Annotated in this window: 211 protein-coding genes, 3 tRNA genes, 5 pseudogenes and 1 CRISPR repeat array (1 of these 220 running past the window's edge); of the genes and pseudogenes, 125 read left to right on the forward strand and 94 right to left on the reverse strand. The window is 62.8% G+C overall.

What is annotated here, in order from left to right; all coding sequences use genetic code 11:
- A protein-coding gene (locus J2S71_RS07385; protein WP_307390324.1) for a PTS fructose transporter subunit IIABC crosses the window boundary here: on the reverse strand, nt 1-793 show its 5' end (the start). It extends 1,196 nt beyond the left edge of the window; the window shows 793 of its 1,989 coding nt (coding positions 1-793); it begins with the start codon at nt 791-793; its stop codon lies beyond the left edge, outside the window.
- Between the two features lie 273 nt (nt 794-1,066).
- Here J2S71_RS07385 and J2S71_RS07390 point away from each other — a divergent pair, with 273 nt between their 5' ends.
- Nucleotides 1,067-2,479 (forward strand): hypothetical protein, encoded by a 1,413-nt coding sequence (locus tag J2S71_RS07390; protein WP_307390327.1) that lies wholly within the window; start codon nt 1,067-1,069, stop codon nt 2,477-2,479.
- Here the strand turns inward: J2S71_RS07390 and J2S71_RS12315 are convergent.
- Nucleotides 2,427-2,987: a gamma-glutamyl-gamma-aminobutyrate hydrolase family protein gene (locus J2S71_RS12315; RefSeq protein ID WP_370873215.1), complete on the reverse strand. Its 561-nt coding sequence runs from the start codon at nt 2,985-2,987 to the stop codon at nt 2,427-2,429. The two genes, J2S71_RS07390 and J2S71_RS12315, sit on opposite strands and share 53 nt — an antisense overlap.
- Nucleotides 2,988-3,112: 125 nt before the next feature.
- Here J2S71_RS12315 and J2S71_RS07395 point away from each other — a divergent pair, with 125 nt between their 5' ends.
- The 3 genes from J2S71_RS07395 (at nt 3,113) to J2S71_RS07405 (ending at nt 6,639) form a co-directional block, all read left to right on the forward strand.
- Complete coding sequence (locus J2S71_RS07395) at nt 3,113-3,763, forward strand: class I SAM-dependent methyltransferase (RefSeq protein WP_021726427.1); 651 nt, start codon at nt 3,113-3,115, stop codon at nt 3,761-3,763.
- A 323-nt stretch (nt 3,764-4,086) separates the two neighbouring features.
- Nucleotides 4,087-6,057, forward strand: coding sequence for a molecular chaperone HtpG (gene htpG / locus J2S71_RS07400; protein WP_021726420.1), 1,971 nt, complete (start codon nt 4,087-4,089; stop codon nt 6,055-6,057).
- Between the two features lie 345 nt (nt 6,058-6,402).
- The gene (locus J2S71_RS07405; RefSeq protein ID WP_021726393.1) at nt 6,403-6,639 is read left to right on the forward strand and encodes a hypothetical protein; all 237 of its coding nucleotides are present in this window, start codon (nt 6,403-6,405) and stop codon (nt 6,637-6,639) included.
- A 73-nt stretch (nt 6,640-6,712) separates the two neighbouring features.
- Here the strand turns inward: J2S71_RS07405 and J2S71_RS07410 are convergent, their stop codons facing one another.
- Entirely contained in the window at nt 6,713-7,678 is a 966-nt protein-coding gene (locus tag J2S71_RS07410; protein WP_307390332.1) for a 3'-5' exonuclease family protein, read from the reverse strand.
- Nucleotides 7,679-7,762: 84 nt separating this feature from the next.
- Nucleotides 7,763-8,602: a class II glutamine amidotransferase gene (locus J2S71_RS07415; protein ID WP_021726406.1), complete on the reverse strand. Its 840-nt coding sequence runs from the start codon at nt 8,600-8,602 to the stop codon at nt 7,763-7,765.
- A 540-nt stretch (nt 8,603-9,142) separates the two neighbouring features.
- Here J2S71_RS07415 and cysK point away from each other — a divergent pair.
- The 4 genes from cysK to J2S71_RS07435 all read left to right on the forward strand — a co-directional run bounded on the left by cysK (nt 9,143) and on the right by J2S71_RS07435 (nt 13,649).
- Complete coding sequence (gene cysK / locus J2S71_RS07420) at nt 9,143-10,054, forward strand: cysteine synthase A (protein ID WP_307390336.1); 912 nt, start codon at nt 9,143-9,145, stop codon at nt 10,052-10,054.
- 471 nt (nt 10,055-10,525) lie between these two features.
- Nucleotides 10,526-11,563 (forward strand): CPBP family intramembrane glutamic endopeptidase, encoded by a 1,038-nt coding sequence (locus J2S71_RS07425; RefSeq protein ID WP_307390339.1) that lies wholly within the window; start codon nt 10,526-10,528, stop codon nt 11,561-11,563.
- A gap of 157 nt (nt 11,564-11,720) precedes the next feature.
- A complete protein-coding gene (locus tag J2S71_RS07430; protein ID WP_021726402.1) occupies nt 11,721-12,179 on the forward strand; it encodes a MarR family winged helix-turn-helix transcriptional regulator in 459 nt (152 codons plus the stop codon).
- Nucleotides 12,180-12,551: 372 nt separating this feature from the next.
- The gene (locus J2S71_RS07435; RefSeq protein WP_307390343.1) at nt 12,552-13,649 is read left to right on the forward strand and encodes a nucleoid-associated protein; all 1,098 of its coding nucleotides are present in this window, start codon (nt 12,552-12,554) and stop codon (nt 13,647-13,649) included.
- A gap of 7 nt (nt 13,650-13,656) precedes the next feature.
- Here the strand turns inward: J2S71_RS07435 and J2S71_RS07440 are convergent, their stop codons facing one another.
- From J2S71_RS07440 to J2S71_RS07465, 6 genes are all read right to left on the reverse strand, one after another.
- On the reverse strand, nt 13,657-14,436 hold the full coding sequence (locus J2S71_RS07440; RefSeq protein ID WP_307390346.1) for a YaaA family protein: 780 nt from the start codon (nt 14,434-14,436) through the stop codon (nt 13,657-13,659).
- 195 nt (nt 14,437-14,631) lie between these two features.
- A complete protein-coding gene (locus tag J2S71_RS07445) occupies nt 14,632-15,054 on the reverse strand; it encodes an RrF2 family transcriptional regulator (RefSeq protein WP_021726421.1) in 423 nt (140 codons plus the stop codon).
- Between the two features lie 2 nt (nt 15,055-15,056).
- Entirely contained in the window at nt 15,057-15,539 is a 483-nt protein-coding gene (sufU, locus tag J2S71_RS07450; protein ID WP_307390348.1) for a Fe-S cluster assembly sulfur transfer protein SufU, read from the reverse strand.
- Nucleotides 15,532-16,800 carry an aminotransferase class V-fold PLP-dependent enzyme gene (locus tag J2S71_RS07455; protein ID WP_370873217.1) on the reverse strand — a complete coding sequence of 423 codons (1,269 nt, stop codon included), beginning with the start codon at nt 16,798-16,800 and terminating at the stop codon, nt 15,532-15,534. The genes sufU and J2S71_RS07455 overlap by 8 nt, the downstream gene beginning before the upstream one ends.
- A gap of 218 nt (nt 16,801-17,018) precedes the next feature.
- Nucleotides 17,019-17,429 (reverse strand): hypothetical protein, encoded by a 411-nt coding sequence (locus J2S71_RS07460; protein WP_307390353.1) that lies wholly within the window; start codon nt 17,427-17,429, stop codon nt 17,019-17,021.
- 1,217 nt (nt 17,430-18,646) lie between these two features.
- Complete coding sequence (locus tag J2S71_RS07465) at nt 18,647-20,236, reverse strand: IS3 family transposase (protein WP_307387982.1); 1,590 nt, start codon at nt 20,234-20,236, stop codon at nt 18,647-18,649.
- Between the two features lie 195 nt (nt 20,237-20,431).
- Between J2S71_RS07465 and istA (J2S71_RS12320) the strand changes: the two are divergent.
- A pseudogene (gene istA, locus J2S71_RS12320) lies at nt 20,432-21,271 on the forward strand (IS21 family transposase); the annotation flags it as partial.
- A 155-nt stretch (nt 21,272-21,426) separates the two neighbouring features.
- Here the strand turns inward: istA (J2S71_RS12320) and J2S71_RS07480 are convergent.
- The gene (locus tag J2S71_RS07480; protein WP_307387988.1) at nt 21,427-21,741 is read right to left on the reverse strand and encodes a hypothetical protein; all 315 of its coding nucleotides are present in this window, start codon (nt 21,739-21,741) and stop codon (nt 21,427-21,429) included.
- Nucleotides 21,742-21,899: 158 nt separating this feature from the next.
- Here J2S71_RS07480 and J2S71_RS07485 point away from each other — a divergent pair, with 158 nt between their 5' ends.
- From J2S71_RS07485 to J2S71_RS07500, 4 genes are all read left to right on the forward strand, one after another.
- On the forward strand, nt 21,900-22,664 hold the full coding sequence (locus J2S71_RS07485; protein ID WP_307390356.1) for an ATP-binding protein: 765 nt from the start codon (nt 21,900-21,902) through the stop codon (nt 22,662-22,664).
- 129 nt (nt 22,665-22,793) lie between these two features.
- Nucleotides 22,794-23,513, forward strand: coding sequence for a hypothetical protein (locus J2S71_RS07490; protein ID WP_307390359.1), 720 nt, complete (start codon nt 22,794-22,796; stop codon nt 23,511-23,513).
- 24 nt (nt 23,514-23,537) lie between these two features.
- Complete coding sequence (locus J2S71_RS07495) at nt 23,538-23,717, forward strand: hypothetical protein (RefSeq protein WP_307390362.1); 180 nt, start codon at nt 23,538-23,540, stop codon at nt 23,715-23,717.
- A gap of 644 nt (nt 23,718-24,361) precedes the next feature.
- On the forward strand, nt 24,362-26,275 hold the full coding sequence (locus J2S71_RS07500; protein WP_307390364.1) for a heavy metal translocating P-type ATPase: 1,914 nt from the start codon (nt 24,362-24,364) through the stop codon (nt 26,273-26,275).
- An 83-nt stretch (nt 26,276-26,358) separates the two neighbouring features.
- On the opposite strand, the gene J2S71_RS07505 is transcribed toward J2S71_RS07500, so the two are convergent.
- The 4 genes from J2S71_RS07505 to J2S71_RS07520 all read right to left on the reverse strand — a co-directional run bounded on the left by J2S71_RS07505 (nt 26,359) and on the right by J2S71_RS07520 (nt 30,611).
- Complete coding sequence (locus J2S71_RS07505; RefSeq protein WP_307390366.1) at nt 26,359-27,435, reverse strand: SufB/SufD family protein; 1,077 nt, start codon at nt 27,433-27,435, stop codon at nt 26,359-26,361.
- The gene (sufB, locus tag J2S71_RS07510) at nt 27,435-28,880 is read right to left on the reverse strand and encodes a Fe-S cluster assembly protein SufB (protein WP_021726392.1); all 1,446 of its coding nucleotides are present in this window, start codon (nt 28,878-28,880) and stop codon (nt 27,435-27,437) included. The genes J2S71_RS07505 and sufB overlap by 1 nt, the downstream gene beginning before the upstream one ends.
- Before the next feature lie 2 nt (nt 28,881-28,882).
- Nucleotides 28,883-29,656 carry a Fe-S cluster assembly ATPase SufC gene (gene sufC, locus J2S71_RS07515; protein ID WP_307390371.1) on the reverse strand — a complete coding sequence of 258 codons (774 nt, stop codon included), beginning with the start codon at nt 29,654-29,656 and terminating at the stop codon, nt 28,883-28,885.
- Between the two features lie 130 nt (nt 29,657-29,786).
- Nucleotides 29,787-30,611 carry a Cof-type HAD-IIB family hydrolase gene (locus J2S71_RS07520; RefSeq protein ID WP_307390374.1) on the reverse strand — a complete coding sequence of 275 codons (825 nt, stop codon included), beginning with the start codon at nt 30,609-30,611 and terminating at the stop codon, nt 29,787-29,789.
- 100 nt (nt 30,612-30,711) lie between these two features.
- Here J2S71_RS07520 and J2S71_RS07525 point away from each other — a divergent pair, with 100 nt between their 5' ends.
- From J2S71_RS07525 to J2S71_RS07550, 6 genes are all read left to right on the forward strand, one after another.
- Nucleotides 30,712-31,710: a bile acid:sodium symporter family protein gene (locus J2S71_RS07525; RefSeq protein ID WP_051332964.1), complete on the forward strand. Its 999-nt coding sequence runs from the start codon at nt 30,712-30,714 to the stop codon at nt 31,708-31,710.
- Between the two features lie 138 nt (nt 31,711-31,848).
- Nucleotides 31,849-37,251: a DUF6531 domain-containing protein gene (locus J2S71_RS07530; RefSeq protein WP_307390377.1), complete on the forward strand. Its 5,403-nt coding sequence runs from the start codon at nt 31,849-31,851 to the stop codon at nt 37,249-37,251.
- Between the two features lie 4 nt (nt 37,252-37,255).
- Complete coding sequence (locus J2S71_RS07535) at nt 37,256-37,822, forward strand: hypothetical protein (protein ID WP_307390380.1); 567 nt, start codon at nt 37,256-37,258, stop codon at nt 37,820-37,822.
- An 8-nt stretch (nt 37,823-37,830) separates the two neighbouring features.
- Complete coding sequence (locus tag J2S71_RS07540) at nt 37,831-38,418, forward strand: DUF5104 domain-containing protein (RefSeq protein WP_307390382.1); 588 nt, start codon at nt 37,831-37,833, stop codon at nt 38,416-38,418.
- A 93-nt stretch (nt 38,419-38,511) separates the two neighbouring features.
- Nucleotides 38,512-38,796 (forward strand): hypothetical protein, encoded by a 285-nt coding sequence (locus J2S71_RS07545; protein ID WP_307390384.1) that lies wholly within the window; start codon nt 38,512-38,514, stop codon nt 38,794-38,796.
- Nucleotides 38,793-39,182 carry a hypothetical protein gene (locus J2S71_RS07550; RefSeq protein WP_307390387.1) on the forward strand — a complete coding sequence of 130 codons (390 nt, stop codon included), beginning with the start codon at nt 38,793-38,795 and terminating at the stop codon, nt 39,180-39,182. The genes J2S71_RS07545 and J2S71_RS07550 overlap by 4 nt, the downstream gene beginning before the upstream one ends.
- Before the next feature lie 20 nt (nt 39,183-39,202).
- Here J2S71_RS07550 and J2S71_RS07555 read toward each other — a convergent pair whose 3' ends face one another.
- The 5 genes from J2S71_RS07555 to J2S71_RS07575 form a co-directional block, all read right to left on the reverse strand.
- Nucleotides 39,203-40,036 (reverse strand): amino acid ABC transporter ATP-binding protein, encoded by an 834-nt coding sequence (locus tag J2S71_RS07555; RefSeq protein WP_307390390.1) that lies wholly within the window; start codon nt 40,034-40,036, stop codon nt 39,203-39,205.
- Entirely contained in the window at nt 40,029-40,682 is a 654-nt protein-coding gene (locus J2S71_RS07560) for an amino acid ABC transporter permease (protein ID WP_021726429.1), read from the reverse strand. Before J2S71_RS07560 ends, J2S71_RS07555 begins: the two co-directional genes overlap by 8 nt.
- A 47-nt stretch (nt 40,683-40,729) precedes the next feature.
- The gene (locus J2S71_RS07565) at nt 40,730-41,596 is read right to left on the reverse strand and encodes a transporter substrate-binding domain-containing protein (protein WP_307390393.1); all 867 of its coding nucleotides are present in this window, start codon (nt 41,594-41,596) and stop codon (nt 40,730-40,732) included.
- 121 nt (nt 41,597-41,717) lie between these two features.
- Nucleotides 41,718-42,410: a class B sortase gene (locus tag J2S71_RS07570; RefSeq protein WP_307390395.1), complete on the reverse strand. Its 693-nt coding sequence runs from the start codon at nt 42,408-42,410 to the stop codon at nt 41,718-41,720.
- 73 nt (nt 42,411-42,483) lie between these two features.
- Nucleotides 42,484-44,916: a VaFE repeat-containing surface-anchored protein gene (locus J2S71_RS07575; RefSeq protein ID WP_307390398.1), complete on the reverse strand. Its 2,433-nt coding sequence runs from the start codon at nt 44,914-44,916 to the stop codon at nt 42,484-42,486.
- A 346-nt stretch (nt 44,917-45,262) separates the two neighbouring features.
- Between J2S71_RS07575 and J2S71_RS07580 the strand changes: the two genes are divergently transcribed.
- From J2S71_RS07580 to J2S71_RS07610, 7 genes are all read left to right on the forward strand, one after another.
- Nucleotides 45,263-45,338, forward strand: a tRNA-His gene (locus J2S71_RS07580).
- Nucleotides 45,339-45,351: 13 nt separating this feature from the next.
- Nucleotides 45,352-45,427 (forward strand) — tRNA-Lys (locus tag J2S71_RS07585).
- 202 nt (nt 45,428-45,629) lie between these two features.
- Nucleotides 45,630-47,114: a carbon starvation CstA family protein gene (locus J2S71_RS07590; protein WP_040651874.1), complete on the forward strand. Its 1,485-nt coding sequence runs from the start codon at nt 45,630-45,632 to the stop codon at nt 47,112-47,114.
- Between the two features lie 150 nt (nt 47,115-47,264).
- Nucleotides 47,265-48,278: a hypothetical protein gene (locus J2S71_RS07595; protein ID WP_307390400.1), complete on the forward strand. Its 1,014-nt coding sequence runs from the start codon at nt 47,265-47,267 to the stop codon at nt 48,276-48,278.
- A 22-nt stretch (nt 48,279-48,300) separates the two neighbouring features.
- Entirely contained in the window at nt 48,301-49,221 is a 921-nt protein-coding gene (locus J2S71_RS07600) for an AAA family ATPase (protein ID WP_307390402.1), read from the forward strand.
- 69 nt (nt 49,222-49,290) lie between these two features.
- Nucleotides 49,291-51,096, forward strand: a complete 1,806-nt coding sequence (locus J2S71_RS07605; RefSeq protein WP_307390404.1) for a hypothetical protein — start codon at nt 49,291-49,293, stop codon at nt 51,094-51,096.
- Complete coding sequence (locus tag J2S71_RS07610) at nt 51,093-51,395, forward strand: hypothetical protein (protein ID WP_307390406.1); 303 nt, start codon at nt 51,093-51,095, stop codon at nt 51,393-51,395. The genes J2S71_RS07605 and J2S71_RS07610 overlap by 4 nt, the downstream gene beginning before the upstream one ends.
- Before the next feature lie 83 nt (nt 51,396-51,478).
- Here J2S71_RS07610 and J2S71_RS07615 read toward each other — a convergent pair whose 3' ends face one another.
- The 6 genes and pseudogenes from J2S71_RS07615 to J2S71_RS07640 all read right to left on the reverse strand — a co-directional run bounded on the left by J2S71_RS07615 (nt 51,479) and on the right by J2S71_RS07640 (nt 55,283).
- The gene (locus J2S71_RS07615; RefSeq protein WP_307390409.1) at nt 51,479-51,961 is read right to left on the reverse strand and encodes a hypothetical protein; all 483 of its coding nucleotides are present in this window, start codon (nt 51,959-51,961) and stop codon (nt 51,479-51,481) included.
- 63 nt (nt 51,962-52,024) lie between these two features.
- On the reverse strand, nt 52,025-52,318 hold the full coding sequence (locus J2S71_RS07620) for a hypothetical protein (RefSeq protein WP_307390412.1): 294 nt from the start codon (nt 52,316-52,318) through the stop codon (nt 52,025-52,027).
- Between the two features lie 44 nt (nt 52,319-52,362).
- Entirely contained in the window at nt 52,363-52,572 is a 210-nt protein-coding gene (locus tag J2S71_RS07625; protein ID WP_307392498.1) for a hypothetical protein, read from the reverse strand.
- 34 nt (nt 52,573-52,606) lie between these two features.
- Nucleotides 52,607-52,741, reverse strand: a pseudogene (locus J2S71_RS07630) (sigma factor-like helix-turn-helix DNA-binding protein); the annotation flags it as partial.
- A 76-nt stretch (nt 52,742-52,817) separates the two neighbouring features.
- Nucleotides 52,818-54,407 (reverse strand): IS3 family transposase, encoded by a 1,590-nt coding sequence (locus J2S71_RS07635; protein ID WP_307387982.1) that lies wholly within the window; start codon nt 54,405-54,407, stop codon nt 52,818-52,820.
- Nucleotides 54,408-54,515: 108 nt separating this feature from the next.
- Nucleotides 54,516-55,283, reverse strand: a complete 768-nt coding sequence (locus J2S71_RS07640) for an ATP-binding protein (protein ID WP_307390414.1) — start codon at nt 55,281-55,283, stop codon at nt 54,516-54,518.
- A 158-nt stretch (nt 55,284-55,441) separates the two neighbouring features.
- Between J2S71_RS07640 and J2S71_RS07645 the strand changes: the two genes are divergently transcribed.
- Nucleotides 55,442-55,672, forward strand: a complete 231-nt coding sequence (locus tag J2S71_RS07645; protein ID WP_307390416.1) for a hypothetical protein — start codon at nt 55,442-55,444, stop codon at nt 55,670-55,672.
- 463 nt (nt 55,673-56,135) lie between these two features.
- On the opposite strand, the gene J2S71_RS07650 is transcribed toward J2S71_RS07645, so the two are convergent.
- The 5 genes and pseudogenes from J2S71_RS07650 to istA (J2S71_RS12325) all read right to left on the reverse strand — a co-directional run.
- On the reverse strand, nt 56,136-56,753 hold the full coding sequence (locus tag J2S71_RS07650) for a hypothetical protein (protein ID WP_307390419.1): 618 nt from the start codon (nt 56,751-56,753) through the stop codon (nt 56,136-56,138).
- A 170-nt stretch (nt 56,754-56,923) separates the two neighbouring features.
- Nucleotides 56,924-58,513: an IS3 family transposase gene (locus tag J2S71_RS07655; protein WP_307387982.1), complete on the reverse strand. Its 1,590-nt coding sequence runs from the start codon at nt 58,511-58,513 to the stop codon at nt 56,924-56,926.
- A gap of 151 nt (nt 58,514-58,664) precedes the next feature.
- Nucleotides 58,665-58,859: a hypothetical protein gene (locus J2S71_RS07660; RefSeq protein WP_307389107.1), complete on the reverse strand. Its 195-nt coding sequence runs from the start codon at nt 58,857-58,859 to the stop codon at nt 58,665-58,667.
- A gap of 1 nt (nt 58,860) precedes the next feature.
- Complete coding sequence (locus tag J2S71_RS07665) at nt 58,861-59,625, reverse strand: ATP-binding protein (RefSeq protein ID WP_307389105.1); 765 nt, start codon at nt 59,623-59,625, stop codon at nt 58,861-58,863.
- A 379-nt stretch (nt 59,626-60,004) separates the two neighbouring features.
- Nucleotides 60,005-61,153: pseudogene (gene istA, locus J2S71_RS12325) on the reverse strand (IS21 family transposase); the annotation flags it as partial.
- Between the two features lie 86 nt (nt 61,154-61,239).
- On the opposite strand from istA (J2S71_RS12325), the gene J2S71_RS07675 reads away from it, so the two are divergent.
- Complete coding sequence (locus tag J2S71_RS07675; RefSeq protein ID WP_307390424.1) at nt 61,240-61,563, forward strand: ATP-binding protein; 324 nt, start codon at nt 61,240-61,242, stop codon at nt 61,561-61,563.
- A 71-nt stretch (nt 61,564-61,634) separates the two neighbouring features.
- On the opposite strand, the gene J2S71_RS07680 is transcribed toward J2S71_RS07675, so the two are convergent.
- Entirely contained in the window at nt 61,635-61,829 is a 195-nt protein-coding gene (locus tag J2S71_RS07680; protein ID WP_307390427.1) for a sigma factor, read from the reverse strand.
- A 600-nt stretch (nt 61,830-62,429) separates the two neighbouring features.
- Between J2S71_RS07680 and cas9 the strand changes: the two genes are divergently transcribed.
- The 4 genes from cas9 to csn2 are packed head-to-tail and all read left to right on the forward strand — an operon-like array spanning nt 62,430 to nt 68,494.
- Nucleotides 62,430-66,617 (forward strand): type II CRISPR RNA-guided endonuclease Cas9, encoded by a 4,188-nt coding sequence (gene cas9 / locus J2S71_RS07685; RefSeq protein ID WP_307390431.1) that lies wholly within the window; start codon nt 62,430-62,432, stop codon nt 66,615-66,617.
- Complete coding sequence (gene cas1 / locus J2S71_RS07690; protein WP_307390434.1) at nt 66,607-67,485, forward strand: type II CRISPR-associated endonuclease Cas1; 879 nt, start codon at nt 66,607-66,609, stop codon at nt 67,483-67,485. Before cas9 ends, cas1 begins: the two co-directional genes overlap by 11 nt.
- On the forward strand, nt 67,482-67,817 hold the full coding sequence (gene cas2 / locus J2S71_RS07695; protein ID WP_198009539.1) for a CRISPR-associated endonuclease Cas2: 336 nt from the start codon (nt 67,482-67,484) through the stop codon (nt 67,815-67,817). The genes cas1 and cas2 overlap by 4 nt, the downstream gene beginning before the upstream one ends.
- On the forward strand, nt 67,814-68,494 hold the full coding sequence (csn2, locus tag J2S71_RS07700; protein ID WP_040650778.1) for a type II-A CRISPR-associated protein Csn2: 681 nt from the start codon (nt 67,814-67,816) through the stop codon (nt 68,492-68,494). Before cas2 ends, csn2 begins: the two co-directional genes overlap by 4 nt.
- 55 nt (nt 68,495-68,549) lie before the next feature.
- A CRISPR array of direct repeats spans nt 68,550-71,542; the repeat unit is 36 nt; unit sequence GTTTTGGAGCGGTGTCGTTCTGACTGGTAATCAAAC.
- A 116-nt stretch (nt 71,543-71,658) separates the two neighbouring features.
- Here the strand turns inward: csn2 and J2S71_RS07705 are convergent.
- Both J2S71_RS07705 and J2S71_RS07710 read right to left on the reverse strand, forming a co-directional pair.
- Nucleotides 71,659-71,745, reverse strand: a tRNA-Leu gene (locus J2S71_RS07705).
- Between the two features lie 75 nt (nt 71,746-71,820).
- A complete protein-coding gene (locus J2S71_RS07710; protein ID WP_307390437.1) occupies nt 71,821-73,062 on the reverse strand; it encodes a minor capsid protein in 1,242 nt (413 codons plus the stop codon).
- A 134-nt stretch (nt 73,063-73,196) separates the two neighbouring features.
- On the opposite strand from J2S71_RS07710, the gene J2S71_RS07715 reads away from it, so the two are divergent.
- Nucleotides 73,197-74,024, forward strand: coding sequence for an SDR family NAD(P)-dependent oxidoreductase (locus J2S71_RS07715; protein ID WP_307390439.1), 828 nt, complete (start codon nt 73,197-73,199; stop codon nt 74,022-74,024).
- Nucleotides 74,025-74,718: 694 nt separating this feature from the next.
- On the opposite strand, the gene J2S71_RS07720 is transcribed toward J2S71_RS07715, so the two are convergent.
- Nucleotides 74,719-75,426, reverse strand: a complete 708-nt coding sequence (locus J2S71_RS07720; protein WP_040650801.1) for an SDR family NAD(P)-dependent oxidoreductase — start codon at nt 75,424-75,426, stop codon at nt 74,719-74,721.
- 39 nt (nt 75,427-75,465) lie between these two features.
- Complete coding sequence (locus tag J2S71_RS07725) at nt 75,466-76,248, reverse strand: VUT family protein (protein WP_021725102.1); 783 nt, start codon at nt 76,246-76,248, stop codon at nt 75,466-75,468.
- A gap of 245 nt (nt 76,249-76,493) precedes the next feature.
- Between J2S71_RS07725 and J2S71_RS07730 the strand changes: the two genes are divergently transcribed.
- From J2S71_RS07730 to J2S71_RS07765, 8 genes are all read left to right on the forward strand, one after another.
- Nucleotides 76,494-78,083, forward strand: a complete 1,590-nt coding sequence (locus J2S71_RS07730; protein ID WP_307390442.1) for a flotillin family protein — start codon at nt 76,494-76,496, stop codon at nt 78,081-78,083.
- A 385-nt stretch (nt 78,084-78,468) separates the two neighbouring features.
- A complete protein-coding gene (locus J2S71_RS07735) occupies nt 78,469-79,674 on the forward strand; it encodes an FprA family A-type flavoprotein (protein ID WP_040650776.1) in 1,206 nt (401 codons plus the stop codon).
- Nucleotides 79,675-79,695: 21 nt separating this feature from the next.
- Nucleotides 79,696-80,433, forward strand: a complete 738-nt coding sequence (locus J2S71_RS07740) for an HAD family hydrolase (protein WP_307390446.1) — start codon at nt 79,696-79,698, stop codon at nt 80,431-80,433.
- Between the two features lie 19 nt (nt 80,434-80,452).
- Nucleotides 80,453-80,965: a very short patch repair endonuclease gene (locus J2S71_RS07745; protein WP_307390449.1), complete on the forward strand. Its 513-nt coding sequence runs from the start codon at nt 80,453-80,455 to the stop codon at nt 80,963-80,965.
- A 131-nt stretch (nt 80,966-81,096) separates the two neighbouring features.
- Entirely contained in the window at nt 81,097-81,897 is an 801-nt protein-coding gene (locus tag J2S71_RS07750; protein ID WP_040650774.1) for a metallophosphoesterase family protein, read from the forward strand.
- 2 nt (nt 81,898-81,899) lie between these two features.
- Nucleotides 81,900-82,430, forward strand: coding sequence for a DNA-deoxyinosine glycosylase (locus tag J2S71_RS07755; protein WP_021725067.1), 531 nt, complete (start codon nt 81,900-81,902; stop codon nt 82,428-82,430).
- Nucleotides 82,427-84,334, forward strand: a complete 1,908-nt coding sequence (locus J2S71_RS07760; RefSeq protein WP_307390452.1) for a GNAT family N-acetyltransferase — start codon at nt 82,427-82,429, stop codon at nt 84,332-84,334. The genes J2S71_RS07755 and J2S71_RS07760 overlap by 4 nt, the downstream gene beginning before the upstream one ends.
- Before the next feature lie 216 nt (nt 84,335-84,550).
- On the forward strand, nt 84,551-85,792 hold the full coding sequence (locus J2S71_RS07765; protein WP_307390455.1) for a deoxyguanosinetriphosphate triphosphohydrolase family protein: 1,242 nt from the start codon (nt 84,551-84,553) through the stop codon (nt 85,790-85,792).
- Between the two features lie 10 nt (nt 85,793-85,802).
- Here J2S71_RS07765 and J2S71_RS07770 read toward each other — a convergent pair whose 3' ends face one another.
- Complete coding sequence (locus J2S71_RS07770; protein WP_307390458.1) at nt 85,803-86,246, reverse strand: prepilin peptidase; 444 nt, start codon at nt 86,244-86,246, stop codon at nt 85,803-85,805.
- Between the two features lie 223 nt (nt 86,247-86,469).
- Here J2S71_RS07770 and J2S71_RS07775 point away from each other — a divergent pair, with 223 nt between their 5' ends.
- Complete coding sequence (locus J2S71_RS07775; protein ID WP_307390461.1) at nt 86,470-87,663, forward strand: coiled-coil domain-containing protein; 1,194 nt, start codon at nt 86,470-86,472, stop codon at nt 87,661-87,663.
- 91 nt (nt 87,664-87,754) lie between these two features.
- Here J2S71_RS07775 and trhA read toward each other — a convergent pair whose 3' ends face one another.
- Together trhA and J2S71_RS07785 are read right to left on the reverse strand one after the other, a co-directional pair.
- Nucleotides 87,755-88,432, reverse strand: coding sequence for a PAQR family membrane homeostasis protein TrhA (gene trhA, locus J2S71_RS07780; RefSeq protein ID WP_021725064.1), 678 nt, complete (start codon nt 88,430-88,432; stop codon nt 87,755-87,757).
- A 23-nt stretch (nt 88,433-88,455) separates the two neighbouring features.
- A complete protein-coding gene (locus J2S71_RS07785; RefSeq protein WP_307390464.1) occupies nt 88,456-90,000 on the reverse strand; it encodes a C69 family dipeptidase in 1,545 nt (514 codons plus the stop codon).
- 240 nt (nt 90,001-90,240) lie between these two features.
- Here J2S71_RS07785 and J2S71_RS07790 point away from each other — a divergent pair, with 240 nt between their 5' ends.
- Both J2S71_RS07790 and J2S71_RS07795 read left to right on the forward strand, forming a co-directional pair.
- The gene (locus tag J2S71_RS07790) at nt 90,241-91,269 is read left to right on the forward strand and encodes a 3-deoxy-7-phosphoheptulonate synthase (protein WP_021725065.1); all 1,029 of its coding nucleotides are present in this window, start codon (nt 90,241-90,243) and stop codon (nt 91,267-91,269) included.
- 265 nt (nt 91,270-91,534) lie between these two features.
- Nucleotides 91,535-92,674: a CaiB/BaiF CoA transferase family protein gene (locus J2S71_RS07795; protein WP_307390468.1), complete on the forward strand. Its 1,140-nt coding sequence runs from the start codon at nt 91,535-91,537 to the stop codon at nt 92,672-92,674.
- A gap of 78 nt (nt 92,675-92,752) precedes the next feature.
- Here the strand turns inward: J2S71_RS07795 and J2S71_RS07800 are convergent, their stop codons facing one another.
- Nucleotides 92,753-94,750, reverse strand: coding sequence for an acyltransferase family protein (locus tag J2S71_RS07800; RefSeq protein WP_307390471.1), 1,998 nt, complete (start codon nt 94,748-94,750; stop codon nt 92,753-92,755).
- A 158-nt stretch (nt 94,751-94,908) separates the two neighbouring features.
- On the opposite strand from J2S71_RS07800, the gene J2S71_RS07805 reads away from it, so the two are divergent.
- The 6 genes from J2S71_RS07805 (at nt 94,909) to J2S71_RS07830 (ending at nt 102,407) form a co-directional block, all read left to right on the forward strand.
- Nucleotides 94,909-98,214, forward strand: coding sequence for an ABC transporter ATP-binding protein/permease (locus tag J2S71_RS07805; protein ID WP_307390474.1), 3,306 nt, complete (start codon nt 94,909-94,911; stop codon nt 98,212-98,214).
- Between the two features lie 64 nt (nt 98,215-98,278).
- A complete protein-coding gene (locus J2S71_RS07810) occupies nt 98,279-99,658 on the forward strand; it encodes an MATE family efflux transporter (RefSeq protein ID WP_307390478.1) in 1,380 nt (459 codons plus the stop codon).
- Nucleotides 99,659-99,699: 41 nt separating this feature from the next.
- Nucleotides 99,700-100,317 (forward strand): DJ-1 family glyoxalase III, encoded by a 618-nt coding sequence (locus J2S71_RS07815; protein WP_307390481.1) that lies wholly within the window; start codon nt 99,700-99,702, stop codon nt 100,315-100,317.
- A gap of 12 nt (nt 100,318-100,329) precedes the next feature.
- Entirely contained in the window at nt 100,330-101,688 is a 1,359-nt protein-coding gene (locus J2S71_RS07820) for a Y-family DNA polymerase (RefSeq protein WP_307390483.1), read from the forward strand.
- A 22-nt stretch (nt 101,689-101,710) separates the two neighbouring features.
- Nucleotides 101,711-102,040, forward strand: coding sequence for a hypothetical protein (locus tag J2S71_RS07825; RefSeq protein WP_307390485.1), 330 nt, complete (start codon nt 101,711-101,713; stop codon nt 102,038-102,040).
- Nucleotides 102,041-102,128: 88 nt separating this feature from the next.
- The gene (locus tag J2S71_RS07830) at nt 102,129-102,407 is read left to right on the forward strand and encodes a hypothetical protein (RefSeq protein ID WP_307390487.1); all 279 of its coding nucleotides are present in this window, start codon (nt 102,129-102,131) and stop codon (nt 102,405-102,407) included.
- Nucleotides 102,408-102,434: 27 nt separating this feature from the next.
- Here the strand turns inward: J2S71_RS07830 and J2S71_RS07835 are convergent, their stop codons facing one another.
- Nucleotides 102,435-103,226, reverse strand: coding sequence for a DUF1295 domain-containing protein (locus J2S71_RS07835; RefSeq protein WP_307390490.1), 792 nt, complete (start codon nt 103,224-103,226; stop codon nt 102,435-102,437).
- Nucleotides 103,227-103,334: 108 nt separating this feature from the next.
- Here J2S71_RS07835 and J2S71_RS07840 point away from each other — a divergent pair, with 108 nt between their 5' ends.
- Nucleotides 103,335-103,559, forward strand: coding sequence for a hypothetical protein (locus tag J2S71_RS07840; protein WP_307390493.1), 225 nt, complete (start codon nt 103,335-103,337; stop codon nt 103,557-103,559).
- Nucleotides 103,560-103,661: 102 nt separating this feature from the next.
- Here J2S71_RS07840 and J2S71_RS07845 read toward each other — a convergent pair whose 3' ends face one another.
- From J2S71_RS07845 to glgB, 3 genes are all read right to left on the reverse strand, one after another.
- Nucleotides 103,662-104,729, reverse strand: a complete 1,068-nt coding sequence (locus tag J2S71_RS07845; RefSeq protein WP_307390496.1) for an alpha/beta fold hydrolase — start codon at nt 104,727-104,729, stop codon at nt 103,662-103,664.
- 464 nt (nt 104,730-105,193) lie between these two features.
- Nucleotides 105,194-107,206, reverse strand: a complete 2,013-nt coding sequence (locus tag J2S71_RS07850) for a class I tRNA ligase family protein (protein ID WP_307390499.1) — start codon at nt 107,204-107,206, stop codon at nt 105,194-105,196.
- A 75-nt stretch (nt 107,207-107,281) separates the two neighbouring features.
- The gene (gene glgB, locus J2S71_RS07855) at nt 107,282-109,093 is read right to left on the reverse strand and encodes a 1,4-alpha-glucan branching protein GlgB (protein WP_307390501.1); all 1,812 of its coding nucleotides are present in this window, start codon (nt 109,091-109,093) and stop codon (nt 107,282-107,284) included.
- A 336-nt stretch (nt 109,094-109,429) separates the two neighbouring features.
- On the opposite strand from glgB, the gene J2S71_RS07860 reads away from it, so the two are divergent.
- From J2S71_RS07860 to J2S71_RS07935, 16 genes are all read left to right on the forward strand, one after another.
- Nucleotides 109,430-110,845 carry a replication-associated recombination protein A gene (locus J2S71_RS07860; protein ID WP_084620796.1) on the forward strand — a complete coding sequence of 472 codons (1,416 nt, stop codon included), beginning with the start codon at nt 109,430-109,432 and terminating at the stop codon, nt 110,843-110,845.
- Nucleotides 110,846-110,930: 85 nt separating this feature from the next.
- Nucleotides 110,931-111,533, forward strand: a complete 603-nt coding sequence (locus tag J2S71_RS07865) for a DUF948 domain-containing protein (RefSeq protein WP_021725100.1) — start codon at nt 110,931-110,933, stop codon at nt 111,531-111,533.
- Between the two features lie 12 nt (nt 111,534-111,545).
- Nucleotides 111,546-111,923, forward strand: a complete 378-nt coding sequence (locus J2S71_RS07870) for a hypothetical protein (RefSeq protein ID WP_021725093.1) — start codon at nt 111,546-111,548, stop codon at nt 111,921-111,923.
- Nucleotides 111,916-112,794, forward strand: coding sequence for a SigB/SigF/SigG family RNA polymerase sigma factor (locus tag J2S71_RS07875; RefSeq protein ID WP_084620790.1), 879 nt, complete (start codon nt 111,916-111,918; stop codon nt 112,792-112,794). Before J2S71_RS07870 ends, J2S71_RS07875 begins: the two co-directional genes overlap by 8 nt.
- Before the next feature lie 49 nt (nt 112,795-112,843).
- A complete protein-coding gene (locus J2S71_RS07880) occupies nt 112,844-114,226 on the forward strand; it encodes an AI-2E family transporter (RefSeq protein ID WP_307390507.1) in 1,383 nt (460 codons plus the stop codon).
- 70 nt (nt 114,227-114,296) lie between these two features.
- The gene (alaS, locus tag J2S71_RS07885; protein WP_307390511.1) at nt 114,297-116,951 is read left to right on the forward strand and encodes an alanine--tRNA ligase; all 2,655 of its coding nucleotides are present in this window, start codon (nt 114,297-114,299) and stop codon (nt 116,949-116,951) included.
- A 6-nt stretch (nt 116,952-116,957) separates the two neighbouring features.
- Nucleotides 116,958-117,383, forward strand: coding sequence for a Holliday junction resolvase RuvX (gene ruvX / locus J2S71_RS07890; protein ID WP_307390514.1), 426 nt, complete (start codon nt 116,958-116,960; stop codon nt 117,381-117,383).
- A gap of 79 nt (nt 117,384-117,462) precedes the next feature.
- Nucleotides 117,463-118,530: an endolytic transglycosylase MltG gene (gene mltG / locus J2S71_RS07895; RefSeq protein WP_307390519.1), complete on the forward strand. Its 1,068-nt coding sequence runs from the start codon at nt 117,463-117,465 to the stop codon at nt 118,528-118,530.
- A gap of 9 nt (nt 118,531-118,539) precedes the next feature.
- A complete protein-coding gene (locus J2S71_RS07900; protein WP_021725074.1) occupies nt 118,540-119,040 on the forward strand; it encodes a YqeG family HAD IIIA-type phosphatase in 501 nt (166 codons plus the stop codon).
- 252 nt (nt 119,041-119,292) lie between these two features.
- A complete protein-coding gene (locus J2S71_RS07905; protein ID WP_021725078.1) occupies nt 119,293-119,841 on the forward strand; it encodes a shikimate kinase in 549 nt (182 codons plus the stop codon).
- Nucleotides 119,838-120,998, forward strand: coding sequence for a dehydroquinate synthase/iron-containing alcohol dehydrogenase family protein (locus J2S71_RS07910; RefSeq protein WP_307390525.1), 1,161 nt, complete (start codon nt 119,838-119,840; stop codon nt 120,996-120,998). The genes J2S71_RS07905 and J2S71_RS07910 overlap by 4 nt, the downstream gene beginning before the upstream one ends.
- A 54-nt stretch (nt 120,999-121,052) precedes the next feature.
- Nucleotides 121,053-122,174, forward strand: coding sequence for a M24 family metallopeptidase (locus J2S71_RS07915; protein WP_307390528.1), 1,122 nt, complete (start codon nt 121,053-121,055; stop codon nt 122,172-122,174).
- Between the two features lie 205 nt (nt 122,175-122,379).
- Nucleotides 122,380-123,387 (forward strand): PTS sugar transporter subunit IIB, encoded by a 1,008-nt coding sequence (locus tag J2S71_RS07920; RefSeq protein WP_307390531.1) that lies wholly within the window; start codon nt 122,380-122,382, stop codon nt 123,385-123,387.
- 15 nt (nt 123,388-123,402) lie between these two features.
- Nucleotides 123,403-124,221, forward strand: coding sequence for a PTS mannose/fructose/sorbose transporter subunit IIC (locus J2S71_RS07925; RefSeq protein ID WP_307390534.1), 819 nt, complete (start codon nt 123,403-123,405; stop codon nt 124,219-124,221).
- A gap of 20 nt (nt 124,222-124,241) precedes the next feature.
- Nucleotides 124,242-125,156, forward strand: coding sequence for a PTS system mannose/fructose/sorbose family transporter subunit IID (locus J2S71_RS07930; protein ID WP_307390539.1), 915 nt, complete (start codon nt 124,242-124,244; stop codon nt 125,154-125,156).
- 110 nt (nt 125,157-125,266) lie between these two features.
- On the forward strand, nt 125,267-125,704 hold the full coding sequence (locus tag J2S71_RS07935; RefSeq protein WP_307390542.1) for a DUF956 family protein: 438 nt from the start codon (nt 125,267-125,269) through the stop codon (nt 125,702-125,704).
- Nucleotides 125,705-125,949: 245 nt separating this feature from the next.
- Here the strand turns inward: J2S71_RS07935 and J2S71_RS07940 are convergent, their stop codons facing one another.
- The 7 genes from J2S71_RS07940 to J2S71_RS07970 all read right to left on the reverse strand — a co-directional run bounded on the left by J2S71_RS07940 (nt 125,950) and on the right by J2S71_RS07970 (nt 132,236).
- The gene (locus J2S71_RS07940) at nt 125,950-126,702 is read right to left on the reverse strand and encodes a class I SAM-dependent methyltransferase (protein WP_307390546.1); all 753 of its coding nucleotides are present in this window, start codon (nt 126,700-126,702) and stop codon (nt 125,950-125,952) included.
- 277 nt (nt 126,703-126,979) lie between these two features.
- Nucleotides 126,980-127,741: a carboxymuconolactone decarboxylase family protein gene (locus J2S71_RS07945; RefSeq protein ID WP_307390549.1), complete on the reverse strand. Its 762-nt coding sequence runs from the start codon at nt 127,739-127,741 to the stop codon at nt 126,980-126,982.
- A 123-nt stretch (nt 127,742-127,864) separates the two neighbouring features.
- Nucleotides 127,865-129,124: an ATP-binding protein gene (locus tag J2S71_RS07950; protein WP_307390552.1), complete on the reverse strand. Its 1,260-nt coding sequence runs from the start codon at nt 129,122-129,124 to the stop codon at nt 127,865-127,867.
- A gap of 302 nt (nt 129,125-129,426) precedes the next feature.
- Entirely contained in the window at nt 129,427-130,434 is a 1,008-nt protein-coding gene (locus J2S71_RS07955) for an alpha/beta hydrolase (RefSeq protein WP_307390555.1), read from the reverse strand.
- Between the two features lie 92 nt (nt 130,435-130,526).
- Entirely contained in the window at nt 130,527-130,994 is a 468-nt protein-coding gene (locus J2S71_RS07960) for a cyclophilin-like fold protein (RefSeq protein ID WP_307390558.1), read from the reverse strand.
- Nucleotides 130,995-131,131: 137 nt separating this feature from the next.
- Nucleotides 131,132-131,449 carry a hypothetical protein gene (locus J2S71_RS07965; protein ID WP_307390561.1) on the reverse strand — a complete coding sequence of 106 codons (318 nt, stop codon included), beginning with the start codon at nt 131,447-131,449 and terminating at the stop codon, nt 131,132-131,134.
- A gap of 280 nt (nt 131,450-131,729) precedes the next feature.
- Nucleotides 131,730-132,236: a mycothiol transferase gene (locus tag J2S71_RS07970; protein ID WP_307390564.1), complete on the reverse strand. Its 507-nt coding sequence runs from the start codon at nt 132,234-132,236 to the stop codon at nt 131,730-131,732.
- A 366-nt stretch (nt 132,237-132,602) separates the two neighbouring features.
- Here J2S71_RS07970 and J2S71_RS07975 point away from each other — a divergent pair, with 366 nt between their 5' ends.
- The 4 genes from J2S71_RS07975 to J2S71_RS07990 all read left to right on the forward strand — a co-directional run bounded on the left by J2S71_RS07975 (nt 132,603) and on the right by J2S71_RS07990 (nt 135,070).
- The gene (locus J2S71_RS07975) at nt 132,603-134,102 is read left to right on the forward strand and encodes an ATP-binding cassette domain-containing protein (protein WP_307390567.1); all 1,500 of its coding nucleotides are present in this window, start codon (nt 132,603-132,605) and stop codon (nt 134,100-134,102) included.
- 130 nt (nt 134,103-134,232) lie between these two features.
- Nucleotides 134,233-134,379: a hypothetical protein gene (locus J2S71_RS07980; protein WP_021726453.1), complete on the forward strand. Its 147-nt coding sequence runs from the start codon at nt 134,233-134,235 to the stop codon at nt 134,377-134,379.
- 187 nt (nt 134,380-134,566) lie between these two features.
- Nucleotides 134,567-134,818: a hypothetical protein gene (locus J2S71_RS07985; protein WP_021726465.1), complete on the forward strand. Its 252-nt coding sequence runs from the start codon at nt 134,567-134,569 to the stop codon at nt 134,816-134,818.
- A gap of 39 nt (nt 134,819-134,857) precedes the next feature.
- Nucleotides 134,858-135,070: a GNAT family N-acetyltransferase gene (locus J2S71_RS07990; protein ID WP_269594501.1), complete on the forward strand. Its 213-nt coding sequence runs from the start codon at nt 134,858-134,860 to the stop codon at nt 135,068-135,070.
- A gap of 377 nt (nt 135,071-135,447) precedes the next feature.
- Here J2S71_RS07990 and J2S71_RS07995 read toward each other — a convergent pair whose 3' ends face one another.
- The 7 genes from J2S71_RS07995 to J2S71_RS08025 form a co-directional block, all read right to left on the reverse strand.
- A complete protein-coding gene (locus J2S71_RS07995) occupies nt 135,448-137,205 on the reverse strand; it encodes an ABC transporter ATP-binding protein (protein ID WP_307390572.1) in 1,758 nt (585 codons plus the stop codon).
- Nucleotides 137,202-138,926: an ABC transporter ATP-binding protein gene (locus J2S71_RS08000; protein ID WP_307390574.1), complete on the reverse strand. Its 1,725-nt coding sequence runs from the start codon at nt 138,924-138,926 to the stop codon at nt 137,202-137,204. The genes J2S71_RS07995 and J2S71_RS08000 overlap by 4 nt, the downstream gene beginning before the upstream one ends.
- Before the next feature lie 31 nt (nt 138,927-138,957).
- Nucleotides 138,958-140,451, reverse strand: a complete 1,494-nt coding sequence (locus J2S71_RS08005) for an ABC transporter ATP-binding protein (RefSeq protein ID WP_307390576.1) — start codon at nt 140,449-140,451, stop codon at nt 138,958-138,960.
- A gap of 14 nt (nt 140,452-140,465) precedes the next feature.
- Nucleotides 140,466-141,164, reverse strand: coding sequence for an energy-coupling factor transporter transmembrane component T (locus J2S71_RS08010; RefSeq protein WP_307390579.1), 699 nt, complete (start codon nt 141,162-141,164; stop codon nt 140,466-140,468).
- A 6-nt stretch (nt 141,165-141,170) separates the two neighbouring features.
- A complete protein-coding gene (locus J2S71_RS08015) occupies nt 141,171-141,767 on the reverse strand; it encodes an MptD family putative ECF transporter S component (RefSeq protein WP_307390582.1) in 597 nt (198 codons plus the stop codon).
- A gap of 206 nt (nt 141,768-141,973) precedes the next feature.
- Nucleotides 141,974-142,654, reverse strand: a complete 681-nt coding sequence (locus J2S71_RS08020) for a TetR/AcrR family transcriptional regulator (protein ID WP_307390584.1) — start codon at nt 142,652-142,654, stop codon at nt 141,974-141,976.
- A 572-nt stretch (nt 142,655-143,226) separates the two neighbouring features.
- Entirely contained in the window at nt 143,227-143,568 is a 342-nt protein-coding gene (locus J2S71_RS08025; protein ID WP_307390587.1) for a hypothetical protein, read from the reverse strand.
- A 244-nt stretch (nt 143,569-143,812) separates the two neighbouring features.
- Between J2S71_RS08025 and J2S71_RS08030 the strand changes: the two genes are divergently transcribed.
- Nucleotides 143,813-144,376: a GNAT family N-acetyltransferase gene (locus J2S71_RS08030; RefSeq protein ID WP_307390590.1), complete on the forward strand. Its 564-nt coding sequence runs from the start codon at nt 143,813-143,815 to the stop codon at nt 144,374-144,376.
- Nucleotides 144,377-144,473: 97 nt separating this feature from the next.
- On the opposite strand, the gene J2S71_RS08035 is transcribed toward J2S71_RS08030, so the two are convergent.
- From J2S71_RS08035 to J2S71_RS08050, 4 genes are read right to left on the reverse strand one after another with little or no spacing between them, the layout of a single operon-like run.
- On the reverse strand, nt 144,474-144,815 hold the full coding sequence (locus J2S71_RS08035) for a YxeA family protein (protein ID WP_021726463.1): 342 nt from the start codon (nt 144,813-144,815) through the stop codon (nt 144,474-144,476).
- Between the two features lie 51 nt (nt 144,816-144,866).
- Nucleotides 144,867-145,601, reverse strand: a complete 735-nt coding sequence (locus J2S71_RS08040) for an ABC transporter permease (protein WP_307390595.1) — start codon at nt 145,599-145,601, stop codon at nt 144,867-144,869.
- Nucleotide 145,602: 1 nt separating this feature from the next.
- The gene (locus J2S71_RS08045) at nt 145,603-146,349 is read right to left on the reverse strand and encodes an ABC transporter permease (RefSeq protein ID WP_307390598.1); all 747 of its coding nucleotides are present in this window, start codon (nt 146,347-146,349) and stop codon (nt 145,603-145,605) included.
- Complete coding sequence (locus tag J2S71_RS08050) at nt 146,349-147,248, reverse strand: ABC transporter ATP-binding protein (protein ID WP_307390600.1); 900 nt, start codon at nt 147,246-147,248, stop codon at nt 146,349-146,351. Before J2S71_RS08050 ends, J2S71_RS08045 begins: the two co-directional genes overlap by 1 nt.
- A gap of 176 nt (nt 147,249-147,424) precedes the next feature.
- Between J2S71_RS08050 and J2S71_RS08055 the strand changes: the two genes are divergently transcribed.
- The 4 genes from J2S71_RS08055 to J2S71_RS08070 all read left to right on the forward strand — a co-directional run bounded on the left by J2S71_RS08055 (nt 147,425) and on the right by J2S71_RS08070 (nt 152,273).
- On the forward strand, nt 147,425-148,132 hold the full coding sequence (locus J2S71_RS08055) for a response regulator transcription factor (RefSeq protein WP_307390603.1): 708 nt from the start codon (nt 147,425-147,427) through the stop codon (nt 148,130-148,132).
- Nucleotides 148,129-149,394, forward strand: coding sequence for a sensor histidine kinase (locus tag J2S71_RS08060; RefSeq protein WP_307390605.1), 1,266 nt, complete (start codon nt 148,129-148,131; stop codon nt 149,392-149,394). Before J2S71_RS08055 ends, J2S71_RS08060 begins: the two co-directional genes overlap by 4 nt.
- Nucleotides 149,395-149,595: 201 nt before the next feature.
- Complete coding sequence (locus J2S71_RS08065) at nt 149,596-150,852, forward strand: ATP-binding protein (RefSeq protein WP_307390608.1); 1,257 nt, start codon at nt 149,596-149,598, stop codon at nt 150,850-150,852.
- A gap of 479 nt (nt 150,853-151,331) precedes the next feature.
- Nucleotides 151,332-152,273 carry an aldo/keto reductase gene (locus J2S71_RS08070; RefSeq protein WP_307390611.1) on the forward strand — a complete coding sequence of 314 codons (942 nt, stop codon included), beginning with the start codon at nt 151,332-151,334 and terminating at the stop codon, nt 152,271-152,273.
- 101 nt (nt 152,274-152,374) lie between these two features.
- On the opposite strand, the gene J2S71_RS08075 is transcribed toward J2S71_RS08070, so the two are convergent.
- The 4 genes from J2S71_RS08075 to J2S71_RS08090 form a co-directional block, all read right to left on the reverse strand.
- The gene (locus J2S71_RS08075) at nt 152,375-152,929 is read right to left on the reverse strand and encodes an IS1634 family transposase (RefSeq protein ID WP_307390614.1); all 555 of its coding nucleotides are present in this window, start codon (nt 152,927-152,929) and stop codon (nt 152,375-152,377) included.
- 14 nt (nt 152,930-152,943) lie between these two features.
- Nucleotides 152,944-153,129 (reverse strand): hypothetical protein, encoded by a 186-nt coding sequence (locus tag J2S71_RS08080; protein WP_307390616.1) that lies wholly within the window; start codon nt 153,127-153,129, stop codon nt 152,944-152,946.
- A 35-nt stretch (nt 153,130-153,164) separates the two neighbouring features.
- On the reverse strand, nt 153,165-154,001 hold the full coding sequence (locus J2S71_RS08085) for a hypothetical protein (protein WP_307390619.1): 837 nt from the start codon (nt 153,999-154,001) through the stop codon (nt 153,165-153,167).
- A gap of 100 nt (nt 154,002-154,101) precedes the next feature.
- Nucleotides 154,102-154,641, reverse strand: coding sequence for a hypothetical protein (locus tag J2S71_RS08090; RefSeq protein WP_307390622.1), 540 nt, complete (start codon nt 154,639-154,641; stop codon nt 154,102-154,104).
- A 188-nt stretch (nt 154,642-154,829) separates the two neighbouring features.
- Here J2S71_RS08090 and J2S71_RS08095 point away from each other — a divergent pair, with 188 nt between their 5' ends.
- From J2S71_RS08095 to J2S71_RS08110, 4 genes are all read left to right on the forward strand, one after another.
- Nucleotides 154,830-155,879: a Fic family protein gene (locus J2S71_RS08095; protein ID WP_307390625.1), complete on the forward strand. Its 1,050-nt coding sequence runs from the start codon at nt 154,830-154,832 to the stop codon at nt 155,877-155,879.
- A 140-nt stretch (nt 155,880-156,019) separates the two neighbouring features.
- Nucleotides 156,020-156,976, forward strand: coding sequence for a Fic family protein (locus J2S71_RS08100; RefSeq protein WP_307390628.1), 957 nt, complete (start codon nt 156,020-156,022; stop codon nt 156,974-156,976).
- A gap of 187 nt (nt 156,977-157,163) precedes the next feature.
- Entirely contained in the window at nt 157,164-158,222 is a 1,059-nt protein-coding gene (locus J2S71_RS08105) for a hypothetical protein (RefSeq protein ID WP_307390631.1), read from the forward strand.
- A gap of 385 nt (nt 158,223-158,607) precedes the next feature.
- Nucleotides 158,608-159,642, forward strand: a complete 1,035-nt coding sequence (locus J2S71_RS08110) for a Gfo/Idh/MocA family oxidoreductase (protein WP_307390633.1) — start codon at nt 158,608-158,610, stop codon at nt 159,640-159,642.
- Nucleotides 159,643-159,721: 79 nt separating this feature from the next.
- Here the strand turns inward: J2S71_RS08110 and J2S71_RS08115 are convergent, their stop codons facing one another.
- Nucleotides 159,722-160,345, reverse strand: coding sequence for a class I SAM-dependent methyltransferase (locus tag J2S71_RS08115; RefSeq protein ID WP_307390636.1), 624 nt, complete (start codon nt 160,343-160,345; stop codon nt 159,722-159,724).
- Nucleotides 160,346-160,557: 212 nt separating this feature from the next.
- Here J2S71_RS08115 and J2S71_RS08120 point away from each other — a divergent pair, with 212 nt between their 5' ends.
- A complete protein-coding gene (locus tag J2S71_RS08120) occupies nt 160,558-161,355 on the forward strand; it encodes an alpha/beta fold hydrolase (protein ID WP_307390638.1) in 798 nt (265 codons plus the stop codon).
- Nucleotides 161,356-161,411: 56 nt separating this feature from the next.
- Here the strand turns inward: J2S71_RS08120 and J2S71_RS08125 are convergent, their stop codons facing one another.
- Both J2S71_RS08125 and J2S71_RS08130 read right to left on the reverse strand, forming a co-directional pair.
- Nucleotides 161,412-161,924, reverse strand: a complete 513-nt coding sequence (locus J2S71_RS08125) for a nitroreductase family protein (RefSeq protein ID WP_307390642.1) — start codon at nt 161,922-161,924, stop codon at nt 161,412-161,414.
- Nucleotides 161,925-161,951: 27 nt separating this feature from the next.
- Entirely contained in the window at nt 161,952-162,497 is a 546-nt protein-coding gene (locus tag J2S71_RS08130) for a flavin reductase family protein (RefSeq protein WP_021726460.1), read from the reverse strand.
- Nucleotides 162,498-163,015: 518 nt separating this feature from the next.
- On the opposite strand from J2S71_RS08130, the gene J2S71_RS08135 reads away from it, so the two are divergent.
- The 14 genes from J2S71_RS08135 to J2S71_RS08195 all read left to right on the forward strand — a co-directional run bounded on the left by J2S71_RS08135 (nt 163,016) and on the right by J2S71_RS08195 (nt 173,531).
- Complete coding sequence (locus J2S71_RS08135) at nt 163,016-163,201, forward strand: type II toxin-antitoxin system HicA family toxin (protein WP_307390646.1); 186 nt, start codon at nt 163,016-163,018, stop codon at nt 163,199-163,201.
- A 30-nt stretch (nt 163,202-163,231) separates the two neighbouring features.
- Nucleotides 163,232-163,684 (forward strand): type II toxin-antitoxin system HicB family antitoxin, encoded by a 453-nt coding sequence (locus J2S71_RS08140; RefSeq protein ID WP_307390652.1) that lies wholly within the window; start codon nt 163,232-163,234, stop codon nt 163,682-163,684.
- Nucleotides 163,685-163,780: 96 nt separating this feature from the next.
- Nucleotides 163,781-164,503: a PrsW family intramembrane metalloprotease gene (locus J2S71_RS08145; protein WP_307390655.1), complete on the forward strand. Its 723-nt coding sequence runs from the start codon at nt 163,781-163,783 to the stop codon at nt 164,501-164,503.
- Nucleotides 164,504-164,561: 58 nt separating this feature from the next.
- Nucleotides 164,562-165,047: a hypothetical protein gene (locus tag J2S71_RS08150; RefSeq protein ID WP_307390657.1), complete on the forward strand. Its 486-nt coding sequence runs from the start codon at nt 164,562-164,564 to the stop codon at nt 165,045-165,047.
- Between the two features lie 171 nt (nt 165,048-165,218).
- Nucleotides 165,219-166,475 (forward strand): ATP-binding protein, encoded by a 1,257-nt coding sequence (locus J2S71_RS08155; RefSeq protein WP_021725701.1) that lies wholly within the window; start codon nt 165,219-165,221, stop codon nt 166,473-166,475.
- Nucleotides 166,476-166,553: 78 nt separating this feature from the next.
- On the forward strand, nt 166,554-167,309 hold the full coding sequence (locus J2S71_RS08160) for an ABC transporter ATP-binding protein (protein WP_307390660.1): 756 nt from the start codon (nt 166,554-166,556) through the stop codon (nt 167,307-167,309).
- Nucleotides 167,302-167,826 (forward strand): hypothetical protein, encoded by a 525-nt coding sequence (locus tag J2S71_RS08165; RefSeq protein ID WP_307390663.1) that lies wholly within the window; start codon nt 167,302-167,304, stop codon nt 167,824-167,826. Before J2S71_RS08160 ends, J2S71_RS08165 begins: the two co-directional genes overlap by 8 nt.
- A 48-nt stretch (nt 167,827-167,874) precedes the next feature.
- Complete coding sequence (locus J2S71_RS08170) at nt 167,875-168,918, forward strand: hypothetical protein (protein ID WP_307390665.1); 1,044 nt, start codon at nt 167,875-167,877, stop codon at nt 168,916-168,918.
- 69 nt (nt 168,919-168,987) lie between these two features.
- A complete protein-coding gene (locus J2S71_RS08175) occupies nt 168,988-169,512 on the forward strand; it encodes a GntR family transcriptional regulator (RefSeq protein WP_307390668.1) in 525 nt (174 codons plus the stop codon).
- Nucleotides 169,509-170,639, forward strand: coding sequence for a DUF1648 domain-containing protein (locus J2S71_RS08180; protein ID WP_307390670.1), 1,131 nt, complete (start codon nt 169,509-169,511; stop codon nt 170,637-170,639). The genes J2S71_RS08175 and J2S71_RS08180 overlap by 4 nt, the downstream gene beginning before the upstream one ends.
- A gap of 30 nt (nt 170,640-170,669) precedes the next feature.
- Complete coding sequence (locus J2S71_RS08185) at nt 170,670-170,954, forward strand: DUF6652 family protein (RefSeq protein ID WP_503122925.1); 285 nt, start codon at nt 170,670-170,672, stop codon at nt 170,952-170,954.
- A 257-nt stretch (nt 170,955-171,211) separates the two neighbouring features.
- Nucleotides 171,212-172,072 (forward strand): ankyrin repeat domain-containing protein, encoded by an 861-nt coding sequence (locus tag J2S71_RS08190; protein ID WP_307390676.1) that lies wholly within the window; start codon nt 171,212-171,214, stop codon nt 172,070-172,072.
- A 296-nt stretch (nt 172,073-172,368) separates the two neighbouring features.
- Entirely contained in the window at nt 172,369-172,503 is a 135-nt protein-coding gene (locus J2S71_RS12330; RefSeq protein ID WP_370873237.1) for a MerR family transcriptional regulator, read from the forward strand.
- Nucleotides 172,491-173,531, forward strand: coding sequence for a hypothetical protein (locus tag J2S71_RS08195; protein ID WP_307390678.1), 1,041 nt, complete (start codon nt 172,491-172,493; stop codon nt 173,529-173,531). Before J2S71_RS12330 ends, J2S71_RS08195 begins: the two co-directional genes overlap by 13 nt.
- Nucleotides 173,532-173,918: 387 nt before the next feature.
- Here the strand turns inward: J2S71_RS08195 and J2S71_RS08200 are convergent, their stop codons facing one another.
- The gene (locus J2S71_RS08200) at nt 173,919-174,833 is read right to left on the reverse strand and encodes an alpha/beta fold hydrolase (protein ID WP_307390681.1); all 915 of its coding nucleotides are present in this window, start codon (nt 174,831-174,833) and stop codon (nt 173,919-173,921) included.
- Nucleotides 174,830-175,165 carry a TetR/AcrR family transcriptional regulator gene (locus tag J2S71_RS08205; protein WP_307390683.1) on the reverse strand — a complete coding sequence of 112 codons (336 nt, stop codon included), beginning with the start codon at nt 175,163-175,165 and terminating at the stop codon, nt 174,830-174,832. Before J2S71_RS08205 ends, J2S71_RS08200 begins: the two co-directional genes overlap by 4 nt.
- Before the next feature lie 193 nt (nt 175,166-175,358).
- Here J2S71_RS08205 and J2S71_RS08210 point away from each other — a divergent pair, with 193 nt between their 5' ends.
- The gene (locus tag J2S71_RS08210) at nt 175,359-176,720 is read left to right on the forward strand and encodes a GH32 C-terminal domain-containing protein (protein ID WP_307390685.1); all 1,362 of its coding nucleotides are present in this window, start codon (nt 175,359-175,361) and stop codon (nt 176,718-176,720) included.
- Nucleotides 176,721-176,982: 262 nt separating this feature from the next.
- Here J2S71_RS08210 and J2S71_RS08215 read toward each other — a convergent pair whose 3' ends face one another.
- From J2S71_RS08215 to J2S71_RS08245, 7 genes are all read right to left on the reverse strand, one after another.
- Nucleotides 176,983-178,506, reverse strand: coding sequence for an alpha-amylase (locus tag J2S71_RS08215; protein WP_307390688.1), 1,524 nt, complete (start codon nt 178,504-178,506; stop codon nt 176,983-176,985).
- A 58-nt stretch (nt 178,507-178,564) separates the two neighbouring features.
- Nucleotides 178,565-179,251: a nitroreductase family protein gene (locus J2S71_RS08220; protein WP_307390690.1), complete on the reverse strand. Its 687-nt coding sequence runs from the start codon at nt 179,249-179,251 to the stop codon at nt 178,565-178,567.
- Nucleotides 179,252-179,666: 415 nt separating this feature from the next.
- On the reverse strand, nt 179,667-180,326 hold the full coding sequence (locus J2S71_RS08225) for a TetR/AcrR family transcriptional regulator (protein ID WP_307390693.1): 660 nt from the start codon (nt 180,324-180,326) through the stop codon (nt 179,667-179,669).
- On the reverse strand, nt 180,304-181,854 hold the full coding sequence (locus J2S71_RS08230) for an MFS transporter (protein WP_307390697.1): 1,551 nt from the start codon (nt 181,852-181,854) through the stop codon (nt 180,304-180,306). Before J2S71_RS08230 ends, J2S71_RS08225 begins: the two co-directional genes overlap by 23 nt.
- A gap of 127 nt (nt 181,855-181,981) precedes the next feature.
- On the reverse strand, nt 181,982-183,637 hold the full coding sequence (locus J2S71_RS08235) for an NAD(P)H-dependent oxidoreductase (RefSeq protein WP_307390700.1): 1,656 nt from the start codon (nt 183,635-183,637) through the stop codon (nt 181,982-181,984).
- Nucleotides 183,637-184,200, reverse strand: a complete 564-nt coding sequence (locus tag J2S71_RS08240; protein ID WP_307390703.1) for a PadR family transcriptional regulator — start codon at nt 184,198-184,200, stop codon at nt 183,637-183,639. The genes J2S71_RS08235 and J2S71_RS08240 overlap by 1 nt, the downstream gene beginning before the upstream one ends.
- Before the next feature lie 201 nt (nt 184,201-184,401).
- Nucleotides 184,402-184,731, reverse strand: coding sequence for a hypothetical protein (locus J2S71_RS08245; RefSeq protein WP_307390705.1), 330 nt, complete (start codon nt 184,729-184,731; stop codon nt 184,402-184,404).
- A 261-nt stretch (nt 184,732-184,992) separates the two neighbouring features.
- Between J2S71_RS08245 and J2S71_RS08250 the strand changes: the two genes are divergently transcribed.
- The 4 genes from J2S71_RS08250 (at nt 184,993) to J2S71_RS08265 (ending at nt 187,744) form a co-directional block, all read left to right on the forward strand.
- Nucleotides 184,993-185,781 (forward strand): 2,3-bisphosphoglycerate-dependent phosphoglycerate mutase, encoded by a 789-nt coding sequence (locus J2S71_RS08250; protein WP_307390708.1) that lies wholly within the window; start codon nt 184,993-184,995, stop codon nt 185,779-185,781.
- A 73-nt stretch (nt 185,782-185,854) separates the two neighbouring features.
- Nucleotides 185,855-186,946 carry a KamA family radical SAM protein gene (locus tag J2S71_RS08255; RefSeq protein ID WP_307390711.1) on the forward strand — a complete coding sequence of 364 codons (1,092 nt, stop codon included), beginning with the start codon at nt 185,855-185,857 and terminating at the stop codon, nt 186,944-186,946.
- A gap of 268 nt (nt 186,947-187,214) precedes the next feature.
- Nucleotides 187,215-187,544: a hypothetical protein gene (locus J2S71_RS08260; RefSeq protein ID WP_307390714.1), complete on the forward strand. Its 330-nt coding sequence runs from the start codon at nt 187,215-187,217 to the stop codon at nt 187,542-187,544.
- Nucleotides 187,541-187,744 (forward strand): helix-turn-helix transcriptional regulator, encoded by a 204-nt coding sequence (locus J2S71_RS08265; protein WP_021725829.1) that lies wholly within the window; start codon nt 187,541-187,543, stop codon nt 187,742-187,744. The genes J2S71_RS08260 and J2S71_RS08265 overlap by 4 nt, the downstream gene beginning before the upstream one ends.
- Before the next feature lie 248 nt (nt 187,745-187,992).
- On the opposite strand, the pseudogene J2S71_RS08270 reads toward J2S71_RS08265, so the two are convergent.
- From J2S71_RS08270 to J2S71_RS08300, 7 genes and pseudogenes are all read right to left on the reverse strand, one after another.
- Nucleotides 187,993-188,397 (reverse strand): annotated as a pseudogene (locus tag J2S71_RS08270) (ATP-binding cassette domain-containing protein); the annotation flags it as partial.
- A 122-nt stretch (nt 188,398-188,519) separates the two neighbouring features.
- On the reverse strand, nt 188,520-188,714 hold the full coding sequence (locus J2S71_RS08275) for a hypothetical protein (RefSeq protein ID WP_307389107.1): 195 nt from the start codon (nt 188,712-188,714) through the stop codon (nt 188,520-188,522).
- A gap of 1 nt (nt 188,715) precedes the next feature.
- Nucleotides 188,716-189,480, reverse strand: a complete 765-nt coding sequence (locus tag J2S71_RS08280) for an ATP-binding protein (protein WP_307390719.1) — start codon at nt 189,478-189,480, stop codon at nt 188,716-188,718.
- Between the two features lie 379 nt (nt 189,481-189,859).
- A pseudogene (istA, locus tag J2S71_RS12335) lies at nt 189,860-191,008 on the reverse strand (IS21 family transposase); the annotation flags it as partial.
- A 212-nt stretch (nt 191,009-191,220) separates the two neighbouring features.
- A complete protein-coding gene (locus J2S71_RS08290) occupies nt 191,221-192,876 on the reverse strand; it encodes an ABC transporter ATP-binding protein (RefSeq protein ID WP_307390722.1) in 1,656 nt (551 codons plus the stop codon).
- Nucleotides 192,877-193,263: 387 nt separating this feature from the next.
- The gene (locus tag J2S71_RS08295) at nt 193,264-194,364 is read right to left on the reverse strand and encodes a helix-turn-helix transcriptional regulator (protein WP_307390725.1); all 1,101 of its coding nucleotides are present in this window, start codon (nt 194,362-194,364) and stop codon (nt 193,264-193,266) included.
- A 398-nt stretch (nt 194,365-194,762) separates the two neighbouring features.
- Nucleotides 194,763-195,413: a class I SAM-dependent methyltransferase gene (locus tag J2S71_RS08300; RefSeq protein WP_307390729.1), complete on the reverse strand. Its 651-nt coding sequence runs from the start codon at nt 195,411-195,413 to the stop codon at nt 194,763-194,765.
- Nucleotides 195,414-195,619: 206 nt separating this feature from the next.
- Here J2S71_RS08300 and J2S71_RS08305 point away from each other — a divergent pair, with 206 nt between their 5' ends.
- From J2S71_RS08305 to J2S71_RS08315, 3 genes are all read left to right on the forward strand, one after another.
- Complete coding sequence (locus tag J2S71_RS08305) at nt 195,620-195,733, forward strand: helix-turn-helix domain-containing protein (RefSeq protein ID WP_307390732.1); 114 nt, start codon at nt 195,620-195,622, stop codon at nt 195,731-195,733.
- A 9-nt stretch (nt 195,734-195,742) separates the two neighbouring features.
- Nucleotides 195,743-196,186, forward strand: a complete 444-nt coding sequence (locus J2S71_RS08310) for a hypothetical protein (protein WP_307390734.1) — start codon at nt 195,743-195,745, stop codon at nt 196,184-196,186.
- 400 nt (nt 196,187-196,586) lie between these two features.
- Nucleotides 196,587-197,873: an ATP-binding protein gene (locus tag J2S71_RS08315; protein WP_307390737.1), complete on the forward strand. Its 1,287-nt coding sequence runs from the start codon at nt 196,587-196,589 to the stop codon at nt 197,871-197,873.
- Between the two features lie 213 nt (nt 197,874-198,086).
- Here J2S71_RS08315 and J2S71_RS08320 read toward each other — a convergent pair whose 3' ends face one another.
- A complete protein-coding gene (locus tag J2S71_RS08320) occupies nt 198,087-198,398 on the reverse strand; it encodes a hypothetical protein (protein ID WP_307390740.1) in 312 nt (103 codons plus the stop codon).
- A gap of 173 nt (nt 198,399-198,571) precedes the next feature.
- Nucleotides 198,572-200,698 carry an anaerobic carbon-monoxide dehydrogenase catalytic subunit gene (locus J2S71_RS08325; RefSeq protein WP_307390743.1) on the reverse strand — a complete coding sequence of 709 codons (2,127 nt, stop codon included), beginning with the start codon at nt 200,696-200,698 and terminating at the stop codon, nt 198,572-198,574.
- Between the two features lie 369 nt (nt 200,699-201,067).
- Here J2S71_RS08325 and J2S71_RS08330 point away from each other — a divergent pair, with 369 nt between their 5' ends.
- Nucleotides 201,068-201,589: a helix-turn-helix transcriptional regulator gene (locus J2S71_RS08330; protein ID WP_307390746.1), complete on the forward strand. Its 522-nt coding sequence runs from the start codon at nt 201,068-201,070 to the stop codon at nt 201,587-201,589.
- A 54-nt stretch (nt 201,590-201,643) separates the two neighbouring features.
- Here the strand turns inward: J2S71_RS08330 and J2S71_RS08335 are convergent, their stop codons facing one another.
- The 7 genes from J2S71_RS08335 to J2S71_RS08365 form a co-directional block, all read right to left on the reverse strand.
- Nucleotides 201,644-202,423, reverse strand: a complete 780-nt coding sequence (locus J2S71_RS08335) for a MerR family transcriptional regulator (RefSeq protein ID WP_307390748.1) — start codon at nt 202,421-202,423, stop codon at nt 201,644-201,646.
- Between the two features lie 270 nt (nt 202,424-202,693).
- Complete coding sequence (locus tag J2S71_RS08340; protein WP_307390750.1) at nt 202,694-203,491, reverse strand: hypothetical protein; 798 nt, start codon at nt 203,489-203,491, stop codon at nt 202,694-202,696.
- A complete protein-coding gene (locus J2S71_RS08345; RefSeq protein WP_307390753.1) occupies nt 203,488-204,414 on the reverse strand; it encodes an ABC transporter ATP-binding protein in 927 nt (308 codons plus the stop codon). Before J2S71_RS08345 ends, J2S71_RS08340 begins: the two co-directional genes overlap by 4 nt.
- Nucleotides 204,411-205,103, reverse strand: coding sequence for a TetR/AcrR family transcriptional regulator (locus tag J2S71_RS08350; RefSeq protein ID WP_021725805.1), 693 nt, complete (start codon nt 205,101-205,103; stop codon nt 204,411-204,413). Before J2S71_RS08350 ends, J2S71_RS08345 begins: the two co-directional genes overlap by 4 nt.
- 491 nt (nt 205,104-205,594) lie before the next feature.
- Nucleotides 205,595-207,859 (reverse strand): formate C-acetyltransferase, encoded by a 2,265-nt coding sequence (pflB, locus tag J2S71_RS08355; protein WP_021725783.1) that lies wholly within the window; start codon nt 207,857-207,859, stop codon nt 205,595-205,597.
- A 24-nt stretch (nt 207,860-207,883) separates the two neighbouring features.
- On the reverse strand, nt 207,884-208,630 hold the full coding sequence (gene pflA, locus J2S71_RS08360; protein ID WP_021725907.1) for a pyruvate formate-lyase-activating protein: 747 nt from the start codon (nt 208,628-208,630) through the stop codon (nt 207,884-207,886).
- Between the two features lie 304 nt (nt 208,631-208,934).
- Nucleotides 208,935-209,621 (reverse strand): Crp/Fnr family transcriptional regulator, encoded by a 687-nt coding sequence (locus J2S71_RS08365; RefSeq protein WP_307390758.1) that lies wholly within the window; start codon nt 209,619-209,621, stop codon nt 208,935-208,937.
- A gap of 253 nt (nt 209,622-209,874) precedes the next feature.
- Here J2S71_RS08365 and efp point away from each other — a divergent pair, with 253 nt between their 5' ends.
- The 21 genes from efp to rsmH all read left to right on the forward strand — a co-directional run bounded on the left by efp (nt 209,875) and on the right by rsmH (nt 229,405).
- Nucleotides 209,875-210,438: an elongation factor P gene (efp, locus tag J2S71_RS08370; RefSeq protein WP_021725885.1), complete on the forward strand. Its 564-nt coding sequence runs from the start codon at nt 209,875-209,877 to the stop codon at nt 210,436-210,438.
- 135 nt (nt 210,439-210,573) lie between these two features.
- Nucleotides 210,574-210,936, forward strand: a complete 363-nt coding sequence (locus tag J2S71_RS08375) for an Asp23/Gls24 family envelope stress response protein (protein WP_040651515.1) — start codon at nt 210,574-210,576, stop codon at nt 210,934-210,936.
- A 2-nt stretch (nt 210,937-210,938) separates the two neighbouring features.
- The gene (gene nusB, locus J2S71_RS08380; protein ID WP_021725866.1) at nt 210,939-211,376 is read left to right on the forward strand and encodes a transcription antitermination factor NusB; all 438 of its coding nucleotides are present in this window, start codon (nt 210,939-210,941) and stop codon (nt 211,374-211,376) included.
- Between the two features lie 3 nt (nt 211,377-211,379).
- Nucleotides 211,380-211,670: an exodeoxyribonuclease VII small subunit gene (locus J2S71_RS08385; RefSeq protein ID WP_021725910.1), complete on the forward strand. Its 291-nt coding sequence runs from the start codon at nt 211,380-211,382 to the stop codon at nt 211,668-211,670.
- A complete protein-coding gene (locus J2S71_RS08390) occupies nt 211,657-212,472 on the forward strand; it encodes a TlyA family RNA methyltransferase (RefSeq protein WP_307390765.1) in 816 nt (271 codons plus the stop codon). Before J2S71_RS08385 ends, J2S71_RS08390 begins: the two co-directional genes overlap by 14 nt.
- A 238-nt stretch (nt 212,473-212,710) precedes the next feature.
- The gene (locus J2S71_RS08395) at nt 212,711-213,001 is read left to right on the forward strand and encodes a hypothetical protein (RefSeq protein WP_307390768.1); all 291 of its coding nucleotides are present in this window, start codon (nt 212,711-212,713) and stop codon (nt 212,999-213,001) included.
- A gap of 96 nt (nt 213,002-213,097) precedes the next feature.
- Nucleotides 213,098-214,567, forward strand: coding sequence for an LXG domain-containing protein (locus tag J2S71_RS08400; RefSeq protein ID WP_307390772.1), 1,470 nt, complete (start codon nt 213,098-213,100; stop codon nt 214,565-214,567).
- Nucleotides 214,568-214,618: 51 nt separating this feature from the next.
- Nucleotides 214,619-215,326: a hypothetical protein gene (locus tag J2S71_RS08405; protein ID WP_307390775.1), complete on the forward strand. Its 708-nt coding sequence runs from the start codon at nt 214,619-214,621 to the stop codon at nt 215,324-215,326.
- On the forward strand, nt 215,323-215,733 hold the full coding sequence (locus J2S71_RS08410; RefSeq protein ID WP_307390778.1) for a hypothetical protein: 411 nt from the start codon (nt 215,323-215,325) through the stop codon (nt 215,731-215,733). Before J2S71_RS08405 ends, J2S71_RS08410 begins: the two co-directional genes overlap by 4 nt.
- A gap of 73 nt (nt 215,734-215,806) precedes the next feature.
- Nucleotides 215,807-216,658, forward strand: coding sequence for an NAD(+)/NADH kinase (locus tag J2S71_RS08415; protein ID WP_307390781.1), 852 nt, complete (start codon nt 215,807-215,809; stop codon nt 216,656-216,658).
- The gene (gene recN, locus J2S71_RS08420; protein ID WP_307390783.1) at nt 216,655-218,280 is read left to right on the forward strand and encodes a DNA repair protein RecN; all 1,626 of its coding nucleotides are present in this window, start codon (nt 216,655-216,657) and stop codon (nt 218,278-218,280) included. Before J2S71_RS08415 ends, recN begins: the two co-directional genes overlap by 4 nt.
- 210 nt (nt 218,281-218,490) lie before the next feature.
- On the forward strand, nt 218,491-220,524 hold the full coding sequence (locus tag J2S71_RS08425) for a BglG family transcription antiterminator (protein WP_307390786.1): 2,034 nt from the start codon (nt 218,491-218,493) through the stop codon (nt 220,522-220,524).
- Nucleotides 220,525-220,529: 5 nt separating this feature from the next.
- On the forward strand, nt 220,530-220,919 hold the full coding sequence (locus J2S71_RS08430; protein WP_021725821.1) for a PTS lactose/cellobiose transporter subunit IIA: 390 nt from the start codon (nt 220,530-220,532) through the stop codon (nt 220,917-220,919).
- Nucleotides 220,920-220,946: 27 nt separating this feature from the next.
- On the forward strand, nt 220,947-221,243 hold the full coding sequence (locus tag J2S71_RS08435; protein ID WP_021725779.1) for a PTS sugar transporter subunit IIB: 297 nt from the start codon (nt 220,947-220,949) through the stop codon (nt 221,241-221,243).
- 36 nt (nt 221,244-221,279) lie between these two features.
- The gene (locus J2S71_RS08440; RefSeq protein ID WP_021725828.1) at nt 221,280-222,590 is read left to right on the forward strand and encodes a PTS sugar transporter subunit IIC; all 1,311 of its coding nucleotides are present in this window, start codon (nt 221,280-221,282) and stop codon (nt 222,588-222,590) included.
- 111 nt (nt 222,591-222,701) lie between these two features.
- Nucleotides 222,702-224,189 carry a family 1 glycosylhydrolase gene (locus J2S71_RS08445; RefSeq protein ID WP_307390790.1) on the forward strand — a complete coding sequence of 496 codons (1,488 nt, stop codon included), beginning with the start codon at nt 222,702-222,704 and terminating at the stop codon, nt 224,187-224,189.
- 95 nt (nt 224,190-224,284) lie between these two features.
- The gene (locus J2S71_RS08450) at nt 224,285-224,773 is read left to right on the forward strand and encodes a DUF3284 domain-containing protein (RefSeq protein WP_021725830.1); all 489 of its coding nucleotides are present in this window, start codon (nt 224,285-224,287) and stop codon (nt 224,771-224,773) included.
- Nucleotides 224,774-224,959: 186 nt separating this feature from the next.
- On the forward strand, nt 224,960-226,618 hold the full coding sequence (gene pyrG / locus J2S71_RS08455) for a CTP synthase (RefSeq protein WP_021725918.1): 1,659 nt from the start codon (nt 224,960-224,962) through the stop codon (nt 226,616-226,618).
- Between the two features lie 2 nt (nt 226,619-226,620).
- Nucleotides 226,621-227,577: a site-specific tyrosine recombinase gene (locus tag J2S71_RS08460; protein WP_307390794.1), complete on the forward strand. Its 957-nt coding sequence runs from the start codon at nt 226,621-226,623 to the stop codon at nt 227,575-227,577.
- A 418-nt stretch (nt 227,578-227,995) separates the two neighbouring features.
- Nucleotides 227,996-228,427 (forward strand): division/cell wall cluster transcriptional repressor MraZ, encoded by a 432-nt coding sequence (locus J2S71_RS08465; RefSeq protein ID WP_307390796.1) that lies wholly within the window; start codon nt 227,996-227,998, stop codon nt 228,425-228,427.
- A gap of 12 nt (nt 228,428-228,439) precedes the next feature.
- Entirely contained in the window at nt 228,440-229,405 is a 966-nt protein-coding gene (gene rsmH, locus J2S71_RS08470; RefSeq protein WP_307390799.1) for a 16S rRNA (cytosine(1402)-N(4))-methyltransferase RsmH, read from the forward strand.
- The last annotated feature ends 95 nt before the right edge of the window (nt 229,406-229,500 follow it).

Genomic DNA, 229,500 nt, shown 5'->3' on the forward strand with positions numbered 1-229,500 from the left:
GGAGCCTCTCGGGCTCCTGGATGCCGGCGGAGACGTTGGTGGAGTACACCCGCTTGCCGGCGAAGCGCGTGCGGTCGACGTTCTTGTCTGCGGCAATGATGATGCCCTTGGCGTGCGCGATCTCCTCGGACGTGAGGACGTTCTTGGCCCCCGCGGAGCCCTGGGTCTCCACCTTCACCTTGACGCCCAGCTCGGCACCCTTCTTCCCCAGGGCCTCGGCGGCCATGTAGGTGTGGGCGATGCCGGTGGGGCAGGCGGTGATGGCCAGGATCTCCGGCAGGTCGGACTCGCCTCTGGGGGCGGCGGCCTGGGTCCTTGCGGCATCCATCTCGTCGCGCTTGGCCTCCGCCGAGTCGATCGTGGCAAGGAGCTCCTGGGGGGTCTTGGCGGTGCGCAGGGCGTCGGCGAACTCGGGGTGCATGAGCAGCTGAGAGAGCTTTGCCAGAATCTGCAGGTGCGTGTTGGCCTCGCCCTCGGGTGCCGCGATCATGAACGCCAACGTTGCCGGCGCCCCGTCCGGGGCGTTCCAGTCCACGCCCTTGGGCATGGTTATGGCGGCAAGGCCGGGCTGCCTGACGGCTGCCGTCTTGGCATGCGGGATGGCAATGCCGTCCCCCACGGCCGTGGAGAACTCCTTCTCGCGTGCGAGGATGGCCTCCTTGTACGCGATCGTGTCGTTGATGTTGCCCGATGCATCCTGCAGGGCGATCAACTGGTCGATCGCGTCCATCTGGTCAGACGGTTCCACCCCAATCCTGATTCCCTCTGGTCTGAGTAGGTCGGTGATCTTCATGCGTATGCCTTCCCTCATTACCTGGCACGTGGCCAAAGGACAGAAGCGGTTGCCTGGATGCAGGAAACCGCTTCTAGTATGACGCTTTTGAGGAGAGGTGCGCATTCCATCTTGGCATAAGGTGACTCTATGGCGGTAATCGTGGTGTTCGAAGCCTGCATATCCGTTCATTTCGTGCATATTTTCTTTCAGGTTATCTTATAAAGTTGATTACGCATCAGCTACGCTAGAATGAGATGGCCAGTCCGTTCCTCATACAAGGAGATGTATGCCATGGCAGATCAGCCAAACCCCATGGGAGCGCCCGATGCGCCCCAGCAGCCACAGGATGCGCCCCAGCAGCCAGTGCCTCAGCCCGCCCAGCCACCGGCAGGGCAGCCTGGAGGGCAGCCCGCCACGCAGACGGATCAGTCCCAGGATGCGCCCCAGCAGCCCGCCCAGCCCCAAGAGGCGGCCCCTCAGGAAGCCATGGACGCCACGACGGTGCAACCCCAACCCACAGGGGTGCCCGGTGCTGCCCCGGCGGACGCTGCACCCGCACAGCCCCAGCCCACAGGGGTGCCCGGTGCTGCCCCCATGGATGCCACGCAGGTGGCGTCTGGTGTTGGTGCGCCCGCCCCAGGTGGTTCCGGTGCTCCCGCTGACGCACAAGCTGCTGCTCCCGGTGTTCCCAACGGTCCGGCCGTACCGGACGCATATGCTGCCCCCGGTGCTCCCGCACCCAAGAAGCCGATGAGCAAGGGGCTCCTCGCTGCCATCATTGCAGTGGTCGTGGTGCTCGTGGGCGGTGGCATCTTCCTGCTCGTGCGGAACAACGTCGCACAGCAGGCGGAGGCAAAGATCAAGGACACCGCCAGCTCCATCGTTGAGGCGGATGACAGCCTGCATGGCCTTGATGCCTACGCAAAGATTGACAGCGGCTTTGACACCGACCTTGACACCGATGGCGACCGCAACAAGGTCTCCGATGCCACCTCGGCTCTTGACACTGCCGAGGCAAGTCTGAACGAGGCCAAGCAGTCCGAGTGGGCGTTGAGCGACGCGGACAAGTCGACCATCACTGCGCTTGAGGCGGGCATCCAGTCTCGCAGGGACGCCACGGATACCGTTGGCAAACTCATGGATGCGACTGACCAGGCAAAGACCGTCTCTGATGACGCCAGCACCTTTTTGAATGATTTTGCTGCCGCATATGTTTACCTAGGCTTGGCCGATGACGCCCGTGGACAGGCCATATCCTCAGCAAACAATGGCGGCGGTATGGATACAAGCGCAATAAGCACCTACCTTGACAAGTGCTCAAGCGCGCTTGAGCAGGCAAAGAAGGATTTGGATGCGCTGGAGCAGGATGCGCCGGATGCGGATTTCTCAAGCTATGATGACGTGTGCGACGCTCTGAGCACAACTGTCGACGATCTCAGCGCGGCCATTGACAAGATGAACCAGGGGGATGTCGATGGGACCAATGCGGCCTTGGGTACCTATTATTCCCAGCGGGATGATCTGGTGAAAAAGGCGAAGGGCATGGAAGGCACCTCGGCCGTGCTCAAAAAGCTGGTCACCGATGGTGACAAGCAAAACGCAAAGAATCTCAAGTCTAACTTTAGCGACATCAAAGGCAACGTGAGTGATCTTATCGATGACGAGCTTGTGGGTGACACCATGGACACCTCGACGTTCGCGTAGACCAAGCTGCCCGAGCGCAACACACGTCAGACAGGGGGAGGCCGTCCACCAGCAGGTGGGCGGCCTCCTTTCCCATGTCCTGCAATCGCGGCGAGTCGCTCGCCGCATGCAGGCCCCCACGAACTGGCGCATGAGTGCGCGCTGCCTTCCGTTGGTTACCCACATGAAGCTCGGGGTGCCATTGCACGGCACAGAGGTAGCGCCTGTTGGGCATCTCGAGCACCAGGCACACGAGCGCGAGCTCGAAGTCGTCGAGGTTCCTGAAGACGGGGTGCGTCGCGGGAAGGCACCTCTCGCCATAGAGCGCAGGGTCGACGTCCGCGCCACCCGTGAGCAGTAACCTGTCTATACCCTTCAGCAGCTGGCCAAGGTCAGAGGGGCCATCGGTCATGGGGTGTATGACCGACAGCCCGCCCACATGTTGGAGCGCAGGAAAGTAGGCGGGACGAACGCCAATCGTTCCCTCGGTGCTCTCGTAGTGTGGCGTGACTCCTATCAGTGGCTTCATGGCATGTCCCGACTGCCCTTCACGGGGATCGCTCTATTCCACTGCGGCGGGCCGCCCCCGCATGTGCAGGCGGCGCCACTCGAGTAAAATCCCCCCTGGGACCATGATTCCATGGAGGTGGCGGCATGTCAGACCGACTGACGGAACGGCAGATAACCGACGCGGGCAATCCTGCCAAGCCTACGGGCGTCTACGGCGCACGAATGCTGCACCGCATGAACCGCAGCCATGCGGACGTCACCAACTGGGCGCTTGACTTCATCGACTTCTCGAATGTGGCCCATGCCCTCGATATCGGCTGCGGTGGGGGAGCCACCATGGCTCGCCTGCTTGCGCGCATGGGTGGACGGGATGGCACCGTGTGTGGCGTCGACCATTCCGAGATCTCGTGCGAGGAGTCGCGTGCCCTCAATGCCGAGGCGATTGCCGCTGGAAGGGCTGAGGTCCTGCAGGCGGACGTCGAGAGCCTCCCCTTTGCGGACGGGAGCTTTGACGTTGCCGTGACGGTGGAGAGCTTCTACTTCTGGCCTCGTCCCCAGGAGGACCTTGTCGAGGTCGCACGTGTGCTTGCGCCAGGAGCGCACTTCCTGTTGGTGGCAGACGTGTACCAGAAGGATGGTCTTCCCGCGGAGACGCTGGAGAACATTCGCAAGCGCAACCTGACGGTGCTCGCACCCGATGAGTACGAGGCGTCGCTGACTAGGGCGGGGCTCTCGAGTGTCACGGTGCACCTTAGGGACGGTACCACCTGGATTGCCGTCGAGGGCGTGCGCTGAGCGGGGACATCGGTCACCCTTTTGCGGCCCCATCCTCTGTATGGGATGAGAGTTCGCATCCTGACGTGTCCGAGAGCTGCAGGGGGCGCTACCGTGGGTGCCCTTGGGCGTTGACGCCGACGGGCGCCGCACTCGGGATACGAGATTCTATTCCAGACCTTGCTCCATCGGTGTCGTTTGACGACGGTCACGCCTGGGGCGTCCTAGACTTAAGTGTCATCGCATGAGGTTTTATGCCTCATACCGGTATATGGTGTGCACTTAGGGGTAGGAACACAGGGTGCCGTGTCATATCCACCTCGAGAGAAGGGATTTCGCCAACCGTGAAGCAGTTCAAGACAGAGAGCAAGAAGCTGCTCGACCTCATGATCAACTCGGTCTATACCAACAAGGAGATCTTCCTGCGCGAGTTGATCTCCAATGCGTCTGATGCGCTCGACAAGCTCGCCTTCGAGGCCATCAAGAACCCCGACTTGGGCATCGACCAGTCCGATCTGGCCATTCGCCTGTCGTTTGACAAGGATGCCCGCACCATCACCGTGAGTGACAACGGCGTCGGCATGGGCAAGGACGACCTGGACAAGAACCTGGGCACCATCGCGCACTCCGGCTCCAAGGCCTTCAAGGAGGAGAACGCCGAGCATCAGGGTGATGACATCGACATCATCGGCCAGTTTGGCGTGGGCTTCTACTCGAGCTTCATGGTTGCCGACAAGGTGCGCGTCGTGAGCCGTGCGCTGGGGGCGGATGCCGCCTATGCCTGGGAGTCCGATGGCATCAAGGGCTACACGCTTACCGAGGCCAAGCCCGACGAGCGTGGAGGGGCGAACGACCACGGCACCGACGTGACCCTCTGGCTGCGTGACTCCACCGAGGACGAGGACACGGATCGCTACCTCTCCGAGTGGGGCCTGCGTGACCTCGTGAAGCGCTACTCGAACTATGTGCGCCACCCGGTGCGGATGATGGTCACCAAGAGCCGCGAGAAGCCCAGGCCCGCCGACGCCGGGGACGACTACAAACCCGAGTACGAGAGCTACGAGGAGCTCGAGACCATCAACTCGATGACTCCCATTTGGAAGAAGCGTCAGAACGAGGTCAAGCAGGAGGACTACAACGAGTTCTATCAGTCTACCTTCCATGACTTCGCCGATCCCGCACGCACCATCAGCTTCCACGCCGAGGGTGCCCTCAGCTATGATGCGCTGCTGTTCATCCCCAGCCGGCAGCCCTTCGACCTCTACAGCAAGGACTACGAGAAGGGTCTGGCGCTCTACACTTCCAACGTGCTTATCCAGGAGAAGTGCGCCGACCTTCTGCCCGACTACTACAACTTCGTGCGCGGCGTGGTGGACAGCCCAGACGTCTCGCTCAACATCTCCCGTGAGACCCTGCAGCAGAACTCGCAACTGCGTGCCATCGCCCGCCGTGTGGAGAAGAAGATTCGCTCCGAGCTCGAGGACATGCGCGACAACGACCGCAAGGCCTACGAGAAGTTCTTCGAGAACTTTGGCCGTGGCCTCAAGTTTGGCATCTACAACAGCTATGGGTCGAAGGCGTCCGACCTTGCCGACCTGCTGCTCTTCTGGTCGGCCAAGGAGGGCGGGCAGGTGACCTTCGCCGAATACGCCGCCGCCATGCCCGAGGGGCAGAACAAGGTCTACTTTGCCTCCGGCGACTCCCGCGAGCGCCTGGAGCAGGTGCCCGCCGTGCGCTCTGCCCTCGACCATGGCTTTGACGTGCTGCTCTGTACGCAGGACGTGGACGAGTTCATGTTCCAGGTGATGCATGTCTATCACCAGGCCGCCGTTGCCGGTGACTCCGAGCACAAGGGCACCGACGAACGTGACCTCGAGCTTGCGAACGTCGCCAGCGCCGACCTCGACCTCGCGACCGAGGACGAGAAGAGGGAGGCCGAGAAGGCCACCGAGGACAACAGGGGCCTCTTTGATCAGCTTAAGGAGGACCTGGGCGACAAGGTGTCCGCCGTACGCGTGGCCGCGGGTCTAGGCGATGCTCCGGCAGCGATCGCCGCCGAGGGTCCCGTCTCCCTCGAGATGGAGCGCGTCATCAGTCAGGGGCCCGAGGCGCAGAGCGCTCCCAAGGCGCAGCGCGTGCTGCAGCTCAACGCGGCCCACCCCGTCTTCGGGAAGCTCAAGGCCGCCCAGGACGCCGGCGACAAGGACCGCCTCAAGCTGCTGGGTTCCATCCTCTACGATCAGGCGCTGCTTGTCGAGGGGCTGCCCATCGACGATCCGGTCGCATTTGCCCGCAACGTCACCGAGCTGATGTAAGCCATCGACATGTTCCACCGAGTCACATGGCCGCCCATCCCTGGATGGTCGGCCATGTTCGATCGTCTCCCGGGCCGTCACATGTGTGGATACCTTGCATGTCCCTGCCTGTATGGGGAGGCATGCGCGATGGGATGTCGAGAGAGGTGCGGTGACATCGGCGGGCTTTAGATATGCCGAGACACGTCATTCAATGTGGTTTCTTGCATTTGTGTTGCAAGGCAGCATTACCCGCGGAATCTGATACCATAGGAGAAAATAATCCTCTAGACGGTTTATTTTTCCGGCGAAGGCTTGTTTTGTCCGTAAGCGTGAGTGCAGTCAACTGAGGGATTGGAAGGTATCATGCGCAAGGTTAAGACGTTCCAGGGCAAGCGCCACACGTACGACACGGCCACCTCTACCGAGGTTGCCAGCCGCAGCTTTGGCGAGTTTGGCGATCCGGCAGGTTATGAGGAGACCCTCTACAAGACCAAGCAGGGCCTGTACTTCGTCGTTGGCGCCGGTGGCGCCGACTCTCCGTATCCCACGGAGGACGTCAAGCCTCTTGCCAAGAAGGAGGCCGAGGCCTTCGAGGCCTAGGCTACGCACATGCTCGTACGAGGGGGCGGACGGGGTGCTTTCCTTCCGCCCCCTCCGTGCCCTGCGACCAGCACTACGCAAACATGTTGCGTTCCATGAACTCTGCCTGTACCGTGCGGAACATGAGGTCGACGTCCTCGAGGCCCAGATGGGTCTCCTGCTGGTTGGCATCCAGGGTGCCGCGGCGGCGCGCCCAGCTCTCCAAGGCGGCAGGGCGCGAGTCGCGGGGGAGCATGCGGTACTCAGGGTCGATGCGCCGGCAGATGTCGCGTGTGTCTATGGGCACGATCTTGCCGGCCTTGCGTGCCTCGGCGTAGCCGTCGATGGTGAGTATGAACCATGAGTCCTCGAATGCGGCATTGTGTGCCATGAACGGATAGGTCTCAAGCGTGGTCAGGAGGGCCCGCTGCATCTTCCCATTGGAGCGCAGGGGCTTCTTGTTGGCAATGTCATCCCAGGTGATGTGGTGCACAAACGAGAGGGGGATGCCCGTCTTCCTGTACATCTCGGGAATGCCGCAGTAGGCGCTGAAGGGGTGCTCGGGCCTTGCCCGTGCCGAGAGCTCCATGAACTCCAGGCCGACATTGAGCACGTAGCCGCGGCCGGGGTCGCGCTCGGTCGTCTCGATGTCGATGCCGCACACCATGCCCGAAACGGGAGCCTCCACATAGGCGATGCCCAAGTCCACACAGTTGGGGCCTGCCGTCTTGGCCACCTCGTCCTCGCTGCGGTGCTGCATCCGTGCAACGGCACGAATGAGGTCCTCGTCCGAGAGGCGTTTGGAGAGCATGGCAGGGGAGACGTTGCGCAGGCGATCGATGCCGTAGCTGTCACAGGCGGTGCGGTTGCGATCGGCAAGGCCTCTCACGAGGTCATACGAGAAGGGCTCCTGTCCGAGTGGCGCTTCCCACCAGGCAGCCGAGAGAAGCTCCATGGCCTCCTCGTTGCGCTCGCGCTCGGCCGTGAGCGTGGCGTCATCCGCCACGAATCCTGGAAAGACGAAAGCGCTTGCATGCTCCAGTGCCTGACTCAGGTTCATATGCATCCCCCGTCGTTCGAAGACCCGCCAATCACATCAAGTGTAGCCTGTGCGACAGGGAAGCGCTTGGCAAGTGGACGCCCCTTAGGCACTCAGGGCTTGGGGGGCCTCCTGTGGGTTCCAGAGACTGCCCGTGAGCGCCTTCCGTGCCTCGAGGAGCGCCTCGCAGAACACGTTGCCATGCGGCACGCTTGCGCGCACGAGCCGACCGTTGCGATAGGCAAGGAGCCGGTAGCGCGGAACCGGCTTCCACAGGGCCTTCTCATCGTCGGTGCCCAGGGGTGTGGTGGCAAAGAGGAGCGTGTCATCCTTGGGCTGGAAGCAGTAGAGCGTCGTGCTCGATGTGTTGGTGTGCACGTAGGTATAGCTGCCATCGTCCAAGACGAGGTTAAGCTTGTTGAGGTTTCCCAGCTGTGTGATGGAGCCTGCCAAAGCCGAGAAGGTCTGGTCAAAGCCCAGGTTGCCACCTGCGCGCAGCACGGCCTCGTTGATGATGTCCATCAGGAACAACGACATGCGCTCGGAATCCGTCTGGCCGGCCGTGCGCTCCTCATATCCCCAGAGCATGCCCTCATTGAACAGGATGCCATTGTGGATGAGCGTCCAGTCGCGCCCCATGATGTCCGTCTGCAGGAAGGGGTGGCAGTTGGGCTCGGAAAGGGCTCCGCAGGTGGCATTGCGGATGTGCGCCTGCATATGGCGCGCCACGATGGGCTCTCTGAGCAGTGTGGGAAGCAGGGACGATGCGTATGCGGGAACGGGCTCGCGCCAGAGCCGCACGTTGTCCTGTGAGGCGGGGACGGCGTCGTCACGATAGGTGAGGCCCCATCCATGGGGATGCTGGCGGCTGTGGGTGTAGAACTCAGCGAGATAGGGGCTGGCGTTTATGGGTGAGGCCGCATTGACGGCAAACAGCTCGCACATGAGAGGAATCCTTCTTGGACGGTACGTACGGACGGTGGTGGATGGCTGACAGGCAACACGTGCAACAGATACGGCGGTGCATGCCCATGACCGTCTCCCCCCGTATGCATCCGGCGTTCCTGCTCAGTGTACCCCATGCGTCAGGATATGCCGTTACGTCTTTGTTGCGCCGCATCGACGTTTCCTATCACAGGCGTACGCATATGACTATACCCCTGCGACGAATAATTCCTACCATTTTGCTTGACATTGCAGGGGTCGGGTCATAGATTGTCTTCCAGGAGCATAGGACATCGATCGACAAGGGGAGAGGAGCATGCCCGTGCGTCAGTGCATCGCACCATGTTGTTGTACGCCCGCGCTCCCTTCGCCGTGTCGCACGGATGTTCGTAGCATACGCTAGCCTGCATCCGGTCGGGCGCCATGCCCCTCACTCAGACACAGGTTGAACGGGACGCCGTAGCGTCCCTTTTTTGTGGGCGTCCTGCTCGGCTGGTCATAGGTTCAAGTTGGGAACGCATGTCATTTGGAGGAAGCACCATGAAGTATGCAAGCAAGGTAGAGTCCGTCATTGGTTCCACGCCCCTCATCGATCTCTCGGTCCTCGCAGATGGCGCGGCCACCGTCCTGGGCAAGTACGAGGCAACGAACCCCGGTGGATCCGTGAAGGATCGTATCGCCAAGGCCATGGTCGACGCTGCCGAGGGGGACGGCAGCCTCAGGCCCGGCGGCACCATCATCGAGCCTACGAGCGGCAACACCGGTGTCGGGCTGGCGATGATCGCGGCCGAGCGCGGCTACAGGATGGTGCTCGTCATGCCCGAGACCATGTCCATCGAGCGGCGCAAGCTTGCTGCCAGCTACGGTGCGCAGATCGTGCTCACGCCGGGTCCCGAAGGCATGACCGGTGCCGTCAGGCGGGCCGACGAGCTCAAGGACGAGACCCTCGGCGCCATCGTCGCTGGCCAGTTTGTGAACCCCGCGAACCCCGAGGCCCACTACAAGACCACGGGCCCCGAGGTCTGGACCGACACCGATGGCACGGTCGATGCCTTCGTGGCCGGTGTCGGCACGGGCGGTACCGTGAGCGGTGCCGGTAGGTACCTCAAGGAACGGAGGTCCTCGGTGAGGGTCGTTGCCGTCGAGCCGGCGGAGAGCCAGGTGCTTGCCGGCAAGCCCTCTGGATCCCATCGCATCCAGGGAATCGGTGCCGGCTTCGTGCCCAAGACCTACGATGCGTCCGTGGTCGACGAGGTCGTCCCCATCTCCTCCGATGATGCGATTGACGTCAAGAAGCGCCTGGCGAGCGAAGTGGGGCTGCTGGTGGGCATCAGCTCCGGCGCTGCGGTGGCCGCAGCGGTGGTGCTGGCACGTCGTCCCGAGTGCGCGGGCAAGACCATCGTGGCCATCCTGCCCGATACGGGCGAGCGCTACCTGTCCATGGATCTGTAGGCGTGTCCGGCCGCGGACGGCGGTCGCATCACCGTGGGGCACGCCCGCTTCGCCCGCATTCGACTCGCGGGAAGGGACGCGGGCGTGCCCCATTCCATTTCGTTCGCTTTTCCTAGTCGACGGATTGGTCAACAACGGGTATCCTAGCCGCAGGTGAAAGGAGCATGTGTGGATACCCAGTCTCAACCTCAGCCACAGCCAGACGCACGACAGCCCGTTGGCATGGGCATGCAGCAAGGCGCGCCCGTCCTGCAGCAACCCCCACAGTGGTATGTCGGGCCTCAGGCTCAGCCCCCCCGGGAATGGCTCGCTGCACAGACGTGCCAGGTACAACCCCAACCCCAACCCCAACCCCAACCCCAACCGGGATGCCCATCTCAAGCCCAGCCACAGCCCGGCTGCCAGGCGCCCGTTTCTCCTCCGCAACAGCCTATGCCGCAGCAGACGATGGCGTATCGGGCACCCGTCCCGTTGCAGCAGAACCAACAGGTTCCCTGCCAACAGGCCTATTGGCAGCCACAGCAAGCGTACCAGCAGCCCGTTCCACAGGCCCAGTCCTGCCAGCAAGCCGCCTACCCGCAGCCCTACCAGCAGGCTCCTGGCCCCTACCAGGCGTATCAGCCGGTCTATCAGCAGCAGGTGCCCGTAGCCATTCCCATTGCACCACGCAAGCCAAGGTCAGGCTGGGGTAGGCTCATCGGCGGCCTGCTCCTGGGCTTTGTCGCCTATCTCGGCGGCGCTCTCGTCGGTCTCCTCATCTCGTGGGCGACAGGGGCCGACTACCTGCTTACGATCGAGGTGTCCTGTGCCGTCGTCGCCTCCCTCTGCTGTCTGATGCTTGGCGGCAGGCAGCTGCTCACGTGGGACAGGGCGACCTTCAGGGAGTGCTTCTCTAGGCTGTGGTGGATGTTCATCCCCATTCTGTTCTTCGTTCAGCTGATGCTTATTTCCTCTCTGGCAGAGGGCAGCACCCTTGATCCAAACTGGCCCCTCAATATTCTCTACCTGCTTGTCTTCACGACAGCCGTTGGACTCTTCGAGGAGGCGCTCTTCAGGGGACTCCTGCTCCATGGCCTTCTTGCGCGCATGGGCACCAACCAGCGAGGCGTCATCGGCGCCCTGGTCATCTCGTCGCTGCTCTTTGGCATGGCACACATCTCGCCGGGCAATGTCGACTTTGGCGATGGCCTGCAGGTTGCCCAGGCAATCCTCAAGATCTGTCAGGCCGGGTTGCTGGGCTTTGTGTTCGCTGCGTTTTCGGCCAGGCAGAACAGGATTTATGGCGTTGGCCTCATGCACGCGCTAACCGACTTCCTCATCATGTTTGTGCCTAATGCCCTCATGGGCCCCATGGTGGAGACCAGCTATGTGTCAGATGGCAGCGATGGTGGCGTCATCATCGTCATGTACCTTGTGTACATTGCCCTGTACCTGCCAGCCGCCATCATGGCCTGGCGTTCGCTCAAGGGATCCCCGCAACCGTTGAGGGGGGCATTCTATCATGCCTAGGGCCTGTACCTGCCAGACGCCTGGATTACGGGGGTCACCCCTAACGTGTAGGCTTTTTGGTAGGAGTACAGATTTCTAGCAATTATGCGGTGAAAGGGTAGTGGATTTGTGTATAGTTGAGATGTCAGTGTCAAAATAGGAGCGCGAGGAACATATTATGACCGACAAGTTCGAGAATTTCGTGGGCACCATTTCACGGGCCAGTAAGGCAATCAACCGCATCAAGGGTCAAGAGATGGGCCAGTTTGGTCTCAAGGGCACTGACTCCATGTGCCTGTACTATCTTGGCAAGAACAATGGGGGTGCCACATCCGCCGAGCTGTCCCGCCAGATCGGCGTTGATCGTGCGGCGGTCTCCCGTATGGTGACGCGCTTGGAGAACAGTGGGTTTGTGAAGACGGTGCTCAGCCCCCAGGGGAAGAACTACCGCAGCCCCATCGTGCTTACCAAGAAGGGGGAGGCGGCAACCGAGCGCATAAACAGCATCGTGCGCGTCGTGGTGGAGCGTGCGATCGACAACATTCCTGAGGACGAGCGCGCGGCCATGTACGCCTCCCTCAATGGCATCATTGCCAACTTGGAGAAGCTCGCGAACGAGTACAGGGCGAGGACATAGGTCCCGTGCATGCCGCACGGTGGCAGGTGAGCGAAAAGGCCCCAAGTGCGTGCCGATATCGAGGCGCAAGGCGGGTTCGTTGGGAAATCGGGAGTCATCTGACGCCTTCGCAAATCTCATTCCTGGGCTTTTCTTCGTCCATGGATGCCACTGGCGTGTCGTGCACACACAATCGAGCACGCACTTGGGGCCTTTTCGCTCCGCCAAGAATCATGCCCACCCGCATAGCGGGTGGCCTTGGGTATCGCGCAAAGAATGTACGGCACAGGGTTGAAGACTCTGTCGTTCATCGCCCCGCTTGTGCGTCGCGCCGTCTGCGGAGCATGCGGTATCCTGTGGCGCCGCTGCTCACGAGGGGGATGATGAATCGCCATGATGCACGTAGATCATGCCATCCTGCACGCATTTGACGTTGATACGGGCTCTGCCTATCTGAGTGACCGGGAACTCGATCTGGGCGAGCGCCAGGTGAAGTCATACGTGCAGCGCAGCATGCGCCGGATCGTCTCGTCCGCCGAGAGCCGCCATGGGGTGTTCGAGGGGGAGAACCCCCTGGCTGACGCATTGGAGTCGTATGCCGGCGGCTCGTCCGGCTTCATCGAGGTCTCCCGACAGCTGGCACAGGTGTTCTGGGAGGAGCTGCGTCACTGCGATGAGCTCGAGCAGGCCGACCTCCTGCTCGCCGACTTCACGGACACCCAGGGTCTAGGGGAGCATGCCAAGGAGATGGGGGAGGGCCAGGTGGCGCAGGCCATGGCCTGCGCCTTAGCCCCTGCGGATGTGGAGGATCTTTCCGTGCGGTACGTTGGGGCCATCCTGCTGCCACGCAAGCTGGCCTTCGTGCATGACCTGGGGTCTGATGGCTCGGGCATTGCGGACAACGAGATTCTGCGCCAAGATGCCACACTGCCCAATCCCACGCAGAAGTTCGATACCTATCTGCTTGTCAACCTGGCTGATGGGTCCATCGACTTCCATGACCGCGAGCGCGCGCAGGGTGGCCGCGCGCTGAGCATCATCGCAGAGTGCATCCTGCGGTGTAGCCCCCAGGCGTCAAGCAGGGAGGTCGTGCAGCATGTGGAGCGTATCGTGGAGGAGGTTGCCCAGGCGTATGGCACCAATGCGGTCGAAGCCGTGGCACAGGCCAAGCACATGGTTGCCTCGAGTGCCGAGCGCGAGGAGTCCTTCTCGCCGGCCGAGGTGGGGCGCGCCGTCTTCGAGGGCCAGCCACAGCTGCGCGAGCGCTACGAGCAGGCCACGCGCGAGGAACGCCTGCCCGAGGAGGTACCCGTGCGACGCTCGGCCGCGAGGCGCATCACGAAGAGCCATCGCATCAAGACCGACACGGGCATAGAGATCAGCTTCCCCAGCGAGTATGCGGCCGATGCCAACTTCATCGAGTTCACGAGCGATGCCGAGGGCATGGTGTCCATCCTCATCAAGAACGTGACGCATATCGAGAACAGGTAGGGCCGCGCTATGCACGTACGAAGACCCAGACATCATCGGTCGAGCGCTGGGGACTGAAGGCGTAGCCACGCTCGGAGAAGCTCCTGAGCTCGCGGACATCCCCCAGCTGGCGCTCTGCCGCCCACCGCACCAGGCTGCCGCGTGCGGCCTTTGCCTCGGTGGACCCTTGCAACAGCCTGCCATCGCGCGGGCGGATGGTGCCGAAGAAGCAGGTGAGCAGCTGGGGCCCATCGGGCAGGACATGCGGCACGATGGTCCTGGCATATTCGACTGACGCAACATTGACGATGGTCGTCACCTGTGGCTCGCAGGCGATGGCGTCGTACAGGCGGCCGCCCCAGAACTCATAGAGGTCGCGCGCGCCTCCGACGGGCAGCTTGGCCTGCATCTCCAGACGATAGGGAGCGACGCCATCGAGGGGCCGCAGGATGCCATACAGCCCTGAGAGGATGCGCAGATGATGCTCGAGCCAGCCGAGCTGGACGGTGTCCATGACACCTGCGGCAAGGTGCGTGTATTGGATGCCCTGGTACGCGCAGGCTGCCGGCGTGAGGGCGGCGGGATCTCGGTGCAGCTCGTCGGGCAGCGCCTGGGTGCGTGCCCATGCCTCGTCGGCGAGCCTGTCCGAGCACCTCCAGATGCGTTGTGCCTCGGCGCGCCCCAGGGAGCGGAGCTCCCCTGCGAGCACGAGCGCCTCGCCCAGCAGCCGCGGGCGCTGGGTGGCGCACGGCTCGTCCCCACTGACGAGCATCCTCTTTGCGGGGGAGACGATGATGCGGAATCCCATGGCCCCTCCCTATGCCGCCTCGTCTGTTTCGATGTTGGTTTCTGGAACGGAATCTCGTATCGTGAGGCTCTTGCATCTCAGAATACGAGAGGCTGTCCCAGAGGCGCGAACGTGTGACTCTCTTTCCTAGTGTATGGGCCTTGCCATCGGATGGCACGCTTGGAGGCTCTACGAAGGCGACTGACCCACCACGCGTCAGTCGCCTTCGCTCTGCGGCCGTGTGATGTCGGCAAGTGTTCGGCTGTCCAAGAACTCTGCGGTCATCGCGCCCAGATCGCGCCACATGCCCACGGTGAGACAGGTGGTCACCTGTGGGCATATCTCGTCATTGGTGCAATCCAGGCACGCCACGGGAGCAAGCGAACCCTCGGCGGCGCGCAAGATCTGTCCCAGAGTGTACTCCTCGGGCCTGCGTGTCAGACGATAGCCGCCGCCCTTGCCGCGTGCGCTTTCCACGAGCTTTGCCCTATGCAGCAGCGAGACCACCTGTTCGAGGTACTTGCGCGAGATGCCCTGCCGCTTCGAGACGTCCCCGAGCGATACCCAGCCTGGGTGCGTCGCAAGGTCGCTCATGATGCGCAGGGCATAGCGTCCCTTTGTGGAGAACATGCCGGCCATGGCTAGGCCTCCATGACCCTCTCGCTTGTGCCGCCATCTTCGAGCATCTCCTCAAGGGTGTGCCATGCCAGCTCGGCGCATTTCACGCGTGCGGGCATATGGGAGATGTCGCGCAGCATGGCAGCGTCCTCGAGCCGGTCGTCCAAGAGGTCCTCGTCGGTCTCCTCGCCTCGTACCATGCGCCCGAAGAGCCTGCAGAGCCCTATGGCCTCCTCGGGAGTCTTGCCCACCATGAGATCGCTCATCATGTCTGCGGACGCCTGGCTGATGGCACAGCCATGGCCCTGGTAGGAGGCCTCGTCGATGGTTCCATCATCCCCCATGCGTACGTAGAACGTGAGCTCGTCGCCACAGGAGGGGTTCACGCCCTCATGGCTGCAGGTGGCGTCCTCCATGGGATACTTGTAGTCTGGATGCTGCACGTGGTCCATGAACTCGGCATTGTAGAGACCGGTCACACCCGCGGCGCGCTCCCTGTTATCCATTGCTGAACACCGTCCAAACCTGCTCGAGCCCGCCAACGAGGCGGTCAATGTCGTGCTTGTCATTATAGAGGGCCACACTGGCGCGGCAGGTGCTGCCCATCTGAACGTTCAGGTAGGAGAGCAGGGGCTGCGCACAGTGATGACCGGCACGGATGCAGATGTCAAAGCCATCCAGGATGGACGCGACATCGTGAGGGTGGATGTGGCTAAGGTTGAATGCGACGGCACCCACATGGCGGCTGCCGTCCACAGGGCCAATCACCCGAACGAAGTCGAGCGCCGCCAGCTGTTCGGTGAGGTAGGCGGCGAGTGCGCGCTCGCGCCGCTCGACCTGCTCCATGCCCAGACTCTCGAGGTAGGAGAGCGCGGCGTCAAAGGCATAGATGCCCGCTGCGTCCTGCGTGCCCGCCTCGAACTTCTGGGGTACCGGCGCCCACACGGCATCGGTCTCGGTGACGGCATCGATCATCTCACCGCCGGTGAGGAAGGGCGGCATCCTGTCCAGTACCTCTGCCGTGCCCCAGAGCACGCCAATGCCCATGGGGCCCATCATCTTGTGCGCGCTGAAGGCAAAGAGGTCGCATCCCAGCTTACGCACGTCGACGGCGATGTGAGGGGCGCTCTGTGCGCCGTCGACCACCAGGTAGGCACCCACCTCGTGCGCACGGGCCGCGATGGCGGCGACGTCGTTCTCTATGCCGAGCACGTTGGATATCTGCGTGACGGAGACGATCTTTGTCCTCGGGCCAATCTTGGCCCCAAGCTCCTCGGGCGTGATGCGATAGTCATCATCCAGGCGCAGGTACACGAGCCTGGCACCCGTGGCGGCGCACACCTGCTGCCAGGGGATGAGGTTGGAGTGGTGCTCCATGATGGAGATGACCACCTCGTCGCCGGGCCCCAGTACGGTGCGGCCCAGCGAGCTTGCCACCAGGTTGAGGGATTCGCTCGTGTTGCGGGTGAACACGATCTGGTGGGCCTGAGGGCGTCCCTGCTCGTCGAGCGCGCCGATGAAGCGTGCGACATGCGCACGGGCCTTGTCGATTGCCGAGGTGGCATTGACGGAGAGCCTGTAGAGGCCACGCAGGGGATTTGCGTTCATGGTCTCATAGAAGCAGCGCTGTGCGTCCAGCACCGTGGTGGGGCGCTGAGAGGTGGCGGCGCTGTCGAGGAACACGAGCCGCTCGTTGGACGCGAGCAGCGGGAAGTCCTGCCTATGGGGGTTGTCCTCGATCAGGGAGAGCTGAGTCTCGGTCAGCATGGGGCGCATGCTCCTTACCCACGGAACACCGTGGAACATAATCTCTACTTACGGGGTAGGATTTTACCCCTTCGCCCCGCCGTCAATCATTTTTCCATGGGCGCTCGGATGGCCTTTGAACACGAGTTCCCTCTACCCCACATCATGTGTTCTTTACCTAACGAACCTAGCCGCCCGCTGGGCAGGTGGCTAGGTTTCAACACATAATCGCCTTGGGCCTAGCTGGCACTCGCAATCTCGCGCCGGTACGTCAAGACAAGAACGAGGAGGAAGCCTAGCTCTATGAATAGGGCGATAAACCATACGACGGCCGGCGTTCCTGGTAGTGAAAGAAGGCCAGAGAACATGATTCCCACCATTATAAAGAGCCATGTGGTTGCAGCTGCTGCCAGCAGGCGTCGCGGCAGGGGAAGCTCTTTTAACACAACCAGAACGACGAAGAAGAGGTACGCACAGATGAGGCGCTGCATGAACTCGCAGAAGGGCAAGGCAAGCGCCGATCCATTCCACGAAACAAAAGTCAGTTGATCGTGAATGAGTGAATGGCCCCCAAACTCATCTGTCCCAAGGGCCCAGCAGTGGATCATGACGGCGACAGCCAGTGGGAGCGAAGCCTTGAGCCAGCGCATGCTGCCTCCTCCGGAAAATGACGCATACCGCGAGGGAAATCGCAGCATTTACCAGTTACTTTGAACGGTAAAGGAACTTCCGGATGAGGTGGTGACGTCAAGTTGGGAGGTGACATAGTATGCGACAACCAGTCCAGCGTAAGAGTCGCTCTTACTCATCTGGACGGTGCGGGAATTGTATGAGGTGTTGCTGAGTGTATGTGTGTATGCAAGGCTAAGTCCACCAGAGGTGGTTGCTCCATAAGCCTGGACCTTGGCAGATGCAGTCATGCTCCTTGGGGTTGATCCTGACAGTATTCTGCCGGTAAGGGTTGCTCCCCATTGGTACGTGAACGCGCCACTATGCCAAACGTTCCCACTCAACTTGGCGGTAACACCGTACATGGTTCGGCTTGCATTAACATTCTTTGATCCACTGCCTGCACGGGTGCCTGGATTGGGAGTCGCTTCCGGGCGCGTGGCATACCGTCTAACAAAGGCTGCATCCTGTTCGGAGAGTTCCTCACCAGGGGAGTATGTCTGACCGACTTGCTGGAATCGCATATCTATCTCATGCTGGGACAACTCTGCCGCAAGTGCAGGATGGGGCAGCAGGATGAGTGCAAGCGTAACAAAGCACAGGGAAAGGAAGATGGGCCCTATGTGGCGAACGCGGTTGGAAATCATGTCAGCCTCCTGGATGAATTGGGAGAATCACACGGTCACACAAAACACCGGAGACGTTGTATTGCCCTGTAAACAATCTAGAGCAAGGCACCCATTACGGAACCTCTCTTTAGGTGAACTATATATAACATATTTTGTTCAGTGATGCAAACCCTTTACCTCTTTATATGAGAGTATCGCCTTCCATCTTTTGTCTTGAATCGTTGATTGCCAAAGCTGGTGCAGGAAAGCCTGCGGTAGGTCTGTCATAGGTTCTCGATACTGGCGGACGACCTCGTGAAGTCGCCTTGACGTCGAGGGATCCGCACCTGGGAACGGATTGCGCCCGGCGCAAGACCTGCGGAAGGCGAGGGATGTGCGACCCCGACTGTAGGAGGAGGTGCCCCTCCTGCGCGAAGGGAGATGCGCGGGCTACGAGCGCCAGTGGTGCCGGCGCACGCACCGGGCGCCCTAGGTCTGCAACGACTGCGAGAGGCGCCCGACCTGCCCCCTGTGTTTGATAGCCTCGGAGTTGCGGGTTGGGGCCGGTACCGCTTTTCCGTACCTTGCTGCTAGGCTGCGAGGCCCAAGCTCTGCCTGTATTGTAGGGGGCTCATCGAGCCCAGCGAGCGCTTGATCCTCGTCTTGTTGTAACGCTCTATATAGGCGTCTATCCTCTCCTTGAGCTCATCCAACGTGACGCCCGCCCAGTCCCTGCCATAGAGCATCTCGACCTTCATGGTGCCGAAAAAGCCCTCCATGCGGGAGTTGTCAGGGCTGCACCCCTTGCGCGACATGGAGCGCATGATGCCGGCCTTCTCGCAGATGGAGATCCACTCGGGCCAGCGGTAGTGGCAGCCGCAGTCCGAATGGATCACGAGATGGCGGCGCTCCTCGTCTGTCGTAGTGGCCAAAGCCGCCTTGAGCATGGAGTTGGCCATCTCGGCGTTGGGCGAGGTCGAGGTCGTCCAGCTTACGATGGCGCCGTCGAAGCAGTCCAAAACCGGGCTCAGATAGAGCTTGCCGGCCGGTATCGAGAGCTGCGTGACGTCGGTGAGCCATAGGAAGTTGGGAAGTCCGGCTTCGAAGTCCTGGCAGACCTTGTTGCCGGGGTGTTCCGAGACCTCGCCCTTGTAGGAGCTGTAGGCCTTCCCGGGCTTTGCCTTGCCGTGCGCCTCGAGCTTCTCCTCAGCCATTATTCGCCCTATCCTGCGCTCGCCGATGACATGTCCTCGTGCCTCGAGCTCGTCGTGGATGCGGCGCCTTCCGTAGGCGCCGTCGTTGGCGTTGAAGACGGCGCAGACCAGCTCCCGCGCCCCGGCGTCCCTGTCCCCGGCGGCGATGGCCGAGAGTTGGTACTGGTGGCTCGATCGGGCCATGTCGAGCGCCGAGAGAAGCTCGCACAGCCTCCATTTGGGGCGCAGCGACTCAATCAGCAGAGTCTTCTCCCTGTTCGTGAGCTCGTTTGCCGGGTCGGCGCCCGTCCCTTTTCCCAGGATCTCGAGGGCGCCCTCCAGGATGTCGCGCTTGAGCTCGAGTTGGCGCAGCTCTTTCTCGAGTTCGGCCTTCCTGGCCTCGAGGGCATCTATTTCTGTCTGCGTGACGGGAGCCGCTCTGGCGGCTCCGGCGTCGGACGCGCCATTTGAGACGGCGTTGCTTGTGTCGGGCATCGGGGGCTCCTTCTCAGGCAATAGCTCTCGCTTCCACTTGTAGAGGGTACAACGCGTGGAGCCGACCTCGTCGGCGATCTGTTGCGCGCTTCCGGCTCGTCTGACAAGCGCTGTCACGGCTTTCTGCTTCTCTTCGAGAGTGAACGTCCTGGGCTCGGCTGTCCGCCTCTCGCCAGGTGCCAGCTCGTCTATCCACTCTCTGAGCTTTTGCGTACTTCCGGGGTATCCCAGCTCGCGTCTCGTATAGGCGTTGCAGCGGCCGTGCTCCAGATAGTGGTTGACGGCGGCCCGCCTTTGCCCTTCTGAGTAGCGTTCTAGGTTGCGCCCCCTGAGCGCGCCTCCGTTGTCCTGCCATTCCCGATACCATCCTACAAGCTGTGCCCGGCTTGGATATCCCAACTCGCGTATCGTAGCCGTGGCTTTAAAACCATACTTGATATAGAGCTCGACCGCTCTTGTCCTCTGCTCAAGGGAGTACACGCCATCCTCCAAACATCATCGTTTGGTACGGATTTCCGGTACCGGCCCCGTTTGAGCATCGAAAGGTTTCGGGTCCGGGCACGAAAGACCTTCGGGTATGAGCATGGGCACGTCGACCACCCGCGGCCGGCCCGACAATGTCGTTGCTTCGGTCTGCGACGTTAGGAGGGCCAGAGGGGAATGATCGGCGTGGACAAGATAGAGGACATGCGCAGAAGGGCGAGAGTCGGGGAATCGATAGCCTCGATTGCGAGGGCAGTCGGCGTCTCGGAGCCGACGGCCAGGAAGTACGCCAGGGCGGAGGACCTGTCGCCCGAGCCGCCGAAGAGGAAGGAGCCGGAGAGCGAGCTGCTCGCGCCGCACAGGGAGGCGATCGACTCCTGGCTCGACGACGACCGCGGGAACTGGCGCAAGCAGCGCCATACGGCCGTGAGGGTGCATGTGAGGCTCAGGGACGAGCGGGGCTACGAGGGCTCGTACTCCACCGTGCAGCGCCACGCGAGGCGGCGCCGGGAGGAGATGGCCCGCGAGCGCGACCGCAGGGACGCCGAGGGCTTCCTGCGGCCGGGCTGGCTGCCCGGAGAGATCCAGGTCGACTTCGGCGAGGCCGATCTCGGGGTCCGCGGGGTGACCACGAGGGGCAAGTACCTGACCATCACCTTCCCGCATTCGAACGTGGGACTGACCCAGGTCTTCTGGGGCGAGACGGCCGAGTGCGTCTGCCAGGGGCTGCGCAGCGTCCTCGAGTCCATGGGCGGCGTGCCCCGCAGGGCCGTCTTCGACAACGCCACCGAGGTCGGCCGGCGCGTCGGGGAGACGGCCAGGGTCTCGGGGCCCTTCCGCCGCTTCGCGGCGCACTACGGGCTCGACCACGCCCTCGCCAACCCCTATTCGGGCAACGAGAGGGGCAACGTGGAGAACAAGGTCGGCTGCCACAGGAGGGACCCCTCCGTGCCCGTCCCGTCCTTCCACGACGTCGCCTCGTCCGATGAGAGGCTGCTCCAGGACTGCCTCGACCTGAGCGGGGGCAAGCGCCACCACGGGCCCGGCACGCCCGAGCCCGGGCTGTTCGGGGAGGACAGGGAGGCGCTCTCGCCGCTGCCGCCGGCCGCGTTCTCGTGCGTCAGGTGGGAGACGAGGAAGTGCAGCAAGCAGGGCACCCTCGCGCTCGGGGGCGTGCACCGCCACTCCGCCGGACCCGCCTACGCACGCTGCGAGGTCGCCGTCGCCCTGGGAGCCTTCGACGTCACGGTCTGCGACGTCTCCACCGGCGAGGCGATCGCCACCCACGGGCGCCAGTGGGGCGGGGCGCCGACCGACAGCTCCGACCCGACGCCGCGGCCGGGGCTGCCGTGCATGAGGCCTGCCGGATGGAGGGACTCGAGCGTCAGGGCGTCGCTCCCCGAAGAGCTCGTCGCCTTCCTCGACGGCGAGCCGGCAGACAGCCTGAAGGCCGACCCCGGGGTGCTGCGCGACGAGAGCGCCGAGAGGGGCTGGGGCGCGGCCGTCGAGGGCATGGCGCGCTCGCTGGCGGCGACAGGCGGCCTCGACCGCGCGACCGTCTCCCCCTCCGCCGCCAGGGCGGCAGCCGGAGACGAGCGCGCCGGGTACGGCGAGGAGGTCGACCTGGGCGCCTGCGACGGGGCGCCGAGGCTGCTCGAGGGGGGTGGCAGGCATGCCGCAGACGAGCCCGGGGCGCGGGGCCTCGCAGGCCGCCTTCCGTGGGGCGGCCAGGGCGCCCTCCGTATCGGGCGACACGATGGATGCCCTCCTCGCCTCCGCGACGCCGGGGCGGGCGGCGGCATGCACGGCGATGCCCGAGTCGGAGATCGCCCGCCGCGACAGGACGAAGGGGGCGAGGCTGCTCCGGCAGGCGAGGTTCCCCGTGCCCAAGGCGCCCGACGTCTTCGACCGGCCGAGCGTGGCCCTCCCCGACGGCTGGGGGCGCGACGGGACGTGCTCGCTGGCATTCGTGCGCGACGCCGAGGACCTCGTCTCCTGCGGCCAGACGGGGCGCGGCAAGACCCACATGGCCACGGCCCTCGGCATCGCGGCGACCTCGGCGGGCTACCCGGCGGGGTTCTGGCAGACCGCGCGGCCGGTGCCCCGGCTGGGGAAGGCCAAGAGGGAGGGCACGCCCGACGGGCCGCTCGCGGACGTCGCGAAGGCCCGGCTGGTGATCCTGGGCGAGTTCGGCCACGTGCCCTTCGACGTGGACGGCGCGCGGCCGCCCTGCCAGGTCATATCCGACAGCCACGAGTGCCGGAGCATCGTGTTCACCACCAACGTGGAGTTCTCCAGGTGGGGCACGGTCCTCGCGGGCGACGAGCTGGCCGCGGCGATCGTCGACAGGGTCGCGCGCCACGGCAGGCTCGTCGAGTTCGGCGGGCCCAGCCACAGGCCCGGGGAGAGCCTCATGCTGGGGAAGTCTGGGAGGTAGGGACAGCGGCGCGCCCGTGACGAAACCCGAAAAAGTTTCATGCACGGACCCGAAAGAAATCCGCGCTCAAAACCAAAAGTCAGGCTTGACTAAACACACCCCCTGGGGCACTTCTCCCACTCGGTCAAGGTGGCCCAGGCCAAGGCCGAGGCGCGCCTCGTCGAGCCGAGGCGCGGCCTGGACATGACGGGCCACGAGATGGCGTTCCTGGCCCGCGAGGTGAAGGCCGGGCTGGCGAGGGGCCAGTCGGTGCACCACATCTTCGCCTTGAGGGACGACCTCCCCTGCTCGGAGCGCTCCTCCTGCCGACACGTCGAGAACGAGGACATAGACGTCGCGAAGATGGGCCTTCGCAAGAAGGTCAGGTACAAGAGGCGCAACAAGAGGAAGGCGAACCGGCATGAGGCGGCCTTCTACGCGGGGCGCACCTATGCCAACTGCCCCACCCCTCCCGAGGAGGGACGCGCATGCGTGGTCGAGATGGACTGCGTGGAGGGCTCCGACGGCGACCTGGAGGCGCTGCTCACGCCCCGCTTTGCCCAGCTCAGGTTCCGGATGTTCGTCCTGCTCGAGCGGCACGACTCCGCGCACGTCGTGGCGGCCCCGGGCTGGCTGGAGGGCCTCCTGGGCGGCCCCGCGGCCTTCCATGGGGCCTTCGGGCTCATCCTGACCGACCGCGGCAGCGAGTTCGACGACGTGGGCGGCATCGAGCGGGGCGGGCGCTGCCGCGCCTTCTACGCCGACCCCCAGCGCCCCGACCAGAAGGGAGCCTGCGAGAAGAACCACGTCGAGCTCAGGAAGGTAATCCCGAAGGGCACCTCGGTCGACGGCCTGGGGCTCGATGCGTGAGCCCTTGCCGGCATCTGCCCCAACGTGGACTCGAGCCTGAGGAGGGCCATCGGCGACGCCTCGCCGATGGCCCTCGCAAAGGTGGCGTTGCCGGCCTCCCTCATCGAAGGCCTCGGCCTTGCCCCCGTCCCGCCAGACGAGGTCGAGATGCGGCCGGAGCTCGTCGAACGACTCAGGAAGGAGCACGACAGCACCAACGGCTAGCCAGAGAGTAAGCCACGCGGGACGGCGGTCGCGGGCACGGACGGGGCAAGGCGGAGGGCCGCGCTAAGTCTGGCACAGGCTGGCGCAATCACCGTGAGCCATGCAGTGGCCGCGTGCCATTTGGTCGGTTCCCTGCGCTTACTCCGCCAAACATGCAGGTGGCAAGCCCTCGGGAACCCCTCGCGACCTGCAGTTGCTCTGGCGGATGCGCTAAGCCCGCCAAAGTTCACTAGCTTTGGCAATCAACCGCAATATCGTGACGTCGTTGTGGCCACGCGATGGCGGCAAAGGAACGAAATGGCCCCAAGTGCGTGCCGACATCGAGGCGCAGGGCGGACTCATCGAGGAATCGAGAGCCATCTGCTGCCTTCACGAATCTCAATCCTGGGCTTTTGTCATCCGTGGGCGCCGTCGGTGCACCGTAAGCACACGCTCGAGCACGCACTTGGGGCTATTTCGTTCCCTCAAGGACAATCGGATGGGAGATCCGCTCAGCCGCTGACCACTTGACAGCTCATCTCGCTCCCTTATGATTGAGCATATGAGCACTTACTCATATAAAGAGAAAAAGCGGGCGCGCCCACGACGCAGGTGGGCGGGCTGCACCCAAGACACGGCGAGGCCTGCGCCAGAGAGGGGAAGCGATGGACGAGAGGGAGAGCCGCGTGCTCCTGGCACGCATCATCGTGGCGGCCGTCCTGCTGGTGGCCGCAGTCGCACTCACGAGGCTGGTCGCGCTGCCGCTCTGGGGCAGCCTGCTGCTGTTCGCCATCCCGTACCTGGTGGTGGGCTACGACGTGCTCCAGGAGGCCTGGGAGGGCATATGCGAGGGCGATCCCTTCGACGAGGACTTGCTCATGTCGCTCGCCACCCTGGGCGCACTGTGCATCGGCTTCTTTCCGGGCTCCGAGCCCGAGTTCGCCGAGGCCGTGTTCGTGATGCTGTTCTTCCAGGTGGGAGAGCTCATCGAGGAGCTGGCTGAGGGTACCAGCACCCGTTCCATCGCACACCTCATGGAGATTCGCCCGGACAGCGCCAACCTCGAGCGCGACGGTTCCGTCGTGGTCGTGAGGCCCGAGGAGGTCCGGGTTGGTGACGTGGTGGTCGTCCGCCCGGGCGAGCGCGTGCCCCTGGACGGGCAGGTGGTCGAAGGCACGTCCAGCCTCAACACCGTCGCGCTCACGGGCGAGTCCGTCCCGCGTGACGTGACGGTAGGCGAGGGCGTCGCGAGCGGATGCGTGAACGTCTCCGGTGTGCTGCGCGTGCGTGTGGAGAAGCCCTTTGGCGACTCCACGGCCAACAGGATCCTCGACCTCGTGCAGAACGCGAGTGAGCACAAGAGCACGTCCGAGGGCTTCATCACGCGATTTGCGCACGTCTATACGCCTGTCGTCGTGCTGCTTGCCCTCGTGGCTGCGTTTGTCCCACCCCTCTTTACGGGCGACTACCTGGCCAGCTTCCCCACATGGCTCAACCGTGCCCTCACGTTCCTCGTGGTCTCGTGCCCCTGCGCACTCGTCATCAGCGTGCCGCTCACGTTCTTTGGTGGCATTGGCGGCGCGTCGCGTCACGGCATCCTGATCAAGGGCTCCAACTACCTGGAGGCCCTCGCACGGACGGACACCGTCGTCTTCGACAAGACCGGCACCCTCACACGTGGCGTGTTTGACGTGCGTGCCGTACACCCCACATGCATGGCGGGGCTCGAGACCGGGGGCAGCGAGGCCGAGCGCCTACACCTGCTTCACCTGGCTGCCCATGTGGAGCATTTCTCCACGCACCCCATCGCGGACGCCCTGCGCGCCGCCTACCCGGACGTGGATGACGACTGTACGGTCAGTGACGTGCAGGAGAGCGCGGGCAGGGGCATCGTGGCCACGGTGAACGGCAGGCGCGTTGCCGTGGGCACCGGCGCGCTCATGGAGGCCGAGGGCGCGCGGTGGCATCAGTGCGAGCGTGTGGGCACCGTCATCCACGTGTCCATCGACGGCGCCTATGCGGGGCACATCCTCATCGCGGACGAGGTCAAGGACGATGCCGCTGCCGCCGTCCGCGACCTCTCGGCCGCGGGCGTGAGGCGCACGGTCATGCTCACGGGCGACCGCCATGAGGTCGCGGACGACGTGGCCAGGCGGCTGGGCATCGCCACCTGCCTCTCCGAGCTGCTGCCCGAGGGCAAGGTGGCCGCGGTGGAGCGTCTGCTCAAGGAGGAGGACGCCCGCCACACGCTCGCCTTCGTGGGCGATGGCATCAACGACGCCCCCGTGCTGGCCCGCTCCGACGTGGGCATCGCCATGGGCGCCATGGGATCCGATGCCGCCATCGATGCGGCAGACGTGGTGCTCATGGATGACAGGCCGTCCAAGATTGCCACGGCCATACGGCGCGCCCACCGTACGTTGAGGATAGCCCATGAGAACACCTGGTTTGCCATCGGCGTCAAGATCGTCGTGCTGGCGCTGGCGACGTTCGGCCTTGCCCCCATGTGGCTCGCCGTCTTCGCCGACGTGGGCGTGATGGTGCTCGCCGTCCTCAACGCCACCCGCGCGCTGCGCTAGGAACGCCGCCCAGAGGGCGCAGGGCGCCACCCGCGCGCTGCGGGCGGCGCCCTGTCGTAGGGAAACGTGATGTGGGACGGGCGTTAGAGCTCCAACGCCTCCGCGAGGTCGCCGGCGATCTCGTCGCCGAGCACCGCTCGGGCACGGGTGAGCACAGCGTCGCGTCCCGTATCGCAGCGCGCGTGAATGACGGCATCGTCGAAGATGGCGCGCGCATGCAGGGCATACGCCTCGTCCTCGGCAAGGCCGCGGTTGGCAAGGTAACCCAGCTGCTCGGGGCCAACCGAACCGATGGAGGCGCCGTGGTTGCCCTGGACGTCGTCCTCGTCGCAGAGGATGACGGGCAGGGTCTTGTTGACCACGTCGTCACCAAGGACGAGCACGGTCTCGGTCTCGTTGCCCCGGGAGCCCTTGGCGCCGTGGGCGAGGTCGATGGTCTCGCGCATGGTCTTGTGGGCGCCGTCGTCCAAGAGGCCACGTGCATGCAGGTCGGCGCGGGTGTCATGGCCACGCTGGCGCACGACGTGGTTGACGTCGAGGCGCTCCTGCCCCCTGGCAAAGTAGCGGGTCTCCAGCTCGAGACGGGCACCGTCCCCCAGGAGGCTCACGCCGAGCCCCAGGGCGACGTTGCGGCCACCGAGGGCATACTGACGAAGCTTGACGGTGGTGTGCGCGCCGGCTGCGATGCCGAGCCCCTCGAGGTGCGTGCCGCCCTCCCCGAGGGCGACGATCTCCACCACCGTGAGCCTGACGTTGCCCTCGCACACGATGCGCGCCAGGTTGGCAGAGGTGGTCTCGGCGTCGTTCGTGCCACGGCTCACGAGCACGACGGTGGCCTCAGAGCCCTCGCGCAGCATGACGCCCGTGTCGCGCACGGCACCCCTGGCGGCTTCGGCCTCCAGGACGATGGGACGCTCGCGCACGGCGTTGCGAGGGACCTCGATGTAGTGGGAGTCACCGGCGGAGCGCTCCACCCACTGTGTGGCCTCGGGCCCAATGCCGTCCTCCACCGTGCCAAAGAGCTGGGGCAGGCGCGCGGGCACCTCTCCCGTGCTCGTGGGGACGGGCAGCCTGAGCGTGGTCTCGTCGATCTTGAGGTAGTTCCAGGTCTGTGCCGGTGGGGTGTTGACGCGTTCGAGCGTGGCATAGGCGGTGTCCATCAGCCGATCGCCCCTTCCATCTCGAGCTTGATCAGGTTGTTCATCTCGACGGCGTACTCGAGCGGCAGCTCCTTCGAGACGGGGTTGGCAAAGCCGTTGACCACCATGGAGCGCGCCTCGGCCTCGGAGCAGCCGCGGCTCATGAGGTAGAGGATCGTGTCGTCCGAGATGCGGCCGATGGTGGCCTCATGACCCACCGAGGCCGTGCTGTTGCGCACATCCATGGCAGGTATGGTGTCGGAGCGGCTGATGTCATCCAGCATGAGCGACTGGCAGCTGACCGTTGCGCGCGCGTTGTCCGCATGGCGCCCCACCACGACGGAACTCCTGAAGGTGTTGAGACCGCCGTCCTTGGAGATGGACTTGGTGTCCACGGAGGCGGTGGTGTTGGCACCATTGAGGATGACCTTGCAGCCGGTGTCCAGGTCCTGCGTGGCGCCGGCGAACGTGATGCCCGTGAACTCGCAGGTGGAGTTGGCTCCCTCGAGGATGGTGGTGGGGTAGAGGTAGCTCACGTGGCTGCCAAACGAGCCGGAGACCCACTCCATCTTGGCCCCGGCGCCCACCTTGGCACGCTTGGTGTTGAGGTTGTACATGTTCTTGGACCAGTTCTCGATCGTGGAGTAGCGCAGGCGCGCGCCGTCCCTCACGAAGAGTTCCACCGCACCGGCGTGGAGGTTCGCCTCATAGTACTTGGGCGCAGAGCACCCCTCGATGAAGTGGAGGTCGGCGCCCTCCTCCACGACGATGAGCGTGTGCTCGAACTGCCCCGCGCCGGAGGCATTGAGGCGGAAGTAGCTCTGCAGCGGGTAGTCCACGCGCACGCCGGCGGGCACGTACACGAAGGAGCCACCGGACCACACGGCATAGTGCAGCGCGGCGAACTTGTGGTCGCACAGGGGGATGAGCGTGCCGAAGTACTCCCTCACGACGGGCTCCCACTCAGGATCGTGCAGGGCGTCCTCGATCGTGGTGTAGATGACGCCCGACTTGGCGACCTCCTCGCGCATGTTGTGGTAGACGATCTCTGAGTCATACTGGGCGCCCACGCCGGCGAGGCTCTCACGCTCCGCCTCGGGGATGCCCAGCCGCTCGAAGGTGTCCTTGATGTCCTTGGGAACGTCGTCCCAGTCGCGCGCCTGCTTCGTGCCGGCGCTCACGTAGGTGGAGATGTGGTCCATGTCCAGGCCCGAGATGTCGGGCCCCCAGTTGGTTGCCATGGCGCGGTCGTGATACACCTCGAGGGCCTTCAGGCGCAGGTCGAGCATCCACTGGGGCTCGTCCTTCTTGTGGCTGATGGAGCGCACGATATCAGGGGTGAGGCCGTCGGCGTAGCGCTCGTAGCCTTCCTCGGACATCCTGAAGTCGTAAAGCGAGCGGTCGACGTCGGTCACCTTGGTACGGCCCTTCTCGTCGAGCTCGGGCCTTTGGATGATGTCGCTCATGGCTATGCCTCGGCCTCCTCGGCCTGGGCCTCTTCGCCCTCGAAGCGGGCGAAGCCGTTGACGTCGATGTCACCGATGAGGGAGGCCGGGCCATCGGCCACCAGGCGGCCCTTCACCATCACGTGCGTGCGATCGACGTCGAGCCTCTCGAGGATGCGCGTGTTGTGCGTGATCATGAGCAGTGCGCCATCGCACGTGCGGCGATAGGCCTCGATGCCGTGGGACACCACGGAGAGCGCATCCACGTCCAGGCCGGAGTCGGTCTCGTCGAGGATGGCGAGACGAGGCTTGAGCAGCAGGAGCTGCAGCATCTCGACCTTCTTCTTCTCGCCCCCGGAGAAGCCCACGTTGAGCTCGCGGGTGAGGAAGCTCTCCGGAATGTCCAGCTGCTCCGAGATCTCTGCGATGCGCTTGCGGAACGTGCGGGCACCCGTCTTGAGCTCGGGGCGCATTTGGGTGATGGTGCGCAGGAAGCTGTACAGCGGCACGCCCGGCACCTCCACGGGTGCCTGGTAGGAGAGGAAGACGCCCGCGAGCGAGCGCTTGTCGGCAGAGAGGTCCGTGATGTTCTCGCCACCAAAGGTGATGGTGCCGGATGAGACCTTGTAGATGGGGTCACCCATGATCACATGGCCGAGCGTGGACTTGCCGGCGCCGTTGGGGCCCATGAGCACGTGGGTCTCGCCCGCGCCAACGCCGAGGTTGATGTCGTGAAGGATGGGCTTGGTCTCGGTTCCTGCCGAGAGCCCCGTCACATCGAGCAGCTTTTCGGACATGATGCCCCTTTCCACAAGGCAGCGAGCCGCCCCCGGGAGAGCGGCATATGAGGTAATTCCTACTTACGCTGTGGGAGTTTACCCCCTTGCGTGCGCTTCATTCAAGCCACAAGCGTGACGGGCAGGAGGCTCATGCGCTGGCACAGAAGTGCTCCCATACCTCGGCGATGACACCGTCATCACAGGTGGCCGTGGCGCGGTAGTCCGCCTGCGCCCTTGTGGCATCGTTTGCGTTGGCGACGGCCACGCCCACGCCGGCTGCCCTGAGCATGGCGATGTCGTTGTCGGCGTCACCGCAGGCTATCGTCTCGGACAGGGGGACTCCCACAAGGTCTGCCAGGCGCGCGAGGCCCGTTCCCTTGTCCACTCCCGCCGGGTTGAACTCCAGGTAGCGCTCGGACGAGAAGGTGGGTGCTATGCCCTCGAGGAGTCCCGCTGGCATCGTGGCCAGGATGTCGCGCAGCCGGTCGATCCCGCCGGGGAGACAGTAGAGGATCTTGGCGCAGGGGCTGGTTGCGAGGGGGCTGACGCTGGGCTTTGCGAGTGGTCTGGTGTCCATGTGGCCACGCAGGTACGCCGTCTCCTCCTCGTCGATGTTCCAGGTGCGCACCGTGCCCGAGAGCTCGTAGACATGGATGCCCACGTCCAGCGTGGTGCCGTAGTCGAAGAGGGCCTTGAGCTTGGCAAAGGGCAGGGAGGCCGAGACGATGGGACCATCGTCACCCACCCGCGTGATGCAGCCGCCGTTGAAGGAGATGACATAGGAGCCTTCAAGTAGGTTGCGGGGCATGCCGTCGAGGGACGCGAGGATGGAGTCGTACGGCCTGCCCGATGCCGGGACAAAGAGCATCCCCTGCTCCCTCATGCGTGCGATGGCATCGATGTTGGCTGGGGGGATGGCGTGGCCCCTGTCCAGGAAGGTCTCGTCCATGTCGCTGGCGATTACGCGGTACATGTGAAGCTCCTCTGGACTGACGGGTGGCGGGTGGGCATGTATGCCTATGATACCTGGTGCATTGCACATCTGGTACCGCGTGGCTCAGGGACGGAGGAACATGGCGGTGGCAGGGAACCTATGGAGGCGTCTGGGGTCGCTCATTGCGCGCCACATGATCATCGTGATGCCCTGCTGCCTGGCGCTGGGTATCCTTCGACCCGAGTGGTTCGTGCCGTTGCGTCCCCTCGTGGGGCCCCTGTTCATGGTCATGGCGTTTCAGGGGGCACTGGGCAACAGCGTCGCACGGGTGCGCGAGACGTTTGCCCATCCGCTGCCGCTCGTGCTCATCCTGTTGTTCTCCCACGTGGGCATGCCACTCATCGCGTTTGGGGTGGGGCATGCGCTCTTTGGCGCGAGCCCGGCTGTCGTCTCGGGTCTCACGCTGGAGTATGCGGTACCGGTGGCAACCTCCAGCATCCTCTGGATCAGCCTGTACGGGGGCGACATCTCGCTGGGCCTCTCGGCGGTGCTGCTCTCGGCGCTCGTCAGTCCCGTCACCATCCCCCTTGCCATGCAGCTGCTGGTGGGGACTTCCGTGCAGATTGACGTGGCGGGCATGGTGCGCGAGCTCGCGGTGCTCGTCGCCGTGCCCGCGGTGGCAGGCACGACGCTCAATGACGCCACGCATGGCTGGGGAGCCCGCACGCTTGCGCCCGCATTGGCACCGCTCGCACGCATCCTGCTCGTGCTCATCGTGACCACCAACACCACGGGCATCTCGTCACTCATGCTGCATCTGACGCCCCTGCTCGTGGGGGTCCTGGCGTTCTCGGGCGTGCTCTGTACGCTGGGGTACCTGTTGGGCCTGCTGCTCGCGCGAGGTACCCACCAGCCGCGCGACCGCTTCGTGAGCATGACATTTGCGAGTGCGATGAAGAACATCTCCGCCGGTGCCGTCATCGCAGTGGGCAGCCTGCCCGCAGACGCCCTCTTTCCCGTGATGGCGGGCACGCTCTTCCAGCAGTTCCTTGCCGCGGCGTTTGGCTCCAGGATGGGAAGGGCGCTGGAGGGTGGCGGCAACGTCGGCGAGGAATGCCTCGTGCACCGTGCGCTGTAGGGCATGTGGTCATGGGGTTCCGGCATCCGACACCCGGGAGGCTTCCATCCGATTCCCATAAGAGGCGCCATCTGTTTCTGCTATAATGCTGACCAATCCAGAACCATGTGCGGGCCATCGATTCGAGCGGAGACCACCATGAGGGTTGACCCGTCCCAGCTCCAGTCCATCCTGGACTCCGACAAGACCAAGGCGCGACAGCAGGCCTATGCCTGCCAGGCACAGATCGATGCGGTGTACGACGTCGTCAAGTCGGATTCCAGGACCCAGGGGGCGGCGTATGACAGCGCCCGGGCCTACCTCTTGCGCGTGAAGCTTCCCGCCCTCCAATGCCAGTTCGTCTTTCTCGACACCCTCGTCGGAGACCTCGACTCGGACATCGCGGCGCTTGATGCGTTCGGTGGGGAGACGCTCGACTCCGAGGAGCTCAAGGCAAATATATCCCTGTACGATGGGCTCATCGACAGATTGTATAAGCAGCAACAGGAGCAGCAGAGCCTGCAGCGGGAGCAGTCCGCCGCGGGTCAGTCGACCGACGCGAGCCAGCGGTCGATCGAGTCGATCGAGCACCTTGCCCAAGTCTATGAGGGGGCCAGGGCCGAGCTGCAGAGGAAGCTCAAGGTTCTGTACGACTATACGGGCAACGGCTCCATCTACTCGGCATCCCAAGGCGAGGCGTCCCGCCTGAAGGAGGCGGGCGAGGCGCTGGGCCAGGTGGCCTATGACCCCCAGTCGCACACGTACGACCTCAGCAACGTGTCCGATGGCTCATGGAACAGCCAGGACATGCAGAGCAAGTACTGGCGGTCGGTCATCAACCTCATCCTCGACAACAAGGACGCACCGGCCTCCGTTCGCAAGTACGTCCTCAACGAGCTCAAGGGAACCAACGACAGCGCCCTCTTCGGGGGTGACCCCGTCAACCTCTCCACGGGAAACTTCATCCACCAGCGCGTCTTCCTGCGCATGGGTGGCCTGTTTCCGCTCTCGTTCTCGCTCTTCTACAACTCGGTGGACGAGGGGGACGCAACGATAGGAAAGGGGTGGAGCCAGAACCTTGGTCTGCACGTGCTGCGCCATGACTCGGGCATGGTGAGCGTCCGTATGGCGGATGGGCACGAGGCTCTCTTCTTTCCCGAGGGCGGCCAGTATGTCGGTGCCACCGTCGAGGGGTCGCTCACGCCTCGCGCGGAGGGCGGTTGGAGCTACACCGATGCGTTGGCAACGGAGTTCCTCTTTGACGCCGAGGGCACCCTCGTGCGGATGGTCGACGTGGACGGATCCGGGGCCGACCTTGCCTATGACGAGAGCGGTCTGCTCGAGCGCGTCGTGAGCGTGTCGGGCGAGCGGCTCGACTTCCACCATGAGGGAGGCCTCCTTGTGCGCGTCAGCGACGCCACGGGCAGATCCATTGGCCTGGAGCATGAGGGCGCCCTGCTCGTGGCCCTTACCGACGAGCTGGGACACACCAGGCGGTACGGCTATGACCATCTGGGAAGGATGGCCAGCCTCACGAACCCAAGGGGCGAGGTGACCCTCAGGAACGCGTATGACGAGCATGGACGCGTGGCGCGCCAGGCGTTCGCCAACGGTGCCGAGATCACCTATCGCTTCGACGAGTTGGGGCATGAGCTCACGCTCGTCGACCAGGAGGGCCACGAGAGCAGCTACGAGAGCGATGGGCTGTACCGGACGGTCGCGTACACCCGTCCCGACGGCACGGAGCGCTTCGAGTATGACCGGCGCAACCTCAAGACCGCCCACACGAGTAGGCTGGGGCACACGACACGCTTCCGGTATGACAGGGCCGGTCGGGTCCGCTCCATCACCAACGCTGCTGGTCAGACGCTTGCGTTCGAACGCAACGAGATGGGCCGTCCCCTGGAGGTCAGGCTCGACGGCAAGATGCTCGTACGGAACACCTTCGACGGACAGGGTCACCTTACCGTACGCGAGGACGCCCTGGGGAGGGCGGTGAGGCTCTCGTACGACGCGACGGGACGGCCCGTCAGACTGACCCAGCCGGACGGCAGCGTCGTGGTGCTGACGAGGGACGCGCGGGGCAACGTCACGCGCATCGAGGGAGACCCTGGCATCAGGGTCGACTATGCCTACGACGAGCTGGGCAGGGTGGTGGCGCGGACGAACGCCGACGGAGGCGTCACGCGCTACGAGTATGACGCGCGCGGCAAGGTCGTCCGTGTGACCAACGCGGTGGGCGACAGCCGTCACTACCGCTATGACGCCTGTGGCAACATGGTCGAGATGCGCGACTACGACGGGCTCTCCCTGAAGCGCTCCTACGACGCGTTCGGCCTGCTGCGCACCGCCACGGACAAGCAGGGTGGGACCTGCACCTTCGAGTACGACAGGCTCTGGCGGCTTGCCAGGGTCACCGATCCGCTCGGAGCATCGACTACCTATGCGTACGACCGGTTTGGACGGCTGGAGGGCGTGATGGACGCGCTCGGGGGATCCGTGCGCTACGAGTACGACGCGGATGACCGCTGCACGCAGGTGACCTATCAGAACGGGGCGCAGGCCCACTTCGATTACGATGGCCTGGGACGCGTGATACGGGTGAGGGACTGCTCCGATGCGGTGACGCGCCTCACCTACAATCGCTTCGGCAAGGTGGCGCAGGTCGTTGATCCCGTCGGCCATAGGCGTACGGCGGAGTTCGATGAGGTGGGGCAGCTCGTCGCCCTCACGGACGAGCTGGGGGCACGGACGCTCCTCGACTATGACGCGATGGGGCATGTGAGCGCCATCACCAACCCGCATGGCATGCGGCAGACCTATGAGTACCTGCCGGGTGGCCTCCTCGCCCGCACGCGCACCATGCGTGGCGTCACCTGGTCGTTCGCCTATGACGGGTGCGGTCGCCTGACAGGGCTGCGCCAGGAGGAGGGGGCGTCATGGTCCCTGACGCATGACCTGCTCGGGCGCGTGACGGCCGTCCAGGGCAGCGAGGGGTGGTCGAGGCGCTACGAGTACGATGCCCTCGGCAGGTGCTCCTCCCTGTGTGACGCCAACGGCAACCTCACCCGGTATGTGAGGGATGGTCTCGGCAGGCTCGCACGGACCATCGATGCGCTCGGCGGCGTCACGACGTTCGGCTACGACGCGCGGGGCGCCCTCGTGAACGTCACACGATCGGATGGGAAGGGCTCCTCACGACAGACCCGCTACGAACGCGATCTGCTTGGACGCGTGACCAAGGCGATAGACCCTCTGGGCAACGAGACGGCTTACGACTACGATGCGCTTGGGTACCCCGTCCGCGTCGTGGACGCGGACGGATACGCGACCTCGTATGGCTACACGCCCACGGGCGCATTGCAGACCATCGGATATGCTGACGGCCGGACGGTCGACTTCGGCTATGACACGCTGGGTCGGCTGATTGATGTCGAGGACTGGCGTGGCTCCACGTCGATCGAGCGCGACGCGGTTGGGCGCATGGTCTCGGTGGAGGACTGCTCCGGCAGCGTGGTGCGCTACGAGCGGGATGTGGCCGGAGAGCTGACGGGCCTCGTGTACCCCGATGGGGGACGCGTGGGATACGAGTACGACGACCAGGGCAGGCTCACGCGCCTGAGCGCACGGCACGGCTCGGTCTCGTACGAGTACGACAACCTGTCACGTCTCGTGCGTTCCTGCACGTCCGATGGCCTCGAGACGCGCTATGCGCGCGACGCCGTGGGGCGCATGACGTCCATGGCGCACCTCGATGCCATCGGCGAGCTCATGCACCTGGGCCTTGGCTATGACGCCGAGGGAAACAAGGTGCGCAGGAGCGTACGGCACAGGAACCTGCCCGAGGGCGACGGCGAGCTTACCTATGCCTATGACGCCCTGAATCGCCTCGTTGGGGTCAATCGCGATGGCAGCCCCCTGCGCTCATATGGGTACGACGCGTTTGGTAACCGTGTATGGGACGAGCGCTCGGGCGAGCGTGCCGACTATACCTATGATGCGGCCGATCGTCTGCTCCACGTGACGAGGGACGGCAGGGCGACCGACTTCTCGTATGACGGGCGTGGCAACCTGCGTGTGGTCTCTGGGGGCGGGCATGACGAGCGCAGCTATGACTATGACGCCACCAACCGCCTCGTACGGGCGACCTCCCAGGGGGACGGCACACGCACCGTGCGGTACGCCTATGACGGTTTGGGCCAGCGTATCATGCGGAGCCTGGTTGATGAGCGTGATTCCGAGGGCGCACAGACGACGAGGTACGTGCACGACCTGTCGCGTGTGGGCAGGAACCTCTTGCAGCGGAGCGATGATGCCGGGTGCGAGTCCCTGGTGTGGAACGGTGCCCCCGTCGTCGCACTCTCGGACTCCCGGGCGAAGTGGTTCGCATGCGACGAGATGGGAAGCCCGCTCGAGGCGATCTCGTCGGACGGCAGCTCGCTGGGTGCCGTTGGCTATGACGAGTTCGGTCGGATGACGGGCGGTGATCCCTCGGCGCTCTCGGGCATCGGCTTTGCGGCCTATGGATTGGATCCCGTGGCGGGCACGCTCTTTGCGGAAGCGCGTGAGTATGATCCCCTGACGGGGCGCTTTGCCGCGCGCGACCGGCATGCGGGCATGGGTGGGGTTCCGCAGACCCTCAACAAGTACAGCTACTGCTGGAACTCCCCGCTTGGGTACGTGGACGTTAACGGCCTCTGGCCGTCATTGCAAGACATCTGCGACGGTGTGGAGTCGGCGACCGAAAGCGTCTTTGAGGGTGCCCATGAGGCATGGAATAGCGTTGCAGAACCCGTCAAGCAGGTCGTGTCTGATAAGGGAACGGAGGTCTTGAACGGACTACGTGCGATAACGGAGATCGACTTCAAGGATGTGGCTACTGCCGTGGCTGTGGCCACCGCGCCATTATCCCCGGTTGCCGCAGCAGGAATCTATGCGGCGGGTAACGTGCCGTCTACGGCCTTTGGCGTGAACGACATCAGTGATGTCGCGACGGCTTTCACGCAATCTTCATTAGGCGAGCAGGTTCTCGACTTTTTCTCATTCAGTCGTGATGATGGCATCTATCATGCTAAGCAGGATTGCTGGCAGAAACCCTTTGGCTACAACGATTTTTACGACTATATGTTCAAAGGTCTGACATCAGCTCCAGATAAGCCACCGAAGTATGAGTTCTCTGTAAACGGCACGAGTTATACGCTTTGGCTTTGGAAGGGTGACTACTACAATCTGGGGGCCGGTGCGGAGTCGGGCATCTATCGGGGGGATGGATTCCATAAGGAGGCTGCCGATGACACCAACCTCTATATGAAGCTCAACCTGTATGACAAAGACGGCAATGTCATCTTTGTCTACGATCCTGGGCAGTCCAACTGGTGGACGACGGGCTTTAACCCGGATGTTCAGGATGCCAACCAAGAGGACCTCATCGCCTATGGTTCAATTGACTTCTCAGTGAATCCAGAAATGTGGGATGCATTTTACGCAAAATATTCTGAGCAGGTTGGTTGGTGCTTTGATGAGGAGAGACAGGTGGCATACTATGCATGGCAGTGGTCGTAGGCTTGTGACTCTGATAGTAATGTCCCTCTCGTCCCTGCTCGCCCTTGCGGGTTGCCAGACTCCCGAGGGCTACGGCCCGCGCTCCACGATGTCCGTCGAGGACGCGAGCGCCGACCGCCTCGAGCAGTTCTCGCGGCTCGTCGCCGGCTCCGACGCGGCCGGCCTCGACGCCGAGTTCTCCGACGCCGCGCGGGAGAACTCGGCGGGCCTCTCCGACAGGGTCGCCGACCTCATGTCCGTTCTCGGCGGCGGCACTGTCAGCAATGGCGAGTTCTATATGAGCGTCGGGACGCTCGCGGGCGGGGAGATATACGTCGTGAGCTCCGCCACGGTGACGGCGCCGGACGGCTCGGTGTGGCAGCTGCACGTCACCGACTGCACGCTGAACCGCGACGACCCCTCAGAGCTCGGCATCAAGGCCATCGAAGTCATACCGGACTCGGGTCATGACGCCCCCCAGGGATTCGGGTGGTTCAACGAGTCGAGCGGCGCCATCCGCTACGGCGTGCGCCTCATCACGAGCTGGGACGGCTGGGACCCCCACACCAGCCCCTACAGCCCCGACTGGTAGGCCATACCATGCATGCCGTCATCCACCGCAGGCACCTCCTGGTTACCGTGGCCCTCTCGTCCCTGCTTGCCCTTGCGGGCTGCAGGGCGTCCGAGGGCTACGGCCCGCGCTCCACGATGTCCGACGCGGACGCGTCGGCGGCTTGCCTGGACGAACTGTCCTCCCTCGTCGTAAACTCCGACGCCGACGGCCTCGTGGCGGCCTTCTCCGAGGAGGCACGCTCAGCCGATTCCGACTTGGCAGCTAAGGCGACTGAGGTGATGTCGCTCATGGGCGGGGGCACCTTGGGCGATGGGGACTTCTGGTCGAGCCAGGGTAATGTGCGCACGGGGAGCATCTACATTATCAGCACGGCTACCGTGACGGCGCCGGATGGCACAAGGTGGCAGATGCACGTTACCGACTGCACCTTGAACCGCGATGACCCCTCGAAGGTCGGTCTGAAGTCCATCGAGGTTATACCGAACTCGGACTGGGATGCGCCTAAGGGGTTCGGTTGGTACAACGAAAGCGATGACTTCCCCGCCGGCATCCGCCTCATCACGAGCTGGGAGGGCTGGGACCCCCACACCAGCCCGTACGATCCCAACTGGTAGGAAGCCCTGTTCGTCAGGGGCAACGGAGCGAAGCATGGTACAGTCTAGCCATACGGGAGGGCTGTTCCTGATGCGCGACGAGAGGAGAGCGTGATGTCATCTTCGACCATAGCATCAAGTGTGGACGCAGCCGGGGCAGCCGCTGATAGCCTCAAGGCTGGGCTTGACGCCTACCATTCGTTCAAGCTCGGGTCTGCGACGGGCGTCGCGGACGGCACCCCGCCAACCACCCATGACTCGATCTCCGATGCGGCATCCTCGTACTGCACGGCCTATGCCAGCGCGATGGAACGTGATGCGGAGGCATTCAGGCAGGTGGGCATCTCGCTCAACGAGGCGGACGCTATGGCCGCCTCAGACATACAGAACGCCTCATGACGGCATACGATGCCTGGGATGGCGGGAGTTTCCACTCCCAGGGACCAACGTCACAGGCGGAGCCCAGGTTATCAGCCTCGATCGACAGGCGGCTGATGCGTCTGGAGGATGAGGAGTACTCCCTGAGGGGCAGGATACGGACCCTAGAGGACACCATGGAAGACGTCGATGCCTCGGTGAGGGCGGTTGCCGACAGGGCCTATGCCGGCGAGGACATGGGGCTGGACGCCTGGGGCGTGGACGAGATACAGCGCCTGCGCGCCTCCATCCTCGCGCACTGTGACGAACAGCGGGAGCTGTCCTACCAATGGCTGCGCACCATCGACCATGAGCGCGAGACCCTGTACGACCAAAGGCGCACCGCCTGTCTGCGGGAGCGCCCCTGAGACGCCCCCCGTCCACCTTGCTAGTCCGTGGATCTCGAGAGGAAGGCCTGCGTGCGCTCGTCCTGCGGGTGCTCGATGACCTGCTCGGGCGTGCCCTGCTCCACGATCTGCCCGTCGATGAGGAAGCACACGCGGTCGGACACCTCGCGTGCGAAGCCCATCTCGTGCGTCACGATGCCCACGGCCATGCCGTCCGCCGCAAGCTCGCGGATGAGGGCGTGCATGTCCTCTGTGAGCTTGGGGTCGAGTGCCGAGGTGGCCTCGTCGAAGTAGATGATCTGCGGACTCATGCAGAGGGCGCGCGCGATGGCGACGCGCTGCTGCTGGCCGCCCGAGAGCTGGTCGGGAACCTTGTCCGCATGCTCCGTGAGACCCAGGCGCTCGAGCAGCCGACGTGCCTGGTCCTCCACCTCCTCCTGGGGGCGTCCCTGTACGGTGACGGGAGCATCCATGACGTTGCGCAGCACCGTCCAATGGGGGAAGAGGTTGAAGCTCTGGAAGACGATGCCAAAGCGCATGCGCGCGTCGCGCATGGCGGCCTTGCTGTAGACGGCCCTGCCGCTCGCCTCTCCCTCGGGTTGCGCCACCGTGATGCTGCCATAGGTGAGCTGCCCCTCGTCAAAGCGGTCGAGCAGGGTGAGGCAGCGCAGCAGCGTGGACTTGCCGGCACCGGAGGGGCCGATGATGGACACCACCTCGCCCTTGTCGATGAGCAGGTCGATGCCTGTGAGCACCTCCCTCTCGCCGAACGACTTTCGTGCCTTGCGCAGGTAGACGGCGGGAAGTCCCATGAAGGTGGCGTAGCTCGTGTCGGGGCGCGGAAGGTTGAGCGGCGATTTGGCGTGCTTAGTCATGGTAGTAGCTCATTCTCTTCTCGATGAGGTACATGACGAGCTCGATGAGCAGACAGGTCACCCAGTAGATGACGGCGGCGATGGCGAAGGGCACCATGGAACGCTGTGACGAGACGAGAGCCTTGCTCTGGGCGAACATCTCGGCGATGCCGATGGAGAAGGCAAGTGACGTGTCCTTGACGAGGGTGACGATCTCGTTGCCCATGGCGGGGAGCACGCGCTTGACCACCTGGGGCAGGATGATGCGGAAGAAGGTCTGCCTCGGCGTGTAGCCAAGGACCTCTGCGGCCTCGTACTGTCCCGTGGGCATGCTCTGGATGCCGGAGCGATAGATCTCGGCAAAGTAGGCGGCATAGTTGATCACAAAGGCTATGAGCACGGCCGTGAGGATATAGCCGTTGCCCAGCTGCAGGCCCATCATGGTGGTGGGGATGAAGAACACCGCAAACATCTGCAGCATGAGCGGCGTGCCACGCAGCAGTGAGATGACGAGCCGGCAGACGAGCGAGAGGGGACGGAAGCGCGAGAGCCTGCCCACCGCGATGAGCACGCCCAGAGGGATGGATCCCACGAGGGTGACGGCAAAGATCTGGAGTGACGTGAGGTAGCTCGAGAGGAGCATGCCCAACATGGTGGAGAAGTCCACGAGCCCCCTCCTTGGGATGACGGGTCGCTTGAGGCGGGAATGGCGGGCTATGCCTTAGGGAGCACCCACAGGTCATACGAGATGCCCTGGTCGGCATACGTGTCACAGAGCTGCTTGACGGTACCGTCCGCATCGAGGGCCTGGAGGTCCCTCTCGACGGCGGCGGCCAGCGCCTTGCCGGTGTCCGTCTTGGCGAAGCCCACGCCAAAGTGCTCGGAGCTGAGGTACTCGTCCAGGATGCGATAGGAGTCCCCCTTGCCACCCATGTTGTACAGGGCCACGGGGTAGTCCACGGCGATGGCATCCACGGAGCCGTTGTCCAGCATCATGAAGGCAGTGTTGTACTCGCCGATGGTCTGGAGCTGGGCGAACGAGGCGCCGAGCTCCGCCTGAGCCCCATCGGTGGTGAGCAGGTCGTAGGCGGCGGAGTCAGCCTGGGTGATGACGTTCCTTCCGGCGAGGTCCGAGAGGGCGTCGATGTCGGAGTCGGCACGCACCACGATGACCTGGCGATTCTCCATATAGGGGTCCGTGAAGGTGTAGCCGTCCTCGCGTCCCTCGATGGTGAAGCCGTTCCAGATGCAGGTGATCTGTCCGCCGCTGAGCAGGGCGTCCTTGGCATCCCAGGAAATGGCGCTGGGCGTGTAGGTCCATCCCTCCCTCTGGCAGACCGCCTGGGCGAGGTTGAGGTCGAAGCCCGTGTACTGCCCATCGTCCCCCACGTAGCCATAGGGTGGGAAGTCCTGGTCGAAGCCGACGATGAAGGTGCCGTCGAAGCCGTCGACACTGGAGGAGCCCGTCGTGTTGGCCTGCTGGGCGCCGCCGCAGGCCGTGAGGCTCATGAGGGCTGGGGCGACAGCGGCGAGTGCGGACGCCTTGACGAGCTGCCTGCGGCTCAGGATGCGAATGGACACGGTCGTCTCCCTTGGTTGTCGTGCTCGATGGTGGCGTGGTCCGGCATGATGACGGGCCGGATGCTTTAGCGCGCTACAGTGAGGGTAGACGGTACGTGCTGACCCATCAAGGCCCCTGGGGTTACGTGTTGATTTCCCCGCAGGTGGATGAGGTGTCCTCCACAAACAGGACGAGCGTGCGCCAGCCCTGTCCCGGGAGGTTCGAGCTGCAGGTGACGAGCGTGAGGCAGCGCGTCGCACCGCGCGCCACGCGCTCCCAGTCCGGCACCGCGGCAGAGGACCGCTGCGCGATGTCGTAAAGCCATGTCCTCAGGTGGTCCAGATCCTGCCAGGAGAAGACCTGTATGGGAGCATAGTCCTCGCGTACGCGCAGCGCGCACAGCGGCATGAAGTGGCGGGCTCGTGCGCTCGGCTCGTACCAGTCTGCCCCCGAGGCACAGAGGCGTTCGAACTCCCCCTGCCGCCAGCAATGATAGAGCGGAGAGAACATGCCGCCCGTGACCCCCAGGTGATGGCCATAGACCAGGAGGTGCTGGGGGCATTCCGTTGTGGCCTCCCAACAGCGCCAGTCGATGAACGGCGTTCCTGCGGGAGAGTCCTTGCCGTTGATGTCGTGTGAGAGGTAGTAGGTGGGATCGCCCTGTCCTCCCTGGGCAACGGGGAGACTCATGCCTGCCGAGTCCACGGTGAGCCAGGCCTGTGCGCCTGGTGCAATCTGAGGCATCCGCCCCAGGTTAATGGAGCCGTCGGGTTCCCTCACGGCGTCCTGCATACGCTCGATTGCCGTGAGCGCCCCGAGGCTCTCGAAGAGCATGCCGCATCCCACCAGGGCGCAGCATGCTCCCAGACACATGATCAGTACGAGTGCGGTGCGTCGGCGGCCCACGCTAGCGTTCACCCCAGCGCCCTCCACGAACGTCCATCAGGAGTCGATGCCCGCGACGGGGCGCAACATGGGTGCGCTGCGTGTTCACGTGGGCAAGCCGTGCGCCGGCCACGGCGAGCACCGCGCACCCGATGCCGATGAGGGCGATGCCCCGAGGCGTCACGCCCGTCTGGGGAAGGATGCCCGCGGGGGTCGTCGGCTGCTCGCGTACCCGCACCGACTGTCCCTCGTCATCGATGTCCGCGTGCGCCGCCACCTCCGTGTCGTCCTGCGAGAGCGAGAGGTTCTCGTACACGACCACGCGTGATCCCTGTTTGAGGGAGGAGCCATCAAACGTGAACGTGACATCGACGCTGCCCGTGTGCTCCATGGGTGTGAAGTCCGTGCTGGCATGGACCTCGTTTCCCTGGGCATCCGTGAGGGGCGCTCCCGTGGAGGCGTCCATGAGCGTTCCGTCGAGATGATAGGCCGTGCCCGGAGTGAGGCCGCGATAGCTGACGGTGTCCGTGATGGTGACGGATGCCAGCGGGTCGATCACCTTGCCACCATCTGTCGCGATGGCTTCGGTCTCTATGTGGGGAGCCTCCTCGTCCGTGATGGAGCCAAGGTCGACGGCGGTGTTGTGGCCGCTTGCATCCGGTTTGACATCGATTGTGAAGGTGACGAGCTGGTACCCCTCGTTTGATGACGCGGGCAGCTCCTGCACCGTGTAGCTGCCGTAGGGGAGGGCGGCAAGCCCCTCCCTCTCTGTGTCCGGGGCGTTCGCGTCGCCTGCAAACCAGAGGCCCCGCATGCCATCGAGCCTGTTTTCGTCCAGGGACAGCTGTGAGAGGTCGGCAACGACGTTCCCCTGGTCGTCCGTCGAGTACGTGAGGCCTGACACCGCCTCGTCATTGGCGTTGTCGCGCGTACCCTGGGCAAAGGTGGCGCTGTCAAACTGGCCCTTGGCGTCGGTCACGATGACATGCGACTCGGACGTCCCACCGTCCGGCCATGCCTGCGCGGTGATGAGGAAGGGGACGTTCGCAAGTGGCGCCTGACTGTCTGCTGCAACCTTCTGGAAGCGCAGGTCCTGCCGCGCCACCTGATCGACGCAGGTGACGTCGGTCGTCGCCGTGCCCGTTGGGGTGCCGACGAGACGAAAGGTCGCCGTACCCCCATCCTGCACGACCTCGGCCTGGATGGGCTCATCGAGCATGAGGTAGCCCTCGGGAGCCTTGGTCTCTCGGATGGTGTAGGTGCCGAGAGGGAGTATGCAGGCTCCCGAGTCGTCCCGGTAGGGCTCCCCCCTCATCAGGCTGTCCGCATCCGTGAGGTCCGCTATGCCCTCCTTGTTGGTGTGCATCACCCACGTGCGCAGGGGCGCGTCGCCTGCGCCTGTGGTACCGTGGTACTCGATGGTGAATTCTGCGCCGTCGAGGCGTGCGCCACCCAGGGGCAGCGCGGCGTCCGTCTCGGCGTCATGCTTGTGTATGCGCAGAGCCCCCGTGGCATACAGGGGCGCGTCTGTCACACCCTGCCTGCCGTTGACCAGGGTCGTTGCATCCTCCGTGACATCGACGGCATAGGTGGTGCCGTCCTCGTGGTAGCCGGTCGGCGCCTTTGTCTCGCGCACGTAGTAGCGTCCCGGGGCCAAGGTTGCCTCGTCGCTGACGCCATGGGCGTCAAGGACGAGTGTGGCCACCTGCTGTGCGCAGCCCTCGTCACGATAGATGCCATATTCGGCATCCTTGACGCTGTAGCTGGCGTTGTCATCCGTGAGGGCTGGCAGTGCGGAAGCCTTGACGAGACGGAGCGTGCCGTTGCGAACCGTCCAGAACTGCGCGCTCTCCTGCGTGCCGTCCGTCTTGGCAAAGCGAATGCCATAGGTGGAGACCGGATCATTCATGTGGTCACTCACGTAGTCGTTGACCTCGTCATAGGAAAGCGAGAGTCCAAAGCGCTGGGGGAGCAGCGTGTCCATGTAGGAGCGCAGCGAGGTCTTACCGTCGTCTCCCACATGGTCTGGTCCGTCCGAGACGCAACATACCCACGCCTGGGTGTAGCGTCGGCTGGCGTAGTCCCATATCTTGTCTGCCCCCAGTGCCTGGTCGATGTACGAGATGCCCAGTGCGGCGCGGCGCACGTCCCTGGTGGTCCAGGTGCCACCGCCATTCTTGGGCGATCCTTCGAGGGGCACGCCCGTTGCCGTGCCCTGGAGATGCTTGGAGTCGGGTTCGATGCACCAGGCGCGCCACCCCACCTCCTCCACGCGTCCCGTAGTTGCGTTTCCCGCATCGTCGCTCGTCAAGGTGTAGGTGCGGCCATAGTAGCCGCCCGAGACAAAGGGGTTGTTGGGGTCTTCCGCCTCGCTGGCACGGGCGATGGTGGCACCCAGTGCCAGCACGCCAAGCAGGATGAGCAGCGACATGGCCAGAATTGCCACTGCCTTCATACGGTCCGTCCGTGGTCGTGTGACTCGTGTTGTTCGCATCTCGTGCCCCTTCTCGCGATGTGGAGGTTGCCGTATGGGCAGCCATGGCGTGGGGAGCATTGTTGGCCCCGCAGGGGGTCCAGGGGAAGAGAATCCCTGTGGTTATCAGTGAGCTGCGGGCGTCGTTCTTGCAGATAGCAAGTGACTTGCAGCTGTCTGCGGCGTGAGATGGGCCAGTTGGCATGGTTGCGCGGCACGTGGCATGCCCCGTGCCCCATGCATGCGTTGCAAGAAATTTGAGAATGACCCTTGCATAGTGCGGGTGGATTGGGCATCATAGTCAAACGCGTTACGAGGTGGGCGTATGGTGGGTGTAGCTCAGTTGGCAGAGCGACGGACCGTGGCTCCGTAGGTCGAGGGTTCGAGCCCCTCTACCCACCCCATTTCAACGTCGACGGGTCGTTAGCTCAGATGGCAGAGCAGGGGACTCTTAATCCCAAGGTCGAGGGTTCGACCCCCTCACGACCCACCATCGCATCTTCGAGGCCGGACGGTGTAGTCTGGCCTTTTCCCTTTTTGTGGCATGCCTTGCCGTTAGGTCTGCGTCCGCCGACAGAATTTATCGGATCTCGGTTCCCTCCAGCATCCAAAGGTCGGTGCGCAAAGGGTTATAGTGGAACTGCACAAAAAGGCACATGTGCATGTACTGTCTCATGTCTGGGGGGAGCGGCGCAATGATTAGCTTTGTCGTATGCCTCGTGGTGCTTGTCGTGGGGTACTTCACCTATGGTAGGTTTGTGGACAACGTGCTTGGTCCCGATGATCGAGACACGCCTGCCGTCACGATCAACGATGGTGTCGATTACGTCGTCATGCCGCAGTGGAAGCTCTTCTTGGTCGAGCTCCTCAACATCGCGGGCCTGGGACCGATCTTCGGTGCCATGCAGGGCGCGCTGTGGGGTCCCATCGTGTTCCTTTGGATCACCTTTGGCACGCTCTTTGCCGGCGGCGTCCACGACTACATATCCGGCATGCTCTCCGAGCGCAACAACGGCCAGTCGATCTCCGAGGTGACGGGCACGTACCTCGGTCTCACCATGAAGAACATCATGCGCGTCTTCTCGGTCGTGCTGCTGGTCATGGTCGGCACGGTCTTCGCGGTCGGGCCCGCCGGTCTGCTCGTCGAGATGGTCGATCCCCAGGGCACGGGCGCCGCTGGTGCGTTCTCCGCCACCACCACCTGGCTTGCCATCATCCTCGCCTACTACTTCGTTGCGACCTTCATCTCCATCGACAAGATCATCGGCAGGATCTACCCGGCGTTCGGCATCTGCCTGATCCTGATGGCCATCGGCGTTGCCATTGGCATGCCCCTCAATGGCTACGCGACTCCCGAGATCTGGGATCACCTCTACAGCATGCATCCAGAGGCCACGCCGGTCTGGTCCTTCATGTTCATAACGGTCGCCTGTGGCGCCATCTCGGGATTCCACTCCACGCAGGCCCCGCTGATGGCACGCTGCATGAAGAGCGAACGTCAAGGCCGCTTCGTGTTCTACGGCGCCATGGTGGCCGAGGGCGTCATCGCCTTGGTGTGGGCGGCGGCGGGATGCTCGCTCTACGAGGTGACTGGCGGTCTCAACATGGGCCTCGCCGAGGTGCTCAAGAGCGGCCAGTCCGCAGCCATCTACGACGTCTGCATCAGGACCATGGGCAGCGTCGGTGTCATCCTAGCCATGCTCGGCGTCGTGGTGTGCCCCATCACCTCCGGCGACACGGCCTTCAGGAGCGCGAGGCTCACGCTTGCCGACTGGCTCAAGCTCGACCAGGAGAGGATGGTCGACCGTCTGAAGCTCTGCATCCCCGTCCTGGGCGTAGGGGCGTTCCTCGGCTTTGGCAACACGCTGGGGTTCCTCTCCTACACCGTCATCTGGCGCTACTTCTCCTGGACGAATCAGACGCTAGCTATGATCGTCCTGTGGGCCGGAGCGGTGTACCTCCTCAAGGAGAGGAAGAACTTCTGGATCTGCGTGGTCCCTGCGATCTTCATGAGCGCGGTCTCCGCAACATACTTTTGCATGGCTCCCGAGTGCCTGGGCATGATTCCTGCGCTGGCGAACAACACGGCGGTTGCCTATCCGGTCGGCGTCATCGTCGCACTTCTCTTCTTCGGGCTGTTCTGGAGAGCGACGCACAAGCGTGAGGCGACTGTGGCATAGGCATGCTCAGACGTGGGAGCGTCCGGGGCCAAGGAGGCAGGGCCCAGGCAACGGCATAGGCTAGGCGGGGCGGTCCATGTTCACGGAGGCATGGTCCGCCCCGTTTCTTCATAAAGGTACGTGGCAGTTGGACGTGGAGGGACGCGAGGCATGATGCTAGGTGCGCCCAAGGCACTGGGACATACGACGCTGGACCCACAGACGCTGGCAGAGGACCTCAGGGGGTGCCAGAAGGTCGGCCCCTGTGGCATCGGGCATCGGGCCCTCTACCTGAACAGCTTCTATTTCAGCAGACGCTACTACGTTCCCTTCGAGGACCTGCGGAGGTGCTTCAAGCGTATCGCGATGAGCAGGGGCGGCTTCTCGGGCAAGGGGATATTTGGCTCCCTGCCCTACCTGGTCGTGGAGCTCTCGGACGGGCGCGAGAAGCAGTGCAACTTCAAGCACGAGGATCAGGTGGACAGGTTCCTCGCGATCATGCAGGAGAGGCATCCCAAGATTCCCGTGCACTCCAAGGACGCCGAGAGGAGGCTGCGGGAGGCTGAACGGGAGGAGGAGGCCCGTTATGTCAGGCATCTCTCGGCCGAGGCGAGCGCTGCGGTGGATGACCTGAGACGTGCCAAACGCTTCCTTGACCAGAGACCTGAGATTGGCGAGCATCTCTCTGCCGCGGCGAGGAGGAAGCGCTCCGTGGATGGCGTGAAGCGGTCGAACATGGTCCTTGCCCTCTCGATTCTCATCGGAGCGCTCGTTGCGGTCACGGCCGGCATCCTCGGCCTCGTGTCGGGCGACCGCGGCTGGTCCGTCTACCTCCTGCTGTTTGGCGTCGCCTTTGCGCTCTTTACGTTGGCGTCAGGGGTGGTGCCCACCGTGCGGCACAACAGGAGGACCGTGCAGGCCGAGTGGGACAAGGCGGTGGCCGAGGCCCGGGAATACGTCAGTGGCTACCCCTCGTTTCCGCTTCCCGTGGCCTACGCCCATCCCATCGTGCTCGAGCGCATGATACGCATCATTCGCGAGGGCAGGGCCAGGGACGTCGGGGAGGCGTTCGAGGCGATGAAGCAGGAGCTGAGGCGGCTCGACCACACGCAGACGGTGACCCAGCGGGAATACGACGAGATCGTGGCGGTGAAGCCGATGTTCATGGTCATGGGCTACCATTAGGCTGCTTCAGAGGGGTGAGCGTATGCGCAAGATACTCGAATTCTTGCAGTCTGAGGGAGTCCAGGGCGAGCTTCTCGATGGCATCAGGGCATTTCGCCAGGAGGGGGACGTCTCCGAGGAGCTGGCGGGTCGTGTCCCCCGCCTGGGCCAGTACTACCTGGGAACGGAGGTGTGGGAGCGTGCGATAGCGGCCGTCCTCTGTGGCAAGAACCTCTTGCTTGCCGGCCCCAAGGCGACGGGAAAGAACGTGCTGGCGGAGAGCCTCGCCCAGGCCTTCGGTAGGCCGGTGTGGAACATCTCCTTCCACATCGGGGCGGATGCCGCCTCTCTCGTGGGCACGGACACGTACGACGGCCAGCGCGTGGTGTTTCGTCCCGGCCCCGTGACACTGTGCGCGCGGCACGGGGGCTTTGGCGTGTTCGATGAGATCAACATGGCCCGTAACGAGGCCATGGCGGTGCTGCACTCCGTTCTGGACTTCAGGAGGGTTCTGGACGTCCCGGGCTACGACATGGTCAGGCTCGATCCGCGCGCGCGCTTCATCGCGACCATGAACTACGACTACGCCGGCACCCGGGAGCTCAACGAGGCCCTGGCCTCGCGCTTCGTGGTGCTGGACATGCCCCTCATCTCCGAGGGTGACCTCGACCGCCTCTTCGGGGAGGGCTTCCCCGACCTGAGGCCTGAGGCGCGCTCGCAGTTCGTTGCGCTCTTCTTCGAACTCGATCGCAAGGCGACGAGCGCCGAGGTGTCGGGAAAGGCGGCGGACCTGAGGGGGCTTTTGGACGCCGTGGACCTGATGCGCCGTGGTGTCACGGCAGGCACGGCCCTCGCCATGTGCATCTCGAACAAGACCTTCGATCCCTACGAGAGGGGGCTCGTCCAAGACGTCATTGACGCCAGGATAGACCCCACGCAACGGGGCGCAGACCTGTTCGCATAGATGGGGGATGTCCCGCGCAGGAACCAGCGGCCAGCGGGCCGTGACCCGTCCTTTCCCTGAGGAAAAGCGATGATCAAGAAGCACTATGCCGGCATGCAGCGTCGGGCGGAGAACATCATATGGAACGCCGCGGGAAGCTACGACTTCGACCCACCCTTCATGGCCTTTCTCGAGAACGGGCGTCCCGACCTGTACTTCGACATGGTCATCGGCCTCTGCGTCCGCTGGCTCGACATCGATCGCCTGACGGCGTTCCTTAACGTCGTGGTCGGGCTTCGCCGTGGCAACGAGCTCTGTGACATGTTCTGGCTTGGGATTGAGAACTGCGTCTACGAGAAGGAGCTTGCCAGCCGCCCGGTTCTCTCGGACCTTCGCGCACGCAGGGCGCAGGAGTTCTTCAAGGGCAGGCAGACGCTGTCCAGGCAGCAGATGATGCTGCAGTCCATGGCCGTCTACAACCAGCAGCAGGCCAGATGGGCGCATGTCCTGGGAAGGAGGGGCGAGCATCTCTCGCCCCGTGAGCAGGCCCTTGCCAAGGCGTTGGAGTTTTCGGGGTCCCTGGACACGGACGCGGCGATTGCCTCCATGACGCGGGTACTGAGGGAGTACTTCCACTGTACGGTCTCCCCCGAGGGGACCGGGTTCCTGCACCAGAGCAGGGTGCGGGGCCTGCGCAGCCGGCTTCTCAAGGGCCTGCTGCGTCGGGAGACGCAGGTGACGGACACGCTGATCGTTCGCAGTGGCACCAGCGAGGGGGATGTCGGGGGAAGCGCCCAGCTGGCACATCCGGCGGGGGCGAGGAGCCTGCGCCGGATGGAGGCAGATCTCGCCTACGTCAGGCAGACGCTCGGCGAGCGTGCGATTCCGGAACTGGATCTGAGAAGGCTGGAGAACGAGCTCTGCGTCGGCGTGAACGGGGAGTGCCGGCTGTGGGTGACCAAGGGGGTCACCATGGCGCATGGGGTCGAGGGGAGCCTGAATCGTGCCGGGGACGACAGGGACAAGGCCCTCGGTGCCAGCGACAGGCGCGACAGGGAGCGGGTTCTCAGGGATTGCCTCCGGCAGTCCGATCGCAACCATGCATGGGTAAACGCGCACAAGGTCCTGCTCTCCTCCTCCATCAAGAGGCTCTCGGCACGGCTTGACGAGGTGCTCTCCAGTGCCGAGCGGGCTCTGCCCGAGAGGGGGCGAAGAGGGGCGCTTGACGCCCCGGTGGCGTGGAGGCTGCCAGTTCTGGGAGACACCAAGGTGTTCCTGCGCACCGGTGAGGAGACGGAGCGTTCCGTCACCGTTGACCTTCTGCTCGATGCCTCGGCATCGAGGCTGAACTATCAGGAGCAACTGGCCGCAGAGGCCTATGTCATCGCCAAGAGCTTCTCCTCCTGTCGGGTGCCGGTCCAGGTCGAGACCTTCCGGTCGATTCGCGGCTACACGGTCCTGCAGGTCCTGAAGGACCGCGACAGCAAGGACTGTGATCGCATCTTCGACTACTTCGCTGGCGGCTGGAACCGAGACGGGCTTGGGCTGCGCCTGGCAGGCAGCCTCCTTCCGCATGAGGATGACGCGGCGCTTCGCCTGCTGCTGGTGTTGACGGACGCCTCCCCCAATGACTCTGTGGGCATGGCATCCGATGGAAGCTCCATCCTCGCGCGGGGCTACCAGGGAAGGGCCGCGGTCCTGGATGCCAAGGACGCCGTGGGGGAGCTGCGCGACCAGGGCGTCAGGGTGGCGGCTGTGTTTTTGGGGCCGACCCTGTACCTGGAGAGCCTGCATACCATATACGAAAGGCAGTGCGTTAGGATTCACAGGATAGAGCAGCTGGACGAGGCCGTCAGCGACCTCATGGAGCTGGTTCTGAGGGATGAGCGGAGATGAGGGGCATGCCCTTTGGCGCGGGTCGCAAGGTCACGATCTACAAGACGCACGACATGCTGGAAAGGGACCTGTTCGCGAAGAAGCTCGCACAGGCTGGGATCTGGCACCAGACGAGAAGCTCCGAGATGGCCAGGAACACGGCGAGCTTTGGCAGCAACTTCGTGGACGTCCAGCGCTTTGCGGGAGACAGGGCGGCGGACAACCGCCTCTACTGCATCGATGTCCGCTCCAGGGACGAGGGGCGGGCGAAGGACCTGTTGGGCCCTCGGTGCAGGGTCATGGAGACGGGCCTGATCTGACGGTTGTCCGGGGTTCACGGTTCTGTCGGCGCCTGGCATATGCTCCGGTGACTGCGTGTCAGCCGCTCCGCTACCTGCATGTCTTACGTCGTTGCCGTCACGCCGTCAAAGCTCACCGAGGCAACCTGAGACGGGTCTATGATGCGGTCAAAGAACGAGCCCGTCTGGCATATGGTCCTCCCGTCCGCCTCCTGTGAGCTGCCCGCGCCGCAGGGGATGGAAAAGCTGGTGTCGTCCTTCATGTTGATGGTGATCGTTCCCAGATCAAGGTAGGCGGGCGACCACCTGCCGCTGGCAGGGGCCTGCTCGGTCCCGTTGACGGTGTAGTCTATCGAGACGCCCACGGGAGAGACGCTTACCCGCTGGACGCTTCCACTTGTTCCCGCCAACACGAAGGTCCCAGCAGGCGAGAGAGCTATCGCATCGCTCTGATAGTTGAGCTTGAACTTGAGGCTCCAGTTGCCCGTGGCGATGGTCGTGGTGGAGCCGAAGCTGCTGTCGGACGTGCTGATGCCCGTGAAGCTGGCCCTGGTGGTGGCGCCAATCACGTTGATGTCCGTGGTCATTTGGGTGACCATCTGGATGGCGTTGTCAGAGGGGTCGGCATCGTAGAAGTAGATGCCACCGCCCTAGCCTCTGGCACCGTCGACGCTCTGGTCGAAGTCGGCGGTCGGATATCTGCCGTCAAGGGTGATCGTCCCTCGGGAATCTGTGTCGACCTTTCCAAGCGCTTCGCCGTCCGTGCGCCTGATGCTGTAGATCACGACGTAGTTGCACTCGTCTCCCTCATCTCCTATGATGGCATCCGCCGATATGGTTATGCCGTCGCTCGTGATCGAGGCGGCAACCGGGCGTTCGACCTTATCCTGCACGTCGGTGGGTGTCGTCGCCCCAAAGAACACGTCGTCGATGGCGCTTGCCACGCTTACCAGCTGCCCGTTTGCATAGGCGTAGCCGCCTGCCCCGACTATACGATGGTGATTCCCGCCACCACGGCCGCAGCTGCAAGGCGCAAGCACCTGCGGGCGTGGCCCAGCTTGACGACACGACCCTCATGCCCCTTGGCCCTCGAACTCAGTGCGGCGGAGGCGATCGCCTGTGCCATCTGATCCCGCCTCGCGGGGGACAGCGTGACGCCTGACATCTCCTCTTGATACCTTGTCTGCATGCTGCTCATCGTTCTTTCCCTCCAGCCTGGATCGCAGCTCCGTGCGGGCGCGGCTCAGCCTCTTGGCCACCGCGCATTCGCTCGCGCCGATCGAGCCTGCGATTTCCCTGATGCTCATGTCCTCGTAATAGTGCAGGTAGATAACCTCGCGATAGAGGGGAGGAAGCTCCATCACGGCACGTGTGACAAGCCCTTGTGTTTAGTCAAGCCGGAATTTCGATTTGGGGCCGGTACCGCTTTTCCGTACCTTGCTGCTAGGCTGCGAGGCCCAAGCTCTGCCTGTATTGTAGGGGGCTCATCGAGCCCAGCGAGCGCTTGATCCTCGTCTTGTTGTAACGCTCTATATAGGCGTCTATCCTCTCCTTGAGCTCATCCAACGTGACGCCCGCCCAGTCCCTGCCATAGAGCATCTCGACCTTCATGGTGCCGAAAAAGCCCTCCATGCGGGAGTTGTCAGGGCTGCACCCCTTGCGCGACATGGAGCGCATGATGCCGGCCTTCTCGCAGATGGAGATCCACTCGGGCCAGCGGTAGTGGCAGCCGCAGTCCGAATGGATCACGAGATGGCGGCGCTCCTCGTCTGTCGTAGTGGCCAAAGCCGCCTTGAGCATGGAGTTGGCCATCTCGGCGTTGGGCGAGGTCGAGGTCGTCCAGCTTACGATGGCGCCGTCGAAGCAGTCCAAAACCGGGCTCAGATAGAGCTTGCCGGCCGGTATCGAGAGCTGCGTGACGTCGGTGAGCCATAGGAAGTTGGGAAGTCCGGCTTCGAAGTCCTGGCAGACCTTGTTGCCGGGGTGTTCCGAGACCTCGCCCTTGTAGGAGCTGTAGGCCTTCCCGGGCTTTGCCTTGCCGTGCGCCTCGAGCTTCTCCTCAGCCATTATTCGCCCTATCCTGCGCTCGCCGATGACATGTCCTCGTGCCTCGAGCTCGTCGTGGATGCGGCGCCTTCCGTAGGCGCCGTCGTTGGCGTTGAAGACGGCGCAGACCAGCTCCCGCGCCCCGGCGTCCCTGTCCCCGGCGGCGATGGCCGAGAGTTGGTACTGGTGGCTCGATCGGGCCATGTCGAGCGCCGAGAGAAGCTCGCACAGCCTCCATTTGGGGCGCAGCGACTCAATCAGCAGAGTCTTCTCCCTGTTCGTGAGCTCGTTTGCCGGGTCGGCGCCCGTCCCTTTTCCCAGGATCTCGAGGGCGCCCTCCAGGATGTCGCGCTTGAGCTCGAGTTGGCGCAGCTCTTTCTCGAGTTCGGCCTTCCTGGCCTCGAGGGCATCTATTTCTGTCTGCGTGACGGGAGCCGCTCTGGCGGCTCCGGCGTCGGACGCGCCATTTGAGACGGCGTTGCTTGTGTCGGGCATCGGGGGCTCCTTCTCAGGCAATAGCTCTCGCTTCCACTTGTAGAGGGTACAACGCGTGGAGCCGACCTCGTCGGCGATCTGTTGCGCGCTTCCGGCTCGTCTGACAAGCGCTGTCACGGCTTTCTGCTTCTCTTCGAGAGTGAACGTCCTGGGCTCGGCTGTCCGCCTCTCGCCAGGTGCCAGCTCGTCTATCCACTCTCTGAGCTTTTGCGTACTTCCGGGGTATCCCAGCTCGCGTCTCGTATAGGCGTTGCAGCGGCCGTGCTCCAGATAGTGGTTGACGGCGGCCCGCCTTTGCCCTTCTGAGTAGCGTTCTAGGTTGCGCCCCCTGAGCGCGCCTCCGTTGTCCTGCCATTCCCGATACCATCCTACAAGCTGTGCCCGGCTTGGATATCCCAACTCGCGTATCGTAGCCGTGGCTTTAAAACCATACTTGATATAGAGCTCGACCGCTCTTGTCCTCTGCTCAAGGGAGTACACGCCATCCTCCAAACATCATCGTTTGGTACGGATTTCCGGTACCGGCCCCTTTTGAGCACAACCTTCTTTCGGGTTTCAGCACTTAACTTTTTCGGCTTTCGTCATGGGCACGCCGACGCCCTATCTTCCTGATTTGCCCAGCATGAGGCTCTCCCCGAGCCTGTGGCTGGGGCCCTTGAACCCGACGAGCCTGCCGTGGCGCGCGACGCGGTCGACGATCGCCGCCGCAAGCCTGTCGTCGGCGAACACCGTGCCCCAGCGGCCGGACTCGACGTTGGTGGTGGTGAAGATCACGCTCCTCCTCTCGTAGCTTTCCGATATCACCTGGCAGGGCAGCCTCGCGCCGTCCACGTCGAAGGGCACGTAGCCGAACTCGTCCAGGACCAGCAGCCTCGCCTTGGTGATGTCCGCGAGCAGCCTGCCGGGCGTGCCCTCGCGCCTCGCCCTGCCGAGCCGGGGCACGAGCTGCGCGGTCTGGAAGAACCTCGCCGCGTACCCCGCCGAGGTCGCGGCGATGCCGAGTGCGGTGGCCACATGGGTCTTGCCGCGGCCGGTCTGGCCGCAGGAGACCAGGTCCCCGGCGTCGCGCACGAACGCCAGCGAGCACATCTCGTCTCGCCCCCACCCTTCGGGGAAGGCGACGTTCGACCAGTCGAACCCGTCGATCGACTTCGGCACCGGGAAGCGCGCCTGGCGCAGCAGGCGCTCCCTTTTGGTTCGGCTCCTGTGGGCGATCTCGGCCTCGGGCATCGCGGTGCACGCGGCGACCTGGCCCGGGGTCGCCGACGACAGGAAGCCGTCTATGGCGTCGTTGGATATGTAGAGCGCCCTGGCGGAAGCGCGCAGCGCCGAGTGCGCCGCCCCGCGCTCCGAGCTCGTCATCGGCATGGCGGCCACCTCCCTCGAGCATCCTCGGGGCGTCGTCGTAGACGCCGAGGTCGACCGCCTCGTCGTACCCGACGCGCGCGTCCCCCGCCGCCGCTCTCGCTGCCGAGGGCGCCACCGAGGCGCGGTCGACGCCCCCGGCCAGCCTCAGCGAGCGGGCCATGCCCTCGACCGCGGCGCACCAGCCGCGCTGGGCGCTCTCGTCGCGCAGGACCCTGAGGTCCGCGGCGAGGCCCTTGGGCTGCTCCGAGCCGGGGAAGGCGACGAGGCCCTCGGGGAGAGACGACCTCACGCTGGAGTCCCCCCGGCCCGCCGGCCTCATGCACAGGAGCCTGAGCTGCAGCGTCGGGTCGGAGCTGTCCGTCGGGGCGTCGCCCCATCGGCGCTCGTAGGTGGCGACGACCTCGCCCGTGGAGGCGTCGACCACGGTGACGTCGAAGGCGCCGAGCGCGACGGCCACCTCGCTGCGCGCGTAGGCGGGGCCCGCCGCGCATCGGTGCACGCCGGCGACGGTGAACGTCCCCTGCTTGCTGCATTTCCTCGTCTCCCACCCGGCGCACGAGAACGCTGCCGGCGGCAGGGGCGAGAGCGCCTCCCTGTCGTCCTCGAACAGCTCGGATTCCGGCGTGCCGAGCCTGTGGTGGCGCTTGCCCTCGCCGGGGTCGAGGCAGTCCGCCAGCAGCCTCTCGTCGGACGAGCGGACGTCGTGGAAGGAGGGGGCCGGCACGAAGACGTTCCTGCGATGGCACCCCACCTCGTTCTCGACGTTGCCCCTCCCGTCTCCGGAGCAGGGGTTGGCGAGGGCGTGGTCGAGCCCGTAGTGCGCGGAGAGGCGCCTGAACGGCTCGGAGAGCCTCACCTGCCCGCCTCGGTGGCGTTGTCGAAGACGGCGCGCCTGGGCACGCCGCCCGCGAACTCGAATACGTTCCCGGGCCCCTGGCAGACGCACTCGGAGGTCTCGCCCCAGAAGACCTGGGCGGGCCCCACGTCGGGGTGCGGGAAGGCGACGGTGAGGCACTTGCCCCGGGTGGTAACGCCGCGCACCCGGAAATCCGCTTCCCCGAAGTCGACCTGGCACTCGCCGGGAGGCCAGTCGAGCAGCAGGTACCCTGCGGCGTCCCTGCGGTCGCGCTCCCGGGCCGTCTCCTCCCGCCGGCGCCTCACGTAACGCTGCACGGTCGAACAGGACCCAGGGTAGCCCTCCTCCTCGCGCAGCCTCACGCAGACGCGCGTGGCGGTGTGGCGCTGCTTGCGCCAGTTGCGGCAATCGTCGTCGAGCCATGCGTCGATCGTCGCCTCGTAGGGCGCGAGCACCTCGCTTGCCGGCTCGCGCCTTTTGGGCGGCTCGGGAGAGAGGTCCTCCATCCTCGCGTACTTGCGCGCCGTTGGCTCCGAGATGCCCACCGTCCTTGCGATCGAGGCCATCGGCTCTCCGCCTCTCGCCCTCTTGCGCATGTCCTCTATCTTGTCCACGCCGACCGTTCCCCTCTGGCCCTCCTCTGTCGAATACCGAAGCAACGACATTGTCGGGCCGACTGCGGACGGTCGGCGTGCCCATGCCCGAAGCCGGAAGTTTCTCGTGCCCGGACCCGAAACTTTTCCGCGCTCAAATGGGGCCGGTACCGCTTTTCCGTACCTTGCTGCTAGGCTGCGAGGCCCAAGCTCTGCCTGTATTGTAGGGGGCTCATCGAGCCCAGCGAGCGCTTGATCCTCGTCTTGTTGTAACGCTCTATATAGGCGTCTATCCTCTCCTTGAGCTCATCCAACGTGACGCCCGCCCAGTCCCTGCCATAGAGCATCTCGACCTTCATGGTGCCGAAAAAGCCCTCCATGCGGGAGTTGTCAGGGCTGCACCCCTTGCGCGACATGGAGCGCATGATGCCGGCCTTCTCGCAGATGGAGATCCACTCGGGCCAGCGGTAGTGGCAGCCGCAGTCCGAATGGATCACGAGATGGCGGCGCTCCTCGTCTGTCGTAGTGGCCAAAGCCGCCTTGAGCATGGAGTTGGCCATCTCGGCGTTGGGCGAGGTCGAGGTCGTCCAGCTTACGATGGCGCCGTCGAAGCAGTCCAAAACCGGGCTCAGATAGAGCTTGCCGGCCGGTATCGAGAGCTGCGTGACGTCGGTGAGCCATAGGAAGTTGGGAAGTCCGGCTTCGAAGTCCTGGCAGACCTTGTTGCCGGGGTGTTCCGAGACCTCGCCCTTGTAGGAGCTGTAGGCCTTCCCGGGCTTTGCCTTGCCGTGCGCCTCGAGCTTCTCCTCAGCCATTATTCGCCCTATCCTGCGCTCGCCGATGACATGTCCTCGTGCCTCGAGCTCGTCGTGGATGCGGCGCCTTCCGTAGGCGCCGTCGTTGGCGTTGAAGACGGCGCAGACCAGCTCCCGCGCCCCGGCGTCCCTGTCCCCGGCGGCGATGGCCGAGAGTTGGTACTGGTGGCTCGATCGGGCCATGTCGAGCGCCGAGAGAAGCTCGCACAGCCTCCATTTGGGGCGCAGCGACTCAATCAGCAGAGTCTTCTCCCTGTTCGTGAGCTCGTTTGCCGGGTCGGCGCCCGTCCCTTTTCCCAGGATCTCGAGGGCGCCCTCCAGGATGTCGCGCTTGAGCTCGAGTTGGCGCAGCTCTTTCTCGAGTTCGGCCTTCCTGGCCTCGAGGGCATCTATTTCTGTCTGCGTGACGGGAGCCGCTCTGGCGGCTCCGGCGTCGGACGCGCCATTTGAGACGGCGTTGCTTGTGTCGGGCATCGGGGGCTCCTTCTCAGGCAATAGCTCTCGCTTCCACTTGTAGAGGGTACAACGCGTGGAGCCGACCTCGTCGGCGATCTGTTGCGCGCTTCCGGCTCGTCTGACAAGCGCTGTCACGGCTTTCTGCTTCTCTTCGAGAGTGAACGTCCTGGGCTCGGCTGTCCGCCTCTCGCCAGGTGCCAGCTCGTCTATCCACTCTCTGAGCTTTTGCGTACTTCCGGGGTATCCCAGCTCGCGTCTCGTATAGGCGTTGCAGCGGCCGTGCTCCAGATAGTGGTTGACGGCGGCCCGCCTTTGCCCTTCTGAGTAGCGTTCTAGGTTGCGCCCCCTGAGCGCGCCTCCGTTGTCCTGCCATTCCCGATACCATCCTACAAGCTGTGCCCGGCTTGGATATCCCAACTCGCGTATCGTAGCCGTGGCTTTAAAACCATACTTGATATAGAGCTCGACCGCTCTTGTCCTCTGCTCAAGGGAGTACACGCCATCCTCCAAACATCATCGTTTGGTACGGATTTCCGGTACCGGCCCCAATCAGCAAATTGAAGGCTATCAAACACATTCGGGAATGTGCACGCATTTCTTTCGGGTCCGTGCACGAAACTTTTGCGGGTTTGCGCACGGACCCGCCGACCCTTGCAACCTCCTAGAACGGGACCTCGCGGACGCCGGGGTCCGGCGGCGCAGGGGGCCCGGTCGGCCCCAGCTCCTCCGGGTCCGCGACGCACTCGGGGCAGTCGAAGCCCCTGCAGAGCGTCACGACGTCGTGGTGCTCCAGCACCCAGTCGTCGAGGTCCCAGATGGGGCACGAGGCGCGGCGCGCCCCGGGCTTCTCCCTCACGTCACTCGCCTCCCTTCCCGAGCATCAGCGAGTTCTCCAGCCTGTGGCTGGGCCCGCCGAACTCCACGAGCCTGCCGTGGCGCGCGACCCTGTCGACGATCGCCGCGGCCAGCTCGTCGCCCGCGAGGACCGTGCCCCACCTGGAGAACTCCACGTTGGTGGTGAACACGATGCTCCGGCACTCGTGGCTGTCGGATATGACCTGGCAGGGCGGCCGCGCGCCGTCCACGTCGAAGGGCACGTGGCCGAACTCGCCCAGGATCACCAGCCGGGCCTTCGCGACGTCCGCGAGAACCCTGTCGAGCGTGCCGTCGCGCTTCGCCTTCCCGAGGGCGAGCACCAGCCGCGCGGTCTGGTAGGACCGCACGGGGGTGCCGGCGGCCACGGCGGCCGTGCCAAGGCCTATCGAGGCATGCGACTTGCCCCTGCCCGTCTTCCCGAAGAACACGAGGTCCTCCGCTGCGTCCACGAACGAGAGGCTGCGCATCTCGTCGGCGCCCCAGCCGTCTGGGAGCCTGACGTTGGGCCAGTCGAAGCCCCCGAGCGTCTCGGGGACGGGGAACCCCGCCTGCCTGAGGAGCCGCCCGCGCTTGGCGCGCTCCCTGTGCGACAGCTCGTCCTCGAGCAGCGACGTGCAGGCGGCGAGCTGGCCCGGGGTGGCCCTGCCGAGGAACGCGTCTATGGAGTCGCAAGATATGAAGAGCGCACGCGCGCACGCGCGGAGGAGGCCCTCGGCCTCCGACCTCTGCCTGCTGCCAGGCTGCATCGCCGGCGCCCCCCTCCACCAGCCCGAACGCGCGGTCGTAGGCCCCGAGGTCGACGTCCTCGCCGTACTCGCGGCGCGCCTCCCCCGAGGCGATGCGCGCCGCGGAGAGGCCGACGGTCGCGGCGTCTATGCCGCCCGTCGCGGACAGGGACTCGGCCATGGCCTCGACGGCGCTGGCGAACCCGTGGGCGCCGGCCTCGTCCCTGAGGATGCGCAGGTCGCGCCCCGGGCCCGGGGCGTCCTCGCCGTCCAGGTGTGCGACGAGCTCGCCGGGCAGGGACATCCTCACGATGCCGTCGCGCCAGCCGGCGGGCCTCATGCACAGCAGCTTGAGCTGCAGCATGGGGTCCGACGAGTCGGCTGGCGCGTCGCCCCACTCCCGCTCGTAGGTGGCGACCACCTCGCCGGTCTCCTGGTCGACCACCGTGACGTCGAAGGCGCCGAGCGCGACGTTGGCCTCCCTGCGGGCGTAGGCGGGGCCCGCGGAGTAGCGGTGGACGCCGCCCATCGTGAACACGCCCTGCCTGCTGCACCTGCGGACCTCCCACCTCGCGCACGAGAAGGCGGCGGGCGGCAGCTCGCGCAGGGCGGCCCTGTCCTCCTCGAACAGCTCGGGCTCGGGGGTGCCGAGGCGGTAGTGGGGCTTGTCGCTCATGTCCAGGCAGTCCGCGAGCAGGCGCCGGTCGAAGGCCCTGACGTCGTGGAAGCTCGGGACCGGGACGAAGGCGTCGCGCCTGTGGCAGCCGACCTCGTTCTCGACGTTGCCCTTCTCGTTGCCCGAGTAGGGGTCGGCGAGGGCGTGGTCGAGCCCGTAGTGGGCGGCGAACAGCCTGAAGAGCTCGCTGGTGCGCACCTCCCCGCACACCCTCCTGCCGACCTCCGTCGCGTTGTCGAGCACCGCGCGCGCGGGCACGCCGCCCACGAACGCGAGGACGCCCGCGAGCCCCTCGCGCACGCACTCGGCGGCCTCGCCCCAGAAGACCTGCGTGAGGCCCACGTCGGGGTGCGGGAAGCTCACCGCGAGGCAGTGGCCGCGCGTGAGCGCGCCCCTCACCCCGGAGTCCGCCTGGCCGAAGTCGACCTGGCACTCGCCGGCGAGCCAGTCCAGCTGCAGGAAGCCCTGGGCGTCCCTCTGGTCCGCCTCGCGGGCCATCTCCCCGCGGCGCCTCCTCACGTACCTCTGCACAGTCGAGTACGACCCGTCGTAGCCCTCCTCGTCCCTCAGACGCACGTACACGCGCACGGCCGTGTGGCGCTGCCTCCTCCAGTGCCTGGCGTCGTCGGCGAGCCACCTGTCGATGGTGCCGGCATAGGGCGCGAGCAGCTCGCTCTCGCCCCCCGTCCTTCTGGGCGGCTCCGGCGACAGGTCCTCCATGTCCCTGTGCTTGCGCACCGTGGGCTCGGACACGCCGGCGGCTCGCGCGATGTCAGCCACCGAGACGCCTCTCCTCCACATCCTCCTGATGTCCTCGATCTTGTCCACGCCGATCATCCTCTCTTGGCCTCCTCGTGTCGAAAACGGACGCATCGACAAAGGTAGGCCACATCAACGGGTGGTCGGCGTGCCCATGCACACATGCGAAAGATTTTCGTGCTCAGACCCGAAAGACTTCGGTGCTCAAACCCGCAACTGAGAGGCTATCAAACACACCCGGCCGCGAGCTCGCCCAGATCGGGAAGGCCGAGCTCCTGGTCACAGGCGGGCTGGGCCTCCTGCCGCCGGACGCCGACGGGGCGAGGCTGCCGTTCCAGGTGGTCTCCGAGGCCCACGGGGCGCAGTCGGTCGTTCTCACGACCGACCTCGAGTCCTCCAGGTGGGGCGCCGTCTTCGGCGACGACCAGATGGCGGCGGCCGTGACAGGCCGCGTCGCGCGCCACGGCAGGCTGCCCGAGTTCGAGGGTGAGTCCTACCGCGTCAGACACGCCCTCATGCAATAGAGGGCTGCTCAGAAATCCCGCTCGGGACGGGTGGACGAACTGCTCAGAAATCAGTGACCATTCTGCTCACTTCATCTTGACAAAACACAGTTGAGCGGCGTGTGCCTGGCGATGAGCTTGCATAAGACGTCCTGGCTCACGTCCTCGGCGTCCTGTCGCGAGCCCAGATAGGTGTATGCAAGCCGCATCGCAAGGTCCCCGTACGTATCGACCAGGCGGCGTGCCTCCCTCTGCACCTCCCTCTCGCGGTCTCTTCCTCTGAGCATGTCGCGTCTTCTTTCCCTCGCCCTACGAGCGCTCACTGATAACACGTCTGGGACGGCAGAGGTTGACATACAACATATAAAAAGTAGGACGAAGTAGGACGAGTTTCGCTTGGGGGCATATCTCGTACGGCCCTCTTCAATAGAGCATTCGCGCATGAGTGATGGCACGGACAGATGCCAAGCTTGAGCATAGATAGGCAGGAGGGTGGGGGTCCGATGACGAGCGTCCCTATAGCCTACTGTTTTAATTGCTGTCGTGCACGGGGGCTATCTTGTACGCAGGCTAGGCATGTGGGCGTCCACAGGTTATGGAGAGAGGAGGCCATTATGTGAGATACCTAGGGGTGAAACGGAGACTCTGGGATACCAAGCATGCCACTATTCTACAAGATATCTCACTATTTGCATTCGTCCCTAGTGCTAAATTAGATAAAGTCCTCCCTGAAGTTTTTCCAAGGAGGACCGTGCCAGTCGTAAAAAACCGCCTACGCGGCGCCCGAAAGGGCAGGTATGGCTAAGCCGTATTTTGACTCGCAGTATCGTTCTGACTGGCAATTCAGAACAGGGATAGTGTAGCACCATATGGAGAAGGGGAAGCACATGAATCTTCGCAATACCACAGACGAGTACAACATCGGTCTGGATATGGGCACCAACTCCGTCGGATGGGCAGTTACAGATAAGGTGGGGGCCATCGCGCACTTCAAGGGTATGCCCACTCTGGGCAGCAGGCTTTTTGATGCGGCGCAGACTGCTGCAGAGGCACGTGCGCATCGTGGGCAGCGACGTCGCTATGTCCGTAGGCGGTGGCGACTCGACCTGCTGCAGAGTCTATTCCAGGATGAAATTGACAAAGTCGACTCAGAGTTTTTCATTAGGCTTAGGCAGTCGCGTCTGCATGTGGAGGATCGAGAGGACGGGCACGCAGACTACAAGTGGCCAATCTTTAACGATTCCGATTTTACTGAGGTGGATTATTACAAGCGCTTTCCAACTATCTACCACCTGCGCAAATGGCTGATAGAGACGGATCAGAAGGCTGACATTTGCCTTATCTACCTTGCTGTTCATAATATCGTTAAACATAGGGGCAACTTCCTGCGTGAGAACAACAAGAATCTAAGTTCTCGTAATGCAGACCCTGCTGAGGCAGTAGGGCATTTGCGACTAGCTTTGAACAACTGGTGTTTGGAACGTGGCTATGAGTGCGCTTGGAAAAGCGGGGGAAATGATAACGCTATTCTCAACGTGCTGATTGATGGTGAGAAAAGACGCAGCGACCAGGTAAGGGAGATTGCCAAGCTAACTGGCATCGATTGTGGGGATGCAAAGCAGAGTAGGCAGTGCAACGAGGCAATCGCTAAGGCAATCGTCGGGCTCAAGGCCGAGATGAAGAACATTTTCGGTGAGTTTCCTGCTGAGAAGACATTAATCTATTTATCGTCTGACGATGATGTTGAAGTCGTTCGCGATGCCTGTCCGGACGATAGTGTAGAACTGTTCCAGGCGCTTTGCGAGTTGTACGCGGCCTACATCTTGCAAGGGCTCCTTTCCTACGCGCCTGGCCAGACCATCTCGGTCAATATGGTTAAGAAGTACGATCGGTATGGCGAGGACTTGCACCTGCTCAAGGAACTTACCCGTACATATGCGTCGAAGAGATACGATGCATTTTTCCGCGGGGAGACGTATGAGGGGTCGAGCGACTACGTTGTAGACAAGGCGCAGGGTTACACCAGATATAACCTTGGTACTACCCAGTTGAGTTATGACGACTTCCAGAAGGCGGTCAAGGAGCTCTTCAAGGGAACGGATGCACTGCAAGATGAGCGCTACCAAGGCTTGATGGTAGCCTTTGGCGAGCAGAGATTTCTTCGCAGGCTCAAGACAAGCGATAACGGGAGCATCTACTACCAGCTTCACCTAGAGGAACTACATGCCATTCTCGAGAACCAGGGGAAGCACTATCCCTTCCTTCTGGCAGAAGAGGATAAGATTGAATCACTCGTGTCCTTCAGAATTCCCTACTATGTGGGTCCGCTTACCAGGGAAAATGCCGCGGTCGGCCACGACGGTAAAGAACGCTTTGCATGGTCGTCGCGCAGGGATGGCATGGAACACGCCGTCATCACCCCATGGAACTGGGAAGAGATTATCGACCGCGACAAGAGTGCTGAAGACTTCATAATTCGCATGACGGGCGACTGCACCTACCTCCAGGGGGAACCCGTTCTTCCCAAGTGCTCTTTACTCTATGAGGAATTCTGCGCTCTCAACGAACTCAACGGTGCACATTGGACAATTGACGAGGACGATGAGCGTCGTTTTGATGCCGCCCAACGCGAGCGTATCATGTGCGACTTGTTCAGAAGCACTCGTAAGGTCACATACAAGAAGGTCTCCGATTGGTTGGAGCGCGAGGATAGTTTTGTGGGCGCTCGTGTACATGGTGGGCAAGGGGAGCATGGGTTTGAGTCACAGCTTGGCTCATACATATTCTTCTGCAAGGATGTATTCAAAACCGACAGTTTGGATGAGGCCGACTATCCGATGATCGAGCAGATCATCCTTTGGAGCACGCTGTTTGAGGATAGGGACATTCTCAGGCGGAAGATCGAGGAAGCATACGGTGATAGACTGACCACCGAGCAGATAAAGGTCATATGTAAGAAGCGCTTCGCAGGTTGGGGTCGGCTGTCGAAGAAGCTGCTCACAGGCATTAAAGTCGATACGGATACCGGTCGCAAGTCAATTATTGACGTGCTGCGTGAGGGAAATCCGAATGATGGCCAGCGCTCTCGTACGATGGTCTTTATGGAGGTACTCCGCGACGAGGGCCTTGGCTTCCAGAAGGCCGTTGATGACTTCAATAGAGACTATTTTAGTGAGCACAACAATGGCCTTATGGATGTAAACGACCTGCCCGGATCTCCCGCCATCCGGAGAAGTATCAACCAGGCTGTACGTATTGTGGATGAGATCGTCTCCATTGCGAAGAAAGAGCCCGCCAACATCTTCATTGAGGTGACACGTGAGGAGGATGACCCACGCAAGAAAGGCAAGCGCACTAAGAGACGCTATGACGCAATCAAGAGTGCGCTTGAGGTATTTAAGAAAGATGATCCACAGCTTTGGAAGGAACTAACCAAGAAGGATTCAAATAACATGGACGAACGGCTCTCGCTGTACTTCATGCAACGGGGAAAGTGCATGTATTCGGGTCGACCAATCAAAATTGAGGAACTACATACTGGCAAATACGAGGTTGATCATATTATTCCGCGCTCATACATAAAGGACGACAGCCTCGAGAACAAGGTGCTTGTATACCGGGAGGAGAACCAACACAAGACGGACGCGTTGCTGATCGACTCCTCCATCAGACGGAAGATGGGCAAATATTGGCGCATGCTGCACAATGCAAAACTGATAGGTGACAAGAAATTTAGGAACCTCTTCCGTGATCATATTGATGATAAGACCATGAAGGGGTTCGTTGCGCGGCAGATTGTCGAGACTAGTCAGATGGTCAAGCTTGTCCAGACGCTGCTTGAGGCGAGGTATCCAGGCGCTCGGATTGTACCTGTGAAGGCCAATATCTCACACGATCTGCGCGATGCAGCCGGTCTCGTAAAGTGCCGTGAGGCCAATGATTTCCATCATGCGCATGATGCCTTCCTCGCCTGTCGCGTTGGTCTCTTCATCCAGAAACGTCATCCCAGCGTATATGACAACCCCATTGGACTCGCACACATCATGCGTGACTATGCCCGTGCGCAAGCGCGGGAGTATAAGAAATCACACTACCTTGCGCATACGAAGGGTTTTATTGTCAATAGCTTCCTCAGCTCGGGTTTTGATAAGGAGACGGGCGAGGTGTTCAAGGACGATTGGGATGCCGAAGCTGAAGTCGAGGGAATTCGTCGCGTGCTTAACTACCGCCAATGCTTCATAAGTCGCATGCCTGTGGAAGCTACTGGAACTTTCTGGGATCAGACAATCTATTCACCAAAGTGCGGAAAGAAATTGACACTTCCGCTCAAGAGAGGGCTTGATCCTGATAGATATGGAAGTTATTCGCGAGAGCAGTTCGCATACTTCTTCATTTACGAAGCACGTGATTTAAAGCATGAGCGGCATATTCTTCAGTTTGCTCAGGTACCCGTGAGAGTTGCAGCGCACATTGCAAAGGATCCCTCTCAGCTCGAAAGCTATGCTGTCAAGCTTGCCGGACAAGCTAACCTCGCATTTGTGCGTATCGTGCGTCGAAGAATTCTAAAAAAGCAACTGCTTGAACTCAATGGCGACAGACTGATTATTACTGGCGTGCGAGAGGTTCGCAATGCAACAGAGTTTGCATTTTCCCTAGACGAAGAGACCCTTATTGAACGCTGCGTTCAAATTGCTAAAGTGGGATCCCTCATCGGGGTTGTGAACGATGAAGATGAGGAGCAACTATCTGCTGATTTAAACGAGCTTTTCTCAAGTCTGGTAAAGCGCGGCCCCAAACTCTGTAACCGACTGTATGCACAGCTTAAGCTCGACAAATATCTATCAAAGTTTGATGAACTGACACTAACTGACAAGGCGAAAGTAGTCCTTCAGTTAATAGCCATTACGAACGGGTCAATTAACATGGCTGATCTTTCTGCATTGGGAAGCTCAAAATATGCGGGATGCATGCAGGTTTCCTACTTTAAGCAGCTCAATGCCCCCATAGGTGAAGTCAATATCATCGACCAGTCTGTGACGGGTATGTTTGAGAGGCGGACGCACATTGGCCTTTAGGAATATTCTTATTGAGAGCCCCTGCAAGTGTACTTATAAGGGAGGCTATCTCGTTGTCCGTAAGGAGGATGAGATAGTAAAGGTGCACCTTTCGGAGATTTCTTCTGTTACGCTACAGTCAACGAGAGCGTTCATTAGTGCCTATCTGCTCTCTGAATTAGCAAAGGCAAAGATTTCGTTCGTCGTGTCAGATGAGAAATGCAATCCAATAGGGCAGTATTTGCCACTCTATGGTGCTCACAACACGAGCAAGCGCATTGCAGAGCAGCTTGAATGGAGTGAACCATCCAAGAAGCGCGTATGGCAGCATGTGGTAAAAGATAAAATTTCACATCAAGCAAGGTTGCTTGAGCTGCGAGGACGAGAGGGATTTTCAGGCCAGATTGAAGGGATGGTGGATGAAGTTAGATCAGGGGATACCACCAATCGTGAGGCTGCTGCCGCGCGCCTCTACTTCCCCGTACTCTTCGGCAATGGCTTTTCGCGTGATATTGATTGCCCCATAAACGCCGCTTTGAACTACGGATATGCAGTCATCCTTTCTGCTGTGAGCTGTGAAATCGTCTCCCGCGGCTATCTTACACCGCTTGGTATCTGTCATAGGAGCGAGTACAACAAGTTCAATCTCGCTTGCGATCTCATGGAGCCCTTCCGGCCCATCGTTGATCGACTCGTCTTCGATAACGTTGAGGTCGACTTTACGAAGGAAACAAGGTGTCTCCTTGCTGACGTACTCAATGTGAGTATTTGCTATCGAGATGGAAAGTATAAGGTCAGCTCAGTTATTTCGCTCTATGTCCAAGATTGTCTCAGCGCACTTTGCAGACGTTTGGCGACGAGCGAGATAGAGCCCTTCGACATCGTATGATCATGGAGGCGAGGATTCGTTATATGAGGCTGATCGTCTTCTTTGACTTGCCAATCGATACCGCTGCGCAGCGCAGGGAGTACCGCCTCTTTCGCAAGTATCTTCTTCATGATGGCTACCTAATGCTTCAGGAGTCCGTTTATGCGAAGCTCGTTACGAACGATGGATCTGCTGGTGCCGCTGTGATGCGATTGAGGAAGAACCGTCCATCCAGTGGTTTGGTTCAGGTGCTTAGAGTGACCGAGAGTCAATTTGCCACTATGGAGTACATAACGGGCAATCGAAGTTCATATGACGAGGTAGATACCATGGAAGAGCTTCTGATCATATGAGGTTGTCGTTTTCAGGGCTTGACGACCCTCTGGACATTCCACCCGGTAGGGGCACAACGCTGGAGATTGCGAACGCCGAGCTGTTCTCTCGCATATGTCTTTCCCTGAGAGAAGGTGAAGGGAGGCAGGCGCTTGAACCCTACACACTTTGGGATGACGACAAGGAACTTTCGCCAAAGGATGCGATGATCTTCATCGAGAGTCCTCTAAATCTGCCGTGGAATAGCAAGCCTCTGCTTGGGACAGTGATAAAGAGATTCCAAGCTGCATTGATGGAAGATGAGTCACTGCGCACCTCTATAGAACAGTCGGCGGCTGACATTGTCTCGAAGTACATGTCTTTGGGCATGACGATGCATGCTGAGTATGATTTTGAAATAGAATGGGACATGCAGAGATTCGTTAAAGCGTTTGGCTTTGGCGTTGATCGCAGTTCACAGCAATCGGTCCTTGATAGCTGCATAGATTTTCTTTCGTTATCTCTTGACGCTGGTGTAACTCAGTGCATCGTGTTTGTCAATCTCAAGACATTTCTAACGAAAAGGGGGCTGGAAGTGTTCTTCGAGCACGTCTTTTTTACGAATATTCCAGTACTTCTTCTCGAGAGATGGACGGATGATATGATTTATGATCACGAGAGTAAAAGAGTGATTGACCTGGACTTTATAGAACGTTGAGTGATAGATACTAGCCAGAAGGGCCGTCCCTTGCAGAGGGGATTTCGCTTCAATAGTTTTGGAGCGGTGTCGTTCTGACTGGTAATCAAACCCAAAGTGCAAATCCTGCACACCCCCAGTGGTTTTGGAGCGGTGTCGTTCTGACTGGTAATCAAACTTCTTCCAGCCAGCTCATCAAGGGTCACATGTTTTGGAGCGGTGTCGTTCTGACTGGTAATCAAACCATCGACCGCGTCCGTGAGTTCGTGGACGCGTTTTGGAGCGGTGTCGTTCTGACTGGTAATCAAACGAGGGCCCTCGGGTAGCCCGTGGCATCGGGTTTTGGAGCGGTGTCGTTCTGACTGGTAATCAAACTGACACATTCATCGGCAGGATTCCGCCAGAGTTTTGGAGCGGTGTCGTTCTGACTGGTAATCAAACTGATAGATACTGGGAAGGGCTAGACCATGGGTTTTGGAGCGGTGTCGTTCTGACTGGTAATCAAACTAGTAAGTCTGCAGGTAAGTCTACTCTCTAGTTTTGGAGCGGTGTCGTTCTGACTGGTAATCAAACTAAGTACGAGTCCCTTACGGTGGTCATCTAGTTTTGGAGCGGTGTCGTTCTGACTGGTAATCAAACCGATGCCAACATCCCTAACAAGAGTTGGGAGTTTTGGAGCGGTGTCGTTCTGACTGGTAATCAAACTATTGAGCGCGATAGCGTGAACGGGTGCTTGTTTTGGAGCGGTGTCGTTCTGACTGGTAATCAAACGTGTACGGCGGCATTGATGTAGCCGCTTACGTTTTGGAGCGGTGTCGTTCTGACTGGTAATCAAACTAGCATCCCGATTCTTGCGATGCTCGAACGGTTTTGGAGCGGTGTCGTTCTGACTGGTAATCAAACCGATGCCTGGCAGTGACTTCGTCCGTCTAGTTTTGGAGCGGTGTCGTTCTGACTGGTAATCAAACACGCTGCTCTTAAGCAGGAGCTTGCTCCGGTTTTGGAGCGGTGTCGTTCTGACTGGTAATCAAACTTGTCAATCAGCTCAATGATGCAAGGCTATGTTTTGGAGCGGTGTCGTTCTGACTGGTAATCAAACACATTGCGCCTAGTAGAGTAGGCACTCCCAGTTTTGGAGCGGTGTCGTTCTGACTGGTAATCAAACCAATCCGGCGTGTAACCGGAAGATAGGAGCGTTTTGGAGCGGTGTCGTTCTGACTGGTAATCAAACATTGTCTATTTTTCGACGATACAGCTTTGGGTTTTGGAGCGGTGTCGTTCTGACTGGTAATCAAACACGTATATTGCCAGAGAGTCCACGTCGACGTTTTGGAGCGGTGTCGTTCTGACTGGTAATCAAACACCAAGGACTCCGGCATCTCCTACGTGGAGGTTTTGGAGCGGTGTCGTTCTGACTGGTAATCAAACCTAGTTCGAGATGATTCCAATGGCTTTGTGTTTTGGAGCGGTGTCGTTCTGACTGGTAATCAAACGAGCGGCGTCTCGGGTGGAAAGACCAAGGTGTTTTGGAGCGGTGTCGTTCTGACTGGTAATCAAACTGCCCCTAGAGTGACTCAGCGCCCTGTCCAGTTTTGGAGCGGTGTCGTTCTGACTGGTAATCAAACTGGTTTAGTGCCGGATATGCTGTTGGTATGTTTTGGAGCGGTGTCGTTCTGACTGGTAATCAAACGATTCAGGAGACCATCAAGTCACAGTCCGAGTTTTGGAGCGGTGTCGTTCTGACTGGTAATCAAACACACACCATGAGCAAGCACGACTACGAGACGTTTTGGAGCGGTGTCGTTCTGACTGGTAATCAAACCATGCTTGGGGAGAGTAGGACTGGTATGTTGTTTTGGAGCGGTGTCGTTCTGACTGGTAATCAAACTGCACTGGCGCTGTACTTCTCATATAAGGGTTTTGGAGCGGTGTCGTTCTGACTGGTAATCAAACTATGCTTAGGAAGATACTCCTACTCAACCAGTTTTGGAGCGGTGTCGTTCTGACTGGTAATCAAACCCCAAAGGATGATGCTTCGGTCGAGGATGCGTTTTGGAGCGGTGTCGTTCTGACTGGTAATCAAACGGCACTATTACAGCACACGTCCCCATCTCAGTTTTGGAGCGGTGTCGTTCTGACTGGTAATCAAACACTCATATATTGCTCGCCGTCGGGGTTCTTGTTTTGGAGCGGTGTCGTTCTGACTGGTAATCAAACCAACCGACAGAATACGGTATACTCGCTGCTGTTTTGGAGCGGTGTCGTTCTGACTGGTAATCAAACCTGATAGGCGATTTACGAAGGCGTTGATGAGTTTTGGAGCGGTGTCGTTCTGACTGGTAATCAAACTGCTGTGACATATGCACTCCCTAAAGATAGTTTTGGAGCGGTGTCGTTCTGACTGGTAATCAAACAGCACTGAGGTAATCAGCAGGCTCAAGGCAGTTTTGGAGCGGTGTCGTTCTGACTGGTAATCAAACATCAAGGAGGCTGGCGGCACTGCCTGGCTGTTTTGGAGCGGTGTCGTTCTGACTGGTAATCAAACGGGTCGCGTGCAGCTATGATACGGAGACGAGTTTTGGAGCGGTGTCGTTCTGACTGGTAATCAAACCCGAACGTGCTCTCCTGGCACGGGCACACGTTTTGGAGCGGTGTCGTTCTGACTGGTAATCAAACAGCCCCCATGAGAGGAGGGGCAGACATGGGGTTTTGGAGCGGTGTCGTTCTGACTGGTAATCAAACGAATACAGCTTTGGTGACCACGACGACGGGTTTTGGAGCGGTGTCGTTCTGACTGGTAATCAAACCTGGACAATGCCCATACGCTTGCCACGCTGTTTTTGAGCGGTGTCGTTCTGACTGGTAATCAAACCGCACTCGCCTTCATTGTCCTCGACTTTGGTTTTGGAGCGGTGTCGTTCTGACTGGTAATCAAACCGGCGACTGCCTTGGCGACCGAGGTGTCCGTTTCGGCGCGGTGTCGTTCTGACTGGTAATCAAACTACTCGGCTTCCCCACTGCACTCTACAACGCGTTTTGGAGCGGTGTCGTTCTGACTGGTAATCAAACGTGAGCGGCTCTATGCCCTCGTCCTCGAGCTCGGGAACGAGGTCGCGCAGCGTGCCCCTGCACGGTGCGCACCAGCTAGCATGCCAGATGGTGACCGTTGGCATGAGGTCCTCCTATGGTCGGGGCGGCGGGACTCGAACCCGCACGGCCGCACGGCCACGTGCTCCTGGGGCAGGCGCGTATGCCAGTTTCGCCACGCCCCGAAATCGGGTATACTGCCAATGACGCCGAACTCCACCCGGGTTGACTAGTGCCGGGGCAGAGAATCGGCGTCGTTTCTATTTGATAATCTCTACCAATCCGTTGTGCAAGACAATCAGCCCCTTGGTGTCGCGGAGCCTGAGGACAAAGTCCACAAGAGCCTTTTCGTCGTTCTTGCTAAGCGTCTCGAGAGAGAGGTCAATGACGATTCTCTTTGACTGGCTCAGGCCTGACCCGACGCGCTTCTTAGCCTTGGCAAGGCTGCTCGTCTCAATGCGCTTTATCTCCCATGGATTTCCGTCTATCGTCAGGTCTGGATTCTTCGAACCAGGCACGCTTGACTCGCAATTGAACCTCGCCGAGCTGCCATTCGCTGAAAGCCATGTGACTGCTTGTATCTCCTTGGCCTTGGGCTTTGCCTTGTATTCGGCGCTCACATGCCCGTCAGATATCGACGAGAGGTAGGCGTTGACCGTCTCGTCGTAGCCCTTGCGGCTCTTGCCGGAGGCCCTGTAGTCCCTCCAGACGCGCCCGAAGTCACTCTCGATGCGGCCGCATTCGTCCTGGACGGCGCGCGCCCCCTTCGCACGCTCGCCGCCTTCCGTCATGCGCCTGGCGGCAAGCTCGGCACGCTTGGCGTCTATCTGCTCGCGCGTCCAGGCGTCCCAGTCGTCGACGGCGGGCGCTATCTGGCAGCGGCAGTTCGGGTGTATCGGTGGCAGGTTGACGCCGGGCATGGCGTCCTCGACGCGGAACGTCTTGCCGGTGAGGCCCGAGCACTCGGAGCACGTGCGCTCGTCGCCTATCGGCTCGACGCGGTACTCCTCGAAGCCCTCGCGGGCGAGCTCCGCGAGCTGGGCCTGGCGCGAGACGTAGGTGCCCTCGGTATAGACCAGGCGCATGACGCTCGACTCGGAGACGCCCACGAACCGCTTGGACACGGCGTCCGCCAGGCGCTGGTATGACTCTCCCCGCGCCAGGGCCTTGGCCATGTCGCCCTGGACGTAGGCGGCCAGCCTGTCCGCGTTGCCCCAGACCCTCTGGCTGTAGCTCTCGCCAGAGCTCCACTTCGTCCCCACGAAGCGGCGGATCGTGTCGTCGTCCATCGAGTGGAACGACCCGCCGTAGCCCATCGCCTCTGCCACCACGTTGGCACCGCGCGCCGCCTGGCGGGCGCAGTGGGCGCCAAGGCCGTCCGTGGCCTGGGCCGTGGCCCGCGCAAGGTGGAGCCTGGCCGACGCCTGCAGCTCCTCGAGCCGGTCCAGCTTGTAAATGCTCTTGCGCTGTTCCCCGCACGCGCGGATCCTTGACAGCGCCAAAGATTATGTATAAAAGATGGAAGCGAGGAATGAGGGCGTTTCTCACACAAGACAAGGGCCACAGAATACTGTTCTGACCAAACCCCATTAGCAGCTTCGAGAGAAGATTATACATATGGAGAAAGGAGTGTCTTATGTCGATTGCAATTGATTTAGCCGGAAAAACAGCGTTAGTAACAGGGGGAGGGCGCGGATTGGGCAAGGCCGTCGCGCTCGCATTCGCAGAAGCAGGAGCAGATGTTTACATCGGAAATAGAAAGAAAGAGGAAGGGAACCAGACCGTCAGTGAGATCGTCAACATGGGACGCCGCTCAGGATTCTCAAGATGTGACGTATCGGTGGATGCGGATGTGAAACATCTTGTCGAAGATGCAGTCGAATTCGGCAGCGGAACGTTGAATTGCCTCGTCAACGTTGCCGGTGTCATTTCGACGGACGATTTCATGCTGACGACCGACGAAGAAATTCGGCGCATTTTCGACATCAACGTCATTGGCACACAGCATGTCCTGAAGTATGGACTGCAGGTTATGCAGAAGCAAGGCTTCGGCAATATCGAGACCTTCTCTTCTATCGCAGGACGCGGCGGAATGGGAATGCTCCCCATGTACTGCGCCACAAAAGCAGCGGTCATTAATATGACACAGAGCGCTGCGAAGAATGCCGCGCCTTACGGCATCCGCGTCAACAGCATTGCACCGGGAATCATCCGCACGAATATGTGGGAAGAAATTCTCGACGGCATGGCAAACGGCGGCGATCCAAAGAGCAGAAGAAAGGATGTTTCCGAGGAGGAAAGGGAAGCTCTCTGGCAGGATTCGGTCAAGTCGCTCATTCCGCTCGGCAGAGCCCAGAAGCCCGAAGACATCGCCTATGCTGCCGTATTTATTGCATCGGACTTAGCACGAGAAATCACAGGCCAGGTCATTGCCATTGACGGTGGAACCACCATGACGTATTGACAGAGGCCGTATTGAACAGGTAGAAGAAACATCGACAAGAACAGGCATTCGGCCTGTTCTTTTCGTATGGGCTTTCCAAAGATTGGGGTACTGATCCCCGCGCGTGAATGATCCCATAGACCTAGAACGCGGGGGCGAAGGTCAGCTATGGGAGATGAAGAACGTTGGTGATGAAAGGCATTCCATCAAGGGAACCATGCGCAACGCCTACCACAAATGGCTGAGGCTCGGACTTGACGCGGACGCTGACGCCCGCGTGGTTGTCACATCATATGGTGCCAGCAGAGGAAGCGTCGCTAGCCTGGCGTTGTGGAACGTAACGTGTGGGTGTCTTTCTCCTCGATGTGGGTGCCAATCGATTCGTGTGGGTGTCTTTCTCCCGCATGCTGCCCATAAAACAGCAGGTCGCCGGGAGCTCGCCCGGGAGAAAGGCACCCACACGCGGCAAATGGCACCCACACGGGCGGAGAACCGAACCCACAGACGGGGCGCGTCCACCTACAGGTGGGGAGGGACTTCCTACGTCGGCGGGCAGAAGATGAAAGACCCCCAGAACCAGGTATTGTCACGCTCATCGCCTTCGTTCGCGCAACCTCCAAAAAAGAGACCTCCGCCGCATTTCGGGGACACGATGCCTCGGGGCGCTCGAAGGCCTTAATCATTGTACAACGTGCTTGCCCGAGTCGTCCGCCCGCTACCACACAAACGTGTGGTTGTACATCTCGCCGTTGTCGATGACGATGTCCTGAGCTGTCATGGACTCGTTCCGTAGCGCGACGAACAGGATCCAATCGGCGGCCTCGCGTGCGGACAGCCACTTCCTCAGCGGCGTCATGCGCATGATCTTTGCCCACGTGGCGTCCTCGTACACCCGATCGTTCAGGGGCGTATCCACTCCGCCGAACGAGAGCGAGTTGCAGGTGGCGCGGGGAGCTATCTGCTTGGCGGTCCACTTGGTATATGACAGCACCGCCCCCTTCGAGGCTGTGTAGGCGCCAAGCTCCGCACCGGTGTGGGCCGAGGTGGACGCGAGGTTGACGACGGAGCGTATGCTTGGATTGTGGAGCGCGTAGCGCTCCGTGCAGCGCATGACGCTCATCACGTTGTTGGTCAGGACCTGCCGATCGTCGCCCTCCTGGATGCCCGCATTGTTGATGAGGGTGGTCACATCGTCGATGGCCGGCAGCGGATCGACGCTGACGTCAGTGCCTGCGTGTGGCACCAGTCGGAAGCCATCACTCGCCACGCACAGAGCGGCCGTCTCGTCCAGGTCGCGCCTCATGTCGATGGCGTGTACGACGCACGTGTGGCCTTGGGAGTCCGCGCAGGAAAACAGCTGGGACAGCTGCGCGCAGGTTGCCTGGCCAATGCCCGATGCGGCGCCGGTGACCACGACTGTCATGTTCTGGGCAATCACAAGAGCCCCCTCCCGACGGGTTCGCTATCGAACGAGGTTCTGCCGATACGACTCATGGACATCGTTGCGGAAATACTTCGTGAGGTACTCCGTGCCGATGTCGTTCTTCTCCCAGGATCTCACGATGGCAAAGGCCCACGGCGAGAAGACGACCTCGCAGAGCAGTTCGAAGAGCATGCCGATGAGTGCGCCCCACAGGCACTGTTCGACCGACCATCCAAAGAAGCTGTAGCTGACGATGAAGGCGAAGACGCAGTTGTCAACAAACTGGGAGACGAGCGTCGATCCCCAGGAGCGAACGATGAAGCTGAGGAAGTTGTCGTGCCTGACGACCGTACGCAGGCCCCAGTTGGCGAACGCGTCGACGAAGGACGACACGATGTAGGCGGTGACGGATCCCAGTACGATGAACCACGTGCTGGCGATGGTGGCATTGAGTGCGTCATTGATGGCGGAGGTGGCCTCGGGATGGTCGAGGGACGCCGACCAGGCGCCGGGGATGATGGCTGCCACCGTCATGAGACCTGCGGCAACGAGATTGATGCCCACGGCAAACAGCGATACGAGCACCGAGGCTCGCGGGCCGAAGCGCTTGGCCACCGTGTCCTCGCACAGGGCCTCCTCCCACGAGAGCAAAAAGCCACAGTCCAGGCCGAGCCAGGGCGGAAGGCCGCTGATGGACTTGCTTGCGAACAGGTTCATCAGGACGACCGTGAGGCAGAGGAACGCGATGAGCGTGGAGGGGATGGACCTCAGGAGACAGGCGGTCTCCTTCACCAGGCGCTTTGCCGCTTGATACAAAGACATGGGATTCCCTTCTGCTGTTATTTTTTGTTTATGCGCAGTGGGTGACATGCAGAGGACAAACACTGCGAGCAAGATGCGTTAGCTACCATAGCGCTTGGCGTCGTGGCTTTCTATTGCGACAGACTGCATGCCTCTCTGTCTGCGCAAGGAAGGTGAGGACCTGAGCCTCTCCGGTCGGCCATATGTACCTTCGCTTTGTTCTATGATATGCAGCATTGTTGGCTCACCAGAGAGAAAGGGTAGATATGGGCCTCATGCAGGTGCTCTCTGCCGCTTTGATCGTTGCTCTCGTCATCATCGTGCTGGCGATGGGGTACGTCAAGGCGCCACCAGACCACGTCTATATCATTTCGGGCTTTGGCAAGCAGCCGCGCTATCTCATCGGTCGCGCCGGCGTGCGCATCCCATACCTGCAGCGTGTTGACAGGCTGTCACTCAAGATGCTCTCGGTCGACGTTAAGACCACCAAGACCATCCCTACGCTCGACTACATCAACATCATGGTCGACTCGGTTGCCGTGGTGAAGGTCGCGAACACGAGCGAGGCCATCGCCCGCGCCGCCGAGAACTTTCTCAACCGCGACTCTGACTACATCAACGGCATGGTCGTCAACGTGCTTGAGGGCAACCTCCGCGAGATCATCGGTGGCATGCGCTTGGTGGAGATCATGAACGATCGTAAGACCTTTGCGGCCAAGGTGCAGGAGAACGCCAGTGCCGACATGCAGCGCATGGGTCTGGAAATCGTCTCGTTCAACATCCAGAACATCGATGACGCGGGGCTTGGCGTGATCGAGAACCTGGGCATCGCCAATACCGTGGCCATCCAGCAGAACGCCCAGATCTCCAAGGCCAATGCCGAGAAGGAGATCGAGGTTGCCCGGGCCCAGGCCAACAAGGTGGCCAACGATGCCCGCATCGAGTCCGAGACGGCCATCGCCGAGCGGAACAACGCCCTGGCCCTCAAGCAGGCTGCGCTCAAGACCGAGGCGGACACGGCTGCCGCCAAGGCCGACGCCGCCAAGGGCATCGAGGCGCAGCGGCAGCAGAAGGCCATCAACACCGAGCAGGTCAACGCCGAGATCGCCAAGACGGACCGCGAGGCCGAGCTCAAGTCGAAGGAGGTCTCCGTCAGGGAACAGGAGCTTGATGCCACGGTCAAGAAGCAGGCGGATGCCGACCGCTATGCCGTCGAGCAGCGTGCCCAGGCGGATCTCGCCCAGCGCCAGCGCCAGGCGGAGGCCGAGCTCTATACCGCCCAGAGGAAGGCGGAACAGATCAAGGCCCAGGCCGTGGCGGACGCCGAGGCAACCCGCGTGCGCGGTCAGGGCGAGGCGGATGCCGTGCGCGCCAAGGGCGAGGCAGAGGCGGAGGCGGCAAAGGTCAAGGGTCTGGCCGAGGCCGCGGCGGCAAAGGCCAAGGGCATCGCCGAGGCAGAGGCCATGGACAAGAAGGCCGAGGCGCTGCGCAAGTATGGCCAGGCCGCCCTTGCCCAACAGGTCATCGGCCTGCTTCCCGACATCATCTCCGCGGCGTCCAAGCCCGTCGAGGGCATCGACGCCATCAACATCTACTCGACGGTCGGTGGTTCGGGAGAGGGCGAGGGCGCACCCACGTCGGGCGTGACGTCCATCGCACCGCAGTCCATCAAGGCCGCCTTCGACATGGTCAAGTCCGTGACGGGCGTGGACCTTGCCGACGTCATGCGCGCGGACACCTACGATGCCAAGGTGAATCGCAACATCACCATTGGCAGTGAGGAGGCGGACGCCATGGCCGATGCCGCACAGGACGTTGCGAGTGCCGTCAAGGACGCGACCGACACGCAGCGATAGGCCCAGCCCTGCTCCCGGCGCACTGCAGCCGCCCCGTTTCCTGCGAGGCGGCTGCTTGTATGTTCCGTGTGATGCGGGCATGGCCGCGGCATGGGACTGCCGGCTGGAACGAGCTCTCATATCCTGAGGTGGCGCGAGGCCATCTGTGCGGAAACGCGGTTTCCCCCGTCGTGTGCCAGCAGCCGACATGCACGCCTCATCTGGTCACTTATGGATGTAGGGTCCCTATGATGTCCGCACGTGCCTCAGCGTACGAGAGTTCGTCCCACGCTTGGGCCATGGTGCCCCGACTGGTCTGCGCGCCCCTCGTTCGGCTAAGATATGAGAATGGATGGGTGGCAATGACGTTCAACAGGTCGGCGCGGCCTGCGGAAGGGAAGTGCTCATGTACAACGTTCGCGAGGTAGGCAGGGACATCTGGTGGCTTGGCGCATCCGACAGACGCCTCGAGCTCTTTGAGAATGTCTATCCCCTTCCCGAGGGCATGGCGTACAACGACTATCTCATCATGAGCGAGAAGACCTGCCTTGTGGATGGCGTGGACGCCGCGGTGCGTGACCAGTTTGAGGAGAACCTCACCCACGTGCTTGCCGGCCGTCCGCTCGACTACATGGTGGTCCAGCACATGGAGCCGGACCACTGTGCCATCATCCCAGAGCTCCTGCGCGCACATCCCAAGCTCAAGATCCTTGCCAGTGCGCAGGCCATCAGGATGATGGGCCAGTTCTTTGATGTCGACGTGGCCTCCCGCACGCAGGCCGTCAAGGAGGGTGACACGCTCGACCTGGGCGGCCACGCGCTCTCCTTCGTGTCCGCACCCATGGTGCACTGGCCCGAGGTCATGGTGTCGTTTGACGCCGCTACCGGTGCGCTCTTCTCCGCGGACGCCTTTGGCGCCTTTGGCGCCCTCTCGGGCAACCTCTTTGCCGACGAGGTGGAGTGGGAGCGAGACTACGCCGACGAGGCGCGTCGCTACTATGCCAATATCGTGGGCAAGTACGGTCCCCAGACGACGGCGCTACTCAAGAAGGCCTCCGCCCTGGACATCAGGCTCATCCTGCCACTGCACGGCCATCTCTGGCGCCAGGACTTCGACCAGCTGGTGAACCGCTATGTCAAGTGGGGTAGCTATACCCCCGAGCTGGATTCCGTCTGCATCTTCTATGGCTCCGTCTACGGTCACACGGCTGCGGCGGCGGACATCCTCGCCTCCAGGCTTGCCGAGCGCGGCGTGCACGACGTCCGCGTGTATGACAGCTCCAAGACGCACGTGTCCGAGCTGGTCTCCCGCGCGTTCCAGTACTCCACGCTCGTGTTTGCGTCATCCACGTACAACCTGCAGATTTTTGATGGCATGGACGAGCTCGTGCAGGACCTCGCCAAGCACAACCTGCAGGACCGTACGGTCGCCATCATGGAGAACGGCACGTGGTCGCCGCAGGCGGGGACACTCCTCACGCGACAGCTGGAAGCCATGAGGGGCATGACCCTGCTCGATCCGATGGTCAAGATCTGCTCCGCCGTGAGGAAGGACTCGCTGGCGCAGATCGATGCGTTGGCGGACGCCCTCGTGGCGTCCCTGGGCACGTAGCCCTAAGGAGCGCGACCCCTCTTGATCAAGCTTGTGCTCTCGGACATGGATGGCACGCTCGTGCCGTTTGGCCGTGATGCCATCTCGCGCCGCACGGCCGCCGCCATTCGCATGCTGCACATGGCAGGCATCGACTTCGGCCCCGCGACGGGGCGCGAGCCCGTCGACCTCCGGCGCTTCTTTCGGGGAGAGGAGCGGCTGTTCTCCACGGGCATCATGGCCAACGGCAAGCTCGTCTCGTACCGTGGCAGGCTCCTGCGTACCATCTATCTGGATCACGAGGGCCTTCAGCGGCTCGCCGGGCTTGCCTGCGAGCGAGATGACTGCACCCTCAACATCTATGTCCCCTGCAAGGACGAGCGAGGTCGCGCGAGTGCCCACGTGCAGTTTGTGGGCGTGAGCGATGCTGAGCTTGCCAGCGCGCGAGGGGTGACGGGCCTCGCCCTGATGGGGGAGGCCACCGACCGCCTGCCCTCCGTCCCCCTGATCTCGGCTGGCTTCATGTGCCTGGGATCCACGCGGCAGGATGCCGTAAGCCAAGCTCGGGAGATGCGCCCGCAGCTCTACAGGTTGTGCCCCCAGTTTGACTTCCTGCGTCCCTCCCCACCGTTCTTCGATGTGCTTCCTAAGGGATGGAACAAGGCGGCGGCGCGCTTTCATATCGGTGATGCGGGGGAGGATGCCGTTGCCCAGGTGATGGAGGCCATTGCCAGTCATGGGGGAGAGCTTGTGATTCCTCCCTCCATCTCGCGCGACTAGCACGGGCGGTCAGGTTCCCATGGCAGAGGTGAGCGTAGCCACCCATCATGTGATGCAGGCCAACAAGAGCAAGGACACCAAGCCCGAGTTGGTGGTTCGTCATGAGCTGCGCGTGCGTGGCCTGTCGGGCTATCGCCTGCACTGGAAGAAGGCGGCGGGCAGGCCCGACATCTGCTATCCGGGGCGTAAGGTCGCCGTCTTCGTGCAGGGCTGCTACTGGCATCGCTGTCCCTACTGCGCCTTGCCCCTGCCCAAGAGCAACGTGGACTTCTGGGAGCGAAAGTTTGCGCGCAATCGGGCGCGCGACGAGCGTGACCAGAGACTCTTGGTCGAGGACGGCTGGACGGTCGCCGTGGTGTGGGAATGCCATCTCAAGCAGGGCCGCCGGGAACGCACCATGGATGACCTCGAGCAGGTCATCCGTACGGCAGGTGATCCCGCCCGCAGGGGAGGCCGTCTGGTCGAGGTGGGGGCATCCGCCCCCTGGAGGCTGCGCATGGTGCGCGAGCGCTTCGCCCGACCGCGGCGCTAGTGCCGGCATGCCCCTGCCGACGGAGGGCGCACGCTTGCCTAGGGGGCACAAAAGCGTCAAGCTAGTGAGGGAATGCAGGATGCGGTTCATATGGCCTTGGGCGATCCATCGTGATCGATGGGGGAGTGATCATGGTAACCTATGTGTTCTCTGATGTGCACGGCCACCTGGCACCACTTCAGAGGTTGTTCGAACGAGTGGCGCCCAGTGCCGATGACACCATCTTCATGTTGGGTGACATGGTCGACCGCGGTCCCGATCCGGTTGGCGTCATGCGGTTCTGTCACGACCTTCCGGGCGCGCACGTCCTCATGGGCAACCACGAGGACCTCATGATGTCCTACATGCATGCGCAGAACGATCCCGTTGCCCGTATGAACTGGGAGATCAACGGAAGCGGCCCCACGATGGCGGGACTCCAGGCGCTCGATGCCATGGTGCGCGACGAGCTGCTCGATTGGGTGGGCTCGCTTCCCGTCAGCGCGCTGGCGCAGGTGGGGGAGAGGTCCTACATCCTGGTGCACGCCGGCATCCGCTCGGAGGGGCTGAAGCCTCGTCCGGCGTGGACGCTCGACGACCTTCGGCAGCTCATCGCCGAGCAGGACATCGAGGACCTGCTGTGGATTCGCGAGGAGTTCTGGGGCGCACCAACGGGCCTGCTCGACAGCGAGGGCAAGGGGCCCATTGTCATTGCGGGCCACACGCCCACGGTGTACCTCGAGGGCATGGCTGACGTGCTCGAACGTTCCCCGCGGGACGAGAACGGCCTCTGCCGCCAGGTGAAGGTGGGCGCGGTTCCGGCGACGTCCATGGTCGCCGACCGTTGGGACATCGATTCTGGTGCGGCGGGTGGTGCGGGCTTTGGCCAGGTGTCCATGGTCCGCCTCGAGGACGGCGAGGAGTTCTACGAGCCCATCCGCGAGGGCGAGTAGCCATGGATCGCCGTCCAGGCGCTGCGTCGGAGCTGGTGGCATCGCCCCTCCCCGCGGTGTTCGACCGCGAGAGTCGCGTCCTCATCCTGGGGACGCTCCCCAGTCCCGCGTCACGGGAGCGCGGCTGCCACTACGGCAATCCACAGAACCGCTTCTGGCGCGTGCTGAGCGCCCTCTGGGACGAGGAGGAGCCCAGGGACAACGAGGGGCGTCGGTCGCTCCTGTGCCGCCGTCACCTGGCCCTGCACGACGTGCTGGCGAGTGCGCGCATCACGGGCGCCTCCGACGCATCCATCCGGGATCCCGTTCCCAACGACCTCGCCCCCCTCCTTGCCACCACGCAGGTCCGTGCCATCTTCTGTACGGGACAGGCTGCAGGCAGGCTCTATCGCACCTACCTCGAGCCGCAGGTGGGCATGACGTGCACCGTGCTGCCCTCGACGAGCCCTGCCAATGCGCGATGGCGCCTCGAGGACCTCGTGCGCGCTTACGCGCCGGTGCGCGAGGCCGCCGAGAGGGGCATGTGCCCATGAGCGGCGGGCGGGTGGCCGGCGGGAGCGGGCCGTCCCATGGGTCCACGCTGGTGCGCCGTCCTGCGGCGGAGCTGCTCCATGGATGCGTTCACATCGAACGCCAGCGTGAGGGGTGGGTACGGCCGTGGCGCCTCACCCCTCATCAGATGCGCGCGCTGGGGAGCTGCCAGGCGTGGCACCCAGGGCTCTTTCGCCAGATGGCAGCGGCGACATCGGGCATCTGCCTGGAGCTTGAGACAGACTCCTCCGAGGTTGCTCTGCAGCTACGACTCGACGAGGAGCCTTCGGGCACCGCGCGTGCGCTTGACTACGTGCCCCAGACCCGGGGCGAGGGGATGCCCGCCCCACACGATGGCCTGAGCGTGGAGGTGGATGGGCGCCGGCTGTCCGCACGCATGCCTGCGGTGGGCGAGTGTGAGGTGCGCCTTGCCCTGGACGATCCCGCCCAGGCGCCCGCTGCAGGGGCCATCATGCAGCTGCCTGGCTTGGGGGGCACCCATCACGTACGCGTGTGGCTACCGCTGTTGCGTGGTTGCTCGTTCAGGGAGGTGCTGGGCAACGGTACCAGCATCGAGCCCGTCCCCCAGCGCAGGCAGCTGCTCGTGCTGGGGGACTCCATCGCGCAGGGATTCGTCGCGGGCGAGCCCGCGCACAGCTGGACGGTGCGTGTCGCAAGGCGCCTGGGGCTCGATCTCGTCAATCAGGGGATCAGTGGGCAGGTGTTCCAACCGGGCACGGTCCTGGGCCTGCAGGGGAGGGTCGACCCCGCCTGCATCGTGGTGGAGCTTGGCGAGAACTACCGCTACGAACCCTGCCGCGCGCGTTTGGTGGCGCGGGACATCCGTTCCTACCTGACGGAGGTCTCGCGGCTCTGGCCACAGGTGCCCACCTTTGCGCTCACGCCGCTGTGGCATGCGGAGGACGCATGGCCCTCGCATGCCATGAGCTGCTGGAAGGAGGTGCCCAGGCTCATCTGCGCCCATGCGTTGCCACACGAGCAGATGCATGTGGTGGATGGTGCCACCCTGCTCGAGGCGCGCACGTCGCTGCTGGCGGATGGCTACGAGCACCCAGGAGCGCAGGGCAACGCGCAGATCGCCTCCCGGCTGGGCGCCTTCATCACGGCGCACACGGAGCGTGACGAGGACCTGCGCGCCCGGGCGGTCCGAGCGCTTGAGGGGGCGCCCCGCAGGACGCTGCCCCTGCGCGAGATGCTGCGCCGCGGGCTGGGAGCCGTCACCTATGCGAGTGCTGGCTGCGTCCTGATGACGACGTCTGATGGCATCCAGACTCTCTGGGCACGCGACCGCGACGAGGGGCGTGACGTCATAGCCACCCTTGTGGACGCTCCCGTGGTGGTGGCGTTGGAGCCCGCGCTCGTGCGTGACATCGAGCTCATGCGGGGGCTCACGGAGGTGCGCCCCTATAGCCTCTCGTACTACGAGGACGAGCCGCTGCCCGTGGACGTGCACCATCCCATACGGGTGCTGGACGAGTCGCATCTGCCCCAGGTGTGCGAGGAGTACCTTCCGCTGGGCTTTGCCACCGAGGACGAGCTGAGGGCGCTGCTGCGTGCCGGTGGGATGCTCGGTGGCTTTGATGGTGGGAGGCTCGTGGGGTTCGTCGGCGAGCATCCTTGCGGCTCGTTGGGCATGCTGCAGGTGCTTAGGCCCTTTCGACGCAGGGGGTGGGGACGCGCCCTCATGGCTGCCAAGATCAACGAGCAGCTCGCGCGGGGCTGGACGCCTTGGAGCGAGACATTCCCGGACAACAAGGCGTCGCTCGCCCTCCAGCGCTCACTGGGCCTCCACGTGACTCCCGCCAACGAGCAGTGCTACCTGTCAGCCCCCACCAATCCCACCTCGCCGTCCTGTTCGAGTCGTACGCAATTTGTCGGCGACTGATGACGAGTCGTTCGCAATTCTTGCGAGCGACCATTTCTAAGTTCCCTGCTACATGAGTTGTTGATATCGTATTGTTCGTATTCTCATGCGAGAAAAATGCGAACGACTCCCAGCGAACTCGGGTGGGATTGCATACGACTCGTCAGTACCCACGAGGATTTGTTGTCGCGGGGCTCTGCTAGGCTGGGATCCCACGACCAGAGGGCAGGAGACACCATGAGCAGCTTCACCAACCCCTATGCGCCCGACCTCACGGGCACGCTTTCTCCCAAGGCATCCAGGCAGGTGCAGGATCAACGCGCGTCCGGCACGCTTTCGCCCTTTGCCACACGGGACGCCTCCATCATCCGTCGAGACCGCACGCATGACGTGGCCACGCCCCTGCGTCCCGCCTTCGTTCGCGACACCGAGAAGATCATCCACACGCCGGCCTACAACCGCCTCAATGGGAAGACGCAGGTCTTCTCGCTGCGTGCCGACGATGACATCACGCGCCGCAACCTCCACGAGCAGCTCGTGGGCAGGGTCGCGCGCGACATTGGTGCGGCGCTCGGCTTGAACCTCGACCTCATCGAAGCCATCTCCCTGGGGCACGACATCGGCCATACGCCCTTCGGCCATGCGGGCGAGCACTTCCTCAATGACGCCTATCACCGGCGTACGGGTCGCTGGTTCTTCCACAACGTGCAGAGCGTGCGCGTGCTCGACGTGCTCTACGGGCGCAACGTCTCGCTGCAGACGCTCGACGGCGTCATCTGCCACAACGGCGAGTTCGAGCGGCAGGTGCTCAGGACGAGTGGCCTGGCGGATCTTGACGCCTTCGATTGCGTGGTCGAGAGCTGCTGGCAGCATGGGGACGAGACCATCAGCCACCTGAGGCCCATGACGCTCGAGGGCTGCGTGGTGCGCGTGTCGGACATCATCGCCTACGTGGGCAAGGACCGCCAGGACGCCATCCGTGCCGACCTGGTGCAGGAGGACAGCTTCGACGACGGCCTGGGCGGCGCGTACAACGCCTGGGCACTCTCCGCCCTTGTGGCCGACGTGGTGGAGAACAGCGTGGGGAGGGATCGCATAGCGCTGAGCGAAGAAGGGTTTACCGAGCTCAAGCGCGCCAAACGCGAGAACTACGAAAAGATCTACGGCTCGGCGGAGGTCAAGGGAGACGTGCCACGGCAGGTGGCGCATCTCTTCGAGAGGCTCTTCGAGCACGAGCTCGAGGCGCTCCGGGCGGGCGACCGGCAGTCTGCCATCTTCCAGCACCACGTGCTGCCTCTCGAGCGCCACCTTTCCCACTATGGCTGCACGTACGACTGGCAGGGCGACCCCAACCAGACGGTGTGCGACTTCATCGCCTCCATGACGGACGCGTACTTCATAGCCACCTGCGGGCAGCTCTTTCCCGAGACGGGCGAGCTCTTCCCCCGCTATGGCTACGTTGATGGCGTGATGGCATAGCACAGGCCATCTAGGGGGCCACGAGTGCGATCATCAGCGAGACGGACAGCGCCGGCCCCCAGGGAAAGGTATGGTCCGCCCGCGCCTGTCCGCGCCACCGCAGCACCAGCCAGGTGGCGATGCCCAGTGCGCTCGCCATCATGAGGGCGCACACGAGCCTGCAGGGATCCAGGCAGAAGGCCATGGCAGCCATCAGCTTGATGTCCCCGCCACCGAGGGGGCCGGTGCGCGCGTGCCTGCCCAGTAGGGACGAGAGGGCCAAAAGCACGAGGAACAGGCCGCTGGCCCACAGGATGCCCGCTGCCAGCGCCCACACGTTTCGACGGGCCAGGCAGCCTGCGGCATGGATGCCCATGACAAGCAGCACGCAGGCAGTGGGTATGCGCCGGGCCCTCAGGTCGGTGACGCTGAGCCATATGAGCGGCACACACAGGCACGCCACTTCAGGATCCATACATCCTCCCAGCATGCGCGTCACATCGTGCATGGAATGCCACAGCCTATACCACCTGTGGGCACCTGCGGCATATTGGCAAGATTCCAAACCATTTCAGCTAGCGAGACGTGCTACCTGCCACCGCTTGCCTCGATGCTCCTGTCCGTTTGGTGAACTGGGGCACCAAAGTGGGCGAGTGGGTATAGAATTTGACCACTTGCAGGCAAACGAGGAGACACTTTTGAATCGTAGCAACCTTACGCGCAGGCAGGCACTGAGGCTCACTCTTTCCGCGGGTGCCCTTGCCGCTCTCGTGCCCCAGACTGCGGCATTCGCAGATGCGGCAGACGATCTCGCACAGACCGAGTCGGAGCTTCAGGATGTCCAGAACCAGGTGGATGAGGTCCAGAAGGAACTGGATCAGATTGCCGCCGATTACGAAAAGCTGGCCGAGGAGAACTCACAGACGCGCAACGACATCGATGCCACGCAGAAGGACATCGATGCCAAGGAGGCCGACCTTGCGGAGAAGCGCAAGAGCCTCTCGGATCGCGTGTCCGAGGCGTACAAGTCAGGCGACGATGACATGCTCGCCGTGCTGCTGAGCTCCACGAGCCTGGATGAGCTCAGTTCCAACATCTACTACCTGAGCAAGATCTCCGAGAGCGATCGCAAGCTGATCCAGGACGTCAAGGACGCCATGGATCAGCTCACCCAGAAGAAGAAGGACCTGGATGCGCTCAACGAGACGCAGCAGCAGCAGATGCAGGAGATGGAGAGCAAGCAGGACGAGGCGTCCGACAAGCTCAATAGCCTCACCGACCAGCAGAAGCAGCTGATGGAGCAGCGTGACGAGGAGATGGTCGCCGCCGCGAAGGAGAAGGCCGAGCAGGAGGCCGCCGCGAAGGCTGCCGCCGCAGCGGCGGCAGCCGCCAACAGTAGCTCCAACAGCTCTGACGGTGGCGGCTCGTCGAATGGCGGCGGCTCCAATGGCAGAGGTGGCTCCAACGGGGGCGGTAACGGTGGCTCAGCCAGTGGCGGCGGCAACAAAAAGAGCGGAAGCCAGCAGCGTGTCGTCAGCGCGTGCTACGCCACGCCCTCGCCGGGCGCGGGCCTCTGTGCCATGTGGGTGAGCCAGGTCTTCCAGAACGCCGGCCTCGGCTATCCCAGCGGCAACGCCTGCGACATGTACAACGCCTGGTGCACCAGCGCCAGCAAGTCGGCCCTCAAGCCCGGCATGATCGTTGCCGTCTCCAGCCACAGCTCTACTCCCATGGGCCGCATCTATGGCCATGTGGGCATCTACGTCGGCGGTGGCATGGTCATGCAGAACATCGGCAGCGTGAACACCCAGAGCCTCGACAGCTGGATTGCCTATTATGGCGACACGGTCACCCCACGCTGGGGTTGGTGCATGGGCATCCCACTGACCTAGCAACCCTGCACGTCTACCCCGCGTCGCGCAGGCCCGCCCCATCGCAGCAGCCGATGGGGCGGGCCCCTTTGCTTGGGTGCGCTGGGGGAGCCTAGACCACGTACAGCAGGGCGGAGAGCGTGATGCAGGTGGCGCCCGCCACCACGAACAGGTGCCACACGAAGTGCAGGTACGGTACCTTCTTGGCCACATAGAAGCACACGCCCACCGTATAGCAGATGCCACCCGCCAACAGGAGCCAGAAGCCGGCGGGCGCCATGAGCTCCCAGATGTCGCGGATTTTGAAGATGACGAGCCAGCCCATGACCAGGTAGATGAGGGCAGAGAGCCAGTGTGGCTGCCGCTCGCGCAGAAGCGTCTCGGCCAGTACGCCCACCACGGCGATGACGAGCACCACGATGGCAAGCGTGGTGCCACCACGGTCGGAGAGCGTCACGAGGGCAAAGGGCATGTAGCTGCCGGCAATGAGCAGGTAGATGGAGCTGTGGTCAAGCACACGGAAGACCGACTTGGCCCTGCGCGGCACAAGCGCGTGGTAGAGCGTGGAGCAGAGGAACTCGATGATGAGCGTGATGCCCATAAGCAGCGCTGCGGCCAGGCGTGATCCGCCGCCGTCCGCAACGGCGCGCACGACGAGCAGCACGAGTCCCGCTATGGAGAGCAGCACGCCCACGCCATGCGACACGGAGTTGGCAATCTCCTCGCCCGTCGAGTACTGGCGCGCCTGCTGCTTGCCCGCGTCTGCGGGTATCTGTGCCTTGTCAGCCATGAGAGCCTCCTTAAGCCTGTTTCCTAGCCGTCACTGCGCGAGAAGCCGTTGCGCATGCCCATGCTCGCGGCGTACAGCACGTTCTCGAGCACCTGGTCGGTCTCCGTGCGCAGCATGTCGGCAATGCCCTCGTTGGCCTTCGTGAGGTCGGGGGTCGCATCATCAAAGGTACGGCCGGCGACCTCCTTGTCCGTGGCGTGTACGAGCGCGGTGCCCTTGGAGCCCACAGCCATCTGGTACCGCTCGATGTGCTGCACGCAGTTGCCATAGTGTGGGTCGGCAAGCGCGGCGATGAGGCGGCTGGACCAGTAGAGGCTGCCGGTGGACACTTGATGCGGCATGGTGTTGGAGAGGTAGTCGGGCAGCTCGTCCACGTTGGCATAGAGCGGGACGAGGGCATTGAACGCGTTGGACCCAAAGGCCATCCACTGCAGCGCCCGGCAGCAGGCGGGCCGATGGGGCCGTATCTGCAACACGGCCAGCTGGCTGGTGCGGTTGATGCCGATGGGGCGGTACCTGCCGCGCGTGGCGGGCGTGCCCGCAGCGCCGTAGGGGTCATAGGGCGTGCCCTGGTAGTGCAGGGAGAGCACGCACTTGACGTCCTCAACGGTGACCTTGCGTTCCGGAACCATGCACCAGGGAAGGTCGTCCGCCTCGGGTCCCCAACCTGTGGAGGGATCGTCCCAGCCGTTGTGCGGTGCCAGGACGCGGTGCATGGACCAGGCACGCGGCGTGTTGTACACGTGGTCGGAGTCGGAGTGGCTGCCGAAGGCATCGCGCGGGTTGAAGACGCGATGCCCGCTGGCATACGCATCGTCCTCGTCGTCAAAGAAGCCGTCGTCCATCGTGAGGTCGAGGTGGTGCTCGTCCATCCACATACCGAGGTCGGGCGAGCACATGAACCCAAGCTGGTCTCCTAGGGCATCGTCGAGGTCAAAGTCATCGATGCCAAGCTGGTTGGGCATGGTCACGTAGCAGTCGTCGGGCACGCGCCGTGCGATCCAGTGGTGGCCCCCCACGGTCTCGAGCCACCAGATCTCGTTGACGTCGGAGAACGCGATGCCGTTCATCTCGTAGGTGCCGTAGCGCTCGAGCAGGCCGCCCAGACGCTCCACCCCCTCGCGGGCGGAGCGGATGTAGGGGAGCACGAGCGTGACCATGTCCTCCTCGCCAATGCCACCGGGCGCCTCGGGCGCGAAGCCATCCGTGCCCTCCTCGCCTTGGGCGTCGACGAGCTCCACCAGCGGGTCCGTCCCGAGCACCCGCTCGTTGGAGGTGATGGTCTCCGTTGCCGTCATGGCGACGTTTGCCGTGTTGATGCCCGCGGCCGCCCAGATGCCCTCGGCATCGTCCGCGTTGGGTACGGAGGTGTAGCGCAGGGGGTCCTCCGGGAGGTCCAGCTCCACGTGGCTAATCTTCGCACGATAGTGGCGCGGCTGGTCGGCGGGATGAATCACCTGCATGCGCTTGCTGTCGAAGCGTCCCGAGGGGGAGTCCTCGTTGCGCGCGATGATGGTCGAGCCGTCGTAGCTTGCGTCCCTTCCAACAAGGATGGTGGTGCAGGACATGGGTGCTCCTTTGGCCGTGATCCGCTTGGGTAACCGCGCACAACTATACGCGTGCGCACCCTAGGTGCGCGAGGAGGACTGGATCCTGCGCATGACTCACAAGAGCGGGCACCCCTGTTGTTTCCGTTTCTGGGCAAGACTGTGCTGACGGCATGGCGCTTCCGCGGGCATGGGATAATCCCAAGTCCTCCCATGCCATGCCGCGTGGCCCTACTGTCGGGTGCGAAAGGATGCCTCATCATGTCCATGACCTTCAGGCGCAGGCTCCCCATCCCCATGGAGATTCGCGACCAGATGCCGCTTTCCCCCCCGCTCGCCCAGCGCAAGGTCGCCTTTGATGCCGCTGTTGCCGCCATCATCAGGGGTGAGGATGCGCGCAAGCTCCTGGTGATCGGGCCCTGCTCTGCCGACCGCGAGGACTCCGTGCTCGAGTACATGGATCGCCTGGCCAGACTGCAGGACGAGGTCAAGGATGTGTTCCTCTTCGTGCCACGCGTGTACACCAACAAGCCGCGCACCAGGGGCACCGGCTACAAGGGACTGCTGCACAACCCCGACCCCGCCGGGGAGCCCGACCTGCTTGAGGGCGTCAAGGCCATCCGCAGCATGCACCTGCACGTGATCGAGCACACGGGCATGTTCACGGCAGACGAGATGCTCTATCCCGAGAACCACCAGGTCCTGCTCGACCTGCTCTCCTATGTGGCAGTGGGTGCCCGTTCCGTGGAGGATCAGGAGCACCGTCTGGTGGCAAGCGGCATCGGCGTGCCGGTGGGCATGAAGAACCCCACGGGCGGCTCGACGGCGGTCATGCTCAACTCCATCCATGCGGCGCAGGCGCCCCAGACCTTCATCTATCGCAACTGGGAGGTGGAGACGACGGGCAACCCGCTCGCCCATGCGCTGCTGCGCGGCTACGTGGGCAAGGACGGCCTCAACTACCCCAACTACCACTACGAGTACCTCGAGCGCCTTGCCGACCAGTACCATGCGGACGACTACGAGCATCCCGCGGTCATCATTGACTGCAACCACGACAACTCCGGCAAGCGTCCGCTCGAGCAGGGGCACATCGCGGAGGAGGTGCTGGACAGCGTGGCGCGCAGCACGCGTATTGCGGGCATGTTCCGTGGCTTCATGATGGAGTCGTACCTGGAGGACGGTAACCAGTCCGTGGACGGTGGCATATACGGCAAGTCCATCACGGATGCCTGCCTGGGCTGGGACAACACCGAGCGTCTGGTGCGCTCACTGGCTGATCGTCTGTAGGTGAGATCTGTCCGTTTGCGCCCTTGTGCCCGACTGGTGTTGGCATGGCGCAAAAGGGTCACACGCGCATGTTGCTCCCACCTGTGATGTAGACTCAAGCGGGGCGTTGACCGTGACAACACAGCGGTGCGCCCTGCGGCGTCTCACGCGCAGAAAGGCGAATAGAGTGTCAATGACTACCGAGAACACTTCCCCTGGCACCCATGTGGGTTCCCATACCGCAGGCAGACGGGGCCTACGTCCCGAAGACAACCCTCGCCTGGGCATGAACAGGTCCTTTCCGCTGGAGGGCATCCTGGTCATAGACCTCTCGCGCCTGCTGGCAGGGCCGGTGTGCGGGCGCATGCTGGCGGACGGGGGCGCCCGCGTCATCCATGTGGAGCGCACCGGCCGCGGTGACGACTCGCGCATGCTGCCGCCCTTTACCAAGGACAACGTGTCCGAGTACTATCGCATCGCCAACACGGGCAAGGAGTCCGTGACACTCGACTTCAAGGATCCTGCTGACATGGAGCTGCTCAAGCACATGATCGCCGAGGCGGACGTCCTGCTGGAGAACTTCCGCCCGGGCGTAATGAGGCGTCTAGGGCTCGACCCCGAGGAGCTCGTCGAGTGGCACCCTCGCCTCATTGTCGCCTCCATCTCGGGCTTTGGCCAGTGGGGCCCCATGGCCGAGCAGGCGGCATACGACACCGTGGTGCAGGCCTATTCCGGCATCATGGACCTGACGGGCTATCCGGAGCGCACGGCCGTGCGCGTGGGCACCTCGGTGTCCGACATGGTCGCCGGCCAGCTGGGCTATGCCGGCATCGTGACGGCGCTGTATGCCCGTGAGCGCACGGGCAAGGGGACCACCGTGGACATCTCCATGCTGGATGGCACGTTCACCCTGCTCGAGCAGGGCCTGACCTCACCCGAGGACGAGGGTGCCGTGCTCACGCGCGTGGGCAACCGGCATCCCTTCTGCTATCCCTTCGACCTCTACGAATGCGCGGACTCCCCCATCTACATCTGTACGGCCAACGACCACCTGTGGAGGTCGCTGGCGACGGCACTCGGCCACCCCGAGTGGATCTGCGACCCGCGCCTGAAGGGCAACCCCGACCGTGCGGACAACTGGGAGTACTGCGGGGACCTGATCGGCGCGGTGCTCAAGACCAACACGGTGGCACATTGGCTCAAGGTCATCCAGGAGGCCGGCGTGCCCGTCGCACCCGTGCTCGGCGTTGAGGACACGCGCCGACTCCCCCAGATCGTCGAGCGTGGGATGCTCAAGGAGCTGGGGGATGGCAACGTCGCCATGGGCACGCCCATCAAGTACGGTGCCTGGAACTCCTACGGCTCCACCAAGGATGCGCCCCAGCTCGACGAGGAGGGCGACGCCATCAGGGCGGAGTTCTCGTAGCTGTCACCGTGGGCGCTGCCGGGGGCCGGGTGGATCAGCGGGAACCGACACCCCGGGGCGGCATCACGGCCGGGCGCGCTATGAGCCCTGCGACGTGTCGCCCGCCGGCGCCTGGCTGTCATCCGAGGCATCGTCCTGCGTGGTGACGGTGCCCCCGGCCGCCGCGAAGTCGTCCTTCACGGAGTTGGCCAGGTAGCTCACGTAGGGATCCTTGCCGGCCTCGCGCAGGTGCACGCCATCGCGATAGAGCCACTCCTCGACGTGATTCTGCGAGTGGGAATACCAATCGATGACCTTGACATTGTCATGGCGCTGGGCGGCGCGCATGATGGCGTCGTTGAACTTCTGCGTGCGCTCCGCGTTGTCCGAACGACAGGTGACCAGGTAGACCATGCGATCGCCACAGGCGTTGACCATGGCGTCCAGGACGTCATCCGAGATGGAGTTGTTGGCAAAGGCCTCGAGGATGACGATGTTGCCCACGACGCCCTGGTCGAGATAGCCTTTGAGGACGCTTGCCATCTGGGTGGGGGAGCGTCCCACGTACGTGTCGAGCAGGCCATTGGGGAAATAGCTCTTGAACTGGTTCTGCGCGTCTCCGGGCACGGAGTCGCCAATCATGAGGGGATCGTAGATGCCTGCGTCCGTCTCGGAGCTCGGGGCGGTGAGTCGGATGCTGCCAGAGGGGATGCCCTCGCCGTCGGACGCGCTGTCTTCGGAGACCTGCCGTGCCTGGTCGGCGGCGGCTCCGGTGTTGACGATGTCCTCCGCGGGGACGAGCGTCTCGTCGGGAAGGGTCGCCAGGCCCACGATGGCAATGAGGGCGATGGCGCCAACGGCGGCGCCCATGACGGCGCCCCGAGGCGGGTTGGGACGCACGGCAGCCACGCGCCTCGTGCGGTTGTCGTCCGTACGCGCAGTCATGCGTGGTGCGCGAGCGGCTCGCAGCGGCTCTGCAGCGTGCTGGCGCCACCAGGTCACGATCGCACCGCGCTCCACGAGACGATAGGAGCCCTCTGCCATGAGCAGCGACAGGCCGACGCCCACCAGCGCAAGCGGTGTGGAGCCTATGCTCCCGAGCAGCACGAAGAGGGGGAAGTGCCAGAGATAGAGGGCAAACGAGCGCGTTCCCAGCCACGTGAGGGGTCTGCAGGAGAGCATGCGCGCCAGCAGGCCTCCCCCCAACAGCGAGGCCATGATCACGCAGCAGAGGCAGGCCGCCACGAACATGCCACCTCGATACAGCAGCACGGAGGTGTCGGGCATCAGGGCCATGAGCATCACAAGCAGCGCGAGCGATGCCACACCGGCCCACCTCAGACGTCGGCCCTCGAGGGGAAGGCGGGCATGCGGCCGCCCTCCCAGAGGCCAGGCCATAGCGAGGGCGGATCCCAAAAGCGGGGCGAACGCCCTGGTGTCTGGGCCATAGTACACGCGCGTGGGATCGGCCTCCGGCACGAAGAGCACGGCCATCTCGATGGCAGACGCCACGGCGAGCACGAGGGTCACGATGATGCGCCCGTGGGCATCCCCGACCTTGTCGAGCAGGAGGAGCCCCACCGACCACAGCAGCACGAACTGGAAGTCGAGTCCCAGATACCACAGATGCATGAGCGGCGAGGGACCGCCGATCTGGGCGAAGTACGACCCCCCGCGCACGATGTAGGAGAGGTTGGTCACAAGGAGGAGCGAGGGGAGGACGTCCGGCCTGAGCTTGGTGAGCAGCACGTGGTTGCCCACGACGCAGGCGGCGGCCACCAACACGATCATGGCTGCCATGGACGGCCAGATGCGCTTGATGCGTCTCCACCAGATGCGAGGCAGCGCGCGTGCCCCGCTCGTGTGCGCGCGCCGCAGAACGGAACCGGTGAGCAGGTAGCCCGCAAGCACGAGGAACAGCACGACGCCCAGGTGCCCACTGGGGAGCCAGCTCACCTTGAGGTGATAGAGCACGATGGCGATGATGGCGAGCGCGCGGAGGCCGTCAAGTGCGGCATTGCGCTCGTGGCGTTCCAGGGGCGCCTGGCGGCGGGAGCTCCCCTGTGCGGTGCCGCGATGTGATCTGTCTGTCTGCACGGTGGTGCCTTTGGGTCCCTCTTGATTGATATGGATGGCGGATGGATGCATGCAAAGTATGACTGAAATGCTGCCTTGAGGGTAGTCTTGCTACGTCAATCCCTCGGTGGCGTGGAGAGGCGTCCGTCCACGCGCACCCCTATCATGGATAGTTCCCCATGCTGCAGCTCAAGCACATCCGCAAGTCCTACAAGACCGACTCGTTCACCCAGGTGGCGCTCGATGACGTGTCGGTGACGCTGCGCGACAACGAGTTCGTGGCCGTGCTTGGCCCCTCGGGCTCGGGCAAGACCACGCTGCTCAACATCCTGGGTGGCCTCGACAGGGCGGACTCGGGAAGCATCGTGGTCAGTGGCGTCTCCACCAAGGACTACCGCGCCAAGGACTGGGACACCTATCGCAACCATCGCGTCGGCTTCGTGTTCCAGAGCTACAACCTCATCCCGCACCAGTCCATCCTCTCCAATGTGGAGCTGGCGCTCACGCTCTCCGGCGTCGACCGCAGGGAGCGTCGCCTCCGCGCACGGAAGGCGCTGGAGCAGGTGGGCCTCGCCGCGCACATCCATAGGCGCCCTGCCCAGCTCTCCGGTGGGCAGATGCAGCGCGTGGCCATCGCCCGTGCGCTCGTGAACGATCCCGATATCGTCCTGGCTGACGAGCCCACGGGCGCCTTGGACACCGATACGGGCGTCCAGGTGATGGACATCCTTAAGGAGGTGGCCAAGGATCGCCTGGTGGTGATGGTCACGCACAATCCCGAGCTGGCGCAGGAGTATGCCACGCGCATCATCCGCGTGCGCGACGGCCGCCTCGATGGAGACACCCACCCGCCCTCGCTCAGGGAGCGGGTGGTCGCCCGCAGGGAGAAGCCTCCCGCTTCCGAGGGGAGCCGTCGCGCGTCCATGGGTCCCCTCACGGCGCTCGCGCTCTCGTTCAACAACCTCATGACCAAGAAGGGGCGTACGGCCCTCACGGCCGTTGCGGGATCCATCGGCATCATCGGCATCGCCGCCATCCTCGCGCTCTCCAATGGCGTCAACAACTACATCGCCAAGACCGAGGGGGATGCGCTCTCGAGCTATCCCGTGACGATCAACAAGAGCGGCTTCAACGTGGCGAGCCTCCTCGACTCGACGTCAACCACCGCGGACGTGACCGCCGCCGACGATGGCTCCATCCCCCAGCAGCGCGTAGCGGCGGACATGTTCGCGCAGGTGAAGTCCAACGACCTCAGGTCGTTCCGGCAGTACCTCGAGGATAACGGGGGGAGCATCTCGCCCTACGTCACCGCCATCCAGTATGGCTATGGCGTGACGCCGCAGGTCTACGGGTCTGACACCACCAATGGCGTCACGCGTCTCAACCCCTCGTCCGTGGGCCAGCGCATGGGTGCCGCCGCGGGCTCGGCGCTGACGGGAGGTACCACCACCTCGGGCTTCCATGAGCTGGTGGGCAACCAGAGCCTGCTTGACAACCAGATGGACATCGTCGAGGGACGCTGGCCCCAGGCGTCGGACGAGTGCGTGCTCATCCTGGACGAACATGGTGCCATCAGTGACTACACGCTCTACAGCATCGGCTTCTACGATCCGACCGCGCTCGACCAGATGGTGCAGAGGGTCATCAATGGCGAGGAGGTCCAGGCACCGGACGACGCTCGCCCCTTCACGTATGACGATGCGTTGAACATGACGTTCACGGTGATTCCCCCGAGCGACCTCTACACGAAGAACGAGTCGCAGGGTACGTGGACCGACATGTCCGACAATGACGACTACCTCCGGGAGAAGCTCGCCAACGGCATCCAGCTCAAGGTGGTGGGCGTGGTGAAGGCCAAGGACTCCACCTCCGCCAGCTCCTCGAGTGGGCGCGAGGGCATCGGCTACACCCCCGCCCTCACACAGGAGCTCATCGGTCGCTCCGCAGCCTCCCAGATCGTACAGGAGCAGCTGGCCAACCCCGACGTGGACGTGTTCACGGGCAAGACCTTCGAGGAGCTCCAGAGCGAGCAGGGCTCCTCCTTCGACATGAGCAACATCTTCTCCATTGACGAGGACAAACTCCGCCAGGCGTTCTCGTTTGACGCAAACGCCCTTACGGATGCGGCAGGCAGCGTGGACCTCTCGGGCATCTCGATGGACTCCTCGGGCTTCGACCCCAGCAAGATCAATCTGGACCCAAACGTCGTGAGCTCCCTCTTCAGCTCCGAGACCATGGCACAGATCATGGCGGGCGCACCCAAGTTCGACCTCGAGGACAGCGGCATTCCCGACGTCTCGAAGCTCACGGACGACCAGCGTGCGGCCATCATGCGGGACTCGTCTGCCCTGGCGAGCGGATTTATCGCCTGGATGGAGCAGAACCATCCCGATGAGGTCACGAGCACCGATGCCGACCTGTACGAAAGGCGCTACCAGGAGTATATCGCCACGGACGGTGGCAAGGCGCAGCTGCAGGCGCTGCAGGATGAGCTGGAGCAGGACCTGGGCGTCTCGTCGATGGACGACCTCGTCAGCACGGCCATGCACAACTACCTCGTGAACCAGTTCGCGCCGTACTTCTCCCAGCAGATGCAGAAGCTCATGCAGCAGGCGGCGCAGGCCATCGCGCTCCAGATAGAGGAACAGCTGCAGCAACAGGTGTCGCAGGCCGTCGGCAAGATGGGTAGCCAGCTCTCCTCAATCATATCGAGCCAGCTCCAGAAGCAGATGGGTGCGCTGACCTCTGCCCTCCAGGATGGCTTCAAGGTGGACCCGACCGTCTTCGCGAGCGCCATCACGCTCAACGTGTCCCAGGAGGACCTCACGTCGCTGCTGACCAACTACATGAACGCAGGCGACCTCACCTATGATGGTAACCTCCAGAAGCTGGGCTATGCGGACGAAAGCGACCCAAAGTCCATCCAGATCTACCCCAAGGACTTTGACGCCAAGCAGAGCGTGCTCGACATGATCGGCGACTACAACGCCCAGGTGAGTGCCGCAGGCAAGGAGGACCAGACCATTCAGTATTCCGACATCGCCGGCACGCTCATGGGCGCCGTCACCGACATCGTCGACATGATATCGTTTGTGCTCATCGCCTTCGTGTCCATCTCACTGGTGGTGAGCTCCATCATGATCGGCATCATCACGTACATCAGCGTGCTGGAACGCAGGAAGGAGATTGGCATCCTGCGTGCCATGGGTGCCTCCAGGCTGGGGGTCGCCAACATCTTCAATGCCGAGACGGCGATCGAGGGGCTGTTCTCGGGCGTGTTGGCCATCGCCATCGTGCTGCTCATATCCATACCGGTCAACCAATTCATACTCCAGACGCGCGGCATTGCCAACATCATGGCGCTGACGTTGGCAAATGCCCTCTCGCTCATTGCGGTCTCTGTTATCCTTACGCTCGTCGCGGGTGTCGTGCCAGCCATGAGCGCCGCACGCCGTGATCCTGTGGAGGCACTACGGAGCGAGTAGCACGGGCATGCGACCCCATGCACCCCCAAGGCTCGCATCATCGGAAGGAACCGCTGATCGACCCATGAGCGACCTGATAGCCGATGTCGCCCAGGGCGAGCGCATCGCCGCCGCCCACCGCCTCTTTGCCGAGACGGCGCCACGTCGGCTCTTCTTCAAGGCGGCGCTGCCGGGTTCGCTCAGCATGCTGTGCTCCGCCCTCTATGACATGTCCGATGGCATCCTCGTGGGGCAGCTCCTGGGAGAGTCCGCCTTTGCGGCGGTCGGTCTCGCCATGCCCTTTGTCATCATCGCCTTTGCGTTTGGTGACCTCATCGGTGTGGGCTCGTCGGTTCCCATCGCCATCGCCCTGGGCGAGGGCGACCACAAGCGGGCCAACAACATCTTCACGTGCTCGGCCGTCATGATCGAACTCGCTGCGGTGGTCTTGGGCGGGACCCTGTGGGTGCTGGCGCCCCTCATCATGGCGGCCATGGGGGCGACGGGTGACGTGGCGCGCATGGCCACGCTCTTCCTGCGCGTGTATGCCTTTGCGTCCCCGCTCACGACCATCCTGTTTGCGGCCGACAACTACCTGCGCATCTGCGGTCGCATCAAGACGTCCATGGGCATCAACGTCCTCATGTCCGTCTTGGGCGCGGTGGTCGAGTTCTCGCTTCTGTACTTCACGGACCTGGGTGTGGTCGGCGCCGCCCTGGGATACTGTGTCGCCCTTGCCACGGCATCGATTGTCGCCATGGCCCCCTTTGCGGCAGGTCGCATGCTGCTGCGCTTCGTGCGGCCGCGCCTCTCGGCGTCCCTCGTGCGTGAGGTGGTCATCGCTGGCATGCCCGCCTTTCTGGGCAACGTGGCGGGACGCGTGACGTCCATCCTGCTCAATGCCTCCCTGCTCGAGCTGGGAGGGGAGCGGGCCGTCTCGGTGTTTGGCATGCTCATGTACGTGTCGGGCTTCGTGTACTCCCTCATCTATGGCATGTGCGACTCCCTACAGCCGGCCGTGGGCTACAACTGGGGGGCGCATGACTATGGTCGCATGCGGTCTCTCGAGCGCTGGTGCTTCTCGGCTGCCGCCCTCGTGGGCGTGGCGCTCTCTGTCGTGCCGTTCCTCCTGCCCGGGGAGGTAACCCACCTCTTCATGGCGCAGGCGCACGGGGAGCTGCTGGCCATGGCAACGGAGGCCTTCCAGATCTTCTCGCTGACCTACGTGTTCCGATGGTTTGCCCTCGCATCCATGAGCTTCCTCACGGCAACCGAGAAGTCGAAGGCGGCCACCATCCTGTCTCTTGCGCAGGCCCTCGTGTGCCCCGTGGTCGTGCTGGTTGCGCTGCGTCCGCTGGGCCTCATGGGGCTCTGGCTTAACGCGCCGGTGTCGGCCCTGGTGACCTCATTGGGAGCCCTCGGTCTGCTCATGGGGCTCAGGCACGAGCTTCATCTCACGGTATGACGCCTGCCAACCGATACGAACACGTGTGCTGGTTTTGAGGTATGCTACAGCAAACGGTCACGGACGAGGGAGGATCCATGTTCAGGCAGACGACGGACAGGCGCGTGGCGGCGTTTTTTGCGGATGGGCTTGAGGAGTGCGAGGCCCTGGTGGTGTGCGACTGCCTCTTTCGGTCAGGCATCCCGGTGGACAAGGTCTCTATCACGGACAGGCGTGCCGTCACGTCGAGCCATGAGGTCACGGTGGTATGCGACCGCTCCATCACGGACGATGACTTCTCGTTTGGCGACTACGACATGCTCTTCCTGCCAGGCGGCATGCCGGGCACCACGAACCTGGGGGAGTGTACGGCCCTCATGGGTGCCGTCAGGGAACAGGTGGTTGCCGGGAGGGATCTGGCCGCCGTATGCGCGGCACCGTCCCTGCTGGCGCGCCTCGGCCTGCTTGAGGGCAGGCACGCCACGAGCAATCCCGACTTCCAGCAGATGCTTACGGATCACGGGGCCACCGTCCTGCAGGATCCGGTGGTCATCGACGGCAACCTCATCACGAGCAAGGGGCTGGGTACCTGCGTCGAACTGGGACTTGCTCTCGTGCGCCGCATCCTCTCGGACGAGGCGGCCGAGACGCTCAAGGATCAGATAGTCTACCTGCGCTAGCGCGCCCACCCGGTGAGCAGTGTCGTGCGGCGGCAGTACCTCGTCATAGACCTCAAGAGCTTCTACGCCAGCGTGGAATGCGTGGAGCGTGGGCTCGACCCACTCACCACGCGCCTGGTGGTGGCTGACCCCACGCGCACGCAGAAGACCATCTGTCTGGCCGTCTCTCCGGCGCTCAAGGCCCTGGGCGTGCGCAACCGCTGCCGCGTGTTCGAGATACCTCGTACGCTCGACTATCTGATGGCTCCGCCGCGCATGGCGCTCTACATCGAGCGTTCGGCTGACATCTATGCCATCTACCTGCGCTACGTGAGCCCCGAGGACATCCACGTGTACTCCATCGACGAGGCCTTCCTCGATGTGACGGGCTACCTTGGCCTCTACGGCTGCACGGCGCGTGAGCTGGGTGAGCGCATCCGCGAGGACGTGGTTGCCCACACGGGCATACCGGCGACGTGTGGGGTGGGCACCAACCTCTACCTGGCCAAGGTCGCCCTGGACATCACGGCCAAGCACAGCGTGGACTTCTTTGGGGAACTTACGGAGGAGACCTATCGCCAGATGCTCTGGAGCCATACGCCCATCACGGACTTCTGGCGCGTGGGGGGCGGGACGGCGCGTCGCCTTGCGGAGAGGGGCATCCATACGATGGGACAGCTGGCACTTGCTCCCAAGGAGTCCCTGTACCAGGCCTTTGGCGTGGACGCCGAGATTCTCATCGACCACGCCTGGGGCGTAGAGCCCGTGACCATGGCCGACATCAAGGCCTATCGCTCGCAGGGCCAGAGCCTCTCCAATGGCCAGGTGCTGGGGCACGACGTGGGCTTCGAGGCGGGCCTCGTCATCATGAAGGAGATGTGCGACACGCTCTCCCTGGAGCTCGTGGACCGTGGGCTCGTATGCACCTCCGTGGGGCTCATGGTGGGCTATCGTCTGGGCAAGGAGGAGCGGCGTGCGCTCATGGAACAGGTGGGTTCTGGTGGGGATGGCCCTCGGTTCCACGTGCACCGGGGCGAGTGTGCGGACCATGGTTCGGCCGCGCTGCCCTTTGCCACCAGCTCGCTCCACGAGCTCTGGAAGGTGGCGGTGCCGCTCCTCTCGCAGCTGGCGGACGGGCGTCGACGCATCCATCGCCTGTACGTCACCCTTGGTGGCGTGCGGCCCGAGGACGCCGCGGGTGCCCAAGAGAGCCTCTTCAGGGATGCCGAGGAGCTTGCCCGTGAGCGCAGGAAGCTGGAGGCCGTGAGCGCCATCAAACGACGCTTTGGCAAGAACTCGCTGCTCAAGGGTATCGACCTTCTGCCTGAGGCCACGGCGCGCGAGCGTAACGAGCAGATAGGGGGCCATCGCAGTGGAGCGACCGTCCGATGACTTCTATACACGTCATCCGCGCATGGATCTCTCCCTGCGCGCCAAGATCTTCATCCCCTTTGAGCCGCTCAGGGGCTTTCGTGCCGCGCTTGCGGAGCGGGAGCGTCGTGCGGCCACCATGCCGCGCGAGGATCTTTCACAGGAGCGACGCGAGCGGCTGTCCGCTACGATCCGCCAGCTTGCCCCTGGCGACATGGTGCTCGTACGGCATTATGCGCGTGACCGCTACGAGTGGATGCGGGGCCTGGTGACAAAGGTCAGCGAGGCGGACGCCTGCCTCTGGGTGGCGGGGACGCGCATGGCCTTTGGGGACATCGCGGAGCTGGAGCGGCTGGAGGGCTCTGCCTCCTGATGCTTCTTTTGCGCAAAGGGGCCTCGGCGCAGCTTGGGTGGGGATAATCGTAACCATTGCATCCGATGCACGTGGAATGGGAGAGGGCATGGCACGCACGTTTAGGGACGAGAGGGACTACCGCGACGTCCAGGAAAACGCCCGCGGGTCGTGGGGCCTCACGCTCGCAGGCCTGCTGCTCATGGGTGTCGGGATCTTCGTCTGTGCCACGGGCGACTTGGCACACATCCTCGTGCTGATGCTGGTCGTGGTGCTCCTGCTGGGTGGCGTGGCCCTGCTCTATGTGGGCTCGTCACTGCGCAAGGATGCTCGCAACGCCCTCCTGCGCCATCAGGAGATGGAGGATCCTTGGGGGTCGGGGAAGTGACTCCCCGAGTGCCCAGCTACCGGTTTCCTAGCCCTTGAGCCCGGTGGCGCCCCTCACGCTGTAGAGCGGCACGAAGGGCAGCAGGATGGGCGTCGAGCGCACGTAGGCCTGGTAGGCGGGGTCGCCACCATAGCTCCTGCCCTGCCTGAGCTCCAGGCGACGCGCGCCGCCAAACATGACGTAGACGATGGCGACATATCCCACGAGCGCGCAGGCCCACTGGGAGACGTCCGCATACACTGCGGCGCCCGAGACGAACACCCCCGTCCACATGAGCACCTCGCCCAGGTAGTTGGGACAGCGCACGAAGGAGTACAGCCCACGGTCGCAGAAGCGCCCCGGCCTCGTGCGCTTCTGTACGGACTTCTGCAGGTCGGCGATGCTCTCAAGCACGATGCCCCCACACATGAGCGCCAGGCCGACGAGGGAGGGGGCATCCGCGGGAGAGCCCGCCTGGAGCCTGGAGAGCACGGGCGATGCCTGACAGGCACACATGACGGCACACGCGACCCAGATGACCATCTGGATGGGCAGTCCCAGATCCGAGCCATCATTGACCTGCGTGGCCGCCACGTGGCGGTACGCTGCCGAGCGACGTTCGCGCACGAGCAGGTAGATGGCTAGACGCGGCCCATAGGCCATCAGCAGCAGACACATGAGGACGCTGGCGGGGCCGAGGGACGCATGGAACCATGCCAGCAGGAGCATGCCCCCTGCGGCAATGGAGAGGCCATATCCCAGCGAGATGAACCACACGAACCTATGAAAGCCGATGGAGCTGACCACCAGGCTCAGGATGACGAGTGTCGCGACGCCCATGAGGCCTCCCGATCGTTCCATTTCCGTTGGCAACCCCCGTAGCGTAGCCAGTTTTGGCCATCACTCAATGAGCCAAATATACCGTGAGGATGGGGGAGAGCCGCAAGGATGGATGACAGGGGGGACCTTCCCCCAGGGCTCACCGTGGGGCTTGCCGTCGTTGATGCCGTGCCTGTGCTGTTGTTCTGCGGCAGCCCCCTCGCGCTTGTGGGCCATGTGGGCAGCGTCGCCTTCGTGCTGGGTGCCGTGCTGGTGGCAGTGGGTGGGGTGGGCAAGGTCGCCTGGAAGTTCGCGACTGCCTGTGCCAGGGAGAACGTGCCCCTGCTTTCGTGACGGATGCACGTCACCATGCCCATCGGCTTCCTGCTCATGACGGCCGGCGTCCTCGCAGCGGGCGACAGGTCCGTCGCCGTGGCGGCAAGGCTTTCCGCGGCGTCATGGGCGCTGCTGGTGGCGCGGCTTGCCTGCATGGTCGCGATGGGGGCTCTCGCGGTGCGAGCACGTCAGCGCGACGCTGCCAGCAACTGGGCCGAGCAGCCGGTGAACATCGCTGGGCGGGTAGCGCTGCTCGGCGCCATCATCGTCGCGTAGCCCGTCCGGGTGCGGACGGGCTACCTCGTCGTGCTCCGCGCACCCGATGAGTTCGAGGAGCTCCGAGGTCACCGCCTCCGGCGCCTCCTTGGGAAGGCTGTGGCCGGCATCGGGCACGACCACCTTGCGGACACGTGCCCCACCCGCACGCACACCGCACACGATGGCATCGGTCTCTGCGGGGACGATGCAGTCGAACTCGCCGACCATCACGGTGGTGGGGCAGACGATGGCTGCGAGCGAGACGGCATCGACATGGGGCTCGTCCAGCATGAGTTGCAGCAGGTCGGCTGTCATCTGTGCCTCGCCTGCCGTGGGGGTCAGGAGTGCGGGGTCAAGGATGCCGTCTGCAGGAAGCTCCTGCGCCCACCTCGCCCAGGCGCGCCGCGTGGCGATGGTGCCCCTGATGTCCCACCCGTCCTCCTCCATGACGCCCTCGGGCGTGAGGTTGGCACCTATGGAGAGGAGCGACGCCGCTGTCCTTGGGTGGTCGCGGGCGATGAGGAGCGCCTCGATAGCGCCGTCGGAGAAGCCCACGAGATGGGCTCGCTCGATGCCGAGCGCATCCAGGCAGGCGAGGGCATCGGCAGCCATGAGCTCGTAGGTGAGCGGTGCCGTGCCGCGGGTTGACTTTCCCTGCGCGCGCGAGTCGATGGCGATGGCAACGTGCCCGGAGGCGACCACGGCATCGATCTGGGGACCAAAGATGCCGTGCTCCTCGCCATTGCCGTGGAGGAAGAGCGTGGGCGTCCGTGCGCCCGAGCAGGTGCCATAGACGAAGGCGGCGACGCCTGCGCCGTCGGGCCTGCGCACGAGGCGCGCGGCCGTCGGCGTCGTCTGCGGTCGCTGGTACGAGCCGGGGAAGTGCGGCTGTGGTGGGACGGGAGGCATGCTCGTGGCAGGTGTGGGCATGAGCCTCCCCTCAGTCCTTGAGGCGTGGCTGCATGAGCCCCTGTTGGGCAGTCCACGCCTGTGCGTTAGGGTCGACACTGCATATGATGGAGCGAATGGCGCTCAGGGCATAATGCCGGGTGCTCTTGAGGCCGGTTGTGGAGTTGGTGGTTGTGGATGCCCTCACGATCGTATAGGCATCCGTCTCACTTGCGCGTATGGTTGCGACGCAATCGTCTCTCGTTTCCATTCGATATGGCAGGGCATTGTACTGTGGCAGCAGGAGGCAGAATGTGCCGACGCTGACGCGAGACTGGTCATCCACATCGAGCGCGATCTCATGGGCACATGGGTGGGAGCCGCCCCCCACACTGAAGGCGTCACCGAGACGTTCCATAAGCTCATGCCGATCGACATGGCAGAAGAATGTGAGCTGGGGCTGCAGAACATTGCCGTGGATGCGATGATTCGACATGCGTCCCTCCCTATATGGACTTGGCGAAGAAGTCCGTGCGGGGCGGGAGTTCCACGAGGGCATGGCCTGCGGCCGTCTCGCCTAGGGCCTCGGCCAGCCGCAGGGGCGTCCTGAAGGCGTTCTCCCAGCTGAAGAACGCCTCGTGTGGGAAGGCAAGGTGGTCGCAGATCCGCTCGCAGCCCCATGGTGCGGCGGCATGCATGAGCAGCGTCACGGTGCGCAGGGCGGCGAAGGCATTGGCGAGCGCATGCTCGTAGGCGGCATCGTTGCCCTTGGCAGCCTTGGACTCGTCCGTCCAGCGCCGGTTGGCAGCGCGGCAGAAGGCCTCCGCCACGGCAAGGGCGCCATGGGCGTCAAAGCCGTACGCGCGGCGCTCGAAGTCGAGCGTGGCCTCGGCGCAGGCGTCCACGACCTCCTCGTCCGCCTCGACGGTGGGCAGGTGCCCCTCGCACACGTTCTGTGCGCCATAGAAGCAGCTGCGGGCCAGCCGGTTGAAGATGTTCGTGAGGAAGGCCGACTCCTTGAGCGCTGGATCCGCGACGCGCGGGTCATCCCTCACCAGCACCTCCCTGCCGGTCCTCCTGTCCGTGTGGCTCACGCTCGTGTCATAGGGCTTGGGCGCGAACGAGACGGCCTTCTGGTCGAGCGCCAGGTTGAGCCAGTGGCAGCGCAGCTGCTCGGCGGTGTAGTGCCCCAGCAGCTCGGCGGCCAGGGGCGGCTGCGTGGCGCCCGAGCTGGATGCCTTCTTGCTCATGAACAGGATGTGATGGTTGGCCACGGGAATGTCCTGGCTGAGCCCCCAGTCGAGCGCCTTCCAGAGCGCGGGTTGCGCCACGCAGTAGAAGTAGATGTTGTCCTGGCCAATGAACTGGTAGACCTCGGCATCGTCGGCGCACCACCAGTCGCGCCAGTCGTTGCTGGAATAGCGGCCGTCCTCGGCCGTGGCGAGCACGGCCTGCGTAAAGGAGATGGGCGCCCATAGGCTCTCGGGCCAGCACCATACCGTAAGGCCGCTCGTGCCTTCGAGCTTTGGTGCGGGCACACCCCAATCGATGTTGCCCGTGATGCGCAGGGGCAGCAGCGTCTTGCCCGTGCGGAAGCGCACGCCTGCCGCCTCCAGCGTCCCGCGTGCCTCATCGCGATCTCGCCAGTTCCCGAACTCCAAGGAGAAGGATTGCTGGTTGCCCTCGGCCTCATGCAGGGTGTGGACGGGAAGCTTCCCCTCCATGGCCTCGAAGTCCGTGCGGAACTTGCTTTGGATGTAGATGACCGGCGCCACGAGCGACTCGCGCACGGTCTTGGTGACGATGGGTCTCACCTGTGGGTTCACGTCCCACTCGTCCATGAGGGCCTTGAGGGTGCCCTCGAAGGCGGGCAGGTCGAAGTACCAGTTGTCCACCGGGCGCAGCTCGGGCGTGGTGCCGGTGAGCTGCGAGACGGGGGCGATGAGCTCCTCGGGGTCGAACTGGTGACCCAATTCGCACTCGTCGGCATAGGCCTTCTCGCTCCTGCAGCCGCGCACGGGGCAGCGGCCGATGACCTGGCGCCCGTTGAGGAACTGCCCGGCTGCGACGTCATAGAACTGGCGGGTGCTCATCCTGTGCAGGTAGCCCCGCTCGTACAGGCGCATGACGAGCGCTGCGGAGAGTCGCGCGTGAAAGTCGCGCGCGGGCTCCAGGCCCGAGCCGGCAAAGAGGTCCAGGCTGATGCCATAGGCGTCGAGGGCCCCCTTCTGAAGGTCGTGGTTCTCGCGCACGTAGTCGGTGATGGTGCCGGTGTAGCCCCCGCCCTCGCAGCGCTTGCGGTAACCCTCCATGATGGGGGAGCCGTAGCAGTCCGTGCCCGAGACGAAGAGCACGTTCTCGGCCCCGATGCGGTCGCGCAGGAAGCGCGCGAAGAAGTCCGCTGGTACGAAGACGCCGCCGACATGGCCAAAGTGCAGGCTCTTGTTGCCGTAGGGCATGCCGCCGGTGACAACGGCGCGACGGGGGAAGTGGGGGCGGTTCGTGATGTCTGGTGCCATGTGCGATCCTTCATGTGCATGCTGGGATGGGCCTGGGGGCGATTATCCCACAACGGGCACCATGGTCCCCGCTGGCTACAGGAGCATCACGAGCAGGCCCGAGAAGGTCGGGAGGCGGCGCGCCGTGAGCGTCTGCGTCGCACCGTCATAGTAGAGCTCCTCGGAGCCCTCGGGGGTGGAGCCACCGTAGCGCTGCCAGTCGGTATGCATGAGCACACGAAAGCTCGAGACGTCCGGCACCCTCACCTCGTAGTCGTCCTGGTCGATGCCCGAGAGGTTGAGCAGGCAGAGCACGCGCTCGTTCGCCCCGTCCGTCCGCTCGAAGGCATAGCAGCTGCGCTCCACGCTCGAGACGTCGCGCCACACGAAGCCATCATCTGCGTAGTCATGCCGCCACAGGGCGGAGTGATCAAGGTAGACATGGTTGAGGTCACGACAGAAGTGCCAGTAGGCCTCATGCGTGGGGATATCTCGCATGAACCAGTCCTGCTCGCGACGCTCGTCCCACTCGCGCAGCTGTCCCACCTCCGAGCCCATGAAGGAGAGCTTCTTGCCGGGATGTGCCAGCTGGTAGAGGTAGAGGGTGCGCGCCTGGGGGAACTTGTCGTCGAGCTCGCCCCACATCTTCTGCAGGATGGTGCCCTTGCCATGCACCACCTCGTCGTGGCTGAGCGGCAGGAGGTAGCGCTCGGTTGCGAAGTACATCATCGAGAAGCTCAGCTTATGGTAGCTCCCACCACGGAAGAGCGGATCCATCTGGAAGAGCTCCAGCGTGTCATGCATCCAACCCATGTCCCACTTGTAGTCAAAGCCCAGGCCACCAACGCTCGTGCTGGCTGTGGTGCCCCTGAAGTCCGTGGAGTCCTCGGCAACGAGGAGGCAGCCGGGATGGCGCCGTTTGAGGCCACCGTTCATGCGCTTGAGGAAGTCGAGGGCGTTGCCGTTGACCCCGCGGCTCTCATCTCCCTGCCAGTAGATGATGCGGCTGATGGCGTCCATGCGCAGGCCGTCGAAGTGGTAGTCGGCAAGCCACATGTTGGCGCTCGATTGCATGAAGCTGCAGCTCTCGCCACGGGAGTACATGAAGTTGTGGCTGCCCCACTCGGAGACGCCCACGGCATCGTTAGGGTACTCGAAGAGCGGCGTGCCGTCGTAGTCGGCCAGGCCATAGGCATCCGTGGCAAAGTGCACGGGAACGATGTCCAGGATGCAGCCGATGCCCGCCTGGTGAAGCGTGTCTATGAGGAACATGAGCTGGTCGGGAGTGCCAAAGCGGCTCGTGGGGGCAAAGTAGCCGGTGGGCTGATAGCCCCACGAGCCATCAAAGGGATGCTCGTTCAGGGGCATGAACTCCACATGGGTGTAACCCATGTCACGTACGTAGCTGGCCAGGGGTTGGGCTACCTCGTCGTAGCGATACCAGTCGGCGGGGTCATCGGAGGGCTGGTCGCCTGAGCGCTTGCGCCATGAGCCCAGGTTGAGCTCGTAGATGTTCAGGGGTCGGTCGCGGCGATCCGTGCGTGCGGCCATCCATGCCTGGTCGCTCCAGGCATATGAGGGACTGCAGATGATGGAGCGGTGGGCGGGACGCAGCTCCATCTGGCGGCCATAGGGGTCGGCGTGATCCGTGAGGCTGCCGCCGTGATGGATGCGGAACTCGTAGTGGTCGCCCTCATGGGCGCCCGCAACCTCCACCTCCCAGAAGTTGCTGTCATGGGCCTTGTGCAGATCGATCTCGCGCACGCCTCCACCGCCGTCCAGGAGCAGCTGGATGCGCGAGGCTGCGGGCGCAAAGGTCCTGAAGACGACGCCCGTGGGCGTGAGATGCGCCCCCAGGAAGTCCTGTGCCTGGAATTCCGTGCCCATATAGAAGCCGTGTAGGTCCATGAGAGCCGCCTTTGGTGTGAGGCCGAACGTTGCAGGTCATGCGAGGGGCATGGCTCCACCCCACGTTATAGCCCCTTTGGGCGTCCCCTTCCATAGGTCGCGGGCGCCTACCCCTCCTGTGGGCGCCTTTCTCCCGCGTGCGACCATCGTGTGGGTGCCTTCTGCTGCAAGTGGGTGCGGCTCCCCATCCACACGGTGTCACGAAGGGTACCTACGCAAGGCACCCTCACGCCGCCATACGAGCCGACCGCGCGAGGGGCCCGTGGCGTGATGGCTGTGAAAAGTGGCTGCGGGAGGAGACCATGAGGGATGTCAGTGGCGGGTACAATGACAGGCATGGACACTCTCTTCTCAAGCGTCGAGCGCCACAGGCGCACCGCCAATGCGCCGCTGGCCGCGCGCATGCGCCCCCAGACCCTCGATGGCTACGTGGGCCAGGCACAGGCCGTTGGCGAGGGTTCGTGGCTGCGTCGCGCCATCGAGCACGACACGCTCTCGTCCGTCATCCTCTACGGGCCGGCCGGCACGGGCAAGACCACGCTTGCGCGCATCATTGCCAACACCACGCATGCGGAGTTCGTGGAGGTCTCGGCCGTCACGGGTACGGTCAAGGACCTCCGACGCGAGGTGGACGCCGCCGAGCAGCGACTGCTCATGCAGGGTCGGCGCACGATACTCTTCGTGGACGAGATCCACCGCTTCAACCGCTCGCAGCAGGATGCCCTGCTGCATGCCGTGGAGGATCGCACCGTGGTGCTCGTCGGGGCGACCACCGAGAACCCCTACTTCGAGGTCAACTCGGCCCTCATCAGCCGCTCGCGCGTGGTGGAGCTGGTCCCCCTCGACGACGGGTCGCTCCGCACGCTGGTGCGCCGGGCCCTCGCCGACGAGCTTGGCCTCAAGGGCGCCTTCACCATCACGGACGAGGCCCTGGACGAGGTCATCATCCTGGCCGGGGGAGACGCGCGCGCCGCCCTCACGTCCCTGGAGCTTGCCAGCCAGATGGCCGCTCCGGGCGGCAACGTCGATGCTGCCAGTCCTGAGTCACCCGTCGCCATCGGGCTCGAGCATGTGCACGAGGCCAACCCCCGTCGTGGCCTCTCGTACGACAGGGCCGGCGACATGCACTACGACGTCATCTCCGCCTTCATCAAGTCCATGCGGGGCAGCGATCCGGACGCCGTGCTCTACTGGCTGGCCCGCATGATCGATGCGGGGGAGGACCCCAAGTTCATCGCCCGGCGCATCCTCATCCAGGCATCCGAGGACGTGGGCAATGCCGACCCGCAGGCGCTGCTTGTGGCGGAGGCCGCCTTTCGGGCGGCTGAGGTCATCGGCTACCCGGAGTGCCGCATCAACCTGGCGCAGGCCGCTCTCTACGTGGCCCTCGCGCCCAAGTCCAATGCCGCCGAGGCGGGCATCGACGCGGCCCTCCAGGAGGTGCGCGAGGGACCTCGCCGCGAGGTTCCCAACCACCTGCGCGACCGTCATCGTCCCGGCTCCGAAGCCTATGGCACCTACCTCTATCCGCACGACTATCCCGAGGGGTGGGTGCCCCAGCAGTACCTGCCGGACGGTCTGGAGAGGGGTGCGTTCTACCATGCGAGCCCACGTGGCTGGGAATCATGGCGCATCGATGCGACGGCGCGTGACCGAGCCGATGAGCCTGCCGGCGAGCGTGGTGGCGCCATCCCGTCGGACGGCCGGTCCGATGAGGTGACTGCCTTGGATACTCCCCCGCCGGCATCCTAGAGACTCCCGCTTGGGTAGAATGGGCACAGAGGCGCTTGCGCCAGCAAGTCAGACAGCCGCATGACGCGGCGGAAATGGGGACATCATGCAGCTCGATCCTCTGCAGATAGTACTTGTCGTTCTCGTGCTTGCGGCCGTCTGGGCGGTGGTGGAGCTTGCGCTTACCCTGCGGCATGCGCGCGCCTCCGTGGATGAGGTCACCCGTACGGCCAACGAGACCATCGAGCAGGTCCAACCCGTGATCGCCAAGCTCGACGGTGTCATGGATGACCTCCAGCCCGCCATCAAGCAGGTCGACCCCCTGGTCGAGCGTGTTGGCGACGCCGTGGACAGTGCCAATGAGAGCCTGGGGAGGGTGAATGGCATCCTAGGTGACGTCTCGAGCGTCTCGAGCACGGCCGCGGATGTCACGGACATGGTGAACGGCGTGGCGACCAGTGCCGCCGCCGGTGTGACCAACGTCATCAACCGCATCTCTGGCAAGGATGGCGGCGCGGGCAGGCATGCCGCCCGGCTGAGGGGCGAGGGCGCGTCTGTGGAGGATGTGGACGCGCAGGGCGGTGGCGGCCAGCCTGCCCATACCGTGCGATACGTTACCTACGGACAGGACACGGGCGGCCAGGCCCCTCATGCCGCCGCATCGAGCGACACGGACGCGTCCGCGGACCCAACCAAGAGCCAAGCATAAGGAGCTGTACCAATGCAAGAGAAGACCGTTCGCCTCTCGGTCCCTGCAGAGGCGGGATATGCGCGCGCCGTCCGTATGATGGCGTCCAACCTGGCCGTCGTCTGCTGCATGAGTGTGGATGACGTGGAGGATGTGCGCATGGCCGCGGAGGAGGGCTTCGTCTACAGCTGCGCCACGGCCCCCGCGGTCTGTGACATCACGTTCACGCTGTCAGAGGGCTCCGTTGCCATGGACTTTGCCCTGGGTGATGCCGAGCCGGAGGTCATCGAGGCCGCCGGTGTGGACCTCACCCTCGCGGAGCTCCTGCTGCAGGCCGTGTGCGACGACTTTGCCGTCACAGGCGGGGGCGTGCTTCACCTTGAGAAGACGGTAGGCGCCGCCCATGCCTAACGAGTGGGAACAGACAACGGTGGATGCGTCCACCGCTGGCGAGGAGTCCGCGCGCGCGGAGCGCGCGCGGCGGCGCAGCCTCACACGCCGGGTGCCCAAGGGCAAGCTCGCCTGGGACAAGGGGCGCACGCACGAGCTCTTCCGCCGCTACAAGGAGGAGGGAGACGAGGACGCACGCCAGCAGCTCATCGTGAGCCACCTCAACCTCGTCCGCTTCCTTGCCTCCAAGTTCAAGAACAGGGGGGAGTCGCTCGACGACCTCATCCAGGTGGGCACCATCGGCCTCATCAAGGCCATCGACCGCTTCGACATCTCGCGTGGCCTGGAGTTCACCACCTTTGCCACGCCCACCATCATGGGTGAGATCCGTCGCCACTTCCGCGACAAGGGCTGGTCGGTGCGCGTGCCGCGTCGGCTGCAGGAGCTCTCGGCCAAGGTCAACCAGATGACGGACGAGCTGACGAAGCGCCTGCAGCGCAGCCCCACCGTGGAGGAGATCGCCCAGGAGCTCGACACCTCGGTGGACGAGGTGCTGGAGGCCATGGAATCCTCGAGCGCCTACAGCTCCGTGCCGCTCGAGGCGGGTGGCGCCGCCGATGACGAGGCGCCCTCGATACTCGACCGCTACGTCTCCGAGGACAGGGACCTTGCCGCCTCCGACGACCGCATGGCCATCGAGGAGGCCGTGCGGGACTTCTCCCCACGCGAGCAGGACATCATCCGCATGCGCTTCATCGAGGGACTCACCCAGGTGGAGATCGCCGATAAGTTGGGCATCTCGCAGGTGCAGGTATCGCGCCTGCTGAGGCGCACGCTCAAGAAGCTGCAGGAGAGGATTGACCCAGAGATCGTGGGCGGCGTCACGTCCTAGCAGCGCCGCCGCTTCGTCGTGCCCTCATGCGGCACGGGAGAGGGGAGACGTGAACGACACAGAGGGAGACGAGCGCTTGGGGCGGGCGCGCCTGGTGGGCATGCGCACATGGGCGGCCCTGGGCTGCTGCGGCCTCATCGGCGTCGCCCTGCTGGTGCTGGGGCGCATCGTCCCCGCCCTCGAGCTGCTGCTGGTGGGCGTGGTCATTGGGTTTGTCTGCAGTCCCATCACCAACGCGCTGGAGCGACGGGGCATCGGCCGTGCGCTGGGCGCCTTCATAGCGCTGCTGGTGTTCCTGGTCGTGCTTGTGGCCGCAGCCGTGCTCATCTTCCCGCCCTTCGTGAGCCAGCTCATCGAGGTGCTCCAGCATGTGCCCGCCTACGTGGGGCAGTTCCGCAGCGCCTTCAACGACTTCTGGCGGCAGCACGGCACGTCCGAGACGGCCAACCTCCAGCAGGGCCTCAGCCAGTACCTCAACACCTTTGCGGGCGCGGGCACCACCGCCGCCTCGAGCCTGGCGGAGGGCATCACCAATGGCATCGTGAACAACGTCATCGTCACGGCGAACAACATCTTCACGTTCTTTCTGGGTCTCGTGGTGGCCTACTGGCTGGCCAAGGACTATCCCACCATCGCCCGTGAGCTCTCTGTCATTGCGGGGCCAAGGCACGAGGGCGAGCTCTCCGTGATGCTGGCCGTCATGAGCCGTGCGATGGGCGGCTACATGCGCGGCATCGTCATCACGTCCGCCATTGCGGGCGTGCTGTCCTTCCTGGGCTTTGCCGCCATCGGACATCCCTACGCGAGCCTCATGGGCATCACCATGGGGGTGCTCCACTTCATCCCGGTCATCGGTCCCTGGGTCGCCGCGGCCCTCACCGCCCTGCTGGCGCTCTTCGTGTCGCCGCTGCTGTCCCTCGCCTCCATCCTGGTGTCGGTCGTCGTGCTCAACGTGACGGACAATCTCATCTCGCCGCTCGTCATGCGCTCGGCCGTCAAGATCCATCCGGTGCTCTCGCTGCTCGGCATCGTGATCGGCAGCGCGGTCGGCGGCGTCCTGGGCATGATGCTTGCCATACCGCTCACAGCCGCCGTGAGGTCGCTGTTCGTGTACTACTTCGAGCGGCACACGAACCGCCAGCTCGTGAGCTACGACGGCGCGCTCTTCCAGTCCACGCCCTTCCGGGATGACCACGGCGCCATCCAGCCCTCCTTCGATGCGCTCGACGACGACAAGTTCTTCGAGTCGACGCTTTTGGTCAATCCCGACAAGCCACCGGTGGCCGTGGCTGCGGAGCGGCCGCACGGCACGCATCGCTCGCTGGGCGAGCACCTCGCGGACCTGGTGGCTGCCGCACGGCGCCACGGTGGTCCCAAGGGCGGCGACACCCATGGTGATTCAGAGCAGGCGCCGCCTCCCCCTGCGCCGTGAGCTTCCTTTTTCCTCGCGGGAGTCTATCCTTATGGCGTTTGAACGCACGGGACGGCACGCGAGGAGAACCATGACCAGCGCTGACTACAAGACCATGACCACAGCTGAGGTCCGCGAGGACTTCCTCGCGTTCTTCGAGGGCAAGGGCTGCAGGCTCTATCCCTCCTCCTCGCTCGTCCCCGAGGATCCGTCGCTCCTGCTCGCCAACGCCGGCATGAACCAGTTCAAGGAATACTACCAGGGCCTCAGGACCATGCGGGAGATCGGGGCCACCTCCTGCCAGAAGTGCCTGCGCACCAACGACATCGAGAACATCGGTGACGCCAGCCACCTCTCCTTCTTTGAGATGTTGGGCAACTTCTCGTTCGGCGGCTACACCAAGGCCGATGCCATCGCCTGGGCCTGGGAGTTCATCTCGAGCCCCGAACATCTGGGCCTGCCCAAGGACCGCCTGTACATGACCGTCTTCGAGGATGATGACGAGGCCGTGGAGCTCTGGCATGCCCAGGGCGTGGCGTACGACCACATATCCCGTCTGGGTGCCGACGACAACTTCTGGGCCGCGGGCCCCTGCGGCCCCTGCGGCCCCTGCTCCGAGATCTACTTCGACCTGGGGCCAGAGTTTGCGGGGGAGCGACCTGGCGACGATGGTCCGCGCTTCCTGGAGTTCTGGAACCTCGTGTTCACGCAGTACGATCGCCAGGAGGACGGCTCCCTGCAGGAGCTGCCCCACCGCAACATCGACACGGGCATGGGGCTGGAGCGCATCGCCGCCATCATGCAGCATCAGGCCTCCAACTACGAGGGTGACATCCTGCGCTCGCTCATCGCCGTGGGAGAGGGGCTCGCGGACGTGCGCTACCACGACTCCGCCGCCACGGACAGGAGCCTGCGCATCCTGGCCGACCACTCCCGTGCCGTCACCTTCATGATCGGCGACGGCATCCTGCCCTCCAACGAGGGCCGCGGCTACGTGCTGCGCCGTCTGCTGCGCCGCGCGGTGTACCATGGCCGCCTCATGGGCATCAGGGGCGGCTTCCTCACCACCTACTCCGCCGAGGTCATGCGCCTCATGGCCGACGTGTACCCGGCGCTCACCGAGAACAGGGCGCTCATCGAAGGCATCATCACCGCCGAGGAGGAGCGCTTCGGCGCCACGCTCGATGCGGGCGAGGCCAGCCTTACCGAGGAACTCAGCCGCCTGGGCGCGGGTGAGGCCCTCTCCGGTGACATGGCCTTCAAGCTGCATGACACCTATGGCTTCCCCATCGACCTCACCTGCGAGATCGCCCAGGGCGCGGGCCACGGCGTGGACATGGCCGCCTTTGATGCCCGGATGGAGGCCCAGAAGGAGCGCGCCCGCGCGAGCGCCAACCGTGACGCCTGGGGAAAGGCCGCCAGCGTGTGGGTGGCCCTCTCCGATCGTGTGCCCGAGACGCAGTTCGAGGGGTACGACTCCGACGAGCTCGCGGGTGCGCATGTACTGGCCATCGTGGACGCCAACGGCCAGGAGGTCTCGGTCGCCCATGTGGGCGATAGGGTGGACGTGGTGCTCGACCGCACGAGCTTCTACGGCGAGATGGGTGGCCAGGTGGGTGACACCGGCAAGCTCGTGGGCGATGCCGTGACCCTCGCCGTGAGCGACACCAGGCACCACGAGGGCGGGCTGGTGGCCCATGTGGCCGAGGTCACGGCTGGCGAGCTCATGGTGGGTGACATGGTGCGCTGCGTGGTGGACCACGGCCGCCGCGAGCTCATCCGCCGCAACCATACCGCCACGCACCTGCTGGACGCGGCCCTCAAGCAGGTCCTGGGGGAGCACGTGAGCCAGGCGGGCTCCCTGGTCGCCCCCGACCACCTGCGCTTCGACTTCACGCACTTCGAGGCCATGACGCCCGAGGAGATCGAGCGCGTCGAGGGGCTCGTGAACGCGGAGGTCTTCGCCGCCGAGCCAATCGTGACCCAGGTCATGGGCATCGATGAGGCCAAGGCATCCGGTGCCGTGGCCCTCTTTGGCGAGAAGTATGGCGACATGGTGCGCGTCGTCTCCACGGGAGACGCGGATGTGCCCTTCTCGCGCGAGCTCTGTGGCGGCACCCATGCGCATAACACCGCCGAGCTCGGGTTCTTCAAGATCGTCTCGGAGGGATCCGTGGGCTCCAACGCCCGCCGCATCGATGCCGTCACCTCGGCGGGCGCCCTGCAGTACGTGGACGAGCGCCTGGGCCTGCTTGCTGGGGTGGCCCAGAGCCTCAAGTGTCGCCCTGCCGATGTCGCCGCCCGCGTGGCTGCGCTCGAGCAGGAGCTGCGCGATACCAGGCGACAGCTCGAGGACGTCACGACGGGCGCTTCCACGGGCCAGCTTGCCGACGCCCTTGCCCATGCCTCCCAGCTCGAGGGCTATCGCTGCGTCTTTGCCAAGCTCAAGGGTCCCTCGGGCAAGGAGCTCAGGAGCGTGTGGGACGCCATCCGCGACGGCGCGGGCGAAGGGCCGGTGGCCTGCGTGGTGGCCTCCTCCACGCCCGATGGCAAGGTCGCGCTGCTCGCGGCCGCAACCGATGCGGCCGTCTCGGCGGGCTTCCATGCCGGTGACGTCATCAGGTACATCGCCGACAAGGTCGATGGTCGCGGCGGTGGCAGGCCCACCATGGCGCAGGCCGGCGGTGCAGACGCCTCCGGCATCGACGCCGCCCTCGCCGCCGCCCGCGAGCTTCTGGGCGCCTGAGGTCCCATGAGGGCGTTGGCGCTCGACATAGGGGATGCGCGCATCGGGATTGCCGCCACGGACGCGGGCGGCACGGTCGCCTCGCCCGTGAAGGTGCTGCCTGCCGCCGAGGTGCTCTCCCATGCCGCGAGCTTCCGGCGCATCCTTGAGGACGTCGAGCCCGACGTCCTCGTGTGCGGCCGGCCTCGGACGCTCTCGGGTGAGGATGGCCCCCAGGCTCGGAAGGCCATGGAGCAGGGACGCACCATCGCCGAGCGGGCGGGGCTGCCCGTGGAGTTTGTGGACGAACGCCTGAGCTCTGCCGAAGCCAAGCGCATCCTGCGCGCGGAAGGCCTGAGCGAACGGAAGATGCGCGGGCGCGTTGACATGGTGGCCGCCTCGCTCTTTCTTCAGACCTGGCTCGACGCACGAACCGACGATCAGCAAAGGTAGGGTTATGGCAACCAAGCACATGAGGTCCAGCGCACATACCCGGACAAGGCGTCCTTTGGGTACGGCACCGTCTCCCCGCGTGGCACGCGCACGCACGCATCGCGCCCGGCGCGAGCGCAGCACGAGGTCGCCTCTGCCCAAGCTCATCCTCGTCCTGGTGGCGCTCGTCCTCGTGGGCGTTGGCGGCTGCCAGGCGTGGCAGCGGCTCTTCCCGCCCGAGGAGGTCGGCGACGTCACGCCGGGCCAGGTGGTCACGGTGACCATCCCCGATGGCTCAGGCACGCAGGATATCGCCAATATCCTCTTTGAGGGTGGCATCATTGCCAAGCGGAGCGACTTCACGGGCGAGGTCAAGCGTCAGGATGCCGGTGCCAGCATGAAGAGCGGCACGTACGACATCGTGACGGGCGCCAACGTCGCCGATATCGTGCGCCTGCTGGTCTCCGGCCCCAACTCCAACGCCAAGAAGCTCACCGTGCCCGAGGGGCTCACCGTGTCGCAAACGGCCACGGCGGTGCAGACGGCCCTAGGCATCTCGACCGATGACTTCCTGGCCCAGGCAAAGGCGTCCAACTATGTGGATGACTACCCCTTCCTGTCCTCTGCGCAGAACGACTCGCTCGAGGGCTTCCTCTATCCCAAGACCTATGACCTCAGCGCCACGGACGGCTCGGCCGACGCGGTCATCCGCGCCATGCTTGACCAGTATCGGAGCGAGGTGATGTCCCTTGACCTCGCCAGTGCCGAGACGGGCATCGAGAGTGCCTACGGCATCACGATGAGCGACTATGACATCATCAACATGGCCTCCATCATCGAGAAGGAGGCGCACAGCGACGATGATCGACCCAAGATGGCCTCGGTGATGTGCAACCGCATGAAGGCTGGCATGCGCCTGCAGAGCGATGTGACCATCATGTATGTGACGGGCCGAGAGCCGACGAAGGACGACCTCGCCTCGCAGAGCCCCTACAACACCTACGTCAGCCAGGGGTTGCCGCCCACACCCATCTGTAGTCCCAGCATGGCGAGCATCAAGGCCGCCATGGCACCTGCCAGCACGAATTACCTCTATTGGTATTGGAATGGCTCCGAGACCGTGTTCTCCGAGACGTTCGAGCAGCACCAGCAGGCCCAGGGCAGCTAGGAGCGTGTCATGAGCATCCTGCATCCCAGCCGCTGCGTGGCCTCCATCGACCTCCTCGGCGTGGACGACCTCGTGCGCGATGGCGTACGGTGCGTGCTCTTTGACCGTGACAACACCTGCGTGCCACGCGATACAAGGCAGGCGCCGCCCGCGGTGGCCGCCTGGTTCCGTCGGGTGCACGAGGCGGGGATCTCCACGTGCATGGTGTCCAACAACATTCATACGCGGGCGGTCGAGGACTCGGCACGGGAGCTTGCGAGCCTGGTGGTGCACCATGCGCTCAAGCCCCTTCCCTGTGCCGTGCGAGCTGCCCTCAGACGCATGGGCGTCTCGGCGGCGGAGGCCGTCATGGTGGGCGACCAGGTGTTCACTGACGTCCTCGCGGGCAATCTCGCGGGCGTGCGCACCATCCTCGTGCGGCCACAGTCCGCGTGCGACCTCCCACACATGCGACTGGTGCGCCTCCTCGAGCACCGCGTCATTGGGGAGCGTCCCTTCGAGGGCGAATAGCGTCCCTCTCCGAGTCGTATGCAATTCTGCGCAGGGCTCTTCCGAGTCGTTCGCAATTGCGAACGACTCGCCACCGACAAAACCGCAGATAAAAATGTTATCTCATCATTGTATGGCAGTCAGTTCGCCCGATAAATTGCATACGACTCGGTGGGGAAGCGGAGAGAATTGCGAACGACTCGGGGCCATCCATTCCCGTTTGCTAGAATCAAGGCCGATAAGCATCAAGAGACGCACGGGGTCATCAACCACATGAGCGAACAGGACACGGGCTACGTGGTCCATAAGGGCTGCGACCATATCTTCTTTGTGGGCTTTCTGGGGGCGGGCAAGTCGACGCTTGCGCGCAACCTCGGTGGCCTCTTCAACCGTGACTTTGTGGACACGGACAAGCTCGTGGAGCGCGCGCGTCACATGAGCGTCTGCCAGATCTTCGAGTGCGACGGTGAGCGGCGCTTTCGCGACTATGAGGTCGAGGCGCTCGGTAAGCTTCGGAGCCGCAAGTCGCTGCTGGTGAGCTGCGGCGGAGGCATCGTGGAGGACGGCCGCTCCTGTGCCATCATGCACGAGATGGGCAAGGTCGTCTTTCTTGATGGGGATCTCGTGGACTCCCTGCGCCAGATCCGTCATCCTGAGCTACGGCCTGACTTTGGCTGCGTCGAGGATGCGCGCAAGCTGTACCAGGCACGTCGTCCCCTCTATCAGGGCGCCGCCGACATTACGATAGATATCAGGGGAAAGTCGTTCGAGCAGGTCTGCTCCCTTGCGGGGTGCGTGCTCTGGGAGGAGGGCCTGCTATGAGCAGGGCCATGCAGACGGTCAGGCAGTGGGTGCCTGCGTTGGGAGGAGCCTGCGAGGCGCGCATCGGCCACGGCACCATCGCGGACTGCGAGGCCGTGTTCAAGGGTGCCGTGGGCACGCCCCAACGGGCCGAGCTTATGGTTGGCAGCGGGACGAACGAGATGACCGAGGAGCTCGTGCGCCGCGAGTTGACGTCCGCGGGCTTCGTGGTCGAGCGGACGGAGGTGCCCTCAGGTTCCACGGCGCGTCAGCTCCAGGAAGCGTCTCGCCTTGTGGGGCGGCTCGACGCCCACCATGTGACCGCAGACGACCTCGTCGTGGCCATCGGCGACGCCGATGTGCTCTCGGTTGCCTCCAACGTCTGCGTCGCCTGGTGTGGCGGCGTGCAGATGGCTGCCATCCCCCTGGACCTCACGGCGCTCGTGGAGGTGGCACCCGCGCCGCGGGGCATCGACCTCGCCGCGCATGCCCAGGTGCTCTCGCCACGTCCCGCCTGCCGCTACCTGGTGGCCGACCTCGACCTTATGGACGTGTCGCCTACGGGTGAGACGACGCTTTGCGCGCGCGCCCTCATGGCGCAGGCGGCCATGGTGGACTCCGAGCAGTCCTTCTCACGCCTCTGGGACAGGAGCCTCGAGGTGACGCAGGGTCCCGACGCCGCGGAGGCGGACTCCGACGTGGATGCCGAGATCGATGCTGCTGTCGACGTTGTCTCCGACACGCTTGCGGAGCAGGCGGCCGACACGCTCAAGACGCGTGGGAGGATCGCGTCGTCCTCCGCCCTGGCCGTGCGCCAGGGCTTGCGTTACGGACGGGAGTTGGCGTATGCGCTGGGCGCCCTCACGGAGCTGCCCCTATCCACGCGCCTTGCCGAGGGGCTGCGCTTCTCGGCCCGCGTCTCGGCGGGCCTGGGCGTCCTGGGTGTGGATGACGTCCTTGCGCAGGACGAGCTGCTCGAGCGGCTTGGCCTGCCTCTGGCGGTCGCGCAGGTGGATGCCGCCGCCCTGCTCGAGCGCCTCAAGGCGGACGCGTTCCTGCACAGCAACCGCTTCCAGCTGGCCCTCCCACAGAGGATCGGCCGCGTGCGCCTGTCCAACGTGGATGACGCGCTGCTTGAGGAGCACCTTGGCGCCTGGTGTGCCGCGCGAGGTCGGTAGGGACCAGGACGCCCGTCACGGTACCATGGTCGCATGACCGGAAGGAGTGGTCGCATGACAGTCGCATCCCTGTGCGCACAGAGGGTGGCGCGCTTTCGCGCACTCATGGAGGAGCGCGGGTACGATGCCGTCATCCTGCGCAACAACCCCGATCTGCGCTGGCTGACCGGTGTGGAGCGGGTGTTCGACTCCGAGCAGGCGCACACTGCCTTCCTCACGCAGGATGGCCTCTGGCTTCACACGGACTCCCGCTACTACAACAGCTTCGTCGAACGCATGGGTACGGACGGCGTCTGGCAGCTCGACGGGGATGCCGTCGATGCCGTGGCCTGGGCTGCCGGGCGCGTCCTCAAGGCGCGCGCCCGCGTGGCGGCCGTCGAGGACACCTGCCCCCTTTCGTTCTTTGACGGTCTGCAGGCGGAGCTTGCCGCCCGCTCCATGAGCTGTCTGCTGCCGCGCCTGCACGGGGATCTTGTACGCCTGCGCATCGTCAAGGACCGGGAGGAGCTTGGCCTGCTCGCCAGGGCGCAGGAGGTCACCGATGACGCCTTCGACCATATCCGTGGCTACATCAAGGCGGGCCTCACCGAGCGGCAGATTCGTGCCGAACTCGAGCACTACATGCTCATGCATGGTGCGGATGCCCTCTCGTTTGACACCATCGTCGCCGCGGGCCCCAATGGTGCCAACCCCCATGCCAAGCCCAGCGACTACGTGGTGCGCGAGGGCGACCTGATCGTGATGGACTACGGCGCCGCCTACCACGACTATCATGCCGACATGACGCGAACGGTCTGCGTGGGGGAGCCCTCCGAGGAGCAACGCCACGTGTACGATGTGGTGCGCGAGGCCAACGAGGCCTGCGAGGCCGCCGCCAAGCCGGGCTGCATCGGTCGGGATATCCATGATCTGGCCGCGAAGGTTATCTCGGACGCGGGCTATGGACCGTACTTCGGCCATGGCCTTGGCCATGGTGTGGGCATCGAGATCCATGAGAGCCCGCGCCTCAGCCGCCTCTATGGCGATGAGGTGCCGGTGGGGTCCGTGATTACCATCGAACCAGGCATCTATCTGCCTGGCAGGTTTGGCATCCGCCTTGAGGACTGTGGCCACATGGCCGAGGACGGCTACCATCCCTTCGGCCGCTCCGCCCACGACCTGCTCAGAGTGGGGTAGCATCCGCACCCTTCCAATGAGGCACAGAGGGACGGTCGACCATCCCTTTGACGGATTTCCATCATGTTGTGACTGATGCAAACATTCCCTTGTCGTATACTGCAGGATGTGTGTAGCATTCATGGAGCGATTGCGTACAAATCGTGATTCATCATGCAATGCATCCGTATCTGTTGGCAGATGAAGCAAGTAAGGAGGAAGTTGGATGGTCGGTATTGTCCTAGCGAGCCACGGTGCGTTTGCCGAGGGAATCAAAGAGTCTGGTCAGATGATCTTTGGCCCCCAGGAGAACGTGGCCACGGCAGTCCTCACCCCCGACATGGGGCCTGATGACATGTACCAGAAGCTGCACGACGCCGTCGCCACCTTCGACGATCAGGAGCATGTGCTGTTCTTGGTCGATCTGTGGGGCGGCACCCCGTTCAACCAGGTGTCTCGCATCGTCGATGGGGGAGACCACGAGGACTGGGTGGCCGTCACGGGTCTGAGCCTGCCCATGCTCGTCTCGGCCTATGGAGCGCGCATGGGCGCCGAGACGGCCGCAGACGTCGCCAAGGAGATCTATGCCGAGGCGCGTGATGGCGTCAAGGTTAAGCCCGAGAGCCTGCAGCCTGTCGAGGCCGCCCCTGCCGCCGCAGCCGCGGCGGTGGCCACGACACCGACGGGCTCCATCCCGGAGGGCACGGTTCTTGGCGACGGCCACCTCAAGATCGTGCTTGCCCGTGTGGACACGCGCCTGCTGCACGGCCAGGTGGCAACCACCTGGACCAAGATGACCGGTCCCGATCGCATCATCGTGTGCTCCGATGCCGTCGCCCACGACGAGCTGCGCAAGTCCATGATCGAGCAGGCGGCACCTCCCGGGGTCAAGGCCCATGTGGTGCCCATCTCCAAGATCATCCAGATTGCCAAGGATCCGCGCTTCGGTGCCACCAAGGTGATGCTCCTCTTCGAGACGCCACAGGATCTGCTGCGCGCCCTCGAGGGCGGTGTGGACATCAAGAAGGTCAACCTTGGCTCCATGGCCCACTCCGCAGGCAAGGTCGTGGTCACCAACGCCATCGCCATGGGTGAGGACGACGTGAAGACCCTCGAGGCCCTCAAGGACAAGGGCGTGACGTTCGACGTGCGCAAGGTGCCCGCCGATGCGCCAGAGTCCTTCGACGGCATGCTGAAGAAGGCAAAGTCCGAGCTCGCCGCTCAGAACGCATAGAGAAAGGGAGGGAACATGAACCCAATCACCATCGTGCTTGTCATTCTCGTGGCTTTCTTGGCAGGCATGGAGGGCATCCTGGACGAGTGGCAATTCCACCAGCCCCTGGTCGCCTGTACGCTCATCGGCCTCGTCTGTGGCCATCCCGTCGAGGGCATCATTCTGGGTGGCTCACTGCAGATGATCGCCTTGGGCTGGGCCAACATCGGTGCCGCCGTCGCACCTGACGCAGCCCTCGCCTCCGTGGCCTCGTCCATCATCATGATGCTCGCGCTCAGTGGAGGAAGCGCCAGCTCGCAGGACGCTATCGCCACGTCCATCGCCGTTGCCGTGCCCCTTTCCGTGGCCGGCCTCTTCCTCACGATGATCGTGCGCACCATTGCGACGGCACTGGTCCATGCCATGGATACCGCGGCCGATCATGCCAATTTTGCCGCTATCGAGGGGTGGCAGGTCTTTGCCATCTGCCTTCAGGGCATCCGCATCGCCGTGCCGGCAGCCGCCCTGTGCTTCATCCCTGCCGAGGCAGTCACCAGTACGCTCAACATGATGCCCCCCTGGCTCTCCGGGGGCATGGCCGTTGGCGGTGGCATGGTTGCTGCAGTCGGCTACTCCATGGTCGTCAACATGATGGCCACCAAGGAGACCTGGCCCTTCTTTGCCCTTGGCTTCGTCATTGCGGCCATCAAGGAGCTCACGCTCATCGCCCTCGGTATCATCGGCGTCGTGTTCGCCCTCATCTACCTCACCCTCAAGGGCCTGGCCAAGCAGGGTGGTGGTGGCGGCACCGGTTCCGGTGATCCGCTGGGGGACATCATCAACGACTACGAGTAGGAAGGGGAGTGTGAGCACACATGGCAGACATCAAGCTTACCAAGACTGACCGGCGCAAGGTCGCATGGCGTCACCAGTTCCTGCAGGGCTCGTGGAACTACGAGCGCATGCAGAACGGTGGCTGGTGCTATGCAATGATCCCGGCCATCAAGAAGCTCTATTCCGACAAGGATCAGCGAGCGGCGGCCCTCAAGCGTCACCTCGAGTTCTACAACACGCATCCGTACGTCTCCGCACCAATCATCGGTGTCACCCTCGCCCTCGAGGAGGAGCGTGCCAATGGCGCACCCGTCGATGACACCGCCATTCAGGGCGTCAAGGTTGGCATGATGGGTCCGCTCGCCGGCGTGGGCGATCCCGTCTTCTGGTTCACGATCCGCCCGATCCTAGGCGCCCTTGGCGCCTCGCTCGCGCTGAGCGGCTCCATCGTGGGCCCCATCCTGTTCTTTGTGGCGTGGAACGTCATTCGCCTCGCCTTCCTGTGGTACACCCAGGAGTTCGGCTATAACGTGGGCACCTCCATCGCCAAGGACCTCTCGGGCGGCATGCTCGGTCAGATCACCGAGGGAGCCTCCATACTGGGCATGTTCATCATTGGTGCCCTGGTGGAGCGCTGGGTCTCCATATCCTTCACCCCGGTCGTCTCCACGATCCCACAGCAGGAGGGTGCCTATATCGACTGGGCCAACCTGCCTTCCGGTGCCGAGGGCATCAAGCAGGCGCTCACGCAGTACTCCACGCTGGGACCCACTGGCCTCGACGCCAACAAGGTCACTACGCTCCAGCAGAATCTCGACCAGCTCATTCCCGGCCTGGCGGCGGTTGGTCTCACGCTGCTCTGCTGCAAGCTCCTCAAGAAGAACGTCTCGCCCATCGTCATCATCCTGGCGCTCTTCGTCATCGGTGTGATCGGACGCTTCTTCCAGTTCATGTAAGGCAGCGACCGCACTTGTGCGACAGGGCCGCATCCGATGGGTGCGGCCCTGTTGTGTGGCCATACTCCTATACTCTTTCACGTGGTGTTGGCACATCCAAGGAGGGAACCATGCCCTTGCGCCCGCATACAGCCGCAAAGATGGACTATACGCCGCTCAACAGGCAGATCGAGCTTCAAAGCAAGGCCACGTCCTTTCTGGGCATCGGCTCCTATGGCGAGCTTACGGTGGGCTCAGGTGGCATAGAGTACGTCTCTGACGCCAACAAGCGAGACTACATCCAGATTCCCTGGGCAGAGGTCGATCGCGTGTCCGCGCCCGTCATGTTCAAGGGCAGGTACCTTCCCCGCTTTACCGTCATGACGCGTGCGAGCGGCGAGTTCGCCTTCTCCACGCGCGACAACAAGCGCACGCTGCGGGCGATTCGGGAGCATATCGGGGCCGAGCGCCTCGTGAGGGCACCGAGCATGTCGAGCAGCATTGCGGGTGGTATCAAGGGCCTTGTCTCACGCCTTGTGGGCAGGCACGGCGACATGCCACAGAGGTAAGCCTCACCCGTCCATGCACCTGGGCCTTCGTATCATCGAGGGCGGCCTAGGCGAAGACCATCACAGCCCCAGAGGCGCTGTTACACCAACTTTCACGACGCGATCCGTGCGAACTCCAATCCGGACCTTCCAAGGTCCAACTTTTTGTCCGCATCCCCTTGAGTAACAAAAAACAGCAAACCATTCGATTTACTGTTTCTCAAATTATTTATATACATTTAGACAAACTGGGAATCTAGCTGATTCTATAACTTAGCTGATTTAGTTGCAATATATGTTTTAATGTTCAGTTCATGCAACCTGCCAAAACCATTTGTATCTTCATATATATCAAGCAGGGTGAACCCTGCCTTTAATTGTCCGCCTATCTGCTCCGTCATATTGTGAGAAAACTGCATTCCGGACTTTTCTTTAATCATATATTCTCTGGCTGCTTTATTTTTTAATGGATTAAAAGGCATTCTCCAAACAATTTCTTTTTCTTCATCATCGACAATGTAGTTTATCTCATTATTTAGACCCGCAAGAAAAACCCCACCATTTTTCAGTATTCTATATGCTTCCTTAAAAACATGTTGCACATCTTCAACATAACAGTTGGAAACCGGATGAAAGACTATATCAAATATTTCATTTTTAAAAGGTAAAGTTTTTGTCATATCACCTTCGATTGCTTTAATATTGTATCCCTCTCTTTCAGCAATTAAGAACTCGCTTTCTATTTGCTTTGAAGAGTAATCAAGTACAGTACAATCTGCCCCTAACGCATTAAATATAGGCATTTGCTGTCCTCCGCCTGATGCTAAGCCTAAGATTTTCTTCCCTTTCAAATCTCCAAGCCACTCATGTGGAACTGGAACCGTTGGAGTAAGAAAAACTCTCCATTCTCCATCTTTTGCATCGATATACTCATCATGTGAAGTTGGTTTCCCCCACTCCCAGCCTTCCTCAACCCATCTGTCGATGGTCTCTTTGTTTATATCCTGATATGTTTTCATTACTTCACTTACCTCATTCACAACTTTAAATCTGTTTCACTCAGTATTTTTAATATAGTACTATGCTATACCATTTTTCAGAGGACCTCGAAGGTTGCGTCAATCACTTGGGAGTGTTGAGCTGATGCTCTGGTAGGTGTGGGCTCGAGCATGCCAGTTTCAAGGGGGACGACTCCTTCCCGTGCATGCAGCCCCATCATGACGAAAATGGCCGCAACAAGGAGGAATCTGCCTTCGTCCTTATCGCGGCCCATGATTGGCCTGCATACGCTACGTGCTACTGGCCCAGCGCGGCGTAGTCCTGGTCGGAGACAGGCTCCAGCCACTCGTTGCTGGCATCCTCGCCGGGGATCTCAAAGGCTAGGTGGCTCATCCAGCTGTCCTTGGCGGCGCCGTGCCAGTGCTTCACGCCCTCGGGGATCTCGATCACGGTGCCGGGGACGAGTGCTAGGGCCTCCTTGCCCCATTCCTGGTACCAGCCATGACCACCCACACAGATGAGGAGCTGGCCGCCGCCCTTGGTGGCATGGTGCACATGCCAGTGGTTGCGGCAGCCCGGCTCAAAGGTCACATTGGAGATGGGGAAGGGTTGGCCGCATACGGGCGCCAGGTAGGACTGGCCGTCGAAGTATTGGGCGTAGGCGCCGTTCGGGTCACCCACGGGGAAGGGGATGGTCTGGGCGTATGCGTCCTTCTCGCTGGTGGCGGCCTCGTCCGTGGTCCAGACCTGCTTGCCCAGGTTGAAAGTTGCCCAGGCCTTGGGCCAGCCGGCGTAGAAGGCCACATGGGTCACGATGGCGGCAAACTCGGCCTTGGTCACGCCGTGGGCCTTGGCGTTCTGCAGGTGGTAGACGAGCGAGCTGTCGGTGATGCCCTGTGCCATCAACGCCACGAAGGTGACAATGCAGCGGGTCTTGACGTCGATGTCCTGGTTGTTCCAGTTCTCGCCAAAGAGTACGTCATCATTGAAGTGGGCAAACTCTGGAGCGAACTCGCCCAGCTGCTCGCGGCCTGCGGTCTGTACGATCTTCTCACCCATAGCATTTCCCTTCTCAATATTGACAGTATCGAACGACCCGACGTGCATGTCACATACCTATGTAGTATGGAGATAGATACGGGTTGCGCATGCCTAGGCCTGCTGTTCAGTTTGGCCGTGCCATCACCTGCTCGTCCGTAGGTAGCGGGTGTTCCGACCCGCCCCCTCGACACGTACGAGTTGCAACCTCACAAGCTCGTGAATAAGTCGGGTGGCCTTAGACCTGCTTAGGTCGGTTTCTCTTGCTATCTCGGTCATACCCTTAGGTATGATCTGACTCAGATGAGAGAGAAGCAGATCTTGGTCGTGGGTGAGTTGTCGCGCGTCCGCAATGAGGGGCAGGCAGACGGTGGCGGTGTTGTCGGTGATGGTAAAGTCTGGCTGGTTGATGCTCTGCGCATAACAGGCGCGGATTCGCTGCACGCCTGTGCCGTAGGCCTCGATTAGGCCCAATCGGTAGAAGACTCCTGCAAGTACGGGGTTGCGGAGCACCGAGACGCGGTCAGAGAGATACTCCTCCTCGGTCATGTCTGTGGGCAGGCCGCCTGGCGAGCTGACCTCGACGCGGTCACCGAAGAAGGACACGCGTGTTTGGGCTTCGATGTCCCACGTACGGTGGACGAGAGCGTTGGCGAGCGCCTCGCGGAATGCGGCCTCGGGTAGCAACTGGACCTCAGTGCGCGTGCTTCCGTGGACCTCTTCCTGTACGTAGTAATCCCGACAGAGGGATATGGCCTGGTCGAACTGGTTGAGGATGCTGCTGCCAGCGAGGATGGAGCGTTTCTTGATAATGCTGATGCTCTCACCAAACCGTGCGATGTCGAGGCCAGGAAAGTCGTTCTCGTCGGCAAGAAGGGCAGCGGCATTGTTGTAGCCACGGTTACGGTCGAGCAGTCCGAGGGTCCTCAGGGTGTCGCTGTCGAACTCCTTGATACCCAGGCGCCCCTTGATGAGCTTCCCGAGATACGTGAAGATCAAGTCTTGATTGGCAGAGGGCAGGCTTTCGAAGGTGAGGTTTTGCCCTGCAAGCACCAGGCGACGAAGCTCAAGCTGATCGACGGGGAGGGAGGCTATGTCGCTGCGGCGGTAGGCCCGGCCGTGATAGAGGTAGGGCTTGTAGGGGCTGCTGCGTACCGTGAGTTCGACGGTATCGTTCGCATCATTTACGGCTATCGAATAATCAGGCTGGGGAGAGATGCTGCCGTTGACTTTGTTCTCAATATTCAGGCAGGTCTTGTGGGGATCGGTCAGGCCAACGATGGTCCCATCGTCGCGCACGCCAAAGACGATCGTTCCCCCATCGTAATTGGCGAAGGCGCTGACGGTCTTGAGGAAGCTGGCGCTGGGCGCTTCCTTGAACTCGAGACTGTGATCTTCCTTCATAATGGCTCCTGACTAGGTGAGCCTTTCTCTTACATTCATAATGAATAGAAAAGCTAATCTCATCAAATAGATTTGGCGAGAAAGACATTACTCACCATAACAGTCCTCTGGCCACAGGAGGGATTGACCTGTCTTGTGGCCAGGTGAGGTGAGTGAGTGGCATGGCCGATGGGCGCACCCGTCCCGTGCAAGGGTTTGGCCTGATTCCGGACGTGTCGCCTTTCGTTAGAGGTAGAGGATGCTCATGAACCAGGCGGCGACCTTGGGGATGGAAGCGAGCTGTCACACCCGATGCTTCCGTCCTACAGATACCGGGCAAAGAACTGCTCGACCTTGTCCCAGGGTATGAGGCCGCCGACGCCGTTTACGGCTCCCTCGCCGCCGTCGTAGAGGTCGCAGTGCGTGGCACCTGGCACCAGGTAGAATTCCTTGTTCTCCGGTCGGGGATTGCCATCCATCATGTGTGCATAGGCGTCCTTGCCAAAGTACAGGCTGTGTGCCTTCTCGCCATGGATCATGAGGACCGCACTCTCGATCTCGTTGGTGTACACGAGGAAGCGCGCGTTGGCATAGCCGATGGTGCCCGTGACGTTCCAACCCTCGTTGCTGTTGAGCGAGCGGGTGTGGTAACCGCGTGGGGTCTTGTAGTAGGCGCTGTAGTCCTTGACGAACTGCGGGGCGTCGTCCGGTGCGGGGTAGGGCAGACAGCCGCCGGCTCGGTCGTGGGTGCCTGCGGCGTACTCGACGGTGCGGGCGGCACTGATCTGGTGACGTGTGGCATTGCGCTTCTCGGCGGAGTCGTCCGCGTCGAAGTAGCCGTTGCCGTTGACACGGGTCATGTCGTACATGGTGGAGACGAGCGTGGCCTTGACGCGGGGGTCGGCCGCCGCGGCGTTGAGGGCGATTCCACCCCAGCCGCAGATGCCGATGATGCCCACCCGCTCGGGGTTCACGTCGGCGCGGTTGGAGAGGTAGTCCACCGCTGCCATGAAGTCCTCGGTGTTGATGTCGGGGCTGGCGACGTTTCTGGCCTCTCCGCCGGACTCGCCGATGAAGCTTGGGTCAAAGGCGATGGCCAGGTAGCCCTGCTCGGCCATGTGCTGGGCGTAGAGGCCGCTCGCCTGCTCCTTCACGGCGCCAAAGGGACCTGCCACGGCGAGCGCCACCAGATTGGCGTTGCCCGCGGCTGCCTTGGGCCTGTAGAGGTTGGCTGCCAGCGTGATGCCGTAGAGGTTGGTGAAGGTGACCTTCTCGTGGTTCACCTTGTCGGAGAGCGCGAACGTCTTGTCCCATTCCTGCGTGAGTTCCATCTTTCCTCCTGTCTGCGTGGCGAAGGTGCCGGGCGCCTTTGTCATGGATGCCTAGTGGCGAGCGGCAATGGTGATCGTACCGGTGAGCAGGGCTACCTGGTCTGCTCCCTCGGCAAAGGTCTCCACCATGTGGGCGGTGTGACCCTGCTTGCGGGCCGACCCCATGAGCACGACCACGTTCGTTCGAAGCTCCTTTCCTGGTCATCCAGTTCGATGCGCACCTGGAAAGACCCATCGAGCTCATGCAGGCGAGGCAGGTCTCCCGCATCCACGCGACCCATGTTCACCTGGTCGCCGTAGCGCATGGAGTCCTCCTCGCCATTGAAGGGGACCGCAAACCAGCCGCCTCCTGGGTTGTAGTTCATATCGCCGTTGGTCCAGCCATGGTGCACCTGCTCCTGTCCGTAGGGCAGCGAGAGGGGCATGCGACCGCAGAAGTCCAGGCCGGTCCCGCTCACGCTGACGGTACAGGGGAGCCTGTCCACGAAGGCCTGGGCCGTCTCCGTCTCGTTGGTCGTCGCATGGATGATGGTGCTGCCCGGGAACGCGGTGAGTGGCACGGTGCACATCGGTGCCGGCGAGACCAAGGCTATAGGAGTGGGGCGCGTGCTGCCCAAGGGGCATGACACGGTGCAGGTGGCCGCTAGTCCCCGACCAGCCTCCTGCCCGCCTCGCGTGCCCGTGCCAGCTCGTCCGGTCACACCGTGTCGTGGCGGACGATCTTTGCCTCGCTGTCGAACATGGTCCAGTCGAACCTGCCGTACGCCTTCTCGCTCATCTGCTGGGTGTTACCGATGACCAGCAGGGACACTGGCCCCGCGAAGCGCTCGATGGTGTCTGAGTGCTCGGTCGTCATCTTGTCATAGCCAAGCGCTGGGTACTGCTCGGCCGCGCGCGTGTGCTCGAGCGTGCCGGCAAGCCCGTCCTTGTAGACGCATCTGCCCAGGGACCTTTCGGCCTTGCATGCGAAGCACGACCGGCAGCCCATGAAGGGGTCGAGCGCGTAGAGGTTCACGACCTCCGACGCCGCGCCGGCATCATTTGCCCGCGCGTGGCCTCCCTCACGAGCTGGGCCATGTTCCAGCCGTTTCGTGGGCGCGCATTGACTGCTACAACCTGCTTCATTGGAGAACCTCCCCCGGTGCCGTGACATCCTGCAGGTGCATTCTACGGCATTGGCTGAAGGGCCGGCACCCCTTGTGATGCCCGCGCAATTGGACGGCGCTCTCGGCCGCCTGAGCACACCCACCTCTTTGGGGACGGCAGTGGTCGCGAGAGGCCGCATGTCAGATGTGTCAGATGCTCCTGCCCGTCATCAGGCGTGCCGTGTAGACGGCCTGGCCCGAATGCATCACCGTGTCGTCGACGGTCGACACCAGGCGCACGGCCCGAGTCACGGCGGGCGTCCACGAGCGGTCGACGACGTCGTCCAGGGTGCCTGGGTCCAGGGTGGCCAGATACCCCTTGGCCGTGTCGGCGGCAGCGGTGAGGTAGCCTACCAGCAGCTCCTTGTCCTTCACGTGCACCTTCGCGGCCTCCTCGGACGTGTGACGCCAGTCCTGCGTGTCATCGGGCAGGTCGAGGGCGAAGCGCTCCTTCCACCCCTGAGAGAACCAGAACTGCTCCCTTCCAGCGAGCGAGGCGGTCTGATAGTCGATCATCCTGGCGGTGTGCCACATCAGCCAGGTCACCGACTTTATGTAGGGGGTCGGCATGGTGTTGCTCTTCTCCAGGGTCCTGCGGAAGCGCCCTACTCCGCGCACCAGGATGTCGATCGCGAACTGTGTTGACGGTCGCTGCATGGTGGGACTCCTTTTCCATGTCGTGATGGTCCATCATATGCGTACGTGTACCCAGGATGTGCGGGTGGTGGCTCAGTGCTCATGGTGTGGGTTGCTTGATGGGGACATCAGAAGCGTGCACGGCGGGCTATACTGGGCGCAACGAGAACCAGCCGGGGCCTTTGGCAAGCGCCGGCACGAGAAGGGTCCAGGTGTATGAGGAACTAGCGATGCCCACACAACACCCGTAACCAGACCCATGCGCTGGCGGCCATGTCCACGGGTGCAGCATCGTGCGCTCGCATACCTGCTCCGAGCCAGACATTCTGGACCCCATCAAGACGCTCTGTTGCATCCCCATGGCCTCCCGCCGAGACCGGAGGCCCCATGCAGCTCAACCTGTCGAACGTCACATACACATACCCCGCGTCGCGCGAGCCGGCCCTGCGCGGGGTGACGGCCGCGTTCCCGCGGGGATGGACCGGCATCGTCGGCGACAACGGGTGCGGCAAGACCACGCTCGCGCTCGTGGCCTGCAACGTCATGCGTCCCGATGCCGGAAGCGTTGCCCCTGCGCTCGTGGCCCGCTACTGCGCCCAGGACGCCACCCGGCCGCCGGACGACCTTGGGGACTTCGCGCTGGCCTACGACGGGGCCGCCGTGCGGCTCCGGGACGAGCTGCGCATAGACGACGGATGGGCGTGGCGCTACGCCACGCTCTCCGGCGGCCAGCAGAAGCGCCTGCAGGTGGCCTGCGCCCTGTGGGCGCGACCCGACGTCCTGGCCGTGGACGAGCCGACCAACCACGTCGACGCGGCGACCCGCCATGCCATATCCGAGGCCCTCTCGCGCTTCGGGGGGATCGGCCTTCTCGTCTCGCACGATCGCGAGCTGCTGGACGCGCTCTGCACGCAGTGCCTGTTCGTCTCGAGGGGGTCGGCCACCATGCGGCCGGGTGGCTACACGCAGGGGTCGGGCCAGGCCGAGCTCGAACGCGAAAGCGCGCTGCGTATCCGCGACTCCGCGCGCAGGGAGAGGGAGCGTCTCGGGCGCGAGGCCCAGCGCCGGCGCGAGGAGGCGTCGCGGGTCGCGTCGCGCAGGAGCGGGAAGCATGCTGCCAAGAACGACAGCGACGCGCGCGATAAGCGGCGGCGCTTCGTCGTCTCCGGACAGGACGGGAGGGCCGGAAGGCTCTCGTCGCGCATGGAGGCCCGGCTCTCCGACGCGGCGGACAGGCTCGATGCCGTGCGGGTCGAGAGGCGCTACGAGTCCGACGTCTGGCTCGACGCCGCCCCGAGCAGGCGGAAGGTCCTGCTGCGCATGGAGGAGGCTACCATCACCCTCGGCGACGGGGCAGCGCTGGCGGTGCCCGCCCTCCACATCGGCAGCACCGACCACATCGGGCTGGTCGGCGACAACGGCAGCGGAAAGACGACGCTCGTCAGGCGCATCGTGGAGAGCCTGCCCGATGCGACGAGGGTCCTCTACGTCCCCCAGGAGCCCACGCGGCCCCAGCGGCAGTCGGCGATGGACGCCCTGGCCGACCTGGGCAGCACCGACCGTGGTCGCGTGCTCTCCGTTGTGGCGCGGCTCAACTCAGAGCCGGAGCGCATCCTGGAGGGCGGCGACGTCAGCCCCGGCGAGATGCGCAAGCTCATGCTCGCCCTTGGGATCCTGGGTGCACCGGAGCTCGTCGTGATGGACGAGCCTACGAACCACCTCGACCTCGGGTCCATCGAGGCCCTGGAGCGCCTGCTCGCGACCTTCCCCGGGGCGCTGCTGCTCGTCTCCCACGACGCCGCGCTCATCCGGGCCGCGACGCATGTCGAGTGGACGATAGGGGAGGATCCCGTGGGTTACAGGCTCGCATTGGGGTTTCCTGCGTGAGACGTCTACAGCTGGGGACAGGCCATGTCACCTCATGTGTTAAGGGCTGATCATGTCGCTTTTGTGAGCCATCTACAATGATGGTGCTCCACGCAAGCGCTGTCGGATTCGCACAAGAGGGGAGAGTCGCATGGCAAGGAGTGAAGGTTACCTGGAATATGTCCTCGACCTGCTCGGGGACGTCCGGGGTGTCGCCTACAAAAGGATGATGGGCGAGTGCCTGCTGTACGGCGAGGACGTTCTCTTCGGGGCGTCTACGATGACAGGCTCCTGCTGAAGAATGTGCCGGCCGCGCGCGATGCGTTTCCGGAGGTGCAGCTCCCCTACGAGGGGCGAGACCCATGATGCTCGTGGACAGCGAGGACCCGGCCCGCATCGCCGAGGTGGTCTCCACCGTGGTCCCGCAGCTGCTAAGGGCAAAGAAGCGCTGACCGGCTGTTCAATTCGCCTTGCGAGGTTCTCGGATGGCAAGCACCGAATACGCGATCAGGCATATCGAGCAGGACGAATGGCCTCTGCTTGAGGACTTCCTCCACGAGGCCGTCTTTGTCCCCGAGGGCCTCGTGGAGGGGGTTCCGCGAAGCACCATGCGCGCCGACCCAAAATGCCGTACCGCGTACGAGGGGTTCGGCACGCTTCCTGATGACCGCGCCCTGGTGGTCGAGGCCGGCGGGAGGATCGTCGGGGCCTGCTGGGTGCGCACCACAGACGTGTAAGGGCACATCGACTCCGAGACCCCGTCGTTCTCCATCGCCCTGTGCAAGCCGTTTCGCGGGAAGGGGATTGGTACGGCGATGATGGGCCGCCTGCTCGACGAGCTTCGCGACACCGGCTATGCCCGCGCGTCCCTCTCTGTGCAGAAGGCGAATCCCCTGCTGCACCTCTACGAGCGCCTGGGCTTCCGCATCGTCGGTGACGGTGAGGATGGGATCGAGTGGCTCATGGTGCACGACCTCCACCGCCGCTGACGGAACGTCGCCGGCGGCGGGGCCAGGCACCCCATGGCCTGGTCGTGCGGGGCTCGGCCCGCGCCCAGTCGAGGGTCCTCCCAGGGGCCCACCGCATGATGAACGGGCTTGCTCCCGAGGCAGGCTGCGTTCGTTTGGACAATGTGGACATGTTCTGCGGTGATGTCCCGGCCCACGTGGGACGCCCCGCAGCCCATGTCCCTAAGGCAATGGCTCATCTTCGGCTGGCTGAGCACGACGGCCATGCACCCGTCGTGCTGGCGGGCAACACGTTTGTCTCACTTGACCTGTAGGTGAGTGCTCCTGCATCGCGGCAAGTGTCCTTGTCTATCGACTGGTGCCCCGCAGCACGTCAGGTAGCGGAACGAGGCCCGCCATCATACGTCTCGATTCGTGACCAGCCAATTCGCTGCCTCCTTCTTGCCGAGGACGAAACCCCTGTAAATCGCGGACTTCCGGAGGAGCTCTTCGTGGCTGCCGATGCTGTCGACGCCGTCCTTTCCGAGGACCACGATCTGATCGGCGTTCCGTATGGTGTTCAGCTTGTGAGCGATCACTATGGTCGTCTTGCCCTGGAGGAGGTTGTCCAGGGCCGCAAGGAGCTGAGACTCGTTTTCCGGGTCGATGCTGGAGGTGGCCTCGTCAAGGATGACGATCTTGCTCGGCTTCAGCATGGCGCGTGCGATTGATATGCGCTGCCGCTCTCCGCCCGAGAGGTTGCTCCCGCCTTCCTGCAGGACCGTGTCGTATCCGTCCGGCAGCCCCATGATGAAGTCATGACACCGTGCCCTCTTCGAGACGGCCATCATCTCCTCGTCCGATGCCTCCGGGTTTCCGAACTTGATGTTGTTGCGGATCGTGTCGTCGAACAGGTACACGTCTTGGAAGACGAACGAGAAGTTGGCGAGGAGCGCATCATAGTCGTAGCCCTTGACATTCTGGCCGTCTACCAGCACCTCCCCGCTCTGCACGTCCCAAAAGCGGGCGGCTAGGTTGCAAAGCGTCGTCTTCCCGCTACCAGAGGGTCCAACGACGGCCGTCGTCTTGTCCTCCGGGATGCTCAGGCTCAGCCCCTCGAACACGTTGTTCCCGTCGTATGAGAACGACACGTCCCTGAACTCTATCCGGGCAGTGTCCACGTCCGTCCTCTCACCCTGCTCGATGGTGGGGAGCGACCTCATCTCCAGCACGGTATTCAGGTTCTGAACGGCAACCCCCTTGATATTCTGCATGCTGCCCGCAAGCTCAAAGCCGGAGAACACGATGAAGCTCGCAATGATCAGCATCATCGCCTTGGAGATGTCGATGTCGCCGCCCAGAAACCTTGCCAGCGTGACCAGAACGATGACGCTGCTTCCGATCTTGAATGAGACCTGGTACAGAAACTGCACGGGCACCAGCTTCGTCTCCACGTCAAGGTAGCCTTTCCGGGTGGCCGATATGCTGTCCTCCAAATCGGACGCACCTTGGCGGTTCTTGCCGAAGGCCTTCAGGACGCTTATGCCCTTCACGTATTCCAACGTGTTGGCGTTCAGTCTCATCTTGAGTCCCAGGAGTGCCGAGCTGAGGCTGTCGGCCCTCTTCTGCGCGAGCCCGTTGACAGCAAGGCCGCAGACCAATGTCACGACGATGATGAGGCCGGTCACGACGTCGTACGGCAGCACGAACAGGGCCATGATCGCGGTCTGGATCATGCCGACGATGAGCGCCTCTATGATGGAGAATCCCGCCGTCTCCAAGTCCGAAACCGCGGTCGACATCCCGCCGGATATCTCTCCCAGCCTGTTTCCGCTGAAGTACCCCATGCTTGCGTTCTTCAGCCGGTCCCCTATGAGGATGCGATTCTCCGCGCCCAGGCTGTATGCCGCGATGTTCTTATGCCGATCGGCCAGGTAGCCGAAGACGATCTTCCCCACCACGCTCAGGAGGATTATGGCGGTCATGATGTGGATGTCGCCCATGACGATCGCGGTGCCGCTGAAGATGTGGTCGCATACCTTCACCAGTAGGAACAGAATCGCTCCGAGCGACCAGCTGTCGGATATCCCCTTCAGGCACTCGAAGACGAGCATGTTCGAGACGTGGCGCGCGTTTTTTCCAGCCAAGAGATACAGCTTGTCAAGTAGGTCCTTCATTGCGACAAAACCACCTTTTCACTAGGCTCTTCAGTGTGGGCACCCCAAAGCTCGCGGTAGGTGGGGCTATGCTCAAGCAGCTCATCATGCGTGCCGCACGCTTCGATTCGGCCATGGTTCATCACGACGATCTTGTCCGCATGGACGATGGTGGAGAGCCGGTGGGCTATCATGATGACGGTCTTCGACTTGACCAGGGCGTTTATCGACTTCTGAATCTCGGCCTCGTTGTCTGGGTCGGAATAGGCCGTGGCCTCGTCCAGAAGGACGATGGGACTGTCCTTTAAGAGCGCACGGGCGATGGTGACGCGTTGCCGCTCGCCTCCTGACAGGGTGCCGCCGGCGTCGCCCAGAACCGTCCTGTACCCGTTGGGAAGGCTTTCTATGAAGTCATGGCAGCTGGCCCTTCGACAGGCGTCCTGAATCTCCTCGATGCTCGCGTCTTCCCTCGCCATCCTCATGTTCTCCAAGATGCTCCTTCTGAACAGGAAGTTCTCTTGGGACACGTAGGTGACGAGGTCCATGTTCTGCGAAAGCGGCATGTCCGACAGCTTGGCGCCACCGATGGCGACCTGGCCCGAGTCCACGTTCCAGAAGCCCGCTATCAGCTTCGCGACGGTGGACTTTCCGCTGCCGGAATACCCGACGATTGCTGTCAGCTGGCCTTCCCTTGCCATGAACGTGAGGTCCTGGAGTACGTCCTTGCCCTTCTCGTAGCCAAACCCAACGTGCGAGAAGACTATGTCGTGCGAGGAGACGGGCAAGGCGACGGGTTCCCTCTCCAGCTCGGGCATGCCCATGACGGTCCTGATCTCGCTCGCTATGACGCCGATGTTGGCCATGATGTCCGTATGGCTCATGACCTTGATCAGTGGCTTGTAGGACGCGTACGAAAGGAGGATGCCCATGACCACCATGTAGACGGATATGCTGCCCTGCATGTAGAGGAACATGACGGTGGGGAGCACGAACAGGAGCGTGGACGGCAGCGTCTCCATGGCGGCCGTCATGGCGAAGCACACGCTCAGATACCAGTCCAGCATGGCGTTCTTGTTGTCGTTCACGGCATCCCTGAACTTCCCGTAGGAAGACGCCGACTTGTTGAAGGCCTTGATGACGTTGATGCCCCGCACGTATTCGACGATGCTGGTGTTCATCTCCTTGGCCGCCCTCTGGTATCTGAGCGACTTCTCTTGGTACCCCGACATCATCAGGAGGGTGAAGAGCAGCCCCACGGGAAGGGAGATCAGATTGGCGACACCTATGCGCCAATCCAGCGTGAAGATGATGACGACGAGCACGATCGGGACGATGGCGTTTGCCAGCACCTCGGGAATCACGTGTGCGATGGGCCGCTCCAGCTTGTCAAGCGTCTCGACCATGAACTGCGCCCACTGGCCGCTGCTCTTGCCCTCGACTGCCCCCATGGAAAGGCGGCTTAGCTTGTCGGCCAGTCGCTTCCGCTCGTCCTCGATCACGCGGAACGCGAGGTTGTGGGACATCACCGTGGACGCCTCGTGGAAGGCGACGCTTCCGACAAAGCCGCACACAACCAATGCGATCTGCGGCACATAGCCCTGGATCTCACTCTGGCCCTCCACCATCATGACGATGATGGACCCGACGCCGTAGTAGGGGAGCACGCCGAGCCCCACTCCCACGACGGCCATGAGGACGGACAGGAGTATCCGCCCGAAGTGACTCTTCAAAACGCTGCCCATAGACTCTCCTTATCGTTGTCGCCATCCACCATCAGCAACCGGCCTCCTTTGGGTAGAGGCGGCTGTAACCCATGGCGCCCAGCACCTTGCTTGTCGACTTAAGCTTGAAGTCATCGACGACGCGGCCGTCCTCTATCTGAATCGCCCTGCTGCAGCAGCTCAGGATGCACTCCGCATCATGAGATATGACCAGCGTGGCGATTCCCGATTCCGAGAGCGAGCGTATGACGCCGCTGACCATGCGCATGCTTCTCCCGTCAAGCCCGCTTGTCGGCTCGTCTAGGATGATGGTTGACGCGTGGTGCGCGAGCGCCACGCCGAGCGCGAGCCTCTGCTTCTGCCCGCCCGACAGCGTCGCGGGATGCTGGTCCTTTACGTCACGAAGCCCCAGCCTTCCTAGGATCTCCTCTGCCTCACGCCTCTTGTCGGCAGTTGCCTTGCCGCCCGTCAGCAGCTCGTCCATCAGATCCTCTCCGAAAAGCCAGCTGTCCAGGTCCTGCGGTATGTACCAGACTCTTCCCCTGTGCCCCTTCCCCTTCAAGGCGACGCACTCGAGCGATACCGTGCCGCCATCCTCCTTGATCAGGCCGGACGCTATCTTGCCGATCGTGCTCTTGCCCGCCCCGTTTGGGCCGATGATGGCCACGCTCTCGCCCTTCCCGACCGAAAAGCTCACGTCTTGCAGGACGGGGACCGAATCGAAGGCCTTCCTGATTCCGGCAAGGCGCAGCATCTCGTCTCCAGGTTTGGCTGCCTTCACGAGGGCTGGCTCGCAGTCGTATAGGTTGGCGGTTCGAAGCCCCAGCTCCCTGAGCTTCGCCGCGGGAAGCCCTCGAAGCTCGCGCGGTGTGAACTCCCTGGTCAAGCGTCCGTTCTCCAGATGCACAAAGCGGTCTGCGAGGTCCATCAGGTAGTAGAGGCGATGCTCGGTGATGACGATCGTCTTCCCTTGGTCCTTGAGCTTCCCTATGATGGTCGAAAGCTGGTACGTTGCCTCGACGTCCAGGTTCGCGGAAGGCTCGTCCATCACGTAGATCTCGGGTTCCATGGCCTCGGCTGACGCTATGGCGACCTTCTGCCTCATGCCGTATGAAAGCGTTCGTACCCGCTCGTTCAGGAGGGGCGCGATGCCGATCTCCTCCGCAGCGAGTCTCACGCGCTCGACTATCTCCTCATGGGGCCGTCCGTAGTTCTCGCACCCAAAGGCAATCTCACCTGCGACCTCGTTGGAGAAGAACTGGCTGCGGGGGTCTTGGAACACGTTGCCTATGCACTTGGTCCTCTCGAGGAAGGACGAGGGGCCCTCCGCGATGCCTTCGATCGCCAGGCTCCCGTGCAGTTCGCCCCCGAAGAACCGAGGAGCCAGCCCGTTGATCAGACGGGTGACGGTGCTCTTTCCGCTTCCCGAGACCCCCGTGATCACGAGCAGCTCGCCGGGGTGGATCTCAAGGCTGAGGTGCGCTATCCTCTCGGCCCCACTCGCGTACGAGAAGGAGACGTCGCTCATGTGAATTGCCCTGCCCAAACGACGGCCTCCTCTCATAGGCAGCACACGATGCAGGCGGCCAGGGCCACCCCCGAACAGGTGATGTCGAGGCCGCGGAGCTTGCTGACGTAGTAGCTTTCCTTGTGGCCTGGATACTCGATTCCTCTCACTACCGCCGAAGCGGAAAGCTCGTCAGAGACCTTCAGCGAGCGGAAGATGAGGGGGACGAGCGCGTACTCCAGGGTGTCCATGGGGTTTAGCAGCATCTTGCGAAGGGAACCCAGGAATCCCCTGACGCGCATGGCATTCCTGACTTCCAGGAACTCGAGGAGCGCCGTGGGCGCGAAGCGCAGCATGACCACTAGGATCAGTCTCATCTGAGCCGGCATCGGCAGCTTCCTCAATCCTGCGGTCAGCTTTCCCGAGGGAATCAGGATCAGCAGGTACAGGCTCATCATGATGGGAATCATCCTGTATATCGTGCTCAGCAGAAGCGGGGACGGGAACGCTAGGATTCCGTGGTGCACCTCCAGCCACAGGCCGCCCATGGCCAGGCCGTAGACGAGCACGCATGCAAGTCCCTGCCTCCCCTTGCCGAACAGGACCAGGAAGGCGGTCATCACGCATAGGTAGGCAAGGTGCGTCGCCATGCTTCGCGCGAACATGCTCGCAATGCCCGAGCAGAGCACGATGACGAGCACCGTCCGCGCATCGATGAGCCTTATCAGGTCCGTTTCGTTTGCTTTGCCCATTCCCATCTATTTGATGACGCCGGCCTTCTCAAAATGCCTCTGCAGGAGGCGTTGCCCGAAGGCGACTCCCGCAACCGTCAGGACGGCCGTTATGAGCACGCCGATCAGCATGAGATGAGGCGTCATGACCATGTTGTACTCCATGTCCAGCGTCGCGTTCGAGAACCCGCTCTGCATCGCCATGACGCGGAAGGATTCCCAGGACCACCAGAGGGGAACGGCGTTGCCCACGAAGTTCCCGATGCAGTTGATCGTCCAGCCGATTCGATTGCGGATGGGGTTGCGATAGCTGTCCCTGCCAAGCATGGACAGCTCGGCGATGGCGCCTACCGCGAGGAAGTACGGGAACAGGAAGCTGTAGCCCAAAAGCCCCTCGATGGCTCCGTAGACGGCCGCCCATACGAACAGCAGCCCATGTTTGTTCAAGCGGTTGGCCGCAACCAGGTAGAAGGTTGCCCCCAGGAAGCCGTCGATGCCGGCTGACATATACAGGTACACGAAGGGGATGGCCAATGCCACCGACCCGATGACAAGGGTAATGCCGAAGAACAGGACCATCATCGCGGCGACGGTCACCAGGTCTCGAGTGCCTATCTTCCTCATGCTGTCTGCCTCGCTTTCGAACTTCAGGGTTTGTCCGAGGACAAACCGGGTGATTGTTTTCGTACGCCAGAAAAACACGAAGTCGGGTACGACGACCAATCCGCCTTTAGTAAACCTCGTTTTCTAAAAATACCATGTTAGAGTTAGAAGTCAATAACTTTTTTTGGCTTGGGACAGCAGGTGACTCGATATGGCGTCGCCTTTGGCTAGGAGCTGCCGTTGGACTCTTTGCTGAGCGCCAGCATGCGGGACCAAGCGTAGTTTTGGGCCTCCGATATCACCGCCACGATTCTCTTCGCCTCGTCGTAGCGATATCGATGCTCGATTATCTCGAACAAAGGCACGAGCGACATGGTGAAGAAGATGTGCTTGAGGTCTTCGGAGAATCCAGGGTCATCCGTGGGGTCGTCTTTGACAACTCTCTCTTGCCCTTGGGACGATTCCATCTCCATCTGTACCATCCGCTCCCGTATGTCGGCATACTTGGTGCCTTGCGGAGCGTGGAACATCAGTTGGAATTCGTCGAAGTGGGAGTACACAAACTTGAGGAGAAGCTGCGAGCTTGCAGCCGATGCCTGTTCGAACGCATCGACCCCCTCCGCCAGAAGCACGTGCCTCGACCGATTCGTCTGCTTGCGGTAGAAGCGGACCATCTCTTCGAAGACGGGGTCAATCAGAGCCGAGAACATCTCCTCCTTGCTAGCGAAATGCTTGTACAGCGCGCCCCCCGTCAGGCCTGCCTTCTCTGCTATGGAGCGCATGGATGCCTTTTCGTAGCCGAGTTCCAGGAACTCCTCCTTCGCGGCCCTCATGACCAGCTCGTGTGATTGCGTCTTGTCCTTCGGCATCTTCCTGGCTCTTCTGCTCGACTCTCTCTGTCCACTCATGGAAGGCTTCCTCGACGGCTTTGTTGGCAAGATGAACGTCGAAGCCATTGCCATCGTCGCAGACGACGAAAGGGCAGTTCCTAGAATTCTCCCTTTGCACAGACTAGCATCATCGCAGAGACGTGGCGGCGGATACGTTCATGGAGAACCATGCTGGCGGTAACAAAGGGGCATTCCTTTTATGGATGTCAATACCTACCAAAACCGCGTGGAACAGACGTCTTGCAATTCCCTCTCCGTCTGAAGGGTGGGGAATACAGCAGAGACGGCATGTGACATGCTGTGAGCCGCGACGAGCATGTAATTGTGACCATGGGTTTATTCGATTCTCCGCTCGATCATGATAGCCTTGGGCGATAGAAGGTGACATGAATGCCGCAGAAGATGGCTTCGCAGAGTGGCTTGCGGCAAAGCTCAAGACTCCCTTGGAGTGTTCAATGCACTGGCACATCGCGGTATGGCACGTTGCGGGCAACTCGTTCAGGGCCGGGTTCGAGTTGATGGCGAGCGCAAGACTCGGGACGATGAGACCGGTGCCATTCAGCGTGGTAGGTGAATCTGGCGACTGTGCGTCAGAATCTCTCAAGCTCCGCAATCTCGGTATCGATCTCCGTCTCAAGGCCAGAGAAGTCATCGATGCCATAGTCTCCCATGCCGATGACTGCAGCGTTCGAAGGTTTGGCAGGTGGTGTCTCGATCAGGTATTTCTTGAGGTTGTGGGCCATGGGCGAGAATGTGGCATACGTCATGACACCCGATATCGCACCCCCGAGAATCGGGATAGTGCGTCCTACGGCCCGACCGAAGACCTGCCTGTTCATCTGAAGGCCTAAGTAGTAGGCAATCTTCTGCACGATGGGGTATGCCGTGCCCTTCGTGAGTGCCTGTCGAGCGATGCGCTTCCCGGTTACCACCCCGGCGCTCTTTGCTACCGTCTTGACTGAGAGGCGGTTGCCTCTGTGCCGCAGCGGTCAGATTTGTATGTGCCGAAGCTTTCAGGAGTCCATCGCAACGACGTCAAGCTTGCCCTATGCTTTTTGCCAGAAACTTGAGTTGCGCCACGGCGAGAGAAAGACTTCCGTGAGTGGTGACAATGTATGCTCGATTGTGCTGCTAGCATACAAAGGCATCGTTCGGGTCTACGTGCGGGGGTGTGGCATGGTGCTTGAGACAGAGCGGCTGATACTCCGTCCCTGGGAGGAGGGTGACGCCGAGAGCCTCTATGAATACGCGAGGAGTCCGGACGTCGGACCCATCGCGGGATGGCCCCCGCACACGTCGGTGGAGAACAGCTTACAGATCATCCGTGAGGTGCTGTCCGCGGAGGAGACCTACGCGGTATGCCTCAGGGAGGACGACAGGGCGATAGGAAGCATAGGCCTGCGTGCGCCCATGCAGGCGCTCGCGAAGAACCGGGAGGACGAGACTGAGGTCGGGTTCTGGATAGGCGTCCCATTCTGGGGCCGGGGGCTGATCCCGGAGGCGGTCGGACGGCTGGTCGCCCACGCGTTCGAGGACCTCGGCTACCGTGCGGTCTGGTGCGGATACTTCGAGGGGAACGACAAGTCCAAGCGCTGTCAGGAGAAGTGCGGGTTCCGCTTCCATCACGTGGAGGAGAACGTGCCCTGCAGGCAGATGGGCGACGTGAGGACGGAGTACTTCTCACGACTGACGAGGGAGGACTGGGCCCGCCGCACGCGGGCCACGAGGGTCAAGGCATGATCCTTGCCGGAAGTCTAGGCGGCTCTGTCGAAGGCCTGGGATGCGACTGGTCAGTCCTGCGCGGGCACTGGATGGGACTTCCTTGTCGGTCGATCACCTAGGCCAGCTGCTCGCGTGCGGCATCCGGCATCTGCTCGGGCTGGACTTCCTCCCACGAGACCACCTCACGCACGGGCAGGTACCCAAGCCTGAGGTATGCGCCGTCCCTGAGTCGCTTGCCGGCGGTGAAGGTGAGCTGACGATGCTCGCCGCGCTCGTTGTACGCGTCGAGGGTGTACTCCCAGACCTCCTCGTCGCCATCAGCCTTCTGCTTTGCGACCGCATCGTCTACCCGGACGTACCATGTGGAGGCGTTGTTGGTGTTCGTAAGGTAGAAGACGCCTGCCACGGCCCCCATCATGACGATGCCTAGGACGATTGCAGCGATTCTCCTTGCCATTGTTTGATCCTCTCTTTCCGTTTGATGAATCCGATCTGATGCTCGAGGGGCTCACGCCGACGGTGACCCAGCACGTGTGACGGCCCAGCTGCAGGCACAGAGGGCCGCAGCGGTGAAGACGGCAGCAATGGCGAAGAAGGCGGGGAGCTCCGAGGGGGCGAGCGTGCCTCCCCCGTTGCCGTTCGATGCCAGCTGCATGAGCGCCCAGGGCCACCACAGTCCCCACCCCTTGGTCGTGAGCATGAGGCCCGCGACGCCGCCTGCGAGCGCCACCCCCACCGGTGCGGCGAAGTTGCGCACAAGGGCCGAGACGAGCAGCTGCACCGCCACGACGGAGATGCCGCCGACCCAAGAGAGCAGCAGGTAGACGGCATAGTCGGCAGACGGGAGGCCCGAGAGGCCCACCAGCTTGCCCGAGGCCACGAACAGCGCCCCCGTCGCGGCGAACGCGACGGCCAGCATGAGCGCGCCCACGACGAGCTTCGCGGCGACGACGCGCCGCGGGGCGACGGGACTCGCGAGCACCTGGTTCCAGTTGGTGCCCGCATGCTCGAGCCCCATGAGCCAGGAGCATCCCGCGCCGACGAGCGCCGGCAGGAAGAAGTAGAGCTCGAACAGGGTGTGCTGCGTCCAGAGGTTCTCCCAGCCTGGCGTCAGCAGGCCCAGGTTCTGCTGGTAGTTGAAGGTGCCGATGACGGCTGCGATGAGGGGCAGTGCCACATAGGCGACCCAGATGGGCGCGCGGCGCAGCTTGATGGCCTCCGCGCGCAGGGCTTGCGCTCTCATGCTAGAGCTCCTTTCTCGAGAACCACCACGCTGAGGCGGCGATGAGCACGGCGCACATCGCGGCTAGCAGGGCCGCGTCCCCCCAGGGGAAGGGAACGGTGTGGAAGGACGTCACCTGCGTGGCACGGTCCCAGTCCATGCGTACGCACGAGAGCAGGCCAAAGTACCCGCTTGGCACGAGGCGCTGGACGATGGGCGGGAAGAAGAGGCTGAACAGACCCGCGAGCGAGAGACCGAGGCCCAGCGCCAACGAGGCGAACTGGTTCTCCCAGCGCAGGGCGACGGCCTGCACGAGCACGGCCACCACGAAGGCGGGCCCTATCTGGCAGGCGGCGAAGGTCGCGAGCTCGGCGACCCCCAGCTGGTCCGCGAAGCCCTTGTACGACGCCAGCGCGGAAAGCCCGACGGTCTCCAGCACGACCGCGACCGCGATGAGGACGAGGCTGCAGAGGAGCTTGGCAGCGAACACCGTGCCCGCCCGCTGCAGGCACAGGAGCTCCTTCAGCGCCTGCGCCTCGTGGTCGACCTCGCACACGCGCGATGCGATGACGGCGGCGAAGAGCGTCATGACGATGGCGTTGACGAGCGGGGCCATGTAGAGCAGGGAGGTTGTCCCATCCGACGCACCCTGGGCGGCGCGTGCGGCGTCGGACGCCATCCACATGAGACAGAGCGTGGCGCTGCCGAGGCAGACGAGCCACACGTTCTTGCGTCTGAGCTTCGCGAACTCGAGCATGAGCGCGCGCATCACAGCCCCCTTCCCTCGGTGAGCGCGAGGAAGATGTCCTCGATGCTCTCGCTGCGCTCCTCGATTCGCATGACGCCGATGCCTGCCCGTGCGAGCGCGAGGGAGGAGCGCGCCACCGTCGCGTCATCAGCGAAGGGCGCGACCAGCCAGCCGTCCTGCTCGGAGGCTCCCAACAGCGCGGCCGCACGGGCATCGTCGGTCGTGCGAAACGCCAGCCGGCGTCGTGCGCGGGCCCGCAGGTCCTCGAGCGCTCCCTGCCACACCATCTGGCCCTGGCTGATGATGCCTACGTGGTCGGCCATCTGCTCGACCTCCGAGAGCAGATGGCTCGAGACCAACACGGTGGTGTCGCGTGCCTGGGGCAGCGAGCGGATGAGCACGCGCATCTCGTGGATACCCTCGGGGTCGAGGCCGTTGGTGGGCTCGTCGAGCAGCACGAGCCGGGGATTGCCGAGCAGCGCGGCGGCAAGTCCCAGGCGCTGCTTCATGCCCAGCGAGAACTGCCCTGCGAGCTTCTTGCCCGTGTCGGCCAGGCCCACCGTCTCGAGGGCCTCGTCGATCGAGCTGGGAGGAAGTCCCTTGAGTCTGCGGACGATGTCGAGGTTCTCACGGGCCGTGAGGTGCTTGTAGCAGCTCGGACTCTCGATGAGCGAGCCCACGTGCGCAAGGACCTGGAGCCGGTTCTGCCGTCCCATCCGCTCTCCCAGCACGTCCACCTCTCCGGAGGTAGGTCGCACGAGGCCCAGGAGCATCTTCATGGTGGTGGACTTCCCAGCCCCGTTGGGGCCGAGGAAGCCGTACACTGCGCCCTCGGGCACCCGGAGCCCCATGTCGTCCACCACGCGCACCCCACCGTACGACTTGGTGAGCGCGCTTGTGGCGATAGCCAGAGCAGCCATGCCCTCTCCTCTCATCCAGACCTTTTTGCGATGACAGGACAAAGGCTAGGAGGCGCGTCTTTCATGCGCCTGTCCCCAAGCTTTCGTGAACCTTTCGTTTTGGGGGGGCGCACGCACCGGGGGGCCGCCCTCCCAGTGCAGGGATAGAATGTGGACGAAGGAGGGAGGGGAGCGGCATGAGGGACCTGCACGAGGCGCGGGTGCTGGTGGTGGAGGATGACCACATCCTCCGCGAGCAGCTGCTCGAGCTGCTGGAGCGCGATGGCTATCGCTCTGTGCAGGGCGTGGGCACCGTGGCCGACGCCCTGCTCTCAACCGCAACCTGGCAGCCCCAGCTACTCCTGCTCGACGTGATGCTGCCCGATGGCAATGGCTTCGACCTGCTGCGTCGGGTGCGTGAGACGAGCGATGTGCCGGCACTGTTCCTCTCTGCGCGCGACGAGGACGCGAGCCGCCTGCGGGGCCTGGGACTGGGGGCCGATGACTACGTGGCCAAACCCTTTCTGCCCGCCGAGCTGCTGCTGCGTCTGGCAGCCGTGCTGCGCCGCAGCTATAGCCTGCCAGACGCGCCAGCTGCCGTCGTGCTCGGGGACGTGGAGGTGGACCTGGCCACGGGCGAGGTGAGGCGCCGCGGCGCCGTGGAGGCGACCCTCACGGCCAAGGAGTACGCGCTCGTCAAGCGCCTGAGTGAGAGCCGGGGCTCCATTGTGACGACGGATGAGCTCTGCCGCAGCGTCTATGGGGACGAGTTCGGCTATGCCAACGCGCTCGCTATTCTCGTTCGCCGCCTGCGCGAGAAGGTCGAAGGTGACCCCTCCCACCCACACTGGGTCGTCACGGTGCGGGGACTGGGCTACCGGCTCCTGCACGAGGAGGCGCAATGAGGGAGCTTGCGCGCGTGCGCCTGCGGGGTGGCTTGGGCGTCGTCGCATCCTGCATCCTCGGCGCCGCGGCCATCCTCGTGGTCAACATCGTCATTGTGGGCGTCGTCGTGTTCGCGACTGGCCTCCGGGGCGGCAGCGACACCGCCCCGGAGGCCTCGAAGGTGTCCGAGTCGCTCACCGAGCGGGACGGGACGTACGCGCTTTCGACGGACGTGGAGCGGGCGCTGCGCGACCATGGCAGCTGGGCCCTGCTCATCGACGAGGACGGCAACGTGGTCTGGGACTTTGATGTGCCCGATGACGTGCCCCCACGCTACACCCCTGCTGACGTCGCGTCCTTCTCGCGCTGGTACCTGGGTGACTATCCCGTGTCCTGCTGGCGACACGGCGGGAGGCTCGTGGTGGTGGGCTCTCCCAAGGGCTCCGTCTGGAAGTATGCCGTGACGCTGGGCTCCCACAAGCTCGGCGGCATTGTCGTGCTCTTGGGAGCGGTCTTCTGCGCTGACCTCATCGTGCTCGTCGCCCTTGCGCGCATGCTTTCCCGAAGCTCGTGGAAGCAGCGTGACGATGCCCGCAACGAGTGGGTCGCCGCCGTGTCACACGACGTGCGGACGCCGCTCGCGGCGGTCGTCACGGACGCCGCGAGCCTGATGGAAAGTCCCCGGCTTGGCGCGGGCGAGCGGGAGCGGGCCGCGCGCATCGTGACGAAGTCCCAGGAGACGGCCGCGCTGCTCGCCGACCTCAACACGGCGAACCGTCTGCGCTTTGCCATGGAGCCGGTGGATGCGACGGACGTGCACTTGGCGGCGGTGCTACGCTCGGTGGTGGCAGACTTTGTAGATGAGGGAACGGGTGCCTGCGAGCTGGGGCTTGACGTGGCACCCGCCGCCGAGGGTCTCTGCATGCGCGGGAGCGAGGCACTGCTGCGGCGCATGGTGGTGAACCTCGTGGGCAACAGCATTCGTCACAACCCGCAGGGCTGCCACGTGACGGTGTCGCTCGCTGCGCGCGCGGGGCTGCTGGGCAGCTCGTTCGGGCGGCGGCTCGTGCTCGTCGTGAGCGATGACGGACGCGGCCTGGGGGCGGGGACGCTCGCGGCGCTCAAGAGGAGGCCGGGCGCCGAGTTTCCCGAGCACGGCCTGGGCCTCGTGATCGTGCGGCGCATTGCGGCGGCGCACGGGGGAAGGGCGTGCTTCTCTGAAAACGAGGGAGGCGGATGTACCTGCACCGTGGAGCTGCCAACTAGGGCGACCACCGCGTGATATGGTGCCCGTGCCCTGGCTGACGCGTTCCGCGCAGCCTTCGATGGTCTGTACCCCGAGGCGGTGGTCACGTACGATTCCGAGAGGATGGGGGCTCTTTGTCCTGTCACGTTAGGAATCAATTACGGAAATATGTGTTATAACACAATATTTCGTAATAGTATTGACGTGATGATGGCATGACGGTGCAGGGGGGCGTGAATGGAAGTCAAGCGAGACAGGTATCTTGACAGGCTCATTGAGCGGAAAGGCAACGGCCTCATCAAGGCCGTCACGGGAATTCGACGCTGCGGGAAGTCATTCCTCCTGCTCGAGCTGTTCCATCGCCATCTTGTCGAGTCGGGCGTTCCCGAGTCCCGCATCGTGGAAGTTGCGCTCGACGATCGGGCTAACAAGCCCCTGCGCAATCCTGACACCCTGTTCGCCTATCTTCGCGGGCGTGTTCCCGGAGACGGCGTCCCCACCTATGTCGTCCTCGATGAAATCCAGCTCGTACCCGAGTTCGAGGACGTCTTGAACAGCCTTCTTCACATGAGAGGAGCAGACGTTTACGTGTCGGGATCGAACTCCCAGTTCCTCTCCACAGACATTGTCTCAAGGTTCCGAGGGCGCAGCGACGAGATCAGGGTGCGACCGCTTTCGTTTTCGGAATTCATGAGCATTTTCGACGGGCCTGCGGACGAAGGGTGGGACGAATACGTTGTCCATGGCGGCATGCCGCTGGCACTGTCGTATTCGCGCGCCTCCGACAAAGAGGCATACCTGCGCTCGCTGTTCGAGAAGGTGTACATCGCTGACGTCGTCGAGCGCAACAAGGTGCGACATCCTGAGGAGCTCGACGAGCTTGTGGACGTACTTGCGTCGGCGACCGGGTCGCTTACCAACCCGACGCGCCTCATGAACGTCTTCAGGAGCGTCAAGAAAAAGGACATCAGCGATAAGACCATCACCAGCTACATCTCGCACTTGGAAAACGCCTATCTCGTGAGCGAGGCCCAGCGCTTCGACATAAAGGGCAACGCCTATATTGGATCGCCCAAGAAGTACTACTTCGAGGACGTGGGACTGCGTAATGCGCGCATGGGGTTCAGGCAGGCAGAGGAGAACCACCTCATGGAAAACATCGTGTTCAACGAGCTGCTCTCCAGGGGGTTTAACGTTGATGTGGGCGTTGTCGACGCCTTTGGCAGAGACAAAAGCGGCAAGACCATACGCCAACGTCTGGAGGTCGACTTCGTTGCCACACTTGGTTCGTCGCGCTACTACGTGCAGTCTGCGTTGGCTATCGATGATCCGGAGAAACGCGAGCAGGAGACGAGGCCGCTCGCGAAAATCGACGACTCGTTCCGCAAGATCGTCGTTGTCCGCGGTGCGATGAAGCCTCGCCGTGATGAGAAGGGCCTGGTCTATATGGGGATACGGAATTTCCTGCTTGACCCCGACAGTCTTGATGTCTAGACGGATGACAGGGAGAGGTTCAGTGAATATGCATCCTCTCATTACAGTTGATGACATCAGGCCCCTCGGTGCGAAGGGTGTACATCGAGGGGCTGGTGGCCCGGCTTCCGTTGCCGGATCTGGGTCCCTTGGATCTAATATGACGGCATTCTTGGTAGGAGGCGCTATAAGCGGGAGAGGGACAGCCCCCTCCGTTCGGGGAACCGGCGACTCGATTCTTCCAGAATTCTTCCCTGCGGACTCGGCGGCGTATTGCGGCAGCGCACGGCGGGCCGTCGCGCTTCTCTGACAACGAGGGCGGTGGGTGCACCTGCACCGTTGAACTGCCGGTTGCGGCATGGTGAGCGCGTAGGAGCTTCCTGACCTCTCCGCGCTGTCCCTCTGGAGATTGTGGACGATACTGGCAATGGAGATGTCACCTTTGGCAAGATGGGTGCAGGCTCGCGTGTCTGTCGGATGGCGTCCATGGGAGGTTGGTCATGAAGAAGCTGAACATTCTCGAAGGGCCCTCGGGCATTCCCGCCATCGCCCTCGGTCTGATGCACATGCCGGCGCTGGCGAAGGATGAGGCCGCGCGGGTCCTGGCCAATGCCGTCGACCTCGGCGTGAACTTCTTTGATGAGGCTACCTGCTACGCGCAGGGGGAGGCGGAGCGCAGGTTTGGCGAGGCCTTCCCGCTGTCTGGTCTCTCTCGCGACCAGATTGTCATGCAGACCAAGTGTGGCCTGGAGTTCGCGCGCGGCGTCTTCGACCACTCCAAGGCCAACATCCTGAAGAGCGTGGACGAGAGCCTGGAGCGCATGGGCCTCGACTACGTGGACGTGCTGCTGCTGCACCGCCCGGACCTCCTCATGGACCCGGAGGAGGTCGCCGACGCGTTCGATGAGCTGCACGCCAGCGGCAAGGTGCTCCACTTTGGCGTGAGCAACTTCTCCCCGATGATGATAGATCTGCTCAAGAAGCACGTGCGCGTTCCCTTGGTCTTTGATCAGATGAGCCTCTCACTGGAGCAGTCGCAGCTCATCGATCAGGGGCTTTATGTGAACAACCTCACGACCGAGCGCTCCGTGGACCGTGACAACGAGACCTTCAACTACTGCCGCGTGAACGACATCACGATACAGACCTGGTCCTCGCTGTCCTATGGCTTCCCGGCGGGCGGCAAGCCGGGCGGCTGCTTCGTCGACTCCCCAAAGTTCCCGGAGCTGAACGCCGCCCTGCAGGAGCTTGCGGACAGGCACGGGACGACGAAGGCTGCCATCGCCATCGCGTGGATCACCTCGCACCCGGCGCACATGCAGGCAATCGTCGGCACGATGAGCCCCGATCACCTGGCAGACATCGTGAGCGGCGCGGACGTCACGCTGACCCGCGAGGAGTGGTACGGACTCTACCTCGCGAGCGGAAAGTACCTGCCGTAGGCATCAGTGGTTCCTGACGCTAGCAATTGGGCTGTCTTATATTCCTTGTTTTACTACCGGACTTTGGTTTTCTGATTCCCGTTATGGTGCCATGAGGCCCTTCAGCTGCGCCTGCGGCCGATCGAGGGTCGCTCCCCCTCGCCGCGGAGCATCCCGAGGGAGCAGGACGGGATCGCCTTCACGTCACCCTCGGTGAGATTGAAGTGCAGTAGGGGCAGGCCCGTCCTGGCTGCAAGCTCCTCTATCAGGGGGGTGTGCCTGGACACGTTGACATACCTCCTCTCGGAGGCGTGGCATACGTCGAAACCCCGGCAGAGGCCCATGATGTCCTCCGACGAGAACCTGCCTCCCAGCACCTTGACCTGCAGGAGCCGCACGAGCAGGACCGCGATGTAGCAGACGAGGAAGTGGCCGGCGATCGTGCTCTGCCTCTGCAGATAGACCGGCCTTGCGTCGAGCTCGGACTTCATGACCCTGAAGCTCTCCTCGATCCTCCGGAGCCGGTGGTAGGTGTCGTATATCTCGCGGGGCCCCATACCGGTCTCGGAGGTCACGATCATGTTGTGTCCCGCGAGCATCCTCGCCTTCCGGATCGCCTCGTGGTCGAAGGTGGCCGCGACCCTCATGTCCTCCCTGACCTCGCCTTCCCCGTCCACGGGCGCGAAGATGACTACAACTTCTGGTACTTGGCATAGGTGTCGACGTTCTGCGCATGCACGAGCAGCATGTCGAAGTGGTCGGTGCCGCAGCGTTTGAGGAGCGAGTTGATTGCGCCGTCGAATTCCTCACCGCCCGTCTTGGGCAGGTGCATCATACTGAACTCGAAGTGGCCATTCTTTGCGTCAACCCATCCCATAGCTGTCTTTCGGGCACAGCAGCTTTGGCAGCCTCTCATGCGGCTGCCGCGTCCGTCTCTTGGCCTGACGCTGTGCCAGCCCCGTTTCCCCTCGATACATAGGGTCCGAGCGTAGGATCGGATTTGAAGTACTGGTACAGCTCCTCCGAGACCTGTTCGGAGGAGGCGATCTCTATGAGAATGCCTGTCCTGCTCGTGTAGTAGCCATAGTATTCTTTGCCCACCACGAGCGGACCGACGCCATTGGCATCGAGCATCGAGTCAAGCTCTGGCGCATACACTTTGAACGAGATACCTGCCGGGTCATCGGCGGGCACCCACCTTTCCACTCCAGCGACCTTCTTGTATGTCATCGGCTTGAGGCAGATGCGCTCCTGCAGCGGCATTGGGATGCCTGTCTGAGAGGCACGTGCGTTGAAGTAGCTCGAATCGTCGGTCACGGCGGGATCCATGTACACATCATAGATTGAAACGAGGCTTCCAAGGCCGTGCTGCAGGTCTTTTGCAGCTCCCATGGCCTTGCTGCCCGCATACCAGATTCCGATGCCGAAGACAACGAGCAGCGCAAAGCTCAAAGCTTTGACATGGAGCGCGCGGTTTTCGAGATGGGACGCATTGGCAAAGCCCAAGCCCGCCTGCATGAACCCCCGGAGGCAGAAGCCAAGAATGGCCGTAAAGTAGATCAGGTACTTCCAGACCGCCTCCCAGCCAATCGTGGGCGGGATGCTGTCCTGTGGCAGAAGGTACAACATGACACTGAGCCCCACGAGGACAATCCAGGCCTGGCGCAGGTGCTCTCTGGCATCGGGACAGACTCTCTCACGCGTGCCCTCAGTGCGTGCCTTGGCAGTCTCGTCTCGTACATCGTCCATGGCAGGAGCCTTTCTCTGTCAGTCTGCGCACATCTGCCCTAATGGTATTATCGCACCGGACTTTGGTTTTCTGATTCCCGTTATGGTGCCATGAGGCCCTTCAGCTGCGCCTGCGGCCGGCCGAGGGTCGCTCGTCACCCAGGCAGGCGAGGCCGTCATAGAGCTGGTTCAGCGTGAAGGCTGCATCCACGCCTTCCATCTGCGGCAGCACGTCGGTGAAGGTCCTGAGCTTCGAGCAGGGCGCCACGGCGTGGGCGTAGACGAGCGAGGAGAGGAGCTCCGCAATCTGGAACCGAAAGCCGCTGTGGAGCTGCAGGTACGCGAGGTCGCCCGCCACGCCGAGCGCGTCATCCACCGCCTTGACCGCGAAGTGGCCCAGGTGCCTCTCGACGAGATCGGGCCCGAACTCGCGGACCTTCTTCCGTTCCCTGGCCGTCTTCCTCTCGGCGTTCATCATGTCCACCTCGGCCTTGAAGTGCGCGATGGGGTTTACGATGCCGGACTCCCTGAGCTCGTGCTCGTAGCCCAGTGCCTTCATGGACCTGTTCGCGGTGTGCCCCCGCTCGGGGTCCCAGTGGCTCTCGTAGATCTGGAGATAGAGCCCCTTTTTGTTGTGCGTTCTCTTGAGGAAGTAGGCCACCGCCGCCCCCTGTTAAACGAAAGCACCATAGCACTATATAGAGATGGTACCAGGAAATGTCCTCCTTGCTATCAGACCGCATGTGGAATCCTAAAGATCTGTGGTGATAAGATCTAAATACGGGTGTTTTGCTACTATCTTAGCCAAATAATTTATAATGGCTAAGATAGTAGAGAGGTGGCGAGGATATGGCGGAGCAGTTCGACTATGACAGGATGCTTGCGAGCCTCCTAGTGCCAGAGGTGTTCTCTGCACTTGCGGATGTGCACGAACATAGGGGCAGGGAGCAACTCTATGTCACCATGGCACCCGACGTTCTGGACAGCCTCGTCGAGTCGGCGCGCATTCAGAGTACGGGCGCCTCGAACAGAATCGAGAACATATCCACCTCGGACAAACGCCTACGCGAGCTTGTGACGGCAGGCGCGAAGCCCCATACCCGTGACGAACGCGAGATCGTGGGCTATCGCTACGTACTTGATGAGATACATGTGTTGCATGATGACATTCCCGTTATGCCCAACGTCATCCTGCAGCTCCACCGCGCCCTATACCGATTCACCGAGGCCGGTTTTGCCGGGCGGTGGAAGGACTCGGACAACGTCATTGCCGAGCAAGGCGAATCCGGTGAGATGGTCGTCCGGTTCAGGCCCACAAGTGCCGTCGCGACTCCCCATGCGATGGAGCGAATCTGCGACGAGTATGCAAGGCAGATTGGCACCGGCAGGCATGACCCACTGCTCGTCTCGCTGGTCTTTGCCTTCGACTTCGTGTCCATCCACCCGTTCAACGACGGCAACGGACGCATGAGTCGCCTGCTCATCCTGCTTCTCCTGTACCGCAGCGGCTACCTCGTGGGGAAGTACGTATCCATCGAGCGCGAGATGGAGCGCACGAGGCAGACCTACTACGAGGCGCTTGCGGCAAGCTCTGTGGGCTGGAAGGATGCCACGAGTGACTATGCGCCATTCGTGACCTACATGCTGGGTGTCCTCATCGCCTGCTATGGGGAGCTGGACGAGCGCGTCGCGCGCCTGTCGTCTGGTAAGAGCAATGAGGATATACTGCGCGCGTATTTCGATGGTCTTATGGGCGCCGCCACCAAGTACGAGATCATGGACGCTAACCCCTCGATGAGCCAGCGCACTATCGAGCGCATCCTCCAGAGGCTGCAGGCGGAGGGTGCCATCGAGAAGGTCGGTGCCGCCCGCGCCACGATGTATAGGGTGAGGCGCTAGGTGGGTGCACGTGTGCCGCGGATGTGGGCTCGCTGCCGCTGGCACGCCTGGGAGGGGCGTCTGGCAGGCCTTGTAGGGGGGGTGGCCATGTATACCGCCAATGGCGGTATACTTATGGCGATATACATGAGAGGATGCCCATGGCCTACGTCCCACCATTCGAGCGAAACGACCGGATCGATTCGCTCTGCATGGAGATTGCCGAGCTCGTCGGCAAGATATCTCCCCAGTCGAATTTTGCCGCGAGTCCTACGCTCCACCGCGAGCTGCGCATCAAGACGATACACTCTTCGCTTCTCATTGAGGGGAACGAGCTTGACGAGAAGGCCGTGACGGCGATCCTCGATGGCAAGCACGTATTGGGTGACGCTCATGACATTCTTGAGGTGAAGAACGCCCAGCGTGCCTATGAGTTGCTTCCACGCCTCAATCCGTACTCAATCGATGACCTTCTCAGAGCGTATGGAGTGATGATGAGAGGGCTTGTCCCCGAGGCCGGCCGCTTTCGCTCGGGAAATGTTGGTGTGTTTGATGGTGGTACCCTCATCCATGCCGGGACGCCTGCCAAGTACGTGCCTGAGGTCATGTCCGACATGTTTGCATGGCTTAAGAGCACCATCATGCATCCGCTGCTCGCCTCGTGCATCTTCCATTTTGAGTTTGAGTTCACCCACCCGTTCGCTGACGGCAATGGCAGGATGGGCAGGCTCTGGCACACGCTGCTGCTCTCAAGATGGAGGCCGATCCTCGCATGGCTGCCCGTCGAGAGCACCATCCGCAGTCGGCAGGCGGGGTACTACGCGGCTCTTGCCGAATCGGACGCACGAGGATCGAGCGAGGCATTCGTCGAGTTCATACTTGAGGTCATACGCGACGCCATCATTCCCTTTGCCCTGCCGCAGAGCGCGCACGAGCTTGAGCTGTCGGATGCCCTGTCATTCTTCGAGGAGAACCCCAGGGGCACGATCTCTGCCCTCGCCGAACGCCTCGGTAGCTCGAAGCGCACCGCCGAGCGTGTGGTTGCGGAGCTCAAGGCGGCCGGCAAGCTGGAGAGAGAGGGGAGCGCAAGAGCTGGCGTGTGGATCGTGCGCAGGTAGGGCGTTGGCCCCCAGATCATTTCCCGCCCCCAGGGTCCCAAGCCGTCCCATTTGTGTCGCGTACACCTACTACCATCATCAGAAGAGTAGCTGGTGTCTACAAAGGGGGCAGGATCACATGGACGAGATAGATTGTGGGACGAATCGAGAAACGATTGCGAACATGTGCCGACGCTTTCGCAGAAGTATGTACGACACTTCCAACCTTGTTGACTGGCAGCAGTGGCATCGTGAGAGGAACTGGATCCTGACGGGGAGCAAGGATCGGAGTTTTTCTTGGCCCATCTTCGGAAGTCTGGTTGTGCAGGAACCCGGGTATCTCGCGCTTGTCCTGACGGCAGTTGGCATCCTAGGGGTCTTCCTCCGCTTCGCAGCACAGTTATGCAAGGACATACCCTCCTTGCGTTTTCTCTGGGAGTTCTTTCGACCGGCGCTTGAGTTTGACGCTTCGGGTGGGGAAGCGATAGCGACTATACTGACCGCTCTGCTTATGGGCGCTCTTGTCATCTTGCTGCTGTCTCTTCCGGTCATGCATACGGGAAGAGAGTTGTGCAGGCGCCATTGCAAGTTGTCCGGTCCTAGCCGATTCTGTAAGTGGGAGGATCTTGAGCACTATAACAAGATCTGGCTACAGGTAAGCGGAGCATGTTCGGGCTTCCTGCTCGGCTATGCCCTCATGGCCATCGTTGGCGTTTTGCGCACAAATGTCTTTGGTGCTGCGTCGATGACCTTCTTGGGCGCCTTTCATTTCTGGCTCCTGCTCCCGACCGGAACACTCAAGCGACTGCTTGAACTTAAGTTTGTTCCTCTTAGGGGGCTTCTGGCTGGATTATTGTCAGTCCTGCTGGTTGCACTACTGGGAAGTCTAGGAAATTACCAGGTCATTCCAGAGGTTGTTACAGCTGATCTCTTGAGCAAGGCCCTAAGCCTATACAAAGACCTTTTTTTGTTGCTCCCTCTTACCCTTATATACGATGTCCTAGGGTGTGTGCAACAGTTCAGGACTAACCGTGAGATGGCCCAGAGGATTCCGTTGATAAGGCGCATAGATACGTTCTCTGACAAACACCCCTCAGCATTAGGAGAAGATTCTTCCCAAGCAGGAGGAAAGATACTACCACGTCGTACATACTCCGATTGGTTCAAGGGTGATATGCGATGGGCGATCATCGAGATTTGCATTCCGTTAGTGGCCATTTTTATATTTTATTGTGTTGGTAGCGTCATCCCGTATCCTGCTGTCTGACAACGTAGGGTGGCATGACGGTTGGCACCTTGGCCGTCTCCAATCATGCGGTACGTCACATCGATGAAATCCTTTGCGAAGGTGTGTGGGTGGCGATTTGCATATTGTGGACACGAATTATGCCCATAATTCAAGAGGTGAATGATACAAGCCTAGGGCGTCAATGAGGAAATACCGACCATGGAAAAATTTCCATCCTCATTGTACGAGCATCGAGTGGCAGGCGACGCCCGTTACTACACTGTTCATGACAGCCGGCTTCCTTTGTTGGGCCTGCCTCATAGTGGCAGAAGGTTCCAAATGATGGCCGCGCCCGTGTGCCGCAGGACCAGGGGCTCGGCGCAGGGGAGATGTGACTGAGCCAAGGATGAAGGAGGGCCATCTCATGCAGGGTCGAGCACTCAACGTCGCATACATCGGCAATGGCAAGAGCGCCAACCGCTATCACATACCCTACGTGCTCGCACGTCAGGAGAAGTTTCGCATCAAGGCCATCGAGGCTCGCCACATAGATCACACGGCATGGTCCGAGGTGCCTGGCGTGGCATACACCACGGACCTTGAGGGCATGCTGGACGACCCCGAGGTGGACATCATCGAGGTGACGACGCCCTCCGACCTTCACTTCGAGATGGCCAAGAAGGCCCTTGAGGCCGGTAAGCACGTGACGGTCGACAAGCCCTTCGCGGCGACCGCTGCGCAGGCGCAGGAGCTCTTCGACCTTGCCAGTGCCAAGGGCGTCACGGTCCAGTGCTACCAGAACCGCCGCTTTGACTCTGACTTCCTTACGGCACGGCAGGTGCTTGCATCTGGCAGGCTGGGGCATGTCTTCGAGGTGGTGACGAGCTACGACTATTGGCGCCCTCGGATGCTTGCCGGCAAGCCGCTCGACGTTGTCAACCAAGCCGCCTACGGACACGCCTCGCACTGCCTCGACCAGCTCATCAGCTGGTTTGGCATGCCTGACCATTGGCGCGGCGAGCTCAGGCAGCTGCAGGGCGAGGGAATGGCCAACGACTACTTCGACTATGACCTCTACTACGACGACCTTGGACTCAAGGCAACGGCGCAGGCCAACTACTCGACAGCTTTTCCGCGCCCGAGCTTCGCGCTCTATGGTGACAGGGGCGCCTATATCAAGGGGGACAAGGACCAGCAGGAACGTGACCTCAAGCATTTCTACCTGCCCGTCGGGCACGATGACTTTGGCCTGGATGCGCCGGGGCAGTGGGGGACCCTGCGCTACGAGGACGCTGAGGGCCTGCACGAGGAGCGCGTTCCCTCGGTACGCAGCAGCTATTCCCAGTGGTATGACGCGCTGTACGAGACCGTCGCGCACGGTGTGCCCCAACTCGTTACGTCCGAGGAGACCATGATGCAGATGCGCATCCTCGAGGAGAGCGCGCGACAGCTGCGGTAGGGCGGCAACCAGATCCGGCAGAGGGTGAGCCATCAATGATGTCGGCTGTCATGAGGGCCGGGATGGGCCGACAGCTCGCTCACGCCTGCGCCACCACCACGATCCATGGCCTTGACTCGTGGTGGTGGCAGGTTATGGTCGTGAATCCCGCACCCCGCAGCGCGTCGCCGATCTGCTCTGTGGTGTAGCAGCGCATGCCATCGATGATCCGCTGGAACCTGAGCGACGCCGCATCCGTCCCATCCGACTCGTTGACTATGCAGAAGTGCCCACCGGGGTGCAGGATTCGATGTACGTTTGCAAAGCACTCCTCGAGGCCGGGCCAAAAGTAGATGGTCTCGAACGCCGTGGCCAGGTTGAATGAGTCATCGGGAAGGTCGAGTCTCGAGACGTCCCCCTGCAGTACCCTGCATCTTCCCTCGTCTACCTGGGCCCTGTTGTATGACGTGGTCTTCCTGACGGAGAGGGGAGCGTAGTCGAGGGCGCACATGCGCGCATGCGGGTAGCGCCTCATGAGCGTTGCCGCGTTCCTGCCGCCGCCGCAGCCCAGGTCGATGATGTCTGCAGGAGTCATTGGCGGAAACTTGTCCATGCCCCAATCAGCTAGAGCCGCGTGCCCAGAGTTCATCCCGCTGACCATGAGCGAGCCCAGGATCCCCTCGGGCTTGCGGGTGTTGTTGACGAAGCGCGTGAATAGTCCCATGCGGGTCCCTTCGATATGTTGCCTGCGCGTCCGTCCCATGGCGACGCTCCGCCAGGGCGGTCCCAAAGACCGTCTCTGCCTCTCGGAGAGTATATCGCAACAGTTAGTTTTGGCTAATTTGCAGTATGATATTTTACGGAATGTCGAATCGTGCGGCCACCTTGCTCGGAATCATGTGGGCACATGTCGGATATGCGAGAGGGTAGGCACACATGAGGTTTGACGTGGTGGGAGAGCTGGGGAACCCCATGGTGCTGATGCTGCCGGGCTCGTTCTGCACGGGCGACACGCTGCGCCCCATAGCCGACAGGTTGAGCGGGAGCTACTGCGTCGTGCTCGTCACGTTGGACGGCCACGTTCGTGGCGGGGGCGACTACCTCTCCAAGGAGGATGCTACGGACAAGGTCGTCGGTTGGCTGCGTGACCGGGGCGTCGGACACCTTGCGATGGCGCATGGCACCTCGATGGGTGCCATCAATGCGCTCGACATCGCACGGGAGGGTTCCATCACCTCCGACGTCTGGTTCTTCGATGGTGGCCCGTTCTTCGACTTCCCCAAGCCGGTCGAGCTCGCCGTGCGAGCCGCCTTCCGCCACATGGTCCGTGTTGCCAGGCGCGATGGTGCTGCTGGCGTAACCGATGATGAGCTTGATGCCGTGCTCGAAAAAGGCATGCTCGGGCGCCTTCTCGGTGGCGGGGCTCCCGTCTACAGGGAGATGGTGCGCGACTGCATGGAGGTGTGCTCGTTCGTCTCCGACGCGTCGGTGGCCCATGAGTCCGCGACCTTCTGCGAGTGCAGGCTGCCGGACCTGCCGCCGGACGTGGTTGGGCGCTGCGTCTTCCTGTGGGGGAGCGAGGAGTCGGCCCGCATGTCGCACAGGCGTGTGTTCAGGAGGTACCCGGATGCGGAGTTCATCGATGTGCCTGGTTACAACCACTGCGGCTATCAGTGCGCCCATCCCGACGAGTACGCTGCACTGCTGGACGAGAGGATTCGGGGGAGTCGCTGACATACGGGGTGAGGCTCGATCCATCGAGGCGCAGGTCCATGCCAGTTGTCTGCGACCTACCTGCGGATGACGGTCTCGGAAAGCAACTTCCTGCTGGTGTGGTTGGGCAGGGGCCCTGTCCCTTCGGCGGCATGGCCTAGGTCGAGGGCCATCAGGATGACCTCGTTGCTTGGAAGTTCCAACGCCTCGGCCATCTTCTGGGGGTCAAAGAAATTGACCCAGCAGCTGTCTACGCCCAGGCTCTGTGCGGCAAGCAGCATGTGCGTGGCCACGATGCTCGCGTCCTCTATGCCAGAGTCCCGTACGCCACCCGGATAGGTGAAGACGTTGGTGCTGTCGAACGCCACGAGCAGGACGGTGGGGGCGCCGTAGCGACAGGGGCAGATCTCGTCGAACCGCGCCAAGGCCTCGTCGGACTCGAGCACGTAGACCCTTTGCTCCTGGAGGTTCTTGGCGGTTGGCGCAATGCGCCCGGCCTCCAGGATCGCGTCCAGCTCCTCTTTGCTGATTGCCTTGTCGCCAAACTTCTTGCAGGAATAGCGATCTCTGATGACGTCCGCAAACTCCATGAGGGTCTCCTTGTCCTGGTGCCTTTCCTACCTCACGATGTAGCTGTCCACGATCTCGCCGTAGTAGATGACGTGGTAGTAGCAGTTGCCGCCCTTATCGATGTCGGTGACGTCGGCGGGGTAGAAGCGCCCCTGTATGTCCTCGGGGACGGAGCCTTTGTCCATCAGCTGCTGGTACATGACCTTGCACTCCAGTGTCAGCGGCACCTCGGCGATTGCGGGGACGTCCACCGTGCTGCCGTCCACCAGGGTCAGGCCCAGCTCGGCGACCTTGTCCACGCTGCGACCGCTCTTGGTGCCGGCAACGGCGAAGATGTCCCTGTTCAGACGCTCTCCCTCAAGGGGAACGTTGACGGTGAACTCCGGGTTCTTCTCGAGCAGCGCGTGCGTGTGGCGGCTCGTGCGAACGAAGGCGGTGAAGGTGGGTTTGCCCCAAAGCGTACCGATGAGCCCCCACCCAATCACCATGGTGTTCACCTCGCCGCCTGCCTTGGTGGTGAGCAGGATGCCCCCGGGGTTCGCCTGCGTGATCGTGTTCGCATGCTCAAACGGATCGACGTGCTGCCGCTCCATGATGGCCCCCTTCGGTCGTGACTTCGTATGCAACCAGCCTACCCCGTCGTGTGCTGCGATGGGCGCCTTGACGAAATCCTGACACGCATCGAGCACCCCCTTGTCCAGAGGGGGGCATGGCAGACGTCCGATCGGGATCCATCCCGGCGGATCGCGTGATGGTAATGCTGCCGGAACCTTGCGTGCTGTCGAGGTCTGGAGCAAAAAATGCATTGCGCATTGCCGTGCATGAAGCTCCGGCACCATCTCTCATGGTGTAATCCTCGTCACCCGAACCAACCCTGTGCGGGGTGACGGCCGCGTTTTTGCGTGGATGGCCCATGCCCCGTGGGTGCGGCCCAACGTTCCGGCCATGGGTGGGCCGATGAGCCATCTCGATCTTGGATCCATCGAGACCTTGGGATACATGAGAGATCGATGCTGGCGGCTTTCCAAAATAACTAATACGTCACGCAATGATTTTCTTGTTGTATCTATTGCGCTTCATATAATTAAGCCGATGGGAGGGGGAAACGAGGATGTCGCTGAACTACCGGGAAGCCGTCAAGCTGATTAGAAGAAACGGTGGTAGGTTCATATGGCATGGGGCAAGGCATGACATCTTCGAGACCAAGGATGGGAAGGAGATACAGGTGCCGCGCCACGCGAAAGACCTGAGTTCGGGAGTGGAGAGGGACATCAAAGAGAAGCTGGGAATGAGGTAGGTTCCGGCCCCGATCTTGGTGGGAGGAAACATGAAGTATGTATACGAAGCAATCATAGAGCCCGTGGGCAGGTTCCTCGAGGTGAGGTTTCCCGACCTTGGTATCATCACCCAGGGAGAAGACTTGCAGGATGCTGCCTTCAGGGCACAGGACCTCTTGGAGAACCACATCGTTATGTCGCTCGAGAGGGGCGAGACCCTTCCCGTACCAACCTTCGGCAACGAGTGCAGCGCCAATGGCTACCGCATGGGCATTGTGGTGGAATGCGACAAGGATACCCCGGAGGATAAGACCATGAGCGTCAACGAGGCCGCAGACCTCCTGGACGTTACGCCCGCACGTATCCGGGCAATGATTCGCGACGGCATACTCGCCTCGCGCAAGGTCGGCATGGTTCATATGGTCGATGCGGCTAGCGTGATGCGACGCTTCAACGAACCCATCCATGCGGGCAGGCCGAGGAAGGAATCCGTGACAGCATAAGCGGGGCATGCGTCTTCTCCTGTCCGCAAGGCCCGGGCTGTCTGGGGTGGGGAGACGGGTTCAGAGAACATCGGAGGCAAACGGATGCTGTTCCTCATGTCTGGCCTGAGTGCATACGTCTACCTGTTCATGCTGCTTGCGCTGGGTCCTGCCATTGTGCTGATGGTCTATGTGTATCGGCTTGATACCCTTGACCGGGAGCCGATTGGGCTGCTGTGGTCGCTCGTCATGAGGGGTGTCGCTGCGGCACTCGCTGCAAGCCTCCTTGAGGCCATCGGCATGCGGGCCTTCGGGCTCCTCTCGGGTCTTGACCCCTCTGGCATGCAGTTTGAGGTTATGGGCGACCTCATGGTGGTCGGCGTGATCGAGGAGGGCGTCAAGTATGCGCTCATGGCTCGAAGGACCTGGAACAGCCCTGCCTTCAACTGTCGCTTCGACGGGGTTGTCTACGCCGTGTTCACGTCGCTGGGATTCGCGGGCATGGAGAACATCACGTATGGCCTGGCATATGGGCCAGGCGTGCTGTTCTCGCGCGCCATCATGGCCATTCCGGCCCACATGGGGTTTGCCGTGCTCTTTGGCCTGTTCTACGGGCAGGCCAAGCTCTGCGGCGTACGCGGGCACAGGCTTGCGTCTGCCCTCTGCGCCGTGGGCGGCTATGTGCTCTCGGTTGTGGCGCATGGCCTGTACGACTCGGCTGCCGCCATGGCGACAAATGAGTCGGGCGGACTCTTCCTGCTCGTCATGATGGCCGTATACCTAATCGTCTTCAAGGTCGCACGCTCGGCGGCGCGCCACGACCGCCGCTTTGCCTCATAGCCGGCGCCTGGGGCCCCATGACAACCCCACCTGTGCCATATACTATCGAGGAGTCTTCTTGCGACAGTTTGGGGTGAAGATGCAATTCGGCTTCTCGGTGGTGGGCATGGCGTTCCTCGCGCTGCTGTTCATTCCCAACGTCCTCTGGGCAAGAAGCCGACCCTCGGGCTACGAAGAGGTGGCAAGGCACGAGAGCCGCGTGTTGCTTGCGTTTGAGAGGGTCGGCCAGGCCGCCACCACCTGCGCCGCCATCGTGTTCGTCTGTCCGCAGGGTCTCTCCCTGCCTTGGCTGCTCTGGTTCGTTGCCGCTACCGTCCTCATGCTCCTGTACGAGCTTGCCTGGGTCCGCTACTTCAGGGGAGGGGAGGAGCTCGCCGGTATGTACGCGTCCCTCGGCCCCATCCCCGTGCCTCTGGCGTCTCGGCCTGTGGCCGCGTTTGGCCTCCTGGGTGTCTGGTGCCAATCACCGGTGGCGGTCATCTCTGCCGTCATCCTTGGCATCGGCCACATCGGCATCCACCTCGGACACCTGTCGGCACACTAGCCCATGCCTACGTGCGCCGTGGACATGCGCAGGGAGTCTTCGTCTTCAATCTGAAATTTCCGCAACAATGCTCATAAATTTCAGATGTGTCTTGCGGTCATGTCTCATGCTGTCTAAAATACCTATATGAAATTTCCGCAACAATGCTCATAAATTTCAGATGGGGTTGCCATGATTATAAGTCGTCCCAGCTACATGCAGAAGCTCATCTCTGGAATGGGGTCGGATCAGGTCAAGGTCGTCACGGGCATCAGGCGCTGCGGCAAGTCGTTTCTGGTATTCAACCTGTTCAAGGATTACCTGCTCAAGCGGGGTATCCCCAAGACCAACATCATCGAGATGGCGTTCGATCGGTTCAGCAACAGAAGATATCGAGACACCGAGACCTTCTATTCCCATGTGACGGAGGAGCTCGGTAAGACAAGCGGGAAACGTTACGTGCTTCTGGATGAGGTGCAGCTGCTCGACAGCTTCCCTGAGGTTCTTATGGACCTCATTGCCATGCCTGACGTTGACGTGTACGTGACGGGTAGCAACGCGCGGCTGCTGTCCAAGGACGTGGTGACCGAGTTTAGGGGACGCGGCCAGGAGATAGCGATGGCACCATTGAGCTTCTCGGAATTCATGAGTGCATATGGTGGCGACAAACGCGACGGCTACGCCGAATACGCCACGTATGGTGGGCTTCCTGCGGTGCTTTCCAAGAAGATGACCCAAGAGAAGGCCGATTATCTGTCCTCTCTCTATGACGTGCTCTACATTCGCGATATTGTCGAGCGCAATGGCATTCGCGACACGGGAAACCTTGAGGAGCTTATAGACGTACTGTCCTCGGCAATCGGGTCGCTCGTGAACCCCTCCAAGATTTCGGCGACTTTCAGGAGCGAAAAGAACACGACGATTGCCCCCGAGACCGTTGATCGCTACCTATCGCATTTAGAGGACGCGTTTCTTGTGAGCCGTGCGAAGCGCTACGACCTGAAGGGCCGGAGGTATATCGGCACCCCATTCAAACTCTACTTCTCGGACCTGGGGCTGCGCAACGCGCGCATGAACTTCCGACAGATGGAGGGCTCCCATATCATGGAGAACGTCATCTACAATGAGTTGAGGGGTCGAGGCTTTGGTGTTGATGTCGGAGTTGTGCCCACGGGCGTCAGGGGCAAGGATGGCAAGGTGTGCCGTACCCAGCTTGAGGTTGACTTCGTATGCAACAAGGGGAGCAAGCGCTACTACGTTCAGTCCGCCCTTGCCATGCCCACTCCCGAGAAGCGCGAGCAGGAGGAGCGGTCTCTCCTCAGGATCGATGATGGGTTCAAAAAGGCCATCATCACCAAGGAGGGGTTTGAGCCTCACTATGACGAGCATGGGGTGCTGACGATGAACGTCTACGACTTCCTGCTCGACGCGAATAGCCTTGACTTCTAAGTTTTTGTTCTATCTGTACTAGTACACATATGATAGAATCGGGCCGTCCGATAGGACAGGTCCCAAGGAGGCCATGCAATGGGCGCAGACGACATGTGCCAGCCGAGCGGCCCGATTCTCGCCGTCGAGGGTTACTCCAAGAGCTACGGGAGAAAGAGGGCCGTGGACAACGTCTCGTTCTCGGTCCTTCCGGGCAGCATCTTCGGCTTCGTGGGGCACAACGGCGCGGGCAAGACGACGCTCATCCGCTCCATCGTGGGCGCCCTTGCCTTCGACGAGGGCGACATCCGGATCTGCGGGAAATCGGTTCGCACGGATCCCGTCGCCTGCAAGCGGGTGTGCGCCTACGTGCCCGACAACCCGGACGTCTATGGCTTTCTCACAGGCATGCAATACCTCGACTACGTGGCGGACCTGTTCTGCGTTGGTTCCGATGAGCGGGTACGGCGCATAGACGGCTTCGCCAAGCGCCTGGGGATGGAAGACAGGCTTGGCGAGATGGTCTCCGCGTATTCGCACGGCATGAGGCAGAAGCTCGTTTTGATCGGAGCCTTCCTTCACGAGCCACGGCTGCTCGTGCTCGACGAGCCCTTCATCGGGCTCGACCCCGAGGCGGCATACGAGCTGCGCACCATGATGCGCGAGCTCACGTCGCGCGGCAGCGCCATCTTCCTCTCGAGCCACGTGCTCGACGCCGTGGAGAAGCTCTGCGACACGGTCGCGATCATCCGCCAGGGCGGCATCGTCCGCGTGGGGACGACCGACGAGGTCCGTAGGGACGAGAGCCTCGAGCAGGTGTTCCTCGAGCTCGCGAGGGAGACGCGCAATGGCTAGCCTCGCGCCCCTGCTCAGGGTCCAGGCGCTCGGCGCGTTCGGCGTGGGCCGCCTGATGAACGAGCGCGACCCCAAGGCGCGAAGGAGGCTCGCGCTCGCCGCCGTGGGCGTCGCCCTGCTCGCCGTGTATGTCGTGGCGTATATGTGGGCGGTCGGGCAGGCGTTCGTTGCGCTCGGTGCCGCGGGAGCACTGCCCGGCCTCGCCGTGGCGGCGGTGGGTGTGGGCTGCGTGTTCTCCACGTTCGCCAAGTCGAACGGACTCCTGTTCAGGTTCGGGGACTTCGACCTCGTCGTCTCGATGCCCGCGCCCCTGTGGGCCGTGGTCGTCTCGCGTGTCGCCCCGCTCTATGGCATGGGGCTTGTGTGCTCCCTGGTCCTCGGTGCACCGCTCATGGCTTCCTACCTGCTCGCGATCGGTGTTACGCCCGCAGGCGTCATCGTTTCCGTCTTGGCCCTGCTGCTGGCCCCGGCAGCCCCCCTGGCGCTCGCCCTTGCCGTCTCGTTCTGCGTGGCCTAGGCGGCGTCACGCACGCCCTTCGCCGACCGCGCGCTCGGCATCGTCGGCGTGCTCGTGACGGTCGCCATCGTGGTGGGGGTCACGCTCGCCACGGGAGGCGCGGGCGCGTCCGGTCAGGAGGGCCTCGATGCCCTTGTCCCCATGGGCGGGCAGCTGAGGGGAGCCGTGTCGGCGCTGTGGCCGCCCGCCGCATGGGCGGCGGACGCGATGGAGGGGAGCGTGCCCGCGCTTGCGCTGTACGCGGGCGTCTCAATGGCGTCCGGCGTTGCCGCAGTCGCGGTGCTTTCGCGCTTCCTGGTACCCATGAACTCCTTGCTCTGTGCCGGGGGCCTGCGTAGGGCGGGGAGTGCGCCTACGAGGACGGACGTCCCCCGAAGGCCCCTGGTCGCACTGGTCCGCAAGGAGCTCAGGCTGTGGCTCGGGACCCCGATATACCTCATGAACACCGCGCCCGGTCCCATCCTCGCACTCACCGTCGCCATCGCGGCGACCGTGGCCAGGCCCGATGTCATTGCGTCTGCGATGAACATCCCGGGGGCGGGCCGAGACGCGATCGCCACCCTGATGGTGGAGGTGCTTCCCTGGGCCCTGGGGCTCTGCATGGCGATGACATCACCTGCCGCCTCGTCGACCTCGCTTGAGGGGAGCGCGCGTTGGATTGTGCAGACCGCGCCGGTGCCCTCCTCCACGATAGTCGGCGCCAAGCTGGCGCTGAGCCTGCTCGTCACGGGACCTGCTTCCGTGATTGCCGGGACGATTGTCGCCGTTGGGGTCGCGAGGACGCCACTCGACGCCGTCCTGTGCGTCATCGCCCCATTGGCGATGGGTGCCCTGTCCTCGTGCCTGGGCGCCTTCCTGGACGTACGGCATCCCCACTATGGGTGGTCGAGCGCGTACGAGCCGGTCAAGCGCTCGGTGAGCGTCGGCATCTGCGTCGGCGTGGGCTTCCTTGCGACGTTCGCCGGGTTTGCGGCGACGTCGCTCACAGGTGGTGTAGGCACTGCGGCGGGCGTGGCCGTCGCACTGGTGGTCCTCACGGCGTCCGCGCTTGTTGCGAGGGCCGCGGTGCACATCCCGCTCCAGGACCGGTGAGGGGCGGGCGCGAGGCCCGATGGTATATTCAGCCTATGGCAGAGAGACATGCGCGGAGAAGGGGATGACATGATCCTCCATATTGACCAAACGGATCAGACACCCGTCTACCAGCAGATTCGCGACCAGATCGTGGCGGCCATCGCACGGGAGGAGCTCCTTCCCGCAGACCGGCTCCCCAGCGTGCGCACGCTCGCGTGCGACCTCGGCGTGAACCTCCATACCGTGAACAAGGCGTACGCCGTGCTGCGGGACGAGGGGTATCTCCTCATGCGCGGCCGCTCGGGGGCGATAGTGGCAGATTTTGGGCAGGTTGCGACACCCGAGCGCGTGGCGGCAAATGCGGAGCGGCTTGCGACAGGCCTCCGCCAGCTTGCCCTGGAGCACTGCGCCCAGGGTGGGACCGAGGAGACGTTCCTGGAGGCCGCGCGCACCCAGGCTACGTGCGTGTTCTCTGATTCGGGCGTGGCCGGGGTGCAGCGGGACGTGCGTGTGCTGGGCTTGGACGAGAGGGGCGATTGCCTGGGGGCCGATGGTTCACATGTCCGGCATGTTGCTCCGAGAGCTTCCGGGACCGCACCTGAAGGAGCATGATCGTGATCGCTGTCGCCACTATTGGCATGCTGGCGTTGCTGACGCTCGTCGTCGGCCTCCTGCTCGCCTTCACCCCGTATCTCATGCGCCGCACCGAGTGCTTCGCCGTGACGGTGCCCGCCTCCGCCCAGAGGGACCCGCGCCTCGTCTTGCTCAAGAGGCGCTACGCCGTGGTGATGCTCGTCCTGACGGCAGCGGCGACCATCTCCTCCCTGGCGGCTGGCATGCTGATGGTCTCTGGCCAGGAAGGGATTGGTACGGCGCTTATGTGCGCCGCCCTGCTCGTCCCTGTGGTCATGTCGTTCGTGCTCATGCTGCGCAACCGCCGCAGGGTGAGCGCGCTCAAGCGCTCCGAGGGTTGGGGGGTGAGGAGCCGTCAGGCGGTCGCCAGCGTCGCCGAGGAGGGCTTGCCAGGCGCGATTCCCCTAACATGGGACCTCATCTATGTTCCCGTCATCCTAGGGACGGTCTGCCTGGGGCTCGTGCTCTATCCCGGCATGCCCGATTTGCTTCCGATGCACGCCGACTTTCTGGGAAATGTCAATCGCTATGTGCCGAAGACGCCTGGCAGCGCCATTGGGTTTCCCGTTGCCTTCGAGGCGTTCCTGGCGGTGTGTTTCGCCTTCTCCCACTGGATGATTCTGCGCTCGAAGCGTCCGGTCGATCCCGGCGCGCCCGCCACGTCTGTCCTGGCGTACGGGCTCTTCGCTCGCGCCCAGAGCGTGCTCCTGCTTGCCACGGGAGTGCTCATGAGTGCGGGTTCCGGCCTTCTGTTCCTGCTCTCGTCAGCGGGGCTTATCGGGCTAGGCCAGGCAGGGCTCGGCATCATAATCCTCTGCGCTCCCTTTGCCATGGGCGGCGTGGTCCTCTCGGTCGTCTATGGGCAGATGGGCTCGCGTGTGTTCAGGAGGATGCAAGGGGGCGGCGAGCTCTTGTCAGACGATGACGAGCACTGGTGGCTCGGCATGTTCTACGTCAACCGGGGGGATGCGAGCATCTTTCTCCCCAAGCGATTCGGCTTTGGCTGGACTCTGAACTTCGCGCGGCCGGCGGCCTGGGCGCTCGTCGTGGGGATTCCTGCCCTTACCGTTGGGTTTGTCCTGCTTGTGTCCATCCTGACGGGATAGGCAGGGAGGCATGGCCAGCCCTCGGCGGTGGTGCCGGGGCTCATCCTTTTTGCGCCCGTCATGGTGCTGCTACTGGCCGCCGTCGACTACGTGCTGTTGCTGCTCACCTCCTCGTACGGTTTCGCGTCTGTGGTTCGTGCGTGCAGGCAGGACCTCATCACGGGCGCCGCGGCGACGGTTCTCCTTGTGTTGCACCTGCTGTTCGTTACCGATGTCGTGGCAGCGATCATCCTGCATTCAAAGGTGTGCAAGGCGGGGTGCGCCCTGGCCTTCAGGGGGGACCGTCCCGACGGCATGAGCCCTGTCGGGATATGATGGCTGATGGCTCGTAGTGGTGGCTGGCCGTGGCATCGCGCTCGCTGGTTCGTGGGGGCCGGGCGAGATGCGCGAGTCCGCGAGTCATTGTGTGGCACGCCCTCGATACCATGAGGTAGGTGACGTGGTGATCGCACGACCTGCTCTCGTTTGCTTGCATGCCTACTGTGTGTCCCGCAATGAGAGGGACGACCCGACGGAGATGCTATGCTCTGTCTCAAGGGCACTCATCCCATCTGGCGAGAGGGGAGCAGCACATGGCTTTTGGTACGGTCCTCCTACTCAATGGTATCTTCTTTGTCTATCTGATTCTTGCGGTCGTTGCGGTCGTGTTCATAGGGGCGGGACTTGTCGTCACCATCGTCTTTGCCGTGGGCTCAAAGAGGCGTGCTGCCCAGGGGAAGAAGCTTGGGCTCAAGAAGGCCATCCCCATCACTTTGTTCGTTGTGGGTCTTGTGCCGGCGGTAATCGTTGTCGGCACGTATGCCCATCTGTCTGCGGGTGCGGCAAGGAGCCAGGCCAAAGACGAGGCTACCGACAAGGCATTTGCATGCGTGGATTCGCATGACGTAAAGGGCCTCCTGGCTGTGTTCGACGCCAATCCGGACATTGCCATTGATGACTATGCCTGTCGCGAAAGCCTAGCGTCGGGGGAGTCGCTTCTGCATCGTGCGGTCAGGAAAGATGACTATGAGATGGTTGACACCCTGCTTGCCAGGGGGGCTCACCCCACTGAGGAACTGCTTCTTTTTGCATGTGACTATACGGACTGGGACAGCCGCTATGGAGAAAGCTTCCTTCAGCAGGGCCTGGATGCCTACAACCCCAAGATCGTCAATGTCCTGCTTGATGCGGGGGTCGACATGAAGCGGTCACAAGCGAAGTTGCCTCTCAACTACTTTGTTACAGCCATGTGTGGCAATGGCCTAGATGACGGCGACATCGTCATCATCAAGAAGATGCTCCAGCAGGGTGCCCGGCCAGATGCGGTCGATGGCAACGGCAAACGGGCCATTGACGTCTTCAACGAGACGCTTCAGGAGCCCTGGGCACAAAAAGCCGCTGGTCAAACGGATAAGGTGGAGGAGGTCAGAGGTTTGCTCACACCCCAAGGGTAGGGCTCATGGATGCAGCGGACATTCTGCGTCGAACCCATGCAGGATGGCGCACAGGGCACACGGGCGTCTGGTGGCATGGGTGCCACGACGTTCTCGTATGGCGAGGTTTTCGCTTCTCGGTGTGTGCGGTGATGGCCCCATGCGCTGTACCAGGTGACAACGTCTAGCCGCCAGTTTTCGGATGGGGCAAAAACCCTTGCTCATGACGTCGCGTAATGAACTGTAATGGGATGGCAGGGAGGCATTGGCATGAGCGAGAAGAGATATACGAGCGGTGAGATTGCCGTTGCTGCGGTCTGACGATTCGTACGGTTCGACATTACGACCACATCGGTCTGCTGCCCTCACGTCATACCCGCCGCAATGGCCCCGATGGCAACCATCGACTTGTGGCCGCCAGTCATGATAGGCCCTACCCATGGAACGTATGAGAGTTGTCCATATCAGCCTGCACGTTGCCGTCTGCACCCTTGCCACGCTCCTGCTCTGCGTCTGTCTTGCGGGATGCGAGAGCACGGGCATGGGCGAGTTCGGCTCCTCGCGCGATACGTCGGCCCTCTGGAACCAGCAGGTCCCAGAGGGAGGTGGCGCCATCCTCATCATGGGTGACGACTCCTCTCGGTTCTGGAAAACCTACCAGTTCGATGCCGGTGGGACGCTTGTCGCATCGGAGAGTTTCAATTCCGATGGGGGCACGTGGTCGGTCAGCTACTATCACTACGACCAAGGGAGGCTCTCTTCGGTTACCGGCTCGTGCGAGGGCGGCGGGCCGAACACCGAGAGGTCGTTCGAGACCACCTACAGCTATCACGATGACGGCAGCCTTAACGTCTCCCGTCGAGAAGATGGCACGTTGACCATGACGAAGAGCTATGACGCCGCCGGGAGAATCGTCGAATCGAACGCTGTCACCTCCAATGACCGCGAGACCTTCGAGTACGACGATCAGGGCCGCCAGACGGCGCATTGGCACTACGGATCCCATGGCGACGAGATCGACTGGCCCAGCTCCCAAACATACGAGTATGGCACCGATGACCAGGGCGACTTCGAGCGTACGTACTATTATGATAGGGACACACAGCAGCCGGACAGTTGCTGCACGAACTGGCTCGATTCCGAAGGGCGCGTGGTCAGATCGGTTCGCTCGACATTGCGGGACGACGGGACCTGGGCCCTCGATGGTTCGTCCATCGAGACCTGTACGTATGATGAGACGGTCGAGTACTATCCCAACACGAACAAGGTATCCTCGAGGACAAAGACGCGGGACTCAAGTGACCCGGCATCAGCGGAATCGTCTACGACCATCTATGATGAGCAGGGGTTTCCGGTCTCCTACGCCAGGACGGCCTATGGTAAGACCCATACCACGTTGGCAACGTACAGGGGCAATGTGCCCGCGGGGTTCTTGGATGACGGCTTGGACGCCCCCAAGGCTCCCTCCATCTTGGATTAGACTGGTGTGGGTTGCTGTGCCAGCTAGCCTGCCCGGACGAGTCACGCGTTCCACGCTGGCGCTGGCGGTGGCGGGGACGAGCACGATCTCCCTAGGTTCCGTCTCCGAGAGGAGCGCGTCGGTGAGTCCCCTTGTGCCAGCCAGATAGGACGTCAGGAACAGCTTCATCGGTGTCTCCGCTCGCTTTCGGTCCGAGAGGGTCCAGGTCCATCATGCAATTCCGCAAGCTGGAGCTCTCCTACCTTCGATACTCCTTCAGCTTCTTCGGCATGGGTGTCCAGCAGCTCCCCTGAGTAGGCCATGTCTGCGGTAATGCCTCCCCCTTGCGCATCGTCCAACTCTCGGGCAGTTGCACGCGCTCGGCGGGTCATTGTCGCCACAGGGACCTTAGCCCGGCGAGTGGTTTTCGACCGTGGACTCCAGGAACCGGTCGATGGCGGTGTTGACGAAGGCGGGGTCATCGACGTTGGCGTTGTGTCCCGCGCCCTCGACCCAGATGACGGGCACGCCGGTCTCCCTCGACCACGCCTTGTCGTAGGCCTTGACGAAGCCCGCCGCATCCTCGGTCCCGCATACGATCATGAGCGGGCAGTCGATGCGGTACGCGCGGTCTTTCGCCACGGCGTCGGAGATCGCCCTAAAGCCCCCGCCGTACAGCGCACAGAGCTCCCTCTTCGAGTAACGCTCGATCTGCCGGAGCATGTTCCTTCGCCCGTGCTCGGTGGTCGAGCAGTTCCCCGCGATCTGGCCGCGCAGGAAGCCTTCGGTGCCCCAGAGCCGGCATATCCCCTCCATGTGGCGCAGCACGGCCAGGTGCCATCTTTTGTAGTAGCGTCGCTGCATAGGTGACGAGTCGATGGAGACGAAGGCGGCCGTGCGGGTGGGGAAGAGGTCGAGGTAGGCCTGCGCGACGTAGCCGCCGAGCGACTGGCCGACGAGGACGGGATGCACCGCCCCACACGCCTCGAGGATTTCGCAAAGCGCGCCGGCCATGTCGTCGAGGTCGAGCCTCTTGCCCCACGGGCGCGAGAGCCCGTGGCCCGGAGCGTCCCAGACGACGAGGTTCCAGCGCCTCGCGAAGTGGGCGAACTGGGGGTCGAACAGGGTGTGGTCGGCCGAGAGGCCGGGCAGGAAGGCCACCCACCCGCGCTCCGCGTCCGCCCGCTCGCTCACCCAGTAGCGCACCTCTCCGTGCTCGGTGCGCAATGTCCGTTCGACCATCCCTGCAGCGATTGCGGGCTCGACGTCGCCCGGGTACGGTGCATCGCAAGGCGACGGCAGGCCTTCGAGATCGCCGCTCATGAGGCCACCTCCTCGGAAAGCGCGACGCACCAGCGGTCGATGATCGCCCCCATGTCGCACTCTATCCCGTCGACGTCGATGTCGTCGGCCTCAAGCACCCCGTGCTTCCGGGTCGAGCGCGCCACCTCACCCAGGGCCGTCTCCCAGAGATGGAGGTAGAGACCGAGCTTGTTGCCGAAATAGTGGGAGAGCGGGGGCTTGGAGACGCCACCTGCCACGGCGACCTCCGACATGGGAGCCTTGGCGTAGGGGCAGCGCAAGAACATCCCGAACCCCGCGTCGAGCATCGCGTCGCGCCATGCGGCAGGCAACGCGAGGAAGTGCTCGTTCATGACCGGATCCCTCCTTCTGACCGAATCGGTTAATGAGAGGGTATCGTATCCCCGTTGATCGGACGGCCGAAGGGGCGGAGCCAAGTTCAACGTCATCTGCTTGAGCCGTCGCTTTCCCAGCTGCCATGGCCGTCGCAAAGGACGGGACCACGGGCGTCGTGCTGGAGGACGAGATGGCTGCCCCGTTCTCCTGGTGTACGTGCCTTCGTGCCATCCGGCCCCAGACTTCCCGACGTATACCATCGCCATCGACCGCTCCCAGTCCGGCATCACCGTCAGTGACACGTTCTCAGCCTCAGATCGGCAGGCCAAGGTCGTGACCAACCACGACGGCTCCGTCGACCTCCACATCTTCGTGGATCGCATGAGCGTCGAGGTCTTCACGGCGGATGACACCGTCTCTGGTGCCAACCAGATCTTCCCCACGGGCTATCCCGATGGCCTGGCCGCATTCGCCGAGAACGGTGTGGCAACGCTCGATGCCACAGTGCATCAGCTGGCCGGCATCTGGACCGTCAAGGGCGAGCAGTCCTTGACGCCTACCGGCATCAGCGTTGACGCCACGTCTGTGGTTGCCAACCCTGGCGCCACGAGCGACGTGCGCGTGTGGGTGACGCCGGGTTATACGGACCAGGGTTGGACCGTCTCCTCGAGCGAACCAGGCGTGGCGTGGGTCGTACGCGCCGATACAGGCCTCAGCATCGTCGCCAGCAGGCCTGGCACCACGACGATCACCATCGCGAGTGCGGCAGATCCTTCCATCACCAAGACCATCACCGTCACCGTCCATGCCAACGAGTTCAAGACCAACGTCGATGGCCTCACTCCCACGGCAGGCACGTGGCACATCGATGGCCGAGCCTATCACGTCGATGGCGCCGGGCTCAACGCGTTCCTCATGTCCTCCGAGGAGTACAGCCTGGATGGGAACTTCTCGTATGAGGTGGACGTGAACTACAGCGACTCCACCACCAACCTGGTGTTTGGCTCTCAGATCACCGATCCGTTTGGCGGCTGCTACGCCATCCGGCTTCGTTCGGATGGCACGCTGCGGCTGTTCGACTTCAAGGGTGACCATACCTTCACCCAGGTGGCGGCCGACCTCTCCTACGGGCACACGTACCATGTAACCGCCACGGTACGGGATGGTACCGTTCGCGTCTCCATCGATGGCACGGGGCTCATCGCCTACCAGCTCACCGACCAGGACAAGGCCGATGCCCGTGCGTATGAGAAGGGCTATGTGGATCTTGGCGTCTGGGACACCGCTATGACACGGCGCACCCCAAGTCGATCCCCACTCCTCCTCCGACACCCAGGCAGTGCCACCATCACCATCATGGGCGGTACGGGTGTGGGTACCGTTGCTGGTGGGGTTGCGACCATCCCGGTCGTTGTGTGTGGCATTGCAGGGATGGTGCAGCAGCTGGCACCACGGTGGTCATCATCATGCTCTCACCAGCATGGATTCCAGAGCGTATGGGGATCCTATCGCCTATGGATCGGCTGCCTCACATATTGTCGGCAGGTTCGTGGCGATGCCCGTCGGCGCTGATGCGACGATGGGCACCCACGGCGAGTGCCGACACACCCATCCCGGCGGTCGCGGGAGCGTTTTGGCCCCAAGTGCGTGATGCTCCTTGCCAATTCGGGAGAAATCAAGGGCGCAATTGGCCCGTCACGTGCCATCCAATTCCACCTCGAGCGCATCGGGCGAGGAAATTGGCAGCAAACGAGCCTTCCACCGTCGCAGAAGCGACAAGGGAGCCACGCACTTGGGGCCAAAACGCTCCACGGAGGCCATGAGACACCTACGTCTACGCTGTGGGCGAGGGATTGGGCGCGCGACGCTTTGCCCGGCGCAGTGCCTTGAAGTCGCTCTCCAGCATGGCGACGGCACCTTCGGGCAGGTAGACCGCAAGTCTGCCGCCGCCTACGCTAAAGGTGGCCGATCCGTCATCCGCGATGGTCACATCTGCCTCGTCTCCCAGCACGCAGCGCCACGTTTCGCCGGCGTGGGAGGTGCCCACGCTCATGGTAAGCTGCGTCTGGTCGCGGTCGGTGAGAAGCACGGCCACGCCGCTGTCCTCATGGTCTCCATCGCCCTCGCGCGTCCAGCCGATGTCATCGGCGTTCGCAAGGAAGTCGTGCTGGGGACCATAGGCAAAGCGACGGCGGACCTCCATGAGCAGGGGCAGCTCGGCCACGGCGGGGACGTTGCCGTCGTTGGGCATGCCGTAGAGGTCACCGTAGAAGACACAGGGGTAGCCGGCCTCGCGCAGCAGGATGCAGGCATAGGCGCTGGGCTTGAACCAGGGCTCGATGAAGGACTGCAGGGCCTGGCCAGGTTGGGTGTCATGGTTCTCCACGAAGGTCACGGCATGAGTGGGATCGGCACCTACGAGCGTGTTGTCGAAGAGGGTGGAGAGGTTCATGTCGCCGTTCGACGTCGAGGCAGTGTACAGCTTGTAGTGTAGAGGCACGTCGAAGAGGCTCATGGGCGCGTCATCGCCCAGATAGTCCCTGAGCTCCTGGAGGTCGCCCGACCAGTACTCGCCCACGGTGAAGAGCTCTTTGCCGCTCGTCGTGCGCATCTGCGCCAGCCACCTGCGGTAGAACTCGCGCTCGATGTGCTTGACGGCGTCCAGGCGATAGCCGTCGAGGTCGCAGGTCTTGGTGTACCACGCGCCCCAGGCCACGAGCTCGTCGAAGACGGGCTGGTACATCACGTCGACGTCGCAGCCCATGAGGTAGTCGTAGTTGCCGTTCTCGTGGGTGACGTCGGGGTCCCAGTGCTTGCCCGCAAAGCGGAAGATGCCGCTGCGGTTTGTGGCGGCATCGTAGTCGCAGCCGTGGAAGCAGTGCCAGTTCCAGGTGAACGTCGAGTACGCGCCTGCGCGCCCGGGGAAGGTGTAGCGGGTCCAGGCCGTGATGGTCTGCTCGCCGCCTGCGGGCTGGTCGCGGTCCTGGGGGTTGACCTCCACGGCTCGCACCTGCTCGGCCTCGTCGGCGCCCATGCGGTGGTTGAGCACCACGTCCGCGAGCACCTGGATGCCTGCGGCCTTGAGGGCACGGATGGCGGCAAGGTACTCGTCCTTGGTGCCGTACTTGGTGGCGACGCTGCCCTTCTGGTCGAACTCTCCCAGGTCGTAGGTGTCGTAGACGCCATAGCCCACGTCGTTAGCACCGGCCTGCCCCTTGTAGGCGGGCGGGAGCCAGATGCTGGTGATGCCGCTGGCAGCGAAGGCCTTGGCGTTTTTGCGCAGGCGCTCCCAGTGTTTGCCGTCGGCTGGCAGGTACCAGGAGAAGCCTTGGAGCATGGTGCCGTTGAAGGTGGTCATGAGGCCCTCCTCGGATGTGTGGTCGGGGCACGTCCGGCCCCGCGGGTTGGTTCGATCCCTATGCCCAGCGCAGGGGCCTGCCGGCTCCCAGCTCGAAGTGGCGCTTGACGATGCCCAGGTCCACGGTGGCATAGGGGCCACCCTTGGACTCCACTCGTACGGTGGGCGCCACCCCGTCGTCATCCCGCCCGTCCACAAGGGTGAGCAGGAAGCTCTGCTGGTTGATGGAGGTGGGGGCAAGGCGCGCCGCCTCGACGCCTCGCTGGAACCAGTCCGGGGAGCCCGGGAGACCCGTCGCGACCTTGTTCGCGTCCTTGGAGCGGTGCGGGACGCCCTGCGTGGTGCCGTGCCCCAGGGCCACGACGACCACAAGCCGATCGCCCGGCTCCAGCATGCGCCTCACCTGGCGCCGCTTGAAGGTGAGTGCCACCCAGCAGCTGTTAAGCCCCATGCGCTGCGCCTCCAGGACGACGCGCTCGCCGTGGTAGCCACAGCGCTCCTCGAGGTCGTCGGCAGGGACGCCTGCCAGGACGAGGTAGGTGCGCACGTTGCGGAACCTGCCGTAGTGCGCCATGGTGCTCCTGAAGGCCTTGGGCTCGTCGCAGATCAGGCGCATGTGCAGGTCGCCGGCCGCGTTCTCCTCGGCGATGATGCGCTCGAGCTCCTCGCGCTGCCCGGGGTCGATGGGCTCGTCGGTGAACGCGCGCACCGAGTGGCGTGTCTCGATAGCTTCGGTCAGGTCCATGGGACATTCCTTCCTTGGGTGGGGTTCGTCCTGTCCGCCTCCACGATAGCGCTCTTGCACGGTCGGGGTCGGGTACCATGGGGCGCACGAAAATGGGGACGCTGAGGTCGCCGCCCCGGGCGGGGGTGGTCATGCGGCGGCAGGCTGGGCTTCGCTGCCTGCTCGGACGGGTGTGACGGGGATGACACCCCACATATCGAGACGAGATGCTCGCCTGCGGACTGCGGACATACCCGGTTGCGATCAGGAGGACGAGGAATGACGAGGCGTGACCTGAGGCCGATGGCTGCCGTTGCTCTGTCTCGGTGGCTCGTGACAACCGGTCCTGCGAACCACGTCCTGAAGTCCTTCAGGGGCGTGTCGTTCTCACGGACCCTGAACCTTGATCTTGGTGCCATCGAAGGCGGTGAGCGCCTCAGTGCGCCCCTGATGCCGTCAGTGCCTCGCCCGCCTCGTCGGCGACCGTGCGCAGAAGCGCGGCATCCGCATCGGTTCCGCCGCGGTGTGACCACTCGCGCATGACCTCGACCCAGTACAGTACGACCGTGGCTGCCATGAGGTGGGTCGCGAAGTCGCGTGGGGGGCGCAGGGAGTCCGGGAGCAGTGTGGCCACGACCTGCTCCCAGCGCGGGACACGCGCGTACAGTGCCCTCAGGAGCGTGGGGTTCTCGTGCACGATGGCGAGCCTGAGGGCGACGTCCGAGAGCCCCTCCCCGCCAAGCTCGCCCACGACGGCATCGAGGACGGTGTGGGCGACATCGAGCGGGCGCGCGTCCTCTCCTGCCGTGCCCAGCGTGCGTTCGGCGACCACGATGGCGGCGCTGTCGGGCGGCATCCCCAGGATGACGTCCTCCTTGGAGGGGAAGTGGCGGAAGAACGTCATGACGGAGACGCCGGCGGCCTGGGCGATGTCGCGTGCCGTCGTCTCGTCGTAGCCGCGCTCGTCGATGAGCCTGAGGCCGCAGGAGCGCAGGCGGGAGCGCGTCGAGCGCAGGCGCTCTCCCTGCCACGTCTCTCGAGCTCGTACGGCCCGCACCGAGGTGCCGCGTCTGTCAGCCTGCCCAGTCTCTCGCATGGTCTTCCTGCTCCCATTTTGATGTGTATGCGACGTATGCCGCCACTAGGAGGAGCACGACGGCCGTCACGCAGAACGTCACCAGGATAGCATGGGCATATGCGCCACTCGCGGCGGTACGTATCGCCTGTGCCTGCACGTCACTCTGCGTGCCTGCGGCTTCGAAGGCAAGCGAGATGGACGCGAAGCCTTCGGCGGCACCTCCCCGGCATGTCGCGGCATAGACCGAACCCACGATCGAGCCGAGAGAGCCAATACCCACAAGGCATCCGAGCTGCTGAAAGGTGGAGATGAGGGCGGAGCCGCCACCTGCTCGCTGGTTGGGGACGCGCTCCATGCCCCATCCCTGCATGGTGGGCAGTCCCATGCCCATGCCCAGGCCGCAGGCGCACTGCCCCACGACCATGAAGGGATAGCCCATGAGGGTCGTCGACACGGCCATGACGACCAGGCCGAGGGCGATGAGGGCGAGGCTCCCCATGCATGCCCGTCGCTTGCCCAGCCCATCCGCGACCTGCTTGGTGATGGCGGATCCCGCCATGGCGGCGATGACCATGGGCATGAGCATGAGGGCGCCTACCAGCGCGCCGTTCCCGAGCGCCGTCTCGACGTAGGAGGGCAGGACGAACAGTATGCCCGATATGGCGAGGTTGAGTGCGAGCAGGGACATCGAAGCGGCCGCGAACGAGGGTGTGCGTAGCAGGCCAAGCTCGGCAAGTGGGTTGGAGGACCGCGTGTCGTGGCGGACGAACAGTGCGATTGCCACGGCACCCGCCACCATCAGGCCCCAGGAGTCCGGGGAGGCGAGGGAGACCTGCGCGTTGATGAGGCCGGCCGAGAGCAGGGAGAGGCCAACGAGTGCGAGCAGCGCCGAGAGGAGGGGCAGCCGACCGCCGGACGCACCGTCCCCCTCATGGAGCAGCTCCCCCTCATGGGGCAGGAGGGCCGCATTGAGCAGCATGGTGACGACGAAGGCCACCAGGTCGAACACGAAGATGGAGCGCCAGCCGGCAAAGTGGACGAGCAGGCCCCCGAGCACCAGGCCAAAGGGCGCCCCCAGGGTCATCGCGATGGCGCGCAGCGTGAGGGCGCGCAGCTGTCCCTCAGGGTCGAACAGGTACTTGATGAGGGCCAGTCCCATGGGGACGTAGAAGCCCGCCCCAAGTCCCATGAGGCCTCGTGCAACGATGGTGACCATGGAGTTGGGCGCGAGGACGCCGATGACCGATGCGACGACGAAGGCGCCCGTGCCCAGCAACAGCGTGCGCTTGACGCCCCACCTGTCGCCCAGGGATCCCGAGAGCAGCATGAACGCCGCAAAGATCAGGTTGTATGCCGAGACCATCCACTGTTGCTCCACCTGGCCGGCCCCCAGCGAGACGGAGATCGTGGGGAGGGCGACGTTGAAGGCCGTCGTGTTGGCGAAGCACACGAACGTTCCCAGGCAGAGGCCCCCCAAGGCCCTCCACGCCTGCCTCGTCGCACCTGCACCCAGTGTCGTCGGGTCGTCTCCCTGTCCTGTGGCCATGCGCACCGCCCCTCTTCGCATATCCGTACGTTACTCACTAGCATACGAGTAAGTTACTCAATATCATATGAATGTCAAGGGGGAGACGATGGCAGCCTGGTGCGACATCGTCGGGATGGGGCGCGTGTCATCCGAGGGGCGATGGTCTCCCTGCCGCCACCCAGGCGGGGTAGAAGCGCTGGAACCACTTGGTGAAGGCACCCATGAGCAGGGAGAGCGCGCTCACGGTCATGCCCGAGTAGGGATGCAGGGGGGTGGCGGACAGGGTCGCGACCAGTACGGCGCTGAGCGCGAACACGACCGCCCACGCCAAGGTAAGGATCCGGTTGCAGTCCATGAAGAGGGGGTTTCCCAGCGCCCTGTCCCCGCCATAGCGGGCCTTGACGTAGTGGGCGGTGAACGGGACGCCCGTGGCGCACGACGCCGCCCACATGGCCCCGTACAGCACATACGACACCGGCTGCGCCCACGACCCCCCGACGCCGGTGAGCACCGCCAGCGAGAACAGGGATGCCATGGCAAGGGAGAGGGTGTCATACACCGTCGTCTCGTGCCGGACGAGCAGCAGGGGCTCTATCGCGCAGGTGACGAGCACGGCCAGGGAGCCCGCCAGGGCATTGATGGGGGTGGCGATCCAGAACGCCATCAGGGGGAGCAGGGACGCCATCATCACGGGTGGCCTGCGCGCGGGCTTCGTCGCATCCGATGTGGGGCCAGCCTCGGTTGGCTCCTCGTTGGAGCCGAACACCTTGTTCCACTCCATCATGAGCGAGAAGTCGCCCTCCACCGTGTAGAGTCCCTGGCCGAGCGCCTGGGTGCCCTCGAGTTCCCCGCGGGCGATCTGCTGCCACACCGCAAGCGGCGTCCTGATCACCGTGGTCGCGGTGGCGGGGCGCCCCTCGACGACCTCGGCCGCCTGGTCGGTCAGGTTGATCTGGCACACCTCTTTGATATCGGTGTAGTCCATCTCGACCACGCGCGTCGTGCCGGCGTACGTCGCCGGGTTGTACAGCAGTGCCATCTGCCTGGTGAACGCAAGGGCCTCGGACGAGGGCGCGGTCGTGCTCCCATCCCCCTTGATGCCCCAGCTCGCGTTCGCCATGGCCTCGTATGTCTCCTTGGGATAGAGGAGCCTCTCAAGCCGCCCGCGCGTACCGGCGGCGATTACGTCCGCCTCCGCGAACTCCGCACCGGCCTGGCGCACGACGGAGAGGTACGCGTCGGTCTTTTCGCGCAGCTCCCTCACGTGGAACAGCTCGCCCTGCCCGCAGAAGATCGTCTCGTAGTCGCCCCGTCCGCAGATGTGGTCGAACATGCCTGTCACGGCGTCGTAGTTGCCCTCCGCTGTGTAGAACCCGCAGGTGGACACCAACACCGTGCGCTTGCCCGTGCGGTCGACGCGCGAGGGGTGCGCCCCGTTGCCCACGCCGTCGGTGCGGTCGACCATGAAGGGCAGCGAGGTGGGAAGCTGGCGGTCTATCAGGTTCTTGAGAGGGCCGGGGACGCCAAAGTAGTACAGGGGGAAGCTCCAGACGGTGACATCGGCCCATTGCTGGTCCTCGAGCGCCTGCGCCATGTCATCGTGCATGCAGCACGCGCCGGGCGTCTTACCCCAGCAGGAGAAGCAGCCCCTGCAGGGGGAGATGTCCAGCGACCTCACGTCGAGGGTGCGCAGCTCCACGTCCGACCTCGCGTCCCTCATGCCGTCCACGAACGCCGACGCGAGCTTGAGGGAGTTGCTGGCTGACCCTTTGGGGCTGCCGTTGATGAGCAGGATGTTCATTACTTCCCCTCCTGTAGCGTATCGAGCTGGTCCCTGCATGCCTGGCTCCACTCGTGCAGCATCCGCGCATAGCGGATGCCGAAGTCGGCCGTCATCATCCAGAAGACGGACTTCCCGGCATTGCCCTCGTGCGAGCCGTATGCGCCAATGATTTCCGGCACATCCTCCATCGCCGTGACGAAGCGCTCGCTGAGCGCGACGAGTACCTGCACGTAGGCTTCCTGCTCGCTGGCCTGTGCCTCTGCCATGAAGAACAGCCTCAGGAGGAAGGGGAAGCGAATCTGCACGTCGCCACGCACGTCAGCCTCCGTGGGCGAGAGCCAACGGGACAGTTCCTCCCGTCCCGCCTCGGTGAGGGAGTAGACCCGACGGTTGGGTCGTCCCTCCTGCTCCTCGATACGGCTGCTCGCGAACCCCTTGCGTTCGAGTCCTTGGAGCTCGCGATAGATCTGACTGGTGCTCGCGTTCCAGAAGAACGCGAGGGAGTCCCTGAACACCTCCATGATCTCGTATCCGGTCATGTCTCCATAGCTCAGCAGCCCGAGTACGCCATGTTTGAGCATTCCGTCCCCTCTCGCTCGGTAATATTCTATAAGTAGAATATTACATTTGTGGTATATGTCAAGGGGATGAGAAAAGTGAGACAGGACGTAGCGTCAGCAGCTGCGGGTGCTGGGGCACTCGTCCGTTGCACGCTGGGGCATGTTCCCGTTGCCCGCCTCATCCCTTGGCATATGCTGCTCGCAGAGGAAGGAAGGCCGACGTTAGGGATGCCATCCTACGGTGTGCCAGTGCGTGCACGGCATCTTCTCGTAGGGTGGGGACTCATGGCAACCAGACGCTGTGACTGGGGTGACGCGTTCGAGAGGATGCGCGCCTACATCGATGCGACCATGCATGAGCGATGCGTAGACGAGCAATGCAACGCCCGCCGCCACGCAGACGAGAAAGGCGCTTCTAACCCAGGCGACGCCATCGCCGAGGGTGGCAGAGAGCATGACGCCCACGAAGATGGCCGTGATGCCCCCGACGATGCCGCGGGAGAAGAGCTTGTTGGCAGTCTCCCTCTGGGTCGTGGTGTAGAAGTCCTCCACGTACGGATGCACCCTGACGAACGCATCGTGCCTGATGCCTGCCGGAATGACGAGGCGGAGCCCAGCGAGGGCGAAGGCGAGGAATGCCAGGTTGCGTTACCGGCCCATGCTGCCTGTTCGCTGACTTGTTGATTCCTGAAGGTCAGTGGGTGGGTATGATGCAAACAGGTGTGGCGGGAACTTCAAGAGGGAGCTCTTCGTGCTGCTGACGCGCGAGGACCGTTTGCGTGTTGCAGGGAGCCAAGACCGGGGGAGGCTGCCATGAGAAGCGCGACGTTGGTGGTCATGAGGCACGGCGAGTCCACGTGGACGGACAAGGCCCAGAACCGCTTTGCCGGCTGGGCGGACATCCCACTCACAGAGCGCGGCCGCGACCAGGCAAGACATGCCGGCGAGCTCATCCGTGACGCGAGCATCAGGCCCGATGCGGCGTTCACCTCCCTGCTACGCCGTTCGATAGAGACCTGTGACATCGTGCTCGACGTGGTCGACCGTCTCTGGGTCCCCGTGATTAGGAGCTGGCGGCTGAACGAACGCCACTACGGTTCCTTCCAGGGGGAGGCGCGTCCCGCCATGCGGGAGCGCTACGGCGAGGAGCTCTTCACGACCTACCGTCGCAGCTACGACGTGCGCCCGCCCGAGATTGCCACGAGCTCGCCCTGGTGGCAGGGAGATGACCCGCGCTATGGCGTCATCGCGCAGGATGGGCTCGACAGCCTCGATCCCGCCCAGATTCGCAGCGAGTGCCTGAGGGACGTGGTCGTGCGTCTCGAGCCGTTCTGGCAGGCCTTCGTCACGCCATGCCTCTCGCTCGGCGAGACGGTCCTCGTCGTCACGCATGGCTCGGTGGTGCGCTCCCTCATCAAGGTCATCGAAGGCCTCTCCGACGAGGAGATTCGCACCGTCAACGTGCCCACCGGCGTTCCGCGCGCCTACGAGTTTACGAGCGATGCGTTTGGCGGCCTACGGGTGCAGGGGAGCGGCCGCTACCTTGACCCCGAGGCTGCGGCCGCGGGCATCGCCGAGACGAAGGAGCTGGGCAAGGTGTAGCCGAGGGACATTGCATCCCAAGCGTTGCGCACCGTCTCTCCCGTCACGGCATCGGAAACGAAAGGGATGGACCATGGAGAGTTGGAAGACGCTCATCTCGCAAGGGTATAGCGACATCCGTGGCCTTCAAGGCACCCTCGGCCTGTCGGACGGGGACGTCGCCGTCGTGCGGGAGCTACAGCGGACGTTTCCCATGTTCGTCAACCCGTACTATCTCTCCCTGATTGACCCGAACGACCCAGATGACCCCATCAGGAGGATGAGCATCCCCGACGTGTCGGAGGCGGACCGCAGCGGTAGCCTCGACACCAGCGGCGAGCAGTCCAACACGGTCATGGCCGGACTGCAGCACAAGTACCGCGAAACGGCGCTGATCCTCTCCACCAACCAGTGCGCGATGTACTGCCGACACTGCTTCAGAAGGCGCATGGTGGGCCTCAGCGAGGACGAGACCTCACAGCACCTCGAGGGCATGTTCGCCTATATACGGGAGCACGAGGAGATCTCGAACGTGCTGATCAGCGGCGGGGACGCGTTCATGAACAGCAACGCCACCATCCGGCGCTACCTTGACGGACTCTGCGACATCGCACACCTCGACCTCATTCGCTTTGGGACCCGGACCCCCGTCACCCTGCCCCAGAGGATCACGGAGGACGACGAGCTGCTGGGGATCCTCGAGGAATATTCCAAGAGGAAGAGGATATACGTCGTCACGCAGTTCAACCATCCGAGGGAGATCACCAAGGAGTCGACCGAGGCGATAGACCGCCTTCTCAGGTTGGGGATTCCCGTCCGCAACCAAACGGTTCTGCTGCGAGGGGTGAACGACGACGCGCGCACGCTGGGGACGCTGCTGAGGGGGCTCACGACGATCGGGGTCATCCCGTACTACGTCTTCCAATGCCGTCCGGTGGCCGGGGTGGTCAACCGGTTCCAGGTCCCCCTGCGCGAGGGCTACCGCATCGTGGAGCAGGCGAAGCGCATGCAGAACGGCCAGGGGAAGTGCTTCCGCTTCGTGCTCTCGCACGTCACGGGGAAGGTCGAGATCCTCGGGCCCGCCCAAGGCGAGGACATGCTCTTCAAGTACCACCAGGCGAAGGAGGAGTCCGACCAGGGAAGGATCTTCCGCCAGCCGATCGCCGAGGGCCAGCGCTGGCTCTAGGGGTACCGAGAAGAGGTGCGTGCATGACGTTCCGGCTGCCTGGGCGGTCGGCTTCTCCGGTAACAGGTAGAGCTCTCTGCGCTCCCTCTTGACGCCGCATGCCATGGCGCCTGTCCTGTGGCCTGGGTGTGCCGCGGTTGGGGACATGCGCTGATGGGGCGAGTTTCCCCCGGGAAATGTAAAGTACTCTTGACATATAGCCACTGGATGTCGTATCATGCAAAATGTAAATGGTATTTTACATTCAAAGGCGGAAGGGGTGGTCTGGATGAAGAAGACCGACGAGATGGACCAACGCATGTTCCTGAGGTCGGAAGAGTGGGGCTATCGGGTCCTGCTCCTTGCGCTCTCTGCCTGGACCCTCTACAACTGCCTTCAGGCGGCTCTGAACGGGAGGGGATATGAGCCTGTCCCGGGCTGGGTCCTGTTGGGAGGGGTGTTGGCACAGGGTCTCTCGAGGCTTGCGATTCGGCAGCGGATGCTTGCGGGGGACGAGGAGTATCATGAGCCCAACCGACTCCTCCGCGTGCTTCTGGAGGCAGTGGCCGTTGTCGTGGCTCTGATTGCGGCTGGCATGTACCTCGTCTCCAGGGCATGACCGGCATGAGGAACAACGTCAGGGAGCGACGGAAGAGGGCGGGGTACCGTCAGGAGGACATGGCGGCGCTGCTGGGGGTCAGCCGCCAGACGGTCATAGCGATCGAGAACGACAAATATGACCCCTCCCTTGGGCTTGCGATCAGGATAGCGCGACTGTTCCAGACGCAGGTGGAGGAGGTCTTCTTCCCCGATCGGTAAGTACGGCTGCAGAGAGGATGCGGACGGGCCTTCCCGCCTAACGGTCGTGGACCTTGCGGAGGTGTCCGTGGTGTGTGCCAGCGTGGCCTAGCGGAGCCAGGCGACCTCGTACAGGAGCATGAGGAGGTACCGTGCAGCTCCTTGCCCACGTTGATAGCGGCATAGTGTCCAGGCGAGGAAGGAGAGCCTGGCCTGTCCCGCCTCAGAGATGTTCTATTGACCACGTACCCCACCTCAGCATGCTCTGCTTACAGGCATATCGTTGAGGTGGCGATATCATTGAACAAATTCTCATGGTCGATCACGATCACCAGCCTGTCGCGAGAGAGGGTTCTGAGCAGCCCTATGAGACGGGTTCTTGATAGCTCGTCCAAGCCACTTGCAGGCTCATCAAATATGAGTATTGATGCTCCGCGTAAGACCGCCCGCGCAATTGCCACCTTCTGTCGCTCTCCACCAGAAAGCCTTGAGGCGGCCGGTCCGACTTCCGTCAGCTCTCCCTCCGGAAGCCTGCTGATGATCTCATCCAGACCCGATAGGTGAAGAGCCCTCTCATAGGCTTCCTCATCCATCTTCTCGATCCCGAACGAGACGTTTTCACGTATGCTGGCATTCAAGAGGAAGGGATGCTGCGAGACCGCTGAACAGTACCCTTTCCATGAGTCGGTGTGTGTTTAGTCAAGCCCCAGTTTCGGGAATGTGCACGCATTTCTTTCGGGTCCGTGCACGAAACTTTTGCGGGTTTGCGCACGGACCCGCCGACCCTTGCAACCTCCTAGAACGGGACCTCGCGGACGCCGGGGTCCGGCGGCGCAGGGGGCCCGGTCGGCCCCAGCTCCTCCGGGTCCGCGACGCACTCGGGGCAGTCGAAGCCCCTGCAGAGCGTCACGACGTCGTGGTGCTCCAGCACCCAGTCGTCGAGGTCCCAGATGGGGCACGAGGCGCGGCGCGCCCCGGGCTTCTCCCTCACGTCACTCGCCTCCCTTCCCGAGCATCAGCGAGTTCTCCAGCCTGTGGCTGGGCCCGCCGAACTCCACGAGCCTGCCGTGGCGCGCGACCCTGTCGACGATCGCCGCGGCCAGCTCGTCGCCCGCGAAGACCGTGCCCCACCTGGAGAACTCCACGTTGGTGGTGAACACGATGCTCCGGCACTCGTAGCTGTCGGATATGACCTGGCAGGGCGGCCGCGCGCCGTCCACGTCGAAGGGCACGTGGCCGAACTCGCCCAGGATCACCAGCCGGGCCTTCGCGACGTCCGCGAGAACCCTGTCGAGCGTGCCGTCGCGCTTCGCCTTCCCGAGGGCGAGCACCAGCCGCGCGGTCTGGTAGGACCGCACGGGGGTGCCGGCGGCCACGGCGGCCGTGCCAAGGCCTATCGAGGCATGCGACTTGCCCCTGCCCGTCTTCCCGAAGAACACGAGGTCCTCCGCTGCGTCCACGAACGAGAGGCTGCGCATCTCGTCGGCGCCCCAGCCGTCTGGGAGCCTGACGTTGGGCCAGTCGAAGCCCCCGAGCGTCTCGGGGACGGGGAACCCCGCCTGCCTGAGGAGCCGCCCGCGCTTGGCGCGCTCCCTGTGCGACAGCTCGTCCTCGAGCAGCGACGTGCAGGCGGCGAGCTGGCCCGGGGTGGCCCTGCCGAGGAACGCGTCTATGGAGTCGCAAGATATGAAGAGCGCACGCGCGCACGCGCGGAGGAGGCCCTCGGCCTCCGACCTCTGCCTGCTGCCAGGCTGCATCGCCGGCGCCCCCCTCCACCAGCCCGAACGCGCGGTCGTAGGCCCCGAGGTCGACGTCCTCGCCGTACTCGCGGCGCGCCTCCCCCGAGGCGATGCGCGCCGCGGAGAGGCCGACGGTCGCGGCGTCTATGCCGCCCGTCGCGGACAGGGACTCGGCCATGGCCTCGACGGCGCTGGCGAACCCGTGGGCGCCGGCCTCGTCCCTGAGGATGCGCAGGTCGCGCCCCGGGCCCGGGGCGTCCTCGCCGTCCAGGTGTGCGACGAGCTCGCCGGGCAGGGACATCCTCACGATGCCGTCGCGCCAGCCGGCGGGCCTCATGCACAGCAGCTTGAGCTGCAGCATGGGGTCCGACGAGTCGGCTGGCGCGTCGCCCCACTCCCGCTCGTAGGTGGCGACCACCTCGCCGGTCTCCTGGTCGACCACCGTGACGTCGAAGGCGCCGAGCGCGACGTTGGCCTCCCTGCGGGCGTAGGCGGGGCCCGCGGAGTAGCGGTGGACGCCGCCCATCGTGAACACGCCCTGCCTGCTGCACCTGCGGACCTCCCACCTCGCGCACGAGAAGGCGGCGGGCGGCAGCTCGCGCAGGGCGGCCCTGTCCTCCTCGAACAGCTCGGGCTCGGGGGTGCCGAGGCGGTAGTGGGGCTTGTCGCTCATGTCCAGGCAGTCCGCGAGCAGGCGCCGGTCGAAGGCCCTGACGTCGTGGAAGCTCGGGACCGGGACGAAGGCGTCGCGCCTGTGGCAGCCGACCTCGTTCTCGACGTTGCCCTTCTCGTTGCCCGAGTAGGGGTCGGCGAGGGCGTGGTCGAGCCCGTAGTGGGCGGCGAACAGCCTGAAGAGCTCGCTGGTGCGCACCTCCCCGCACACCCTCCTGCCGACCTCCGTCGCGTTGTCGAGCACCGCGCGCGCGGGCACGCCGCCCACGAACGCGAGGACGCCCGCGAGCCCCTCGCGCACGCACTCGGCGGCCTCGCCCCAGAAGACCTGCGTGAGGCCCACGTCGGGGTGCGGGAAGCTCACCGCGAGGCAGTGGCCGCGCGTGAGCGCGCCCCTCACCCCGGAGTCCGCCTGGCCGAAGTCGACCTGGCACTCGCCGGCGAGCCAGTCCAGCTGCAGGAAGCCCTGGGCGTCCCTCTGGTCCGCCTCGCGGGCCATCTCCCCGCGGCGCCTCCTCACGTACCTCTGCACAGTCGAGTACGACCCGTCGTAGCCCTCCTCGTCCCTCAGACGCACGTACACGCGCACGGCCGTGTGGCGCTGCCTCCTCCAGTGCCTGGCGTCGTCGGCGAGCCACCTGTCGATGGTGCCGGCATAGGGCGCGAGCAGCTCGCTCTCGCCCCCCGTCCTTCTGGGCGGCTCCGGCGACAGGTCCTCCATGTCCCTGTGCTTGCGCACCGTGGGCTCGGACACGCCGGCGGCTCGCGCGATGTCAGCCACCGAGACGCCTCTCCTCCACATCCTCCTGATGTCCTCGATCTTGTCCACGCCGATCATCCTCTCTTGGCCTCCTCGTGTCGAAAACGGACGCATCGACAAAGGTAGGCCACATCAACGGGTGGTCGGCGTGCCCATGCACACATGCGAAAGATTTTCGTGCTCAGACCCGAAAGACTTCGGTGCTCAAACCCGCAACTGAGAGGCTATCAAACACAGGCATAGTGTCCAGGCGAGGAAGGAGAGCCTGGCCTGTCCCGCCTCAGAGATGTTCTATTGACCACGTACCCCACCTCAGCATGCTCTGCTTACAGGCATATCGTTGAGGTGGCGATATCATTGAACAAATTCTCATGGTCGATCACGATCACCAGCCTGTCGCGAGAGAGGGTTCTGAGCAGCCCTATGAGACGGGTTCTTGATAGCTCGTCCAAGCCACTTGCAGGCTCATCAAATATGAGTATTGATGCTCCGCGTAAGACCGCCCGCGCAATTGCCACCTTCTGTCGCTCTCCACCAGAAAGCCTTGAGGCGGCCGGTCCGACTTCCGTCAGCTCTCCCTCCGGAAGCCTGCTGATGATCTCATCCAGACCCGATAGGTGAAGAGCCCTCTCATAGGCTTCCTCATCCATCTTCTCGATCCCGAACGAGACGTTTTCACGTATGCTGGCATTCAAGAGGAAGGGATGCTGCGAGACCGCTGAACAGTACCCTTTCCATGAGTCGGTGGCTATTGACTTGAGGGGAATGCCATCAACAAGGATCGAGCCCGACCAATTCTGAATCGATCCCAGGAGTATCTTGGCGAGGGTGGTCTTTCCACTTCCATTGGCGCCCTTGATCAGGACAAGCGACGGTCGTACTAGGTTGGCATTGAGTCCCCCAAATAAGATCCTATCCCCACCGCCCCACCTAAAGCTCAGATCCCTTATCTCAATCTCCGTGGGTTCTGTCCTCATCATGATGGGGGCGCCATAGGCAGGGGAATCCGCTGGGAATACCCCGGCTATACGGTCGAGTGCGGCAAGGGCAGGCTGAAGTGATATAGACACTGACACTGCGACAAGAAAGGGGCTGTAGAGGTATGAGGCATACTGCACGGATGCAACGATCTGCCCCAGAGACAACCTAGAGTCACCCATGAGCACGCCGCAAACGATATATACCAGGGCGGCAGACGCCGTTGTCAAGACTTTCATGCTCTCGCCTGTCACGGAGGCAAGAACAGCCTGCCTGATTGACTTGTCCCTGAATAGCCTGTTCGCTCGGTCAACCCTCTTCGTCCCATAGGCGGAGGAGGCATTTATCTTCGCTTCCTCCCTGCTCGCAACCGCCTCCGTCGTCCTGCCCGCAAGTCGTGCGCCTGCCTCGAACGCTTCGGCCATGGCAACTCTGTATTTCCGTACAGAATGAACCGCATAGGCTGCATACACGGGAATCGGCAGCATGGCGAAAAGCAAGATGCGCACATCGGTCGACGCCATGAGTGACACAGCGACCATCGCCTGAAGGATACTGCTCAAAAAGGTAAAACTCGTCTGTGAGAAAAGCGAGGAGACGTTGTTTGCCTCATTAATCCTCGATGCGATATAGCCGTCATCCTTGTCCGAAAGCCAATCGGTAGGCATCGATAGCGCTCGAGAGACCAAAGCGCCGCGAAAATCCGAGACGATGCTTTGCCCGACCCTTGCAAGTAGCTTCGCCGCACTGACCGAGAGCAGGGATTGGGCACCTGCAATGACAACCAGCGAAACCGCGAGTAGTATTATGATGTTCAGTCTTCCAGTACCGAACCCATCATCGATGAGTAGCTGCATAACCAATGATGGAAGCACGGTCAAGGCCGAATAGCAGAGGAGGAGCGCGCCTGCGCCGGTCAGTTTGCCCTTGTTGCCCCGAACGTATGGAGTCAAGAGGCGCAGGGAGCTGCCTCTGTTACTGACCAAATGCCTGAGAAAATGCATGCGGATTCCTCTTCATAATGGTGGCATAGACAGATAACCTCTTCTCGATCGTTCTGCGAATGGCCGCACAAAACGAATCGCCGAGATGGTAGTAAGGGTCATCCTCAGTTGTTGCGAAGCACTTTGGGCAGAGGCGAGACACATTGCACTTCGAGCAGTGTGACAATACGTGCACGGTATACTGGTCTACTGCCTCTTGGGCCGCCCTAAGTCCTGGTAGTCGCTAAAGTTCCTCACGATGTTAATCATACGAAAGAGTCAGGTAGTTTTTCATCGCTGAGACTCCCTTTTCTGCTCAGAGAGTCTTTTATATTCATTAAAGCGAGCAATCGCACTCTGTGCCCCGTCCAATGCGCCCTTATATTCCTTCGTCTCTGCCAGGCAGAGTCACGTTCTAGATGACATCGCTTCTGCATGGGCGTGCAAGATGCGAAGCGCTTCCTCAACATATCGGAGTGTGTTTCCTCCCTCGACAAGGTCTTCCAGGGTTTCGTTCCTCCTTGCCTTGGCGAAGGCATGTAAGGGGGCAGTATCGCTCGGGTCACTCTCCACTGCATCCAGGTCATTCACTGCGACAGCGTAGGCGGCGAAAGCGCGCGTCGCACCGTCCAGGTCCTTCCGCGACAGACTTATGCATGCAACCGAGAAGAAAATCCCTAGTACGATAAGAGGGTCGATGACGCTTCTCCCGAAGTGATCATAGAGCTGTGTGACGAGCAGTGCGCAATCGGATATCGCTGCATCGTCTTCGCTCGGGACGAGCCGGAGCATGAAAGGCACGCTTGCGAGGATAAGCTCCACGCCATCCGCAAGCATAAGCTGGAATAGGTGGCGTGCCGATTCGAAATCGCCGCTTATGTAGTAGGCCTCGGCGAGCAGAGGGGTGGAAGACGAGTCCGTTTCTGCGTTCGGGCCCAATAGAGCGACGATTTCGTCAAGACCTTCCTCGCCATCTCCAAGCGACAGGAGCAAGAACACCACATGCAACTTTCTCGCCTTTCTTACAAGGGCCTCAATCGGACAATCTCGCTCAACTCGTTCGCAATACTCTACGCCCCTGCCTGTGAACCTCATCGCGTCCTTATGTTTGATCACTCCTGCTGCCCCATTGTTCACTGCAAGCAACAAAGCAGCAGCGGTGAGCAGCAGAGACCAGCTCGAGTAGTGGAGCCTGACGATGACGTCCAGGTGTTCGTATGCCTCTGCTGAATCAGCCTTGAATTCCTCAAGGAGTTTGTCGCGTATCTCCTGGACTGTTTTCTCTGGCAGCACTGCTTCGTAGCCCAGCAATTCCTCGATGCTGATGGAGAAAAGCGCGGACAGCTTTGGCAGCAACGTGATATCGGGAAGACTGATGCCGAGTTCCCACTTGGAAACGGCGGCCTTCGACACCCCGACAAAGTTCGCGACATCCCCTTGGGTCATGCTGCGTCTTTTTCTCTCCCGAGCAATAACCGCCCCGATGTTGATGGAATCGAAAGCAGACATATGCTCCCTCCGGTTTCTATCAGGTGTGGCGAGCGGAGCCTTCGCTGTGATTCGACCGTGGGTCCACTCAGAAGGGCTGTGAACTCATTAAGAAATTATGAATCGCCAAGGAGTCAAAGACGATGGAAGCTGTGTCGAATGTCATCCAGAAAAATCAACCGCGGGGAAGGGATGAAGCTCGGCCTCATCTATGCCACATCGTCAGTGCTCAAGGATCTCACTGTCAACCATTGCGATGAGGCACACGATGCCTGTGCGCCGCACTTGCCCACGGATATGAAGACGAGCGAACAAGGCCAGTAACTCACATGTAGAGCCCAAAGGGCGGTTGGAGCAATCCTCGGTTTCACCTGAGGTGTGATAGCTGGTTTACTAGGTGGACCAGCTCGCATGACCACCTAAATGGCCCTGGGCTTGCGCATCACGGCATGAAGATGCCAGAGCCTGTCGTTTCGGAAGACTTCAAGGGTGAGCCTGGACTCCTGGCACATCCGCTCGATTTCCTTTCTGGAATAGATGCGCACGTCGCCCTTGTGGAGGAGGTTTGCCAGCGGCAGCTCAACGTTATTGATGAACCAGACCATAAGGGCGTTGCCGGTGCTGTCGTTGAGCACAAGCTTGCCTCCGGGCCTCAGAATGTGAGACGCGCTGTCAAAAAAGTCCTGGGGATTGGGGTAGTGGTGGAAGCTCATGGAGCAGATTGCGACGTCAAACGATGAGTCCTCGAAGGGGATGTCCTCGCAGTCGCCTACCACGAACCTGACGTTGGCGAGCGCCTTTGCCCGGGCGACCTCGATCATCTTGGGCGTGAGGCCGAGGCCGGTGTAGCGGCGATCCGGCCATCTCTTGTGCAGGAGCGAGATCATGGGACCCGTCCCGCACCCGCAGTCGAGAAGGTCCTCGAAGGGTTCCCGCTCAAGCTCTTTCAGGATGCTGGGGTACTCGGCACGGCACGGCTCGTAGATGCCGGCATCGTCCGTCTCGTCCGTCTCGGCCGCCTTCGTGAACTCCTCTATGGAGAGGCGCTTGTACTGCTCTGCCGTCCTCATGCGACACACTCCCATCAAAGTAAGCCTAAACTTGTCTTTATAGGGAAACTATAGACTGATATGCGTGACCTTCTGGAGCCACGTGCCATCCCACTGGCAATGTACGGCAGAGACACAGAGCCAACAGGTCTTTTGTGCGGGCAAACGAAGCGTCGATTGACCGTTGCGGACTTCTGGGGCATGTTTGTCCCTGAAAGGAGGCGCACATGGATGCACACCGGTTTGGCAACTTCATGGCGCGACGGCGCAAGCAGCAGGGGACGACCCAGGCCTTACTTGCAGACAGGATTTGCGTGACCGACAAGGCGGTCAGCCGCTGAGAGCAGGGCGTGGGTTTTCCTGATATCGGGACCATCGAACCGCTGGCGGATGCCTTGGACGTGTCCGTCATCGAGCTGATGAGGGCGGAGAGGACGGGGGAAGTCATGTCGACGCATGAGGCGGATGAGGCTTGCAAGGGTGCCCTTGACCTCACCGAGGCACAGGTAGAGAGGGAAATTAGGGACGTCGTGATGCTCATTGCCGTATTGGCGGTAGTCACGATGCTGGTGGAGATGCTGTCCTCCCTCCGGTGGAACGGGTCGGAGCTCATGATGACCATGAGCGTCCCCCTGACGTATCCACTCATACCGGGGGCACTGGTCGCCTATGCAATCTGGCGCGGGGTGCACGGAAAGACCTGGAGGCAGGCGGCATCGGTCGACATCGTGCTGCTCGTGGCGCCCGCGTTACTCCTCCTGGGAGCGTTCCTGCTCGGTGCCTATACCTCCTGACCGGAACCATGCGGTGCGCGCTCCCGCCCGCATCGGTACCGTGTTCCGTGCTCGTCTCGCGCCCGTTCGGTGTTGCATGACGCGAAGCGTGCCTTTCATTGTACGTTGTCTTTGCCTGTCGCTTTCTTCCTCTCGAATCTCCTATGTCGATTGGATCACATCGGAGGCATGGGTCCCGCCAACAAGACATGTCGGACCTCTCAACTGTCGTCCCACTTGACTGTGTCCTGACATGGTGTGTCTGTACCCAAGTTCCTCGAAAGACCAAAGCGAATTGACTCGAAAATTGCTGTTGGATTTGCTCGAAAATAGTAGACACAATACCTCGAAAACCATCGATACTCGGTCACATCCTGCTATCATCGGGCATACCAGGATGGTCTTCCGAGGGGTAGGTTCCATGCGGTACTCGAAGCTCAAGCCAGAAACGTACATTTCTCGCAGTGTCGATTCACAGCTGCGGGCCCTCTTGGGTGCCTTTGGCGGCATAGAGCTCTGCGGACCCCGCTGGTCGGGGAAGTCTTGGACGGCCCAGGCGTTTGGTGAGAGCGTGACGCGTGTGGATGAGTCCAGGGAAATCTATGCGGATGACCCACAGCTCTCACTTGTCGGAGATGCTCCTCATGTTATCGACGAATGGCAGGATGTGCCTGCCATATGGAATGTCGTGCGACACAGGATTGATGACAGTGCGAACAGATCCGGGCAGTTCATCTTGACGGGCTCATCGACTCCTCCCGAGGGCGAGAAGCGGCATAGTGGCGCCGGGCGTATCGCGCGACTGCGCATGCATACCATGAGTCTTGCGGAGACGGGTGACTCTACGGGGGCGGTGTCCCTCTCGGGACTCTTTGAGGATCGCTTTGAGCCGATGCAGTCCCATCTCGGTCTTGCAGACCTGGCCGACATCGTATGCCGTGGTGGATGGCCGGCTCTTCAGACGGGCGAGTCGACGAACCCCAAGGCCGTTGCAGCGGGCTATCTCGACGCACTGTTCGAGGTGAGTATGCCCCATGCAGGGAAAAGCCCCGTCCTGTCCCGTCGCATTGCCACGTCCCTCGCGCGTAACGTGGCGACAAGTGCGACGATGGGCACCATGAGAAGCGACATCGCTGCCCTTGGCGACGTCGCCCCAGCCGATGCGACCATATCCTCGTATCTCGAGGAATTCAGGCGCAACTACTTCATCGAGGAGCTGCCGGGTTGGGACGCCCCAATCAGATCGAGGTCAAGGCTCCGCACAAAGCCGAAGCGCTATCTCTGCGATACCTCCCTCGTGGCTAGTCTGCTCGGTGTCGACCCCTCACGCTTGCTCAAAGACGGTCAGCTGCTTGGTCTTTTGATCGAATCGCTCTGCATTCACGATTTGTTCGTCTACGTCTCTGCCCTGCCCGAGTCGTACGGGAGCTCCCTGCGGTATTACGCGGATGCCGACGGCCTTGAGGTTGATGCCATCATCGAGCTAGCTGACGGTCGGTGGGCTGCCGTCGAGATCAAGACGGGGGAGTCGAAGGTCGAGAAAGCAGCTGCCAATCTCATGCGGCTTGCTGCGAAGGTGGCCGCAAATCCCGCGGCGCGCAACCCCAAGCCCAGCTTCATGGCCGTGCTGTTGGGAAAGGGCACGATGGCGCGCAGGCGAGGCTCGGATGGGGTGTACGTCATCCCGATTGACACCTTGGGGGCGTAGGACGTACAAGTGTGATGGTGCGCTCACGCCCGCATCAGTACCGTGTTCCGTACTCGTCCCGCGCCCGTTCACCTGCACCCAGCTCGCACGTTCGAGCTTATGCGGCCAGCCAAGCCAACCCCCGCGCTGCGAAGGCGCTGCTTCGTCGCATCGAAAGCCCTTTCGTTCCTTGACGACACAGCACGTATGTTGACCGTTGCGGACAGCCGTTCCTTAGGGCACCGAGCGCCGTCGCCTTGATGCAATGATTCCCGTCGGCGCCAATGATCTCGACCGAATCGGCCCCATGCTTCGAAGCGCTTGCAGTAGAGCAGGATGAGAGAACGCGTCGCCTCTCTTCTTATCGAAAAGCAGCTTCGACACCACGCTGAGCCTCGCGACGAACTCCTTAACCTTCGAGGCCGACTCCCAAGGCAGCTTGTTCACGATGTACACGACGTTCTCTGCGTAGCGCGCGATGACGTCGTTGCATGCCTCGATGAGGCCCTTGGCGCTTTGTCCTTGCCGTATCACATCGGTCTGCACATCGACACAACCAGCAACGCTCTCATATCGTTCCTCTCGAAGACGACGTACATCTCACCTGCACATGCTATAGAAGCGCTCTTCGCAGGTAAAGTCATAGTTCCGGACGCACTCGAACGCGCCCCAGGAGAAGGAGGGCAGGAGGAAGGTCTTCACGTCTTTGTCTGGGGGCGTTAGTCCCAGCCAAGCGCGACTCGCTTGGCCCTCATGTCATTGACGATCTGCTGGCCGAGCCGCTTGGGGTCGACATCGATGACCATGCGGCTGCCCAGGGTCTCCATCGTGCCCTCCTTGAGGAACTCGATGACGTTCTTGGACCCGTAGATCTGCTGCTCGACGCAATGATACGAGCTGATGCCGAGCAGGCGGAAGCCCAGGGCGGCGTCCACCGACTTCTCGTTGGACCACTCCGGCGAGCTGAAGGCGTACGGCATGTCGCACACGCGCTGTCCTGCCGTCGCTGCGACGCCTCCCAGGATGCCGGTGCTGCGCGTGTTGTCGATGCACTCGCCGACATGCCACACGGGAGGCAGGTCGTCGCCCAGGAACTCCGCAAGGCTGGCCCCGCAGCGCCCCTGCCCGTCACGCACGTTGCAGTAGCCCAGCTTCATCAGGGGGAACGACGCGCAGCCGTTGGACAGGACGAGGACGTTGTTCCTCAGGAGGACATCGACCACGTTGACGATGCAGCGCTCATAGGGGACCTTCGGGTTGTTGCAGCCCACCATGTTCACGATGCCGAGCACCTGGCCGTCCTTGACGGCCTCTGCGAGCGGATCGAACCCGCCAAAGCGACGCGCCACGTATTCGACCGAGAAGCCCACCTCCGCGTCCACCTCATACGGTGGTATGTGCACCGGGATGCCGCGACGCTGCTGGAAGCTCTCGATGCCGCGGTTGACGATGGCCTCGGCTAGGCTGCGCGTCTGCTCGACGTTGGAGTGATGGTGGTCATACTCGAAGCGCTCGGCTCCTGGCAGACGCGCGCTGTCCGACGTGGTCACGACCGTCGTCCTGAAGCACCGAGCCACCTCCATGATCGTGGGGAACACGTCCTGGACGTCGGCGACCCACAGGTCGAGCGCGCCGGTGCCCAGCACGAGTTCGGCGGACACCGCGTTCGACAGGGGGATGACGCCACCGTAGCGGTACATGGCGGCCAGGGCCGAGCAGCAGATGCCGTAGAAGCGGATGCCCTTCGCACCCACGGCCTTGGCCCTCTCGATGAAGGCGTCCTCGTGGCCCACCGCGATGATGGCGTGCACCAGCGTGGGGAGGTGCCCATGGACCGCGATGTTCACGTAGCCCTCCCTGAGCGCACCCAGGTTCACCTTGGAGGTCACGCGGTCGCCCACGCCAAAGAGGCTGTCCATGGCCAGGTTCGCCCCCGTCACGCCCGAGAACGTGAAGGCCAGGCCGCAGCGCAGGAACTGCTCCATCACGGAGCGCCAGTCGCCGTCGGTCGCGCAGCCCGTGCGGTGGTACGTCTCGAAGACCTCGTGGTAGGCGGAGATGGGCATGATATCCATGTCCTCCCATACCTTTTGGCGCTCGGCCGGTGCCAGCGCCTTGATGGTGCGGTACTCCTGCTCCGGGTTGGTGCGTGACAGATCCTCGAGCAGGGCGTCTGCCAGGTCGCATGCGATGTGCCTCAGCTGGCGGCCCCTGGTCTTGATGCCAAACCTCTCGGCTGTTGCCTTGAGCTTCTCCTTACCTAGGATGGGCAGGTCGAGCCTGCCCTCCGCTGCCCATTTCAGCGTGAGGATGACCTCACGGGCGTGCATGCCATGCTGTGCCACGCCGGCGGCGGCAGCGCGCGCCAGGTTGCGCGCGACGATCAGGTCGGCATCGGCGCCGCATACCCCGCACGGCGCCTTTGCCGAGATGCGGCAGGGTCCCATGTTGCAGACCTTGCAGCAGATGCCTGCCAGGCCGAAGCTGCACTGTGGCTGCTGCGCGTCGAAGCGGTCGAAGGCGGTGCTGAATCCCAGCGCGTCGGACCGCTCGATCATTTCCCTGACCGCCGGGTCGGGGGTGAGCTCCCTCTGCTGGCTCTTGGTGGGAAAGGACGTTCGGTATGCCTTGATGGCATCCATGTAGTCCTTGATGAAGGCCTTGCGATCGGCCTCCTCGTCGCCCGTGCTGTGGTCGGCCTTGCGCGTGACGACGGGGATGCCCTGCTCACTGAAGCCTATCAGGTTCCTGTGGCTGTGTATGTGGGCCTTGGAATGCGTATGACCATGGGCGTGCCCGTGCGCGAGATCCTGGTTGAGTGTGCCGTTGTGCTTGCCTGTCTGCATCCGTGTGCTCCCGTCACCCGTTCCCACGTGGCCTTGATCAGCCTGCGCATCCTCGATGAGGAACGCCTTTCACGGTAGCAAGGCGATGGCGCACGAGCCCTTGCATTGTTTTGATGGCGTGCGTTAGGAACGGGAGAACACTGGCATGTGGGAGGGGAAAGGTAACGATTGCGTTGTCCTGTATGTGGGCTGCCGACGCCCTTATAGCGTCTTTTGGTGAACGTGTCGCTCAACCAATTTCCCCTGCAACTATCGGTTGCGGGGGAAATTGCAAGCCAGAAGTGGTGGCGCTTCGCATTGGGTGTGGTCGAGCATGGTGCCAGGCAGCTGCTAGGCTCATACCAACGACGACAGAGAAAGGCTCCCATCATGAAGATCGAGACAGCGAAGAGGCTCTACGAGTACCGTCGGGCCTCCGGGCTCTCCCAGGAGCAGGTAGCCACCAGGATCGGCGTGTCGCGTCAGGCGGTGTCGAAGTGGGAGTGCGCCGAGTCGTCCCCCGACACCGACAACCTCATCGCGCTCGCCCTGCTCTATGAGGTGACGGTGGACGAGCTCTTGTTCGCCGATCCCGAGGGGACGGCAATCGCATCACCTGAGTGCGAGACGGATGCAGGCAGCTCGGGAGAGGGCACGGAGGGCGCACACGTCGCCGAGGAGGCGTCCGAGGAGGCAGGGGAGGAGCCTGCTTGGCAACGCCCCGAGAGCCCCGATCAGGACTACGTCAACATCAGCCTCTCCCAGGGCGTGCATGTCCGCGACTCCAAGAGGGGCGAGGAGGTCCATGTGGGCTGGGACGGCATCCACGTGGACAACGACAAGGAGCACGTGCACCTCGACTTCAAGGGCCTGGCCAAGATGATTCGCGAGTTCCGCAAGGATCAGGAGTAGCCTGCGGGGCGGGGCGACGGCCCGTCGCCCCGCCCCAGCCACGCGTTCCATGCGCTACAGGTTGGCCTCCATCGCCCTCACGAGGAACTCCGCCCCGCCATCCCCGGCCGCGGCGTCGTAGTAGTCCTTGAAGCGCTGGTCGTCCAGGTAGCCACGCACCAGCGCCAGGTGCGTCTCGCGGTCGTAGGCCTCACCCCAGTGGATGAGCATCCAGCGCTCGTGCAGGTGCGCGAGCTCCGCGGCCTCGTCCCCCTTGGGGTCGCCCGATGCCATCGCCAGACGGAGCTGCACCTTGATCAGCTCCTCAAGCAGGTCCTTCGCGTCCCACTCGTCGCGCGTGAGCGACATGATGCGCTCGTTGGCCGCATCGATGACCGCATCGCCATAGCGCCTGCGCGCCTCGGTTCCGTACGCCTCCTCGAACTCCCTCAGGCCCTGGGCCTTGATGGCCTCGAACCTCTTCTCGTCGTCCATGTCCTCGATCCCTTCGATCGTTGCGATGGCCGCCTCTGTGCGGGCCATCGCGTCCGTCAGTGACCTCTCCTGCGCGCGCAGGTTCCTGAGATGCGACTCGAGGGTGTCCCGAAGGCTTGCCTGCGGATCCCTGAGCAGGTGACGGATGGTCGTGAGGGGAAGGCTGCAGGCGCGCATCGCAAGTATCTGCGACAGGCGCCTCACGTCGCGGGGGCCATAGGTGCGGTACCCGTTCTCCGCCCGGGCGGGCCTGAGGAGTCCCAGGTCCTCGTAGTGGCGCAGCGTGCGTGCACTCACGCCCGCCATCTGGGCCAGCTGGCCCACGCTGTAGCGTCCTCCCGCTTGCTTCGGCTCGTCCATCTCGCACCTCCCGGGAACATCATGACCCTTCACGTGGCGAGAAGGTCAAACAGGCTTCGCGCAGCGAGAAGGTCACGGGTGGCTCTTGGGATCACTGACGGTCGGGCATCCCATACTTGTGCCGCAGGCGCGAGAAGCCCCTGGTACTGCGGACGGGCCCGCACATGTCGAAGGAGGGCAGGGCTTTAGGCGCGATGCGCGGCAGGACGGGGAGGGGGCACGCGGCGGTGGAAGGCACGTCGCGCCAGCTTTCTTGGCATGCTGGTTGCGCTATACGTCGAAGTCCCGCCTGCAGAACACGGCCACGCCCACCGCGAGGAGGGCCACGCCTGCCACGGCCAGGACCGCGGCGTGCCAGGCCGCGTCACCGGACGCCGCCACCAACTCATAGGGGTCGAAGAGCCCTATGGGGTTCGCGTCCTGGAGGAGCTCCAGGCCCTTGCCCACCTGTGACACCATCTTCGCCAGGAGCATCAGGAGGAAGGCGCCGCCGCCCGCCCACAGCGCCACCCGCGCGTCGCGGAAGCAGCAGGCAGAGGCAAAGCAGAGGCCGGCCATGAACACCCACAGGCAGAGCAGCCCGACGCTCGCGCGCAGAAGTCCCGCACGGTCCAGCTCGCCGGGGAACTGGGACTCGGCGCAGACAACCTGGACGACAACGATCAGCGCCATCGTCACGGCGAGGACCGTCAGCAGGATCTCCACGAAGGTGGCCGCAATGCGCAGGCGGCTTGTGGGGGTGGACAGCAGGTAGGACAGGGAGCCGCCCTCGACGGGCCGCACGACCATGCGGTTGACCGTCATCATGACCAGCAGCAGCGGCACCCATGTGAGCAGGAAGCCGTACAGGTAGTTCACCAAAAAGACCGTCATGGTGGTCGCGGCGTTGGACATCCCGAAGGCGGCGAACACGTCCGGCATGGTGTCCACGATGGTGCCGAGGTTCCTGGCGATCGCGGGATCGTACATGTGGACCACGGACACGATGTACAGGGCGAGTATGGCGCCGATCACGAAGGTCGGAAACGCGCCCCTGCGCAGCTCCCTCAGGTACAGTGCGATGCTCATCCGACGTCCCCTTCCCCCGTCGCGTCCTTTCCATAGAAGTGAAGGAACATCTCCTCCAGTGTCTGCTCGCGGGAGGCGAGGCCCTCCACCCGAAAGCCGGCCAGTTCCTTGACGAAGGCGTCGACGTCCGCACCTGCCCAGACCTCCACGTCGTGCTCGCTCAACGCATGGACCTTGACGCCCCTCAGCGTGCAGGCCCTCTGGTAGCGGGCTCGCTCGTCCGCCGAGGGAAACGTCACCCTGAACGCATGTCGCCGCGATGCGCGCACGTCCCCCATGCGCTCCGTGGACACCAGGCGGCCGGCGCGGATGAAGGCAACCCTGTCGCAGGTGCGCTCGACCTCCTCGAAGATGTGCGACGACAGAAAGACCGTGGCACCCCGATCGCGCTCCTGTCGCACCAGCTCCACGAAGCGCCCCTGCATCAGGGGGTCGAAGCCGCTGGTGGGCTCGTCCAGGAGCAGGACATCGGGCCGTCCCATGAACGCGCACACCAGTCCCACCTTCTGCCTGGTGCCCTTCGACATCCTGCGGACGCGGGCCTTGGGGTCGAGCTCGAAGCGCTCGATGAGCTCGTGCATGCGCGTGTGGTCGCGCAGACGCCGCAGACGCGCCATGTATTCCAAAAACGCTATGCCGGTCATGTCCTCGGGCACGGCGGTCTCGCCCGGGAGGTACCCCAGGCGCCCCTGTATGGCGGCCCGCTCGGCAAAGCAGTCGAGACCGAAGATGCGTGTGACACCCGCCTGTGGCCTGACGAAGCCCATGAGGTGGCGCATGGTCACGGTCTTGCCCGCGCCGTTGCTTCCCAGAAAGCCTAAGACCTCGCCCTCCTCCACGGCGAACGACACGTCGAATATGCCGCGCCCCTGCCCGTAGTCCTTGGTCAGCCCTCGTGCCGTGACGATGCCGCTGCGGGTCATGATCGCACCTCCTTGCCATTCGGCCTGCCTTCCCTGCCTGCGTACTCCGGTTTGTAGGCCCAGGTCCGCAGCATGTCGCACCACGACAGGAACTCGGCCATGAGGGCGTCGAGGTCTATGGCCTCGCGGGCGGCCCGTCGCTGGTGCATCCAGCCGTCGGCCAGCCAGATGATCATGTCCAGCACGTGACGTGGATCCACGTCGTCGCGGAACCGTCCCCAGTCCACGTTCTTGAAGAAGCGCTCGAACATCGCGTCAGTCTGCCGCTGCGTCCAGCGGTCCATGGTGTCCTTGACGTCGCGATGCTCGGGGTAGAAGGCGCGGATGCTGAACGCGAGCGCCCACGGGAACCTTTCCATCAGGGCCATCTTCTTGGTGGCGGCATACTCCATGAGCTCGAAGAAGTCGTCGATCCTCCAGAGGCCGTCGTCCACGGCGACCTCCACCGCCCTGTCGTAGAGGTACTCCATGGTGCGCAGATACAGCTGGCGCTTGCTCTTGCAATAGAAGAACAGCAGACCCTTGGAGATGCCTGCCGAGCGTGCGATGTCGTCCGTGGACGCGCTCTTGTAGTCGTTGCGCCCGAACGCCTCGATGGACGCCCGCGCGATGGCGTCACGCCGCTCCTCGGGCAGGCGACGGAAGGCGTTGTCCTCGCCGGGGAGGATCGAGCCGTCGAAGTCGTCCATGAGAACCCCTCTCGCCAGAGTCGTTGACCGGTCGGTCAACGTCGCCGCATCCAGTCTGGGGCATTGACTGGAATTTTGAAGGCCTCCAGCGGAAAGATTTCGGCGGTTTCTACGGACGCGTCAATGTCGTCAGGACGCTTTCTGCGTCCTTGGGCACGTTTAGGGCCCAAGTGCGTGCTGCCTTCGGTCGTTCCCGGGCGCCGAACGCATGATTCGTGCCCTTCCTGGGTGCAGTGAGTGCGTTGAAGGCGTCGTGGGGCACATCTGGTGCGGCCATTCCGACCCATCGGCACGCACTTGGGGCCCAAACGTGCCAAACGCTCCTTGCCCTGTTGGTTGTAAGCCCTCTGTCACCACTGGCGCGCTTGGCGCCGCGCATCTGGGGATGGACGACCCGCCCCCCACGCGATGCATCGCACGGAAGGCGGGTCGTTACGGCGGTTTTTCGCAGGAGGCCGGCCGATGGGACTGGTCGAGCCCCCCACAGGGCCCTACATGTGGTCGTGGCAGGTGCGGGCGATGACGTCGAGCTGCTGCTCACGCGTGAGGTCGATGAACTTCACGGCATAGCCGGAGACGCGGATGGTGAAGTTGGCGTACTCGGGCTTCTCGGGGTGCTCCATGGCATCCCGGAGCTTCTCCACGCCAAAGACGTTCACGTTGAGGTGGTGCGCACCGTTGGCAAAGTAGCCATCCATGACGCTCACGAGGTTTCCCACACGCTGGTCCTCATCGGTGCCTAGGGCGCCGGGGTTGATGGTCTGCGTGTTGGAGATGCCATCGAGCGCGTACTCATAGGGCAGCTTGGCCACGGAGTTGAGCGAGGCGAGCAGACCGTTCCTCTCGGCCCCATAGGAGGGGTTCGCGCCAGGGGCGAAGGGCGTGTAGGCCTCGCGCCCGTCGGGCGTGGCCCCCGTCGCCTTGCCATAGACCACGTTGCTCGTGATGGTGAGAATCGAGGTCGTGGCCTCGGAGTCGCGATAGGTGTGGTGCTTCTTGATCTTGGTGATGAAGGTGCGCAGCAGCCACACGGCGATGTCGTCGGCGCGGTCGTCATCGTTGCCGTAGCGAGGGAAGTCCCCCTCCACCTGGTAGTCCACGACCAGGCCGCTCTCGTCGCGCACGGTCTTGACCTTGGCGTACCTGATGGCCGAGAGCGAGTCCACCACGTGGGAGAAGCCGGCGATGCCCGTGGCAAAGGTGCGACGCACGTCGGTGTCGATGAGGGCCATCTCGGCGGCCTCATAGTAGTACTTGTCGTGCATGTACTGGATGAGGTCGAGGATGTTGACATAGAGCCCCGCCAGCCAGTCCATCATGAGATCGAACTTGTGCATGACCTCGTCGTAGTCGAGGTACTCCGAGGTGATGGGGGTGTACTCGGGGCCAACCTGCATGTGATTGCCCTGCTTGTCCAGGAACTTGGCGTCCTTGCCGCCGTTGATGGCATAGATGAGGCACTTGGCCAGGTTGGCGCGGGCCCCAAAGAACTGCATCTCCTTGCCGGTCTGGGTGGCCGAGACGCAGCAGCAGATGCTGTAGTCGTCACCCCAGATGGGACGCATGACGTCGTCGTTCTCATACTGGATCGAGGACGTGTCGATGGAGATCCTGGCGGCATAGCGGCGGAAGCTCTCGGGCAGGCGCTGGCTGTAGAGCACGGTGAGATTGGGCTCGGGGGCCGGCCCCATGTCCTCGAGGGTGTGCAGGAAGCGGAAGTCGTTCTTGGTCACCATGTGACGGCCGTCCTGGCCAAGGCCCGCCACCTCGAGCGTCGCCCACACGGGGTCGCCGGAGAAGAGCTGGTTGTAGGAGGGGATGCGCGCGAACTTGACGATACGGAACTTGAGGACCAGGTGATCGACGAGCTCCTGCGCCTCGGTCTCGGTGAGCGTGCCTGCCGCAAGGTCGCGCTCGAGGTAGATGTCCAGGAAGGTGGAGATGCGCCCCACGGACATGGCGGCACCGTTCTGTGTCTTGATGGCGGCGAGGTAGCCGAAGTAGAGCCACTGGAAGGCCTCGCGGGCGCAGGTGGCGGGCTGGGAGATGTCGTAGCCATAGGCCTGGGCCATCTCCTTCATCTGCCCGAGGGCGCGGATCTGGTCGGCGATCTCCTCGCGCTGGCGGATGACGTCGTCGGTCATGGTGCCGTCGCCGCAGTTGGCAAGGTCCTCCTGCTTTGCCCTGATCAGGTAGTCGATGCCGTAGAGCGCCACGCGACGGTAGTCGCCCACGATGCGACCGCGACCATAGGTGTCGGGCAGCCCCGTGATCACGTGGCTGTGGCGGGCAGCGCGCATCTCGGGGGTGTAGGCGTCAAAGACGGCCTGGTTATGGGTCTTGTGATACTCGTTGAAGATCTGGTCGAACCGGTCGTTCACATGGTAACCGTAGTTCTCGGCGGCCTGCTGCGCCATCTTGATGCCGCCATAGGGCATGAAGGCGCGCTTCAGGGGTCGGTCGGTCTGGAGTCCGACGACCTTCTCGAGGTCCTTCATGGAGTCATCGATGTAGCCAGGCCCATAGGCGGTGATACCGGAGACGACCTCGGTCTCGCAGTCGAGCACACCGCCCTTGGCGCGCTCGGCGGCCTGGAGCTCCTGCACCTTGCCCCAGAGGCGGTCGGTCGCCTCGGTGGGCCCGGCGAGGAAGCTCGCATCGCCGTCATAGGGCGTGTAGTTCTGCTGGATGAAGTCGCGGACGTTGACGTCCCTCGTCCAGTGACCCCTCTTGAAACCCTGCCATGCCTCGTGCATTCGGTACCTCCTTGGGTAGTGGCTCTATGGCGCGACCGTCTCGACCCGCTGGTCGAGAATCTCTCGCGCATTGTTCACGCGTTCTGCCGTGGGCGGCTTGACGTCCCGCAGCGTGTAGGTGAGGCCCAGCTCGTCCCACTTGAAGACGCCCAGGCTGTGATAGGGGAGCACGTCGATGCGCTCCACGTTGGAGAGTGTGTGGATGAAGGCGGCGGTGCGCCTGAGGTAGTCATCGTTGTCGGTGATGCCTGGCACCAGCACATGGCGGATCCAGACGGGCTTGCCGATCTTTGAGAGGTACCTCAGCCCGTTCAGGATGTTGGCGTTGTCGTGGCCGGTGAGGTGCCGGTGCTCCGTGGGGTCGATGTGCTTGATGTCGCAGAGCAGGAGGTCGGTGAGGCCCATGAGCTCCTCGAACTCACCCAGAAAGGGTTGATCGTGCGTGAAGGGCGCAAGTGCCGTGTCGATGCAAGTGTTGATGCCACGCTCCCTGGCCTTCTGGAACAGCTCAACGAGGAAGTCGATCTGCAGGAGGGGCTCGCCGCCACTCACGGTGATGCCGCCGTCCTCCCCCCAGTAGCTGCGGTAGCGCTCAGCCTCATCCAGGAGCTCGTCGGCACCCCTGAGTTCACCAGCGTTTGTATCCCAAGTGTCCGGGTTGTGGCAGTAGGCGCAGCGCATGGCGCAGCCCTGCAGGAAGATGAGGTAGCGCACACCCGGGCCATCGGCCGAGCCGAACGACTCGCATGAGTGAACCCTTCCCTGTGGCATCTGACTCTCCTCTGGCCTGCCTACCATGCCGACTTTATGGGGGATGCGCTGTTCGTTCTATGATTGAAATCAAGTAGGAAGGTTTTTTCCAGCGGCATCCGTACGCTGGCGGGGAGGGGCGAGTCGTATGCACTTCCTGAGCCGGTCGACGTGAGTCGTGCACACTTTTTCTCTCGACTCTTTTGAAAAATAGCAGGTACATCTATTCTTGAAAGAGCATCGTAGACACTTCTCGGACGAAAGATACGAACGACTCAAAAGGGACACAGAACAGATTGCATACGACTCAGGAAGAGGGGGACGGCTAGACCGAGACGTCTCTCAGCGCCGCGTGGTCGAGGACCTTGAGCCTGCCCCTGCCCAGGCGCACGACCAGCCCATCGTGCTCGAAGTTCGTGAACGTGCGCGATACGGTCTCGGGTCGGAGGTTGATGGAACGGGCGATGTCCTCGAGCTTGAGGTCAATCTCGCCTCCCAGGCATCGCGCGTCCCGGTGTAGCAGATAGTCCGCGAGCCGCTGCCTGGGGTCGCGCACGCCCAGCATCATGAGCTTCTCCTCGGCGGCATCCAGCTCGCCGCTCAGGATATGGACGAGCTTGAGGGCTCCCTCAGGGTGTGCTAGCAGCGCGCCTTCGAACTCCTGCCGGCGGATGGAGGAGAGCGAGACGCGTGTGAGACAGCCCACAGAGTAGTGGTAGGTGTGGTCGGGCAGGAAGAGGCCATGCCAGACGGCCTGCCCATCGTGAAGCACGTCAAGCACGTGTTCCTCCCCGTCAACGTTGACGTGGAAGGTCTTGATGCGTCCCTCGCGTACGATGAGCACCGCGTCGATGGGATCCCCCTCGTGGGCGATGACAGAGCCGCGGGGGTAGGTGCTCTGGTGTGCGCCCCGCATGAGCCGTGTGTGCGTCTCCGTCGGCAGTGCCGCGAAGAGGGGGATGCTATCGAGGTACCGCGTATCCAGATGCCCATCGGTCATGCCCTGTGCCAATGCCCCCGCCTCCCAGCGTGTGTTATCCGCCCTTTACTCTTTCTACCTTATGGTACCCTCTGTTCGCGCGTTGCTATCTTCCGCTCTTACCTCCATGCCTTGGCCATCGAGGCAGAGGGGCCAGCCGTTCCGTCTGGCGAGAATGGTCCCGCGCGCCCTCAAGGAGACTTCGCGCAGATAGGACGTGTGGGCTATACTCAACGTCGTTGATTGGTTTGGCCCGCGTGCGGGCAGATAGGAAAGCGAGCGTTTTGTGGCAACTCTGAGCATCAACGACCTCAAGGTTGGCCTGGGCGTCAACATCAAGGGCAAGGATTGCGTCATCCTGGAGGCCCAGCACGTCAAGCCTGGCAAGGGCAACACCTACGTGCGCACCAAGTACCGTGACATCCGCACCGGTCGCGTGAACGAGGAGAACTTTCAGCAGTCCGCCAAGTTCGAGAGCGTCAACATGCAGACGCGTGAGATGCAGTACCTCTACAACGACGGTGACGCCTACTGGTTCATGGACACCGAGACCTACGAGCAGATCCCCGTGGAGAAGGGCCTTGTGGGCGACAACGAGAAGTTCCTCAAGGAGAACGACACCTGCCTGCTGCAGTATGCCAACGACGTCCTGTATGCCGTGCAGCCCCCCACCTTCGTCGAGGTGGAGATCACCGAGACCGACCCTGGCTTCAAGGGCGACACCGTCCAGGGTGGCACCAAGCCCGCCACCATCGAGACCGGTGCGACCATCCAGGTGCCTCTATACCTCAATCAGGGCGAGATGATCAAGGTGGACACGCGCGATGGCAAGTTCGTCGGCCGCGTCTAGCCTCCTCTCGCAGTGGCTGGCGGCCCGTGGGCACTGCCCACGGGCCTTTGTGCGTGCCGGGGCGAGTCGGTTGCCTATACTGAGGGGGACATGCACAGCGCGCCAGACACGGCGCGTCGGATCGAAAGGATCGTCATGAGCCAAGCGGAGCTCTTCATCGCTGGAATCGGCATCTCCAGGAGCGTACTTGCCATCATCGTCTCGACCGCGGCCGAGAAGGTCGAGGGCGTCGCGCACGTGGGCGGCAACGACATCGCCTCAAGCCTGGTGTCGGTGTTCACCAACCGCAGCCTGCCCCAGGACGAGGCCGTGGAGGCCTATGTGGAGGATGGGCAGCTGCGCATCGTGGTGCACGTTGCCGTGTTCTACGGCTATCCCTTCACAAGGCTTGCCGCCGTCGTACGCGAGGCCGTCGCCCGCGCCATCCGTGAGCAGGTGGGCGTCGATGTGGACGTCGTCGACGTCTGCATCGATGGGCTCGTCTTCCCCAAGGAGTAAGCGTGTCTCGCGGCATCTTCCATGGCCGTACGCTTGCGCGCAGCCAGGCACTGCAGCTGCTGTTTCAGGCGGAGCAGACGGGTCGCTCGGTGGAGGATGTGCTTGCCGGCGACTACTCGCTCTCCGACGGGCCGCTGGATGACTATGGCCGCGCGCTTGCGCTCGGGGCGGATGCCCTGTGCCCGATGCTTGACCGCATTCTGAGCCGTACCTCGGAGAACTGGGGTGTGTCGCGCATGCCGTCGGTCGATCGCAACCTCCTGCGCATGGCGCTCTACGAGATGCTGAACGTGGACGAGGTCGACGTGGCCGTCACCATCGACGAGTGCGTCGAACTGGCCAAGGCCTATGGCACCGACGAGTCCTCGCGCTTCGTGAATGGCGTGCTGGGTCGCGTGGCATCCCAGATCGCCGATGGCGTGAACGTGGCGGAGGCATAGCCGATGGCACGCCCCGACACCTCCGCCTACCGCACCTTCGATGACATCACGGGTCGTCTGGACGAGATCGTTGCGGACGTCCGGAGCAAGGACACCTCGCTCGAGCGATCGCTTGACCTCTTTGACGAGGCCATAGCCCTTGGTTCCAAGGCTGTGGAGCTGGTGGACACAACCAACTTCACGGAAGAGGAGAGGGCCAAGCTGGCGGCCAAGGCGCAGGAGGATGCCGAGGCTGATGCTGACGATGCGACCCCCTCAGAGGCGGCCTCCCAGGCCCAGGATGAACGTGGCTAGGCGTCGGCTCGACGAGGAGCTTGTCGCCCAGGGTCTCTTCGCGTCTACGGATGACGCCCTACGCTCCGTGCTTGCGGGCGAGATCTCCACCACGGATCGGCGGCTCACGTCGGCGGGGGAGCGGGTCAGGCCCGGACTTCCCCTGCACGTGCGCGGCCGCCTCGCCTATGTGAGTCGTGGCGGCCTCAAGCTGGAGCGTGGCCTGGACGCCCTCGACGTTGACCCTGCGGGCCTTCGCTGCCTGGATGTGGGCTGTTCCACAGGGGGCTTTACGGACTGCCTGCTCAAGCATGGTGCCGCCTCGGTGCTTGCCGTGGATGTGGGATACGCGCAGTTCGACTGGTCGCTTCGGCAGGACGCGCGCGTCACGCTCCTCGAGCGCACCAACATCACGGCGGTGCCCACACCCGAGCGTGCGGGTACCATCGACCTTGCCGTGTGCGACGTGTCGTTCACGTCCGTGTGCACGGTCCTACCCGCGGTCATGGAGCTCTTGGCGGCGCGGGGCTCCCTCCTGGCGCTCGTGAAGCCCCAGTTCGAGGCGGCGCGTGCAGAGGTGGGCGAGGGGGGTGTCGTGAGCGACCCCGCCGTGCAGCTGCGCGTGCTGGAGGAGGTCGCCTGCGCCTTTGCCGCCGCCGGCCTCACGCCCTGCGGCGCGTGCCCCAGCCCCATCCGCGGCCACAAGGGCAATCGCGAGTTCCTGCTGCTGGGAGAGCGCGACAGGGAGGGCACAGGCGTAGGGCTCGATCTGGCTGCCGTGGTATACGACGCCCATGCAGCGTGTGGAGAGCCGTGTGACTGACGGGGTGCGTACTTGAAGATGCCCTCCCGCAAGAAGAGGACGATGTGTTGGTTCTCTGTAAAAGTGTGATGAGTCTGCATCGTTGAGGCCCGTGCCCCTTACCGGAGAGCCCATGTCTCCTGTATGCTGTGGTTCATAATGTACATGCAGTCTAACATATGGGTAAGAGATGCAGGGCCTATGTCCGGGATGTCCTGACCGGTCCGGCAGCGATTCGATTCAGGTGCGAGGGAGAGCCATGTCGAGCGACACGATAGTTTCTGATCCACAGTCTGCAGCAAATCAATCCGAGCGCCTCAAGAGCAGTATCAACGGCTACAGCTCGATTGCCTTCAAGGAGTACTCCGGTGCCACGACGGGCATTCCAGGCAGCGCAACTCATGACGCTGCCACCTCCTCGTTCCATGGTACGTTGCAGAACTGGAAGGTTCTGGTCTATTCCGATGCGAATGCCATCAGGGATACGGGCCTTGCCTTTTCCGAGACGGATACGGGCATCGCGAACAAGCTGCTGGGAATCGGCTCCTAGCCTTAAACGGCTAGCAGATGATTTCGGCGAGGATGAGAGACATATATGAGAGTCGAAAAAAGTACGCTGACGAGTTCCATACAGGATGAGAACGAGATGATCGATGCCGCCACCGAGTCATGTGACAGGCAGATCTCCACGCTCGAAGGCGCATTGCAGAATGGCGCGCTTCAAGGTAAGGCATACGAGCGGATTCGTGACGAGATCACGACCCTGCGCCTCCCCCTTGCCAAGGCGCAGCACAATGTGTTTGAGGCACTGCGCTATGGTAATGACGACAACCTTACCGCCGTTTCGGCCCTCCCTGAGACATCCCCCGGAGTGGCGGATACGGACGAGGCACAACAGAAGATTGACACGCTCAATCACATGAACGAAGGGTACGAGCAGCAGATCGAGCAGGCAGGTTCCGATGCGGGTAGGGTGCGATCGCAGTGCCAACCTCTCATCAACGCGAACAATGAGATCATCAAGAAGATGCAGAATACCATTTCCAAGATTCAGGCCTATGCGACGGCATCTTCCGGCTTCTACTCAGAGGCCAATGCGGCGATGCAGACACTTGCTGCGGCAGATCAGTCGGTCACCAGCTATACCTCGGGCAAGGGTTACGGTAACCTCGACTGGGTGACAAAGGCCACAGGAGACTATAGCGACTGGCAGATTGCGGAAAAGCTTGGCGTCTCCAAAGAGGACTTCGTCAAGATGCAGAAGGAGCAGTACGGCTTTGACGACGAGACGGCCGCGATCATGTGGGATGTCTACAGGAAGCTCTATGAGACGTATCCGGACAAGAGCCAGCAGGCGATCGACTGGATGTGGCTCAGATTCATGGGTTCGGCCAGCTATGGCGACAGGACTGATTGGAACATGACGAGTGGAGGGGCTCCGCTCGATCCGAAGGACATCGGCTTGAGCAATGCGGATTACGAGAAGCTCATGAGGGCAATAGGTGACCAGCACGCAAGTGCTGGCAACAAAAAGATTGCTGACTTCGCCCATCAGTGCATCACGGTTGCCACGGAGTATGACGTCAGGAGTGGCCATCATTCCGCGGTGGATCTTGGATTCTCTGGAGGAGCCGAGGAGCGGGCACAGTATGCGGGCTGGATGGGTGACAGCGTTCTGACGACCGAGAGAAACAGTAATGGCAGACCCTCACTTGGCCCCGGGGACTACAAGGCTGATCTTGATGCAAACAACATTGCCACGGCGGCCTTCGGAGGGAACGGTTCCCCCTATCAGGCGGCAGCCAGGCAGTATTACATAGACCTGCAGGATGGCACCTACACTCGCGCCAATAAGTTCCTGAATAATAATGGCGGAGATGTGAATGTCATCAACCAGTTGTACACAAATCTCTCTCAGCGAGATATGGCCGCATTGGTCAAGCAGCCAGTGAGCATCTCCGGTGAGGATATGAGCAAGGATTACTCTACGAAGACGGAGGAACAGAAGAAAGAGATCATGAATAAAGAAATCGAAATCATAGGGAGCTATGACAATCTGTCCGACACCTCGCGCTTCATCCAATCGCTCAGAGACGGTGACAATGACCTTCCATAGTGAGATGCGTGGCCATGGTGCCGCAAGGCATGTCCACGCATCAGGAGAAGGATGCTGATGAGCGGGAAAGATGGAAGAACAGTGCCACGCCGGAAACGCGCTCTTGTCATCGTGCTCAGTGTCATGTTCACTGCTGCTGGCGTGCTCGTCGTGGGACATGAGACCTCCATCCATAATGTATATGACGAACTCCTCCTTGAGAGTCCAGGCTGTGTCCCCTGCCTGGCTATGCCAGGCAGGGGACATGTCAATGTGCCTGTCGACTTCGAGGCACAGGAAGGTGGGGTGGATAGCATTGCGGATGATCGGGCCGACTACAGCTATGCCGGTGGCGATTTGGAAAGTCCCCTTACAGCTGAGCTCTATGAGCCTTCGGGCCTGTACCTCACCATTCTTCACGGTTCCTCGTGGAGAGGCGATGAGATTGACATCTACGCCGACAGCGGCTTCTTGCGGGATGGTAATGGCAAGGGGTACTGCGTCCAGATCAATTGGGCCTATTCGTCTGACACCCGCGCGCTTGTACGAGAGATGACATTCCTCCGTGATGACGACGAGGGGCGCCATCGGATTCCAGCGAGCGAGTTCCTCTCTGCGACGGAACTCACGCGCGCCACGCTTGACGCTTGGGCCAACCATGTGATCGATGATCTCATTGTGGGCGGCTACCTGAAGGCCAATGCACAGAGCTCGCGCTTTTCCGAGGATGTCGGGGGAACCTCTGCCACGGATGACACGGATTGGGGGATGGTGACATGAGCGTTGTCTCATGGGGAAGGGACGATCTTACTGCCGCGGAAAGGGCCGCCATGGCAACGCGTGACGCGCGCCTCCTCGAGCTTGAGCGTCGCGAGGACGTCCTTGCGAGACGAGACGCCGCTCGGAAGGAGCACATGGAGGACTTTCAGGCACTCACGTATCAGAACCTCGCATTCATTGAGGAGTGCGACCATGCGATGCCCGGACTTCTCCAGAGGACAGGCGTGGACAGCGATGAGCTGCGATACGGTGTCATGCGGTCGGTCGAGCAGATGGCCGATGAACTGGAGGCGGGCAGGCGGGAACGCATGCGGATTCGCGATGAGGAGGACCGCGTCGAGGAAGGGTTCCGCGCTGCGATGCGGCGTGCCGAGGATGTGGATGGTGGGAGAAGTCGGCGGCATTGACGGGGCAGGCCCGGCGGATGCTACACTCGACTGAGTGATCGATGGGCGTCTACAGGTGGAGGGGCCTGACTCCATGAAGGTACTGCTTGTTCCCAACTACTCGCGCGAGAATGCCAAGGACGCCGCCGTGCATCTGGCCCACTGGCTCGAGCGCGAGGGCATCGAGGTGCGCTGGGTGCCTGACAAGAAGCTCTTTTCCGACGCGCCCATTGAGGTGGACGACGTCGATCTCGTGGTCTCCTTGGGTGGGGATGGAACGTTGCTGCGCGCGGCGGGCATCGTGGGCTACCGGGAGATTCCCATGCTGGGGCTCTCCTATGGCCATCTGGGCTTTCTCACGTCAGGAGGGCCGGACAACCTGCTTGCGACCGTGTCATCCGCGCTGGCGGGCGAGATGCACGTCTCTCACCGTGCCACGCTCGACGTCGAGGCACACTTCGCGGCATCCGATGGCTCCGAGGTCATCGAGCACCACTTTGCCCTCAATGACCTGTACCTCACCCATGGCGTCTGTGGAGACATGATCGAGTTTGACGTCTCCGTCTCGGGCAACCACATCGATCGCCTGCGTGGCGATGGCTTTGTGGTCTCGACGGCAACGGGCTCGACCGGCTATGCCCTCGCGGCGGGCGGCCCCATCGTGACGCCACAGTTCAATGGCATGATCTGTGTTCCCGTGGCACCGCACTCCATCCGCGCGCGCGCCTTCCTCACGGCGCCCTCAGACGTCGTGGAGATCGCGATCAGTCCGGAGCGCAACGTCGAGCGCCTCTTCTTTGCGGATGGGCAGCCCCTCGGTGGGGGGATGGTGGGGGAGCGGGTGACCATCCGCCGCGGCCCGGGCGACATCATCCTGCTCGACCGCAGCTCGACCAGCTTCTACCAGAGCGTCTCGCGCGTGTTCTACGGGGATCAGCGCCGATGATCGACGAGCTTCACGTACAGGACGTCGCGCTCATCCATGATGCCACCATCAAACCGGCGGAGGGCCTCACGGTGCTCACGGGCGAGACGGGAGCGGGCAAGAGCGCCCTGCTCTCAGCCATCAAGCTGCTCACCGGCGAACGTGCGGACTCTTCCGCCGTACGCGAAGGGTCTGAGGGCCTCTCCGTCGAGGGCAGGCTGTATCTCAAGGGTGGCGATCCGGATGGCTGCGTGGTGAGCCGTACCGTGGGAGCCGATGGGCGCGGCCGCGCCCATGTGGACGGTCGTGTCGCCTCGGTGCGCGAGCTGGCGCAGGGCGTGGGTTCGTCCATCGACCTCTGCGGCCAGCATGAGCACCAGCGGCTCATGCGCACGCAGACGCATGTCGAGCTGCTGGACGGATGGGCGGGCGAGTCCGTGCGCATGGTGCGGGAGACGTATCTTCAGGCGCTCGCGGCGAGGGGCGAGGCGGCCGCCGAGGTCGCGCGCCTGCAGGAGCTGGGGCGTGCGGTGGACTCCAAGGTGGGGGACGCGCAGTTCGTGCTCGACCGCATAGATGAGGTGCGCCCCCAGGAGGGCGAGTACGAGGAGCTGGAGGAGCGGCTGCCGAAGGCGGAGCATGCCGAGGCGCTGCTGCGCGCGGCAGCCACCACGCATGACGCGCTCACGGGCGACGAGGGCGTCACGGACATGCTCTCGGCCGTGGTGCAGGGCCTGCGCGATGCGGGAACCTACGACCAGACGCTCTCCGCGCTTGCGGATGCGGTGGAAAGCTCGCTCATAGACCTTGAGGATACGGCCTCCGAGTTGCGGAGCTACCAGGATGGCATCGAGGTGGACGAGGAGGCGCTGGCATCCATGCAGCTGCGCATGAGCCAGCTGCAGGGCCTCATGCGCAGCTATGGCCCACGCATGCAGGAGGTGTTCGAGCGCCGGGCAGAGGCGCGCGAGCTCGTCGGTGTCGCGCGCGACGGGGGTGAGCGGCTGTGCCATGCCCAGCAGGAGCTCGAGCGCTGCGAGGCTGCGCTGTCCGAGGCGGCTGCCGCACTCGACAGGACGCGCACGGCAGCAGCCCCCAAACTGGCCGAGGCCATCAACGAGCAGCTCGCCCTCCTGGAGATGGGCACCGCCCAGATCGAGGTCTCCCTCGAGCGCAGGCCCCGTTCCCAATGGGGCAGGGAGGGGCCCAGCACCGTGGAGCTGCTCTATCGCCCCGCCGCTGGCCTTACGGCGCGGCCCCTCAGAAGGATCGCCTCCGGTGGCGAGATCAGCCGCGTCATGCTTGCCTGCAAGGTGGTGCTGGGTGCGGCGGACGATGCGCAGACCCTCGTCTTTGACGAGGTGGATGCGGGCGTGGGCGGCTCTGCGGCCGTTGCCCTGGCCCAGGTGCTCGCCCGTCTTGCCCAAACGCATCAGGTGATCGTGGTCACGCATGTGGCACAGGTTGCCGTCATGGGCGACAGGCACTACCTGGTGTCCAAGACTGCCGGCGACGTGCCCGAGACGACCATTCGCGAGATCTCCGGCGATGAGCGCGTGCGCGAGGTTGCCCGCATGCTCTCGGGCGATGAGACGGAGGCCTCGCTGGCCCATGCGCGCGAGATGCTTGAGATGGCGCGCTAGCGCGTAGGCGCCTCGCGTTGGGCAACGCATTCCGCACATCCGGCTCATGTGCACGAACCCGCTAATGGCAACGATCCGTCGGGGTATCCGCTGCCTTACGGGGAGATGCGTCACCCTATTGTTCAGTTTTTCTTCCGCCCTGTTGGCAGATGTCTTGGCGGTAGTACGTGTGGCCACGAATGATGATGCTTGATGGGGAGGGTCAGATTCATGGCAGATGCGCTCTTTCATCTGGTGGTCTATGTGCGCACGCACCCTGGCGTGAGCCAGCAGGAGCTTGCCAGCCATTTCAAGGTGAGCACCCGCACCATTCGGAGTCGTGTGCGCCGCCTGAACGAGTCGCTTGCGGGCATTGCGAGCGTCGACCTTTCACCCAAGGCGGGCTACTTCGTTCATGTGATTGACAGCGAGGCACTCTCCTCATGGGCGATCAGGCGTGCGCAGCTCTACGGTGCCTCCATCACAAGCGCCAAGCGAGCGCGGCGCATGGTGACAGACTTGCTCTCACGCAACGACTGTGTGACGCTCGACAGCCTCGCTCAGATTCTCTATGTGTCCCGCGCCACGGTTTCGGCGGATCTGAGGCTTGTCGAGCGCATGCTCGCCGTCCATGACCTCAAGCTGGAACGCAAGAGCCATCGGGGCATCCGCGTGACGGGGCCCGAACCCAACCGTCGGGCTGCCCTCGCCACCATCGTAGTTGATACATTCCAGGCGTCTGAGGCAAAGCTCTCGCAGCCCGACGAAGAGGAACAGGACGGGCCGCATGGTGCGGCAGAGGCCCGCGGCGACGAGAACGCCATCGTGTCCGTCCTGGGTGACGAGGCAATCTCGTCAGCACCATTCATTGCAGAATGCCTGGACAGGGTCTTTACGACCGAAGGCATCTCCATCAGCTCCATCATTTACCAGAACCTGCTTGTGCATATCTCCATAGCCGTCATGCGCATGCGCGAGGGTAGCTACGTGCCCATGGAGGCGAGTAACCTCAACCGCATCAAACGGAGTGATGAGTACGTGCTTGCCAGGGCCATCTCGCAGGCCATCGAGCAGGCGTTTCATCTGGAGTTTCCGGAGGAGGAGACCGCCTACATCACCATTCACCTTGCGGGCAAGAAGGTGCTCGCAGAGTTTTCCGATGACAGCTCTCCGCTCTCCATTCCGGACAAGGTCTGGAACGTCGTGGATGACATGCTGTCCCTCATCAACCAGACCTTTCATGTGGACTTCTCCGATGACCTGGAGCTGCACATGAACTTGGCGCGCCATGTCGGGCCCCTCGCCGTGCGCCTCCAATACCACCTGGGCGGGAACAACCCACTGCTGGCGGACACCAAACGGCGCTTTCCCCTCGCATGGGCCATGGCGCTTGAGTCATCCTCGGTGCTCCTTGAGGCATATAGGGAGAAGCTCAGCGATGACGAGACGGGCTTTATCGCCCTGCTCTTTGCGTTGGCCCTCGAACGGCGTCATACCCATCATTCCAAGAAGAACGTTCTGATTGTGTGCTCCACCGGCATCGGCAGCGCCCGCCTCCTGGAGCTGAGGATACGTCAGCGCTTTGGCGAGAGCATCGCTGTGGTGCGCCATTGCAATGTGGCGGGTATTGACAAGGTGGACTTCCGAGACATCGACTACGTCTTTACCACGGTGCCCATCGGCCGCCCGCTTCCCGTTCCCGTGCGCGAGGTGCGCACCTTCCTCGCCCCCGGAGACTTCGAGGATCTCGAGCGACTGTTGAGTTCCAGAGGTTCCATCGCGTCCGCCTCGGGAGCCTTCGATCAGGCGCTCTTCTTCCCCCATCTGGCCTTTTCCCAGAAGGAGGACGTCCTTGACTTCCTTTGTGCCCGTATGGCAGAGCGCGTACCGGTGGACGATGACTTCCATGACCTCGTGCTGAGGCGCGAGGATCTTGCGGTGACGTCCTTTGGCAATGGCGTTGCCATGCCCCATCCCATGAGGCCGACCTCCCATGACGTCCACGTGTGCGTCGGCATCCTCGACGCGCCCATCCTCTGGGACGGCTTTGGACATATGGTTCAGGCCGTCTTTCTCATTTCTCTTCCCCGTGAGGGGGAGGGGACGGGCGCCCTGTTTAGCGTCCTTGCCGAGCTCTTCGTGAGCGAGGACGACATGGGCCGGCTCATCACGGATCAGACCTGGCAGACCCTCTCCGTGTTGCTTGGGCAGCACGGCATCGATGTGCATGCGAATTGGGTCACGAAGACGGGAGAGAGGGGGTGACGACTATGTCAGACGAAGAGGTGACGGGAATGGACTATGAGGACTCGGAGAGTGTGATGACCTCGTTCCAGATCATCGCAACGGCGGGTGATGCCCGCAGCAATGCGTTCCAGGCACTGAAGGCGGCCAAGCAGGGGGACTACCAAATGGCTGACGAACTCATGGCCAAGTTCAACGAGGGATCCGTCGAATCGCACAATCAGCAGACCGCGCTGCTGACCAAGGAGGCGCAAGGTGACCATACGCCCGTTGACGTTCTGCTCGTGCACGCACAGAACCATCTGATGACCTCGATGCTCGCCGGTGAGCTCATCCAGGAACTCATCGATCTCCACAAGGAGCTTGACGAGCTCAAGACACAGGTCTCTGCACAAGCCGCGGCACAAGACCAGTAGGCATTTCATTTCAGAGAGAAGAGAACGATGAAGGTGTTGCTTGTGTGCGCTGGCGGGATGTCCACCAGCATTCTCATGAAGAAGCTTGAGAAGTATGCTGCCTCGAAGGGCATTGACTTCGAGGTCGCCGCCGTGGGCCTCAGTGCCTACAAGGACAAGTGGCAGGACTATGACGTTCTGCTCATGGGTCCACAAGTGGGCTACCAGAAGGATGACGTTACCAAGAGCGTCTCCATTCCCGTGGGAGTCATTCCTCCTGCCGATTATGGCATCGGCAACTGCGAGCATATCTTTGCACAGCTTGACAAGCTCCTCGGCAAGTAACTCATCGACATTGGCAAGATAAGGAGGGGAGCTATCGTGGAAGGCTTCTTCAACAGCAAGTTCATGATTACGCTCCAGAAGTTTGGACAGGCGCTTGGACGCAACAAGTACCTGTCTGCCCTACAGGCCACCATGCAGACCCTGATGGCCATCATCATGGTGGGGGCCATCTCGCAGATCCTCTGCTCGGTGGGCTGTAACATCTTCGGCTGGTTCTCCGCCGACAGCGAGATCTACCAGGTTCTGTACATGCCCTATAACTTTACGATGAACATGCTCTCGCTGTGGGTCGTGCTCTTTTTGGGCTACAACTATGCCCGTAACATCGATATCAAGACTCCCGTCATAACGGCGTCGGAATGCCTGTTCTGCTACCTGCTCATTGCTGGTGCGCTTTCTACCAACGAGGCCGGGACCGTGGTCATGGACACCACGTACTTCAGTGCGTCTGGCATGTTCATGGGTTTTCTGACATGCTTCATCGTTGCGCAGATCGACAAGATGTGCGTCGATAGGAAGATCTACATACGCATGCCGGACATCGTCCCACAGTTCCTCCAGGACGGCTTTGCCGGCATCGTGCCCCTGCTCTTCAATGTCATCATCTTCCAGGTCCTGAACACTACGGTGACGACCCTGACGGGTGGTGCCTTCACACTGATCTCCGGCTTCATCGCCTTGCTTGCGGCTCCTCTTGCCGGTCTCACCTCTGCTCCGGGCATCGTGGTCATCTGCACGTTCGCCGGTGTCCTCTGGTGCTTTGGCATCCATGGCGCGCTCATCGCGATGACCACCCTGATGCCCATTGGCATCCAGACCACGGCACAGAATTATGCCGCCTTCCAGTCGGGGGGCACGGCCGCCCTCGTGTTCTATCCCGTTGCCCTCGCCGCTGGCCTCTCGTACTGTGGTGGGTCGGGCAACACCTTCCCCGCGGCGATCTACGCCGCGTTCTTTGCCAAGTCAGAGCAGGTCAAGGCTGTTGGCAAAGCCTCCATTGTTCCTGGTTGGTTCAACATCAACGAGCCCATGACCTTTGGCCTGCCCATCATGTACAACCCCATCCTCTGCATTCCCTATATCCTGTGCATCCCCCTCAACTGCCTGTTCTATTGGATTGGCTATGCCACAGGCCTGCTCATTCCGGGGTACATCATGATCTCAGCCCTGTTGCCCATGGGTTTCGCCGGATATCTGAGCACGTTGAACATCTGGAACTTCCTCTGGGACTACTTCTCCGTCATTCCCATGGGGCTCATCTGGCTCCCGTTCATCCGTGCCTATGACAAGCAGCTCTATGACAAGGAGCAGGCAGAGCTTGCAGCTGAGGCATCCGCCGAGGCGTAGGGTTCCGCCTTGGGAGGGGCAGGGGCATCGTTCCCATGCCCCCTCGTTCTTACCGGAGCGGGCATGCGGCTTCTCTGATGCCTGCGCATCTATGACAAGGAGGCATACACCATGTCATTTCCCGAGGGCTTTCTATGGGGTGGCGCAACGGCTGCCAACCAGTATGAGGGAGGCTACCTTGATGGAGGCAAGGGACTCAATACCTCTGACGTGCTGACGGCTGGCGCGCATACCACGCCGCGCCGCATCACATGGAGAAATCCCACCACGGGCGAGACCGGCTCCATAGACTATGCGTTTGGGCTCATGCAGAAGGCAAACATCTTCCCCGACGGTGTCGAACCTGCCGTCGTGGAAGGCGAGTACTATCCCAGCCATGTCGCCACGGACTTCTATCATCACTACAAGGAGGACATCGCCCTCATGGGCGAGATGGGCTTCAAGACCTTTCGCCTGTCCATGAACTGGGCGCGCATCTTTCCCCATGGTGATGACGAGCGGCCCAACGAGGAGGGCCTCGCCTTCTATGATGCCGTCTTTGACGAGTGCCACAGATACGGCATCGAGCCCCTGGTGACGCTCTCGCACTACGAGACGCCACTCCACCTCGCCACGGCCTATGGCGGTTGGAAGAGCCGCAGGCTCATCGACTTCTTTGAGACGTATGCCAAGACGGTGTTTGCTCGCTATCAGGGCAAGGTCAAGTATTGGCTCACCTTCAACGAGATCAACTGCATGGAGTGGATGCCCTTCATGGCCGGCGGCATGAGCGACTTCACCGAGCAGGCCAAGGCCCAAGGCGCCCACAACCAGTTTGTGGCAAGTGCCAGGGCCGTGCGTGCGGCGCACGAGATCTCACCCGCGATTAAGGTGGGACAGATGCTGGCCTACCAGCCCCTCTATGCGTACACCTGCGATCCTGCCGACCAGCTCAAGGTCATGGAGGATGGTCACGGAACCTTGTTCTACTCCGATGTGCAGACGGGTGGTCGCTATCCCGAGTATCGCCTCAGGCAGTATGAGCGTGGCGGCATCAGCCTGGATATGGAGGATGACGACCTCGACCTCATCGCTGCCTATCCCGCGGACTTCCTCTCGTTCTCGTGCTACGGCTCATCCACGCTGACCACGCACGAGGAAGAGGCAGGTGGCGGCAACCTGTTCATGGGTGTCAAGAATCCGTACCTCAAGACCAATGCCTGGGGATGGGCGACCGATCCCGCCTGTCTGCGTCTGGCGCTCAACACACTGTGGGATCGCTACCACAAGCCCCTATGGGTCGTGGAGAACGGTATTGGTTGGGATGATGTGATGGAGAAGGACGGCAGCGTTCACGACAGCTACCGCATCGAGTATCTTCGCCAGAACATCGCCTCCATGGATGATGCGGTGACGCTCGATGGCGTTGACCTCATGGGTTACACCATGTGGGGCTGCATTGATCTCGTCTCTGCAGGTACCGGTGAGATGAAGAAGCGCTATGGCTTTGTCTACGTCGATCGTGACGACCAGGGCAACGGTAGCCTCAGGCGTTCGAAGAAGGACTCGTTCGACTGGTACAAGAAGGTCATCGCCTCCAACGGTGCTGACCTGAGCTAGCTGTGGGGGTGCGTGGATGCCTGGGGGGCTCTGTCTGCCCAGGCGCCACGCTCGCCCGACCCTGAGAACGCCGCTTGTGGTGAGGGAGAGACACTATGCGCATAGTGAGGTCACTGGACGTGTCGGGCGATGAGTTCTTCTCGGACCTTGTGGCCATGTTCGAAAACGATTGGCAGGGGCTGACGGGCGGGAAGCTCGAGGCAGGAGACCTGTGCGAGGGTCTCTCATGGCGATCCGACCAGGCACATCTGCTCGTACGCTCCTTTGAGCCGTCACACCTCTTTTCCGTGGAACGTGAGGAACGGGCGGAATGCACATGTGCCACCTACCTCGTGGAATCAGGCGACCATGGTTGCACGGTGACGTACGACTGGGAGAGCGACGTACATGACCGGCAGCACAACCGCCTGCTGCGAGGCTTTTCCGAAGCGGTCTATCTTGGCAGAATGGCCGAATCCCTTCTCGCCGCAGAGGATCGCATCAGGAACGGCGGCATCCCTCGGCATGTCCAGACCACGTCACAGGAGCGCCTAGACGTGAGGCTCCTGCGAAAGGCTGTAGAACGCCGTCAGGGAAGACAATGATTGCGGTTCTGCGCCAGGAACGATGGCAGGGGCGCGCAGCGGAGGCGGAGGTAGCACGACATGCCCCCTGTTCCACAAAATTTTCTATGAGGATTCCCGTCTGAGCCTGGAGTGTGCGAAGCCGCGCTATCATGGAGACCCGTGGATGAGCACCGTCACAACTCTCACGGGAAGGGTCTCTTGCCTATGGCCAAGCACATCTTTGTCACCGGTGGCGTCGTCTCCTCGCTGGGCAAGGGCATCACAGCCGCCTCCCTCGGTCGCCTGCTCAAGGCGCGTGGCCTCAAGGTCATGATGCAAAAGGCCGACCCCTATCTCAATGTCGACCCCGGCACCATGAGTCCCTTCCAGCATGGCGAGGTGTTCGTGACGGAGGACGGCAAGGAGACCGACCTCGACCTCGGCCACTACGAGCGCTTCATCGACGAGAACCTCACGCGCGAGTCCAACTTCACCACCGGCCTCGTCTACCAGTCGCTCATCAGCCGTGAGCGCGCTGGGGACTTCCTCGGTGGGACCGTGCAGGTCATCCCACACGTCACCAACGAGATCAAGGGACGCTTCCGCCGCATCGAGGAACAGACCCAGGCGGACGTCGTCATCACCGAGCTCGGTGGCACCATCGGCGACATCGAGGGCCAGTCGTTCGTGGAGGCCATTCGCCAGTTTCGCAAGGACAAGGGCCCGGGCAACACGCTCGTGATCCACGTCTCGCTCGTGCCCTACATCGCCGCCGCCCACGAGGTCAAGACCAAGCCCACGCAACATTCGGTCAAGGAGCTGCGCTCCATGGGCATCCAGCCCGATCTCATCGTCTGTCGCAGCGACCATGAGGTGGAGGCCTCCATTCGTGCCAAGATCGCCCACTTCTGCGATGTGGATGAGGACTGCGTCTTCGAGAACTCCGACTGCCCCTCCATCTACGACGTGCCCGAGCACCTCGCGCAACAGGGCTTTGATGAGAAGGTGCTCTCCAAGCTGGGCCTTGAGGCCGGAGAGCGCCACATGGAGGACTGGTATGCCTTCACCGACTGCATGCACGCCTCCAACGCCCAGGACGACACGGTCGAGATCAAGGTCGTCGGCAAGTACGTGCAGCTTCCCGATGCCTACCTCTCCGTCATCGAGGCCCTGCGTCACTCCGGCGTCTACTATGGCCGCCATGTGCACATATCGCTGATAGACGGCGAGGAGCTCGACGGTTCCAACATCGACGAGGCGCTCGCCGGTGCCGATGGCATCCTGGTGCCCGGCGGCTTCGGCCAGCGTGGTGTGGAGGGCAAGATCCTCTCGGCCAATCGTGCCCGTACGAGTAGGATTCCCTACCTGGGCATCTGCCTGGGGCTGCAGGTGGCCGTCTCGGAGTTTGCACGCACCGTGTGCGGTCTTGCGGGCGCCAACTCCGCCGAGTTCGAGCACGATTGCGCCTATCCCGTGATTGCCCTCATGAGCGACCAGGAGGAGATCACGGACAAGGGCGGCACTATGCGCCTGGGCGCCTATCCCTGCAAGGTCGTGGGTCCGCTCGCGCGCGAGGCCTATGGCGAGGACCTCGTCTACGAGCGTCATCGGCATCGCTTTGAGGTCAACAATGCCTTCCGTAACCGGCTGACCGAGGCCGGCCTCGTCATTGGCGGCCTGTCGCCGAACGACCGCCTGGTCGAGATGGTCGAGCTGCCGGAGGACGTGCATCCCTGGTTCGTTGCCAGCCAGGCGCACCCGGAGTTCAAGAGCCGTCCCACCAAGCCCGCACCGCTCTTCCGTGAGTTCGTGCGTGCCGCCATCGCCCGCCACGAGGGCGTCGATCGCCATGAGGTGACGCCCGCGGACGAGAGCGCCTGCTAGCGGTGGAGCTGAAGGCCGCGCTGGGGGAGTACCTCGACTACCTCACCATCGAGCGGGGCAGCTCTGCCAACACGGTCGCGGCATATCGGCGCGATCTCGCGCGATACGTCTCCCATCTGAACGGCGGCGGCATCACGGACGTCGATGCCGTCTCCCGTCATGACATCGAGGCGCACGTGGCCTCGCTGGAGAGGCAGGGGCTGGCTTCCTCCTCGGTGCAGCGGGCCGTCTCGGCCATCAGGGGCTTCCATCGCTTTCTTGTCGCCGAGCAGGAGACCACCAACCATCCCGCCGCCGATCTCGTGATGCCCAAGAGGCCCGAGCACCTGCCCGACGTCATCTCGCGCGAGAAGGCCTTCGAGCTGCTGGATGTGCCGTTTGCCCAGGAACCCAGCCCCAAGCCGCGCAGGAGCGGTGAGCCAGACCGCACCAACGTTGCCTGCTTCCATCGCGACAAGGCCATCCTCGAGGTGCTCTACGGGTGTGGCCTGCGCGTCTCGGAGCTCTGCGGGCTGGACGTGCGGGACGTCCTCGTTGCCGACGAGGTGGTGCGCGTCTTTGGCAAGGGTTCCAAGGAGCGTGTGGTGCCCCTGTTGGGCACCGCCAACCGTGCGCTTGCGGACTACCTCGGCCAGTGGCGGCCGCTTCTGGCGGCGCACGCACACTCGCGGGGCGGTGGTGCGGCCTTTCTGAGCGCACGGGGAACGCGCATCACGCGGCAGGCAGTGTTTGGCCTCGTGGAACGATATGGTGAGATGGTGGGCATCCATGGGCTGCATCCCCACACGTTGCGCCACAGCTTCGCAACCCACCTCCTGGAGGGCGGCGCCGACCTGCGCGTGGTACAGGAGCTGCTCGGTCATGCGAACGTCTCCACCACCCAGCTGTATACGCATGTCGATCGCACGCACGTGCGCATGGTCTACCTCGAGGCTCACCCACGGGCCCATCGTGGGTAGGCACATGGGCTACCGCGGTCCGTGCCGTGGGACCATGCCCCACCACAAGCTGTGGGATGGCACCCCACCCTCCATGCCGCCTTTCAGGGTGCATGTCACGGGGTGGCATCTGTCCAGGTAGGGGCTGTCCCAGGAGCTTACGAATCCTAGAATAGGGCATTCTACCTGCATATTCATCATTCCTCCACACCAGGGTTTCCCATAACCCGAAAGCCTGCAACAGTTTTGTGTCACCAAACGTCTGTTCTCACAAGATGTTGTGGATTGATTCATCTCGGAGGGGCCGCCGACCATTCAGGTGTCTTTTGGTGTCATAAAGTGGGGCAAAGTGTTGTTTTGTGTCGGAAGCAGCCATAGAATGAGCTCACGCTTTCGAGGGAGAGCTCTCCCAACGGAGAACCGAGAAGGAGGTCGAGTGATGTTCCTGACGGGCACCTATCGTCACAATCTGGATGCCAAGTCACGCGTCACGCTTCCGGCAACCTTTCGCAGGCAGGTGGACGAGCAGGTCCTCCTGGTTCCCTTCAACGGCGCGCTCTATGGCTTTACCCCCGATGCCTACCGGGAGTGGCTCGGCAGCGTCTTTCCCGCGGGGCTCAACCCTCGCAATGCGAAGGACGTCCGGCTGCAGAGAGCCATCGCGTCCAGCACCACGACGGTCGATGTTGACAGCGCTGGCCGCATTGCCCTGGGCAAGCTTCCCGCACAGCAGCTCGTACAGTGCGGCCTTGCCCGCGAGGTGGCCATCGTGGGGAACATCGACCACTTCGAGATCTGGGATGCCCAGACGTTCGACCAGCAGATGGCCGAGACGAGCTCCGATCTTGACAGCCTGATGTTCTCCGAGTAGGGGAGAGCCATCTTGACAGAAGAATATCGGCACATTCCAGTGATGATCGAGCAGGTGCTCCACGAGCTGGATCCCCGCCCTGGCGAGGTCGTGTGCGACTGTACCCTCGGTGGTGCGAGCCACACGGTCGAGCTGGCAAGGCGGATTCAGCCGGATGGTCTCTCCCTGGGCATCGACCAGGACGAGCTGGCCCTTGCCGCCGCAACCGAGCGCTTCGAGCGCGAGGTGCCGGGTGCGGAGCATCGCTTCCTCAGGGGGAACTTCGGCGACCTCGATGCGCTTCTCGTCAAGGTCGAGGTGCCGGGCGTCGACTGCTTCCTCTTCGACCTCGGCGTATCGTCCCCCCAGCTTGACATCGCCTCTCGGGGCTTCTCATATCGCGAGGACGCCCCGCTGGATATGCGCATGGATCCGGGTGACGACACCCTAACCGCAGCCGAGGTCGTGAACACCTACAACGAGGCAGACCTCGCCCGGATCCTGCGCATATACAGCGACGAGAGGTTTGCGTCGCGCATAGCCCACGCCATCGTGCACGCGCGAGGGCGGGCGCCCATACGGACCACGCTTCAGCTGGCGGACATCGTGCGGCGCGCCATCCCGGCCGCGGCCCGTCGCCATGGGGGCCACCCGGCGCGCAGGACCTTCCAGGCCCTGCGCATCGAGGTCAACCATGAGCTGGAGGCTCTCGAGAGGGGGCTGCGCTCGGCTGTTCGCTGGGCGGACACGGGTGGCAGGATCTGCGTCATCTCGTACCACTCGCTCGAGGATCGCCTGGTGAAGCACGTGTTCTCTGAGCTTTCCCAGGGCTGCGTCTGCCCGCCGGACCTTCCGGTGTGCGCATGCGGCCATGTGCCGATAGTCAAAGTCAGGACAAGGAGGCCCCTCGTCCCATCGGGCGAGGAGGTTGCGGCCAACCCACGGTCGCGCAGCGCACTCATGCGCGTGGCGGTAAAGCTCGACGTCACGGAAGCATAGGGTGCGACACCGAGATGCATCCGGCGCAAGCCGTTGCATGGCACCATCACAGCACCACCGCACCACAAACGCAGCCTAAACGCACTACCAACACA

Source organism: Olsenella profusa DSM 13989 (assembly GCF_030811115.1).
In the GTDB taxonomy this organism is placed as follows: Bacteria; Actinomycetota; Coriobacteriia; order Coriobacteriales; family Atopobiaceae; genus Olsenella_F; species Olsenella_F profusa.

Bases quoted from the DNA above. Each gene is read 5' to 3' on its own strand.
- J2S71_RS07390 (WP_307390327.1), top strand. From the start codon at position 1,067: ATGGCAGATCAGCCAAACCCCATGGGAGCGCCCGATGCGCCCCAGCAG.
- J2S71_RS12315 (WP_370873215.1), bottom strand. From the start codon at position 2,987: ATGAAGCCACTGATAGGAGTCACGCCACACTACGAGAGCACCGAGGGA.
- J2S71_RS07395 (WP_021726427.1), top strand. From the start codon at position 3,113: ATGTCAGACCGACTGACGGAACGGCAGATAACCGACGCGGGCAATCCT.
- J2S71_RS07405 (WP_021726393.1), top strand. From the start codon at position 6,403: ATGCGCAAGGTTAAGACGTTCCAGGGCAAGCGCCACACGTACGACACG.
- J2S71_RS07410 (WP_307390332.1), bottom strand. From the start codon at position 7,678: ATGAACCTGAGTCAGGCACTGGAGCATGCAAGCGCTTTCGTCTTTCCA.
- J2S71_RS07415 (WP_021726406.1), bottom strand. From the start codon at position 8,602: ATGTGCGAGCTGTTTGCCGTCAATGCGGCCTCACCCATAAACGCCAGC.
- cysK (WP_307390336.1), top strand. From the start codon at position 9,143: ATGAAGTATGCAAGCAAGGTAGAGTCCGTCATTGGTTCCACGCCCCTC.
- J2S71_RS07430 (WP_021726402.1), top strand. From the start codon at position 11,721: ATGACCGACAAGTTCGAGAATTTCGTGGGCACCATTTCACGGGCCAGT.
- J2S71_RS07435 (WP_307390343.1), top strand. From the start codon at position 12,552: ATGATGCACGTAGATCATGCCATCCTGCACGCATTTGACGTTGATACG.
- J2S71_RS07440 (WP_307390346.1), bottom strand. From the start codon at position 14,436: ATGGGATTCCGCATCATCGTCTCCCCCGCAAAGAGGATGCTCGTCAGT.
- J2S71_RS07445 (WP_021726421.1), bottom strand. From the start codon at position 15,054: ATGGCCGGCATGTTCTCCACAAAGGGACGCTATGCCCTGCGCATCATG.
- sufU (WP_307390348.1), bottom strand. From the start codon at position 15,539: ATGGATAACAGGGAGCGCGCCGCGGGTGTGACCGGTCTCTACAATGCC.
- J2S71_RS07455 (WP_370873217.1), bottom strand. From the start codon at position 16,800: ATGCTGACCGAGACTCAGCTCTCCCTGATCGAGGACAACCCCCATAGG.
- J2S71_RS07460 (WP_307390353.1), bottom strand. From the start codon at position 17,429: ATGCGCTGGCTCAAGGCTTCGCTCCCACTGGCTGTCGCCGTCATGATC.
- J2S71_RS07480 (WP_307387988.1), bottom strand. From the start codon at position 21,741: ATGCCCTCGACGGCCGCGCCCCAGCCCCTCTCGGCGCTCTCGTCGCGC.
- J2S71_RS07485 (WP_307390356.1), top strand. From the start codon at position 21,900: ATGCCGCAGACGAGCCCGGGGCGCGGGGCCTCGCAGGCCGCCTTCCGT.
- J2S71_RS07500 (WP_307390364.1), top strand. From the start codon at position 24,362: ATGGACGAGAGGGAGAGCCGCGTGCTCCTGGCACGCATCATCGTGGCG.
- J2S71_RS07505 (WP_307390366.1), bottom strand. From the start codon at position 27,435: ATGGACACCGCCTATGCCACGCTCGAACGCGTCAACACCCCACCGGCA.
- sufB (WP_021726392.1), bottom strand. From the start codon at position 28,880: ATGAGCGACATCATCCAAAGGCCCGAGCTCGACGAGAAGGGCCGTACC.
- sufC (WP_307390371.1), bottom strand. From the start codon at position 29,656: ATGTCCGAAAAGCTGCTCGATGTGACGGGGCTCTCGGCAGGAACCGAG.
- J2S71_RS07520 (WP_307390374.1), bottom strand. From the start codon at position 30,611: ATGTACCGCGTAATCGCCAGCGACATGGACGAGACCTTCCTGGACAGG.
- J2S71_RS07525 (WP_051332964.1), top strand. From the start codon at position 30,712: ATGGCGGTGGCAGGGAACCTATGGAGGCGTCTGGGGTCGCTCATTGCG.
- J2S71_RS07530 (WP_307390377.1), top strand. From the start codon at position 31,849: ATGAGGGTTGACCCGTCCCAGCTCCAGTCCATCCTGGACTCCGACAAG.
- J2S71_RS07540 (WP_307390382.1), top strand. From the start codon at position 37,831: ATGCATGCCGTCATCCACCGCAGGCACCTCCTGGTTACCGTGGCCCTC.
- J2S71_RS07545 (WP_307390384.1), top strand. From the start codon at position 38,512: ATGTCATCTTCGACCATAGCATCAAGTGTGGACGCAGCCGGGGCAGCC.
- J2S71_RS07550 (WP_307390387.1), top strand. From the start codon at position 38,793: ATGACGGCATACGATGCCTGGGATGGCGGGAGTTTCCACTCCCAGGGA.
- J2S71_RS07555 (WP_307390390.1), bottom strand. From the start codon at position 40,036: ATGACTAAGCACGCCAAATCGCCGCTCAACCTTCCGCGCCCCGACACG.
- J2S71_RS07570 (WP_307390395.1), bottom strand. From the start codon at position 42,410: ATGCTCTTCGAGAGCCTCGGGGCGCTCACGGCAATCGAGCGTATGCAG.
- J2S71_RS07575 (WP_307390398.1), bottom strand. From the start codon at position 44,916: ATGAAGGCAGTGGCAATTCTGGCCATGTCGCTGCTCATCCTGCTTGGC.
- J2S71_RS07590 (WP_040651874.1), top strand. From the start codon at position 45,630: ATGATTAGCTTTGTCGTATGCCTCGTGGTGCTTGTCGTGGGGTACTTC.
- J2S71_RS07595 (WP_307390400.1), top strand. From the start codon at position 47,265: ATGATGCTAGGTGCGCCCAAGGCACTGGGACATACGACGCTGGACCCA.
- J2S71_RS07600 (WP_307390402.1), top strand. From the start codon at position 48,301: ATGCGCAAGATACTCGAATTCTTGCAGTCTGAGGGAGTCCAGGGCGAG.
- J2S71_RS07605 (WP_307390404.1), top strand. From the start codon at position 49,291: ATGATCAAGAAGCACTATGCCGGCATGCAGCGTCGGGCGGAGAACATC.
- J2S71_RS07610 (WP_307390406.1), top strand. From the start codon at position 51,093: ATGAGGGGCATGCCCTTTGGCGCGGGTCGCAAGGTCACGATCTACAAG.
- J2S71_RS07615 (WP_307390409.1), bottom strand. From the start codon at position 51,961: ATGACCACGGACATCAACGTGATTGGCGCCACCACCAGGGCCAGCTTC.
- J2S71_RS07625 (WP_307392498.1), bottom strand. From the start codon at position 52,572: ATGAGCAGCATGCAGACAAGGTATCAAGAGGAGATGTCAGGCGTCACG.
- J2S71_RS07640 (WP_307390414.1), bottom strand. From the start codon at position 55,283: ATGCCGATGACGAGCTCGGAGCGCGGGGCGGCGCACTCGGCGCTGCGC.
- J2S71_RS07645 (WP_307390416.1), top strand. From the start codon at position 55,442: ATGCCCTCGACCGCGGCGCACCAGCCGCGCTGGGCGCTCTCGTCGCGC.
- J2S71_RS07665 (WP_307389105.1), bottom strand. From the start codon at position 59,625: ATGCAGCCTGGCAGCAGGCAGAGGTCGGAGGCCGAGGGCCTCCTCCGC.
- J2S71_RS07680 (WP_307390427.1), bottom strand. From the start codon at position 61,829: ATGCTCAGAGGAAGAGACCGCGAGAGGGAGGTGCAGAGGGAGGCACGC.
- cas9 (WP_307390431.1), top strand. From the start codon at position 62,430: ATGAATCTTCGCAATACCACAGACGAGTACAACATCGGTCTGGATATG.
- cas2 (WP_198009539.1), top strand. From the start codon at position 67,482: ATGATCATGGAGGCGAGGATTCGTTATATGAGGCTGATCGTCTTCTTT.
- csn2 (WP_040650778.1), top strand. From the start codon at position 67,814: ATGAGGTTGTCGTTTTCAGGGCTTGACGACCCTCTGGACATTCCACCC.
- J2S71_RS07715 (WP_307390439.1), top strand. From the start codon at position 73,197: ATGTCGATTGCAATTGATTTAGCCGGAAAAACAGCGTTAGTAACAGGG.
- J2S71_RS07720 (WP_040650801.1), bottom strand. From the start codon at position 75,426: ATGACAGTCGTGGTCACCGGCGCCGCATCGGGCATTGGCCAGGCAACC.
- J2S71_RS07725 (WP_021725102.1), bottom strand. From the start codon at position 76,248: ATGTCTTTGTATCAAGCGGCAAAGCGCCTGGTGAAGGAGACCGCCTGT.
- J2S71_RS07730 (WP_307390442.1), top strand. From the start codon at position 76,494: ATGGGCCTCATGCAGGTGCTCTCTGCCGCTTTGATCGTTGCTCTCGTC.
- J2S71_RS07735 (WP_040650776.1), top strand. From the start codon at position 78,469: ATGTACAACGTTCGCGAGGTAGGCAGGGACATCTGGTGGCTTGGCGCA.
- J2S71_RS07745 (WP_307390449.1), top strand. From the start codon at position 80,453: ATGGCAGAGGTGAGCGTAGCCACCCATCATGTGATGCAGGCCAACAAG.
- J2S71_RS07750 (WP_040650774.1), top strand. From the start codon at position 81,097: ATGGTAACCTATGTGTTCTCTGATGTGCACGGCCACCTGGCACCACTT.
- J2S71_RS07755 (WP_021725067.1), top strand. From the start codon at position 81,900: ATGGATCGCCGTCCAGGCGCTGCGTCGGAGCTGGTGGCATCGCCCCTC.
- J2S71_RS07760 (WP_307390452.1), top strand. From the start codon at position 82,427: ATGAGCGGCGGGCGGGTGGCCGGCGGGAGCGGGCCGTCCCATGGGTCC.
- J2S71_RS07765 (WP_307390455.1), top strand. From the start codon at position 84,551: ATGAGCAGCTTCACCAACCCCTATGCGCCCGACCTCACGGGCACGCTT.
- J2S71_RS07770 (WP_307390458.1), bottom strand. From the start codon at position 86,246: ATGGATCCTGAAGTGGCGTGCCTGTGTGTGCCGCTCATATGGCTCAGC.
- trhA (WP_021725064.1), bottom strand. From the start codon at position 88,432: ATGGCTGACAAGGCACAGATACCCGCAGACGCGGGCAAGCAGCAGGCG.
- J2S71_RS07785 (WP_307390464.1), bottom strand. From the start codon at position 90,000: ATGTCCTGCACCACCATCCTTGTTGGAAGGGACGCAAGCTACGACGGC.
- J2S71_RS07790 (WP_021725065.1), top strand. From the start codon at position 90,241: ATGTCCATGACCTTCAGGCGCAGGCTCCCCATCCCCATGGAGATTCGC.
- J2S71_RS07795 (WP_307390468.1), top strand. From the start codon at position 91,535: ATGAACAGGTCCTTTCCGCTGGAGGGCATCCTGGTCATAGACCTCTCG.
- J2S71_RS07805 (WP_307390474.1), top strand. From the start codon at position 94,909: ATGCTGCAGCTCAAGCACATCCGCAAGTCCTACAAGACCGACTCGTTC.
- J2S71_RS07810 (WP_307390478.1), top strand. From the start codon at position 98,279: ATGAGCGACCTGATAGCCGATGTCGCCCAGGGCGAGCGCATCGCCGCC.
- J2S71_RS07815 (WP_307390481.1), top strand. From the start codon at position 99,700: ATGCTACAGCAAACGGTCACGGACGAGGGAGGATCCATGTTCAGGCAG.
- J2S71_RS07825 (WP_307390485.1), top strand. From the start codon at position 101,711: ATGGATCTCTCCCTGCGCGCCAAGATCTTCATCCCCTTTGAGCCGCTC.
- J2S71_RS07830 (WP_307390487.1), top strand. From the start codon at position 102,129: ATGGCACGCACGTTTAGGGACGAGAGGGACTACCGCGACGTCCAGGAA.
- J2S71_RS07835 (WP_307390490.1), bottom strand. From the start codon at position 103,226: ATGGGCGTCGCGACACTCGTCATCCTGAGCCTGGTGGTCAGCTCCATC.
- J2S71_RS07840 (WP_307390493.1), top strand. From the start codon at position 103,335: ATGGATGACAGGGGGGACCTTCCCCCAGGGCTCACCGTGGGGCTTGCC.
- J2S71_RS07845 (WP_307390496.1), bottom strand. From the start codon at position 104,729: ATGCCCACACCTGCCACGAGCATGCCTCCCGTCCCACCACAGCCGCAC.
- J2S71_RS07850 (WP_307390499.1), bottom strand. From the start codon at position 107,206: ATGGCACCAGACATCACGAACCGCCCCCACTTCCCCCGTCGCGCCGTT.
- glgB (WP_307390501.1), bottom strand. From the start codon at position 109,093: ATGGACCTACACGGCTTCTATATGGGCACGGAATTCCAGGCACAGGAC.
- J2S71_RS07860 (WP_084620796.1), top strand. From the start codon at position 109,430: ATGGACACTCTCTTCTCAAGCGTCGAGCGCCACAGGCGCACCGCCAAT.
- J2S71_RS07865 (WP_021725100.1), top strand. From the start codon at position 110,931: ATGCAGCTCGATCCTCTGCAGATAGTACTTGTCGTTCTCGTGCTTGCG.
- J2S71_RS07870 (WP_021725093.1), top strand. From the start codon at position 111,546: ATGCAAGAGAAGACCGTTCGCCTCTCGGTCCCTGCAGAGGCGGGATAT.
- J2S71_RS07875 (WP_084620790.1), top strand. From the start codon at position 111,916: ATGCCTAACGAGTGGGAACAGACAACGGTGGATGCGTCCACCGCTGGC.
- alaS (WP_307390511.1), top strand. From the start codon at position 114,297: ATGACCAGCGCTGACTACAAGACCATGACCACAGCTGAGGTCCGCGAG.
- ruvX (WP_307390514.1), top strand. From the start codon at position 116,958: ATGAGGGCGTTGGCGCTCGACATAGGGGATGCGCGCATCGGGATTGCC.
- J2S71_RS07900 (WP_021725074.1), top strand. From the start codon at position 118,540: ATGAGCATCCTGCATCCCAGCCGCTGCGTGGCCTCCATCGACCTCCTC.
- J2S71_RS07905 (WP_021725078.1), top strand. From the start codon at position 119,293: ATGAGCGAACAGGACACGGGCTACGTGGTCCATAAGGGCTGCGACCAT.
- J2S71_RS07910 (WP_307390525.1), top strand. From the start codon at position 119,838: ATGAGCAGGGCCATGCAGACGGTCAGGCAGTGGGTGCCTGCGTTGGGA.
- J2S71_RS07915 (WP_307390528.1), top strand. From the start codon at position 121,053: ATGACAGTCGCATCCCTGTGCGCACAGAGGGTGGCGCGCTTTCGCGCA.
- J2S71_RS07920 (WP_307390531.1), top strand. From the start codon at position 122,380: ATGGTCGGTATTGTCCTAGCGAGCCACGGTGCGTTTGCCGAGGGAATC.
- J2S71_RS07925 (WP_307390534.1), top strand. From the start codon at position 123,403: ATGAACCCAATCACCATCGTGCTTGTCATTCTCGTGGCTTTCTTGGCA.
- J2S71_RS07930 (WP_307390539.1), top strand. From the start codon at position 124,242: ATGGCAGACATCAAGCTTACCAAGACTGACCGGCGCAAGGTCGCATGG.
- J2S71_RS07935 (WP_307390542.1), top strand. From the start codon at position 125,267: ATGCCCTTGCGCCCGCATACAGCCGCAAAGATGGACTATACGCCGCTC.
- J2S71_RS07940 (WP_307390546.1), bottom strand. From the start codon at position 126,702: ATGAAAACATATCAGGATATAAACAAAGAGACCATCGACAGATGGGTT.
- J2S71_RS07945 (WP_307390549.1), bottom strand. From the start codon at position 127,741: ATGGGTGAGAAGATCGTACAGACCGCAGGCCGCGAGCAGCTGGGCGAG.
- J2S71_RS07950 (WP_307390552.1), bottom strand. From the start codon at position 129,124: ATGAAGGAAGATCACAGTCTCGAGTTCAAGGAAGCGCCCAGCGCCAGC.
- J2S71_RS07955 (WP_307390555.1), bottom strand. From the start codon at position 130,434: ATGGAACTCACGCAGGAATGGGACAAGACGTTCGCGCTCTCCGACAAG.
- J2S71_RS07970 (WP_307390564.1), bottom strand. From the start codon at position 132,236: ATGCAGCGACCGTCAACACAGTTCGCGATCGACATCCTGGTGCGCGGA.
- J2S71_RS07975 (WP_307390567.1), top strand. From the start codon at position 132,603: ATGCAGCTCAACCTGTCGAACGTCACATACACATACCCCGCGTCGCGC.
- J2S71_RS07980 (WP_021726453.1), top strand. From the start codon at position 134,233: ATGGCAAGGAGTGAAGGTTACCTGGAATATGTCCTCGACCTGCTCGGG.
- J2S71_RS07985 (WP_021726465.1), top strand. From the start codon at position 134,567: ATGGCAAGCACCGAATACGCGATCAGGCATATCGAGCAGGACGAATGG.
- J2S71_RS07995 (WP_307390572.1), bottom strand. From the start codon at position 137,205: ATGAAGGACCTACTTGACAAGCTGTATCTCTTGGCTGGAAAAAACGCG.
- J2S71_RS08000 (WP_307390574.1), bottom strand. From the start codon at position 138,926: ATGGGCAGCGTTTTGAAGAGTCACTTCGGGCGGATACTCCTGTCCGTC.
- J2S71_RS08010 (WP_307390579.1), bottom strand. From the start codon at position 141,164: ATGGGCAAAGCAAACGAAACGGACCTGATAAGGCTCATCGATGCGCGG.
- J2S71_RS08015 (WP_307390582.1), bottom strand. From the start codon at position 141,767: ATGAGGAAGATAGGCACTCGAGACCTGGTGACCGTCGCCGCGATGATG.
- J2S71_RS08020 (WP_307390584.1), bottom strand. From the start codon at position 142,654: ATGAGTGGACAGAGAGAGTCGAGCAGAAGAGCCAGGAAGATGCCGAAG.
- J2S71_RS08030 (WP_307390590.1), top strand. From the start codon at position 143,813: ATGGTGCTTGAGACAGAGCGGCTGATACTCCGTCCCTGGGAGGAGGGT.
- J2S71_RS08035 (WP_021726463.1), bottom strand. From the start codon at position 144,815: ATGGCAAGGAGAATCGCTGCAATCGTCCTAGGCATCGTCATGATGGGG.
- J2S71_RS08040 (WP_307390595.1), bottom strand. From the start codon at position 145,601: ATGAGAGCGCAAGCCCTGCGCGCGGAGGCCATCAAGCTGCGCCGCGCG.
- J2S71_RS08045 (WP_307390598.1), bottom strand. From the start codon at position 146,349: ATGCGCGCGCTCATGCTCGAGTTCGCGAAGCTCAGACGCAAGAACGTG.
- J2S71_RS08050 (WP_307390600.1), bottom strand. From the start codon at position 147,248: ATGGCTGCTCTGGCTATCGCCACAAGCGCGCTCACCAAGTCGTACGGT.
- J2S71_RS08055 (WP_307390603.1), top strand. From the start codon at position 147,425: ATGAGGGACCTGCACGAGGCGCGGGTGCTGGTGGTGGAGGATGACCAC.
- J2S71_RS08060 (WP_307390605.1), top strand. From the start codon at position 148,129: ATGAGGGAGCTTGCGCGCGTGCGCCTGCGGGGTGGCTTGGGCGTCGTC.
- J2S71_RS08065 (WP_307390608.1), top strand. From the start codon at position 149,596: ATGGAAGTCAAGCGAGACAGGTATCTTGACAGGCTCATTGAGCGGAAA.
- J2S71_RS08070 (WP_307390611.1), top strand. From the start codon at position 151,332: ATGAAGAAGCTGAACATTCTCGAAGGGCCCTCGGGCATTCCCGCCATC.
- J2S71_RS08080 (WP_307390616.1), bottom strand. From the start codon at position 153,129: ATGGGATGGGTTGACGCAAAGAATGGCCACTTCGAGTTCAGTATGATG.
- J2S71_RS08085 (WP_307390619.1), bottom strand. From the start codon at position 154,001: ATGGACGATGTACGAGACGAGACTGCCAAGGCACGCACTGAGGGCACG.
- J2S71_RS08095 (WP_307390625.1), top strand. From the start codon at position 154,830: ATGGCGGAGCAGTTCGACTATGACAGGATGCTTGCGAGCCTCCTAGTG.
- J2S71_RS08100 (WP_307390628.1), top strand. From the start codon at position 156,020: ATGGCCTACGTCCCACCATTCGAGCGAAACGACCGGATCGATTCGCTC.
- J2S71_RS08105 (WP_307390631.1), top strand. From the start codon at position 157,164: ATGTACGACACTTCCAACCTTGTTGACTGGCAGCAGTGGCATCGTGAG.
- J2S71_RS08110 (WP_307390633.1), top strand. From the start codon at position 158,608: ATGCAGGGTCGAGCACTCAACGTCGCATACATCGGCAATGGCAAGAGC.
- J2S71_RS08115 (WP_307390636.1), bottom strand. From the start codon at position 160,345: ATGGGACTATTCACGCGCTTCGTCAACAACACCCGCAAGCCCGAGGGG.
- J2S71_RS08120 (WP_307390638.1), top strand. From the start codon at position 160,558: ATGAGGTTTGACGTGGTGGGAGAGCTGGGGAACCCCATGGTGCTGATG.
- J2S71_RS08125 (WP_307390642.1), bottom strand. From the start codon at position 161,924: ATGGAGTTTGCGGACGTCATCAGAGATCGCTATTCCTGCAAGAAGTTT.
- J2S71_RS08130 (WP_021726460.1), bottom strand. From the start codon at position 162,497: ATGGAGCGGCAGCACGTCGATCCGTTTGAGCATGCGAACACGATCACG.
- J2S71_RS08135 (WP_307390646.1), top strand. From the start codon at position 163,016: ATGTCGCTGAACTACCGGGAAGCCGTCAAGCTGATTAGAAGAAACGGT.
- J2S71_RS08140 (WP_307390652.1), top strand. From the start codon at position 163,232: ATGAAGTATGTATACGAAGCAATCATAGAGCCCGTGGGCAGGTTCCTC.
- J2S71_RS08145 (WP_307390655.1), top strand. From the start codon at position 163,781: ATGTCTGGCCTGAGTGCATACGTCTACCTGTTCATGCTGCTTGCGCTG.
- J2S71_RS08155 (WP_021725701.1), top strand. From the start codon at position 165,219: ATGATTATAAGTCGTCCCAGCTACATGCAGAAGCTCATCTCTGGAATG.
- J2S71_RS08160 (WP_307390660.1), top strand. From the start codon at position 166,554: ATGGGCGCAGACGACATGTGCCAGCCGAGCGGCCCGATTCTCGCCGTC.
- J2S71_RS08165 (WP_307390663.1), top strand. From the start codon at position 167,302: ATGGCTAGCCTCGCGCCCCTGCTCAGGGTCCAGGCGCTCGGCGCGTTC.
- J2S71_RS08175 (WP_307390668.1), top strand. From the start codon at position 168,988: ATGATCCTCCATATTGACCAAACGGATCAGACACCCGTCTACCAGCAG.
- J2S71_RS08180 (WP_307390670.1), top strand. From the start codon at position 169,509: ATGATCGTGATCGCTGTCGCCACTATTGGCATGCTGGCGTTGCTGACG.
- J2S71_RS08190 (WP_307390676.1), top strand. From the start codon at position 171,212: ATGGCTTTTGGTACGGTCCTCCTACTCAATGGTATCTTCTTTGTCTAT.
- J2S71_RS08195 (WP_307390678.1), top strand. From the start codon at position 172,491: ATGGAACGTATGAGAGTTGTCCATATCAGCCTGCACGTTGCCGTCTGC.
- J2S71_RS08200 (WP_307390681.1), bottom strand. From the start codon at position 174,833: ATGAGCGGCGATCTCGAAGGCCTGCCGTCGCCTTGCGATGCACCGTAC.
- J2S71_RS08205 (WP_307390683.1), bottom strand. From the start codon at position 175,165: ATGAACGAGCACTTCCTCGCGTTGCCTGCCGCATGGCGCGACGCGATG.
- J2S71_RS08215 (WP_307390688.1), bottom strand. From the start codon at position 178,506: ATGACCACCTTCAACGGCACCATGCTCCAAGGCTTCTCCTGGTACCTG.
- J2S71_RS08220 (WP_307390690.1), bottom strand. From the start codon at position 179,251: ATGGACCTGACCGAAGCTATCGAGACACGCCACTCGGTGCGCGCGTTC.
- J2S71_RS08225 (WP_307390693.1), bottom strand. From the start codon at position 180,326: ATGCGAGAGACTGGGCAGGCTGACAGACGCGGCACCTCGGTGCGGGCC.
- J2S71_RS08230 (WP_307390697.1), bottom strand. From the start codon at position 181,854: ATGGCCACAGGACAGGGAGACGACCCGACGACACTGGGTGCAGGTGCG.
- J2S71_RS08235 (WP_307390700.1), bottom strand. From the start codon at position 183,637: ATGAACATCCTGCTCATCAACGGCAGCCCCAAAGGGTCAGCCAGCAAC.
- J2S71_RS08240 (WP_307390703.1), bottom strand. From the start codon at position 184,200: ATGCTCAAACATGGCGTACTCGGGCTGCTGAGCTATGGAGACATGACC.
- J2S71_RS08250 (WP_307390708.1), top strand. From the start codon at position 184,993: ATGAGAAGCGCGACGTTGGTGGTCATGAGGCACGGCGAGTCCACGTGG.
- J2S71_RS08255 (WP_307390711.1), top strand. From the start codon at position 185,855: ATGGAGAGTTGGAAGACGCTCATCTCGCAAGGGTATAGCGACATCCGT.
- J2S71_RS08260 (WP_307390714.1), top strand. From the start codon at position 187,215: ATGAAGAAGACCGACGAGATGGACCAACGCATGTTCCTGAGGTCGGAA.
- J2S71_RS08265 (WP_021725829.1), top strand. From the start codon at position 187,541: ATGACCGGCATGAGGAACAACGTCAGGGAGCGACGGAAGAGGGCGGGG.
- J2S71_RS08280 (WP_307390719.1), bottom strand. From the start codon at position 189,480: ATGCAGCCTGGCAGCAGGCAGAGGTCGGAGGCCGAGGGCCTCCTCCGC.
- J2S71_RS08290 (WP_307390722.1), bottom strand. From the start codon at position 192,876: ATGCATTTTCTCAGGCATTTGGTCAGTAACAGAGGCAGCTCCCTGCGC.
- J2S71_RS08295 (WP_307390725.1), bottom strand. From the start codon at position 194,364: ATGTCTGCTTTCGATTCCATCAACATCGGGGCGGTTATTGCTCGGGAG.
- J2S71_RS08300 (WP_307390729.1), bottom strand. From the start codon at position 195,413: ATGAGGACGGCAGAGCAGTACAAGCGCCTCTCCATAGAGGAGTTCACG.
- J2S71_RS08305 (WP_307390732.1), top strand. From the start codon at position 195,620: ATGGATGCACACCGGTTTGGCAACTTCATGGCGCGACGGCGCAAGCAG.
- J2S71_RS08315 (WP_307390737.1), top strand. From the start codon at position 196,587: ATGCGGTACTCGAAGCTCAAGCCAGAAACGTACATTTCTCGCAGTGTC.
- J2S71_RS08325 (WP_307390743.1), bottom strand. From the start codon at position 200,698: ATGCAGACAGGCAAGCACAACGGCACACTCAACCAGGATCTCGCGCAC.
- J2S71_RS08330 (WP_307390746.1), top strand. From the start codon at position 201,068: ATGAAGATCGAGACAGCGAAGAGGCTCTACGAGTACCGTCGGGCCTCC.
- J2S71_RS08335 (WP_307390748.1), bottom strand. From the start codon at position 202,423: ATGGACGAGCCGAAGCAAGCGGGAGGACGCTACAGCGTGGGCCAGCTG.
- J2S71_RS08340 (WP_307390750.1), bottom strand. From the start codon at position 203,491: ATGAGCATCGCACTGTACCTGAGGGAGCTGCGCAGGGGCGCGTTTCCG.
- J2S71_RS08345 (WP_307390753.1), bottom strand. From the start codon at position 204,414: ATGACCCGCAGCGGCATCGTCACGGCACGAGGGCTGACCAAGGACTAC.
- J2S71_RS08350 (WP_021725805.1), bottom strand. From the start codon at position 205,103: ATGGACGACTTCGACGGCTCGATCCTCCCCGGCGAGGACAACGCCTTC.
- pflB (WP_021725783.1), bottom strand. From the start codon at position 207,859: ATGCACGAGGCATGGCAGGGTTTCAAGAGGGGTCACTGGACGAGGGAC.
- pflA (WP_021725907.1), bottom strand. From the start codon at position 208,630: ATGCCACAGGGAAGGGTTCACTCATGCGAGTCGTTCGGCTCGGCCGAT.
- J2S71_RS08375 (WP_040651515.1), top strand. From the start codon at position 210,574: ATGAGCCAAGCGGAGCTCTTCATCGCTGGAATCGGCATCTCCAGGAGC.
- J2S71_RS08385 (WP_021725910.1), top strand. From the start codon at position 211,380: ATGGCACGCCCCGACACCTCCGCCTACCGCACCTTCGATGACATCACG.
- J2S71_RS08390 (WP_307390765.1), top strand. From the start codon at position 211,657: ATGAACGTGGCTAGGCGTCGGCTCGACGAGGAGCTTGTCGCCCAGGGT.
- J2S71_RS08395 (WP_307390768.1), top strand. From the start codon at position 212,711: ATGTCGAGCGACACGATAGTTTCTGATCCACAGTCTGCAGCAAATCAA.
- J2S71_RS08400 (WP_307390772.1), top strand. From the start codon at position 213,098: ATGATCGATGCCGCCACCGAGTCATGTGACAGGCAGATCTCCACGCTC.
- J2S71_RS08405 (WP_307390775.1), top strand. From the start codon at position 214,619: ATGCTGATGAGCGGGAAAGATGGAAGAACAGTGCCACGCCGGAAACGC.
- J2S71_RS08410 (WP_307390778.1), top strand. From the start codon at position 215,323: ATGAGCGTTGTCTCATGGGGAAGGGACGATCTTACTGCCGCGGAAAGG.
- J2S71_RS08415 (WP_307390781.1), top strand. From the start codon at position 215,807: ATGAAGGTACTGCTTGTTCCCAACTACTCGCGCGAGAATGCCAAGGAC.
- recN (WP_307390783.1), top strand. From the start codon at position 216,655: ATGATCGACGAGCTTCACGTACAGGACGTCGCGCTCATCCATGATGCC.
- J2S71_RS08425 (WP_307390786.1), top strand. From the start codon at position 218,491: ATGGCAGATGCGCTCTTTCATCTGGTGGTCTATGTGCGCACGCACCCT.
- J2S71_RS08430 (WP_021725821.1), top strand. From the start codon at position 220,530: ATGTCAGACGAAGAGGTGACGGGAATGGACTATGAGGACTCGGAGAGT.
- J2S71_RS08435 (WP_021725779.1), top strand. From the start codon at position 220,947: ATGAAGGTGTTGCTTGTGTGCGCTGGCGGGATGTCCACCAGCATTCTC.
- J2S71_RS08445 (WP_307390790.1), top strand. From the start codon at position 222,702: ATGTCATTTCCCGAGGGCTTTCTATGGGGTGGCGCAACGGCTGCCAAC.
- J2S71_RS08450 (WP_021725830.1), top strand. From the start codon at position 224,285: ATGCGCATAGTGAGGTCACTGGACGTGTCGGGCGATGAGTTCTTCTCG.
- pyrG (WP_021725918.1), top strand. From the start codon at position 224,960: ATGGCCAAGCACATCTTTGTCACCGGTGGCGTCGTCTCCTCGCTGGGC.
- J2S71_RS08465 (WP_307390796.1), top strand. From the start codon at position 227,996: ATGTTCCTGACGGGCACCTATCGTCACAATCTGGATGCCAAGTCACGC.